164 protein-coding genes and 2 pseudogenes (1 of these 166 running past the window's edge) are annotated in these 194560 nt (G+C 62.7%); 78 read left to right on the forward strand and 88 right to left on the reverse strand.

Annotated features, from left to right (window positions below; genetic code table 11):
* The 6 genes from J2W46_RS24625 to J2W46_RS24650 all read right to left on the reverse strand — a co-directional run.
* Positions 1–459 carry the 5' end (the start) of a LacI family DNA-binding transcriptional regulator gene (locus J2W46_RS24625; protein WP_087752559.1) on the reverse strand. Its footprint begins 624 nt before the window's first position, so only the first 459 of its 1083 coding nucleotides appear in the window; it begins with the start codon at positions 457–459; the stop codon falls past the left edge of the window.
* Between the two features lie 64 nt (positions 460–523).
* Positions 524–1489, reverse strand: coding sequence for a 2-hydroxyacid dehydrogenase (locus J2W46_RS24630; RefSeq protein WP_310357022.1), 966 nt, complete (start codon positions 1487–1489; stop codon positions 524–526).
* A gap of 4 nt (positions 1490–1493) precedes the next feature.
* Positions 1494–2783 (reverse strand): MFS transporter, encoded by a 1290-nt coding sequence (locus J2W46_RS24635; protein WP_020070230.1) that lies wholly within the window; start codon positions 2781–2783, stop codon positions 1494–1496.
* 168 nt (positions 2784–2951) lie between these two features.
* Complete coding sequence (locus tag J2W46_RS24640) at positions 2952–3941, reverse strand: sugar kinase (protein WP_310357025.1); 990 nt, start codon at positions 3939–3941, stop codon at positions 2952–2954.
* 88 nt (positions 3942–4029) lie between these two features.
* On the reverse strand, positions 4030–4803 hold the full coding sequence (locus tag J2W46_RS24645; RefSeq protein ID WP_310357028.1) for a sugar phosphate isomerase/epimerase family protein: 774 nt from the start codon (positions 4801–4803) through the stop codon (positions 4030–4032).
* 173 nt (positions 4804–4976) lie between these two features.
* Positions 4977–5867: a LysR family transcriptional regulator gene (locus J2W46_RS24650; RefSeq protein WP_310357031.1), complete on the reverse strand. Its 891-nt coding sequence runs from the start codon at positions 5865–5867 to the stop codon at positions 4977–4979.
* A gap of 116 nt (positions 5868–5983) precedes the next feature.
* Between J2W46_RS24650 and J2W46_RS24655 the strand changes: the two genes are divergently transcribed.
* The 8 genes from J2W46_RS24655 (at position 5984) to J2W46_RS24690 (ending at position 13788) form a co-directional block, all read left to right on the forward strand.
* Complete coding sequence (locus J2W46_RS24655; protein ID WP_131318960.1) at positions 5984–7072, forward strand: YeiH family protein; 1089 nt, start codon at positions 5984–5986, stop codon at positions 7070–7072.
* Positions 7073–7231: 159 nt separating this feature from the next.
* Positions 7232–7969, forward strand: a complete 738-nt coding sequence (locus J2W46_RS24660) for a glutathione S-transferase (RefSeq protein WP_310357035.1) — start codon at positions 7232–7234, stop codon at positions 7967–7969.
* A gap of 113 nt (positions 7970–8082) precedes the next feature.
* A complete protein-coding gene (locus tag J2W46_RS24665; RefSeq protein WP_027804977.1) occupies positions 8083–9816 on the forward strand; it encodes a ClcB-like voltage-gated chloride channel protein in 1734 nt (577 codons plus the stop codon).
* Positions 9817–9969: 153 nt separating this feature from the next.
* Positions 9970–11307, forward strand: a complete 1338-nt coding sequence (locus J2W46_RS24670) for a C45 family autoproteolytic acyltransferase/hydolase (RefSeq protein ID WP_087752554.1) — start codon at positions 9970–9972, stop codon at positions 11305–11307.
* 247 nt (positions 11308–11554) lie between these two features.
* Positions 11555–11809, forward strand: a complete 255-nt coding sequence (locus J2W46_RS24675) for a hypothetical protein (protein ID WP_020070220.1) — start codon at positions 11555–11557, stop codon at positions 11807–11809.
* A 326-nt stretch (positions 11810–12135) separates the two neighbouring features.
* Positions 12136–12366 carry a DUF2795 domain-containing protein gene (locus J2W46_RS24680; RefSeq protein ID WP_087752555.1) on the forward strand — a complete coding sequence of 77 codons (231 nt, stop codon included), beginning with the start codon at positions 12136–12138 and terminating at the stop codon, positions 12364–12366.
* Positions 12363–13280: an AraC family transcriptional regulator gene (locus J2W46_RS24685; protein ID WP_310357040.1), complete on the forward strand. Its 918-nt coding sequence runs from the start codon at positions 12363–12365 to the stop codon at positions 13278–13280. The genes J2W46_RS24680 and J2W46_RS24685 overlap by 4 nt, the downstream gene beginning before the upstream one ends.
* A 118-nt stretch (positions 13281–13398) precedes the next feature.
* On the forward strand, positions 13399–13788 hold the full coding sequence (locus tag J2W46_RS24690; protein ID WP_204520954.1) for a cupin domain-containing protein: 390 nt from the start codon (positions 13399–13401) through the stop codon (positions 13786–13788).
* A gap of 13 nt (positions 13789–13801) precedes the next feature.
* Here J2W46_RS24690 and J2W46_RS24695 read toward each other — a convergent pair whose 3' ends face one another.
* Positions 13802–14812, reverse strand: coding sequence for a LysR family transcriptional regulator (locus J2W46_RS24695; protein WP_310357044.1), 1011 nt, complete (start codon positions 14810–14812; stop codon positions 13802–13804).
* Between the two features lie 273 nt (positions 14813–15085).
* Between J2W46_RS24695 and J2W46_RS24700 the strand changes: the two genes are divergently transcribed.
* Positions 15086–15298, forward strand: a complete 213-nt coding sequence (locus tag J2W46_RS24700; RefSeq protein ID WP_020070213.1) for a hypothetical protein — start codon at positions 15086–15088, stop codon at positions 15296–15298.
* Between the two features lie 48 nt (positions 15299–15346).
* Here J2W46_RS24700 and J2W46_RS24705 read toward each other — a convergent pair whose 3' ends face one another.
* Positions 15347–15964 (reverse strand): TetR/AcrR family transcriptional regulator, encoded by a 618-nt coding sequence (locus tag J2W46_RS24705; protein ID WP_020070212.1) that lies wholly within the window; start codon positions 15962–15964, stop codon positions 15347–15349.
* 218 nt (positions 15965–16182) lie between these two features.
* Here J2W46_RS24705 and J2W46_RS24710 point away from each other — a divergent pair, with 218 nt between their 5' ends.
* The 3 genes from J2W46_RS24710 to J2W46_RS24720 are packed head-to-tail and all read left to right on the forward strand — an operon-like array spanning position 16183 to position 22036.
* Positions 16183–17352 (forward strand): efflux RND transporter periplasmic adaptor subunit, encoded by a 1170-nt coding sequence (locus tag J2W46_RS24710; protein ID WP_310357047.1) that lies wholly within the window; start codon positions 16183–16185, stop codon positions 17350–17352.
* Complete coding sequence (locus tag J2W46_RS24715; RefSeq protein ID WP_088176705.1) at positions 17349–20477, forward strand: efflux RND transporter permease subunit; 3129 nt, start codon at positions 17349–17351, stop codon at positions 20475–20477. The genes J2W46_RS24710 and J2W46_RS24715 overlap by 4 nt, the downstream gene beginning before the upstream one ends.
* A gap of 2 nt (positions 20478–20479) precedes the next feature.
* Positions 20480–22036, forward strand: coding sequence for an efflux transporter outer membrane subunit (locus J2W46_RS24720; protein ID WP_310357052.1), 1557 nt, complete (start codon positions 20480–20482; stop codon positions 22034–22036).
* A gap of 337 nt (positions 22037–22373) precedes the next feature.
* On the opposite strand, the gene J2W46_RS24725 is transcribed toward J2W46_RS24720, so the two are convergent.
* Together J2W46_RS24725 and J2W46_RS24730 are read right to left on the reverse strand one after the other, a co-directional pair.
* Positions 22374–23252 carry a lipid A biosynthesis lauroyl acyltransferase gene (locus J2W46_RS24725; RefSeq protein ID WP_027804975.1) on the reverse strand — a complete coding sequence of 293 codons (879 nt, stop codon included), beginning with the start codon at positions 23250–23252 and terminating at the stop codon, positions 22374–22376.
* A gap of 360 nt (positions 23253–23612) precedes the next feature.
* Positions 23613–26114, reverse strand: coding sequence for a penicillin-binding protein 1A (locus tag J2W46_RS24730; protein ID WP_027804974.1), 2502 nt, complete (start codon positions 26112–26114; stop codon positions 23613–23615).
* Positions 26115–26589: 475 nt separating this feature from the next.
* Between J2W46_RS24730 and J2W46_RS24735 the strand changes: the two genes are divergently transcribed.
* The 3 genes from J2W46_RS24735 (at position 26590) to J2W46_RS24745 (ending at position 29670) form a co-directional block, all read left to right on the forward strand.
* Positions 26590–27222: a hypothetical protein gene (locus tag J2W46_RS24735; protein WP_310357056.1), complete on the forward strand. Its 633-nt coding sequence runs from the start codon at positions 26590–26592 to the stop codon at positions 27220–27222.
* Positions 27223–27668: 446 nt separating this feature from the next.
* A complete protein-coding gene (locus tag J2W46_RS24740; RefSeq protein WP_020070205.1) occupies positions 27669–28349 on the forward strand; it encodes a PspA/IM30 family protein in 681 nt (226 codons plus the stop codon).
* A 103-nt stretch (positions 28350–28452) separates the two neighbouring features.
* Positions 28453–29670: a tetratricopeptide repeat protein gene (locus tag J2W46_RS24745; RefSeq protein WP_310357059.1), complete on the forward strand. Its 1218-nt coding sequence runs from the start codon at positions 28453–28455 to the stop codon at positions 29668–29670.
* 107 nt (positions 29671–29777) lie between these two features.
* Here the strand turns inward: J2W46_RS24745 and J2W46_RS24750 are convergent, their stop codons facing one another.
* Positions 29778–30506, reverse strand: coding sequence for a TetR family transcriptional regulator (locus J2W46_RS24750; protein WP_310357064.1), 729 nt, complete (start codon positions 30504–30506; stop codon positions 29778–29780).
* A gap of 184 nt (positions 30507–30690) precedes the next feature.
* Between J2W46_RS24750 and J2W46_RS24755 the strand changes: the two genes are divergently transcribed.
* Together J2W46_RS24755 and J2W46_RS24760 are read left to right on the forward strand one after the other, a co-directional pair.
* Positions 30691–32190 (forward strand): flavin-containing monooxygenase, encoded by a 1500-nt coding sequence (locus J2W46_RS24755; RefSeq protein WP_310357263.1) that lies wholly within the window; start codon positions 30691–30693, stop codon positions 32188–32190.
* A 71-nt stretch (positions 32191–32261) separates the two neighbouring features.
* On the forward strand, positions 32262–33284 hold the full coding sequence (locus J2W46_RS24760) for an alpha/beta fold hydrolase (RefSeq protein WP_310357065.1): 1023 nt from the start codon (positions 32262–32264) through the stop codon (positions 33282–33284).
* A 422-nt stretch (positions 33285–33706) separates the two neighbouring features.
* Here the strand turns inward: J2W46_RS24760 and J2W46_RS24765 are convergent, their stop codons facing one another.
* Positions 33707–34624 carry a LysR substrate-binding domain-containing protein gene (locus tag J2W46_RS24765; protein ID WP_310357067.1) on the reverse strand — a complete coding sequence of 306 codons (918 nt, stop codon included), beginning with the start codon at positions 34622–34624 and terminating at the stop codon, positions 33707–33709.
* A 366-nt stretch (positions 34625–34990) separates the two neighbouring features.
* Between J2W46_RS24765 and J2W46_RS24770 the strand changes: the two genes are divergently transcribed.
* A complete protein-coding gene (locus tag J2W46_RS24770; protein ID WP_310357069.1) occupies positions 34991–35809 on the forward strand; it encodes an alpha/beta fold hydrolase in 819 nt (272 codons plus the stop codon).
* A 77-nt stretch (positions 35810–35886) separates the two neighbouring features.
* On the opposite strand, the gene J2W46_RS24775 is transcribed toward J2W46_RS24770, so the two are convergent.
* The 5 genes from J2W46_RS24775 to J2W46_RS24795 all read right to left on the reverse strand — a co-directional run bounded on the left by J2W46_RS24775 (position 35887) and on the right by J2W46_RS24795 (position 39825).
* Positions 35887–36387, reverse strand: coding sequence for an FAD-dependent oxidoreductase (locus J2W46_RS24775; RefSeq protein ID WP_310357071.1), 501 nt, complete (start codon positions 36385–36387; stop codon positions 35887–35889).
* Positions 36308–36949 (reverse strand): FAD-dependent oxidoreductase, encoded by a 642-nt coding sequence (locus J2W46_RS24780; RefSeq protein ID WP_310357072.1) that lies wholly within the window; start codon positions 36947–36949, stop codon positions 36308–36310. The genes J2W46_RS24775 and J2W46_RS24780 overlap by 80 nt, the downstream gene beginning before the upstream one ends.
* Before the next feature lie 220 nt (positions 36950–37169).
* Positions 37170–37940 (reverse strand): SDR family oxidoreductase, encoded by a 771-nt coding sequence (locus tag J2W46_RS24785; RefSeq protein WP_310357074.1) that lies wholly within the window; start codon positions 37938–37940, stop codon positions 37170–37172.
* Between the two features lie 15 nt (positions 37941–37955).
* The gene (locus tag J2W46_RS24790) at positions 37956–38927 is read right to left on the reverse strand and encodes a zinc-binding alcohol dehydrogenase family protein (protein ID WP_310357076.1); all 972 of its coding nucleotides are present in this window, start codon (positions 38925–38927) and stop codon (positions 37956–37958) included.
* Between the two features lie 43 nt (positions 38928–38970).
* Entirely contained in the window at positions 38971–39825 is an 855-nt protein-coding gene (locus J2W46_RS24795; RefSeq protein ID WP_310357077.1) for an alpha/beta fold hydrolase, read from the reverse strand.
* Positions 39826–39967: 142 nt separating this feature from the next.
* On the opposite strand from J2W46_RS24795, the gene J2W46_RS24800 reads away from it, so the two are divergent.
* From J2W46_RS24800 to J2W46_RS24810, 3 genes are all read left to right on the forward strand, one after another.
* Positions 39968–40597 (forward strand): CGNR zinc finger domain-containing protein, encoded by a 630-nt coding sequence (locus J2W46_RS24800; RefSeq protein ID WP_310357080.1) that lies wholly within the window; start codon positions 39968–39970, stop codon positions 40595–40597.
* A 41-nt stretch (positions 40598–40638) separates the two neighbouring features.
* A complete protein-coding gene (locus J2W46_RS24805; RefSeq protein ID WP_310357081.1) occupies positions 40639–41316 on the forward strand; it encodes a haloacid dehalogenase type II in 678 nt (225 codons plus the stop codon).
* A gap of 1227 nt (positions 41317–42543) precedes the next feature.
* Entirely contained in the window at positions 42544–43947 is a 1404-nt protein-coding gene (locus tag J2W46_RS24810; protein ID WP_310357083.1) for a methyl-accepting chemotaxis protein, read from the forward strand.
* A 252-nt stretch (positions 43948–44199) separates the two neighbouring features.
* Here J2W46_RS24810 and J2W46_RS24815 read toward each other — a convergent pair whose 3' ends face one another.
* From J2W46_RS24815 to J2W46_RS24835, 5 genes are all read right to left on the reverse strand, one after another.
* Complete coding sequence (locus tag J2W46_RS24815; RefSeq protein WP_310357085.1) at positions 44200–44475, reverse strand: hypothetical protein; 276 nt, start codon at positions 44473–44475, stop codon at positions 44200–44202.
* A gap of 183 nt (positions 44476–44658) precedes the next feature.
* Positions 44659–45474, reverse strand: a complete 816-nt coding sequence (locus tag J2W46_RS24820) for an ABC transporter permease subunit (protein WP_131318980.1) — start codon at positions 45472–45474, stop codon at positions 44659–44661.
* Positions 45474–46403 (reverse strand): ABC transporter permease subunit, encoded by a 930-nt coding sequence (locus tag J2W46_RS24825; protein WP_020070194.1) that lies wholly within the window; start codon positions 46401–46403, stop codon positions 45474–45476. Before J2W46_RS24825 ends, J2W46_RS24820 begins: the two co-directional genes overlap by 1 nt.
* Positions 46400–47500 (reverse strand): ABC transporter ATP-binding protein, encoded by a 1101-nt coding sequence (locus J2W46_RS24830; protein WP_251031782.1) that lies wholly within the window; start codon positions 47498–47500, stop codon positions 46400–46402. The genes J2W46_RS24825 and J2W46_RS24830 overlap by 4 nt, the downstream gene beginning before the upstream one ends.
* A 155-nt stretch (positions 47501–47655) precedes the next feature.
* Positions 47656–48756 carry a polyamine ABC transporter substrate-binding protein gene (locus J2W46_RS24835; protein WP_027804970.1) on the reverse strand — a complete coding sequence of 367 codons (1101 nt, stop codon included), beginning with the start codon at positions 48754–48756 and terminating at the stop codon, positions 47656–47658.
* Positions 48757–49315: 559 nt separating this feature from the next.
* Between J2W46_RS24835 and J2W46_RS24840 the strand changes: the two genes are divergently transcribed.
* From J2W46_RS24840 to J2W46_RS24850, 3 genes are all read left to right on the forward strand, one after another.
* The gene (locus J2W46_RS24840; RefSeq protein WP_310357089.1) at positions 49316–50611 is read left to right on the forward strand and encodes an Nramp family divalent metal transporter; all 1296 of its coding nucleotides are present in this window, start codon (positions 49316–49318) and stop codon (positions 50609–50611) included.
* 294 nt (positions 50612–50905) lie between these two features.
* Entirely contained in the window at positions 50906–52243 is a 1338-nt protein-coding gene (locus tag J2W46_RS24845; protein WP_310357092.1) for a phospholipase A, read from the forward strand.
* Between the two features lie 162 nt (positions 52244–52405).
* Positions 52406–52609 (forward strand): DUF1289 domain-containing protein, encoded by a 204-nt coding sequence (locus tag J2W46_RS24850; protein ID WP_020070188.1) that lies wholly within the window; start codon positions 52406–52408, stop codon positions 52607–52609.
* An 84-nt stretch (positions 52610–52693) separates the two neighbouring features.
* Here the strand turns inward: J2W46_RS24850 and J2W46_RS24855 are convergent, their stop codons facing one another.
* From J2W46_RS24855 to J2W46_RS24865, 3 genes are all read right to left on the reverse strand, one after another.
* Complete coding sequence (locus J2W46_RS24855; protein WP_310357094.1) at positions 52694–53347, reverse strand: OmpW/AlkL family protein; 654 nt, start codon at positions 53345–53347, stop codon at positions 52694–52696.
* Between the two features lie 69 nt (positions 53348–53416).
* On the reverse strand, positions 53417–54607 hold the full coding sequence (locus J2W46_RS24860) for an NAD(P)H-dependent flavin oxidoreductase (protein WP_310357096.1): 1191 nt from the start codon (positions 54605–54607) through the stop codon (positions 53417–53419).
* A gap of 129 nt (positions 54608–54736) precedes the next feature.
* The gene (locus J2W46_RS24865; protein ID WP_310357100.1) at positions 54737–56161 is read right to left on the reverse strand and encodes an aldehyde dehydrogenase family protein; all 1425 of its coding nucleotides are present in this window, start codon (positions 56159–56161) and stop codon (positions 54737–54739) included.
* A 168-nt stretch (positions 56162–56329) separates the two neighbouring features.
* Between J2W46_RS24865 and J2W46_RS24870 the strand changes: the two genes are divergently transcribed.
* A complete protein-coding gene (locus J2W46_RS24870; protein ID WP_087753196.1) occupies positions 56330–56824 on the forward strand; it encodes a hypothetical protein in 495 nt (164 codons plus the stop codon).
* A 112-nt stretch (positions 56825–56936) separates the two neighbouring features.
* Here J2W46_RS24870 and J2W46_RS24875 read toward each other — a convergent pair whose 3' ends face one another.
* Complete coding sequence (locus J2W46_RS24875) at positions 56937–58529, reverse strand: ABC-F family ATPase (protein ID WP_027804968.1); 1593 nt, start codon at positions 58527–58529, stop codon at positions 56937–56939.
* Between J2W46_RS24875 and J2W46_RS24880 the strand changes: the two genes are divergently transcribed.
* Positions 58504–58800 carry a hypothetical protein gene (locus J2W46_RS24880; RefSeq protein WP_310357103.1) on the forward strand — a complete coding sequence of 99 codons (297 nt, stop codon included), beginning with the start codon at positions 58504–58506 and terminating at the stop codon, positions 58798–58800. The two genes, J2W46_RS24875 and J2W46_RS24880, sit on opposite strands and share 26 nt — an antisense overlap.
* Before the next feature lie 63 nt (positions 58801–58863).
* Positions 58864–59073: a dodecin gene (locus tag J2W46_RS24885; protein WP_020070181.1), complete on the forward strand. Its 210-nt coding sequence runs from the start codon at positions 58864–58866 to the stop codon at positions 59071–59073.
* 125 nt (positions 59074–59198) lie between these two features.
* On the opposite strand, the gene J2W46_RS24890 is transcribed toward J2W46_RS24885, so the two are convergent.
* From J2W46_RS24890 to J2W46_RS24905, 4 genes are all read right to left on the reverse strand, one after another.
* The gene (locus J2W46_RS24890; protein WP_087753197.1) at positions 59199–60293 is read right to left on the reverse strand and encodes a BMP family ABC transporter substrate-binding protein; all 1095 of its coding nucleotides are present in this window, start codon (positions 60291–60293) and stop codon (positions 59199–59201) included.
* 70 nt (positions 60294–60363) lie between these two features.
* Complete coding sequence (locus tag J2W46_RS24895; protein WP_020070179.1) at positions 60364–61293, reverse strand: ABC transporter permease; 930 nt, start codon at positions 61291–61293, stop codon at positions 60364–60366.
* Between the two features lie 28 nt (positions 61294–61321).
* Complete coding sequence (locus tag J2W46_RS24900) at positions 61322–62428, reverse strand: ABC transporter permease (protein WP_087753198.1); 1107 nt, start codon at positions 62426–62428, stop codon at positions 61322–61324.
* A gap of 66 nt (positions 62429–62494) precedes the next feature.
* Positions 62495–64096 (reverse strand): ABC transporter ATP-binding protein, encoded by a 1602-nt coding sequence (locus J2W46_RS24905; RefSeq protein WP_027777221.1) that lies wholly within the window; start codon positions 64094–64096, stop codon positions 62495–62497.
* A 249-nt stretch (positions 64097–64345) separates the two neighbouring features.
* Between J2W46_RS24905 and J2W46_RS24910 the strand changes: the two genes are divergently transcribed.
* Entirely contained in the window at positions 64346–65278 is a 933-nt protein-coding gene (locus tag J2W46_RS24910; RefSeq protein ID WP_007181594.1) for a LysR substrate-binding domain-containing protein, read from the forward strand.
* A gap of 83 nt (positions 65279–65361) precedes the next feature.
* On the opposite strand, the gene J2W46_RS24915 is transcribed toward J2W46_RS24910, so the two are convergent.
* Positions 65362–66759, reverse strand: a complete 1398-nt coding sequence (locus J2W46_RS24915) for an 8-oxoguanine deaminase (RefSeq protein ID WP_310357111.1) — start codon at positions 66757–66759, stop codon at positions 65362–65364.
* Positions 66760–67296: 537 nt separating this feature from the next.
* On the opposite strand from J2W46_RS24915, the gene uraH reads away from it, so the two are divergent.
* Positions 67297–67650, forward strand: coding sequence for a hydroxyisourate hydrolase (uraH, locus tag J2W46_RS24920; RefSeq protein WP_020070174.1), 354 nt, complete (start codon positions 67297–67299; stop codon positions 67648–67650).
* 185 nt (positions 67651–67835) lie between these two features.
* Positions 67836–69029, forward strand: coding sequence for a urate hydroxylase PuuD (locus tag J2W46_RS24925; RefSeq protein WP_087753202.1), 1194 nt, complete (start codon positions 67836–67838; stop codon positions 69027–69029).
* Positions 69030–69395: 366 nt separating this feature from the next.
* On the opposite strand, the gene J2W46_RS24930 is transcribed toward J2W46_RS24925, so the two are convergent.
* The 11 genes from J2W46_RS24930 to J2W46_RS24980 form a co-directional block, all read right to left on the reverse strand.
* Positions 69396–69908 (reverse strand): ureidoglycolate lyase, encoded by a 513-nt coding sequence (locus J2W46_RS24930; protein WP_020070172.1) that lies wholly within the window; start codon positions 69906–69908, stop codon positions 69396–69398.
* Positions 69905–70918, reverse strand: coding sequence for an allantoicase (alc, locus tag J2W46_RS24935; RefSeq protein ID WP_020070171.1), 1014 nt, complete (start codon positions 70916–70918; stop codon positions 69905–69907). The genes J2W46_RS24930 and alc overlap by 4 nt, the downstream gene beginning before the upstream one ends.
* Positions 70919–71048: 130 nt before the next feature.
* Entirely contained in the window at positions 71049–71570 is a 522-nt protein-coding gene (uraD, locus tag J2W46_RS24940; RefSeq protein WP_020070170.1) for a 2-oxo-4-hydroxy-4-carboxy-5-ureidoimidazoline decarboxylase, read from the reverse strand.
* Positions 71567–72517, reverse strand: a complete 951-nt coding sequence (gene puuE, locus J2W46_RS24945; RefSeq protein ID WP_020070169.1) for an allantoinase PuuE — start codon at positions 72515–72517, stop codon at positions 71567–71569. The genes uraD and puuE overlap by 4 nt, the downstream gene beginning before the upstream one ends.
* A gap of 193 nt (positions 72518–72710) precedes the next feature.
* Positions 72711–73538: an aspartate/glutamate racemase family protein gene (locus tag J2W46_RS24950; RefSeq protein WP_088176994.1), complete on the reverse strand. Its 828-nt coding sequence runs from the start codon at positions 73536–73538 to the stop codon at positions 72711–72713.
* A 91-nt stretch (positions 73539–73629) separates the two neighbouring features.
* The gene (locus J2W46_RS24955) at positions 73630–75111 is read right to left on the reverse strand and encodes an NCS1 family nucleobase:cation symporter-1 (RefSeq protein WP_087753206.1); all 1482 of its coding nucleotides are present in this window, start codon (positions 75109–75111) and stop codon (positions 73630–73632) included.
* A 354-nt stretch (positions 75112–75465) separates the two neighbouring features.
* Positions 75466–76278, reverse strand: coding sequence for a GntR family transcriptional regulator (locus J2W46_RS24960; RefSeq protein WP_310357115.1), 813 nt, complete (start codon positions 76276–76278; stop codon positions 75466–75468).
* Between the two features lie 310 nt (positions 76279–76588).
* Complete coding sequence (ldcA, locus tag J2W46_RS24965; protein ID WP_310357117.1) at positions 76589–77515, reverse strand: muramoyltetrapeptide carboxypeptidase; 927 nt, start codon at positions 77513–77515, stop codon at positions 76589–76591.
* 49 nt (positions 77516–77564) lie between these two features.
* Complete coding sequence (gene tadA / locus J2W46_RS24970) at positions 77565–78248, reverse strand: tRNA adenosine(34) deaminase TadA (protein WP_310357119.1); 684 nt, start codon at positions 78246–78248, stop codon at positions 77565–77567.
* 83 nt (positions 78249–78331) lie between these two features.
* On the reverse strand, positions 78332–78763 hold the full coding sequence (locus J2W46_RS24975) for a DnaJ family domain-containing protein (RefSeq protein ID WP_310357268.1): 432 nt from the start codon (positions 78761–78763) through the stop codon (positions 78332–78334).
* A gap of 634 nt (positions 78764–79397) precedes the next feature.
* The gene (locus J2W46_RS24980; protein ID WP_310357122.1) at positions 79398–80003 is read right to left on the reverse strand and encodes a 2'-5' RNA ligase family protein; all 606 of its coding nucleotides are present in this window, start codon (positions 80001–80003) and stop codon (positions 79398–79400) included.
* 220 nt (positions 80004–80223) lie between these two features.
* Between J2W46_RS24980 and J2W46_RS24985 the strand changes: the two genes are divergently transcribed.
* The 3 genes from J2W46_RS24985 to chrA all read left to right on the forward strand — a co-directional run bounded on the left by J2W46_RS24985 (position 80224) and on the right by chrA (position 84474).
* Positions 80224–81438, forward strand: coding sequence for a putative DNA modification/repair radical SAM protein (locus J2W46_RS24985; protein ID WP_204520987.1), 1215 nt, complete (start codon positions 80224–80226; stop codon positions 81436–81438).
* 6 nt (positions 81439–81444) lie between these two features.
* Positions 81445–82923 carry a UdgX family uracil-DNA binding protein gene (locus tag J2W46_RS24990; RefSeq protein WP_310357124.1) on the forward strand — a complete coding sequence of 493 codons (1479 nt, stop codon included), beginning with the start codon at positions 81445–81447 and terminating at the stop codon, positions 82921–82923.
* A 222-nt stretch (positions 82924–83145) separates the two neighbouring features.
* Positions 83146–84474: a chromate efflux transporter gene (gene chrA, locus J2W46_RS24995; protein WP_310065028.1), complete on the forward strand. Its 1329-nt coding sequence runs from the start codon at positions 83146–83148 to the stop codon at positions 84472–84474.
* Positions 84475–84522: 48 nt separating this feature from the next.
* On the opposite strand, the gene J2W46_RS25000 is transcribed toward chrA, so the two are convergent.
* On the reverse strand, positions 84523–85383 hold the full coding sequence (locus J2W46_RS25000; protein ID WP_310357126.1) for a class I SAM-dependent methyltransferase: 861 nt from the start codon (positions 85381–85383) through the stop codon (positions 84523–84525).
* 219 nt (positions 85384–85602) lie between these two features.
* Here J2W46_RS25000 and J2W46_RS25005 point away from each other — a divergent pair, with 219 nt between their 5' ends.
* From J2W46_RS25005 to J2W46_RS25015, 3 genes are all read left to right on the forward strand, one after another.
* Positions 85603–86100, forward strand: coding sequence for a low affinity iron permease family protein (locus J2W46_RS25005; protein ID WP_087753214.1), 498 nt, complete (start codon positions 85603–85605; stop codon positions 86098–86100).
* Positions 86101–86334: 234 nt separating this feature from the next.
* On the forward strand, positions 86335–87069 hold the full coding sequence (locus J2W46_RS25010; protein WP_310357130.1) for an ABC transporter substrate-binding protein: 735 nt from the start codon (positions 86335–86337) through the stop codon (positions 87067–87069).
* 6 nt (positions 87070–87075) lie between these two features.
* Positions 87076–87918 (forward strand): DMT family transporter, encoded by an 843-nt coding sequence (locus J2W46_RS25015; RefSeq protein WP_310357133.1) that lies wholly within the window; start codon positions 87076–87078, stop codon positions 87916–87918.
* 149 nt (positions 87919–88067) lie between these two features.
* On the opposite strand, the gene J2W46_RS25020 is transcribed toward J2W46_RS25015, so the two are convergent.
* From J2W46_RS25020 to J2W46_RS34375, 4 genes are all read right to left on the reverse strand, one after another.
* Positions 88068–88682 (reverse strand): hypothetical protein, encoded by a 615-nt coding sequence (locus J2W46_RS25020; protein WP_020070153.1) that lies wholly within the window; start codon positions 88680–88682, stop codon positions 88068–88070.
* A gap of 58 nt (positions 88683–88740) precedes the next feature.
* Positions 88741–89532: a molybdopterin-dependent oxidoreductase gene (locus J2W46_RS25025; RefSeq protein WP_310357136.1), complete on the reverse strand. Its 792-nt coding sequence runs from the start codon at positions 89530–89532 to the stop codon at positions 88741–88743.
* A gap of 2 nt (positions 89533–89534) precedes the next feature.
* Entirely contained in the window at positions 89535–90128 is a 594-nt protein-coding gene (locus J2W46_RS25030; protein ID WP_087753218.1) for a cytochrome b/b6 domain-containing protein, read from the reverse strand.
* A 147-nt stretch (positions 90129–90275) separates the two neighbouring features.
* Positions 90276–90593, reverse strand: a complete 318-nt coding sequence (locus tag J2W46_RS34375) for a copper-binding protein (RefSeq protein WP_374726864.1) — start codon at positions 90591–90593, stop codon at positions 90276–90278.
* Between the two features lie 108 nt (positions 90594–90701).
* Here J2W46_RS34375 and J2W46_RS25040 point away from each other — a divergent pair, with 108 nt between their 5' ends.
* Both J2W46_RS25040 and J2W46_RS25045 read left to right on the forward strand, forming a co-directional pair.
* Positions 90702–91916 carry a hypothetical protein gene (locus J2W46_RS25040; protein ID WP_310357138.1) on the forward strand — a complete coding sequence of 405 codons (1215 nt, stop codon included), beginning with the start codon at positions 90702–90704 and terminating at the stop codon, positions 91914–91916.
* Between the two features lie 28 nt (positions 91917–91944).
* Positions 91945–94662, forward strand: a complete 2718-nt coding sequence (locus tag J2W46_RS25045) for an ATP-binding response regulator (protein ID WP_310357140.1) — start codon at positions 91945–91947, stop codon at positions 94660–94662.
* A 10-nt stretch (positions 94663–94672) separates the two neighbouring features.
* On the opposite strand, the gene J2W46_RS25050 is transcribed toward J2W46_RS25045, so the two are convergent.
* Positions 94673–95833, reverse strand: a complete 1161-nt coding sequence (locus J2W46_RS25050; RefSeq protein ID WP_310357141.1) for a hybrid sensor histidine kinase/response regulator — start codon at positions 95831–95833, stop codon at positions 94673–94675.
* 393 nt (positions 95834–96226) lie between these two features.
* On the opposite strand from J2W46_RS25050, the gene J2W46_RS25055 reads away from it, so the two are divergent.
* The 8 genes from J2W46_RS25055 (at position 96227) to J2W46_RS25090 (ending at position 108051) form a co-directional block, all read left to right on the forward strand.
* Positions 96227–97477, forward strand: a complete 1251-nt coding sequence (locus tag J2W46_RS25055) for an MFS transporter (protein WP_088175188.1) — start codon at positions 96227–96229, stop codon at positions 97475–97477.
* Between the two features lie 254 nt (positions 97478–97731).
* On the forward strand, positions 97732–98565 hold the full coding sequence (locus tag J2W46_RS25060; RefSeq protein WP_020070145.1) for a TetR/AcrR family transcriptional regulator: 834 nt from the start codon (positions 97732–97734) through the stop codon (positions 98563–98565).
* A 101-nt stretch (positions 98566–98666) separates the two neighbouring features.
* Complete coding sequence (locus J2W46_RS25065; RefSeq protein WP_310357144.1) at positions 98667–101165, forward strand: acyl-CoA dehydrogenase; 2499 nt, start codon at positions 98667–98669, stop codon at positions 101163–101165.
* Between the two features lie 116 nt (positions 101166–101281).
* A complete protein-coding gene (locus tag J2W46_RS25070; protein WP_310357148.1) occupies positions 101282–102733 on the forward strand; it encodes a 3-oxoacyl-ACP reductase in 1452 nt (483 codons plus the stop codon).
* A gap of 2 nt (positions 102734–102735) precedes the next feature.
* Positions 102736–103671: a MaoC/PaaZ C-terminal domain-containing protein gene (locus J2W46_RS25075; RefSeq protein WP_088175185.1), complete on the forward strand. Its 936-nt coding sequence runs from the start codon at positions 102736–102738 to the stop codon at positions 103669–103671.
* A gap of 76 nt (positions 103672–103747) precedes the next feature.
* Positions 103748–105049, forward strand: coding sequence for an acetyl-CoA C-acetyltransferase (locus J2W46_RS25080; RefSeq protein WP_310357152.1), 1302 nt, complete (start codon positions 103748–103750; stop codon positions 105047–105049).
* Between the two features lie 91 nt (positions 105050–105140).
* Entirely contained in the window at positions 105141–106973 is a 1833-nt protein-coding gene (locus tag J2W46_RS25085) for an AMP-binding protein (protein WP_310357154.1), read from the forward strand.
* Between the two features lie 49 nt (positions 106974–107022).
* Positions 107023–108051, forward strand: a complete 1029-nt coding sequence (locus J2W46_RS25090; RefSeq protein ID WP_310357156.1) for a DUF1571 domain-containing protein — start codon at positions 107023–107025, stop codon at positions 108049–108051.
* Here J2W46_RS25090 and J2W46_RS25095 read toward each other — a convergent pair.
* The 5 genes from J2W46_RS25095 to J2W46_RS25115 form a co-directional block, all read right to left on the reverse strand.
* The gene (locus J2W46_RS25095; protein ID WP_310357158.1) at positions 108048–108458 is read right to left on the reverse strand and encodes a hypothetical protein; all 411 of its coding nucleotides are present in this window, start codon (positions 108456–108458) and stop codon (positions 108048–108050) included. The genes J2W46_RS25090 and J2W46_RS25095 overlap by 4 nt on opposite strands.
* Positions 108459–108540: 82 nt before the next feature.
* Positions 108541–110118, reverse strand: a complete 1578-nt coding sequence (locus tag J2W46_RS25100) for an FAD-dependent oxidoreductase (protein WP_310357160.1) — start codon at positions 110116–110118, stop codon at positions 108541–108543.
* A 65-nt stretch (positions 110119–110183) separates the two neighbouring features.
* Positions 110184–111047, reverse strand: a complete 864-nt coding sequence (locus tag J2W46_RS25105; protein WP_310357162.1) for an anti-sigma factor — start codon at positions 111045–111047, stop codon at positions 110184–110186.
* On the reverse strand, positions 111044–111571 hold the full coding sequence (locus J2W46_RS25110; RefSeq protein ID WP_020070135.1) for a sigma-70 family RNA polymerase sigma factor: 528 nt from the start codon (positions 111569–111571) through the stop codon (positions 111044–111046). Before J2W46_RS25110 ends, J2W46_RS25105 begins: the two co-directional genes overlap by 4 nt.
* A gap of 14 nt (positions 111572–111585) precedes the next feature.
* Positions 111586–111723, reverse strand: coding sequence for a hypothetical protein (locus J2W46_RS25115; protein WP_179214194.1), 138 nt, complete (start codon positions 111721–111723; stop codon positions 111586–111588).
* Positions 111724–112304: 581 nt separating this feature from the next.
* On the opposite strand from J2W46_RS25115, the gene hfq reads away from it, so the two are divergent.
* Complete coding sequence (gene hfq, locus J2W46_RS25120) at positions 112305–112772, forward strand: RNA chaperone Hfq (RefSeq protein ID WP_020070133.1); 468 nt, start codon at positions 112305–112307, stop codon at positions 112770–112772.
* Positions 112773–112801: 29 nt separating this feature from the next.
* Here the strand turns inward: hfq and J2W46_RS25125 are convergent, their stop codons facing one another.
* On the reverse strand, positions 112802–113026 hold the full coding sequence (locus tag J2W46_RS25125; RefSeq protein ID WP_020070132.1) for a hypothetical protein: 225 nt from the start codon (positions 113024–113026) through the stop codon (positions 112802–112804).
* Between the two features lie 327 nt (positions 113027–113353).
* On the opposite strand from J2W46_RS25125, the gene J2W46_RS25130 reads away from it, so the two are divergent.
* Positions 113354–113548: a hypothetical protein gene (locus J2W46_RS25130; protein ID WP_027804963.1), complete on the forward strand. Its 195-nt coding sequence runs from the start codon at positions 113354–113356 to the stop codon at positions 113546–113548.
* A gap of 156 nt (positions 113549–113704) precedes the next feature.
* Here J2W46_RS25130 and J2W46_RS25135 read toward each other — a convergent pair whose 3' ends face one another.
* Positions 113705–114445, reverse strand: coding sequence for a DUF2968 domain-containing protein (locus tag J2W46_RS25135; protein WP_310357167.1), 741 nt, complete (start codon positions 114443–114445; stop codon positions 113705–113707).
* A 1021-nt stretch (positions 114446–115466) separates the two neighbouring features.
* Between J2W46_RS25135 and J2W46_RS25140 the strand changes: the two genes are divergently transcribed.
* On the forward strand, positions 115467–115952 hold the full coding sequence (locus tag J2W46_RS25140) for a DUF2147 domain-containing protein (protein WP_087753234.1): 486 nt from the start codon (positions 115467–115469) through the stop codon (positions 115950–115952).
* Between the two features lie 102 nt (positions 115953–116054).
* Here the strand turns inward: J2W46_RS25140 and J2W46_RS25145 are convergent, their stop codons facing one another.
* The 6 genes from J2W46_RS25145 to typA all read right to left on the reverse strand — a co-directional run bounded on the left by J2W46_RS25145 (position 116055) and on the right by typA (position 125896).
* On the reverse strand, positions 116055–116528 hold the full coding sequence (locus tag J2W46_RS25145; protein ID WP_020070128.1) for a transposase: 474 nt from the start codon (positions 116526–116528) through the stop codon (positions 116055–116057).
* Between the two features lie 171 nt (positions 116529–116699).
* Positions 116700–117797 carry a cell division protein ZapE gene (gene zapE, locus J2W46_RS25150; RefSeq protein ID WP_020070127.1) on the reverse strand — a complete coding sequence of 366 codons (1098 nt, stop codon included), beginning with the start codon at positions 117795–117797 and terminating at the stop codon, positions 116700–116702.
* A gap of 87 nt (positions 117798–117884) precedes the next feature.
* A complete protein-coding gene (gene lpdA, locus J2W46_RS25155) occupies positions 117885–119315 on the reverse strand; it encodes a dihydrolipoyl dehydrogenase (protein WP_027804962.1) in 1431 nt (476 codons plus the stop codon).
* Positions 119316–119466: 151 nt separating this feature from the next.
* Complete coding sequence (odhB, locus tag J2W46_RS25160) at positions 119467–120756, reverse strand: 2-oxoglutarate dehydrogenase complex dihydrolipoyllysine-residue succinyltransferase (protein ID WP_020070125.1); 1290 nt, start codon at positions 120754–120756, stop codon at positions 119467–119469.
* A 144-nt stretch (positions 120757–120900) separates the two neighbouring features.
* Positions 120901–123762 (reverse strand): 2-oxoglutarate dehydrogenase E1 component, encoded by a 2862-nt coding sequence (locus J2W46_RS25165; protein ID WP_310357172.1) that lies wholly within the window; start codon positions 123760–123762, stop codon positions 120901–120903.
* 307 nt (positions 123763–124069) lie between these two features.
* Positions 124070–125896 (reverse strand): translational GTPase TypA, encoded by a 1827-nt coding sequence (gene typA, locus J2W46_RS25170; RefSeq protein ID WP_020070123.1) that lies wholly within the window; start codon positions 125894–125896, stop codon positions 124070–124072.
* Positions 125897–126242: 346 nt separating this feature from the next.
* Here typA and J2W46_RS25175 point away from each other — a divergent pair, with 346 nt between their 5' ends.
* From J2W46_RS25175 to J2W46_RS25190, 4 genes are all read left to right on the forward strand, one after another.
* Complete coding sequence (locus tag J2W46_RS25175; protein WP_087753238.1) at positions 126243–126758, forward strand: MarR family winged helix-turn-helix transcriptional regulator; 516 nt, start codon at positions 126243–126245, stop codon at positions 126756–126758.
* A 49-nt stretch (positions 126759–126807) separates the two neighbouring features.
* On the forward strand, positions 126808–128376 hold the full coding sequence (locus tag J2W46_RS25180; RefSeq protein WP_310357174.1) for an efflux transporter outer membrane subunit: 1569 nt from the start codon (positions 126808–126810) through the stop codon (positions 128374–128376).
* A gap of 99 nt (positions 128377–128475) precedes the next feature.
* Positions 128476–129732, forward strand: a complete 1257-nt coding sequence (locus tag J2W46_RS25185) for an EmrA/EmrK family multidrug efflux transporter periplasmic adaptor subunit (protein WP_310357177.1) — start codon at positions 128476–128478, stop codon at positions 129730–129732.
* A gap of 31 nt (positions 129733–129763) precedes the next feature.
* Positions 129764–131326, forward strand: coding sequence for a DHA2 family efflux MFS transporter permease subunit (locus J2W46_RS25190; RefSeq protein WP_020070119.1), 1563 nt, complete (start codon positions 129764–129766; stop codon positions 131324–131326).
* 150 nt (positions 131327–131476) lie between these two features.
* On the opposite strand, the gene truB is transcribed toward J2W46_RS25190, so the two are convergent.
* The 9 genes from truB to J2W46_RS25235 form a co-directional block, all read right to left on the reverse strand.
* Positions 131477–132412 (reverse strand): tRNA pseudouridine(55) synthase TruB, encoded by a 936-nt coding sequence (truB, locus tag J2W46_RS25195; protein ID WP_310357179.1) that lies wholly within the window; start codon positions 132410–132412, stop codon positions 131477–131479.
* A 108-nt stretch (positions 132413–132520) separates the two neighbouring features.
* Complete coding sequence (gene rbfA, locus J2W46_RS25200; RefSeq protein WP_027777275.1) at positions 132521–132886, reverse strand: 30S ribosome-binding factor RbfA; 366 nt, start codon at positions 132884–132886, stop codon at positions 132521–132523.
* A 177-nt stretch (positions 132887–133063) separates the two neighbouring features.
* Complete coding sequence (gene infB / locus J2W46_RS25205; protein ID WP_310064978.1) at positions 133064–136009, reverse strand: translation initiation factor IF-2; 2946 nt, start codon at positions 136007–136009, stop codon at positions 133064–133066.
* Positions 136010–136103: 94 nt separating this feature from the next.
* Complete coding sequence (gene nusA / locus J2W46_RS25210; RefSeq protein WP_020070115.1) at positions 136104–137579, reverse strand: transcription termination factor NusA; 1476 nt, start codon at positions 137577–137579, stop codon at positions 136104–136106.
* Positions 137576–138034, reverse strand: coding sequence for a ribosome maturation factor RimP (gene rimP, locus J2W46_RS25215; protein ID WP_007182297.1), 459 nt, complete (start codon positions 138032–138034; stop codon positions 137576–137578). Before rimP ends, nusA begins: the two co-directional genes overlap by 4 nt.
* A 485-nt stretch (positions 138035–138519) precedes the next feature.
* The gene (gene rluB, locus J2W46_RS25220) at positions 138520–140427 is read right to left on the reverse strand and encodes a 23S rRNA pseudouridine(2605) synthase RluB (protein ID WP_310357181.1); all 1908 of its coding nucleotides are present in this window, start codon (positions 140425–140427) and stop codon (positions 138520–138522) included.
* Between the two features lie 64 nt (positions 140428–140491).
* Positions 140492–141634 carry an SMC-Scp complex subunit ScpB gene (gene scpB / locus J2W46_RS25225; protein WP_310357184.1) on the reverse strand — a complete coding sequence of 381 codons (1143 nt, stop codon included), beginning with the start codon at positions 141632–141634 and terminating at the stop codon, positions 140492–140494.
* Between the two features lie 348 nt (positions 141635–141982).
* Positions 141983–143209, reverse strand: coding sequence for a pyridoxal phosphate-dependent aminotransferase (locus J2W46_RS25230; protein ID WP_310357187.1), 1227 nt, complete (start codon positions 143207–143209; stop codon positions 141983–141985).
* 250 nt (positions 143210–143459) lie between these two features.
* Entirely contained in the window at positions 143460–144362 is a 903-nt protein-coding gene (locus J2W46_RS25235; RefSeq protein ID WP_310357192.1) for a LysR family transcriptional regulator, read from the reverse strand.
* Between the two features lie 408 nt (positions 144363–144770).
* Between J2W46_RS25235 and J2W46_RS25240 the strand changes: the two are divergent.
* A pseudogene (locus J2W46_RS25240) lies at positions 144771–145166 on the forward strand (transposase); the annotation flags it as partial.
* 557 nt (positions 145167–145723) lie between these two features.
* Positions 145724–145978 (forward strand): hypothetical protein, encoded by a 255-nt coding sequence (locus J2W46_RS25245; RefSeq protein ID WP_027777281.1) that lies wholly within the window; start codon positions 145724–145726, stop codon positions 145976–145978.
* 379 nt (positions 145979–146357) lie between these two features.
* On the opposite strand, the gene J2W46_RS25250 is transcribed toward J2W46_RS25245, so the two are convergent.
* Positions 146358–146681, reverse strand: coding sequence for a hypothetical protein (locus J2W46_RS25250; protein ID WP_027777282.1), 324 nt, complete (start codon positions 146679–146681; stop codon positions 146358–146360).
* A 308-nt stretch (positions 146682–146989) separates the two neighbouring features.
* Here J2W46_RS25250 and J2W46_RS25255 point away from each other — a divergent pair, with 308 nt between their 5' ends.
* The 3 genes from J2W46_RS25255 to J2W46_RS25265 all read left to right on the forward strand — a co-directional run bounded on the left by J2W46_RS25255 (position 146990) and on the right by J2W46_RS25265 (position 148603).
* On the forward strand, positions 146990–147667 hold the full coding sequence (locus J2W46_RS25255) for a YdcF family protein (protein ID WP_042318584.1): 678 nt from the start codon (positions 146990–146992) through the stop codon (positions 147665–147667).
* Between the two features lie 217 nt (positions 147668–147884).
* Positions 147885–148124 (forward strand): hypothetical protein, encoded by a 240-nt coding sequence (locus tag J2W46_RS25260; RefSeq protein WP_020070107.1) that lies wholly within the window; start codon positions 147885–147887, stop codon positions 148122–148124.
* A gap of 221 nt (positions 148125–148345) precedes the next feature.
* A complete protein-coding gene (locus J2W46_RS25265) occupies positions 148346–148603 on the forward strand; it encodes a hypothetical protein (protein ID WP_006052974.1) in 258 nt (85 codons plus the stop codon).
* A gap of 96 nt (positions 148604–148699) precedes the next feature.
* On the opposite strand, the gene J2W46_RS25270 is transcribed toward J2W46_RS25265, so the two are convergent.
* Entirely contained in the window at positions 148700–148990 is a 291-nt protein-coding gene (locus tag J2W46_RS25270) for a putative quinol monooxygenase (protein WP_020070105.1), read from the reverse strand.
* Between the two features lie 550 nt (positions 148991–149540).
* Here J2W46_RS25270 and J2W46_RS25275 point away from each other — a divergent pair.
* The gene (locus J2W46_RS25275; protein WP_020070104.1) at positions 149541–150866 is read left to right on the forward strand and encodes an EAL domain-containing protein; all 1326 of its coding nucleotides are present in this window, start codon (positions 149541–149543) and stop codon (positions 150864–150866) included.
* Here J2W46_RS25275 and arfB read toward each other — a convergent pair.
* The 4 genes from arfB to recC all read right to left on the reverse strand — a co-directional run bounded on the left by arfB (position 150863) and on the right by recC (position 160850).
* Positions 150863–151267 (reverse strand): alternative ribosome rescue aminoacyl-tRNA hydrolase ArfB, encoded by a 405-nt coding sequence (gene arfB / locus J2W46_RS25280; RefSeq protein WP_310357197.1) that lies wholly within the window; start codon positions 151265–151267, stop codon positions 150863–150865. The two genes, J2W46_RS25275 and arfB, sit on opposite strands and share 4 nt — an antisense overlap.
* Positions 151268–151468: 201 nt before the next feature.
* Entirely contained in the window at positions 151469–153781 is a 2313-nt protein-coding gene (locus J2W46_RS25285) for an AAA family ATPase (protein WP_310357199.1), read from the reverse strand.
* Positions 153778–157479 carry an exodeoxyribonuclease V subunit beta gene (gene recB, locus J2W46_RS25290; RefSeq protein ID WP_310357201.1) on the reverse strand — a complete coding sequence of 1234 codons (3702 nt, stop codon included), beginning with the start codon at positions 157477–157479 and terminating at the stop codon, positions 153778–153780. Before recB ends, J2W46_RS25285 begins: the two co-directional genes overlap by 4 nt.
* Positions 157476–160850, reverse strand: a complete 3375-nt coding sequence (gene recC, locus J2W46_RS25295) for an exodeoxyribonuclease V subunit gamma (protein WP_310357204.1) — start codon at positions 160848–160850, stop codon at positions 157476–157478. The genes recB and recC overlap by 4 nt, the downstream gene beginning before the upstream one ends.
* 225 nt (positions 160851–161075) lie before the next feature.
* Between recC and J2W46_RS25300 the strand changes: the two genes are divergently transcribed.
* The gene (locus J2W46_RS25300) at positions 161076–163577 is read left to right on the forward strand and encodes an FUSC family protein (RefSeq protein ID WP_310357206.1); all 2502 of its coding nucleotides are present in this window, start codon (positions 161076–161078) and stop codon (positions 163575–163577) included.
* Positions 163578–163735: 158 nt separating this feature from the next.
* On the opposite strand, the gene J2W46_RS25305 is transcribed toward J2W46_RS25300, so the two are convergent.
* Together J2W46_RS25305 and J2W46_RS25310 are read right to left on the reverse strand one after the other, a co-directional pair.
* The gene (locus J2W46_RS25305; RefSeq protein WP_020070097.1) at positions 163736–163963 is read right to left on the reverse strand and encodes a hypothetical protein; all 228 of its coding nucleotides are present in this window, start codon (positions 163961–163963) and stop codon (positions 163736–163738) included.
* Positions 163964–164122: 159 nt separating this feature from the next.
* Entirely contained in the window at positions 164123–164590 is a 468-nt protein-coding gene (locus J2W46_RS25310) for an Lrp/AsnC family transcriptional regulator (protein WP_020070096.1), read from the reverse strand.
* A gap of 138 nt (positions 164591–164728) precedes the next feature.
* Between J2W46_RS25310 and J2W46_RS25315 the strand changes: the two genes are divergently transcribed.
* Positions 164729–165358, forward strand: coding sequence for a cysteine dioxygenase family protein (locus J2W46_RS25315; RefSeq protein WP_310357210.1), 630 nt, complete (start codon positions 164729–164731; stop codon positions 165356–165358).
* Between the two features lie 10 nt (positions 165359–165368).
* Here the strand turns inward: J2W46_RS25315 and J2W46_RS25320 are convergent, their stop codons facing one another.
* The 4 genes from J2W46_RS25320 to J2W46_RS25335 all read right to left on the reverse strand — a co-directional run bounded on the left by J2W46_RS25320 (position 165369) and on the right by J2W46_RS25335 (position 170144).
* The gene (locus J2W46_RS25320; protein WP_310357212.1) at positions 165369–168038 is read right to left on the reverse strand and encodes a mechanosensitive ion channel family protein; all 2670 of its coding nucleotides are present in this window, start codon (positions 168036–168038) and stop codon (positions 165369–165371) included.
* A 241-nt stretch (positions 168039–168279) separates the two neighbouring features.
* Entirely contained in the window at positions 168280–168927 is a 648-nt protein-coding gene (locus J2W46_RS25325) for an NAD(P)-dependent oxidoreductase (protein ID WP_310357215.1), read from the reverse strand.
* Between the two features lie 143 nt (positions 168928–169070).
* Positions 169071–169526 carry an Rrf2 family transcriptional regulator gene (locus J2W46_RS25330; RefSeq protein ID WP_310357218.1) on the reverse strand — a complete coding sequence of 152 codons (456 nt, stop codon included), beginning with the start codon at positions 169524–169526 and terminating at the stop codon, positions 169071–169073.
* A gap of 141 nt (positions 169527–169667) precedes the next feature.
* A complete protein-coding gene (locus J2W46_RS25335) occupies positions 169668–170144 on the reverse strand; it encodes a hypothetical protein (protein WP_020070089.1) in 477 nt (158 codons plus the stop codon).
* Positions 170145–170363: 219 nt separating this feature from the next.
* Here J2W46_RS25335 and J2W46_RS25340 point away from each other — a divergent pair, with 219 nt between their 5' ends.
* Positions 170364–170945, forward strand: a complete 582-nt coding sequence (locus J2W46_RS25340) for a DJ-1/PfpI family protein (RefSeq protein ID WP_020070088.1) — start codon at positions 170364–170366, stop codon at positions 170943–170945.
* 114 nt (positions 170946–171059) lie between these two features.
* A complete protein-coding gene (locus tag J2W46_RS25345) occupies positions 171060–171386 on the forward strand; it encodes a hypothetical protein (protein WP_310357222.1) in 327 nt (108 codons plus the stop codon).
* 90 nt (positions 171387–171476) lie between these two features.
* Here the strand turns inward: J2W46_RS25345 and J2W46_RS25350 are convergent, their stop codons facing one another.
* Positions 171477–173159 (reverse strand): sensor histidine kinase, encoded by a 1683-nt coding sequence (locus tag J2W46_RS25350; RefSeq protein ID WP_310357224.1) that lies wholly within the window; start codon positions 173157–173159, stop codon positions 171477–171479.
* Positions 173160–173564: 405 nt separating this feature from the next.
* Between J2W46_RS25350 and J2W46_RS25355 the strand changes: the two genes are divergently transcribed.
* The 3 genes from J2W46_RS25355 to J2W46_RS25365 all read left to right on the forward strand — a co-directional run bounded on the left by J2W46_RS25355 (position 173565) and on the right by J2W46_RS25365 (position 176000).
* Positions 173565–174767: an ammonium transporter gene (locus J2W46_RS25355; protein ID WP_020070085.1), complete on the forward strand. Its 1203-nt coding sequence runs from the start codon at positions 173565–173567 to the stop codon at positions 174765–174767.
* 231 nt (positions 174768–174998) lie between these two features.
* The gene (crcB, locus tag J2W46_RS25360) at positions 174999–175379 is read left to right on the forward strand and encodes a fluoride efflux transporter CrcB (RefSeq protein WP_020070084.1); all 381 of its coding nucleotides are present in this window, start codon (positions 174999–175001) and stop codon (positions 175377–175379) included.
* Between the two features lie 147 nt (positions 175380–175526).
* Positions 175527–176000, forward strand: coding sequence for a PRC-barrel domain-containing protein (locus J2W46_RS25365; RefSeq protein ID WP_131319404.1), 474 nt, complete (start codon positions 175527–175529; stop codon positions 175998–176000).
* A gap of 91 nt (positions 176001–176091) precedes the next feature.
* On the opposite strand, the gene J2W46_RS25370 is transcribed toward J2W46_RS25365, so the two are convergent.
* Positions 176092–176526, reverse strand: a complete 435-nt coding sequence (locus J2W46_RS25370) for a DUF883 family protein (protein WP_310357230.1) — start codon at positions 176524–176526, stop codon at positions 176092–176094.
* Between the two features lie 99 nt (positions 176527–176625).
* Between J2W46_RS25370 and J2W46_RS25375 the strand changes: the two genes are divergently transcribed.
* Complete coding sequence (locus J2W46_RS25375; protein ID WP_020070081.1) at positions 176626–177078, forward strand: DUF3597 domain-containing protein; 453 nt, start codon at positions 176626–176628, stop codon at positions 177076–177078.
* A gap of 146 nt (positions 177079–177224) precedes the next feature.
* Here the strand turns inward: J2W46_RS25375 and J2W46_RS25380 are convergent, their stop codons facing one another.
* Together J2W46_RS25380 and J2W46_RS25385 are read right to left on the reverse strand one after the other, a co-directional pair.
* Positions 177225–177497 (reverse strand): hypothetical protein, encoded by a 273-nt coding sequence (locus J2W46_RS25380; RefSeq protein WP_087750301.1) that lies wholly within the window; start codon positions 177495–177497, stop codon positions 177225–177227.
* Between the two features lie 104 nt (positions 177498–177601).
* Complete coding sequence (locus tag J2W46_RS25385) at positions 177602–178564, reverse strand: SOS response-associated peptidase family protein (protein WP_310357233.1); 963 nt, start codon at positions 178562–178564, stop codon at positions 177602–177604.
* Between the two features lie 234 nt (positions 178565–178798).
* Between J2W46_RS25385 and J2W46_RS25390 the strand changes: the two genes are divergently transcribed.
* From J2W46_RS25390 to J2W46_RS25400, 3 genes are all read left to right on the forward strand, one after another.
* On the forward strand, positions 178799–179698 hold the full coding sequence (locus J2W46_RS25390) for a LysR substrate-binding domain-containing protein (RefSeq protein WP_310357271.1): 900 nt from the start codon (positions 178799–178801) through the stop codon (positions 179696–179698).
* Between the two features lie 93 nt (positions 179699–179791).
* A complete protein-coding gene (locus J2W46_RS25395; protein ID WP_310357236.1) occupies positions 179792–181750 on the forward strand; it encodes an aconitase family protein in 1959 nt (652 codons plus the stop codon).
* A gap of 75 nt (positions 181751–181825) precedes the next feature.
* Positions 181826–183265 carry an MFS transporter gene (locus tag J2W46_RS25400; protein WP_310357238.1) on the forward strand — a complete coding sequence of 480 codons (1440 nt, stop codon included), beginning with the start codon at positions 181826–181828 and terminating at the stop codon, positions 183263–183265.
* A gap of 164 nt (positions 183266–183429) precedes the next feature.
* On the opposite strand, the gene J2W46_RS25405 is transcribed toward J2W46_RS25400, so the two are convergent.
* On the reverse strand, positions 183430–183906 hold the full coding sequence (locus tag J2W46_RS25405; RefSeq protein WP_310357240.1) for a YbaK/EbsC family protein: 477 nt from the start codon (positions 183904–183906) through the stop codon (positions 183430–183432).
* A 145-nt stretch (positions 183907–184051) separates the two neighbouring features.
* Positions 184052–185041: a DMT family transporter gene (locus tag J2W46_RS25410; RefSeq protein ID WP_310357242.1), complete on the reverse strand. Its 990-nt coding sequence runs from the start codon at positions 185039–185041 to the stop codon at positions 184052–184054.
* A 92-nt stretch (positions 185042–185133) separates the two neighbouring features.
* Between J2W46_RS25410 and J2W46_RS25415 the strand changes: the two genes are divergently transcribed.
* The 8 genes and pseudogenes from J2W46_RS25415 to istB all read left to right on the forward strand — a co-directional run bounded on the left by J2W46_RS25415 (position 185134) and on the right by istB (position 194421).
* The gene (locus J2W46_RS25415; protein ID WP_310357244.1) at positions 185134–186078 is read left to right on the forward strand and encodes a LysR family transcriptional regulator; all 945 of its coding nucleotides are present in this window, start codon (positions 185134–185136) and stop codon (positions 186076–186078) included.
* 273 nt (positions 186079–186351) lie between these two features.
* Positions 186352–186945, forward strand: coding sequence for a TetR/AcrR family transcriptional regulator (locus tag J2W46_RS25420; RefSeq protein WP_027805172.1), 594 nt, complete (start codon positions 186352–186354; stop codon positions 186943–186945).
* Positions 186942–187397 (forward strand): PaaI family thioesterase, encoded by a 456-nt coding sequence (locus tag J2W46_RS25425; RefSeq protein ID WP_288825014.1) that lies wholly within the window; start codon positions 186942–186944, stop codon positions 187395–187397. Before J2W46_RS25420 ends, J2W46_RS25425 begins: the two co-directional genes overlap by 4 nt.
* A gap of 951 nt (positions 187398–188348) precedes the next feature.
* Positions 188349–189674, forward strand: coding sequence for an NAD(P)/FAD-dependent oxidoreductase (locus tag J2W46_RS25430; protein WP_310357248.1), 1326 nt, complete (start codon positions 188349–188351; stop codon positions 189672–189674).
* Positions 189675–189752: 78 nt separating this feature from the next.
* Positions 189753–191210, forward strand: a complete 1458-nt coding sequence (locus tag J2W46_RS25435; protein WP_310357251.1) for an aldehyde dehydrogenase family protein — start codon at positions 189753–189755, stop codon at positions 191208–191210.
* Between the two features lie 66 nt (positions 191211–191276).
* Positions 191277–191996: pseudogene (locus J2W46_RS25440) on the forward strand (amidohydrolase); the annotation flags it as partial.
* A gap of 108 nt (positions 191997–192104) precedes the next feature.
* The gene (gene istA / locus J2W46_RS25445; RefSeq protein ID WP_310357253.1) at positions 192105–193622 is read left to right on the forward strand and encodes an IS21 family transposase; all 1518 of its coding nucleotides are present in this window, start codon (positions 192105–192107) and stop codon (positions 193620–193622) included.
* Positions 193606–194421, forward strand: coding sequence for an IS21-like element helper ATPase IstB (istB, locus tag J2W46_RS25450; protein ID WP_374726865.1), 816 nt, complete (start codon positions 193606–193608; stop codon positions 194419–194421). Before istA ends, istB begins: the two co-directional genes overlap by 17 nt.
* Positions 194422–194560: the final 139 nt, after the last annotated feature.

The following is a 194560-nucleotide window of genomic DNA, read 5'->3' on the forward strand; positions in this document are numbered from 1 at the left end:
CGGAATTCCGCCGCCGCCCACGGGGCGCAGCGTTTCCTCGCGCACGCCGAGCGCATTCACGATCACGCCTTCGACGCGGTACGTGGTAAGCAACTGCAGATAGCGCCGCTCCATTTCCACTTCGTTGGCCGCATGGCAGATGAGCGGCATCAGGCCGAGCGCGTGGCACGCGGCTTCGACGCCTTGCAGCACCTCGACGGTATAGGGATTGGTGAGGTCGGCGAGCAGCATGCCGATCAGCCGGTTGCGGCCACGCTTCAGCCCGCGCGCCATCTGGTTGGGCTGATAGTCGAGCCGTTCGATAGCGGCCTCGATACGCGCGCGCAACTCCGGCGACAGCACACTCATCTCGCCGTTCAGATAACGCGAAATGCTGGTTTTGCCGGTACCCGCTTCGCGCGCGACATCGGTGATCGTTGCGCGGCGCGGTGCGGCCTGGCGAGTCGGCGCAGTGCTCATCGGAGCCACGCAGTCCAGCGAGGGACGCCCGCGCCGGCAGGCGAACGCTTGTTCACGGCGCTCTTCACTGTTGCAGCACTTCGCGATTGACGATGTTGGTCGTGAGCGTGCCGTTCAGCGCGGCAACGAGATTTTCTGCAGCGTTGCGCGCCATCGCATGCCGCGTCTCATGCGTCGCCGAACCGATATGCGGCAACGCCACCACGTTCGCCAGCTTGAGGAGCGGCGAATCGGCCGGCAGCGGCTCCGTCTCGAACACATCGAGACCCGCGCCGTGAATCGTGCCGTTTTGCAGCGCCTCGATCAGCGCCTTTTCGTCGACGGTCGCACCGCGCGACGCATTGATAAGAATCGCGCTCTTCTTCATCGAGCTGAGTTCCTTCGCGCCGATCATGTGCCGCGTTTGCGGCGTGAGCGGCACCTGCAGACAGACGAAGTCGGCGTTGGCGAGCAGGTCCGGCAACTCGACGCGCCGCGCGCCATAAGCCTCTTCCGCCTGGCGGTTCGCACAGCGGTTCGTGTAGAGCACCTTCATGTTGAAGCCAAGCGCCGCGCGCCGCGCGACCGCGCCGCCAATGCGTCCGAGCCCGACGATGCCGAGCGTCTTGCCCTGCACGTCCACGCCGAATTGCGCGGGCCCGATGCTCTGCTGCCACTGCCCTGCCTTCACCCATGCGGCGAGTTCGACCACGCGGCGCGCTGACGCGAGAATCAGCGAAAAGACCGTGTCGGCGGTCGATTCCGTCAACACGTCCGGCGTATGCGCGAGCACGATGCCGCGCCGCGTGAGATCGGCGACATCGAACTGATCGAAGCCGACGGAGATCGTCGACAGCGCCTTTAACCGCGTCGCGCCTTCCAGCATCGCCGGCGTGATTTTCACGCTCGCGCCGATGCCGCCGTCCGCGTCGCGCAAAGCGGCGACGAACGCGTCATGCTGGGCGGGATCCACCTGCACGACTTCCACGTGCTGTTGCAGGTACGCGAGCACATCTTCAGGCAGTGACTTCCAGGCGACGATCTTCTTCATCGGCTTATTTTCCTTGCAACGGTGTGGCGAGCTTGTGCGGCGTTTCAACGGTCTGCTGTTGCGGCTTGACGATCAGCGTAAGGATCACCGCGGCGATCAGCGCCACGCTCATGAATGCATACGATGCCGCGGGCGACCCTGTCGCGCCGTTCAGATAGCCGACCACATACGAGCCGACGAACGAACCGAGCGCGCCCATGCTGTTGATCAACGCCATCGCACCGCCCGCGACGTTCTTCGGCAGCAGCTCCGGCACGATCGCGAAGAACGGACCGTATGGCGCGTACATCGCAGCGCCTGCAATCACGAGCGACGCATACGAAAGCCAGAAATGCGTGGAGCCAAGCGCATACGACGCCGCGAACGCGATCGCGCCGATCAGCAGGAACGGCCAGACGAACACTTTACGGCGGTTGAGTTTATCCGATGCCCACGACGCCGCAAGCATCGCGATGGTCGCGGCGAGATACGGCAGCGCCGACAGCCAGCCGGTTTCGACCATGCCGAGCGAGGAGCCATTCTTCAGGATCGACGGCAGCCACAGCACGAAACCATAGACGCCGATGCTCCAGCAGAAATACTGCGCGCACAGCTTGATTACAGCCGACGAGCGGAACGCTTCGCTGTAATTGCGCACCGGCTTGATCGCGGCCTGCTCGGCGCGCAGCGTTTGCGCAAGGTCGTCTTTCTGCTGCTGCGTGAGCCAGGACACCTGCTGCGGCTTGTCCTGCACGATGAACCACCAGCACACCGCCCACAGGATCGCGGGAATGCCTTCGGCGATGAACATATTGCGCCAGCCGAACGAATGCACCAGATAGCCGGATACCACCGACATCCACAGCACCGTAACCGGATTTCCGAGAATCAGAAACGTGTTGGCGCGCGAGCGCTCGCTCTTCGTGAACCAGTTGCTGATGAAGATCAGCATGGCCGGCATCACCGCGGCTTCGACCACGCCGAGCACGAAGCGGATCACCATGAGCGACGGAATATTGCTGACCATGCCGGTCAGCGCCGCGCAACCGCCCCACAGCACGAGGCTCCAGAACACGAGCTTCTTGACGCTGCGGCGCTCGGCGTAGATCGCGCCTGGAATCTGAAAGAAGAAATAGCCGAGGAAGAACAGCGCGCCGATCAGCGAAGAAAGTCCCTTGCTGATGCCGAGGTCCTGGTTGATGCCGGCCGCTGCCGCGAAACCGTAGTTTGCGCGATCGAGGTAAGCGAGGCTGTAGGTGATGAATACGATCGGCATGATCGTCCACCAACGGCGAATGGCGAGAGATGAAGTCATGGGTGTCTCCTTAACGGCTTCCCGAAACAATGATGAGCTGAGCTTGTGCGGCGCTTGCCAAGCGCTCTTGCTGTTATCGATGCTGCCCGGCTTGCGGCTCCGTTCAGAACCGATATGCTGCCGGGCTGCGTAGTGCTTTTTTGCAGTGGGCCTGCCAATGCACGTGCCTCAAGCTGCGCGTGTAAGGCTCGCGTTCGACAGATCGGCACGTTCGAGCGCATCGAGTTCGGCGCGGCCCGGCAGCCCTTCTGAATCTCCTATCACCTGGATCGCCAGCGCGCCGATGCGGTTGCCGCGCGCGACGGCCTGCGGCAACGTCCTGCCTTCGAGCAGCGCGCTGATCACGCCGACCGCGAAGCCGTCGCCCGCGCCGACCGTATCGACGACCTTCGCGACCGGCTGGCCGGCAATCACGCCGGCGTCATCGGCGGTGCGAAAGTACGCGCCCTCGGCGCCGAGCTTGACGATCACGCCGCGCGCGCCCTGCTCCAGATAAAACTTCGCGATGTCGTCGGGCTTCGCATAGCCGGTCAGAATCTCACCCTCGCCGATGCCGGGCAGCACCCAGTCGGCGAGCGCGGCGAGCGCGTTCAGACCTTCCACCATCGCAGCGCGCGACGGCCACAGCGTCGGGCGCAAATTCGGATCGAACGAGATCGTTTTGCCGGCCGCGCGCGTTTCACGTGCCAGATGAAATGCGAGTTCACGCGAACTCGCCGAGATCGCGGGCGCAACGCCCGTCAGATGGAGATGACGCGCGGGCAATACGTAGTCGGCCACGTAGTCGGCGACCGAAAGATGGCTCGCCGCCGAGCCTCGTCGGAAGTATTCGACGGCGGGATCGCTGCCGTCATCGTTCTTCGACTTCAACTGGAAACCGGTCGGGTAGCGCTCGTCGGTGCTCACGCAGCGCTGGTCGATGCCTTCTTTCGTCAGCGTGTCGCGCACATACTGGCCGAATGAATCGTTGCCCACGCGGCTCATCCAGCCGACCTTGAAACCGAGCCGTGCAAGACCGATCGCGACATTCAGGTCGGCGCCCGCAATGCGCTTCGTGAAATGGCCGACGCTCGCGAGCGGGCCGGTCTCGGTCGCCACGAACATGGCCATTGCTTCGCCGTAGGTGATGATGTCCAGTGCTGCGCTTGTGTTGCTCATGCTTCGCTCCTGCGTGTACGTCGGGCTAGTCGCCGCTGCCGGTTTCTTTCCGCGCTCGTTGCTGCTTCTCTCAGGTTCTACTCGCCGCTCACGCGGCAGCCAGCCACGCGACGCGGCGCGCCGCGTCTTCGTCGATACAGGCGGCGTCGAATGGAAACTCGATTCCGCGCGGTACGTCGCGCGGCAGTCGGTGCAGCACCTCGGCAAAGCGGGCGTCGCCGGCGGCGGGCGCCGCCGCGAACCGCCGTGCACCCTCGCCCGCCGCGACCTTGCAGTGCACGTACTCGACGTAAGGCGCCAGCGCCGCGGCTGCGTTCAGGGACGACACGCCGCACCACGCCCAGTTGCCGACGTCGAAAGTCATGCCGAGGACATCTGCGCGGCCTTCACGCTGCAGTGCCTCGAACAAGCCCATGAATTGCGACAACGAGCCGCCCTGCGCCAGTTGCCCGTTTTCGACGACGAGCCGCACGTCCGCGCCTTGCAACTGCGCGGCGATTGCATCGCCGTGCGCCTCGTGAGTAAAGCCGCCGAGTTGCAGTTTCACGAGGCGCGCGCCGAGCGCGAGCGCTTCGTCCAGCGCGAGGCGCAACGCGGCGCCGTCGAGCCGGCCGCCTTCCACGTACAGCGACGCCGGCGTCGAATACACGGACCACAAACCCAATTCCGCGATCTGCTTGCCCAATTCCCGAAGGCGCGACGGCGAGGCGTCGGCCTCGTAACCGAACAACTCCCGGCGCACCTCAAAACCGGCCGCGCCGGCGCGCTTGCTCGCCTCCGCCCACTTGCGATGACCCGCCGTGCGCACTGCGTCGACGCCAAAGGCGCTCGCGACAATCGTTATGTCCACTGCATCTGTCATCTGCGGGTACCGTCATTTGCCCTGCTTTTGGGTCTTGGAACCGGTTCCAAAAGCAGGTTTCAAAAAAGCGCCGAAGCGCTTGCGATGCCCGAATATTGCGCCGAGGCTCGCGCTGCGCACCATAGTGGAAATCCCCAGGCGGCGGTGAGAGCGTGCCCACCCGGTTCGATGACTCAAGCGCCATCGGCGAGACAAAGCGCAAGAAACTGCTGGACCACGCGCGACGGCGCGCTCGCGTGCGGCACGACAATAGACAGCCGCCGCGTCAACGGCTCGGGGCTGAGCGAAAACACGCGCAATGCGCCGTCTTCGTGCCGCATCGACATCGCCGAGACGAAGCCGATGCCCATACCGGCCCGCACTGCTTCCTTCACGCCTTCAACACCCGCTATTTCCAGCGCCACTCGCATCGGCACGCCCGCGCGGGCGAACGCGCGCTCGACAATCTGGCGCACGCCCGACCCCGCCTCGCGCACGATCAGCGGCTCCGCACCGAGCGCCGAGAGATCGACGCCGGCTCCCTGCGCCGACGCTGCAAGCGGATGCGCGCGCGGCATGATCGCGACGATCTCGTCTTCGCGCCACGCGTGGACTGCGGTGTCCGGCGGCAGATCCGCGCCGACCGGACCTTCGATCAGCGCGATATCCACCGATCCCAGCGCGCCGACGATGTCGGTCGTATTGCCGTCGGCTGTATGCAGCGCCACGTCCGGATATCGCCGGTGAAAATCAGCGATCAGGTACGGCAGCAGGTAGCTCGCAGGCGTCGTAGTCGCGCCGATCCGCAGCGTGCCCTGCTCAAGACCTCGCAACGCGTCTCTGTATGCATGAGCCTGCCGCCACGTGTCGCGTAGCCGCGCGGCATAGCTCGCCAGTTGCTCGCCGGCCGGGGTCAGGCGCACGCCGCGCCCTTCGCGCTGATAGAGCGGCTCGCCGAACTCGTCCTGAAGCTGGCGCAGCTGCCCGGACACCGCGGGCTGCGACAGATGCAAAGCTACCGCCGCGCGGCTGATGTTCAGGTGCTCGGCGACTGCGGCAAACGTTATAAGCTGATCGAGGGTCATGGTACGAAAATATCGGATTCGCTGATACTTGTCATTCTAAATGACGATTTTTCATATCCATATATCTAAATTAGGATTAGACCTATCCGATCCAGTCAGTCCCAGAGGCTGCAACCATGACCACCGCTCGACTCACCGCCGCTACCTCCGAACAGTCGTCAACCCGCGGGCAACTCAACGGCATCCTGTTCGTCGCGCTGTTCGCCGCAGCCGTCACGCGCATTGCCGAAATCCCGGCCGTTGCGGGGCTGGGCCTGAGCCCGCTGATCGTCGGCATCGTCGCGGGAGCAATCTACGGCAACGCGCTGCGCGACGGCATGCCGGCAAGCTGGGCCGCCGGCGTCAATTTCTCGGCGCGCAAGCTGCTGCGTATTGCGGTCGCTTTCTTCGGACTGCGAGTGAGTCTTCAGGAGATCGCCCAGGTCGGCCTGCCCGGTCTTGCGGAATCGGTATTGATCGTCGTCAGCACGCTGCTGATCGGCACCTGGGCCGGCATGAAAATCATGAAGCTGGACCGCGACACGGCGCTCCTTACGGCGGCCGGCAGTGCGATTTGCGGCGCGGCGGCCGTGCTCGCGTTCGAGTCCACGCTGCAGTCCAAGCCGCACAAGAGCGCGATGGCCGTCGGCAGCGTGGTTCTGTTCGGAACGCTTTCCATGTTCCTTTACCCGGTTCTGTTCAAGGCTGGCTGGCTGCACCTCGACACGGTCGGCGCGGGCCTCTTCTTCGGCGGCACGATCCACGAAGTCGCGCAGGTGGTCGGCGCGGCGAGCAACGTGAGCCCGGAAGCCACGCATATCGCCACCATCGTCAAAATGACTCGCGTGATGCTGCTCGTGCCGGTGTTGCTTCTAGTGGGCCTGTGGGTGAACCGCGCGGCGCGCCGCGACGCGTCAGCCGCAGGTACGCAACAAGGCGCTGCCGTTCATCAGGGCAAGCTTGCGATTCCCTGGTTCGCACTCGGCTTCCTGGCTTTCGTCGTGATCAACTCGCTGCATGTGCTGCCACAAGCCGCCACCACAACGCTGAATACGCTGGATACTTTCGCGCTGACCATGGCCATGACCGCGCTCGGCATCGAAACGCGGCTCTCGCAGATTCGTCAAGCGGGCCCTCGCGCGCTGACCACCGGCTTGATTCTTTATGTATGGCTGATTGCGGGCGGACTCGGAATCACATGGACTGTCCAGCATTTCCTCGGCTGAGCCCCTCGTTTCAGAAGCCAACCCCGCCGCGCGCGGGGTTTTGTGCGTTATGCGCGAGCGCCCGGCGCGCTCGCGCGGCATACTGGCTGCCCGAGCGGCGCACGAGCCGTGCGCGCTGCGTTGAACGAGCGTTCATGCAACCGGAATGAGGACCAATCGATGAGCCTGGAACTTTACTACTGGGACGGCCTGCAAGGCCGTGGCGAATTTGTGCGGCTGGCGCTGGAAGAAGCCGGCGCCGACTATGTCGAAGTAGCGCGCGGCGACGCGTCCGAAGGTCTCGGCACCGGCGCGATGATGGCAGTGATGAAGAGCAAGGACGAACCATACCCGCCGTTTGCGCCGCCGTTCCTGAAAGACGGCGACCTGGTGATCTCGCAGACCGCGAACATCCTGTTCTATCTGGGCCCGCGCCTGAACCTGGCGCCCTCGGTGGAGAGCCTGCGTTACGTGGCAAACGGCTTGCAATTGACGATCGCCGACGTGGTCACGGAAGCGCACGACACGCATCATCCGCTCGCAAGCAACCTCTATTACGAAGATCAGAAAGACGCGGCGAAGGTGCGTGCGCACGACTTTATCGACAACCGGATTCCGAAGTTCATGAAGTATTTCGAGCGCGTGCTGAAGCAGAATCCCGCCGGCGATACATACATGGTGGGCGACTCGCTGACCTACGTTGATCTGTCCATGTTCCAGTTGATCGACGGGCTACTGTATGCGTTCCCGCGCGCGTTGAAGCGCTTCGGCGAGCACTACCCGCGGCTCGCCGCATTGCACGCGGCCGTGAAGGAGCGGCCGAACATCGCCGCCTATCTGCAATCGGAGCGCCGGCTCGCGCATAACGAGGCGTGCATCTTCAGGCACTATCCCGAACTCGACAAGGCGGCGGCTTGACCCGCGTCGCGATTCCCCGCTCATGCCCGGCACCGCGCCCGCTTCGTCCAGCGGGCGCGCTGCCGTTGTCGTGCGCGCTTTTCTAACTTTTCATCACGCCCCGTACCGTCGACGTGCTCTCATTCCTGCTGAAGCTGCGCACCCGCGCCCATGACCTTTTCCGTCTCTCCGACGCCCATACGATGCTCGTCTGGTCCGTGGTCGTCGGCGTCGCGGGCGCCTTTGCGACGATCGCATTCCGTCAGGGCATCGAGTTGCTGCAACTGCTGGTGGCCGGCAAGTCCGGCAGCTTCGTGGAAATGGCGCGCAGCCTGCCGTGGACGGTGCGGATCTGGCTGCCGGCGGCGGGCGGGCTCGTCGCCGGTTTCCTGCTGCTGATCGCGCAGCGTCACGCGGACAAATGCAATCACATCGACTACATGGAGGCGGTGGCGATCGGCGACGGCGTGGTGCCCGTGAAGCTGAGCCTGTGGCGCAGCCTCTCGTCGCTGTTCACGATTTCGAGCGGCGGATCGATCGGCCGCGAAGGTCCGATGGTCCAGCTTGCCGCGCTTGCCGCCTCGCTGATCGGACGCTGGGTCCACTTCGATCCGCCGCGGCTGCGCCTGCTGGTCGCGTGCGGCGCGGCGGCGGGCATTACATCGGCGTATAACGCGCCGATCGCGGGCGCGTTCTTCGTGACTGAAATCGTGCTCGGCTCGATCGCAATGGAGAGCTTCGGGCCGGTCGTGGTCGCCGCCGTCGTCGCCAATATCACGATGCGCGAGTTCGCTGGTTACAAGCCGCCGTACGAAATGCCGGTGTTTCCGCCGGTGGCGGGCATCGAAGTGCTGCTGTTCGTCGCGCTCGGACTGCTGTGCGGCGCGGCGGCGCCGCAGTTTTTGCGACTGCTCGACGGCTCGAAGAAATTGTTTCGCAAGCTGCCGTTGCCGCTGCCCGCGCGGCTCGCGCTTGGCGGGCTCGTCGTCGGCATTCTGTCGGTCTGGACGCCGGAGGTCTGGGGCAATGGCTACAGCGTCGTCAACTCGGTGCTGCACTCGCCGTGGACGTGGACCGCGCTCGTCGTCGTGCTGGTGTTCAAGCTGGTGGCAACGGCGGCCACCGCGGGCTCCGGAGCCGTAGGCGGTGTGTTCACGCCGACGCTTTTCGTCGGCGCCGTGGTCGGCTCGCTGTTCGGCCTCGCCATGCATGCGCTGTGGCCGCATGGCACCTCGGCGCCGTTCGCGTATGCAATGGTCGGCATGGGCGCATTCCTCGCGGGCGCCACACAGGCGCCGCTGATGGCGATCCTGATGATCTTCGAGATGACGCTCAGCTACCAGGTCGTGCTGCCGCTGATGCTGTCGTGCGTGGTTGCGTATTTCGTGTCGCGCGCGATCGGCAAGACCTCGATGTATGAAATCACGCTGCGCCGCAATCAGGAAGAAATGGAGCGCACTCGCCTGCGTGCCACGCAGATGCGCGAGCTGATCCGTCCCGCGCAAACCGTCGTGCCGCCCAACGCGACCGTGCACGACATGACGCGGGTATTTCTCGAATATCCGGTGAAGTATCTGTATGTGGCAAACGAATCGGGCGCATTTCTCGGCGTGGTCGCATTGAAGGACATCACCTCCGACCTGCTCGACAAGCGCGACACCTCGACACGAACGGCCGCCGACTATCTTCAGCCGCATTTCGACGTGCTCACGCCCGACATGCCGCTCGGCGTCGCGCTGCAGCACTTCATGGCTTTCCAGGGCGAGAGGCTGCCGGTTGTGGAAAGCGCCGCGCATCCGCGCCTCGCGGGTGTGGTCTATAAGACGTCGCTGCTCGACGCGTATTTCCGCATGAATCCGACGCGCTGACGCCAGTCGGCGCGGGACCAGGCGCGGGCGCGGGCCGGCGCCATGCAAAGCACGACAAATTCTCTACAATGGGAAGACGCTGCGGTCACGCGCCGCAGTGCGGTTACGCGAAGACGGGCGCGCCGGGACGCCCGCCATTCGATCGGAGCGAAGATGAGCGAACCGTCCCTCGACGCTGTACGCCGCGACCAGGCGGGCTGGATTTTCCTGCACATCGAAGGCGAGCCGTACGATCGCGGCGAACAGCACGGCCAGTTGCTTTCCGCGGAAATTCACAACGCTATCCGAACCGCCCGCTACCTCGCGAAGTGGGACACAGGGGAAGATTTCGACACGTTCGTCGAAGCCGCCGTCTCCCAGTTCGCCAACAAGCTCGACACCGAATTCGCCGATGAAATCCAGGGCATCGCCGACGGCGCAAAGCTGCCGTTCGCCGAAGTGCTCGCCTGGAACGGCTACATGGATCTACTCCAAAGCTGGTGGCCCGCGCACGCGGCCGAGCAGAAACCAAGCCTCGGGCTCAAACCGTGGCGCGGCCGGCGCGGACATCATTGCAGCGCGTTCATCGCAACGGGCAATGCGACCCGCGACGGCCGCATCGTGATGGCGCACAATTCCTGGGACCGCTATGCCGCCGGCGACGCATTCAATGTCGTGTTCGACATCGTGCCAGACCAGGGCAACCGGATTCTGATGCAGGGCGTGCCAGGCTGTATTTCGAGCCTCACCGATTTCTGGGTGACGGAAGCCGGATTGATGGTGACCGAAACCACCATATCGAACTTCGTGGGCTACAACGCGGCGGGTGCGCCCGAGTTCTACCGCTCGCGGCGGGCGTCGCAGTACGCGAACAGCATCGGCGAATGGTGCGAGATGTTCTCGATTGCGAACAACGGCGGCTACGCGAACAGCTGGCTGCTGGGCGACACGAAGACCGGCGAAATCGCGCGCTACGAACTGGGGCTGCACTATTCGGGCTTCGAAAGCACGAAGAACGGCTTTTACAGCGGCTACAACACGGCGACCGATCTGAAGATCCGCAATCAGGAATGCATCGGCGAAGGCGAAGACTATACGGACGTGCGCAAAAACGGCGCGCGACGTTTGCGCTTCATGCAGCTGGAGGAGATGCACCGCGGCAAGATCGACGCGGAACTCGCCAAGGCGATGATCGCCGACCATCACGACGTCTATCTGGATCGCAGCGACAACCCCTGCTCGCGCACGATCTGCGGGCATCTCGAACTGGATGACGCGCGCTTTGGCGGCTCGGATCACGGGCCTTTCAACCCTTGGGGCGCGAACGACGGCAAAGTGGTCGACAGCGAGATGGCGCGCGAAATGGCGTTCGCCGCGCGCTGGGGTCATCCGTGCGGGCGGCCGTTCGACGCCCAGGCGTTCATGAAACGGCATCCGCAGTGGAACTGGCTGAACGGCTATATGCGGGACCGGCCGTCATGGCCGTGGACCCGGTTTGAGATTTTGCGCTAGCGGAACGCTAGTTGCGGCTCGGGTTGGCGCTTGGGGCGAATCCGCAATCGGGCTGCCATTCCCGCGCCATTATCGGCGATCTACAATGAGTGGTCGCGAAGCGCGCGTTGCAGGATTTGCGCGTCGGGCATGACGAAAGCGCGCGGCCGGCGAGCCCGGGCCATGCGCGGCTTGCGCCATTCTTTGGTGCGTGGACGGCACAGCACTTGCTCAACCGTTAGCGCCGCATGAGCTTAGGAGGTCGGGCATGAAAACCTCGACACTGTTGACCATGGTGACGCTGTCCGCTTCGTGCTTTGCCGCGCCGGTTCATACGGCGCCGGACGGCATGCCCGCGAACGCCCTTGCCGAAACTGCCAACGCCGCACCCGTCGCCCCGCCGGCGCCGGAGGTGGCGGTCACGGACGAGAATCGTCCACAGGAATGGCAGCATATCGTGTTGCCCAAGTCGCGACATCCCGAACGAGGCTTCGCAGCGCACAGCGAGCGACTGCAGACCTGAGCGCGGCGTTTGAGCTGTGCGCTTGTCTGGCTGGTCGTGAGAACCGCGAAAAAGCGTGGCTGGGCGCGGCTAAGCGGGACTGGGCGGAACCAGGCGCGCTAAGGTTCAACTAGCGTCCCGCTCGACCAGCTTTGACAGCCTCCGAGCGTCCAGAAGAGCGGGAGCGAACTCGATACGACGCGAGAATTCCGGGCCCTCGAGTGGCAAGCAGAGGCAGTCACCCGCCAATCCGGCGACAATACGCAACAACAGACGCCGATCGAACGCGAACCAAACCGGCATCCGACCGCCACCAATCCCTCCCAACCGTACCAACAGGAGCTTGCATGACGACATCGTCCATCCCCGGGGAATCCATCGACTTGCAGATCTCCGACGTGCTCAGCGACGTCCACTTCCCGGCGAACAAGGACGCTCTGGTCGATGCCGCCCGCGAAGCCGGCGCGAGCAACGAGGTTCTGTCGATGCTCGACGGCCTGCCTGAACAGGATTACGCCGACGTCGCGTCGGTCACGAAACTGATCGGCGGCAATTACGGGCCGGGTCTGAGCGCGTGAGCGAACTCGCAAAGGCGCCTCGGCGCCTCGCCGCACCGCTGGAACGGCGCGGCGCGGACTGGATTTATCGCTCGCCGCAATCCGGCGGCACGGGCGGCCCGCCCGGCGGCTCCGTCCGTGGCGACATACACGGCGCAGGCGGCATCGAAAGGATCGAGGCGTTCTTCCACGGCGCCGGCTACGCGATGCACCGGCACGATACCTACGCGATCGGCCGCACGCTGGCCGGCGTGCAAAGCTTCCGCTATCGCGGCAGCCTGCGCCACAGTTTGCCCGGCGGCACCATGGTGCTGCATCCGGACGAACCGCACGACGGCCAGGCCGGCACCGGCGAAGGTTTCCGTTACCGCATGGTTTATGTCGACCCGGCTCTCTTCCAGCAGGCGCTCGGCGGCAAGCCCCTACCCTTCGTGCATGGCGGCTTGTCGAACGACCCGCGTCTTTTCGCGGCCACGGAGAATCTGCTGCGCAGCATGGATCGCGCGATGGACCCGCTGGAACAGGACGACGGGCTCTACGAACTGGCCACGGCGCTCGACGCGGCAGCGGGCACCCGGCCCGTGCGCCGCCCGGTGAATTACGCCGCTGCCCGCCGTGCCCGCGAGTATCTGCTGGCGTCGCTCGAACACACGGTGACGCTCGACGAACTCGCGGCGGCCGCAGGACGCGACCGATGGAGCCTGTCGCACGATTTCCGCGCGCTGTTCGGCACGAGCCCGCACCGTTACCTCACGATGCGGCGTCTCGATCTCGTGCGTCAACTCGCGCTGGCCGGCATGCCGCTCGCCGACGCCTCCGCCGCGACCGGCTTCTCAGACCAGAGTCACATGACGCGGCACTTCAAACGCACATGGGGCGTGGCGCCCGCACAGTGGCTCAACATGCTCGGGGCTACATCGCCAGTCACGCGCTAGGGGCGAAAATGCCGCGCGTCGCGCGCGGCGCTCGCCCACGAACGTTCAAGACTCGCCGGCACTTCGCGCAGTACGCTCGTTCCAGAGACGTCAATCATCTTTGGAGAAGGAGCACAGCATGTCGGATAGTCAGCCAACCCAGCAAACCTACCGCGCGATCAATTTCGCTGACAAGCTCGCGCTGTTCAGCGATCAATGGCAAGCGCGGGTCGTCGCGGAAATGAACGACTACCAGTTCAAGGTCGTGCGCATCGAGGGCGATTTCGTGTGGCACCAGCACGCGGACACGGACGAAACATTCATCGTGCTGGACGGCCAGTTGCGCATCGACATGCGCGACGGCTTTGTGATGCTGTCCGCGGGCGAAATGTTCGTCGTGCCGAAAGGAACCGAGCACAAGCCGTTTGCCGAACGCGAGGTCAAGCTGCTGCTCATCGAGCCGCGCGGCGTCAAAAATACCGGCGACGAAACCAACGAACGAACGGCCGCCAACGACCTGTGGATCTGAGCGCGACTAGCCCTTATGCAGGTAACGGTGCCGACAGCGGCGCGTTTGCAGGCGGGCGCGGCCACGGCTGACAGACCGCGCCGGCAGTTGGGCGCACGTGCTTCGCGCGTCGAGAATCGCGCGCGGGCGCCGTCGCGTCCGACTGGAAATGCTCGACGAGGTGATCGACGAAAGTGCGCACCTTCGCGGGCAGGTGCAGTCGGCTTGGATAGGCGATCGTGATCTCGATCTCCGGCAGACGGTAGTCGCCGAGCAGTTCGACGAGCCGTCCAAACGCGAGGTCGCGCGCGATCAGATAGCTCGGCAGAATAGCCACGCCCATGCCGAGCAGCGCGAATTGCCGCAGCATTTCGCTATTGTTCGCGGCAATCGCGGTCGCGGGCCTCACGCGGACGAGCCCTTCCGGCCCGCTGAACACACGCTCCTCGCCGCCCTGCTCGGGTGGCCGGCTCAGGCACGGATGATCCAGCAGATCTTCCGGCCGCGTCGGCGTGCCATGCTGCGTCAGGTAGGCAGGCGTCGCGCAGACGGTCAGCTGACACGTAGTCAGCCGACGCGTGACGATACTCGCGCTGCGCGCCGGGCGCCCGGCCAGAATACCCACGTCGAAACCCTCTTCGACCAGATCGGCGTGACGGTCGGCGAGCGTCACGTCGGGCAGCACCTCGGGATAGCGCGCGGTGTACGACTGGACCGCCGGCGCGAGGCTCTGCAACCCGAAGACGACCGGCGCCACGATGCGCAGCGTGCCGACCGGTTCGTGATGACGCGCGACCACCATCTGCTCGACGCCGTCGAGGTCGTCGAGAATGTGGCGCACGCGCTCCAGATAAGTCGTGCCCGATTCGGTCAACGAAAGACGACGAGTGGTGCGATTCAGCAGGCGGGTGCCGAGACGCGCCTCCAGATCCGCCACATGGCGGGTGACAACGGCGGTAGAAAGATCCAGCGCGCCCGCCGCGCGGACGAAACTGCCGAGGTCCGCCACCTTGACGAACACGCGCATCGACTGCAATTGATTCATGGGACGACTCCTGCCTCGAGATGCCGGGCCGGCGCAGCGCTGCCGCCTGTATCACCCCGCGCGGCAGGGCTCGCGCGGATTTGCCCAACGAATCGATTGTATCGACCCGACCTGTCCCAACCCTGACCTGTACATGACAATCACGTCAGCTTTATCGATGCGCACGCCCCATTGTTTCAAGCATTATTGCGGTTTTTGACTAGGTATAAACCCTTAGCCGCTGGTAAGATGGCGACCGGAAGAAATTCATCGCTATACCGTTCGCAAACTGCCATGCCACATCGTTTCCAACTTTTCGAAAAAATCGCGTTTTCTCTGGTCTGCTGGTCCGCCGCGGCCTGCTCGGCTTTCATCGCTTATGAGCGCTGCCCGGATATCCAGGTCGTCCTGCATGCAGGCGAGGAAGTTTTGCGCACCAGCGGGGAGTATTCGTTCGTCTGCGCGAGCCCGGTTGCGGATAGCTGCACGCAACTCGCGACTAACTGATTGAGCCATCGTCGCGTGCAAGGCGGCCGCACGGGCCGCCTCGCGGCGTTATGCGCTGCGGCCAAACACCACGCGCGAAAAGAATCCCGCCAGCACCGCTTCTGCCATTTCACTCGGCACATTCTGCGGATCGACGGTATAGAAGAACTGCACACCGTCGCACAAGCCCATCAGGCCCATGGCCAGCATCTCCGGCGGCAATAGCAGCGGCGTGCCGACCCGCGCCGAAAATTCGCGGACGTAGGCGGCCAATTGTTCGAGCTTCTCGTGCAGGAACGCGTTGAAACGCAGCCTGAAGCGCCCGTCTCGCGCAGCCAGAAGCTTCGCCTCCACCCACAGCAAAAAGCATTTGTTCTCACGATGCAGGTTGCTGTAATAGCGCATCACGCGCTCTTCCATCACTTCCCGTGTGGCCGCGTTTTCGAAAATGGCCCGCAAACCCGCCTGCATGGTTTCGTGGTCGCGCCGCAGTAGCTCGAGAAACAACTCGTTCTTGCTGCGGAAATTCGAATAAAACGCGCCGCGCGTATAGCCTGCCGCCCCGGCAATGTCTTCGACACTCGCCGCGACAAAGCCCTTCTTCATAAAAATTGCTTGCGCAGCGTCGAGCAGACGCTGACGTGTCTGGTCTTTGCTTTGCTCGCGTGTCAATCGTTGCCGTTTCATGGGCAAGAGTCTAGCACCTAAAAGAATTCCAATTCGCCTCCACATTCAAATACAGGTGTGTATTAGAATGCGAATCATCATTGGAAGTCAGACACGTATGCCAGTTGCATGAACCGGCATGCGCTCTTCGCTGGCGAGCCGCTGCGGCTTGCCGTGTTCGTTCGCTGTCTCCTGTTGGGGTAATTGTGAAGCGTCCCGGTTTTCCCGCATCGTCGGCGATGCGCGAGCAGCCCCATCGTCTCGCGCGGCCAAGGCCTATGCGCCGCGCCGCGTTCGCGCTCGCGCTCGCTCTTGCAGGCGTCGTCGCGTTGAACGCATGTTCGAAGAAAGAAGCAGGCGCGCCCGAGCCGCGTCCGGTGGTTGCCGTCGCGGTTCATGCGGACGGCAATACGGCGCCCGTCACGTCGCTGCCCGGTGAAGTGCAGGCGCGCTATTCGACGCCGCTGTCGTTTCGGGTCGGCGGCAAGATCGTCGAGCGGCGCGTGCGTCTTGGCGACGTGGTCAGGAACGGCCAGATCGTCGCGCGGCTCGACCCGGCGGATGCACAGAAGAACGCAGCCAGCGCGCAGGCCCAACTCGCCGCCGCCGAGCACAGCTATAAATACGCGAAGCAGCAACTGGACCGCGATCAGGCGCAGGCAAAAGAGAATCTGATCGCACCCGCGCAACTCGAGCAGACCACGAATGCGTATGCATCGGCTGCCGCGCAGCGCGATCAGGCGGCGCAGCAGGCGGCCTTAGCGAAAGACCAGTTGCAATACACCACCCTCGTCGCCGATCACGCCGGCGTCATTACCGCGGAGCAGGCCGACACGGGCCAAAATGTGTCGGCAGGCCAGGCGGTGTATAACCTCGCGTGGAGCGGCGAAGTCGACGTAGTCTGCGACGTGCCGGAAAGCGCGCTGGCCGGACTTGCGGTCGGGCAGACGGCAAACGTCACGCTCGGCGCGCTGCCGGGGCGCAAGTTCACGGCGCGTGTGCGCGAACTCTCGCCCGCCGCCGATCCGCAGAGCCGCACCTATCGCGCGAAACTCACACTCGACAATCCGGGCCCCGACGTACGCCTCGGCATGACCGCGGACATCGCGTTGTCCGCGCCGGCGCCGTCATCGGCGAGCGGCGCGCAAGGCCAGCACGGCTTTATCGTGTTGCCGGCCACTGCGCTCTTCCATGACGGCACGCAGCCCGCCGTGTGGGTCGTGCGTGCCGCGGACAGCATGCTCGAACTGCGCCGCGTCACCGTCGTGCGCTATAACGAACGCACAATCGTCATCAGCCAGGGCCTCAAAGACGGCGAACATGTCGTGCTGCAAGGCGTGCACACCGTGAGCGCCGGCGAGAAAGTCCGCGCAATCGCACCGCTGCATCCCGAGGACTTCGCTTCATGAGCACGACGCATGAAGAGGGACGCTTCAACCTGTCCGCGTGGGCGCTGCGTCATCAGGCGCTGGTCGTCTTCCTGATCGCGCTTGCTACCGCATTCGGCATCCTTGCCTACACGCGGCTTGCGCAATCCGAAGATCCACCGTTCACGTTCCGCGTCATGGTGATCCGCACGTTCTGGCCCGGCGCGACCGCGCGGCAGGTGCAGGAACAGGTCACGGACCGCATCGGCCGCAAGTTGCAGGAGACGCCCGCAATCGACTTCGTGCGCAGTTACTCGCGCCCCGGCGAGTCGCTGATGTTCTTCACGATGAAAGACTCGGCGCCGGTGAAGGACGTGCCCGAAACCTGGTATCAGGTGCGCAAGAAAGTCGGCGATATTGCGGCGACCTTGCCGCAAGGCATCCAGGGGCCGTTTTTCAACGACGAGTTCGGCGACGTCTACACCAACATCTACACGCTCGAAGGCGACGGCTTTTCTCCCGCGCAACTGCATGATTACGCGGACCAGTTGCGCACTGTTCTGCTGCGCGTGCCCGGCGTTGCCAAGGTCGATTATTTCGGCGATCCGGATCAGCACATCTACATCGAAATAACGAACACGCAGTTGACGCGTCTCGGCATTTCGCCCCAGCAACTCGGCCAGGCGATCAACTCGCAGAACGCGGTGTCGCAAGCGGGCACGCTCACTACTACCGACGACCGCGTGTTCGTGCGCCCGAGCGGCCAGTTCAAGGACGTGGCCGCGCTCGCCGACACGCTGATTCGCATCAACGGCCGCTCGTTCCGTCTTGGCGACATCGCGACGATCAAGCGCGGCTACGACGATCCGGTCGTCACCCAGATGCGTGCGGGCGGCAAGGCGGTGCTCGGCATCGGCGTGACGATGCAGCCGGGCGGCGACGTGATTCGTCTCGGCAAGGCGCTCGACGCGGAAATGGTCCGCCTGCGCAAAGCCTTGCCCGTTGGCCTGCAACTGACCGAAGTGTCGAGCATGCCGCACGCGGTCGCGCATTCCGTCGACGACTTTCTGGAAGCCGTGGCCGAAGCCGTGGCCATCGTGCTCGTGGTGAGTCTCGTGTCGCTCGGCGTGCGCACCGGCATGGTGGTGGTGATCTCGATTCCGGTCGTGCTCGCCGTCACCGCGCTGTGCATGTACCTGTTCGACATCGGGCTGCACAAGGTGTCGCTCGGCACGCTCGTGCTTGCGCTCGGCCTGCTGGTCGACGATGCGATCATCGCTGTGGAGATGATGGCGGTGAAACTGGAACAAGGCTGGAGCCGCACGCGTGCCGCGGCGTTTGCCTACACCAGTACCGCGTTTCCGATGCTGACCGGTACGCTCGTCACCGTGTCCGGTTTCCTGCCGATTGCATTGGCCAAGTCGAGCACGGGCGAGTACACGCGCTCGATTTTCGAAGTCTCCGCCATCGCGCTGATTGCGTCGTGGCTCGCAGCCGTCGTGTTGATTCCGCTGCTCGGCTATCACCTGCTGCCTGAGCGCAAGCGCGCGGCGCACGAAGCCGACGACCACGAGCACGACATTTACGACACGCGTTTCTACTCACGTCTGCGTGGCTGGATCGGCTGGTGTATCGAACGGCGTTTTATCGTGCTAGCCATCACCGTCGTGTTGTTCGTGCTCGCGATGGCGGGTTTCACGCTCGTGCCGCAACAGTTCTTCCCGAGCTCCGATCGGCCCGAATTGCTGGTAGACGTGAGGCTGCCCGAGGGCGCTTCGTTCAATGCCACGTTGCGCGAGGCGCAGCGGCTCGAAAAAGTGCTGGTGGGACGGCCCGAAATCGATCACACGGTGGATTTCGTCGGCACCGGTGCGCCGCGTTTTTACCTGCCGCTCGACCAGCAGTTGACCCAGCCCAACTTCGCGCAGTTCGTGATTACGGCGAAATCCGTGAAGGACCGCGAGAAACTCGCGCAATGGCTCGAACCCGAGTTGCGCAACAACTTCCCTGCGATTCGCACGCGCCTGTCGCGCCTCGAAAACGGGCCGCCCGTCGGTTATCCGGTGCAGTTCCGCGTGAGTGGCGACGACATCGCGACGGTCCGCTCGATCGCGGAACGCGTTGCCGCGACGCTGCGCAGCGACCACGGCACGCGCAACGTGCAGTTCGATTGGGACGAGCCCGCCGAACGCTCGGTGCGCTTTGAAGTCGACCAGAAGAAGGCCCGGGAACTCGGCGTGAGCTCCGACGACATCTCGAGCTTCCTTGCGATGACACTGTCCGGCTACACCGTCACCCAATACCGCGAGCGCGACAAGCTGATCAGCGTCGATCTGCGTGCGCCGAAGGCCGAGCGCGTGGACCCGGCGAAGCTGCTTACGCTCGCCATGCCGACGCCGAACGGCGCGGTGCCGCTCGGTACGCTCGGGCATCTGCGCAACGATCTGGAGTATGGCGTGATCTGGGAACGCGACCGGCAGCCCACTATCACTGTGCAGTCAGATGTGGCGCCAGGCGCGCAAGGCATCGACGTCACGCATGCTGTCGACAAGGCGCTGGGTCCGATCCGGGCGAACTTGCCCGTTGGTTACCGCATCCAGATAGGCGGCTCGGTCGAGGAAAGCGGCAAGGGCCAGACCTCGATCAATGCGCAGATGCCGATCATGATCATTGCCGTGCTGACGCTGCTGATGATCCAGTTGCAGAGCTTCGCGCGCGTGCTGATGGTGGTGCTCACCGCGCCGCTCGGCCTGATCGGCGTCGTCTTCACGCTGCTGCTGTTCGGCCAGCCGTTCGGCTTCGTCGCAATGCTCGGTGTGATCGCGATGTTCGGCATCATCATGCGTAACTCGGTCATTCTGGTCGACCAGATCGAGCAGGACATTGCTTCGGGGCACAAGCGTTTCGATGCGATCGTCGGCGCCACGGTGCGGCGTTTCCGCCCGATCACGTTGACCGCGGCGGCCGCCGTCCTCGCGCTGATTCCGCTGTTGCGCTCCAACTTCTTTGGTCCGATGGCGACCGCGCTGATGGGCGGCATCACGAGCGCGACCGTCCTCACCTTGTTCTATCTGCCGGCTCTTTACGCCATGTCGTTCAGAGTACGCAACGACGAGCGCGAGCCGCAAACGCCGTCCGCGTCCGGCGCGGCGCATACGGGGAATTGAGCATGATCCACTTCGCACGTTCCTGCGTCGTTCGATGCTTCGGCGGTTTGAAGGCGGCACACCTGCCGTCGAGCGTTGCGTTCGCGGGCTCCGCGTTTGTCTTGGCGGCCTGTTCGTTCGGGCCTAACGGCGAGCCGCCGGCGATGCCGCAGCCAGTCCACTACGGCAGCGAAGCGCAACCGGCGCAGACGGTCGCGGCGCAAGGCGTCGCGCAGCAGTTCGTGGTCGGCGCGAAGCCGGTACCCGAATGGTGGAAGCTGTATCGATCGGACGCGCTGGATGCGCTCGTCGACGAAGGGCTGCGCAACAGCCCGACTCTCGCGGCGACCGAGCAGAGTCTCGCCGCCGCGCGCGAACAGCTGCGCGGCCAGATTGGCAGCTCGATGCTGCCCACCATCGACGCAGGCGGCCAGGCGACGCGCAATCGCGCGCTCGCGATTCCGGAAATTGGTCCAAACACGTTCCTGTACAACATCTTCGTAGGCCAATTGCAGGCGCATTACACGATCGACCTGTTCGGCGCTTCGCGCCTCGCCGACGCTGCGCTGGCCGCACGCGTGAACGTGCAGGCGTATCAGCTGGACGCGGCCCGTCGCGCGCTCGCGGCGAACATCGTGAGCGCCGCGATTACGAGCGCCGCGTTGCGCGCGCAGATCGACACTACCGAACGGCTCGTGACGCTTGCCGACGATCAGGCACGCGACACACAACGACGCTATGCGCTCGGGGCCGTGTCGCACGCCGATCAGTTGAGCGCGCAACAGAGTGCGGCGAGCTTGTCCGCGAGCCTGCCGGGGCTGCGGCAGCAATGGCAGACCACCCATCATGCGTTGGCCGTGCTGCTTGGCCGTACCCCGGACGCCGCGCCAGCCGATGTCGAACTCGCGGGCTTGCATCTGCCCGAGCAGGTGCCGGTGGTTGTGCCGAGCGAACTGTTACAGGCTCGGCCCGACATTCAGGCTGCCGACGCCGCGCTAAAAGCTGCGGCCGCCGATGTGGGCGTAGCAACCGCGCAGATGTACCCGAGCCTGTCGCTAAGCGCATCGATGGGACAAGGCGGCTTCAGCTGGCCCGTCGCGCTCTCCGGTGCGGGCGCCATCTGGAGCATCGGCGCCTCGTTATCGCAGCCGTTATTTCACGGCGGCGCGCTGGTCGCACAGCGCCGCGCGGCGATGAACACCTATGAAGCCACGGTGTCGCAATACAAGCAGACGGTGCTTGCCGCGTTCCAGAATGTCGCCGACACGCTGGCCGCGCTCGAACACGACGCGCAGGCGCTGGACGCCGCGAATACAGCGACGCGTTCCGCTCAGGGAATTTTCGATGAAACCTCCGGCCGCTATCGGCTCGGCGCCGTACCTGTATCGTCAACACGCACGAGCGAGCAGCAATTTCGCAACGCGCAACTCGACGAGATTCGCTATACGAGCGCGCGTCTGACGGACACGGCGGCGCTGTTTCAGGCGATGGGCAATCCGCCCGTCGAGGCGGCGGGATCGAGAGCAAGTCCAGGCGCAACTGCGCGCGCGTCCGGGGCCGAACCAGGCAATCCGAATTGACGCCCCGCACTTATCCCCAGTTGATGTTGAATAGGCTGTTGAAAACTTTCTGACAAGCGGGCTAACTCGTTGAGCCGGCTGGTGTTATGGGTGGCGGCGTGGAATGAAGCATGGGTCGACAGGATGGGAAGCGTCCGTCGGATCAGACGTTGGTAGCCCTATGGTTTTTCGCCCAATGCCTTGCCGAACCAATCTATCCACAGACTTTGTTCACAGCTTTGTGGATAACCATAGGACACAACAGCCAAGTGCTTGAACGCACAAGCGTTTGCCCTTGTGACGCGTTTGCCGCCACTGCCCGCGCAACGACAGCACGCACATACGCGCGCACGCTGCATCAATAAACGCCCGCCTCCCCTTCCGGACGATTCTTAAAGCGCTTGTGCACCCAATAATATTGATCAGGAATCCGTCGCACCTGCGTCTCGAGAAACTCGGTGATCCGTCGTGCGTCCACCGTTACGTCGTTCGACGGAAAACCGGCTAGCGGCTCGAAGATACTCAGCTTGTAGCCGCGATAGCCCGGCAGCACCTCCGTCACGAACGGCACGACCCGGGCGTTCGCCGCGCGCGCCATCCGCGAGACCGATGTGAGCGTGCAGGCCTGGACGCCAAAGAACGGCACGAACACCGAATCGCGCAAACCGAAGTCCATGTCTGCCGCGAGCATTACCGGCGTGCCGTCGCGCAAGGCACGCAACGCGCGCCGCACACTGTCGCTGCGCGGAATCATCTCGGTGCCGAAACGCCCGCGCTGGCGCCTCGCCATCGCGTCGAGCAACAGGTTCGACATCGGCGTGTAAAGCGACGCCACTGGATGCCGCGTCGAATACATCATGCACCCGGCCTCGATGCCGACAAAGTGGAAGCCGACGAAGATCGTCGGTTGAGACCGAACCTCCGCGAGATCGATTGCGCTTTCCACTTCGACGAGACGTGCCAGCGCCTGCGCATTGCCGAACCATTGCGGCCCACGCTCGACATAACTGCGGATCACGTGGCAGAAATGCGCACGCGCAAGACGTTCGCGCGCCGCGTCGCTCATGTCGGGGAAACACAATTTCAGGTTGGTATGCACCACCCGCCGGCGGGTGCTCGGAATCCGGTATAGCAGAGCGCCGACGCCGTTGCCGAACCGCGCGACGAGCCCATACGGCAATATTGCGAAGGCGCGCAGCAGCCCCGTCATCAGACAGATGAGAATTCGACTTTTCAATGCGGAACCCGGTGGATGCTGGAAGGCAAACACGCCGGCAGCTGCGGCTCTTGTGCCGCCAGCGCTCAACGTGGCATGTGCGCGCATCCGGCCGGGTCCGGGCGCGCTTGAGGGATGGTGACGCCTTGCTCGCCGCAAGACGCAGCCATGCTCGAGATACAAACAGCTAACGAATCCAGCCTGCTAATGGACCCCGATCGAGCATCGCAGGCGTGATTAAAACACAGCGTGCGTCTCGCAAACAGAATCGGCAGGCTAGCTACCGGCCGAGCGCCGCCGGAAAGCGTGAAGCCCGCACGTGTCACCGCTGCGGGCACCACGTTGCGCGCGCGGCCGATCGGCCAGCACGCGCATTGTTCATCAAGGCTTGTTCGATTCGAACAGATCCATGATCTGCTTTTTCTCATTGGATGACACGCTTGGCGGCGGCACTGCCGGCGGCGTCAAGCCCGCGGGCCCCACGCCTCCGACCGCGTCGTTCACACCCGCCGTCGGATTCGCCGAGTCGAGACCGATGCTGGCGACAAAACCGTTGCCCGGCGTCATGTCCGAGTAGAACAGTTCGCCGTCGACGGAAGTCACCCCTTGGGGCTGCGCCGGCTCGCTCTGCGGCACGCCGCGTAACGCGCGCTGCATGTACTCGACCCAGATCGGCAGCGCGAGCTGTGCGCCGAATTCGCGGCTGCCGAGCGTCTTCGGCTGGTCGTAACCCATCCACGCGACCGCGACGAGCGATTGCTGATAGCCGGCGAACCAGCCGTCCTTCGCGTCGTTGGTCGTTCCGGTCTTGCCCTGCAGGTCCGACCGATGCAGCACGTTGGTGCCGGCGCCCGTGCCCGCGGTCGCGACCGAATGCAGCAGACTGTTCATGATGTACGCGTTACGCGGCTCAAGCGTGCGCGGCGCGTCGCGACCTGCGGTAAGCGGCTGCGCTTTCGACAGCGGCTCGCCGCGTGCGTCCGTCACTTCGTTGATCAGATACGGGTTGATGCGATAACCGCCGTTCGCAAAGACCGAATACGCCCCCGCCGACTGCAACGGCGTCACGAGCCCCGCGCCGAGTGCCATCGGCAGGTAGGGCGGAGTCTTGTCGGCGTCGAAACCGAAGCGTTGCGTAACGAAGTCTTGCGCGTACTTCGTGCCGATATACGACAGAATCCGGATCGAAACCAGGTTCTTCGACTTCTGCAACGCGAGACGCATCGGCATCGGCCCGTCGGGCTGGTCGTCGTCCTTCGGCTCCCACGCATCACCGCCCGGCGTGCTCGACGGGAAGTACAGCGGTGCGTCGTTGATGATCGTGGCCGGTCCGAGTCCCTTGTCGAGCGCCGCTGAATAAATGAAGGGCTTGAAGCTCGAACCGGGCTGACGCCAGGCTTGCGTGATGTGATTGAACTTGTTCTTGTTGAAGTCGAACCCGCCGACGAGCGCGCGAATCGCACCGTCCTGCGGCGTGAGCGACACGAGCGCGCCCTCCACCTGCGGGAGCTGCGTGATCTGCCAGTTGCCCTTGGCGTCGTTCATCACGCGCACAATCGATCCCGGCCTGATCTTCGTTGCCGCCGCGCCGCGTGCGCTCAACGCACTGGCGGCAAAGCGCAAGCCATCACCGGCGATAGTCACCTGCGTGCCGTCCACCAGTTGCGCCTTCACCTGCTTCGGGCTCGCGTCCGTGACGACCGCGGCGATGATCTCGCCGTTATCGGGATGATCGTTGAGTGCGTCGTCGATCGTCTGATCGCGGTCGTCGCCAGGCGCGGGCAATTGCACGAAGCCTTCCGGCCCGCGATAACCGTGGCGCCGCTCGTAATCCATCACACCCTTGCGCACCGCGCGATACGCGGCGTCCTGGTCGGCGGAATCGATGGTGGTCGTGACATTCAGGCCGCGCGTATAAGTTTCGTCCTTGTACTGCGCGTACATCATCTGGCGAACCATTTCGGCAATGTACTCGGCGTGCACGCTGTATTCGTTGCCGGGGTTCCGCGTGTGAATCTCTTCCTTCACCGCCTGGGCGTACTGCTCCTGGCTGATGTAGCGCAACTCCAGCATGCGCCTGAGAATGTATTCCTGACGGATTTTTGCGCGCTTCGGATTCACGACCGGGTTATACGCGGACGGCGCTTTCGGCAGACCCGCGAGCATCGCGGCCTGCGCAAGCGTGATGTCTTTCAGATCCTTGCCGAAGTACACGCGCGCTGCCGCGGCAAAGCCGTAAGCGCGCTCGCCCAGATAGATCTGGTTCATGTACAGCTCGAGAATCTGGTCCTTCGTCAATGCGCGCTCGATCTTGTAGGCGAGCAGCATTTCGTAGATCTTGCGCGTATAGGTTTTCTCGCTCGACAGAAAGAAGTTGCGCGCGACCTGCATCGTGATCGTGCTCGCGCCCTGCGACGCGCCGCCGTGCGCGAGGTCGGCAAAGCCGGCGCGCAGAATGCCGAGGAAGTCGACCCCGCCGTGCTCGTAAAAGCGATAGTCTTCAATTGCGAGCACTGCTTTCTTCATCTGGTCGGGAATGTCCTGGAAGCGCACGAGACTGCGCCGCTCCTCGCCGAATTCGCCGATCAGCACATGGTCCGCCGTATAAACACGCAGCGGCACTTTCGGACGATAGTCGGTCAGCGCGTCGAGCGAAGGCAGTTGCGGCCCCATCACGACAAGTGCGTAGCCGACGATCAGCGCGCCCACCACGGCGACGATCGCGACGAGGCTCGCGAACCAGATCGCAACCGTCGCGCCGATCGAGCGGCCGCCCTCTTCGGCGTCGCGCGAAGCGGCGTTGCGTCCCTGCGTGCGGTGGTAGGAGTCCCGGTCTTGACCGGCCGGAGATTGCGAGGAATGCGGTCGTTTGATGATTGGCATGACTGGAATAGTGGGCGCGTAACTCAACGCCTTGTTCTCGCGCGTCAGGCGCGCATGAATCGTGAGCGGCGTAGTCTGGGCGCAGACCGCCGTGCGACTCTGTGCCCCGGCGAGTCGCCACGGCGCACCCGGGACATTGTCCGGCGCAACGTAACAGCGCATTTTAAAGAAATCAAGCGGCGCTCAACGGAGTTTTTTTGTAAGAATTCCCTTCGCTTCCAGTCCCGGCGGCAGACCGTGGGTAGATTCGGCAGGCTTGCGAGGCGCTTGCGCACGTTCGCAAAGTTATCCCCAGTTTTTGTTGAAAGGCCTGTGGACAAGACCACAAAAAGCGCGACAACTCGTTGATGTCACGGCATTTTCATGAAGCGCCCGTTTGCGATCGGCGCAACTCGTCATATGATGGACTCCGCGCATGCCGATGTGCGCCGATGCGCGCCGTCAGGCGCCATGCCAACAAGTATGCGAGCCGATCATGACAAAGCCCAGCGAACGCATCGTCGTATTCGTCACGCCCGCGCAGAAACGCGCGATCGCCGCCACTGCGGACGAACTCCGCATCAGCGTCAGCGAGCTCATGCGGCGCGCAGTGCTGAGTTTCAGCGCGACCAGCGAGCAGGTGAAAGCAGCGAGTATCGTCGATCGGCTCAATGTGCCCCGCGCGCCTGATGCGCTCGACGCGGCGCTGCAGCGTGTCGCGCACGACGCGAAGGTTGCGCGCGACGCGCTGCCGGCCGCGTTGCAAACGCGCGTGAGCCTCCGGACCGGTTCGGATGCCAATGGTGCGGGCATTCCGGGCGATTCGACAGCGTCGGCCGCTGCAACTCCGGCTGAAAATGTGCCACCCGTGCCTGCACCTGCCCCGCTGCTGCCTGCTGACGTGCTGGCGGCGCTTACCGCCGAAGTCGACGAAGACGCCGTGGCAACCGCCGAGGCTGTCGCGAGAATGGCGGCGGCACGCGCTGCCGCGATCGAGGAACTGCTGCCCGCCGCCGTGACGGTGCAGACTCACGTGAAAAGCGTGCTGAAGCGCCCTCGTCTCGACCCCATGCGCGATGAAGACGATCCGCACAGCGACCTCGGCCCCGAAGGCGGCCGCTTCGCGTAACCATAGCGATAGCGGGCAGCAATGGAACGCGCAACGTCGATGCAAGTGGCTTGCACCGGCTTGCAAGCGATCGACTGCGCACATTGTCACTCGCTTGCTTGCTAGCAACGGGTGCGCCGTTCACGTTGGCGACACTCGCCGCGAGCACACTGACCAGCTCGCTCATCGCGCCCTTTAAGCCCATTTTAAGAGAGCCCGTGGTGTAATATCCGCGAGCTACTGAGGGACAGGTCGGTGCGCTCATCGCCGAAAACCTTTCGCTTTGTCATGCGATATGTGCACAGGCGAAACCGACAATTTGCTGTTGCGCTATTGCAATCGGCGAGCAAGCCCCGACCTCCGGTCCGAACGCTGCGCAGCTTCTCGCGCGGCGGCGTAAAGTAGTAGTGACAAGCAGTTGAGTGCGCAGGAATATTCAGCGCCGACACCATTCTCTGGAGGTTTTCATGTCGCTTTTTGACAGCATTTCGCGCACGCTAAAAGGTCTCCTCAACGACGCGGCGGACTCGGTGCAAGACCCGTCGCGCGATTCGCGCCAGATCGTACGCGAGCTCGACGAGAGCATCGGCCGCGCCGAGAATTCGCTGATCGAGATCCAGGCGCAAGTGGCCACACAGCAAAGCAAGCGCGATGTTGCCGCCGACAAGGCGAAGAAGTACGAAGACGGCGCAAAGCGCGCGCTGCAATCCGGCGACGAAGCGCTGGCTCGCGAAGCGCTCGGCGCGCAAGCCACGGCCGAAGCAGAACGCGATGCGCTGACCAAGGAACTCTCTACGCTGGAGCCGTCGGTCGCGCAGCTCAAGAGCCAGATCGAGGACATGCGCAGCCGTCGCAACGATCTGAATGCGCGCTCGAACATTCTGCAAGCCAAGCAACAGATCGCCGAAGCGAAAGACGTCGCGGCAACGGCGTTGGGTGGCATCGGCGGGAAAAACCTGTCCGAGGATTTTCAGAAGCTCGAAGACAAGGTCGCGTTGTCGAATGCCCGTTCGGACGCACGTCTGAATTCCGCCGATGTCAAAAGCGGCAAGGCGCTCGACGACAAGCTGGCAGACCTGAACCGCGGCCCGTCGGTGGAAGACCGGCTGGAAGCACTGAAAAAGCAGATCAACTCGCCGGCTCAGTAATTGCGTCGCAGTGTGCGGTATGGCGGCCCCGGTTGGCCGGCCCCCGGTTAGCCGGCCCCCGCAATCGACTGAAGGAGACGGGCGCGTGGCGCCCGGTCTGCAAATGAAAAAAGTTATTGCAAGTGCGTTCGTCTCGCTGATGCTCGTATCCACGGCAGCGTTTGCCGTGCCCACGGTTCAGCAGATCGAATCGGCAATGTCGCAAGGCAACTGGCAGCAGGCCGATGCCGGCCTGTCCGAAGTGCTGAAGGCGCATCCCAACAACGCACATGCGCACTACCTGTACAGCCAGGTGCTCGACCGTGAAGGTCGTTATGGCGACGCGCTCGCGCAAGTCCAGCAGGCCAAGACGCTCGATCCGCAGATCCGTTTCACCGACCCGACGCGCTTCGCGCAAGTCGAGGCACGCATTCGCCGCGACGCCGAACGCACTGCGAGCACGAGCGGCAACGGCGGTGAAAGCGGGATTGGCTCGTTGACGAACCGCACGACCAATCCGTTCGGCCAGCAGAACGCGCCGGCCGTGCAGCAAGCGCCTGAGCGCCATGGTCCTGGCATCGGCATGTGGGTCGGCATTCTGATTCTCGTTGGCGTGATTGCACTGGTGCTGCGTTGGACCTTGCGCCGCGCGCGCTCGCAGGACGATACGCGCGCGGACGACGACCGTCGCGTGCAACTCAAGCGTGCGACCGAGTTGCTCAACTCAGTGCGCTCGCTCAAGCTCGACGTGAAGCTCTCCACGGCGCCGGGCCACGAAGCATTGGAGAAAGAAGTCGAAGCAACGGAGGACCAGTTGCGAACGCTCGTTGAAGCGCTATCGAACAGCAAGAACCCGGTGCCGCCGTATCAACTCGACGAGTTGGAGCAGCGCATCGGCAGCTTGCGTGCCCGAGCCGATGGCCGGCCCGATCCGAATGCAAGCGCCGCGGCTGACAGCGCGCAATCGCCGTATGCACGCGAAGCCGAGCGCTTTGGCAATCCGCAGCAAGGGCCGTATCCGTCGCAGCCGCCCTATCAACAGCAAGGTCCCTATCAACAGCAGCAACCGCCGGTTATCGTGCAGCAAGGCGGCGGTTTCGGCGGCGGCATGGGTGGGCTGCTCACCGGCGTTCTGCTTGGAGAAGCGCTGAACTCCGGACGTGAACGCGTGGTTGAGCGTGACGTGATCGTCGACGATGAAACGCGCCGGCGCGGCAACGATGTCGACAACGGCGGCGGCCTCGACTTCGGCCAGGGCTCGAACGACTGGAACGATAACAGCGGCGGCGGCATCGACATGGGCAGCAGCGACGATTCCGGCGGCTGGAGCGACAACACGTAGCCCTCGCCCGCCGCGTCGCTCAAAGCGCGGTGCACCGTGGTGCACCTGACAATACGATGCAAAACAGGCTCCCTTCATGGAGCCTGTTTTTTTGCACACTCGGCGAATCACGCACGCTTCGATACGGCCGCCTGCACTTCCTCGTGCCGCGCGAGTGACATCGCGCCCGCAAATAGCCGCACGACAAAGCGCTCGGCATAACTCACGAGCGCATCCCGACGGGCGACGTTGGCGTCGACGTTGTCGCTGTCTTCTTCGTTCACGTCCGCATCTGCGCCGATGAACTCCGCTGACAGATGAAATAACTGCAGCACGATCTGCGTGCACACCTCGTCGACGACATCGCGCGGCAGTGCCGGCATCAGTTGCAACTGCACGACGTCGTCCGCCATTTCCGCCGACACCGCATGAAGCGTCGCGCGCACGGCTTCGCGCAACGCAGGCGACGTGCCGTGATACTCAGCTAAAGCGCTCAGAAACGCCTCGCGGTTTTCCAACGCGAACGCGAAGAACGCCACGCATGCGCGCCGTGGCACGCTGTGCGGTTCGTCGTGCGCGGCGAGCCAGCGCTCCCGGCGCAGCATCGGCCGCAACCGCCGGCTTACCGAATCGACGGCTTCGCGCGCGAGGTCGTCGAGCGTATCGAAATGACGATAGAACGTGTTCGGGTTCAGCCCCGCCTCTCGCGCGAGTTCGCGCAGACCGAGGCTCGCGAAGCCGCGCCCGCCCGCGGTCAACCGCAGCGCGGCTTCAATCAGCTTGCGTTTGCCGGCCGGCAATTCCTGAGTGGCCGCAGTGTCGCCGGCATTCGGCACGGCTTCGAATACGGATGTCATGGCCTTGGTGATGGGTTTTGAATCACCGCGCAGCACGCGCGTTTAATAGACGTACTCTAAACGATCTTGACGCGAGGTGCACAGTTGTCTACCCTGCGCGTAACGTTCGAGCGGCCGCCTGTTCGCGGCCACGCCGCGTCTCCTGAATGTCGACATGGCCCGAACTTCCTTGCCGGAGATTGCTGTGACGCCCGCTTCATCCGCCGCATTCGCACAAGCCGCCGCGCCGCGCATTGCAATCGTGGGAAGCGGCTTCGCCGGCATCGGCATGGCCGTGCGTCTGCTAAAAATGGGCATTACGTCGTTCACGCTCTACGAGGCCGCCGCCGACATCGGCGGCACCTGGCGCGACAACACCTATCCGGGCGCCGGGTGCGATGTGCCCTCGCATCTGTATTCGTTTTCTTTCGAACCGAACTCGGCGTGGTCGCGCGAGTTCAGCGGCCAGGCGGAAATTCTCGCCTACCTCAAGCACTGCGCGCGCAAGTACGGCGTGGATCGTTACGTGCGTTGCAATGCACGCGTCGTGGCCGCGCGGTTCGATGAAGCGCGTCACGTGTGGCACATCGAACTGGATGTCGACGGCATGCGCGAGAACGTCGAGGCGGATGTGCTGATCGGAGCAAGCGGTGGACTGTCCCGCCCTTCCATGCCGCAAATTGCGGGGCTCGAGAGTTTCAAAGGCAAGCTGTTTCATTCCGCGCGCTGGGACCACACGTATCCGCTCGAAGGAAAACGCGTCGCGGTTATCGGCACCGGCGCGAGCGCGATCCAGTTCGTGCCGGAAATCCAGCCGCGCGTCGCGCAACTCGATCTGTTCCAGCGCACTGCGCCATGGATCATGCCCAAGCCCAACAAGCGCATTAGCGAACGCGCGCGCTGGCTCTTCGAGCATGTGCCGTTCACGCAGCGAGTTGTACGCAGTGCGATCTACTGGAAGCTCGAATCGCAGGCCATTGCTTTCGTGAGGCATCCGCAACTGATGAAGCGCCCGATGAAGCTGTGTCTCAGCTATCTCGCACGGCGCGTGAAAGACCCGGAACTGCGCGCGAAGCTCACGCCGAACTACCGCCTCGGCTGCAAGCGGGTTCTGCTGTCGAGCAACTACTATCGTGCGCTCGTCGAACCCAACGTGAACGTGATTACAGCGGACATTCGTGAAGTGGTCGCGGACGGCATCATGACACAAGACGGCGCACACCACGCGGCCGATGCGATCATTTGTGGCACCGGCTTTCAGTTCAACGGCTTCGGCGCGCCGTTCGAGGTGACGGGCATCGGTGGCGCGGATCTCCGTGCGCTATGGCTGCGCGACGGTCCAGAAGCGTATCTCGGCACGAGCATCGCCGACTTTCCCAACTTCTTCATGATCGCTGGTCCGAACACCTTTCTCGGCCACAACTCGATGATCTACATGATCGAGTCGCAAGTGCAGTACATCGGCGATTGCCTGCGCGTGCTTCGTGAGCGCAACGTACGCGCGATGGACCTGCGCCCCGACGTGCAACGCGAATACAACGCGCGCCTGCAGAAGAATATGCAGCGCTCCGTGTGGTCGAGCGGCTGCCATAGCTGGTATCAGACAGGAAGCGGCAAGGTGACCGCGCTGTGGCCGGGCTTCACGTTCAGCTTTCGCAAACGGACGCGGCGCGTGCGGCCGCGGGATTATCGCTTCTTGCCTTGATTCGGTAGCGGCTGGGGTTGGTTCGATGTCCGTTTGCAGTTTCGATTCGAACAAAAAGGGAGACGCACAACATGGCAAGTAGAGAACCTCGGTCTTCGGTCTCGTCATCTACGAGACCATCGAACTCTGCCGCGCTGCCGCCGCGCTCGCTCGCCGCTCGCCTCGGCATTACGAGTGTGCCGCGCGACGAATTGCGGCGGCGCTACACGCAAAGCGGCTCCAGGTTCGTCCGGATCATGGGCGCGGATGTCCATTACGTCGACGAAGGCAGTGGCGACACCATCGTGATGATTCATGGTTTCGCGTCTTCGCTGCACACCTGGAACCGTGTCGCCGATGAGCTCAAGCACACCCACCGCGTGATTCGTCTCGACCTGCCGCCGTTTGGCGTGACGGGACCGCTGCGCTCCAGTACAGGCATCATTGAAACGATGAACCTGCCGACCTACCGGCGTTTCATCGACACGTTCCTGCAGGCGCTCGGCGTCTCACGTGCGATATTCATCGGCAATTCGCTTGGCGGGCTTATTGCGTGGGACTACGCGGTGCGTCATCGCGACGCGGTTGAGCGCCTGGTATTGATCGACTCGGCCGGCTTCCCGATGAAGCTGCCCATCTACATCGATCTTTTCAATCACGCGCTGGTCCGCGCGAGTTCGCCGCGATGGCTGCCGGAAATCATCATCAGAAGCGCCGTGCGCGACGTGTATGGCGATGCGCGCAAACTCGACGCCGTCACGCTGCGGCGCTACGTCGACTTTTTTCACGGCGAAGGCACGCGCGCCGCAATCGGCAAGATGGTGCCGACGCTCGATTTCGAAGAACTCGATACAAAAGTGCTGACTACGCTCGTGGTTCCCACGCTCGTCTTGTGGGGCGCGAAGGACCGCTGGATTCCCACTGCGCACGCCGCCGAATTCGCCCGGCGCATTCCGGGCGCGAAGTCGGTTATGTATCCGGGTCTTGGACACATTCCAATGGAAGAAGCGCCCGAGCGCGTGCTTGCCGATTTGCGGGCTTTTCTTGGCGGGAATGCGAGCAACAGTGAAGAGTTGCTGCTCCGGGAAGAAGGCTCGCGACGGGCGTCGGTGTAGGGGGCAGCGGGACGGCGCGCTGGGGGGAAACGGGATGGGTTGGAATCGGCCTGATTGCGAGGTCACGGTCTTACTGACGAATTCGGTCATGTGCCTGTGACGCGGAGCCCGATAAACTGGACTCGGCGGGTTTGTGACGCGAATTGGTTGGGTTTGCCGGAGTGTGAGCTCGGGCTGCGCCGGTTGGTGAACGGCTGAGTGCGGCCAGGAACGGACGATTGAGGCAGTCGTCCAGCTTCAATGGCCACGGTCTCATGCACCCCCGTTCAATGACCGGTTTGCGGCGAGCGAATTGCGGTCGGCACTGCCTCACTCCTGCCAGAAAGTGTCATTCGCGTCTCGTGCGACTCTGAGATTCAGACGACGGCCTGTCAAATAAAACGGCCATTCGATCTCGAAGTGACTGAGCCGGCGTCCATGAACTAGACGGCATAGCGAATGATGCTTTGATCTTGAACACTTGCGACCAACTCGTCCGCGCGCGATAACAGCCGAAGAAGTAACGGGTTTGTATTTGCATCGCTGTATCCCAAGACGAGATCAATCGTCGGAGGGACGCCTGCAAGCGCTCTTGCAACAACGTTTGGCGCCAGCATATTCTGAGCATATAGCGGGATAAGCGTCATGCCCCCAGTTGACGTAACGAGCGACATGGCGGAAGGGAGGTTCTCGCCCTCGTATCCCGCCTTGAGCGTTATGCCGACACTCGATGCGTACTGCTGAATGACGGATTCCAGCACGGGAGAAGTCCTGGAAGAACTGACGTAGATCTGGCTGGCGAGATCCTCCGGCCGCATTCTCTTGCGCGAAGTCAGCCGGTGGTCTGCCGGCAGTACGGCGATTAGCGGCTCCTTTGCCAAAACTTTGAATGAGAGGCCAACGGTCTGTCTCTCGGGACGAAGGAAAGCGACGTCCAGTTTTCCTCGCATCAGCCCAAGGGCGAGTTCGGGAGAAGACTGGCTGCACAGTGTGATCTCGGCATCCGGTGCCTCTTCGCGGAGGATGCGCAGCGCGTGCGGTAACCATACGACTTCCTGTCCCGCAAGGAAGCCCATGGCCAACCTGGGTTTTCCAGGCTGTTCCGCACGCCGTGCGCCGTCGATCGCAGCTTCGACTTGAAGCAGCGCGAGACGCGCGTGATCAAGGAAAATCTTCCCGGCAGCGGTAAGCGCCACGCCGCGTGCCTGGCGCTCCAGCAATTTCACACCCACTTCAAATTCAAGGTCGCGAATCTGCCGGCTCAGTGACGGTTGCGACGTGTGTAGCCGTCGTTGCGCAGCTGTCAACAGACTTCCTTCCTCCGCAACCGCGATGAAATATCGCAGATGGCGAAGTTCCATGGGCTCTCCTGTATGCCTTGGAGGCATAGCTCAAATCATAGAAAGTCTTTGTCATCACGGCAAGCGGTGCCTATATTGCAACGGCAGCAATATCGACGAGCCAAACGCCCAGGAAGTTCTCACTGACGCGGCCACCGCATTCCGAGTGCTCAATCATAGGCCGATCCTTTTACTCGACGCATCTAGCGCGAGAAGCAAGGGCGCGGCGCCGAAGGACACGTAGAGATCCATCGCAGCGTCGCAGAGCGCGCTCCCGTCCCTCATTTGCGGATGCGCATGAAATAAAACTTCGCAAGAAGCCGCCGGCAGCTTTCTGCCTCGCGGAGCACTAACCCTTGAATCAATCTCTTATAGGAGGTAGCAGCGATGCCTACGATCACCACTCCGGACGGCGTAAAGATCTTCTACAAGGACTGGGGGTCCGGTCAGCCGATCATCTTCAGCCATGGCTGGCCCCTGTCTGCCGACGACTGGGACGCCCAGATGATGTTTTTCCTTCAACACGGCTACCGAGTAATCGCCCATGACCGGCGCGGGCACGGTCGGTCCGAGCAAGTCGGCACCGGCAACGACATGGACCACTGGGTCGCCGACCTCGCTGCGCTGACCGAACATCTCGACGTTCGCGACGCGATCCACATCGGGCATTCCACTGGCGGCGGCGAGGTGGCCCGTTACGTCGCCCGCCACCAGGAGCGGGTCGCCAAGGCCGTGCTGGTAGCGTCGTTGACGCCGAACATGGTGAAATCCGACGCTAACCCTGCAGGTCAGCCGCGGGAGTGGTTCGACGCGGTCAAGTCTGGCGTGCTTGGCAACCGGTCGGAGTTTTATCGGGCAGTCCCGGAGGGTCCGTTCTATGGATTCAACCGTCCGGGCGCCAAGCCGTCTGAGGCGGTGATTGCGAACTGGTGGCGGCAGGGGATGGGCGGCAGCGCCCAGGCCCACTACGAGACCGTATCCTCATGGCTGGAGGACTACACCGAAGATCTGAGGAAGATCACTGTGCCGGTACTTGTCATGCATGGCGAAGACGACCAGATCGTCCCGTTCGCCAGTTCGGTGCCTCGCGCGGTCGACGTGCTCGCCAACGGTGCGCTGAAGACGTACCCGGGCTTTCCGCACGGAATGCTGACCACCCACGCGGACGTCCTCAACCCCGACCTTCTGGAGTTCATCAAATCCTGACGGGACGCCAGCCCGAACCGGAACCGGGCAATTCGTGAGGCGCGCTCCGCGGTGCGCCACTCGACCTGGACGTCCGCTTACGGTTGGAGCAGGCACTGCCGACTGGCCGCTTCCAGGAAGCGAAATACCAGTGACCGCAGCCCGGCGATCATTGCAGTCTGCATCGCCGCGAGCACTTCGCCTGCTTCCGAGCCGATCATCGTGAAGCCGAGGATACGATCGTCATCCGCACCGACAAGCACTTTCATAAAGCCCTGCGTTTCGTCAGTCGCTTCGGTGCGCAGGACGTTGCTCATCGGTAGCGTTGCAATGCGCACGGCAAGCCCCAAGCGCATTGCCTCCGTTTCGTTTAGGCCGACGCGCGCTAGAGCCGGATCCGTGAACAGCGTGTATGGAACCAGCCGGTCACCCGTGCTGCGATATGCGCCCGCCATGTTGTCGCGCACGATCCGGAAATCGTCGACGGAGACATGCGTAAACTGCGGGCTTCCTGCCACCTCACCGATCGCCCAAACATCGACCGCCGATGTCTGAAGGCGATCGTTCACGCCAATATAGCCGCGCTCGTCGAATTGCACGCCCGCCAGTTCCAGGCCGATACCGGCTGTATTCGGCACGCGTCCCCGCCGCAACCAGAATGTCGCTGCCCTCCACGACCTGCTCGCCGGAAGGCGTCCGCACGACGACGCGCACCTGCATTCCAGAATGGCCTTCGACGCGGATCGTCTGCGCATCGAGTATCACGTCGATGTCTTCCGCCCGAAGGATGCGCAGCATCTCTTCGCCAATGTCCGCGTCCTCTCGGGCCATCAGGCGCGCGCCGCGCTCGACGACCGTCACGCGACTCCCGAACCGCCGATACGCCTGCGCCATCTCCACGCCGATGTAACCGCCGCCCAACACTATCAGATGCGGCGGCACGCGATCGAGCTCCAGCGCGCCGATGTGCGTCAGCGGGTCGGCCGCCTGCAGGCCGGGCACGTCCGGAATCGCGGCGTGCGTGCCGACGTTCACCACGACCTGATTACCGCCGAGCGTACGGGTGCCACCATCGTTGAGCCGCACTTCGATGGTCTTAGGCCCGACGAACCGACCGACGCCCATGATGAGTTCCGCGCCGCTCGACGCATACGCCTGCACGTGAAACGCGACCTCCCGCTCCACCATGCCTGCTAACGGATGAACGGATGGATCAATCGACGGTCGGAAAGTCGACGTCGGTATCGTTGATTCGATTGGCCTGCCGCGCGAATCATCGTTCACTTCGCTCGCTACATCGCGAGTTCCAATCCGGCTTTGGGCGCGATGTCGCGGTAAGCCCCAAAGGTCGGGCATCCGTCCGGCCTTTGGCTTCTTCCCTTCAGACCGATTTGACCTCGCCGCCGTCCATGCGCAGCGTGCTGCCGGTCATCCATTTGGCCGCGGGCGAGACAAGGAACGCCATCAACTCCGCGATTTCTTCCGGCGTGCCGTAACGCGCGATGCCGGCTTCTTCGGGGAAACGCGCCGTCGCTTCTTCCACGGTCATGTCGTGCAGGGGCGCCCAGTGCTCGAGATATGAGCGCCGGCGGCCGGTCATCACCGGGCCGGGAAGGACGCTATTGACTTGCACGCCATCCGCGATGCCGCGATCGGAAAACGCCTTCGCCAGCGCGACGATCGCCGCGTTGATCGTGCCGACGGCCGCATACGGCGCCTTCGGAAACAGCGCGGAGTTCCCCGACATCAGCACGACCGATCCGGACGACTGCTTGAGCGACCGCCATGCCGCGACCGTCAGCCTGCGTGCGCCGTGAAGCTTTAGCGCGAGGCCGGCGTCCCATTGTTCGTCGGTCATGTCGAACAGATCGATCTGGGGCACCGCGCCCGCGATATTGAGCAGCGCGTCAATGCGGCCGAACGCGGCGAGCGCTTCGTCGACGACGTGTTGCGCGGCTTCGGGCCGTGCGAGGTCGATGTCGATTGCGATCGTCTTTGCGCCGGCCTTCTGAACCGCGTCGGCGGTCTCTTCGAGATTGGCGCGATTACGTGCGACGAGCACGATCGAATGAAAATCGCGTGCGAGGCGGATCGCCGTCGAGCGCCCGATCCCCTGACTCGCGCCCGTGACGATGGCGGCTTTAGTGGACATGTGGTTTCTCCCGGCTCAATGAACGACGACCATCTTGCCGTTCGCTTCGTTGGCTTCCATCACGCGATGGGCTTCGTGAATCTCGTCGAACGAGAACACGCGCGAGGGCTTCGCATTGAAACGGCCCGCCGCGATATCCGCTGCAATGGACTGCAGCGGCACATCCGAAAGCGGAAAGCCCGGCGTGCCGAACACGAAGCTCCCGAAGAAGGTCAGATACACGCCGCTCGACATCTGCAGGAGCGGGTTGAAATCCGGGATCGGCGCCAGTCCGCCGAGCCAGCCCGCAAGGCACGCGCGCCCGCCGCGTCGGAGCATCGCGAGCGAATCGAGAATCGTGCTGTTGCCGACGAGGTCGAGCACGGCATCGATATGCTTCGCTCCCGCGATCCGCTTGCTGAGGTCCGGCCCTTCGAGTTCGACGCGCGACACGCCCATTCCTTCGAGCTTCGCGAAGCGCTCGCGGCTGCGTGTCGTGGCGATCACTTTCGCACCCGCGTTGACGGCGAGATTCACCGCCGCTTGCCCCAACGACGACGTTGCGCCGCGAATCACCACGGTTTGTCCTTCCTTGATTTCAAGGTTGCGGAACAGGGTCGTCCACGCCGTCGCATAGCTTTCGGGAATCGCCGCGAGTTCGGCCCATGGCAGGTCGGATTCGATCAGCGCGACATTCGACGCCGGCGCGCGCGTGAACTCCGCATAGCTCCCGTTGATGGTGCGCCCGAGCCCGCCCATCAGCGCGGCCACTTTCGCGCCGACGGGAAACTCGCCGCCCGGGCACGACTTCACGATGCCCACGCATTCGATGCCGCTCACCTTCGCCGCTTCGGCCCATTCGCCGCGCCGCATGTGCATCTCGGCGTGATTGATGCCGAATGCCTTGATCTCGATGACGACATGCCTTTCCAGCGGTTCCGGCTCCGGAATCTCCGCATAGACGAGGCTGTCGAGACCGCCGAATTTTTCGAGGACCATTGCACGCATGATGTTCTCCTTTGGTAGATGAACGCGGTGATGTGACTGCGCTTTAGTCAGCGAGGAATTTGTTGATGGCTGCCGCGATCTGCGCCGCGTGCGTTTCGAGCGCGAAGTGGCCCGTGTCGAAGAAGCGCACATCCGCATGCGGAATGTCGCGCTTGAATGCTTCCGCGCCCGGCGGCATGAAGAACGGATCGTTCTTGCCCCACACGGCGAGGAATTTCGGTTGATGCTCACGGAAGTACGCCTGGAACGCAGGATAGAGCGCGACATTGCTGCGGTAATCGCCGAACAGATCGAGCTGCACTTCGTGCGCGCCGGGACGGCTCATGTAGTAGTCGTCGAGCGAGTAGCCGTCAGGCGAAACAGCAGACTCGTCATGCACGCCCTGCGTGTATTGCCACTTCGTCGTTTCCTTCGTGAGGAACGGGCGCAGTGCATCGCGATTGGCCTGCGTCTGCTCCTGCCAGTAGGCGCGGATCGGATTCCAGCCGTCGCTCAGTCCTTCCTCATACGCGTTGCCGTTCTGCGAAACGATGGCCGTGATGCGCTCCGGATGCTTCAGCGCAAGGCGGAAACCCGTCGGCGCGCCGTAATCGAAGACATAGACGGCGTACCGATCGAAGCCAATCATCTCCGTAAAGCGGTCGATGACGCCGGCGATGTTCTCGAAGGTGTACGTGAAGCTGTCGCGGCCCGGCATGTCGGAGAGACCGAAGCCCGGAAGGTCCGGCGCGACGATATGAAAGCGGTCGGCCAGTAGTGGAATCAGGTCGCGAAACATGTGGCTGGAACTCGGAAAGCCGTGTAGCAAGAGCAGCTTCGGCGCGTCTGCAGGACCGGCTTCGCGATAGAACACATTCAAGCCGTCGACGTCGATATGGCGATGAGCGATGGTGGACATGGTCGTTTCTCCGGGGGTGAAGTGGTTCGTCTAGTAACCTCTAAAACAGAGTTGATAAGGTTACAAAGCGAAGAGGTAACTTGTCAAGATGTGTTTTGGCGGTTACGATGAAGTCATCGTAGAAACACGGCTGGCTAAAAAAATGGAATACCGCTCACTCCCCGCGATCTTCGTGGCCGATGCGCCCGGCCTCGATTTCCTCAACTCGATCGCGACGCCGGTCGACGAACCCGTCGACTGGATCGCGGACGGCGAAGGCCTTCTGTCATGGCTCGAACAGGCGCAACTGGTGCCTGCCGAGGTGCTCGCGCACATGCGTTCGCAAACCGCGCCCGCCGAGTTGGTCGAGATCGCGGCCAAGGCGCGCGGCCTGCGCGAATGGTTCAGATCGTTCGTGCAGAAGAGAAAGGGGCGGCCGCTCGCGGCGAAGGATCTGAGCGAACTCGAAGCGTTGAATGGCGTGCTGCAGCGCGACGAACAGCACGGCGCGATTGTCGCGGACGGGAGCGCGCCGAGCGGGCTTGCATTCACGATGCAACGCCGCTACTCGACGCCCGAGTCGCTGCTGATGCCGATCGTCGAGACGCTGGCGAAGCTCGTGTGCGAACAGGACTTCACGTACGTCAAGGCTTGCGAGGGCCCGAAGTGCACGTTGCTGTTCGCCGATCACACGCGCGGACATGCACGCCGCTGGTGCAGCATGGCCATCTGCGGGAATCGCGCGAAGGTGGCCGCGCATCGCGCGCGGCTCAGGGAAGGAAAGGGCGGTTGAGCCCTACGGTTCGATCCGGATGTTCAATGGAAGGAGAGAGCATGGATTACGTCAGGGCGATTGCGTTCGATCTCTACGGCACGCTGTTCGACGTGCATTCGGTCATCGATCAGTGCGAGCAGCGGTATCCGGCACGCGGGCGCGAGATCAGCACGATCTGGCGGCAAAAGCAGCTCGAATACACGTGGCTGCGCAGCCTGATGAATCGCTACGTCACTTTCGAGCAGGCGACGGAAGATGCATTGCGGTATACGGCGCGGCATCTGAAGTTCGATCTGGACGATGAGACGAAGGCGGCACTTTGCGATGCGTATTTGAAGCTGCGGCCCTTTCCCGAGGTGCCGGAGACGCTCTCGCGGCTCAGGGAGCGCGGCCTCGGGCTCGCGATTCTCTCGAACGGCTCGCCGCATTCCATCGGCTCGGTGGTCGGCCATGCGGGATTGCGCAATCGATTCGATCATCTGCTGAGCGTCGATCCTGTGCGCATCTACAAACCGCACGATCGCGCCTACGAACTTCCTGAATCGGCATTCGGTCTTTCGCGCGCGTCGATTCTCTTCGTCTCGTCGAATGCGTGGGACGCAACCGGCGCGCGCCATTTCGGCTTTCCGACTGCGTGGGTCAATCGCAGCGGCAATACGTTCGAGGAAATGGGGCAAAGGCCGGACTGGGAACTGTCCGGCCTCGATGCGTTGCTCGATCTCTTTGACAAGGCGTAATCAGGCTCGGTTGCGCGCTGCTTGCGTCATCACCGCGGCGAAGTTCGCTATCTAGCATTCGCTTACAAGTCCTTCTTGTCCGTGACATCCGGATAGCAGGCGCCACGAAGTGACGCTCGGTCGGTGATGCGTTCGGCCACTGAGCGCATCGATGGCCGCGGGACACGGCGGCATCCCACCTCATGTCACACGTTGCTGGCAGCGTATCGGCTTTCGAAGACAGAACTAGCTCACCGACGATGAGGAAAGCAGCTGACGAGATAACCACGCTAGCGTGGTGGGGTAATAAGGACCGGAAACATCCGTTTCACGCGTGCGCCCCAACTTGCGCAGCCAGCAAAACTTACTTTTTGGCAGTTGGCAGAGGTGCTCCTAGATCTGCATTGACGCGCGTGGCATTTGCCGCGTTGATTGCGTTCCAGCTGTAGACGGGGGCGACGTTGTTGTTTGTGCTGAGGTTCCCGTTCGGCTTAGTGGCGTTCGACGTAGTGCCGTTCGATGTACATCGCGAGCGCCGTAGCGGCTGCGCGCGACGTACATGCCGCGCGCAGCCGCAACGGCGGGAATTGGCCGCGTAGCCGACGTTCGAACGTCCATCCGAGAGCGCCAGCGAGTGGCTGCAAGTGGCCGTTTGTGTGAAGTCGCGAACGTCCGCTTATGAGCACTCCGGTTCTCAAAGACTCCTTGCAGCCGACTGACCGGTTCGGAGAAGGTCAACTGACCGAAATGGGTCGGTTTGAGTCGGTCGGACACCGCACGACCCACATCCGCGATCACGTCACTGCCCTGCTGGTCATGTACCAGCAACTTGGCGTCTTCTAATAGCAGATAAATCGCCCCGCCGTCGATTCGCCGAACGGACAATCCCGGCAGTCACCAATCCAGTCTTTCCACTCTCACGAACTCCGCTCCCCCCGCACACCCCTACCCCCCACCCCCAAGAAAGCGCAACAAGCTCCAAAGAAACTTGCAGAGCATGACGAGCAGCTCCCACAAATGATAAAGCTGTTGCCAGCCCGAAACGCGCGCTAAGGAGTCGTACATCGTTACCGTCGAAAAAAGGGATGGTCGCGGCCGCACACCTGATTGCGGCTGTCGCGACGCCAAACCGCACATGATAGCGACTGCGGGATACCCCGTATCAAGTCCACCGAAAGCCAGCCGTAAACGCGTTGAGAAGACGCTGTGCGCCATCTGCCAGCGCCGTTAGCGTCAAAGGAGACATCCATGTCGCGTTTCAGCTTTCGCCGGCCGGCCCGCTCCGAGGCGGTGGTCGGCGATATTGCCTCGCAGGCGGGAAAACTCGGTATCGAAATTTGCGATGTGTCCGGCCACGTCGATGAAGTCGCCGCGCGCGTGCAGCATCAGGCTCAAGTCTGCAAGGCGTTGCGCGAGTCCGCAGCGCAGACGCTCGCGGGCAATCATCGGATCGCGACCGCTGCGCGAGGCATGCGCGAAGTCTCGGCGCATGCGGCAACCGGCGTGCAGGAATCGCAGGAGACGCTGGAGGCATCGCTCGCCGACATTCACGGCCTGGTGGAAGGCGTGACCGTGATCGAAAGCCAGATCGGCGCGCTGCGCAGCGCGCTTGCACACGTGAGCCGCGTCTCGGAGGAAATCTCCTTGATCGCGCGGCAGACGCATCTGCTCGCGCTGAACGCCGCGATCGAAGCGGCGCGCGCTGGCGAGTCCGGCCGCAGTTTCGCCGTCGTGGCGGCCGAGGTGAAAAATCTGTCGGCAAAGACCGCGCAGGCAACCGGTCAGATCGAGACGACGCTCGCGCAACTCACGCAGCAGACCGAGCAGTTGATCAACGAAGGCTCGGTGAACACCGAGCGAGCGCACCGGGTGCGTGAGGGCACGCGCAAGATCGGCGACGTCGTGCATGCGACGGGCGACGCCATCGCGCATCTGAACAACGAGGCGGAGCAGATCGCGGCATTGACCGGCGAGATCGAAACGCAGTGCGACGGACTCGAGGCGCAAGTACTCGAAATGGCGACCGGTGTCGAAGATTCGAGCGAGAACTTCGCGCAGGCGAAGAATCGTCTCGGCAACTTGCTGGGCGTGTCGGAGACGTTGATCGAGTTGACAGCGGCGGCGGGCGTCGAAACCGCTGACACACGCTTTATTGAAGCCGTGCAGGAGGCTGCCGCCAAGGTAAGCAAGGTATTCGAGGCGGCTGTCGCGCGCGGCGAGATTTCTCTCGACGATCTTTTCGATCAACACTACGTGCCCGTGCCGGGCACTAATCCGCAACAGTTCATGACGCGTTTCACTGCGTTCACCGACCGCGTTTTGCCGGCGATTCAGGAGCCGTTACTCGATCTCGATCCACGCGTGGCGTTCTCTGCGGCAATCGACGTGCGCGGTTACCTGCCGACACACAATCTGAAGTTCTCCTTGCCGCAACGCGACGATGTCGTCTGGAACATGGCCAATTGCCGCAACCGGCGCATTTTCAATGACCGGACGGGAATTGCTGCCGGATCGCATACGAAGAAGTTTCTGCTTCAGACTTATCGGCGCGATATGGGAGGCGGAGAGTTCGTTTTAATGAAAGATGCGTCGGCGCCGGTTTTCGTCCGTGGACGGCATTGGGGCGGAGTCAGGATCGGGTATAGGGTCTAGGTGGTGGTTTGGGTTTTTAGCCTTGTCAGTCGGTGAACGCGGACCATGACCCGCAGACAACTAACTCTGCGGGGCGGGCGCAGACGCTCATGGGGACGACCGCAACCGGGCTCAGCACTGACTCAAAACTGCGCAGTCATTTGGAATCCGGCCGTCACGCGCTCGGTCGAGGAAGCCCACGGCCAGGGACCGCGCAGGCGCACCCGGACGATTGACCGAACACCGTTCGGTCAATCGTCGGACTTGGGCCTGCTAGTCTTCTGACGGCCTTTCTATCGGATGCTGCGTCAAATTCAGGTGCTGTCTAACTTCCGGCCGACCTGCTGCAATCACATTAAGCATTGCAACTCCCAGTTGCCGTGCCAGTTCATCGTCAAACCGGAATTCCTCATCATCGAGGAAAAACGGCACCGCCATCTTTCTCTCAATGAGCGGAGCCACTAGAACCGAGTCCACGGCTTGCATCGTCAATTGCCGCGGTTCGTCGGTATAGGTCAGCACAACGGTGTACGGTGGGTGATTAATCATTAATATGCCCTGCCTTGCTGGTATCGCTCAAAAGCGTTCTCCCCACAGGTCTGACGAGAGTGGGGGCCTGCACTGTCGATGTTGAAAAAGTTTGCGGATAGTTCTTTAGAATCTGCCGCATTGGCGAGAAAGGCTGCGTATGGTTCCAGCACCGACGAAAGCACAATCGAAAATCATAAAACCCTAGGCAACCTGCACCCTCCTCCTCTCCGCCCGCTGCATAAAATAATTAACCGCCACGACCCCAACGGACACCACCGCAATAAACAGCGTCGCCAACGCATTCATCTCCGGATTCAAGCCGAGCCGGACGCGCGAGAAAACCACCAGCGGCAAAGTCGTCGACCCAGGCCCCGACAGGAACGCGGACAAAACCAGATCGTCGATCGACAACGTGAACGACAACAACCACCCCGACACCAGCGCCTGCGAAATCAACGGCAACGTGATCGAGAAAAACACGCGAAGCGGCGTCGCCCCGAGATCGAGCGCCGCTTCCTCCAGCGAAGGATGCAACTCCTTCACGCGCGACTGCACGATGATCGCCACGTACGAAATGCACAGCATCACGTGTCCGATCCAGATCGTGAATATGCCGCGCCCGGCCGGCCATCCGAGCCACTTCGCCATTTCGATAAACAGCAACAGCAACGAAATACCCTGAATCACCTCAGGAATCACCAGCGGCGCATTGATCATGCCGGTATAAAGCGTGAAGCCGCGAAACCGCCCCATGCGCGCGAGCACGAAGCCCGCCCATGTGCCGATAATCACCGACGCAAACGCCGTCAGCACCGCCACCCTCAACGAGAGCCACGCCGCAGCGATCAACTCGTCGTCCTGCAATAACGCCGCGTACCAGCGCGTCGAAAAGCGCGTCCATACGGTGACCAGTTGCGATTCGTTGAACGAATAGACGATCAGACTGACAATGGGCACATACAGAAACAGAAAGCCCAACGCCAACGCGGTGAACTGCAAAATCCGGTTCGGCTTCATTAGCGTCGTTCCTCCATTGCCTTCGCCTGCGCATACTGGAAAAACGCCATCGGCACCAACAGCAGCAGCACCATTGCACACGTCACAGCGGAAGCCATCGGCCAGTCCGCATTGTCAAAGAACTCATTCCACATCACGCGGCCGATCATCAGCGTATTCGCGCCGCCTAACAACTCGGGAATGACGTACTCGCCCACCGCCGGAATAAACACGAGAAGGCAACCGGCGATAATGCCATTCTTCGAGAGCGGCAACGTAATTTGCCAGAACGCTTTCCAGGGCTTCGCGCCGAGGTCGTATGCGGCCTCCAGCAAAGTCATGTCCATTTTCACCAGGTGCGCATACAGAGGCATCACGAGAAACGGCAGATACGAATACACCATGCCGATATAGACGGCGGTATTGGTGTGATACAGCTCGATCGGCGAATGAATCAGACCGATCGACATCAGGAAATTATTCAGCAAGCCGTTGTTCTTCAGAATGCCGATCCACGCATAAACGCGAATCAGGAACGACGTCCAGAACGGCAGCATCACGGCCATCATCAGCAGATTGCGACGCGCCGGATCCGAACGCGCGATGTAATAGGCCATCGGATAGCCGATAAGCAGACACAGCAGCGTCGAGATCGCAGCAACCACCACCGAATTCACATACGTCGCAAAGTACAGGCTGTCCGTGACGAGAAACGCGTAATGCGACAGGTCGAGCTTGAGGTTGATTGCGCCGTCCACGAAACTCGTCAGTTCGGTGTACGGCGGAATGCCGAGCTGCAGATCGGCAAAGCTGATCTTGACGACCAGTAGAAACGGCACGAGAAAAAACAGCAGCAGCCAGACGAACGGACCGGCCACGACCGCGGTGCGGCCAGTCAGGTTGAAGCGCCGCACCGGCCAGTTGACCAACGAATTGAACTGGCGCTTCATGACGTGAGCACCACACCGGCCGAAGCGCTCCAGCGCACGTACACCTCGTCGCCCCAGGTCGGCGGATCGATCTCGGTGAGCGCGAGGCTCGTCACATTGGCGATCACCGTTTTGCCGCTGTCGAGCTTAACGTGGTACAGCGAATAGCCGCCCATGTAAGCGATATTGGTGACGACGCCCTTGCCCCAGTTGTATGCGCCCTCAGGCGGCTTACGCGTCAGCGCAATGCGCTCCGGCCGCACGGAAATCGTCACCGGCATGCCGAGCGGACCGGTAATGCCGTGATTGACATACAGGCGGCAAGTGAGATCGGGCGTTTCGATAAAGACGTGATCGGGCTCGTCTTCGACCGTATGTCCTTCGAACAGATTCGTCGAGCCGATGAACTCCGCCGAAAAGCGGCTATTCGGATACTCGTACACCTCGTGCGGCGTGCCGAGCTGCACGATCTCGCCTTCGCTCATCACGGCGAGGCGCCCCGCCATCGTCATGGCTTCTTCCTGATCGTGCGTCACCATGATGCAGGTCACACCGACCGAGTCGAGAATGTTGACAAGTTCAATCTGCGTGCGTTGACGGATCTGTTTGTCGAGCGCGGACATCGGCTCGTCGAGCAGCAACAGCTTGGGCCGCTTCACGAGAGAGCGCGCCAGCGCGACACGTTGCTGCTGTCCGCCCGAAAGCTGATGCGGCTTGCGGTTTGCGAAGCGGCCCATCTGCACGAGTTCGAGCGCAGTCTGCACGCGGTCCTTCAATTCCGCCTTGGGCACGCCTTCCTGCTTCAGACCGAACGCGACGTTCGATTCGACCGTCATATGCGGAAAAAGCGCATACGACTGAAACATCATGTTGACCGGCCGGCGATACGGCGGCAGTTGCGCAAGGTCCTCGCCGTCGATCAGGATCTTGCCGGAGGTCACGGTCTCGAGTCCGGCCAGCATACGCAGCAACGTGGACTTGCCACAGCCGGAACTGCCGAGCAGCGCGAACAATTCGCCCTTCTTCACCGACAGGTTGACCTGCTTGACCGCCACGGTCTCGCCGAATTTTTTCACGACGTCGACGATCTGCACGAAGTTCTCGGCTGCGTCGTTCATCGCGGCGTTGCCGCCAGCGGACGGCGCGGCCTCCCGGTCCAGCGCGCCCGACTGCTCACTACTCATCACAATGCTTTACTCCGGCGTTTGACGAACAAAGCCCCCGGTGGACACCGAGGGCTTCTTGATGATGCTTACCCATTCACCCGGCCGGGTTAGCGGCCGGACTTGAACTCGGTCCAGAGCCGCGTCTGCAGCCGCTGGACTTCAGGCGGCAGCGGCTTGAGCAGGAACAACGTCTTGATGACGTCGGGCGGCGGGTAGACAGCCGGATCGTTCGCGACGTCCTTGTCCACGTACTTGCGCGCTTCGAGATTCGCGCTCGGATAGTAGACGGCGTTGGTGATCGCGGCGTGGACCTGCGGCGTTTCGATGTAGTTGATCCACTCCAGCGCGGCTTCCTTGTGCTTCGCGTCTTTCGGAATCGCCATCACGTCGAACCACACGGGCGCGCCGCCCTTCGGAATGTAGTACTCGATCTTGTACGCTTTCTTCGCTTCGATCGCGCGATGCTTGGCGATCACGACGTCGCCGGACCAGCCGTATGCGAAGCACACGTCACCGCCGACCAGGTCGTTGATATAACCCGACGAGTTGAACTGCGTGATGTACGGACGGATCTTCTTGAGCATGGCGAGCGCGGCGCGGTAGTCGGCCGGGTTCGTGCTCATCGGATCCTTGCCGATGTAGTGCAGCGCGGCGGCGAACATCTGATCCGGCGCGTCGAGCACGGACACGCCGCACGCCTTCAGCTTCGAGATGTTTTCCGGCTTGAACAGAATGTCCCAGTTATCCAGCGGCACGTTCTTGCCGAGGATCTGCTGCGCCTTCGTGACGTTGTAGCCAAGTCCGGTCGTGCCATAAGCCCAAGGCACCGTGAACTTGTTGTCCGGATCCGCGCCCGCGACGAGCGACATCAGCGAAGGGTCGAGGTACTTCAGGTTCGGCAGTTTCGATTTGTCGAGCGGCGAGAAGATGCCCGCTGCGATCTGTTTGCCCGCGTAATTGCTCGTCGGCACGACGATGTCGTAACCGGAATTGCCGGTCAGAAGCTTGGCTTGCAGCGTGTCGTCGCTGTCGTAGTTGTCGTATTTGACCTGGACGCCGGTCTGCTTGGTGAAGTTCGGAATGGTGTCCTTGGCGATGTAATCGGACCAGTTATACACGTTGAGCTGCGTATCCTTCGCTGCCGCCGTCAGCCACGGCGCCGCGCACAAGACCAGCGCAGCCACTTGCCCCACTACCCGTCTTTTCATCCCGTTCTCCGATCCTGACCGGTCCGAACCGGCCGTCCTCACGCATGCCGCGGCGCGGTGCGAACGCAGCGCCCCACGGCTCCCCTGAAAAACCCGAAAACTACCACCAATTATTGCGCGGTCCAAAAAAAACGCCGCATTGTCGCGCAAACGGTACAGCGTATGCCGCGCCGCCGGAAAATGGGCGCAATTTTAGCGGGTTATGAGCGCGTGTCTACCCGAAAAAAACCCCGGCGCGCGGCACGCTGCGAAGTTGCCGCCGGAGTAAGGCTGCGGGCCGGCCAGCGCGGGCGCTTGGCGCCGCCTGGCCGGACGCCGCAATGCCGCTGGCTTTACGCCGACATCGCCCGACGGCGCAATGCCGTGCGACGGAGCACAATGGCTGACAGGCGCAGATCGCGACGGCTGACTCCCGGTAGCGTGCGTGCGGGCGCCCGCGAGACCCGGCAGCGCGCGGCAAGCCTCTCTGCGAGGCTCGCCGCGTGGCAGGCTCGGGGCTCACACAAGCCCCGCGGGCACGGGCCTTGCGGAAACAGGCAGTCTTTGACCTCAGGCATCCATGAACACCAATCCGTTCGCGCTGCGCCCTAACCGCCGTCGACGTCTACCCGAAAAAGGACCCGCGCACTGGTTCTCGTTCGTCGGCGCCGGGGCGCTGATCGCGGTCGGCTATATCGATCCCGGCAACTGGGCCACGGCGCTCGGCGCGGGCGCCGGCTATGGCTATCAGTTGCTGGGCATGGTCGTGCTCGCGAGCATGATGGCAATGCTGCTGCAATGGCTGTCGTCGCGCCTGGGCGTCGTAACCGGGCGCGACCTCGCGCAGGTTTGCCGCGAACATTCGGGGCGGCGCCGCACGATCTTTCTGTGGCTGACGAGCGAGGTCGCGATCATCGCCTGCGACGTCGCCGAGGTCGTCGGCAGCGCCGTCGCGCTGCAATTGCTACTGGGAGTGTCGCTGACTGTCGGTGTGCTGATGTCGGCTGTCTGCACATTCGCGCTGCTCGCGCTTCAGCAGAAAGGCGGCCGCAAGCTGGAAGCGGTGATCGCGGCGCTGATCGGTTTCGTCGGCTTGTGCTTCGTGATCGAACTGGCGCTCGCGCGGCCCGACTGGCATGCGGCGCTGGCGGGCACGGCGCCGAGCCTCGAGCTATTGCGCAACGCGGGGATGGTGTGGCTCGCGGCGGGCATCGTCGGCGCGACGGTGATGCCGCACAACCTCTATTTGCACTCGTCGCTCGTCAAGCATCACGCGCCCGACAGCAGCGACGCGCAGATCAAGGCCGCGTTGCATGTCGTCAATATCGACACCATCGGCTCGCTCCTCTTTGCCTTCGTGATCAATGCGGCGCTGCTGATCGTCGCGGCGGCCGTCTTTCATGCGAGCGGCCATCGCGACGTCACCGATCTGGCGGACGCTCACCGCCTGATTGCGCCGCTGCTGGGCACGCACTGGGCCGGGATTCTGTTCGCTTCGGCGCTGCTGGCATGCGGCCTGAGCGCGACCGTGACCGGCACGCTGGCGGGCCAGGCGGTCATGGAGGGCTTCCTGCAACTGCGCCTGCCGCGCTGGAAACGCGCGCTGCTCACGCGCGCGCTGGCGATCGGACCGGCGCTGGTGGCCGTGACGATGTACGGCCAGGAGGGCTCCAACCAGTTGCTGGTCGCAAGCCAGGTCGTGCTGAGCCTGCAATTGCCGCTGGCGGTCGTACCGTTGATCCGTTACGCATCGGATGCACGTCTGATGCGCGGCTGGCGAGTGCACGGCGTAGCGCTGGTGCTGGCGTGGATGTCGGCCACCTTCATCATCATGCTCAACGGAGCACTGCTGTGGCAGGTCGCGTTCGGCAATTGAGGGCGCCTCGGCGTTAGACCCGCTTGTGATGCAAATTCGCCGACGGTTGCAGTCAAGTTGTAAATAATCTTTTAGTATTTCAACCTGTGCGGCGCCGCCGATTGCCGAGCCGCCGCACCGTGCTGCTGTGAATCACGGTGGCTGCCTGCGGTTCTCGTAGCCGCCCGGCAGCCATTCTTTTGCCACCTCCTCGCCTCTCGCATCGACGCGGCGGCGAAAGCAGGCGCCGCGCTTGATCTCATTCGAGACGCGCCGCGCCGTTTCGCTCGCAGCCTCGCTCCTGGACGACAGCCCATGCACCTTGTTGCTTCATTCGACCGTTTTGCTCGCCGCATCTTCGTGACGATTCGCCGCGCTCATCTCTTTCCACGCCGCAACAGACTCACACTGGCTTTCGCCGTCTTCGCATTGTCAGGCGCGTTGCCGGGCGAGGCTGCCGCCACAGTCGCGATGCTGCAGCCCGCGCGCATCGCGGCGGCCCGTGAGCCGTTGCAGCTTACGCTGCTCTATTCCGCCGACGACGGCCACCCATTAACCGTCACCGTGCCGCAAACCTTGCGCGTGAATCTGACCGGCGGCGAACAAGCGCCGCAGCCGCTCGAACTCGCGCGGGAAGCGGGCGTGCCCGACACGCTGCGCCTGCGGCCGGGGCAGTTTCGTAAAGTGCGTTTTTCAGCGCCGTGGCCGGAATCGGCGCGCGGCGAGATGCGTATCGATCCGGTCGGCTTCGATGCATCGCCGGCGCTCGTCGTGATAAATCGCGGTCCGCAGCAGGAGGCGATTGCGCAGGCCGAGCGCAGCGAGAGCGAGGCCAGCACGCCTGCGCAAGCCGCGGCGACGGCGGCGGCGCTCGACGGCCCCACGGGCGACGCCATCTCGCCGCCCGGCGACTCTCTGTCGACCACCGGACGCGGCGTGTTCGCGCACGTCTCCTACTACGAGCCGATGTACTTCGCCGTCGGCCACAACGGCGACACCAACGCGCGGCTGCAACTGAGCTTCAAGTATCGATTGCGCATTCCCGACGACCTGCGCTCGAAGGCGTTCATCGACAACCTGTACTTCGCGTACACGCAGACGTCGATATGGGATCTGTCCGCCGAATCCCGGCCGTTCCGCGACACCACCTACTCGCCGCAACTGTTCTACTACGTGCCGGACACGGGCTGGCGCAGTCCGCTCTTTACGCGGATGGGCTTCGCCGCAGGCGTCGCGCATGAATCGAACGGCAAGGGTGGAGCCGATTCGCGCAGCATCAACATGCCGTTCATCCGCCCGACGTGGGAATTCGGCGATCTGACGGCCAACCATCTGACGGTGTCGCCGAAAATCTACTATTACTTCGGCAAGGAAAGTAACCCCGACATCGCGGACTATCGGGGCTATGTCGATCTGCTCGTCAAGTACGGCAGCCCGGACGGCTGGCAGCTTGCGACCACGCTGCGCAAAGGCACCAAGCACTGGTACGGCAGCGTGGATACGCAGTTCACCTATCCGCTCGCAAAGCTGCTGGGCAGCGCGTGGGGCGGCTACTTATGGATCGGCTACTTCAACGGCTACGGCGAAGACCTGCTCGACTACAACAACCGTCAGCACTGGATGGCGCGCATCGGTTACAGCATTGCGCGGTGACACTGTGGAGGAGGCAGCGGCGCGTGTGGGCCGCTGTGCTTGTCGATACGCTAGCCGACGTGCAACTGACTGCACTTTTCGATACGCTGCACGGCTCGGCGGGCCTCATGCTTCGTATCGGTTAACATAGCGGAACTCCGCTTCCCTGCTGCAAGGTTTCCGATGGCTTCCAATCTCCACGCTCTTCCCGACAGCCCGTGCATCGGCGTGTGTTCCACGCTGTTCGACGACATCTGCAAAGGCTGCGGCCGCACCGCTGGCGAAGTGTCGAACTGGGTTTTTCTCAGCGACGAAGAAAAGCGGGCCGTGTGGGTACGCATCGAGCAGGAAGGCACAGCCATGCGCTTTCAGAACGACAAGCTTTGAAACTTCGCCGGAATAGTCATGCAGAATGTTCCGGCAAAGCTCGCTTGATGCCGGCACGATGCGACTAGAAGCGCCCAGAAGCGACTAGAAGCGCATACCCACACCTAGCCCCACCACCACCGGATCGATGCTCACGCGGCCAAGCGGCTGACCGTTGAGCGACGCGTCCGTGTGCATCCAGATTTTCTTGATGTCCGCGTTCACGAAGAACGACTTCGTCACCTGGACGTCGACGCCCGCCTGCAACGCCGGACCGAAACTGTGATTGCTGATCGACACCGGCTGCGCGCCGACGTGCAGACCGTTGTTGTAGAACAGCGTGTAGTTCAGACCCGCGCCGACATACGGACGCACGCGCCCCGCGTGATTGAAGTGATATTGCAGCAGCAATGTCGGCGGCAATACGTTTACGCCGCCCAGACCGCCGACGCTCGACGTGAGCTGATGACGCGACGTGCCGAGAATCAATTCGACGCCGAGATAGTCGCGGATCATGTAGGTCAGATCCAGTTCAGGCACGGTTGCGTTGTTGACGCCGACGTTCAGCGCGGACAGCGTGCCGGTCGTGTCCACGTTCGGCACGATGCTGATCGCGCGTAGACGCACGAGCACATCGCCGGCGTGAATGCCGCTCAGTGTGTCGTCGCCGGCAGCATGTGCCTGGGGCGCTACCGCGGCCGCGAATAGCAGGCTCGATGCAACGGCGGCGGTCCTGATCCTGTTGAGCGAGAGTTTCATCTACTTCCCCGATTGTTGGTCATGTGCGGGGATTGTCGAAGCTCTAGCCGCGCGGCAAGTTGACTCCCGTCAACCGGGCGAGAAAGCGCAGCGCCCTGCGACAGCCGGTCGCGTCACGCCGGTCAGCAGCAGTTCGAGCAGATCGTGCACGCTGCGAATCGCCGGGCCAAACGGCAGCGCTTCTTTACCGCGGAAAAAGAGACCATTCGCTACGTCGCCGCGCAAGGCCGCCGCGAGCCGCGTGTCGATGCAGAAATGGCCGAACTTCTCCACGCCGTCGCGCCAGCCACACACGCTCAGACACTCGAGCGCCGTCGGGCACGCGTGTTTGAGCGCGCCGACCTTGTCGCGAATCCTGCTTTCATGCCGCAAATAGCGCGTGAGCCATGGCGTTTTCACCGCGCGGGCGGGCAAGCCGGTCACGCTGACGAATTCGACGATATCTTCCGGCGCCGCGTCAGCGAGCACGCGCTTGAAATTCGGATGCGCGTCGCCTTCCTCGGTCACGGCGAACGGCGTGCCGAGTTGCACACCGTTCGCCCCCGCGTTGAGCAGCGCGCGCACGGCCTCATGGCTATTGATGCCGCCCGCGAGGATCAAAGGCACCTGCTTGCGATCGAGCCCGAGAGAGACGAATACGGCGTCGAGCTCCTGCAGAATCCGCACGAAGTCAAAGCGCTGATCGTTCATATCGGCGATGTTCGCGACGCCCAGATGACCGCCCGCGTGGGCCGGATGTTCTATTACGACAGCGTCGGGCAAGCGGCCTTTTTTCATCCACCTTTTGAGCACGAGCGCAACGCCGCGGCTGTCCGACAGGATCGGAATCAGCGCGATATCGTAGCCTTGGGTCATCTCCGGCAGGTCGAGCGGCAGACCCGCGCCCATCACGATTGCATCGGCGCCGCTTTCGCAAGCCACGCGGACGTAATCGGCCTGCGCGCTGACCGCCTTCATCACGTTGACGGCGATCATGCCGCGGCCTTTGCTGAGCGCCTTCGCCGCGTGGATTTCGCGTGCGAGCGCCGTGAGGTTGGCCTGTTCCAGCGTGGCGTGATCGGCCGACCGGCTGCAACGCTCGACGAGGTCCGGATGGTGATGGCGCAGATCGATGCTGGCAATGGTGCCGAGCGCGCCCTCGCGTGCGACGCTGCCTGCGAGCCGGTGCGCTGAGATACCGACGCCCATGCCGCCCTGCACGATCGGCAGTAGCGAGCGGCCGCGGATAACTAGCGGTGAAAAGGAGTGAGACTGGAGCATGACTGATCCGACGGACGATTAGCGAATCGCCGATCATCGTCCGTCGGGCGCAGCCGGGGTTGCGTCAGGTCAAGCAACGCGCGAATGACGTTCGCGCGCGCGCCGGCTGTTTGACGCCGGTCATCCGGATCAAACTTTGAACTGCATCGATTTGAGCTCGAGGTATTCCTCGAGCCCGTAGACGCCGTTTTCGCGTCCAAAGCCCGATTGCTTGAAGCCGCCGAACGGCGCGGCCATATTCCATGCGCCGCCGTTGATGTCGATCTGGCCTGTACGGATGCGGCGCGCAACACCTTGGGCGCGCTCGTCGCTGCCCGCCCACACCGCGCCGCCCAGTCCATACGGCGAATCGTTGGCAATCCGAATCGCCTCTTCTTCGTCCTTGTAAGTCAGAATAGACAAGACCGGGCCGAAGATCTCCTCTTGCGCGATCGTCGCTTTGGGATGCACCCGGCCGAACACAGTAGGCTTGACGAAGAAGCCTTTCGACACGCCGTCGGGCAGCCCCGCGCCGCCGGTCACCAGTTCGGCGCCCTCCTCGACTCCTTTGGCGATGTATTGCTGCACGCGCGCCTGCTGCGCCGCCGATGCCAGTGGCCCGAGGCGCGTTTTCTCGTCGCGCGGATCGCCGGCTGCATATGTCTCGACCACCTGTTTCGCGAGCGCTCGCGCTTCGTCGTAGCGAGCCTCGGGGACCAGCATGCGTGTGTGCGCGGAGCACGTTTGCCCCGAGTTCAGAAAGCACGCGCCGACGGTGCCTTTCACCGCGGCGGCGAAATCGGCGTCGTCGAGAATCACCGAGGCCGACTTGCCGCCCAGTTCGAGCGCGACGCGCTTGATCGTCGCCGACGCCAGTTCCGCCACACGCTTGCCCGCGCGCGTGGAACCGGTGAACGACACCATATCGACCGATGGATGACTCGCGAGAATCTCGCCGACGACGGGTCCGTAACCGCTGACCAGATTGAACACGCCGGCAGGCAGCCCGGCTTCGTGAATCGCCTCGGCGAGCACAAAGGCATTCAAAGGCGCGATTTCCGAAGGCTTGAGCACGACGGTGCAACCGGCGGCGAGCGCCGCCGCCACCTTCAGCGTGATCTGATTGAGCGGGTAATTCCAAGGCGTGATGGCGGCGACCACGCCGACCGGTTCGCGCACGACAAGCGAATTGCCGACGCGCGTCTCGAATTCGAATTCGCCGGCGAGTTTCGCATACGCGTTCCAGTTGTACACGGGGCTGCCCACCTGAATGGCACGCGAGAGCTTCAGCGGCATGCCTACTTCGCCCGCGATCAGCGCAGCCAGTTCATCGGTGCGCGCTTTCAGGTTTTCGGCAATGCGCCGTAAATACTCGCCGCGCTGCGCAGCGGGCGTCGCGGCCCAGCCGTCGAAGGCCACGCGGGCGGCGGCAATCGCGCTTTCGGCATCGGCTTCGACGCCCTCGGGAATGCGCCCCATGACTTCCTCGGTGCCCGAATCCACCACGTCGATCGTGCCGGTGCCACAGGGCGCAATCCATTTTCCGTCGATATAGAGTTTGTCGTAGGTCTTCATGATGGTCGGCCTCTGTCTGCGGACATTGATGGTCCTATTGTAATCAGCGTCGCGACGAACGCGCCGGCGCCTTGGTCTGGAAGCCGGGTAGCCAATAGCGCCGCGCTCGCTTACTATCCGGCTTCAAAAGAAAGCGCCCGCTCCGTGGCGTTAGACGTCGAGACCAACATGAACCCCACACGACATCCGAAACTTTCGCTGATCGCCGCGCTGATGGCTATCGCCGTGACAGCAGGCACCGCGCGCGCGGCGGAATCCGCGCCGGACGCGGCATCTGAAGCCGAACTGGACCTCACGAAAGAGGCCGCGCATCCAGTGGCCGATCTTCCCGCAGGCCTTGGCAACTTCTGCTTCTTTGCACGGTTGCCGCCGGCGAGTCAGAAGTACAAGGTCATCAAGAACGTAAAGATCGGCAAAGGCACCTACGGCGGCGTCGCGGACATCCTTCCGAAAATGGCGGAGTATGCGCAACTGCGCGGAGCCGATGCGATCGTCGAGTACAGCGGTTCGCAGCGCTTCGGCTTCTGGCCGTGGCGGATGGTACGCCCCGTAGTGCGCGGCGTCGCCGTGCAATGGACGGAACCGAGGCAGGCGGATTGCGAATCGATTGGCGGCACGAAGCTAAGCACGATCCTGTCATCGGGCCAGCCGCCGGCCAAATGAAAAACGGCGGTCCGACATGCACAGGCATGCCGGACCGCCGTTCTTGGAAGCCATGTTTCCGACGGGGCAAACCCGACGGTCAATGGCTTCGCCAACCCTGCTTGTCAGACGCTTACTGCACGCCTTGGCTCGCCAGGAAGTCTTCATAATTCCCGCCGAAGTCGTTCAGCGTGCCGTCGGTCTTCACTTCGATGATCCGGTTGGCCAGGCCGCTCACGAACTCGCGGTCGTGCGACACGAAAATCAATGTGCCTTCGAACTTGTCGAGCGCGATTTGCAGCGACTCGATCGATTCCATGTCCATGTGGTTGGTCGGCTCGTCCATGAGCAGCACGTTATGGCGGCCCAGCATCAGCTTGCCCCAGATCATGCGGCCCTTCTCGCCGCCCGACAGCACCTTGACCGACTTGCGGATGTCGTCGGCATTGAACAGAAGACGGCCCAGCGTGCCGCGCACCATCTGCTCGTCGTCGCCTTCCTTGCGATAGGAGTCGATCCAGTCCATCAAGGTGACGTCGTTCGGAAACTCTTCGTACGTGTCCTGCGGCATGTAGCCGACGTTCGCGTTCTCGGCCCACTTCACCGTGCCGTGATCGAGTTGCAGATTGCCGAGCAGCGAGCGCAACAGCGTGGTCTTGCCTGCGCCGTTCTCGCCGATGATTGCGATCCGCTCACCAGGCTGCACGCTGATGCTGAAATTGTTGAAGATGGTGCGCTCGTACTTCTTCGAGATGCTGTCCGCGACCACCGCGATGTTGTGCAGCTTCTTTTCGAACTCGAAGCGAATAAACGGATTCTGCCGCGACGACGGCTTGAATTCCTCGATCTTGATCTTGTCGATCATCTTCAGACGGCTGGTTGCCTGGCGCGCCTTCGACTTGTTCGCGGAGAAGCGACGCACGAAGTCCTGCAGGTCGGCGACACGCTCCTTCGCCTTCGCATTCGCGTTCTGCTGACGCTCGCGCGCCTGCGTGCTGGCCAGCATGTAGTCGTCGTAATTGCCCGGATAGACCTTCAGCGTGCCGAAGTCCATGTCGGCCATGTGCGTACAGACCTGGTTCAGGAAGTGTCGATCGTGCGAGATGATGATCATCGTCGAGTTGTACTGGTTGAGCACGTCTTCCAGCCAGCGGATCGAGTTGATGTCCAGGTTGTTGGTCGGCTCGTCGAGCAGCAGCACGTCCGGCTTCGAGAACAGCGCCTGCGCGAGCAGCACGCGCAGCTTCCAGCCAGGCGCGACGTTGCTCATGGGGCCGTTGTGGTCCTCAATCGCGATACCGATGCCGAGCAGCAGTTCGCCCGCGCGCGCCTCGGCGGTGTAGCCGTCGTATTCGGCGAACTTCGCTTCGAGTTCGGCCGCGTGCATGTAGTCGTCGTCGGTCGCGTCGGGGTTCGCGTAGATCGCGTCGCGCTCGGTCATGGCGGCCCACATTTCTGCGTGGCCCATCATCACGACGTCGAGCACGCGCACATCTTCATACGCGAACTGGTCCTGGCGCAATTTACCGAGGCGCACGTTCGGCTCGAGCATCACGTTGCCCGAGCTCGGCTCCAGATCGCCACCCAGGATTTTCATGAAGGTGGACTTGCCGCAGCCGTTTGCACCGATCAGGCCATAGCGGTTCCCTCCCCCGAATTTGACCGAGATGTTCTCGAACAGGGGCTTTGGCCCGAATTGCATGGTGATGTTGGCAGTAGACAGCACGGCGCGTCCCTTTGAATGTGATATCGGCGAAAAACCCAATATTTTAGCAGGTTATCGCGAAACCAGCCCACGCGCGATGCGTGGCCGGCCGGTGACGGCGCGCGGCGTCTGCAAAATGTCGATGAACGCCGAAACCCGGCTCGCGTCGGCCTGTCCGCGCGCCGTTCAACACGATCAGAAGGCGCCAGGCACGCGGCAAATAGCGGCATCGGCCCTTCCGGCCTCGTTGAGCGGGCACGCGCCGTGCAACATCGGATCGTCACGCGACTGACGTTTTACCCGTGCGCGTTACCTATACTTTCTGAACGCCAACGAAGATCAAAGGAGAGACCTCATGTCAGACCACGTCTACAAGCAGATCGAACTGACCGGCTCATCGCCGAAATCGATTGACGACGCCATCAGCACCGCCATTGCGAAGGCGTCGAAAACGCTGCGCAATCTGCACTGGTTCGAAGTGACGGAAACCCGGGGCCAGATCGAAAACGACAAAGTCGCCTTCTGGCAGGTGACGATCAAAGTGGGCTTGCGCATCGACGATTGATGCGGCTAGCGCCGGCGACGTAGAGCCGCCGGACAGCGCCCGACTGAAACCGGAAGAGCCGCGTCCGTAGCGGACGCGGCTCCGGCAGTCTTTTCATGCGGCGGGGGCCCGCCGCAATGTAGCGGTTATTTCGGCAACGAACCGTCCACGCCTTCCACGTACCAGTTCAGACGTTGCAATTCCGGATCGGTCAGCGTCTTGCCGGCCGGCACCTTCACCGTGCCGGACTGGTCCTTGATCGGACCGGCGAACACATCCCACTTGCCGCCCGCCAGTTCGTCGCGCTTCGCGGCGACCTTCTTCTGCGCGTCAGCCGGAATCGCCGACGTGTTCAGGTCTTCCAGATCGACGGCCTTCTGCGGAATGCCCCACCACACCGGGTCGTTCTTCCATTTGCCGTCGAGCACCTGCTGGATCGCCGCGTTGTAGTACACGCCCCAGTGCGCGACCACCGAACCCAGATGCGCGCTCGGGCCGAACTTTTTCATGTCCGAATCCCAGCCGAACGCGTGCACATGTTTCTCGGATGCGGTCGCGAGCGTCGCGCTCGAATCCGTGTTTTGCAACAGCACGTCCGCGCCCTGGCCGATCAGCGTTTCGGCGGCCTGCTTCTCCTTGCCCGGATCGAACCAGCTATTGATCCAGATGACCTTCGTATGCACTTTCGGATTCACCGAGCGCGCGCCGAGGGTGTACGCATTGATGTTGCGAACCACTTCCGGAATCGGCACCGAAGCGACGAAGCCGAGCGTGTTCGTCTTCGTCACGTAGCCGGCGGCCACGCCGGCGAGGTATGCGCCCTGGTACATGCGCACGTCGTAAGTCCCGAAATTCGGCGCCTTCTTGTACCCGGTTGCGTGCAGGAAAACGGTGTCCGGAAAGTCCTTCGCGACTTTGAGTTCGAAGTCCTGATAGCCGAAGCTCGAACCGATGATGATCTTGTTGCCCTTGTTCGCCAGATCGCGGAATACGCGCTCCGAGTCGGCCGATTCCGGCACGTTCTCGATACGCGTGATCTTCACCTTGTTGCCGAACTTCGCTTCGGCTTCCTTCGAACCCTGATCGTGCGCGAACGTCCAGCCGGCATCGCCCGGATTGCCCAGATAGACGAACGCCACGCCCGGCGCGTCCGCGGCTTGCGCGGCCTGCGGCAGCGACGCAACCAGCCCGAGCGACGCCGCGCCCCAGGCAAAAGCGGTCAGCAGATTTCTTCTCTTCATGTTTTCTCCTGTCGTGTTTATCGATTGATTTGAGATTTGGGGGACCACTTGCCGACGGTGCCGACGATCCTCAGCCTGCCGAGAAAAACGGCTTGCCAAGCGATGCCGGCGCGTTCAGGCGGATCGTGTTCGGGTTGCGCGAGATCAGCACCAGCACGACGACCGTCGCGACGTACGGCAGCATCGCGAGGAATTGCGTCGGCACCGGCACGCCGATCGCCTGCGCGTAGAACTGCAGGCCGGTCACGGCGCCGAACAGCAGCGCGCCGATCAGCAGGCGCCCCGGGCGCCACGTCGCGAACACGACAAGCGCGAGCGCGATCCAGCCTCGGCCCGATGTGAGTTGCTCCTGCCAGAGGTGCAGATTGACGATCGAATAATAGCCGCCGGCCAGTCCCGCCATGCCGCCGCCGAATGCGACCGCGCCATAGCGCACGCCTACCACCGGGAAGCCTACCGAATGCGCGACCTGCGGCGACTCGCCGACCGAGCGCAACACGAGCCCCGCGCGCGTGCGATACAGAAACCAGCCGATTACCGCGAACATCAAAAACGCGAGGTAATCGAGCGGCGTAAGACTGAAAAGCGCGGGACCGAGCACCGGAATCTTCGAGAGACCCGGAATAGTCCACGTGTCGATGGTCGCGCGTACCGCCGCCGACGTGTACGGCTTGCCGACATACGCGGACAGGCCGATGCCGAAGATGGTCAGAGACAGACCCGTGGCGACCTGGTTGGCGAGCATGGTCAGCGTGAGAAACGCGAACAGCAGCGACATGGCGAGGCCCGCGCCGATCGCGGCGAGCACGCCGAGCCAGGGGCTGCCGGTGATCGCGGTAACCGCGTAGCCGGTCACGGCGCCCATCAGCATCATGCCCTCCACGCCGAGATTGAGAACGCCCGACTTTTCGGTGACGAGTTCGCCCGCGCCCGCGAACATCAGCGGAATCGCGGCGGTGACGGCGCTCGAAGTGAGCGCGCTGGCTTGTTGAATATCCATGGATTGCGGCAGCGAAGCGTTAGACGGGTCAGTGGGCTTGCGCGGCAACGGAGCGCCGGCGTACGCGGTAATTTACGAACAGATCGGCGCCGAGCAGGCAGAACAGCAGCAGTCCCTGGAACACGCCTGAGAGCGCCTGCGGCAACTGCATCGAAGTCTGCACTGCTTCGCCGCCGAGATACAGCAACGCCATCAGCAGGCTTGCGAGCACGATGCCGACAGGATGCAGCCGTCCGACGAACACGACGATGATTGCCGTGAAGCCGTAACCCGGCGACCACGTCGCCTGCAACTGGCCGATAGGCCCGGCGATCTCGCCCATGCCCGCGAGGCCCGCGAGTCCGCCGCTGATCAGAAGCGACATCCAGATAGTTTTCTTATCGGAGAAGCCTGCATAACGGGCGGCAAGCGGCGCAAGACCGCCGACGTTCATCCGGTAGCCGGCAAAGCTTTTGCGCATGAAGAGCCAGACGAGCGGGATCGCAATCAGCGTGACGAATACCGACGCATTCAGACGCGTGCCGCGCAGCCATTTCCAGTGCCAGTCGCCGTAAAAGGTCGGATAGAGTGCGTCGCCGCTGAACATTTCCGACAGCGGAAAATTCATGCCCTGCGGATCGCGCCATGGGCCGCTCACCAGATAGATCAGCAGTTGCGTGGCCACGTAGGTGAGCATGAGGCTCACGAGAATCTCGTTGGTGTTGAAACGGCTTTTCAGCAGCGCGGGGATCGCTGCCCACAGCATGCCGCCGATTACGCCGGCGATCATCATCAGTGGCAAAATCCACCAGCCGGTCGCCTGATCGAAATAGATCGCGACGCCGCTCGCGGCAATGCCGCCGAGCAGCATCTGCCCTTCCGCGCCGATGTTCCATACATTCGCGCGATATCCGATCGCAAGCCCGAGACCGATCAGGCACAACGGAGATGCCTTGAGCAGAAGCTCCGACCAGCCGTTCACGCTCGACAGCGGTTCAATGAAGAACGCGTGCATCGCTTGCAGCGGATCGCGGCCGACGAGGCCGAAAATCACGAAGCCAATGGCGAGTGTGAGCAATGCCGCGATCAGCGGCACGGCGAGTTGCATGGTGCGCGAGGGCGTCGTGCGCGCTTCGAGTCGATACGGAAGAATCATGGGTAGCGTGTGTTTTTTCGGGTTCTGATAACGGACGCGGAGACAGATGCCGAGAGATGCCGCGGCTCAAACATGCGCCGGCTGTTCCGCCGAAGGCGCCGTGCCCTCGCGGCCACCGAAAAGGCCCGCCATCCAGCGGCCGATTTCCTCGGCGTTGGTTGCGCCTGTGGCGCGTACCGGCGAGAGCCTGCCGCCCGCGAGCACCGCAATGCGATCGCAGATGTCGAACAGTTCTTCGAGTTCCTCGGAAATCACGAGGATCGCCACGCCGCTTGCCGACAGATCGAGCAACTGCTGGCGAATGAAGGCCGCCGCGCCCACGTCGACGCCCCATGTGGGTTGCGCGACCACCAGCACCTTCGGCGCCTGCAGTATCTCGCGGCCCATGATGTACTTCTGCAGATTGCCACCCGACAGGCTTTGCGCGAGCGCCTCGGAGCCGCCGCATCGCACATCGAAGGCTTCAATGCAGCGCCGGGCAAATGCTCGCATCGCGCCCGAGTTGATCCAGCCCGAGTTGACCATCTTCTGACGATGCGCGGTGAGCAGCGCGTTTTCGGACAGCGTCATTGCGGGCACCGCACCCCGGCCCAGGCGCTCTTCCGGCACGAAGCCGAAGCCGAGCGCACGCCGGCCGCCTGCGCCGAGCCGCCCCGCTGGCTTGCCGCAAATGGTGACGGCGTCCGCTCGCAGGCCGCGCTTCTCTCCTGAGAGCGCCGACAGCAATTCCGCCTGACCGTTGCCCGAGACGCCCGCAATGCCGAAGATCTCGCCCGCGTGAACGGCGAACGACACGTTCTCGAGCGACGTGCCGAACGGGTCGTCGCTCGTCACCGACAACGCCTTGACATCGAGCAGCACCGCGCCCGGATTGTGCTCGCGACGCGTGTAGTCGGGCAGCGAATGGCCGACCATCAACTGCGCGAGCGACGCATGGGTTTCCTCTTTCGGCTTCACGTGGCCGGTGACACGGCCGCCGCGCATCACCGTCGCCGTGTCGCACAGTTCCTGGATTTCATCGAGCTTGTGGCTGATGTAGAGAATGCTGCAGCCTTCGGCCGCGAGCCGCCGCAGCGTCGCGAAGAGTTTGCGCACCGCTTGCGGCGTGAGCACGGACGTAGGTTCGTCCATGATCAGCAAACGCGGGTTCTGCAGCAGGCAACGCACGATTTCGACGCGCTGCCGCTCGCCCACCGTCAGGCTATGCACATGACGCTGCGGGTCGATGTCGAGGCCGTAGTCGGCGGAGACTTCGCGAATGCGTTTGGACAGCGCTTTGAGATCGAAGGGTTCGTCGAGTGCAAGCGCGATGTTTTCGCCGACCGTGAGCGTTTCGAACAGCGAAAAGTGCTGAAACACCATGCCGATGCCGAGCTTGCGCGCGGCCGCGGGGCTCGCGATGTCGACCGCTTCGCCTTCCCATTGAATCTCTCCGGCATCGGGCCGCACCGCGCCGTAGATCACCTTCATCAGCGTGCTCTTGCCCGCGCCGTTTTCGCCGAGCACGGCGTGGATCTCGCCCGGCGCGACGATCAGCGTGACGTCGTCGTTGGCCCGCACGGCGGGATATTGTTTGGTGATGCCCTTGAGCATCAACCGGGGCGCCGCCTGTTCCGGCCTCGTTGCCGGCTGCGCGGCGGCGCCGTCGCTATAAAAAGAGTCGCTCATGTGATTCCGTAGTGCGTCGGTGACTGCGGTTGCTGCGCGGTCGTCCACCTTGCCGGCGGTCGATCCGTCACCACAACCGGATGACAATACCTAATTCGACCCGCTCAGTCGAGCGGCCAAAATTCCCGCAAACCCGCGCCACAGCAAGCTCTGCGGGTATGTCTCTCTTGACGCCGTTTTTCGTTCATATTAAAACGCATATACCCACGCCCCCACTCGATCAGCCAGAACATATATTTCGGAGAAGTCATGAGTCAGCAACGCGAGGCGATCGATACTTACCTTCTGCGCGTCTTGCACACCTTGTTGATGGAACGCAGCGTCACGCGCGCGGCCGTCAAACTGAACCAGTCGCAACCCGCTATCAGCGCCGCGCTGCGCCGGTTGCGCGACATTACCGGCGACCCGCTGCTCGTGCGCGGCAAATCCGGCATGGTGCCCACCGAATACGGCCTGCGCCTCCTCGAACCGGTGCAAAACGCGCTCCGCGAGATCGAACGCATCAAGTTCCAGCAACACAATTTCGACCCGGCCACTTCCATTCGCTGCTACCGCATCGGCTGCCCGGACTACCTGAACGTGCTGTTCGTGCCGACGGTGGTCGAGCGGTTTCGCCAGGCGGCGCCGAACGCGACGCTCGAGTTTCACTCGCTCGGCCCCGCGTTCGACTACGAACTCGCGCTCGAAGACGGCAAGCTCGACATCGTCGTGGGCAACTGGCCCGAGCCGCCTGAGCAACTGCATCTGTCGAACCTGTTCGTCGATCAGATCGTCTGCCTGATGAGCAACGCGCATCCGTTCGCCAAACGCGGCGGGCTCACGCTCGACCAATACCTGAACGCCCCGCATCTCGCGCCGACTCCGTACTCGGTGGGTCAGCGCGGCGCGATCGACGTGCACCTCGCGCGCGAGCGGCTCAAACGCCACGTGGTCGTCACGCTGCCGTACTTCAATCTCGCGCCGTACGTGCTGATCAAGTCCGACCTGATCTTTACGACGACGCGCCTCTTCGCCGATTACTACGCCAAGTTCCTGCCGCTGACCGTGGTGCCCGCCCCGCTCGACTTTCCGCCGATGCAGTACTACCAGCTGTGGCACGAGCGCGTGCATTACTCAGATGAAGTGCGCTGGCTGCGCAGCCTCGTCGCCGAAGCGACCAGGACACTGATCGACAAACCTTGAGACGTTAGACGTTAGACGTTTGACGTTTGCCCACTGGCGGCGCTTGCGTGTGTGATTGTGCGCAGGCGCCGCGACGCTTCATGTCATGCCGCCGCTTCGTAAAGCGTCTTTGCCAGCCGGTTATGCCGCTCGATCACCGGACCGAGTTCGAGCGTCGCCAATTGCCCGTCCCTCACGACGACGTTGCCTCCAATCACGCTATGGCTTACCTGCGACGGCGCGCAGAACACCAGCGCCGCGACCGGGTCGTGCAACGCGCCGGCAAAGAGCGGCTGACGCAGGTCGAACGACACGAAGTCCGCCGCCATGCCAGGTGCAAGCGCGCCGATGTCGTCGCGGTTGAGCACCTTCGCGCCGCCGAGCGTGGCGATCTCCAGCGCTTCGCGGGCCGTCATCGCGTCCGGACCAAAGCCGACTCGCTGCAATAGCAGCGCCTGGCGCACTTCGGCGACCATCTGCGCGCCGTCGTTCGACGCCGAGCCGTCCACACCCAAACCCACCGGCACACCCGCAAGCCGCATCCGCTTGACGGGCGCGATACCCGACGCGAGCCGCATATTCGAGCACGGACAATGCGCGACACCCGTGCCGGTACGCGCAAACAGTTCGATGCCCGCGTCGTCGAGTTGCACGCAGTGCGCATGCCACACGTCGCGTCCGACCCAGCCGAGGTCTTCCGCATACTGTGCGGGCGTCATGCCGAACTTCTCCTGGCTATACGCGACGTCGTTCGTGTTCTCGGCGAGGTGCGTATGCAGAGACACGCCGTATTGCCGCGCCATCGCCGCCGACTCGCGCATCAGATCGCGGCTCACTGAAAACGGCGAGCATGGCGCGACAACCACGCGCAGCATCGCGTAACGCCCCTCGTCGTGATACGTCTCGATGAGGCGCTTCGTGTCCTTCAATATGTCCGCTTCACGCTCGACCACCGAATCGGGCGGCAAGCCGCCGTCTTTCTGACCCACGCTCATGCTGCCGCGCGCCGCATGAAAACGCATGCCGATGCGCCGCGCCGCGGCGATGCTGTCGTCGAGCCGGCTGCCGTTCGGATAGATATACAGATGGTCGCTCGACGTCGTGCAACCGGACAGCAACAACTCGGCCATTGCCGTCAATGTGGAGACTTCGATCATCTCCGGTGTGAGATTCGCCCACACTTTGTAGAGGCTCGTGAGCCAGCCGAACAACTCGGCGTTCTGCGCGGCCGGAATCGCGCGCGTCAGACTCTGATACATGTGGTGATGCGTGTTCACGAGACCGGGAATCACCAGATGCCCGCGCATGTCCAGCACCTCGTCGGCGGTTTCCGGCAAATCCGCTGTCGGACCTACCGCGACGATGCGGTTGTCCTCGATATAGAGACCGCCATCGCGCAGTTCGCGCCGTGCGCCGTCCATCGTGACGAGCACGTCTGCGTGCTTGACCAGCATTGTTCTGTTCGGCTTGCCCGCTTGTTGTGCTGCGTGTTCCATCGTCATCCGTTTCTCCGCCTGATTGCTTCCGTGCAAAGTCGTCCGAACGCGATGTGACGGCGCGTAAGCCGCGCCGCCGCGTCCCGTCGAACGCCGTTGGCCCGGTTACCCAGCGTATTGCGCCGTCTTCGGGACGTGTGCCGCGCTCAAAGCCCATCGGGCCTGCCGTTGCTGCGGCGCACAGGCGTAACCTTCGGCCGTCAAAATAACGCTGACAACACGCGCCGTTGCGATAACCATCTTCAGGCTGCCGATATAGTGGGGCATTTTTGACGCCGGTACGATCGAACGGAAGTGCCATGCGCTGCAACGGCTGCGCGAGATTGCTCGCTGCGCCTTTCGGCAGACTGTCCGTCATGCGCCAGCTATTATCTTTCTTATCGCGCCCGCGCTGGACGGAACAACTTTCTACAATGGCTGCAACGGCGCTCGCTTCAATTCGCCGACGGGTATGTAGCCACTGACGTGGAGCCTCGATCCGCCGCAAACGTATCTGGATCGGGCTGCCGCCGAAACCTCGCAAACACACAAGGAAAATTGCGAATGGGAAAGCTCACTACCCATGTGCTCGACACCGCGAACGGTCGTCCCGGCGCCGGCATCAAGGTCGAACTCTTCGCGCTCACGGGCGACACGCGCCGTGCGCTGAAAACCACCATCACCAACGACGACGGCCGCTGCGACGAACCGTTGCTGCAAGGCGACGCGCTCGTTGCAGGCGAGTACGAACTGGTGTTCGCCGCCGGCGACTACTTCGCTTCGATCGGTACCAAGGTACCTGAGCCGCGTTTCGTGGATCGCGTCGTGTTGCGCTTCGGCGTCGCCGACGCCGCTGCGCACTATCACGTGCCGTTGCTCGTGTCGCCGTGGTCTTACAGCACGTATCGCGGCAGCTGACAGGTATCGCCGAACGGCGCCGCTCAATAACCCCTAACAACAACGACGTCGTGCGAACTGAGCGCACCGCGTCTTTCACCCCGCAGTCCGCGTGGTGACGCTCTGCCCGCCCTCGTCTATCGGCCGGGCGCAAAAAGGCGTCGAACGTCGCCGCGTGTACAACGAATCAGAAGTGGAGGAGTTTCATGGAAGGCTTTATCACCGACTGGTTGAATCTTGCGATTCGCTGGTTCCACGTCGTCGCCGCAATTGCATGGATCGGCGAGTCGTTCTATTTCGTCGCACTCGACAACAGCCTGAAGCCGCCGCACGACCCGAACCAGCGCAAGCGCGGCGTGTTCGGCGAACTGTGGCACGTACACGGCGGCGGCTTCTACAACATGCAGAAGTACACTGTCGCGCCGCCTGAAATGCCCGACGACCTGCACTGGTCGAAGTGGCCGTCTTACACCACGTGGCTGTCGGGCTTCGGTCTCTTCACCGTGCTGTATCTGTTTTCTCCGTCCACGTATCTGATCGACAAGAACGTGCTCGATATGGGACCGGTGGTTGCCGTCGCGTCGGCACTCGGCTTTCTGGCTGCCGGCTGGATCGTGTACGACTCGTTGTGCCGCATTCTCGGCAACAAGGACAAAGTACTCGGCATCTGCGTCGGCGTGTACGTGCTGATCGCGGCCTGGCTCGCGTGTCACATCTTCGCGGGACGCGCGGCGTATCTGATCATGGGCGCGATGCTCGCGACGATCATGTCGGCCAACGTGTTCTTCGTGATCATCCCCGGCCAGCGCAAGATGGTCGACGCGATGCTCAAGGGCGACACGCCGAACCCGATCTACGGCAAGCGCGGCAAACAGCGCTCGGTGCACAACACGTATTTCACGTTGCCGGTGGTGTTCGCGATGCTGTCGAACCACTACGCGATGACCTACACGCATCCGTACAACTGGGCGGTGCTCGTTGTCATCATGCTGGCCGGCGCGCTGATCCGTCAGTTCTTCGTCATGCGTCATCGCGGCCAGGTGCTGTGGTATCTGCCGCTCGCCGGCATTGCACTGATGTTCGGCGCGCTCTTCTGGACCATGCCGAAGCCGATGGTGCCGCAAGCCCAGGCGGCCAACGCGCCGACGCTGAAAGTGGCCGACATTGCGCCTGTGCTGCAACAGCGCTGCGTGGCATGTCACTCCGCGCATCCGACGATGATGGGCAGCGCCCCCGCCGGCGTGCTGCTCGATACCCCGGATGAAATCTCGCAGAACGCACAGCGGATCTATCAACAGGCAGTGACGCTGAAGGCGATGCCGCTTGGTAACGTAACCCACATGACCGACGACGAACGGATGAAGATCGCTGCCTGGTTCCAGGGTGGCGCGGCGAAATAGTCGAACTCTGGCCTTTGCTGGGCCGGGTGTAGTCGAGCGTCACGAAGCGGGCTTTTCGCGGAAGCGGGAAGCCCGCTTTTTATTGGCGGGTTCTTATCTCTTTGCTGGTTGCCGTTCGCCGGGATCAAGTGCGCATGGATAGCGGGCTCGCCTGCCCCGCTGAGGTGTGCGTCGGTTAGTGCGGCAGGAGAGCGTCATACTTTTCGGCCTTGCACTCGTCCCGCGCGCGCAGGCGGGACGTACATGCAGGGACGCACTTCGCCAGGATACGCATGCACGCACGCTGGCATTGCAAACAAAAAGCCCACGACATTGCTGCCGTGGGCTTTCTGAACATCGGCGGGTCCTCACGCCGAAGCATGAACCTTAAACCGTCACCGCGCTCAACGCGTCTTCGGTCAGCCAGAGCGACTCCGTCAGATCCTGCTCGTTCAGATTCAGGCCCTCCCCGCCACGATCCACGACAATGAAGTCGCTCACGTCGCCCAACGCAATCAGCGGATGGTGCCACACGCCCTTCGCGTAGTTGACGCCTTGCCAGCCGCTCGTGACGAAGGCGCGGATTTTCGATTCGTCGAGCTCGCCGGCCGGCGCGACCACCACCAGATACGGCTTGTCGTTCAGCGGCACGAACGCCTGGCTGCCGAGCGGATGGCGTTCGAGCATCTTCACCTCGAACGGCAGCACGCGCGGCTGTCCACGAAACAGGTTCACGAGCGCGCGGCCGTTCTCGTCGGTCACGTCCACGTTGGCCAGATCGTGATAACGGATCGTCGTGCCGAGGTTGATCGGAATCTGCTTCGCGCCTTCGAGTTCGATCACATCGCCGAAGGCGGCGAACGATTCTTTCGTCAGCGGTTCGATTGCAAGCGTCTTCATGATGCGAGCGTGCCCCACAGGCGCAAACGCGACACGCCGCCGTCCGGAATGATGTTGAAGCGCACGTGTGTGACCGGCCCGAGCGCGGCGATCTCGCTTTCGAAATAATGCTGCTTGTCCATCTGCAGCTTCTGCTCGCCGAGCAGCACAGGCCAGAACATCGCTTGCGTGATCAGCGAACTGTCGGTGCCGCCGGTCACATATGCGGCCTGAATTGAGCAGCGGTCAGGATAATTGCCCTTGAAGTGTGCGGTGTCGACTTCGATCTTCGAAATGACGCCCGGTTGTGCAAGCGCGACGATCGCCCAATCGTTGCCGGGTTCGCGGCGGCGCCGCGTTTCCCAGCCGTCGCCCATGTTGACACCGCGGCCCGGCATCAGAATGGTCGATGCAGCGCCGAAGTGCTGATTATTCGCCGCGACCAGGTACGCACCGTTTTCCATCGCGGCGAGGTCGAACTGTTCCGTGCGGCTCGCGCCGGCCCAGTCGACTTGCGGCTGACCGTACACGCGCAGACGCGCGATGCCGCCGTCCGGGTAGATGTTCACGCGCAAGTGCGTATAGGCGTTTGCGTCGCTCACGTCGAGGTAGTGGTGGCTGTTGCCTTGCAAGGTAGTGGACGGAACGATCTCGGTCCATTGCGTCGACTGGTTGGGCACGCCGTCCACCACGCGCGCCGCTTCCACCGACGCCGCCGGCGGAAAGTTACCCGTGAAATGGCTCGTGTCGAGGTCGAGCCCCTTGATCACGCCGGGGCGCGCCAGCTTGACGATGCACCAGTCGTAGCCGCTCACGCGTTTGCGGCGCGTTTCCCAGCCGTCCATCCACTTGCCGTGTTCGTCGTATTTGCCCGGAATGAAGACGGCCGGCTCCGGGTTCAGCATGCGCTCCTTCGGGGCGAAGAAGTCGTCGCTGGCCTCGAGCGCCTGCGCGCCCAGGCGCGGGTCCGCCAGGTTCACGTAGCGGCGCGTGAATTCGGGTGCGTTGGGGTCGAGAATCGGGAGTGCCATCTGTGTCTTCCTTGATGTTTGTTAGTGCCAGAAATTTTCCGGCGAAGCCGCAGCGCAAAGCTGCAACGTAATGCCGAACCTTGAAGCGCGGCGGCGATCGTCAGTTCATTGCGCGTTCATTGCGCGTTCATCACGCGCCAATCAGGTCTTCCAGCCGGAAACGCGCGATACGGTAGATCTGATCGAGGCTCGCGCGTAGCTCGTCGGCGCGGCTATTGTTCACGCGCGCCTCGAAGTTCGCGATGATGCCGTGACGGTCGTAACCGCGCACCGCGAGAATGAACGGAAAGCCAAACTTCTCGCGATACGCGGCATTCAGCGCGAGCAGCTTGTCGAACTCTTCCTGCGTGCACTGCGAGAGACCGGCGCCGCTCTGCTCACGCGTCGATTCCGCCGTGAGTTCGCCGCGGACCGCGGCCTTGCCCGCCAGCTCCGGGTGCGCGTTGATCAGCGCGAGCTGCTTCTCTTCACCCGCCGTCTCGACGATCTTCGACATCTTGCGATGCAGTTCGTCGATGCTCGCAAACGGCCGCTCATGCGCCGCAATTTCCGCGACCCAGGGCGAGTGCTCGAAGATACCCGACAGAGCCGCGACGAACGCGTCGGTCGAAACGGTGTTGAGTTGGTCCAGTGTGTATTGCATCGCCTTCATGCCGCAGCCCCGCGGTTATGTTGCTGATAGGGATGATGTTCGCGCCAGTGCCGCGCGATATCGACGCGCCGGGTCACCCACACGCGATCGTGCTGCTCGATATGATCGAGAAAGCGCTGCAGCGCGCGAAAACGCCCGGGGCGTCCGAGCAGCCGGCAGTGCATGCCGATGGACAGCATCTTCGGCGCTTCGTCGCCTTCTTCGTAAAGCACGTCGAACGCGTCGCGCAGATACGTGAAGAAATGGTCTGCCGTGTTGAAGCCCTGCGGGCTCGCGAAGCGCATGTCGTTCGTGTCGAGCGTGTACGGCACGATCAGTTGAGGCACAGTCGTGCCGCCTGTCACTTCAACGTCCATCCAGAACGGCAGGTCGTCGCCGTAGTAGTCGGAGTCGTACAGAAAGCCGCCATATTCGGCGACCAGCCGATGCGTGTTGGGACTGTCGCGGCCCGTGTACCAGCCAAGCGGCCGCTCACCCGTGACACGTTCGATGGCTTGCATGCCGAGCCGCATATGCTCGGCTTCCTTTTCCGGCGATACGTCCTGATAGTGAATCCAGCGATAGCCGTGACACGCGATCTCATGACCGAGTTCGACGAATGCGCGCGCGAGTTCGGGATGCCGTTCAATCGCCATGCCGACGCCGAACACCGTAAGCGGCAACCCGCGCTTTTCGAATTCGCGAAGAATGCGCCATACGCCTGCACGCGAGCCATATTCGTAGATCGACTCCATGCTCATGTGACGCGCCGGATACGCCGCTGCGCCGACAATCTCCGACAGGAACTGCTCCGAGCCAGGATCGCCGTGCAGCACGCAGTTCTCACCGCCCTCCTCGTAATTGAGGACGAATTGCACTGCGACGCGCGCTCGCCCTGGCCAGTTCGCTTGCACCGGGTGGCGGCCGTAGCCGATCAGATCGCGTGGATAGTTGGGGTCGAGTGCCATGGTTTGACGAATGCGTGGTGACGATACGTTGTGCTGGCAAGGTGCGTTGTGAAAGCTGCCGGAGGCCGTGCTTCGAGTTACAGCGGCAAAAGCCGGGGCAGCGTCGGAAAGCACGTCGGGCAGCCCGCGCCGAGTTGGACCAGTGTAGCGAAAACGCCCGGGTGCGCCCATACACCCGGGCAGATAGTGCGTGTCAGACTGAATGTATGTGCGGCTCGGATTCGCTGGTGTTTACCCGCAGCGAATCTGCATTGACGACACGCGGCGGCGCAGGATTCGGATCCGACGCGCCAGGACTGAACGATTCGAGCGCGCCGTCATAGCGCTTGGGCAAGGGGCGTGCGTAGTCGCCGCGCTTGGCCGTCGAAAGACGTAGCGAGATCAGCGCCTCGGTCCATTTGACGGCTGCCGTCACGCCTTCGATCACCGGCGCGCCGAGCGCGTCCTCGATCTCCGCGCACAGCTCGGCCATGCCCGCGCAACCGAGCACGATTGCGTCGGAACCGTCCTCGGCAAGCGCACGCCGGCACTCGTCAAGGATGATGCGGCGCGCCGCCGAGCCGGGCTTGTCGAGGTCGAGCACCGCGACGTCGGTCGCCCGCACGTTGCGGCAGAAACGCCGCATGCCGTAGCGCTCGGCCAGATGCCACGCCATCCCGCAGGTGCGCGCGAGCGTCGTCACCACCGAGAAACCGGGTGCCAGCACGCTCGCCGCGTGCATGGCCGCCTCCGCGATGCCGATCACCGGTCCGCGTGCGAGCTCGCGTGCGGCGTACAGTCCCGGATCGCCGAAACAGGCGATTACATAGCCGTCGCAGTGCTCGCGCTCACCCGCCATCACTTCAGCGAGCAGACCGGGCGTGGCAAGGGCTTCATCGTAATAGCCTTCGATGGACGGCGGCCCCATCGTCGGACTGACCGCAATCACTTCGGTGCCCGGCGCGGCCACTTCGCGCGCGCAGCGGCCCATTGCGTCGGTCATGCGTTGGGTCGTGTTCGGGTTGATCAGTTTGATGCGCATCTTGTCTCCTTTTCGACTGCGATGACCGCGGCGCTGTCAGCGTCGGCCACCACCTGTCACTGCTGTCACAGCATGGCCCGCGTCTCGATGCTCAGCGAGCGAGCACGCGATAGAACAGTGCCCCGAGGCCCGCGCCAATGAACCATGAGAAATTCGCCATACCGTCGAGCGACGGCACCATCACACACAGCACCGCGATGACCGCAGCCGGCAGCAGTGCAGCAACCGCGCGGTAGTTCACGCCGTTGCGATACCAGTAAGTTCCCGTCGGCGCCACGGTGTACAGATCGTCGAGGACGATTTTCTGGCGCTTCACCAGGTAGTAATCGACGATCAGGATTCCGTACAAAGGTCCGATGAAGCTGCCGAGCACGTCGAGCGTGTAGTGAATCACTGCCGGGTTGTTGAACAGATTCCACGGCGTGATGAAGATCGAAGCGACTGCCGCGAGCATGCCGCCCGCACGCCAGCTGATGAGCTTCGGCGCCACGTTCGAGAAGTCGAAAGCCGGCGACACGAAATTCGCGACGATATTGATGCCGATGGTCGCAATCGTGAACGTCAGCGCGCCGAGAATCACTGCCGTCGGATAGTCGATGCGCCCCACCGTCTCCACCGGGTCCGTAATCAGTTGACCGAACACCGGCAGCGTCGCCGCAGTCGTGATCACCGTCACGAGCGAAAACGCCAGGAAGTTGACCGGCAGCCCCCAGAAATTGCCGCGCTGTACGCTGCGAAAGCTCTTGCCATAGCGCGAAAAGTCGCCGAAATTCAGCATCGGCCCGGAGAAGTACGAGACGACCAGCGAGGTCGCCGTGATCATCACCGGCAATACCTGCATGCCGTGATACTTGACGCCGCCCAGGTTGATGCCGATGTTGCGCCAGCCGGCCCGATACACCATGTAGCCGGCCAGAATGAACATCACGACATAAACGGCCGGACCCGCGAAGTCGATGAACTTCTTGATCGTCTCCATGCCGTGCCAGAAGACCAGTGCCTGCAGCACCCACAGCAACATGAAGCCGCACCAGCCGAGCGTAGACAGGCCCATGAAGCCGTGCCGATGAACGTCCGCATAGGGCAGCAATTGCGGGACAAACTTCAGCACGACGATCACCAGCGCGCTCGAGGCCAGGTACGTCTGAATGCCGTACCACGCGACCGCGATCAGACCGCGAATCACCGCGGGAACATTGGCGCCGAGCACACCGAAAGTCGCACGGCACGCAACCGGATACGGCACGCCGTTGGCCTGGCTCGGCTTCGCGATCATGTTGCACAACAGGTTGACGATCCCAATGCCCACCAGCAGCGCAATCAGCACTTGCCAGCTCGTCAACCCGAGGGCGAAGAGACTGCCGGCGAACACGTAACCGCCGACGCTGTGAACGTCCGACATCCAGAACGCAAAGATGTTGTAGGCGCCCCAGGTCTGGTGACGAAGCGGCGCCAGGTCCTTGTTGTATAACCGCTCGCTATAACCGGCCGGCATGGACACATCGCCGGTTGCGTCACCGTCTGCATAAGGGGGGATTGCGGGACTGCCGGGCGCTGCGCTGAACTGAGCCATGATTCCTCCTTGTGATGGAACCGTCGATTGCGAATCGAAGGGCATTGCATTGGCCATGCCAGTTGCGGCTCTGGCGTCTCGCTCGCGCTTCGCGTCGTTCTGGACGAACGAGGCTCGAGCCGCCGCCATGGCCACGCCGCGGTTGTCTCCGTACTGAAGTACTTGTGGTTATCGCATTGCCGCCCTTCCGCGGATGTCCGGCAATGCGTTACTGCATTCGGGGCCCGTCGCGCAGGCGACGGACGTGCGCGCGCAAGCCGGCAGCGCCCGCGCAGGGCCGCCTCGCAACGCTCGATCAATCCGTTCAGTTCAGTGCGGCGCGCACCAGCAACGGGCGCACGCTGGCCGCTTGCCTCAGCTTGGCGCGGACCTGGCTTTGAGTGATGCTTTCGATGATGCTTTCGGTGATGCTTTAGATGACTCTTTAGTTGACTCTTCAGGCGAGTCTTTAGATGACGCCTTGCCGGCGCCGTTAAGCGCGCCGAATACCTCGTGCAGATCGGCTGCGCCACGCGCGGGCCGCTCCAGCATCTTCAACTCGACGCTTTGCAAATGGCGCGACATGAGCGCCGCCGCCTCTTTTGCATCGCCGGCGTCGAGCGCGGCGAGAATCGCTTCATGGTCTTCGAACGAACACGGGCTTCGCCCCAATGACTCGTACAACGCTGAAATCAGCGTGGAGCGCGCCACGAGTCCGTTCAGGCAGTCGCACAGCACCGTGTTGCCGGTCAGCTGAGCGAGTTCCGTGTGAAACTCGCCGGACAGACGAATCCACGACGAAAAGTCGCGTGTTTCGAACGCCTTGCGTTCGCGGCCGATCATGCTGCCGATGCTCTTCAACCGCCGCATGCCATGTCCGCCGCAGATCTTTTCGACGACTGCCAACTCGATGATGCGGCGCATCTCGAACACCTCGTGCACCTCCTGAAGCGACGGGCTTGCCACAAACGCACCACGGTTCGGTTCGAGATCCACCAGATGATCGGTCGCGAGTTGCGCTAGCGCTTGCCGGATCGGCCCACGCTTCACACCGAACACTTCGCATAACTGCGCTTCGGTCAGCTTCGCGCCCGGCGCCAGCCGATGCTCGAGAATCGCGGCGCGAATGCGCTCGGCAATTGCTTCGGGCTTCGAACTATTTGCGTTGACTGATTCGGTGTCGGACATGATATGTGTCTCGGTATGAAGGTCATAATAGGATGGACATAAAGATTGTCAACAATTTTTGTTGGCATCATCGACAATCTTTGCGGCGGGGCTTGCGGCGACGACAGGCTGCCCGGCTGAAAGCCTTGCAGCGACTGGGGCAACTGGATTCGATATGACGATTGACGTCGCTGGCGCGGCGCATTTTGTCGACAAAATAGTCGAGCGCGGTGGTTTTCGGCCTTCACTGAAAAGCCGCAGTTGCCGACTTGGGCTACGCAAAGGACCGGCGAAAAGGCGGCCTCGCCTGCACCGCTTTGTTAGCGGTCGTTCAACGCAGACAGGGATAATCTGTCAGGGTCAGCTTGAAGCCGTTCGCATCTGCAACCAGGTGCGCGTCGGCACCCACAGGCAGCGTAAGCATGTCCGGCACGTGGCCGAACTGCAAGCCGGTGACGATCGGAATGCCGATCACCGACCGCATCTGATCGATCATGGCTTGCAGGTCATAGCCGTTGTCGTAGTCGTACGACTTGCCGCCCGAAAAATCGCCGAGCACGAGCGCCTGCTGCTCGCCGAGAATACCTGACAGGTGCAGTTGATAAAGCATCCGCTCAATGCGAAACGGCTGCTCGTTGACGTCCTCGACAAACAGCACCCCGCCCTGCACCGACGGAATATAAGGCGTGCCGACGAGCGACGTGAGCACCGCCAGATTGCCGCCCCAGAAGGTGCCCGATACGTCCACCGCGTGCGCTTGCGGCACGTTTTTCGCAATGGTTAGCGTCGGCTTTGTCAGCGCGGACCAGAAGTGCTGCATGGTGAAGTCGCTGACATGTTCGGCACCGAAGTCGCTCATGAGCATCGGGCCGCTGAACGTTTTCAAGCCGGCGCGCGCGAGCAGAGCAAGCTGAATAGCCGTGAAGTCGCTGTGGCCCACCAGCGCGACCGGCTCGCCGCTCAGACGACGTTGCAACCCATCGTAATCGAGGCCGTGCAGAATCCGCGCCGCGCCGTAACCGCCGCGCACGGCAAGGACGATGTCCGGCAACGCGCGGGAAGCATCCGCGAGCCGGTTCAAATCCGCCGCGCGCTCGCCGTCGGTGCCGCCAAAGCGTTGATAACGACGCCGCGTCGCGTCTACTCCTTCCACGCGATGCCCTTGTGCGCGCAGGCGCTGCAACGCGCGGTTGAGCACCTCCGCCTCTTGCGGATAGCCGGAAGGCGCAATCAGGTTGAAGGTACGGTGGACGCTCATCGATAGGCTCTGGTCTAAGTGTTCCGCGCGGTTTGGAGAGCGTTGCGATTCAGGGTGTGCCGGACGGGTCTATTTCCGGGACGACGGCTGCACGTGCCGCCGCGCGTGCTTCGCGGCTCGCACGCCGCCGCTCGGCAAAGAACGACTTCAGCGCAGCGCCGCATTCGCTTTCGAGCACGCCGCCGGTCACCTGAGTGTGATGATTCAACTGCGGGTTCGCGAATGCGTCGACGACGCTGCCGCATGCACCCGTTTTCGGATCGCGGGCACCGAACACCACGCGGGCAATGCGGGCGTGCATGATGGCACCTGCGCACATCAGGCAAGGTTCGAGGGTCACATACAGTTCGCAGCCCGGCAAGCGATAGTTCTGCGCGATCTTTGCCGCGGCACGCAACGCGACCATTTCCGCGTGCGCCGAAGGATCGTGCGCGCCAATCGGATGGTTGAAACCTTTCGCGATCACTTCGTCGCCAAGCACGAGCACTGCGCCGACGGGCACTTCACCAGCCGCCCGCGCTTCTTCGGCGGCAGCTTGCGCCAAGGCCATGAACCGGCGGTCGCGGTCAGAGACGGCGGGGTTGGCGGGCGGGTCGGCGGGTGGGTTGGCAGCGGCTGCGAGCGGCTCGGGGGGATCGGACGAGGCGATGGGCGCCGCGGCAGCGACGCCCGGCTCGCCATTTGCGAAGTCACCGGCGATGGTGACAACACCACCGACAGTAACAGGCGGCATTTCCGGCTCCTTTCCTGCCTCGATCCAGTCCAAGTTCGAGCCCAATTTCAAGCCCAAGGCCCCGCGGCCAACGACGGGCTCGCTCACTGTGTCCCCGAGCCGGCGACATTCGCGGGAGAGCCTTCCACCGCGGACATATCGCTGTTGGAAGCCCGCTCGGACAAGCGCTCCGCAATCCGGCGGCAATATTCGCGCGGCAGCACCAACGGGCCTCCACGTAACGACTCCAGCGCCATATGGAGTGCCAGCATGCGAGCCTGAAGACGGCAGCGCGTAGCCTGATCGCTCACGGCATTCAGTTCGGCCTGCAAGTCACGCAACGCGCGCAACTGCTCCATTGCGGGGGGCACAAACCCCGCGTTTTTCAAAATCCGGTTGGCGACGCGCACTTCTTCCGGGACCAGAGCATCGTCGTCCAGGGTGAGCGGCGCGCCTGCGCCCGGCAAATCGTCGAATTCGCCACGTGCGGCGGCGGCGGCAATACGCTGTTCGACTAACGCATCAAGCAATCTCATCTGCAATCCACTACGTTGCGGCCCAAGCATTCTATCAGGGAGCGCACGAGGGTTCCTTCCGCCGGATTCACCCGACCCGCCGGCTTTTCGGATTTTGCGTATTGGAGTCCTGGATGGATGCAAGCTAGGCTTCGACACTTTTTGCGAGTCGCGCTCGCGGCGTGCTTTGGCCGCCTGCTCGGTTCGCTTCGTTTGGCTACCTCGCTCACCTACTTCGCTTCTCTGTTTCCTGCTTTTTTTGCCACCGATCATGCAATTGCAAATGACACACTCACGCGTTGACAACGCAGCACGAATCACTGCCACAAGCACTGCCCCGCAGCCCGCAGTCCGGGCGTGCGCGGGCTGCGCTTCAGCGCTCGCGAGCCGCGCCCGCGTTGACAGGCGCTCATTCAAGACAACCCTACGCGGTGTATGTGTAGCCGCAGCGATGTCCGCCTTGCGTTCCGGCTGCGCAGTATTCTGCGCCGGAGCCGGCGGAAGCGGCGGTGGTTTCGGCGGCGTTTGCGCTACTGGTATGCGCTTCTAGACGCACGCCAGATCCCCACAAAATCTAAAGCCACAGATCACGCGTCGCTGCCCACCCTCCTTTCATGTTCCTCTTCACGACCAACTAATCGTCGCGCCAATGCCACTAGGGCGCGGCCCCTTCAAGCGACCAGCGCGCAAGCACAATATGCCGGGTACGCCCCAATAAGCTGTGTATCAACGCGAAACCACGCACATTCCAGCAAACCGGCTCAACCGGACGCGCGGCGGCCCAAGGCAAGCCGTAAGCCAACGTGACATGCGGCGTATAAGTCACTGCCGCGGAACCGGCGCGGCTTTCAATGCCCTTGACGTGCAGCGCTTCGGTCAATGCATCATGAAGCCGATGCAGACCCACCACGCCCTCACTCCCCGTCAACACTAACGGGCCCGGCCGCGGTTTCGACGCGAAACTCTCCGCCGTATTGAATTCGACGCTGAACGGCGCCATGCGAACCGCGGCAGCCGCTTGCATTGCGGCCTCCACATGTGCCGGCGGCAGACCGCCCGCGAAATTGCCGAGATGACGCAGCGTGACGTGCAAACGACCGGCGGCAAGCGGCTTACTGCGGGCGCGCGCTTCCCCGCAAAGCTCTTGCGCTAGCTTTGAAATGCTGGCCGCGGTATTCGCATCCGGGAAGACAGCGAAAAAGAGGCCGTCGGTTGGCGTTGGCGGCGCCTCGAGCCCGGGCAACCACAGTTGTTCAGGCATCTTGCTCCTGCGTGCTGAAATCCGGCATCTACACGAATCCCCCTTCACATGAACGAACTGGCGGACGCCAGCGGAAAACCAGCAACGAACAAGCAACCAGGCAGCAACCGCACCGCAAGCCAGCAAGCATCCAACCCCGCCGCCGACCCTGCCAAAAAACGCTTGCGCTTACGAGCTGCCCACGTACAATACTGTACATCCATACAGTATCGGCGGCAACGTGGAATTGCAGAAAAAGCTCGAAGTATTGGCCGACGCGGCCAAATACGACGCATCGTGCGCCAGTAGTGGCGCGCCTAAGCGCGCGTCGCGCGGCACGGAAGGTTTGGGCGCCAGCACCGGCGCCGGTATCTGCCATAGCTTCACGCCAGACGGGCGCTGCGTATCGCTGCTGAAAATCCTGCTCACCAATTTCTGTCTGTATGACTGTCAGTACTGCGTCAACCGGCGCTCGAGCAATGTGCCGCGGGCGCGCTTCACGCCTGAGGAGGTCGTGGACCTCACGCTCGACTTTTATCGGCGCAACTACATTGACGGACTGTTTCTAAGTTCAGGCATCATCCGGTCGTCGAATTACACCATGGAGCAACTGGTGCGGGTAGCGCAGTCGCTGCGCGAAGATCACCAGTTCCGCGGCTACCTTCACCTGAAAACCATCCCCGACGCCGACCCCGAACTCATCGCCAAAGCCGGCCGCTATGCCGACCGTCTGAGCGTGAACATCGAACTGCCGACCGAAGGCAGCCTCGCACGCCTTGCACCGGAGAAAGACGTGCGCACGATCAAGCTCGCCATGGGGTCGATCCGGCTCGCGCAGGAAGAGGCGCTGGGCGACGCAAAAGCGCCCCGGTTCACGCCGGCCGGCCAAAGCACGCAAATGATCGTCGGCGCGGATCAGACGAACGACAGCACCATCCTGCAGACCGCGGAAACGCTATACGGATCGTACAAGCTGAAGCGCGTGTATTACTCGGCATTCAGCCCGATCCCTGACAGTCCTTCGGCAGTCCCCGGCGAGGCGCCGCCGCTGCTGCGCGAACATCGTCTGTATCAGGCAGATTTTCTGCTGCGCGGCTACGGTTTCAACGTCGCGGAACTGTTCGAACAGCCAGGCAACCTGCCGCTCGACATGGATCCGAAACTTGCATGGGCGCTCGGGCATCGCGACCAGTTCCCGGTCGACCTGAACCGCGCGCCGCTTCGCATGATCGCGCGGGTGCCGGGCATCGGCATGCGCAATGCCAAGCGGCTGGTCGAGTTGCGACGCTCACGGCGGGTGCGCTATGAAGATCTGGTGCGCCTGCGGTGTCCGCTGGAAAAGATCAAGCCGTTCGTCGTTACACAAGACTATCGCGCGGCCATGCACGACGCGTCGTCGGCTCATCTGCGGCGAATCCTGACGCCGCCAATGCAAACGCAAATGCAGTTGTGGTGACGTATCGTGCTTCATTGCATCGAGATCGAAAACCATTTTGCCGCCTGGCGTACAGCCACTCTCGTTGCGCTGGCTCAAGGGCTTGCGCCGGAGTCGATCGAATGGCGCATTAAAGAAGGCGCCGGTGGTCATGGTTCGCTGTCTGGTCAAACGGCGCTCGATTACGGTGACACGTCCGGCAACGCGGCGCTCGGGTCGGACGCCCCGGCCGTTCACGTCTCGAAAGAACTGTCGGCGCTGTTGCATGATGCGGCGCTGTATCGCGAGCCGGACCGGTGGGCATTCCTCTACAAGGTGCTGTGGCGCTGGCAATGCGGTGATCGCGCGGTGGCGTCGCCAGCCGACGTCGACGGCGCCCGGCTCTACCGGATGGCTAAAGCGGTGCGCCGTGCGAAGCACGACATGATCGCGTACGTGCGCTTTCGCAAGCAGAAGCCGGACGCCCAAACCCCAGAGTACGTAGCCTGGTACGAACCGGAGCACGACGTTCTCGCATGGGCCGCGGAACATTTCGCGCAACGCATGGGGCGCTCGTCGTGGATTATCGCGACGCCTCACGGCGCCGCGTTCTGGAACGGCGAGCAACTACATATCGAAGCGCGCCCTGCTCTGCGCCACGAGCATCGCTGCGACAGTGAAGACGAAGCCGAGGCGTTGTGGCTCGCGTACTACCGCAGCACATTCAATCCTGCGCGTCTGAACGAAGCCGCGCTCGAACAGCACATGCCGGTGCGGTTCTGGAAAGGGCTGCCTGAAGGCCATCTGATTCCCGCCATGATCAGTGAAGCAAAGAGCGGCGCGCGGCGCGTTGCGCAAGCGAGCGGGGTCGCGGCGCTCGGCGGCAAGTCCATTCCTGTCGAAGCCGAATTCGCTCAGCCCGCCCGCGATCAGCCATCGTCGCTGGATGCCTGCCGGCGTTGCGACCTGTGGCGCAATGCGACGCAAGCCGTGGGCAGTTCGGGGCCTCGTGACGCGCGCATCATGCTGATCGGTGAGCAGCCCGGCGATCAGGAGGATCTGAGCGGCGAGCCTTTCATCGGGCCGGCGGGACAGTTGCTAGACCTCGCGATCGTCCGCGCCGACCTGTCGCGTGAGCAGCTTTATTTGACGAACGCGGTCAAGCACTTTAAATGGGAACCTCGCGGCAAGCGCAGGCTGCACAAAACCGCCGCGCAGCGCGAGGTCGAAGCATGCTCGTATTGGCTGGAGCAGGAGTTGCAAACCGTTCGGCCATCGGTCGTCGTCGCGCTGGGCGCAACGGCGCTCAACGCGTTGCTGCGCGAAAAGGCAAGCTTGCGCGACTATATGGGTAAGCCGTTCGAACTCGAAGGCGGTTGGGGAATCGCGACATATCATCCTTCGTTCGCGTTGCGTCAGCAGGACGACGCCGCGCGCGACAAAGTGCTGAGCGCCATCAGCGAAGCACTCGTCGAAGCGCGGAAACTGGCGGCATCGGTGCAAGCGGAACAGCGCAGCGTGCCTTAACTGCTAGACTGCGCCGCACGTTCCGTCATGCGGTTAAGGGGAATCAATGACCGGGGGCAATGACCGGAACGTCAGTGACCGGAAAGCTAAAAGTCAGCAAGCCGATCCTGAGTGGCCAATCGTCATCGCCCAGACACCCTTGAGACCCTCGCTAGCCAAAAGATACTTGCGACCGCTCGAAGCCCGCGCTCCAGCACGAGGCAAAACGAACAGGACCATTTGATGAAAGACGACGTCGCCCGCGTTCCGCTCTCCACTGCGTTCTGGTATTGGCTGCGACTCGGCTTCATGAGCTTTGGCGGTCCGGCCGGGCAGATAGCGCTGATGCACCAGGAACTCGTCGAGAGAAAGCGCTGGATTTCGGAAAAGCGCTTCCTGCATGCGTTGAACTACTGCATGGTGCTTCCCGGGCCCGAGGCGCAGCAACTTGCGACCTACATCGGCTGGCTCATGCATCGCACGTGGGGTGGCGTGATCGCGGGCGGGCTTTTCGTGCTGCCGTCGCTATTTATTCTTATGGGCCTGTCGTGGGTCTATCTGGTGTTCGGCAGCGTCCCGGCCGTGGCGGGCGTGCTGTACGGAATCAAGCCGGCTGTGACTGCGATCGTCGTGTTCGCAGCGTATCGCATTGGCTCACGCGCGCTTAAGAACGCCTGGCTGTGGTCTATCGCCGCTGCGGCGTTTATCGCCATCTTCGCCGTGAAGGTGCCGTTCCCGTTGATTGTTCTCGTGGCTGGCGTGATCGGTTACGTCGGCGGGAAATATGCGCCCGGCACTTTCGTGATTGGCGGCAAGCACGGCGCCGCTGCGCAGCTTCACGGCCCGGCGCTGATCGACGACGACACGCCGACGCCTCGTCACGCGCTCTTTACCTGGAAGCGCTTTTTCATCGTCCTGGCAAGCTTTGTCCTCATATGGCTGGTGACGATCGGTACGCTAACCGTCCTTTTCGGATGGAACGGCGCACTCACGCAAATGGCCTGGTTCTTCACGAAGGCAGCGCTGCTTACGTTCGGTGGCGCGTACGCGGTTTTGCCTTATGTCTACCAGGGCGCGGTCGAGCATCAGCATTGGCTCACCGGGCTTCAAATGATCGACGGTCTTGCGCTCGGTGAGACGACGCCCGGCCCGCTGATCATGGTCGTCGCTTTCGTCGGCTTTGTCGGCGGATGGACGCGAGCGATATTCGGTCCGGACGCGCTACTTCTGTCCGCTGTCGTCGCGTCGACGATCGTGACGTTCTTCACGTTTCTGCCTTCGTTCATGTTCATCCTGCTGGGCGGCCCGTTCATCGAGACCACGCACGGCAATCTGAAATTCACCGCGCCGCTCACTGCGATCACGGCCGCGGTCGTCGGCGTAATCGTGAATCTTGCCGTCTTCTTTGCGCTGCACGTTTTATGGCCGCATGGCCTGCATGGGAGCTTCGACTGGTTGTCGCTCGTCATCGGGCTGGCGGCTGCGATCGCGCTCTTCCGCTTCAAGGTCGGCGTGATACCAGTAGTGCTGGTGTGCGGCGTGGCAGGGCTCGCGATCCGGTTGCTGGTGTGACGCTCAGCAAGTCGTCGGCCTTACCGTGACGCTCGTGGGGGACCGTGGTCAGGTATTTGCTATTAGCAATTCCTCGGTATTGTCCGGCGGACGCAAGCCATCGCTTCTGTTGGCGAAGTAGCGTTGCGTAAGGTCGGCCGCAGAGACGTGGCGCGCCTGCGCGAAGCCGGCGTCGTGGGCAAGGGCCAGCATCTCGGCCGGCGTGAAGAAACTGAGAAAGGGTGTGCCGCTTTCGCGCGCGCCCTTCTCCGCCATTTTCAGTCCAGGACGCACTTCTGGATCCGCCATGTCTAGCGGCAGCAAAAACGTCGTGGCGAGCGTCGATCCGCGGGCGAAAGCCGCGATCTGGCGCAGCGTGGCCGCATTTGCATCGCGCGTGAGATACATGCTCACGCCCGTCGAGACCACGATTGCGGGCTTCCTGTCGTCGAATCCGTGCGCCATTAGCCGATCCTGCCATGCTTCGCCAGCCTCGAAATCGACCGGCACGAAGCGCAGCCATGGCGGGATGCCGAAACCAAGCTCGCCGAGCCGCTGACGCTTCCACTCCTGCGGCCCCGGCTGATCGATCTCGAATACTGTGAGGCGCGAAGCAATCTCCGGCCTGCGCTGCGCAAAACTGTCGAGCCCCGCCCCAAGAATCACATACTGGCCGATCCCGCGCGCCGCCTCTTCGACCACCAGGTCTTCGATAAAACGTGCGCGTGCCACGATCGACGCACGAAACGGACGCGTGAACTGCGGGTCCATGTCGCCGCGCTGGCGCCAGTCGTCGCCGGGAGCTAGCAGTTCGAGGCCGATCGAGTCGTCGAAAACATGCGGCGCTGCATCGACTTCCTTGTGGAGCGCCCGCCAGAGTGCAACACGTGCCGCGGTGCTGTCGGGTGCCAGATTTCGCTGATCGTTCATGAGCGCCGGTCCTTGCCGTTCGTGCTGTTTTCAAGCAATGAGGGAAGCGTCGCTGCCTTCGCAAGCACGGAGCAAACGCAAACCAGGCGACGAAAAGAATATCACCGAGCAGACAGACACCGTCAACACCATGCGCGCGGAACACCCACGGATCAGACCGAGCCCGACCACCTGTCCTATGCGATCATCGTATGAACCAGACCAACAACGGAGATCGCCATGAACAGCAAATGGTTTTCGAACTTCGCCAGCTATCTGTCGACAATGACCGGCCGTCCCGGCACTTTCGTCGTGGCTGCGTCGCTCGTGATCGTGTGGGCAATCACGGGGCCGTTCTTTCATTACAGCGACACATGGCAGCTCGTGATCAACACGTCGACCACGATCGTCACGTTCCTGATGGTTTTCCTGATCCAAAACACCCAGAACCGCGACACGGCCGCCATGCAGATCAAGCTCGACGAACTGATCCGCGCAATCGAAGGCGCCCATAACGCACTGCTCGATCTGGAAGAACTGGAGGAGAAAGACCTGACGCGCTTTCGCAAGCAGTATGAAAACCTCGCCAAGGAAGCGCGAACCGCACTGCGCGAAGGCGGCAGCGATACCGATTCACCGTTCGTCGCCAATCGCGAAGTGGGCGACGAAAAACGGCGTGATACAGACAACAACGATGCCGCCCATAACAAGCCCGCAAAACGTGAGCGCAAAGACTAGCTCGGGCCGGTTATCGCTTACAGAGTTTGCAATGATTGGACGCTGGAGTCAGCCGGCAATCGAGGGTGCCATGGCGCGTTGCCGGCCGCCTGGGCAAGTCCGCCAATTCCCTTTAAGATGGAACGGAACGCTCGACGCACTATCCTCGCATCAGCAAGATCCTCGAACCGTTTCCTCAACGCATACGGCCCGCGCATACCGGGAACACGTTGCGGAACACCATACGGGAACACCATGACCATCGATCAAGCCGTTGTCTCGTCGTTCACGCCTGCCGGCAAAGTGCGGGCATCGATCAATCTGGGCAACCCCATTCTCGCTAACCAGGACCCGAAGACCGGCGAGCCGTTCGGCGTATCGGTCGACCTCGCGCGGGCGTTCGCACAAAAGCTCGGCGTCGAACTCGAACTGGTGGTGTTCGACGCAGCGGGCAAATCGGTGCAGGCCGTGAGCGAGGAGCGTGCCGACTTCGGCTTCTTCGCTGTCGATCCGTTGCGTGGCGAGACGATTGCATTTACCGCGCCGTACGTGCTGATCGAAGGCTTTTATCTGGTGCGCGACGACTCCCCCGTCCGAACGAACGAGGACGTCGATCAGCCGCATAACCGCGTCGCGGTCGGCAAAGGCAGCGCCTATGACCTCTTCCTCACACGCGAACTGAAGGCCGCGCAGATCGTTCGTGCACCTACCTCGCCGACGGTCGTGCAGACGTTCCTCGAACAGGGTCTCGAAGTCGCGGCCGGCGTGAAGCAGCAACTCGAAGCCAATGCGCGCAATACATCCGGCCTGCGGCTTCTCGATGAGCGCTTCATGGTCATTCAACAGGCAATGGGCACGCCGAAAAGCCGCGGTGAAGCGGCGGCTTCCGCGCTGCGCAGCTTCGTCGAGGAAATGAAGGCGTCGGGGTTCGTGGCCGAATCGCTCGCGCGCCATCGGATTGCGGGCGCATCGGTCGCGCCCGCGGCCTGATCGCGCATGCTCAGCTATACGGGCGGCCTGGTCCTTTTCGCAGCGTTGCTTCACGCAAGCTGGAACGCGTTGCTGCACGGCAATCGCGACCGCTTCCTTTCCATGACGTGGATGAGCATCGCCATCGCGGCGATCTCCACACTCATCATTCCATTCACGCCGTTGCCGGCGGCCGCGGCATGGCCGTATATCGTCGCGTCGGGCCTTGTGCATATCGGCTATAACGCAAGCCTTGTGCGGGCCTACCGCCGTGGCGATCTGGCGCAAGCGTATCCGATTGCCCGCGGCTCGTCACCGCTTCTGGTTACGCTCGGCGCAGCGCTCTTCGCGCACGAGGCGATCGGCCCGTTGCATGCTATCGGGATCGTGATGATATCCGGCGGCATCATTGCAATCGCGCTCGAAGCGGGAAGCGTGTCGCGCGCCGGCGTGCTGGCCGCGCTCACCACCGGCGCGACGATCGCGCTTTACACCGTGATCGACGGCATCGGCGTGCGCCTGTCGGGCGGCGAAGCGCTTGCCTACACCGCATGGATGTTCCTGTTCTACTGGCTGATGCCCGTGCTGTTCGTCGCGATGCGCGGTGTGTCCGCGCTATGGACCCCGATACGCTCGACGCCAATGGCGGTCGGCTCCTCGCTGATGGGCGGCGTTGTATCGGTCGCGGCATACGGCATCGTCATATGGGCGATGCAGTCGGGCGCGATGGGAACGGTGTCGGCGTTGCGCGAGACCAGCGTGGTGTTCGCGGTGCTGATCGGGCGGATGTTTCTCGGCGAAGCGGTGAGCGGCAAGCGCTGGCTCGCCTGCGTGGTCGTGGCGGCCGGTGCGATTTGCCTCGGACTGTGAGCCGGCCCTCGCTGATCGGGCGAGCGGCAATGCGCTTGCGTGGGTGATTCGCCGGGCTGTTTCCCCAAAGTTACCTGCGCTGCTTGCTGGAAGGCCGTACCCGTTGGTGACACACCCAATGCGGTCGGCCTTCCATACCTGAATGCGCTTTACATCGGCGGCGCGACGCCATCCTTCTCGACAACCACACGTTGAGCGACATATGTACCCTGCGACGCCGCCGTTGCCACGATGAACACCTTCTTGCCCGGCGTCAGGTCGGTGCGCGCGGCCGTCGTAAAGGTCACGATAGGTACGTTCGGCGGCACCGTCACCTCGTTATTGCCGCCCTTGTACGACAGCTTCAGGTTCCGGCCGCTCGTGCCCTGAACGACCGTGTCGACGTTCGCATTGGTCATCGTGCTGTTCGGACCGAGGTCCCAGTCATAGTGGCCTTCGCCCGTGCCGCGCGCGGCTTCCGGGAATACCACCACCTCGGTTGCCGTCAGCTTGCCGTCGGTGCCGGTCGTGGCGGCCGTGCCGACGAACGAGCCCGGCTTGATGTCGGAAAGCTGCATCGCCTTGACTGCCGACACGGTGACGGCCGGTTTCAGTTCGATCGAGACCGTGTCGCCGCTGCGGCGATGCACCTTGAGGACGTCGCCGTCGAGCGCGACGATATCGCCACGGATGCGCGACGGTTTGGCGGCGGGCGTCTGCGCAAGCGCGGCACCGGCAAAAGACAGCGCCGCAAGCGTGACGCCGAGTTTCAGGCGAATAGACATGAATACTCCATGAGAAACGGTTGAGAGGACTGCAAAGCCGTGAACGGGCCAATGAACATCAGGAACCGCCGAACCAGTTGTAGCCCTGGTTCTCCCAGTAACCACCGGGATAATCGTTCGTCACGCTGATCGCGACGATATGCTTCGGATTCTTGTAGCCCAGCTTGGTCGGCATGCGCAGCTTCATCGGGAAGCCGTATTTCGGCGGCAGCGGGCCACCGTCGTAGCCAAGCGTGAGTTGCGTTTGCGGATGAAGCGCCGTCGGCATGTCGATGCTCGTCCAGTAGTTGTCCGCGCAATGCAGCGACACATACTTTGCCGTGATGTCGGCGCCCGCCTGCTTCAGGAACGAGGCAAAGCGCACGCCGTCCCAACGGCCGATCGCACTCCACCCTTCGATGCAGATATGGCGCGTAATCTGGCTTTCCTGCGGCAACGCGTGCAGTTCGTCGAGCGTCCACACGCGCTTGCCGTTCGCGAGTCCGCTCACCTCCAGCCGGTAGCGGGCGGCGTCGACCTCGGGCACGTCGTCGATATCGTAGAACGCGTTGAACGGGAACGGCCGCGTGATCATCGACTCCGGATACGTCGGCGCAAGCGTGTTCGGACTGAAGAGCAATGCCTGCACGTCGTCGTTGAAGGACGACATCTTGCGCAGCATCGTATTTACGGATTTGTCGTTGGACAGATCGCAGCCCGACAGCAGCGCAATGCCGCCGAGCGTGAGAATGCGCTGGCCCAGCAGGCGGCGTGCGGGATTCTTGAGTTCGCCGCGCGCATCCTTGATGATGGTCTCTGCATGAGACTGCGCAAACGCGCTGAGTTTTGTGGACTTGTTGCGAAGGGTCATGGTTAGCGTCCCCGAATCATCACGAGCAGCGAGCGCGGCACGAGCGCGACCATCGCAATGTGCACGACGAAGAATGCGACCAGCACACTCATCGCGACGAAATGCACGACTCGTGCGTTGTCGTATCCGCCCATCAGCGTGCGCAGCAGCGGAAACTGCACGGACTTCCAGATCGCGAGCCCCGACAGAATGACGAGCGCAATATCGACGATCACCACGAGGTAGGCGAACTTCTGCACCGCGTTGTAGCGTGAAAGGTCTTCGTGCTCCAGCTTGCCGCGCAGCGCCGCCGTGAGATCTTTTGCGATCGACCCGATGCTCACCGGCAGCAGTTTGCGACGCAGGCGCCCCGATACGATGTTGAGCCCGACATAGACAAGAAAATTGACGACCAGCAGCCACATGACTGCGAAGTGCCATTGCAAGGCGCCGCCGAGCCAGCCGCCCAAGGTGATCGCGGAAGGAAACTGTAAGCCCGCAAAGATGGGCGATGCGTCATAGATTTGCCAGCCGCTCATCACCATCAGCACGACGGCTAACGCGTTGACCCAGTGTGCGATGCGGACCCAGGCGGGTTGAATCGTGGTGTAACTCAAAGCGGCCTCGTGGTTGGTAGCTGGAAGAAACGTGCGGGGTTACCGACGTAAACATCGCCGGCGGGCAGGTATTCCATCGCATGAGAAATTTATTTTTGCGGCGAACGGCTGCCCCGCTCGCCCAAGGCAAGCTCACTGCTTGCGCAGCTACGTCATGGTGAGCGCGCCGTCGGGTTCCTCCGCCACGAAGTCGATGCTGTCGCCCACATTCACCTGAGACAGCATCGCAGGGTCTTTGACCTTGAACACCATGGTCATCGGTCCCATGCCGAGATTCTCGAGAGGCCCATGCCGGATGGTCAGCTTGCCGGCTGCCGCATCCACTTTCCGAACTTCGCCATGCGACATGCGGTTCTTCGCGCCGCTGTGCTCGTGGGCGCCGCCCGTTCTGCTCCTGTCGTTCATATCAGGCCGGCGCCACTCAATTCCCTTCCCGACCGACGATGCGCACGAACACACGGACAAAAACTATTGGTTTTCTCTAGAGTTGATGGATCGTCGGCCAATGCGGGCTGACGAAGCCGCGCTGACTCGCAGCGCGGGTCAACCTAAGGAAAATCAAAGGAAAACCAAATGGGAACGTCTCTTTACAACGAAATATCGACCATTGACGACCGGCGCAGCGCCATCAGCCTGCCCTCGTCCGGTGCGCCATTGGCGCTCAAACACACGATCCACCCGGAGCAGATTCGCGACAATCTGCCCACGGGCCAAGGCGGTGTCGGGTTTCTCTTTCACGCTACAGACTGGGATACGCTTTCCTTCTCTTTCCACAACGTAAAAACAAGAAACGAGTCGTTCGAAGAAGAGCTTTGGCGCACCAAGCCGTTCATTGCATCGCCAATCTATTCGGGCTCGCAGATGATCGGCGCGAACATCGCGTGTCCGGTGCCGCTCGAACTCTGGCTGGGCAGCCCTCGCGGCATCAAGCGGTTTCGCGAGACGCAGTTCTTCCCGGCGCTCGAACTGGCACGGCAGGCCGGCTTGAACATGGTCGCGATGGGAGCCTCGACGCCCTACGCGTGCAACTATGGCGCGCTGCCAAGGCAAACAAAACCGCCGCATATCACGACCGGTCACGCAGCCACCGCGGCAATGCTCAAAGATTGGGCAATGCATTGCTGCAATGAGCTCGATCTGGAATTCGGCAACACGAAGCTCGCACTCTTCGGCGCGGCCGGACGGCTCGGCACGACGGTCGCCAAGTACCTGCTGTACAAGGAAGCGCCGAAGGAACTCGTGCTGATCGACTTGCCGGACAAGGTCAACCTGCTCGCGGACCAGGCACGCGAGCTGATGGCGGCGGACCTGCTCGGACGCACCAAGGTGTCGGTCCATACGTTCAGCCCCGACACCGCCTTACCGCAGTTCGACGGCGCGATCCTCGCGAGCAGCACCAGCGTGCCGTATCTCACCGCCTCGGACCTCAAGCGGGCGCGCTTCTGGATCGACGACTCGCACCCACGCGCGGCGAGCGTGGAAGCGGAACTCGCGTCTCGCGGACATACGCTATATATTGAATGTTTCGCGCGCGGGCCGGCAGGCCTCGATTCCAGATTCCCGTTCAGGCTGCCGAGCACGCGCGACTGCTATACCTGTTTCGCCGAGGGCTATGCCGCCTGGCAGGAAGGCATCGCTTCCGACTTCATCATCGGCAGCCCGCCAGTGTGGTCGGTCTCCTACACTCACAGCCTGTTGAAAAAGTACGGATTTACGGTCGGACCTTTTCACGGAAAGGACGGCTCGGCGATCAACCTCGATCTCGGTGTGACAGCAACTATGAATTGACGGGCTCGTAAATGTCACTGGAGGCCAGATGCTAATACCGCGCGAAAGCATGCAGGACGTGCTGGAAAGAAGCCGGTTTGCAATTCGATGGGGAGGCGCACTCGGCCTCGTGTGCCACCCCGTCTATTACCTGGTCTGGACTTACATCCTGCCGCAGCCGTACGACAATCTGCCATTGCGTCTGAGCGCGGCGCTCATCTGTGTGCCATTGATCTTTCAGGCGCGCTGGCCGAAGCGGTTCAATCAGTACCTGCTGATCTACTGGCACCTGTGTCTGATCTACGTGCTGCCGTTCGTCTGCACGTTCCTCGCGATCAGGAATTCTTTCTCCACCATGTGGATGATGACCGAGGTCATGATGATCTTCATCATGGCGCTGTGCATCGACAATCCATTTCTGCTCATGGGCTGTATCGGCATCGGCATGCTGTCCGGCGGGCTGGCTGCGGTCGCCAGTTCACCGGCTCCAATCGTGCTGAGCACGGCGAATCAATCTGACCTCGCGGTGCTTCCGGTGGTCGTCCTGTGCAGCATGGCCTTCAGTCATGCGATCAGCAAAGGGCGCATCTTCGTCGAGAAGAACCGCGCATTGCAGGCACTGGCCGGATCCATTGCGCATGAAATGCGCAACCCGCTCAGCCAGTTGAAACACGTTCTGGACCGCGTGGAAGAAACGCTGCCCGCCCTTACCGAACATGGCCGCGCACCCGCGCCGTCGGGTGCGGGCGCAGCGCTGCTTTACCGGCATCTCGCGCACGGGCAGTTGTCGATCGAGCGCGGCCTGCGCGTGATTGCAATGACGCTGGACGAAGTGAGTGCCAAACAGATCCGCTCCGACTCCCTCACGTACCTGAGCGCGGGCGCGACCACGCGCAAGGCGCTCGACGAGTACGGCTTCGCCGACAGGAAGGAACGCGGCAAGGTCCGCCTTGCGGTGCTGGAAGATTTCACGTTCAAGGTCGATGAAACCGTCTACCTGTTCACCCTCTTCAACCTGATCAAGAACGCGCTGCATCACATCGCACCGCTTCCATCCGCCACGCTGACGCTGACGGTGGACCGGCACTGCGTCAGCGTTCGCGATACCGGCAGCGGCATCGCCCCTGAGATCCTGCCGCATCTGTTCGAGCCGTTCCGTACCGCCGGCAACTCGGCGGGCACGGGTCTCGGGCTCGCTTACTGTCAGCGTGCCATGCGCGCGTTTGGCGGCAGCATTGCGTGCAGGTCGGAGCTCGGCAAGTTCACGCAGTTCACGCTGCAATTTCCGCCCGTCACCGAGAGCGAGGTAGCGGCGCACGAGCGATCAATCGTCGAGCGCGCCACGGGCGTGCTCAACGGCAAACGCATCCTTCTCGCCGACGACGACGCCGCTCTGCGCGCCCGCACACGGCGCACGTTGGCAAAAGTGGGCGCCGAGGTGAGCGAAGCCGAAAACGGCGCGGCTGCTCTGGCGATGCTGCGCGAAGCGTCGGCATACGACCTCGTGCTGATGGACGTCAACATGCCGGTGCTCGACGGCTATTCGGCCACCGAGCAACTGCGCGCGGACCGCGATCATCCGAACTGGAATGTGCTGGTTGCCGCCTACACGTCCGAGCCCGGCAACATCGCGCGCGTGCTGGCACGCCGGGCCGGCATGGACGACATGATCAGTAAGTCCTCCAGCGCGATGGAGCTGTTCACGTCGCTGCAGGCGCTTTTCGAGAACGGCAACCGGCGTCATCTGAACCAGCGGTTCGACGACTTTTCCGGCAAGTCGATTCTCGTTGCCGACGACGACAATTACAGCCGGCTCGTTGCCAAGGCCTATCTGGAGCGCTTCGGCGCGAGCGTCGTGGAGGCCGAACATGGTCAGGCCGTGCTGGACCGGCTGGACGAAGAGGTCGTCATCGACGCAATCGTGGTGGACATGAACATGCCGGGAATGGGCGGCCTCGAAACGGCTGCGGCGATTCGCGCCCGCACCGACGGCTACGCGAGCGTGCCGATCATCGCGTTGACGAGCCAGTCGGATATGGGTTCGGTACAGGCGTGCATCAGCGTGGGCATGAACGAGGTCATGATCAAGCCCGTGCAGGTCGGTGCGCTCTATGCGTGCCTGACGAGGCAGTTCGCGCAGCAGCGCACCGGTAGTGGCATAGGCACCGGCAGTGGCGGCAGTGCGCCGGCGGAGGCGCGGCGCTCGCCTGTGTCGGCAAAGGTGCCATCATCGTCCAGCCCGGCAGGCCCGGCGGCGTTGCCTGCGCAAGCTGCGTCGGCAGGCACGGGCGGTCTCGCGGTAGTGCGCGAGAACGATCTGCTCGACGCCACTCATCTTGAAGAATTGGCGGCACTCGGCCTGATCGACGAATCGTTCGCAAACGGCATTGAGCAGATCCGCGCGCTGACTTCGCAGCTTCGCGTGAACGCCGCGGACCGCGACATCGACGCCGCGCATGGCGCGTTGCACGTGCTGCTCGGCGCGAGCGGCAACGTCGGAGCGAAGGCGTTGCACCAGTTCACGCGGCACATCTATCCACGCATGCTCGAAGGCGAATGGCCCGCGGAATCGGACTGGCTCGAGCGGATCGATGCGTTGAGCGAGCGTTCGGCTGACGCGCTGTATCGCTATCTGGCGTCTGCAAACGCCGCGCGAGACCAGCCCGAAGAACCGGGCGACACTGCACGTAAGAGCATGAGTACGAGCACAAGCACGACCACACCGACGACCACCCCCGCGAACGGACTCGCCGTGCGCGAGAACTAGCGCTTCCTGCTCAGGCGGCGTGACTGTCCGACGCCGCTTCGCTCACGCCGTCTTGCACCCGGCCTCTGATGCCGGGAAAACGCATTGTCACGGTAGTGCCCTCACCGACGGTGGATTCGATCCGCAACCCGCCGCCAAACGACTGCATGATGCGGTTGCAAAAGATCATGCCCATGCCGTGGCCGCCACGACCCGCGTGCGTCGTGACAGGATCGAGCAGCAAGCGCGCCTTGATCTCCGGCGCGATACCCGGGCCATTGTCGTGCAGGCGGATTTCGGGCTCGGGCCCGTTCATCACTTCGATCCGCAACGAAGGCGCCGGGCAACCGTCGAGCGCACGCAACGCATTCGACAGCAGTGAAGAGAGTACGAGCGCCACGCAATTCGGCATAGCGTGAACGACAAAATCGCCTCGCATTTCCAGGCCGATCCATTCGCGCTGCGAACCGGCGAACGGATAGGAGTCGAGTAGCGTGGCGACGAGGCGCGTCGCCCTGACCTCGCGCGCGGCGCTGCCGGTCGCCGGTTGCGGGCCGCCGCTTTTGTGCACCGTCGCCCAGAACGACGAGATCAGCGTCAGGCAATACTGCGCGTTGTTCAGCATCGAGGTAGCCGCAGTGCCAATTTCCTGTTGACGCTGCGGGTCGTATTCCTGGGCCACATCGTTTTCGACCGAGCGGGCAAAGAGCGATATCGCCGCCAGCGGCGTGTTGAGTTCGTGAGCGAGGAACGCAAGCGTCTCGTCCATTGCAAGCAGCCTTTGCTGGCGCGTCTCGCGCTCGACGTAGCGCGCCACCGCCTGCTTCAGCACCTCGCGCACCGACTCCATGCGAAGCGGTTTTTCGATGATGCGAAACAGGTCGCCGGTATTGAACGTTTGCAGCAGCATGTCCTTGTCGGCATAGGCGGTGACGAGGATGCGCACGGTCTGCGGATACGCCTGTGCAACCTCGCGCAGCAGATGACCGCCATCGCGCCCCGGCATGCGAAAGTCGGTAACGAGCACGGCGACTTCCGAACCGAATTCCTGCAACAGCGCCATGGCTTCGTCGGCGCCCTGCGCGAGATGCACGCGGTAATCGTCACGCACGGCGCGCGCAAAGTGGGTGCGCGACATCTCGTCGTCGTCGACGAACAGGATGGAAAACGGCGCTTGTATTGTGTCACTCATCGTGTTTCGGGCGGTTCCATTGGCGGACGTCGACAGTCGGGGTTCGCTCGCATTCTACCGTCGCACAAGGCCGGACCGAAACCCGAAAGCCATCGGCCAGGCGTAAAACGACTAAGTCAATTCGACCGGCATAAAGGCACTCGGCAATAAATCCCATTACAGATTACCCACGCTCCCGCAGACATTCACAATACAATAATTACACTCAACCGACGATTAGCTTCGACCCTGCATTCAGCACGATAATTGCTCCCAGGATTAACACCGACAAAGCTGCGCTCTTTCCTGCAGCCGCTTAACGGTGAGCGTACACTCGCGCTCGAAGCCCATGCCATAGGGCGTACCGGGCACCTCGACATCGACCGCGGGTTATTGGAGACCAGGAGAACATCAATGAACTGGACACGGGAACAGAGAAACGTCACGATTGCCGCCTATCTCGGCTGGACACTCGACGCATTCGATTTCTTTCTAATGGTGTTTGTATTGAAAGATATCGCGGCGGAATTCAATACGAAAATCCCCGAAGTCGCATTCGGCATAATGCTGACGCTGATGATGCGCCCGGTCGGCGCGCTGATTTTCGGCTGGCTCGCGGACCGCTACGGCCGCCGGCCCACGTTGATGGTCAACATCGCGTGCTTCTCTCTACTCGAACTGCTGTCGGGCTTTTCACCGAACCTGGCCACGCTGCTCGTGTTGCGCGCGCTATTCGGCATCGCGATGGGCGGCGAATGGGGCGTGGGCGGCGCATTGACCATGGAAACCGTGCCGCCGAAATCGCGCGGCATCGTTTCCGGCCTGCTGCAAGCCGGCTATCCGAGCGGCTATCTGCTCGCCTCGGTCGTGTTCGGTGTGTTCTATCAGTACATCGGCTGGCGCGGCATGTTCTTTGTCGGTGTGCTGCCAGCGCTGCTCGTGCTGTACATCCGTGCGCACGTACCGGAATCGCCGGCCTTCAAGACGCTCGAGAAGCAGGCGCGTCCTGGCCTTGTCGCAACGCTGAAGCAGAACGTGAAGCTGTCGCTATACGCAATCGTTCTGATGACCGCGTTCAACTTCTTCTCCCACGGATCACAGGATTTGTATCCGACGTTCCTGCGCGTCCAGCATCAGTTCGACGCACATACGGTGTCGTGGATCACGATCACGCTGAACGTCGGCGCGATCTGCGGCGGGCTCTTTTTCGGCATGTTGTCGGAGAAGATCGGGCGCAAGCGCGCGATCTTCATCGCCGCGCTGATCGCATTTCCGGTGCTGCCGCTGTGGGCTTTTTCGAGCACGCCGGTGCTGCTCGCGCTCGGCGCGTTCCTGATGCAAATCTCGGTGCAAGGCGCATGGGGCGTCATTCCGGTTCATCTGAACGAGATCTCGCCCGACGAAATCCGCGCGACCTTCCCCGGTCTCGTGTATCAGTTGGGCAATCTGATCGCTTCGGTCAACGGTCCGCTGCAGGCGAGCGCCGCCGAAGCGCACGGCAACAACTATGCGCTCGTCATGGCGGTCGTGATCGGCATCGTCGCCGCCGTTATTTGCGCGCTGATTCCGTTTAGCCGGGAGCGCCGGGGCATCGACATGACGCAGTCGGCGAGACATGTCGGCGCCCATCCTGCGCAAGGAAGTGCGGTTGGACGACAGGTTTAAGCACTAGAAGCCGACCACAGTTCTTCTTTCACATGAAGCCGTTCCGATTCTTCGGAACGGCTCTTTTATTCCCGTCATCCAAACGCATAGCGAACGCATGACAGGCGCCACGCGTGAAGTCTTCTAGAGGAGTTAATCGACATCCGACCCTTGCCCAACTCGCCCTTCCTTCTTATCCTGAAAAAAACGGCTGTTTCAAATGCCTATTTGAATCGCCTGTTCGCAGAGCGGGCGCCGAGAACTGGGAGACGCAAATGGCAGGTCGCACAACAGGCCGGCACGCCGGCGATACGAAGTCACGCATCCTGGATGCGGCTGAGGCGCTCTTCATCGATTGCGGTTACGAGGCCATGTCGCTGCGCCAGATCACTTCGCGCGCCGAGGTCAATCTTGCAGCGGTCAACTATCACTTCGGCAGCAAGGAGTCGTTGATTCACGCGATGCTGTCGCGCCGTCTCGACCGTCTCAACCAGGAGCGTGTGAAGCTGCTCGAACGCTTCGACCGGATGCTCGGCGAACGTCTGACCTGTGAGCATGTGCTCGGCGCGATGTTCATTCCAGCGCTGCGGCTCTCGCGCGATCCGCGCGTCGGCGGCAAAGCTTTTCTGCGTTTGCTCGGCCGCGCCTATACGGACCCCTCTGCTTTCATTCGCGACTTTCTGAGCGCCCACTATGCGTCGGTGGCCGTGCGCTTTTTCGACGCGTTCCAACGCGCGCTGCCGCATCTGCCGCGCGAGGAACTGGGCTGGCGGCTGCACTTCGCCATCGGCGCGCTGTCGGGCGTGCTCGCGGGCGCCGACACGGACAGCCTCATTGCCGAGTTCTCGCAAGGCAAGTCGATGAACGATCTGCAACTGATCGCACGGCTTGCCTCGCTAATGGTCGCCGCGCTGAAAGCGCCGCTGCCCGACGCATCGCAACTGGCGATGTTCGCCGCCGTGCTGGGCGATGCCGACGATACAGGCGCGGACAGCGCGCTGGACGGCAGCACGCACAGCGCAGGCGATGCGCCGAGTGAAGCACACAGCGGCGGCACGATCGAAGCCTGCTCGTTCCAGCAGGCGTTGCACGGCGCGTCGCAAACGTAGCGCAAAGACGCCGGGCCGCTCGCACAACAACGACAACAACGTGAACCGTCCACGCAACGTGGATGCGTTTGCACGCATCATGAGAACAGGGAGGAAACGTCATGCTGTGGTTCATCCTGCTGCTGGTTGCCGGCGCTCTTGCGCTTGTCTACGTAGAGGCGCGCGCATTATCGTGGCTTGCCTTCATGATCGTCTGGGTTGCGGCGGTACGAGTGAGCGGAGCGGCGGGCGTTGCTGCAACCACGCTTTGGGCCATCGTGCTGGTCCTCCCTGCCCTCGTGTTCGCCGTCAAGCCGCTGCGCCGCGCATGGCTCACGAAGCCGGTGCTCGACGTGTTTCGCAAGATCCTGCCGGAGATGTCGCCGACCGAGCGCGACGCGATCGAAGCCGGTACGGTCTGGTGGGACGCCGAACTCTTCTCCGGACGGCCTCATTGGGACAAACTGCTCGGCTATGGCCCCGCGACATTGACGGCGGAAGAGCAGGCGTTCCTCGATAACGAATGCGAGCAGTTGTGCGATCTCGCGAACGACTGGGAAACCACCATGGTGTGGCAGGACCTGTCGCCGCAAGCATGGCAGTTCGTCAAGGAGCGCGGCTTTCTCGGCATGATCATTCCGAAGCGCTACGGCGGCAAACAGTTCTCCGCATACGCGCATTCGCAGGTCATCATGAAGCTGGCCACGCGCTGCTCCGCCGCGGCCGTTTCGGTGATGGTGCCGAACTCGCTCGGCCCCGCCGAACTGTTGATGCACTATGGCACCGAAGAGCAGAAGAACCACTATCTGCCGCGTCTCGCGCGTGGCGAGGAAATCCCATGCTTTGCGCTGACGAGCCCGTACGCCGGTTCGGACGCCGCCGCGATTCCGGATGTCGGCATCGTTTGCAAGGGCATGTTCGACGGACGCGAGACGCTCGGCTTTCGCGTCACATGGGATAAGCGCTATATCACGCTCGGGCCGATCGCGACCGTGCTCGGCCTTGCGTTCCGGGCGCTCGATCCCGAGCATCTTCTCGGCTCGACCGACGAACCCGGCATTACCTGCGCATTGATTCCGACCGATCATCCGGGCGTGAACATCGGTCGTCGTCATTGGCCGCTGAACGCCGTGTTCCAGAACGGCCCGAACTCCGGCAAGGACGTCTTCATTCCGCTCGACTGGGTGATCGGCGGACGCGCTCAGGTCGGCAACGGTTGGCGCATGCTGATGGAATGCCTCGCGGCGGGCCGCGCGATCTCGCTGCCGTCGTCGAATGTCGGCATGGCGAAGCTCGCCGTGCGCGGCACGGGAGCGTACGCCGCGGTTCGTCGCCAGTTCCGCACGGCGGTGGGCAAATTCGAGGGCGTGCAGGAAGCGCTCGGACGCATGGGCGGCAATCTCTATGTGATGGATGCCGCGCGCCGCCTGTCCGCACATGCGGTCGATCTCGGCGAAAAGCCTTCGGTGATTTCGGCAATCGCCAAGTATCACATCACCGAACGTGCCCGCATGGTGATCAACGACGCGATGGACGTCGCCGCCGGCAAGGGAATCTGCATGGGGCCGTCTAACTTTCTGGCGCGCGCGTATCAGCAGGTGCCGATTGCGATCACCGTGGAAGGCGCGAACATACTCACGCGCTGCCTGATCATTTTCGGCCAGGGCGCGATTCGCTGCCATCCGTATGTGCTGAAGGAGATGAGCGCGACGCGCGAGGCGGACCGCGCCAAAGCGCTGCGCGATTTCGACGACGCGTTCTTCGGCCACGTCGCCTTCACGCTTTCGAACGTGGTACGCAGCTTCGTCTACGGCATCACGGGCGGCGCATTCATTGCGAAGCCCCGCGCCGCGCATGCGCCGCTTCATGCGTATTACCGCGCGGCCACGCGGCTTGCCACCGTTTTCGCGCTGCTCGCGGATGTCTCCATGTTCGTGCTCGGCGGCGACCTGAAGCGCCGCGAACGCATTTCGGCGCGCCTGGGCGACGTGCTCTCGCAGCTTTATCTGATCTCCGCAACGCTCAAGCGTTTCGAGGACGAAGGCCGCCAGGAAGACGATCTGCCGCTCGTGCGCTGGGGCGTCGAAGATTCGCTCTATCGCGCGCAACAGGCGCTCGACGGCGTGCTCGCGAACTACCCGAACCGCTTCGCCGCCGGCCTCGTGCGTGCGCTGGCGTTCCCGTTGGGGCTGCCGCATCGCGAACCGTCCGACCGCCTCGGCAGCGAGATTGCCGAATTGATGCAGACGCCTGGCGCCGCGCGCAACCGGCTGGTGTCGGACTCCTACGTGCCGCACCCGGACGTCGACGCGCTCGGCTACGGCGAACTCGTGTTCGAGCTGAATCCGCGCTTTACGCAAATCGAGCAGAAGCTGCGCGAAGCGGTGAAGGCGCGGCGCCTCGAGCCAATGCCGCAGAGCGTCGTGCAACTCGCCGCGTGGGCCGACGCCGCGCTGCAACAAGGCCTGATCGACGCCGACGAGCGGCGTGTACTCGGCGACTACGCGCGCTATGCCGCACAGGTCGTTAAAGTGGACGATTTCCCCGCCGATTTCGACATCCTCGCCAAACTGCAACAACGCAAGGAGACGCTCGAAAAGGTGATGGAAGCCGCGCTGTGATTCCAATGGACGCCTGTGCGAACGCATGAAAAAACCTCGCTGCGCGACACGCCGATGCGCCAAACTCAGTGCACACTGACAGACGTGCGGGCGTGTCCAGCGGAGCAACGAACAATATGAACGACTCTTACCTGAACTTCGTCAATTCGCCGTTCGGCGCGCGCGTTGCGCGTTCTCTGGGTCTTCCGAAGCCCGAGGTGCTGCGCCGCTATCGCGCCGACGAGCCCGAGTTCGGCGGCTTGGTCGCGATTGGCGCCGGGCGCGAGCCGCATCTGCTCGATTCGCTTGCGGACCTGGTGGCGAGCATCGGCGTGACGAGCGTCGCGCATGAAAGCGCCGGATTGTGGATGCCCCTCGCACATCGTCACGGTCTGCTGACGGGGCGCTTCGAACCCGCGGAGTCGGGCTCGGCCGCGCGCGTCGGCGCATTGATCTTCGACGCGAGCGGTATCGACGACAGCACTCAGATGGAACCGCTGCACGCGTTCTTTCACGACACGCTGCGCTCGCTTGGGAAATGCGGGCGTATCGTCGTGTTGGGACGGCCGCCCGAAGCATGCGCGAGTCCGCGTCAATGGACTGCGCAGCGTGCGCTGGAAGGACTCGCGCGTTCGCTTGGCAAGGAAGCGCGGCGCGGCATCACGGCGAATCTGGTCTATGTCGGCGAAGGCGCCGAGCATGAAATGGAAGCCACGCTGCGCTTCTTTCTGTCACCGCGTTCGGCGTATGTGTCGGGCCAGGTGGTGCGGATCGCCGCAGACGGTCTGCATGGCGTCGTGAATCGCGTTGCCGTAACCCATGAGGGCGGTAACGCCGCATCGCCGTTCGACTGGAACCTGCCGCTCGCGAACCGGCGCGCGGTCGTGACCGGCGCCGCGCGCGGCATCGGCGCGTCGATTGCAAGCGTGCTCGCGGCGCAGGGCGCGCACGTGATCGGCATCGACATTCCGTCCGCGCGCGACGCGCTCGAAGCCACCATGCGCCAGTTGAACGGCACCGCTCTCGCCTTCGACATTGCCGCGCCTGAAGCGCCCGCGCAGATCGCCGCCGCGCTCGACGATCACGGCGTGGATATCGTCGTGCACAACGCCGGCATCACGAAAGACAAAACCATCGCGAAGATGACAGGCGGCGCGTGGCAAAGCGTGATCGACATCAATCTGTGCGCGCAGGAGCGCATCGACGACGCGCTGCTCGCGGCAGGCATTTTGCGCGACGGCGGGCGGATCGTCGGCGTGTCGTCGATCAGCGGGATCGCGGGCAATCCCGGCCAGACTAATTACGCGACGTCGAAAGCCGGCGTGATTGGCCGCGTGCAAAGCATGGCGCCGCTGCTGCGCCCGCGCGGCATCACGATCAACGCAGTCGCGCCGGGTTTCATCGAAACGCAGATGACCGCGAAGATGCCGCTGACCCTTCGCGAGGCAGGCCGCCGGATGAATTCGCTCGGCCAGGGCGGCCTGCCGGTCGACGTCGCCCAGACCATCGCGTGGCTCGCGCATCCAGGATCGGCCGGCATCAGCGGCCAGGTCGTGCGCGTGTGCGGACAAAGCCTGATCGGAGCATAAGCATGGATGAACCCGGGGATCCGTTTGGCGGGAATCATGCATCGCAGCTCGCGCCGCACAACGCGGTGCGACCCAGAACTGTCGTCGTCGAAACCTTGCCGACGCCGGCGAAGCTCTATGCGCGAGCTTTGTCGGGCATCGTCAAACGCGCACGCCCGACGCAGTTGCCCGCATTGCGCCTCGTGCGCCCCGCTGTCGCGCTCGACCCCGGGCCCGCGTGGCGTTATGCACGCGTGTGTGGATTCATCCCGGAACATGGCGTGCCTCTCACGTATCCGCATCTGCTCGCGTTCCCCTTGCATCTGCTGATGCTGACCGACCCGGCGTTCCCGTGGCCCGCGGTCGGCCTGCTGCATCTGGCCAATCATGTGCGTCTGCGCCGGCCGCTCGCGTACAAGGACCTGCTGCGCGTGGAGGTCGAATTCGGCGCGCTGCTGCGCCACGACAAGGGCCAGGCGTTTTTGCTGCATACCCGCATTTACCGGCGCGGCGAAGCGGTGTGGGACGGCGACAGCGTTTATCTGAAGCGCGGCGTGCCCGCGAGCGGCGCGCAACTCGAACCGCTTCAGGTCGATTCGGCAGCGCTGCAACGCATCGCGCGCTGGCAGCTTGCCTCGCAACTCGGCCGCGATTACGCGAGCGTGTCGGGCGACTACAACCCGATCCATCTGAGCGCGCTCTCTGCAAAAGCATTCGGTTTCCCGCGCGCGATCGCACACGGCATGTGGACGCTCGCGCGCGCGGCATCGTCCTTGCAGCCGCCCAAGCCGCTGGCCGAAGCGACGCTCAGTGCCGAATTCAAGCTGCCGATGCTGCTACCCGGCGAAGCGTCGTTGTGGAGCGCGTCGTCTTCGTTGATCGAACGCGATATCGAGGTGCGCGACATCGCCGGAGAAAAGCCGCATTTGCGCGGCCGCATGCAATGGAGATTGCAATGAAGCGCGCGCCGTCTGCCCGATAACGGCGCACTCGTTCCACCGACCATGAAACATACGCAACCAGAAGGAGCCAGGCATGTCCCACCCGCTGCCACCCGTGCGCCGCGTCGCGATAATCGGCGGTAACCGGATTCCGTTCGCACGCTCGAACACCGCGTATGCGAGCGCGTCGAATCAGGACATGCTGACCTTCACGCTGCAAGGACTGATCGACCGCTATGGCCTGCACGGCGAACGTCTCGGCGAAGTTGCGGCGGGCGCCGTCATCAAGCATTCGCGCGACTTCAATCTGACGCGCGAATCTGTGCTGTCCACCACACTGGCGAAGGAAACGCCCGCGTACGATGTTCAACAGGCCTGCGGTACGGGGCTCGAAGCCGCCATACTCGTCGCCAACAAGATTGCGTTGGGTCAGATCGAAGTGGGTATCGCGGGCGGCGTCGATACGACATCGGATGCGCCCATCGGCGTCAACGAAAAGATGCGCAAGATTCTGCTCGAAGCGAATCGCGGCAGGAGTACGGGCGAGCGAGTGGGCGCGCTCGCGAAGCTGCGGCCCGCCATGTTTTTCAAGCCGCTCCTGCCGCGCAACGGCGAACCGCGCACCGGCCTTTCGATGGGCGAGCACTGCGAACTGATGGCCAAGCGCTGGAACATCTCGCGCGAAGCGCAGGACGTGCTGGCTTACGAGAGTCACCGCAAGCTGGCCGAAGCTTACGCGCGCGGTTTCGTCAACGATCTGATGACGCCGTATCGCGGCCTCGCGCGCGACAACAATCTGCGCTCGGACCTCACCCTCGACAAGCTCGCCGCGCTCTCGCCCGCCTTCGATCGCGACGCGGGCACGCTGACCGCGGGCAATTCGACACCGCTCACCGACGGCGCCTCGGCCGTACTGCTTGCAAGCGAGGAATGGGCCGCGCGCCACGGGTTGCCGGTGCTCGCCTATCTGAGCTGGTCGGAAACCGCAGCAGTCGACTTCTTCGACAAGAAAGAAGGCCTTTTGATGGCGCCCGCCTACGCGGTGCCGCGCATGCTCGCGCGAGCCGGACTCACGTTGCAGGACTTCGATTTCTACGAGATCCACGAAGCGTTCGCGGCGCAGGTGCTGTGCACGCTCGCGGCGTGGCAGGATGACGAATACTGCCGCACGCAGCTTGGCCTCGACGGGCCGCTCGGTTCGATCGACAGCGCGAAGCTCAACGTGAACGGCGGCTCCCTCGCAACCGGGCATCCGTTCGCGGCGACGGGCGGGCGCATCGTTGCGGGTCTGGCGAAAATGCTCGCTCAACTCGACAAGCCGGCGGGAACGGCGCGAGGACTGATTTCGATCTGCGCGGCGGGCGGCCAGGGCGTGGTGGCGATAATCGAGCGCTGAGATTCATGGTGGCCGTAGCAAATGCAGCAACATGCTGGACCGCTTCAACCAGCACACAAACCATTGAAGCCAAGGCTTCAGGAGACGACCGATGACCCAGCCCACTCAAGCCTCGCTCTCGCCCGCCGCTGCGAATCAGGCAACCGGGCCCGCTCACGCAGATGCGGCGGCAACGCCTCATGCAATGCAAGACGCAACGGGGCACACTAACCACGCCCCCAACACCGACGGCATCTGGTACGCGTCGTATCCCGCCGACGTGCCGCATGAGATCGACGTCGGCAAATACGAATCTGTCGTGCATTTCTTCGACGAATGCATTGCGCAATTCCGTGAGCGCGTTGCGTACGTCAGCGTCGGCGCGAGCATGACCTATGGCGAACTCGGCCGCAAGGCGACCGCCTTCGCCGCGTATCTGCAAAGCATCGGCGTGAAGCCGGGCGAGCGCGTCGCGATCATGCTGCCCAATACGTTTCAATACCCGGTGTCGCTGTTCGGCGTACTGAAAGCCGGCGCGGTGGTGGTCAACGTCAATCCGCTTTACACCGTGCGCGAACTCGCGCATCAGTTGAAGGACAGCGGCGCGCAGACCATCATCGTTTTCGAGAACTTTGCGAAGACGGTGCAAGACGCGTTGCCGGGCACCAAAGTGCAGAACGTGATCGTGACAGGACTCGGCGACCTTCTCGCCGACGGCCTGAATCTGAAGGGACGTGTGCTCAATTTCATGCTGCGCCACGTGAAGAAGATGGTGCCCGCGTACAGTCTGCCGAACGCCGTTCCGTTGCTGAAGGCGCTTGCCAATGGTTATACGCGGCCGCTCACGCCTGTTCGGCCGACGCATCACGATATCGCGTTTCTTCAGTACACCGGCGGAACGACCGGCGTCGCGAAGGGCGCGATGCTCACGCACCGGAACATCATCGCCAATCTGCTGCAGGCAAAGGCGTGGGCCGAAGGTCAATTGAGCGGCGAAGTGGAAACGGTGCTTACACCGCTACCGCTCTATCACATCTATTCGCTGACGGTGAACGCGCTGATTTTCATGGGTCTCGGCGGACGCAACATTCTGATCGCGAATCCGCGCGACATGAAGCGCGTAATGATGATCATCCGTCACGAGAAATTCACCGGCATGACCGCGGTTAACACGCTCTACAACGCGTTTCTCGAGAACGAGGAATTCTGCAAGCGCGATTTCTCCGACCTGAAACTGGCAATGGCGGGCGGCATGGCAACGCAGCGCTCGGTAGCCGAGCGCTTCAAGGCCGTCACGGGCAAGCCAATTATCGAAGGCTACGGCTTGACCGAATGCTCGCCCATCGTGTCGATGAACCCCGTCGACATCTCGAACCTGCGCGACTTCGAAGGCTCGATCGGCCTGCCCGCGCCCTCCACGCAAGTCCGCTTCCGCAAAGACGACGGCAGCTGGGCCAACATCGGCGAAGCGGGCGAATTGTGCGTGAAGGGGCCGCAGGTCATGAAAGGCTACTGGAACCGGCCGGAAGAAACGGCGAAGGTGATCGACGACGAAGGTTGGCTTGCGACCGGCGACATCGGCGTGATGGATTCGCGCGGCTTCATCCGGCTGATCGACCGCAAGAAAGACATGATTCTGGTCTCGGGCTTCAACGTCTATCCGAACGAGATCGAAGATGTCATCGCGGCGCACCCGGACGTGCGCGAGGTGGCTGCAATCGGTGTGCCCGATGACGCCCAGGGCGAACGCGTGAAAGTGTTCATCGTGAAGCGCAATCCGTCGCTGACCGCCGAGCAGGTGATCGCACATTGCCGCAAGAATCTGACGGGCTACAAGGTGCCGAAAGTGGTCGAGTTTCGCGACGAGCTGCCGCAAACCAACGTCGGCAAGATTCTGCGCCGTGCACTGCGCGACGAGGAACTCGCGAAGCAAAAGACTGCCTGAGAGGCAAGGCGCTTGCATGATGTCTTGCGCCACCCTTTCGGAGAGTTCGATGACGCACCGCCTGTTCGCACGTCAGCGCATTGCCCGTTTCGTGCGGCCCGACGCTCACGTTATCGCCGGCGGCACCACGCCGGCGCTCGCAGCGTCTCACAGCGCATCGCACCGGTCCGGTTTCCGCAGGCTGCTGCTGGGCGCGTTGATGGCCGGCGCAGCGAGCACCGCGACAGTGCCCGCGTTCGCGCAAAACGACGACAAGCCGCCGCCGCTCGAAGCCGCGAGCGCTGTCAAGGCGCCATCCACGCCTGCGTCGCAGGTCGGCAAGCTGACGCTCGATCAGCAGGTCAAATGGCTGCGCGCCGCGCAACAAAGCGGCGCACTCGAAGCGCTCGGCGACGCGCAGCTTGTCGCGCTCTTCAAGTCGCTCGATCCGCTCGCGCTGCCGCGCTATATCAAGGAAGGGCCGAACGGCTACGCGTCGTATGAAATGACGATGTCGCGTTCGGAACGCATTCGCGGCCAGTGGCCCGACAAGCCGGACCATATGCTCGTGCGGGTCGCGCACGACCCGCTTCGCATCTACGCGAAGTGGCTGCCCGACGGTGCGCACGCCGGCCAGGAAATCCTCTACGACGAGACCAAACGCGCGGACGAAATGTACGGACATCTGGGCGGCATCATGAACGTGATGCCGTTATGGACGTCGTTGAACGGCGCCCTCGCCCGCTCGCAATCGAATCACGACGTGCGCGATCTCGGGACCGAATACATTGCAGAGCAATACCTGGCCGAGGGCAAAAAATTTATCGAAGCCGGCTTGCCTCGCTCGACGCAGATCGAAGTGAAGACGATCGACGGTGTGCGTGTAGTCGCGTTCACGTTCGAGACGCCCACCGGCCAGCCGCAGTTCTACGCAAAGCGGGAAACGCTCGGGCTCGATTTGCGGCATCCGTATTTCCGCACTGTCGAGTCTTATGACAACGACGGCCGCATCTTCGAGAAGATCGTGTTCGAAACGATCACGCCGAAAACTTTCGACGATTCCACTTTCGATCCTAAGAACAAGGCTTATAAGTTCTAGCGCGGCGCAAAGACAAAGCTGACGTGCGCGAACGGCGTGCCTTGCTCGCCGCTCCGTTCGTGGCCGTGCGCGATGCGATGCGTTGCATGCGTGGCGAGTTCTTTGAGCACGAAATAGTCTGATGCGCGCGTTACGCCGATTAGCCACGGCGTCGGCTGCTCGCTAGTGGACGCCCGAAGCATCGGTGCAAGCGCCGTATGCCATAACACGCCGATGTCGTCGCCGGTTTCGAATACCGGCAACTTCATCGCCGCCGCGTAGCGGGCAAACTCAGCGCTGAACGTGAGCGTGGAATCGGCGATCGCCAACGTGTCGCGACGCGCGGCGGCGTGCGCGAGCCATGGCCACGCAGAACCTGCCGTGGTGGAAAGCCATGCGCTCGTCATCATGAAGGTGCGCCGGTCCATGTGCTGGTCCGCCTCCTGGTTTGGTCAGCGAGCGCAATGCTCGCCGGACAGTTGCGCCATGCCCGACCGACGTCGTCTGACGCTATGTATAGCCGCGCCGATCGCGCCACGCCGCAGGCCAGATGCCCTGCTTGCCCGGCGCGAGAACGCCGTTCGGGTCGAGCGCGTCCTTGATCGTTTCCGACAGTCGCAGCAATGCGCCGTCGTTGAAGTTGTACTGAGCGGCCGCGAAATCCATATACGCGAGGTGCGTGCGATATTGGCCGTAGCCGGCCGCGCGCGCATCGCTCATCAACGAGCGCAACAAGGCGCCCGCCTGCTCGACCTGGTTCGTATCGTCGCGATCGAAAATCGCCGCAAAGATGTGATGCAGATGACGCACGCCCGCTGTAAAGCCGCCGTAGTAGTCGAAACCGTACTCGGCCGCGCGGGCCTTCACCATCGAGTATTGGCGCAGCGCGTCGCGTCCGGTTGCCGGACACACCGGCGCAAAGTCCACATGCGCGCCCGCGCCGCCGCGCCAGTCGAGCATGCGAAACGCGCTCATTGCGGGAATGCCGGCGAGATTACGGTCACCGCCGGCGGTGGGCTGCGCGTCGCCCGCATAACGCTTCGCCAGGAACCGCGCGTGAGGCACACGCGCGAACGCGCGCTGCACGATTGCGTAGTGTGCATCGACCACCTCGGGCGTGCCGTACAGCGCAAAATGCAGATTCCAGCGGCCGACATCGAGCTTGTCGAGCATCGCGGCAATCGCGCTTTCGGGCATTGCGCCGGGCCCGTCGTACCATTGCGCGCGCGCCGACAATCCTGCCGCGCGCCGCAAGCCGCCCTCGATCACCGCGTGATTGCGGATAGTTTCATCGAGCCGCAACGGCCGCAATATGTCGACGATGGGCTCCAGATCCGCTTCATCGCGGAACTGGATTTCGCCGAGCAGATACGCGGGCGGCGCGGGCATCAGCCAGACGCCGAGCTTCGTCACGATGCCGTAGTTCGACTGCATGAACATAGCGTCGAACGAAGGTCCGTAACCGGGCTGGTAAAGCTGCCATGCGGTGCTGGTGTCGATTGCGCCCATGCCCGTTCGCAACATGTCGCCGTTTGCCAGCACCACCTCCATTCCGCATTGCGTCGCCGCATGATCGCCGTACGGCGTGTAGCCGAAGCCGCGTTCGAGCGTGTTGCCCACCACGCTGCCCCAGCCGGCAGCCGGCGGATCGACCCATAGCCTGTAGCCCTTATCGCGCAGGTGCGCATGAAGATCGAAGTAGCTCACGCCCGGCTCGACGAGCGCATAGGCGAGTGTCTCGTTCACTTCGACGATGCGGTTCATCCGCTGCAGATCGAGCACGACCGAACCGGTAAGACGCGGCGCCGCGCCGCCGTATGCAAAATTGCGCCCGGTGGAGACGGTCCACAACGGAATGCGATATTGATTCGCCACGCGCAGCACCGCGCGGATTTCATCGACAGATGCGGGCAAGAGCGCGGCGCTCGCCGCGAACGCTTCGCGCTCTCCCGGCGCGAAGGGATCGAGATAGGCGGAGAGTCCGGCCGCCGAATCCACGACATGCGGCTCGCCGACAATCGAGCGCCAGGCGGCGAGCGCCCGGTCGAACTGCGCGGCGGAAACTCCCGGCGGCAAGTGGCGGATCAAGGGTTCTCCTTCAGCGGGGAAGGCTTGCGTGGTGTTCGCCCAGCAACAGCCGCTCTATTGTCACGCTACTGCCACGCTTCGGGCTTGCCACCGAGCGCACTGCAGACGTCGACGGCAATCGAGCGTAGCTTGCCTTCCGCGATCGGCCCTGACAACGCATAACCCATGCCGTCGCTGATCCAGTAGAACGTGCGCCGGTTGCCGTCGCGTAGCAGGCGGAACGCGGTCTCGTCGCGCGCAGTGCCGGTCACATACAGCGTGAGCCGCGCGCCGGCGCGGTTCTCGTACATGAATTGCGCGGCCGGCCCCGCTTCGCCGGGCAACAGACGGCCGCCTACGAGCGAATAGCCGTATTCCTGCAGCGACGGCACGGAAAGCGACCGGTTCAGACGCTTGGAAAGCCAGCTGATCAAATGCTCTTCTTCGCTCGCCGCGACTTCCACCGGATGACGCCGCTCAGGCGTATAAACCGCATACGCTACGTCGGCGCGTTCGGCGAAGCTCGGCGCCTGCGCACCGAGACCGTTCCACGCGCCGCCGGTCAGGCGCGGCGCGAGCGGCCCCAACGCCAGCGTGAGCCCGGCGCCCGCCGCGAGCCAGCACGCGGCGATCCCCGCACGCCGCCACCACGGCGTGCGCGGACGCAGGACGATGACGGTGGGCTCATCGGCGTCGTCGGTTCTGCGCGCCGTCTCGGCAGCCTGGCCGCCCGGCGCGCGACGCGCGTCGTCCTGCGGCGCGCCGCACAACACCTGCAGTGCTGCTTTTTGCGCCCGCCATGCGGCGACGCGCGCAGCGGCTTGCGGATGCGCGGCGAGCAGCGTTGCGATGCGTTCGCGTTCCGCATCCGACATTTCACCGTCGACAAACGCCGATAGCGCTTGCAGGTCTACCCCGTCGGGCAAGCTGGAATCGTGGTCGTCATTCATCGCGGGTTTCTCACTACTTTCAGCGGCGGCTTACGCGCCGGCTCCTGAGCGGGTCCTTCCAGCAACCCGCGCAGATGTTCGCGTGCGCGCGACAGTCGCGACATCACCGTGCCGACCGGCACGCCGAGCGCCTTCGACGTCTCCTGATAACTGAGCTCTTCGACGCAGACGAGCAACAGCACCTCGCGCTGCTCGATCGGCAGACAATACAGCGCACGCTGCAAATCGCGCAGCACGAGACCGTCGACCTCGCGTTGCGGCGCTTCGAGGTTGCGCCAGGGCGCGCTTTCTTCATCGACGGCAATCTCGCGGCGGCCGCGCAACTGATCGATATAAAGATGCCGCAGAATGGTGAGCAGCCACGCACGCAGATTGCTGTTCGGCCGGAACGCCGCCCAGCGCGCAAGCGCGCGCTCCGCCGTGTCCTGAACCAGGTCGTCGGCCCATGCGCGGTCCCCCGTCAGCGCGCGCGCGTAGCGGCGCAGCTGCGGGAGCCACGAGATCACTTCTGCTTCAAAGCTCACGCGGCGTGTGGCTCTCAGTAGCCGCCGCCGCTACTATTGCCGCCGCTGGAGCTGGACGCGCTATTGTCGGCGGTGGAGGAGCAGGCGCTGGTCGCGAGCGACGCCACTGCGAGTGCGAATATCATCGCGACGATGCTGAGAGTTGCTTTCATACGAGTCTCCTTTGTCGACCGGAGTTAGCGCTTCAGCGCTTAGTCCGGTCCCATGCAAAGCGGTCGACCGGAGTTAGCGCTTTAGCGCTTAGTCCGGTCCCATGCAAAGCGGTCGACCGGACTTGGCGCTTCAGCGCTTAGTCCGGTCCCATGCAAAGCGGTCGACCGGAGTTAGCGCTTCAGCGCTTAGTCCGGTCCCATGTGAAGCTAACGACCGAAGTTAGCGCTTCAGCGTTTACTTCAGCCCCATGCAAAACTGTCTCGACCAGCGTTAGCGCTTCGGTTCCTGCTTCTCAGTGCTTAACCCTGTCCTTGACTAAACGCGTTGGGCCCGGAATTTATTCCACCGACGCGCTCGCAATGCCGGCATTTTCCGCCATCGACGGGAGCAAACGCGGGCCGTGGCCGAAGAAGCCGGCCAATGGTCGGCGGATTTCGTAACTCAACGTTACAGCCAATAGTTATCAGGTGCTTATGTGAGCGCAAGCCGTTATAGTGGACGCAGTTCGCCCGTCGACGCGTTCTGCCCCCACACAGGGTAGAATCGCGGCGAACAACCGTCTTTCTAACCTGAATTGTCCATGGCTTCCGCAGAATCGCATCCGCAAAACGACTTCATGAACGCTGCGCGCAAAGAACGAAAGCGCGTTGAGATTTACCTTGTCAATGGCATCCGCCTGACAGGGTGCATCGAGTCGTTCGATCAGTATCTGGTGATGCTGCGCACGCCCGTCGGCTTGCAAGGCATCTACAAGCGCGCCATCTCGACGATCCAGCTCGATACCGGAACCCGTCCGGCTCCGCGCGCGGGCCGTCCGTCGCATGGCGAGCACACCACGCGCGGCCCGCACGGCTCGCGGGAGCCGCGCGAGCATCGGGAACCGCGTGAACCGCGCGAATCGTATGGTGCGCCGTCATCCGACCGCCCTGCGCCAGAGCGCGGCAGCGCGTCAGACGCGCCCGTAGTGGTGACACGCCGCCGACGCCTGTTCGGCACAGGCGGCGACGGCGGCAACCACGGCAATCATGGCGGCGGCGGTCACGCGTAAGCGTCGACCGGCCCGCGGAGCGGCGACGGTCACTTCGCGAGAGGACCGAGCCGCTGCAGAATTTTTTCTACCCTCGCCACCTGCTGGTCCGTCAGCTCGAACTTGCTTTTGACCGCCAACACGCGACGCCGCCAGTAGCCGGCGTCCAACATCCGTTGCGCCGGCTGCTTTGTTGCCCAATCCAGATGTTCCAGCTCTGCCTCCACCACGTGTGAAGCGTTGAAACGCTTGGCGCGCACGGGTTTCTTGTCCATGGTGTTTGCTGCCTTGTCGTTCGCCGATCGTGTTTGCGCTCCTCCCGAGCTGAGCATTGCAGGTTTGGCGCAGGCGGTCTGATGGGCCGGTCCACGCGACCGGTCATTGTTCTATTTTTCCGCGCTGCATTCCTGCGACACTCGGAAAACGAGCGGGCAGGCTCACGTTTGAAGTTTTTATTTGTTCAGATTGGCGCGCACCCGCCGCATGTCGATCCTCGCGTGCTCTGGCAAGTGCGCACGCGCGTCCTATACCGTTCGGCCGATGTCGCCGACGCTCCCTTTGCGTTATGCTCAACCGTCGACTTCGTTCATTGGGAGCCTGTCATGACGAGCAAGAAGCACACTGCGTTGCCCGCTGCCGGAAAGCAGGCGGAACCGTCGATAGACTCGACGGATAGTCGCCTCGACGAGGCGTTGGAAGAGAGCTTTCCCGCGAGCGACCCGATCGCCGTCCACGAGCACGAGCCGCGTCGCGCATCGGAAAACGAGCAGCCGGTGACAGAAAAAAAGCGGCGCTAGCGCGCGCGGCAAGAAGGAAGGCGCATGCTACGAAGACCAGCGCAGTCCGCGCGAATGGGATTGCCGGCGCGTCGCAACGCGTCGTTTCGGCGGGCCGGGCTGCGGTAAAGCACCGCTACGCCCGGCCTTGAGATGGGCCGTTCGACCCAGTCCCGGTTAGTGCGCGGGCAAGCCGCTTTCGAGTTGGCGCTGCAGGTCGCGCACCTGGCGCTGGGCGACGCGCAGCTGCTCTTGCGCGGCAGTCTTCTGCTGAGCCAGTGCCAGTGCTTCCGCGCGCGTTTGCTGCTGCTGGTTCGCAACGATCGTCTGCTGCTGGCGGGCTACGTCAAGATCCGCTTGCAGACGGTTGGCGCGGCCCTGTGACAACGCGATCATGCGTTCGGTGAACGCCTTCTGCGCTTCGAGTTGCGTGCGGCGAATCTCTACGTTCGACAATTGCACAGTCTGGCGCACGAAATCGCGATAGATCATTTCGGCGCGCGCCGCGTCTTGCGTCTTGATCACGCGCCAGAAGTTCTTCTGCTGGAAAAGCGCCACGTAGTACGTCATTTCCTTGCCGTGGAATAGCAAGCTCGTTCCATAGCTGGCGTTGTACGTGGTGCGCAACTCGCTGAGTTCCGAGCCCTTGATCAACTGCTGCAGTTCCGCGACGTTCCCCGCGGCGGATTGCTTGACCTCGTCCGGCGTAAGCGCGGATGTTTGCACTTGCGTCTGCACTTGGGCCTGCGCTGGGAGCAAAGCGGACGCCTGCGTGGTTGTGGTGGCCGGTTCGGCAACCAACCCGGGCGTTGCGCTGTTATCGGCCTCCGGCTGAGCCTGTGCGCACGCGACTTGTGCTACCCCCAACGCCATGATCGCGGCGACGGCGATCAGTCGTAGTTTCGACTTTTGGTCCATGTCATTCCTGCTTCGATAGTTTTAATTTTAGTTCCTGATCATCTCATTATTACTCACTTTCGCGAACTTCGGGCTGTTCGTCGAAAATTTGTACCGACCGGGTGTCCTGAGTTAGGCCTTCCAGCGGAGGGTGGTCTTGTCAATTGGCGAAGATGCCGCCTCGTCTGGTTCTAGGGACGGCAGACGATAGGAGGTTGCAATCGCTGCGTCAGGAGCGGAGGTCGCCGCGCGGGGCATGCGCTTTCAACGTGTCGCAGGGTTCGGCGCAGATGCAGTCGAGCGTTTGATCCAGTCAGCGCCCTACTGTTGGAACTGACGGGCGTCTCGGGTGTGGTGACGGTCGACTCAGTCAGCTCCAGCGACTCCAGAACTCTTGAACACGTTGACGAGCCGGTTCATGACATCGCCATGCAGTTTCGGAACCCGTAATTGATAAGGATCCCGCATTAACGCGATTAACGGGCGAGGCATCGGGCCACTCGGGCTAAGTCCAATGTCGCAGAGCTGCCCTGCGTTCACACAGGCTTCGCGTGACTGCGCACAATGTCACGCCGTGCGCTTTGTTCGATACGACGCACGTTCGTCTGCATGCGGGATCTTACGCGCCGTTGAGACCTTAATCCGATCATTTCAGCCCTCGGACCGACGACACGAAGTACTACAGCATGCGACCTGTAGGTGCTACAAGCGTCCGGCAAAACACTCGTCGAAAGCACGTCGTTCAGGCCGCATATCGAAGCCATGCTCTGGTATCAGTTCAATACAGCCGCAAAGTGCCGCAGTCTGATTAGAGGTTCCACTATCAAACGACAGCCGCACTTTGACGCACACTTAACGTGTTCTGCGCTGACGACATGAAGCGGCCATACGAAGCCGCGAGCCGGGCTCGCGCCGCTGGCGTCAGGAGAACCCGAAGCATCACGCGAGATTCGCGAGTCCAAGGTCTCGTGATACGGCTTCACGCGATGCCAAAAACGCTGCGCGACCACGATCGCGCCGTCTTTTAACAAGGAGGAAGACAATGATGCAGTTCACTCAACGCGCTCGCGCGGTCGCGCTTCGCACAGCGAAACATGCAGCGTTTGCCGGTGTGCTTCTCGCCAGCGCTGTCACCGCGATGGCGCAAACGGACACTCCGGTAGGCACCTGGCAGACTATCGACGATCACACCGGCCAGCCAAAGGCACTCGTGCAGATTTCCCAGGACGGCAGTGGCACGCTAAGCGGCAAGGTAATCAAGGGTCTCGGTCCGAACGACCAGCCAGATCGCCGCTGTACTGCATGTACCGACGCGCGCAAGGACCAGCCAATTCTCGGCATGACCATCATTAGCGACATGAAAAAGGACGGTGAAGCCTGGGATCACGGGCAGATCCTCGACCCCGAAAACGGCAAGCTATACAAGTGCAAAATGCATCTGGAAGAAGGCGGCAACAAGCTCGTTGTGCGCGGATACATCGGCGTGTCGTTGCTTGGCCGATCGCAAACGTGGGTTCGTCAGCAATAGTGAATGAGCGCGGCCCGCGCTGATCAATCCAAAAGACAAAGACAAACGGCCGACGATATTATCGTGCGGCCGTTTTTACGTGATCTCGCGTAATTGAAGTCGTCATGCAGCGTGTTTGAAGGGCGACGCGAAAGCAAACGGGGAAGACAGCAAGGGCTTGGCCGGTGCCGGCTTTTGCAACGTGGGCGACGTATGCGCCGTGGGCGCTGCCGGCACCGGCGCCTTTTCTACTGCGACCACGCTTTTCTGTTCCGCGCTCAGGTGCGTGCGCATGCGCGCCTCCATCATTGCGCAAAGTTCTTCACTCGCTGTGCCGAACAACTGCTCCATGACGCGCTTTAATACGCCTGATTCGTACCAGGCCTTGAAGCGGCGATGACAGGTTTGATAAGACGGGTATTTGCGCGGCATGGCAGACCAGGTAGCGCCGCTATACATTACCCACAACACGCCGTTCAGAACAGAACGTGTATTGGCAAGCGGGCGTCCGCGTAGTTCAGAGCGCGGGCGCAGTTCGGGCAGCAACGGCGCAATGCGTTGCCACTCTTCGTCGTTCATATCGCGGTAGGGGTTCATGGTTTCTCCTTTGTCAGATACTCGACAAAGATAGCCAGTCGCCCAAACACGGAACATCAGAGCAATCCGAATCCTGAAAATACGCCTTTCGACCTAGTCCGCTAGGCCGAAGCGGCGTGAGCTATCGCAAAAGGAGCGCCCGCGGGTATCCCGAAACAGCCCGGGCCCTGCTCAGGTCAGCGACGTATCGACGATCCGGCGCGGTGCATCAAGATACTCTTTGCTCTGCATTTCGACGATCCGGGAGACCGTGCGAGTGAATTCGTTAGCCATGGGGCCATCGACGTAAAGTTCCTCGGGCGGCACCGCAGCCGACATCAGCAGCTTCACCTTGTGGTCGTAGAACACGTCGATCAGCCACGTGAAGCGGCGCGCCTCCGACGCCATGCGCGCCGACATCTGCGGCACCGCTGACAGAATCACCGCGTGGAAACGGCTCGCCAGTTCAAGGTAGTCGTTCTGCGAACGGGGACCGCCGCATAACGTCGCAAAATCGAACCAGACAACGCCGTCGGCCTTGCGCAGCGCCTTCAACTCGCGCTTTTCGATATGCAGGATCGGGCTTTCGTCAGGGACCGCGGCGAGGCGCGCGAACGCGTCGCGCAACGCCTTGTCGGCGGCCGCGCCGAGCGGCGTGTGATACACCTCCACCTGAGCGAGGGTGCGTTGCCGGTAGTCGATGCCTGCATCGACGTTGATCACGTCGAGCTTCTCCTTGATAAGCTCGATGGCCGGCAGCATGCGGTCCCGGTGCAGGCCGTCAGGGTACAGCGTGTCGGGGTCGTAGTTGGACGTCATCACGAACTGCACGCCGTTTTCAAAGAGCTTGTCGAGCAGGCGGTACAGGATCATCGCATCGGCAATGTCCGACACGTGAAATTCATCGAAGCAGATCAGCCGGTAGCGCTTCGCAACGCGTCGTGCGAGTTCGTCGAGCGGATCGGCCTGGCCTTTCAGTTCTTCCAGTTCGCGATGCACTTCGCGCATAAATTCGTGGAAATGCAGCCGCGTTTTGCGCTGCACCGGCACGATCATGTAGAAGCTGTCCATCAGGAAGCTTTTGCCGCGCCCTACTCCGCCCCACATGTACACGCCGCGCGGCGGGTCCGGGCGGTTGATGAGCTTCTTCAACGCATTCGAGCGGCGCGACTTGTACTCGACCCACTCTTCGTAGCACCGCTGCAGACGGTCGACCGCCGCGCGTTGCGCCGGGTCGGATTGGTAGCCCCGCGTCTGCAGTTCTTTTTCGTAGTATTCGGTGACGTTCATTGTGTTGCTGCGAAAAGAAAGGCGGGAGGGAGTGAACCCGCCCGCCTTTGTGGTGATGCCAGAGTACGTTCAGTCAGGCGTGCGCGATTACATGTTCAGTGCGCGCTTGTCCACGGCGAGTGCCGCTTCGCGCATGACTTCCGACAGCGACGGGTGCGGATGGCAAATGCGGCCGATGTCTTCCGACGCCGCCTTGAATTCCATCGCCACCACGGCTTCCGCGATCAGGTCCGATGCGTTCGCCGAGATGATGTGCACGCCGAGCAGTTCGTCGGTCTTCGCGTCGGCGATCATCTTGACGAAACCGTCCGCCTTGTTGATGCCGAGCGCGCGGCCGTTCGCCATGAACGGGAACTGGCCCGTCTTGACTTCGCGGCCTTCCGCCTTCAGTTGCTGTTCCGTCTTGCCGACCCACGCGATTTCCGGCTCCGTGTAGATCACCCATGGAATGCAGTTGTAGTCGATATGCGGCTTCTGACCGTCGATGATCTCAGCGACCAGCACGCCTTCGTCTTCGGCCTTGTGCGCGAGCATCGGTCCACGAACCACGTCGCCGATCGCGTAGACGTTCGGCACGGCCGTCGCGCAATGATCGTCGACATCGATAAAGCCGCGTTCGTTGGCCTTCAGGCCGATCGCTTCGAGACCGAGGTTGTCGGTGTTCGGCACGCGGCCGATCGACACGATCAGGCGGTCGGCTTCGAGCTTCTGCGCGTTGCCGTCCTTGTCCGTGTAATTGATCGTGACGCTGTTCTCGGTTGTCGACACTTCGCCGACCTTCACGCCGACGTGAATGTCGAGACCCTGTTTCTTGAACTGCTTGGCCGCTTCTTTCGCGAGCGCCTGGTCAGCCGCGCCGAGGAATTCCGGCAGCGCTTCGAGCACGGTCACTTCCGCGCCCAGACGGCGCCACACCGAGCCGAGTTCGAGTCCGATCACGCCTGCGCCGATCACGGCGAGCTTCTTCGGTGCCGTGTCGAAAGCGAGTGCGCCTTCGTTGTCGGCGACAATCTTGTTGTCGACCGGAATGTTCGGCAGATGGCGTGCTTTCGAACCCGTGGCGATGATCACGTTCTTCGCCGTAACCACTTCCGTTTCGCCTTCCCCGCTCACCTCGATCTGCACGCCGGCGTCCGTCTTGCCGGTGAACTTGCCGTGACCCTTGAGCCACGTGATCTTGTTCTTGCGGAACAGGAATTCGATGCCCTTCGTCATCTTTTCGACGATGCCGTCTTTGCGGGCCATCATCTTCGAGATGTCGACCTTCACGTTTTCCACCGAGATGCCGTGGTCAGCGAGGTGATGCGATGCGTTTTCAAATTCTTCCGACGACGCGAGCAGCGCCTTCGACGGAATGCAACCCACGTTCAGACACGTGCCGCCGAGCTTCAGCGTGCCGGCCGGGTTCTTCCATTTTTCGATACATGCGACGGTCTTGCCGAGCTGCGCTGCGCGGATGGCGGCGATGTAACCGCCAGGGCCTGCGCCGATCACGACGACGTCAAATTCTTTGGACATGACAATCCTTTTGATGACGGAACGGCGCGCGGCCACACTTCGTGGCGCGGGTCGTTCCTGTACTGCGGAATGCGAAAGACGTGGTGCTTGCCTGATGCTTTATATGGCGCCGGCTCGCGCGATCGCAAGCCGGCACCGATAAAAGCAGCGCTTACAGGTCGAGCAGCAGGCGCGCCGGGTCTTCCAGCGCATCCTTCATGGCGACGAGCGACAGCACGGCTTCACGGCCGTCGATGATCCGGTGATCGTAGGAGAGCGCCAGGTAGTTCATCGGGCGGATCACGATCTGGCCGTTTTCCACCACGGCGCGTTCCTTCGTTGCGTGCACGCCGAGAATCGCGGACTGCGGCGGGTTGATGATCGGCGTCGACAGCATCGAACCGAACACACCGCCGTTCGAGATCGAGAACGTACCGCCCGTCATTTCCTCGATCGACAGCTTGCCGTCTTTCGCCTTCTGGCCGAATTCGGCAATCTTCTTCTCGATTTCGGCGAGGCTCAGCTGATCTGCATTGCGCAGGATCGGCACCACCAGACCGCGCGGCGAACCGACAGCGATACCAATGTCGAAATAGCCGTGATAGACGATGTCGTTACCGTCGATCGACGCGTTCACCAGCGGGAACTTCTTCAGCGCGTGAACAGCCGCCTTCACGAAGAACGACATGAAGCCGAGCTTCACGCCATGTTCCTTTTCGAACTTGTCCTTGTACTTGTTGCGCAAGTCCATCACCGGCGCCATGTTCACTTCGTTGAACGTGGTCAGGATGGCGTTGGTTTGCTGCGACTCGAGCAGACGCTCGGCGATACGCGCACGCAGACGCGACATCGGCACGCGTTGCTCCGGACGGTCCTTCAGCCACTGGTCGGCCGATGCCGGGCCCTTGACGTCCGGCAGCGACGGCCGGGCGGCCTTCGGTGCCGCAGCCGGTGCAGGCGCGGCGGGCTTCGCAGCCGGAGCGGCCTGGCCTGCCGTCAGCACGTCGCCCTTGGTGATGCGGCCGTCGCGGCCCGTGCCAGCGACGTCGCCCGACGACAAGCCCTTCTCCGCCATGAGCTTGCCGGCAGCCGGCGAAGCAGCGGTGTTCGCACCCGTTGCGGATGCGGCTTGAGCAGCCGGCGCCGGTGCGGCGGCCGGTGCGGGCGTGGCGGCCGGAGCCGGTTTCACTTCCGCTTCGACAGCGGCGGCGCCTGCCTTGCCTTCCGTGTCGATCTTGGCGATGACCTGATCGGCCGTGACGGTGTCGCCGTCGTTCGCGATGACTTGCGCGAGCACGCCGGCCGAGGGTGCCGGCACTTCGAGCACGACCTTGTCGGTCTCGATTTCGATGAGAATTTCGTCCTGGGCAACAGCCTCGCCGGGCTTCTTCTTCCACTGCAGCATCGTGGCTTCCGAGACCGACTCGGACAGCTGGGGAACCTTGACTTCAACAATAGCCATTATGAATATCCTGAATACGTATCGGGTGACGGCGCGGTGAACGACGACCGCCTGCGAACCATGTCTGCCGCGTCTGGACCTTTATGCGGTCGCTGAACGCGGCGCGGGAAAGCGCGCTGCGCTTTCCCGGTTCGTCTGTTCTCTTTATTTAGCGATCGACGCGCTCTTGAGGCGGCCGAAAGCGCCTTCGACCAGCGCTTTCTGCTGCTCGTAGTGCTTCGCGTAGTAACCGACTGCCGGCGAAGCCGAAGCCGGACGGCCGCTGTATGCCAGCTTCTGTCCTTCCTTCATGCCTTCCTTCAGATGGTGCTCGATGTAGAACCACGGTCCCTGATTCTGCGGCTCGTCCTGCACCCAGACCACTTCCGTCGCGTTGTCGTACTTCTTGATCTCCGCTTCGAACTGCTTGTGAGCGAACGGATACAGCTGTTCGATACGCACGATCGCAACGTCGTTCGCCTTCGCTTCGCGGCGATGCGCGACGAGGTCGTAGTACACGCGGCCCGAACACACCAGCACGCGCTTGACCTTCTTCGCGTCGATGGTTTCCTCGACTTCGCCGATCACCGGCTGGAACGAACCCTTCGCCAGTTCCGACAGATCGGAGACGGCTTCCTTATGACGCAGCAGCGACTTCGGCGTAGCGACGATCAGCGGCTTGCGGAACAACCGGATCATCTGACGGCGCAACAGGTGGAAAATCTGCGCCGGCGTGGTCGGCTGGACCACTTGCATGTTGTGGTCTGCGCACAGTTGCAGGAAACGTTCGATACGCGCCGACGAGTGCTCCGGACCCTGGCCTTCATAGCCGTGCGGCAGCAGCATGGTCAGGCCCGAGACGCGGCCCCACTTTACTTCGCCCGACGAAATGAACTGGTCGATCACAACCTGCGCGCCGTTCACGAAGTCGCCGAACTGCGCTTCCCATGCGACGAACGTGTTCGGCTCAGCCGTGGAGTAACCGTATTCGAAGCCGAGCACCGCTTCTTCCGACAGCACCGAGTCGATCACCGTGAACTTCGCCTGACCTTCGGCGATGTTCTGCAGCGGCACGTAAGTGCCGTCGTTCCAGCGCTCGCGGTTCTGATCGTGCAGCACCGCGTGACGGTGCGTGAACGTGCCGCGGCCCGAGTCCTGGCCGGTCAGGCGCACCGCATAGCCGGAGGCGACCAGCGACGCGAACGCGAGGTGCTCGCCCATACCCCAGTCGAGCTTCGCTTCGCCACGGCCCATTGCGCGACGGTCGTTCAGAACGCGCTCGACGAGCGGGTGAACCTTGAAGTTTTCCGGGACGGTGGTGATGCGCTCAGCGAGGCGCTTCAGTTCCGCGAGCGGCACAGCCGTGTCGGCCGCGTCGGTCCACTTGCGGTTCAGGAACGGCACCCAGTCCACCGCGTACTTGCTCTTGTAGTTCGAGAGCACCGGGTCGACCGTGTGATGGCCTTCGTCCATCGCCTTGCGGTAGGCCTTGACGAATTCCTCGCCTTCTTCGGCCGTGATCACGCCTTGTTGCACCAGCTTTTCCGCGTACAACGCGCGCGTGCCCGGATGCTTTGCGATGGTCTTGTACATCAGCGGCTGCGTGACAGCCGGCGTGTCCTGCTCGTTGTGACCCAGCTTACGGAAGCAGACGATGTCGACCACGACGTCCTTGTGGAACTGCATCCGGAAGTCGATAGCCAGCTGCGTGGCCAGAACCACCGCTTCGGGGTCGTCGCCGTTCACGTGCAGCACCGGCGCCTCGATCATCTTGACGACGTCCGAGCAGTACAACGTGGAGCGCGAATCGCGCGGGTCCGACGTCGTGAAGCCGATCTGGTTGTTGATGACGATGTGCAACGTGCCGTGCGTGCCGTAACCGCGCGTTTGCGCGAGGTTCAGCGTTTCCATCACGACGCCCTGACCGGCAAAAGCTGCGTCGCCGTGAATTTGCACCGGCAGCACTTGCAGGCCGCTGTCGTCGCCGCGACGGTCCATACGCGCCTTCGCCGAACCTTCTACCACCGGGTTGACGATTTCGAGGTGCGACGGGTTGAACGCGAGCGACAGGTGAACCGGGCCGCCTTCGGTCGAGACGTCCGACGAGAAGCCCTTGTGGTACTTCACGTCGCCCGCCGGCAGGTCGTCGACGTGCTTGCCTTCGAATTCGGCGAACAGGTCAGCCGGCATCTTGCCGAGCGTATTGACCAGCACGTTCAGACGGCCACGGTGAGCCATGCCGATGACGATTTCCTGCACGCCGCGTGCGCCGCCGTGACGCACGACTTCGTCCATCGACGCGATGAAGCTTTCACCGCCTTCCAGCGAGAAGCGTTTCTGGCCGACGTACTTGGTATGCAGGAAGCGCTCGAGGCCTTCAGCAGCCGTCAGGCGATTCAGGATGTGCTTTTTCTTCTCGTTCGAGAAATTCGGCGTGGAGCGGATCGACTCCAGCTTTTCCTTCCACCAGCGCTTCTGTTCCGGATCGCTGATGTACATGTACTCGGCGCCGATCGTGCCGCAGTACGTGTCGCGCAATGCCTTGACGATCTCACGCAGCGACGCTTTCTCGAATCCGAAATACAGATTCGTGGCGCTGAACTCCTGGTCCATGTCGGCTTCGGTGAAGTCGTAGAACGCGGGTTCGAGTTCGGGGATTGCGGGACGTTCGCGGCGCTTCAGGGGATCGAGATTGGCCCATTGCGAGCCGAGGAAGCGATATGCGCCGATGAGGGACTGCACATAGACTTGCTTTCGCGCGGTAGCGAGGTCTTCGCCACCGGTTGCCGTGCGCGGGATGAAGGCGTTGGCCTTGGCCCGTTGTGCAAACGATTCGACGATCGGGCCATGGGCCACGTCGTTGGCATTGGTGCCATCCGATGCAGGTACATTCTGCAACGCGTCGAAATAGCTGCGCCAGTTCTCGGGCACTGACGCCGGGTTGTCGAGATATGCTTCGTACATTTCTTCTACGTACGGAGCATTGCCGCCGAACAGATAAGAGTTCGACTGGAATTGCTTCATCATTTTTACGCTCACCTTTCTTCGAGTTTCTCGAGAAATAGCGGGTTACAGAACCTTCCGCGACACGGCCTGACCGTTTAGCGGATTGCGCGAATCAAGTCTTGCTTGGAAGGACCTAAAACTTTGCACCCGGGGAGCATATCACATAACGGATATCGCAGATAGCAGACGGATCGCCGCCCGGGCCTTCAGCGACGGGCTTCAGCGGCAATTTCCAATAACGCGAATGCGCTCCGGAAATGTAAAAAGCCACCCGAAGGTGGCTTTTCACTAACAGCTGAAGCGAAGGCCAGAGGCCGTTGCGCGCTGCTCAATCTACCGCGCCCTTGCGGCTCGCGCTGCGGCGCTCGTGCTCTTTCAGGTAGCGCTTACGCAGACGGATGGATTGCGGCGTGACTTCGACCAGTTCGTCGTCGTCGATGAATTCGACCGCGTATTCCAGCGACATCTGGATCGGCGGCACGAGGCGCACTGCTTCGTCGGTACCCGATGAACGGACGTTGGTAAGTTGCTTGCCCTTGATCGGGTTCACGACCAGGTCGTTGTCACGGCTATGAATGCCGATGATCATGCCTTCGTACAGCGGCTCGCCCGGCGACACGAACATACGGCCGCGGTCCTGCAGCTTCCACAGCGCATAAGCGACTGCTGCGCCGTCGTCCTGCGAAATCAGCACGCCGTTGCGGCGCTCGCCAACCGAGCCTTCCTTGACGGGCTGATACGAGTCGAACGTGTGGCTCATCAGGCCCGTACCGCGCGTGAGCGTGAGGAATTCCGACTGGAAGCCGATCAGGCCGCGCGCCGAAATACGATATTCGAGACGCGTGCGGCCACGGCCGTCCGACGCCATGTCGAGCATTTCGCCCTTGCGACGGCCCAGTTCTTCCATGACGCCACCCTGATGCGCGTCTTCCATGTCGACGGTCAGGTTCTCATACGGCTCGTGCTTCACACCGTCGATTTCCTGCATCACGACGCGCGGACGCGACACGGCCAGCTCGTAACCTTCACGGCGCATGTTTTCCACGAGAATGGTCAGGTGCAGTTCGCCACGGCCGGCCACTTCGAACGTGGTTTCGTCGCCGGTTTCTTTGACGCGCAGCGCGACGTTGTGATTCAGTTCCTTCATCAGGCGGTCACGAATCTGACGGCTCGTGACGAACTTGCCTTCGCGGCCGGCGAGCGGCGACGAGTTGACGAGGAAGTTCATGGTCAGCGTCGGTTCGTCGACGGTGATCATGGGCAGCGCTTCCGGCTGTTCCGGCGAGCAGATGGTCACGCCAATGCCGATTTCTTCGATACCGTTGATCAGCACGATGTCGCCGGCTTCAGCCGACTCGACCTGCACGCGCTCGAGACCCTTGAACGACAGGACCTGATTGATCTTGCGGTTCAGAATCGCGCCATCGGGACCCGAACGCACGGCAACGGCCATGCCCGGCTTGATGCGGCCACGCGTGATACGGCCCACGCCGATACGGCCGACATACGACGAGTAGTCGAGCGAGGTGATCTGCAGTTGCAGCGGGCCTTCCGGGTCGGCCGCGCGAACCGGCACGTGCTCGAGCACGGCTTCGAACAGCGGACGCATATCGCCTTCACGCACGTCCGGGGTCAGACCGGCATAGCCGTTCAGGCCCGACGCATAGACGATCGGGAAGTCGAGCTGTTCGTCGGTCGCGCCCAGCTTGTCGAACAGGTCGAACGTCTGGTTGATCACCCAGTCGATGCGCGCGCCCGGACGGTCCACCTTGTTGATCACGACGATCGGCTTCAGACCGAGCGCCAGTGCCTTCTTGGTCACGAAGCGGGTTTGCGGCATCGGGCCTTCGACGGCGTCCACCAGCAGCAGCACCGAGTCGACCATGGACAGCACGCGTTCCACTTCACCGCCGAAGTCCGCGTGGCCCGGGGTGTCGACGATGTTGATGTGCGTGCCCTCATATTCGACCGCGCAGTTCTTCGAAAGAATCGTGATGCCACGTTCTTTTTCGATGTCGTTCGAGTCCATCACACGCTCGGCAACCTGCTGGTTGTCACGGAACGTGGCGGTCTGGCGGAGGAGCTGGTCGACGAGCGTAGTCTTGCCGTGGTCGACGTGGGCAATGATGGCGATGTTGCGTAGGGCGCGGGTCATAGGAAACCTGGAGACAGTTGAGTGCGCCGCTTGCTCATGCCGCTTCGCTCTTCGTATAAGAGCAATGTGAGGATAAAAACCACGACAAGCCCAATGCGCACTTTTGGGAACCCAACATTATAGCACGCACCAATGACGCTTTCTGGTATTCCCTGATAGGAAGCGCTGCGGCCCCACTCCCGCATGAGTAAATCTGACGTCCAATCGGCCTTAGCCCTACGCGAAAACGCGCCGATTCTTGCTTGAGCGCGGATATTTCCTTGCCTAAGCTGTAATAACGCTTGCCGCGTCAATCATCCGACTCTTATAATTGTGCCTAGTCAACCATTGCATTCGCACGAGAATCATGACGGAGCCGTCCACCACCCCAGCGCCTGAGATCAGCGAATACCAGCTAGGCGAAAGTGTCGGCTATCTGCTGTCGCGCGTGAAATCGACCATGTCGAACCTGGTTACCCAGCGCAGCATGGCGGAGCTTGGCATTACCAGTCAGCAAGGCAGCATCCTGTTCATGGTGGCGAGCGGGAAATGCCTGCTGGCGGCCGAACTCGCGCGCGAATACGGCATTGACGCAAGCGCCGTCACGCGTCTGATCGATCGCCTCGAAAAGCGCGGCCTGCTCACGCGGGTGCGCAGCAACGAAGACCGGCGCGTCGTGCGTCTTGCACTCACGCCGGAAGGGCATGCGATCGCGGCCAAAATGCCGAAGATCTTCAACGGTGTACTGGATGACCTGCTCTCCGGCTTCACCCCGGAAGAAGTGGGCTTTCTGAAGAGCATGCTGCGTCGCGTGCTGCTCAATTCTGGCGAACAAACGGGACTGACCCGTGATGCGGCAAGCAATTACGACAGCAAATCGTAAGAAATTGCTTGCAGCGTCCATCATTACATTCCACTCAAAGAGTCGAGCGATGAAATCCCTTTCCCTGTCCGCGCCCGCGTTTTCGAGCCGGGCCGCTGTCGCCGCCGCGGTGGCAGCGCTCGCCCTCACTGGGTGCGCGAACTACTTCGGTGTCAAAAGCGACAAGCAGATTTCGTCGCCGGCGCAATATGAGTCCACCCAGAGTCTCGCGGGCCAGAGCGGCCAGTGGCCGTCGCTCGACTGGGCCAACCAGTTCGGCGATCCGCAGTTGCCCAAGCTGATTGCCGAAGCGCTGGAAGGCAGCCCGTCGATCGCGCAGGCGCAGGCGCGTCTCGCAAAGGCGTCGTCGTACATCGAAACCTCGCGCTCGGCGCTTTACCCGAAAGTCAACGGCAGCTATTCGTGGACGCGCGAACTGTTCTCGGGCAACGCGCTCTACCCGCCTCCGTACGGCGGCACCTGGTATAGCGAGAACAACGTGCTCGCGAGCGCTTCGTGGGATCTCGACCTGTGGGGCAAGAACCGTCAGCGCCTCGGCCAGGCTGTGTCGCAGGAAAAGGCGGCCGAGGCCGACATGCAGCAGGCGCGCGTGACGCTCGCGGCGTCCGTGGCGAGCACGTATAACCAGCTTGCCCAGCTCTATGCGCTGCGCGACATCGCCGCACGCGAAATCGCCAACCGTCAGGATATCGGCCGCATTACGAACGGTCGCGTTGCGGCCGGTCTCGATACGAACGTCGAGCGTCAGACCGCAACGGGCAATATCGCGTCGAGCCAGGCGAGCCTGAGCGATCTGGACGGCCAGATCACCGTGGTGCGTTATCAATTGGGCGCGCTGCTCGGCAAGGGCCCGGATCGCGGCCTGCAAATTGCACAGCCTGCGCTCGGCGTCGGCAATACAGTCGCGCTGCCGGACAATCTGCCGGCCGATCTGGTCGCTCGTCGCGCGGATATTGTCGCTGCGCGCTGGCAAGTCGAAGCGGCGATGCATGACGTCAAGGAAGCGAAGGCGGAATTCTTTCCGGACGTGAACCTCGCAGCCGGCTTCGGCTTCGACGCGTTCGGCTGGGGCCGATTCCTCACAGCCGGCAGCCGCCAGATCCAGTTCGGTCCGGCGATTCACCTGCCGATCTTCGACGCAGGCGCGCTGCGCTCGCAATTGAAGGGCCGTTATGCGGATTTCGAGCTGAACGTGGCGAACTACAACCAGACGCTGATCAATGCGTTGTCGGATGTCGCGACGCAGGTGTCGTCGATCCGCTCGATCGACCAGCAAGCGGGCGACGCTCAACGCGCACTCGACGCATCGACGAAGGCATACGAACTGGCCGTGATCCGCTACAAGGCCGGCCTGTCTCCGCAACTGCAGGTATTGACCGCCGACCAGAACCGCCTTTCCGCCGAACAGACGGTTACCACGCTCAAGATGCGTCGCCGCGACATGCAGATCGGGCTCGTCAAGGCGCTGGGCGGCGGTTTCGACGCGACGCAGACAGGCTTGGTCGTGCCGACTGACGCGCCGGCACCGGCCGCAGCAGCATCGAGCTCAGCGGTACCAGTCTCTACGTCGGCGGCGGGCGTGTCATCCGCCCCGGCTGCGACCGCCGCTGTGAACTGACGCGACTGATCGCGCCGTCACGCAACCGTATCGACCGCAACAGACCACACACGAACATCCGAATAAACGACGACGTTTGAGAGAACCCGGAGCACATCAATGAGCACCCCCCAACAGCCCGCGGCTAACAACCAACCGGCACAGCCGAACAAACCGGCACAACCGGCGAACAGCGGCAAACGCAAGCGCATGATGACGCTGCTCGTCATCGTGATCCTGATCGCCGCGATCGCCTATGGTCTGTACTATTTCCTCGTGGCGCGCTTTCACGAAGACACCGACGACGCGTACGTGAACGGCAATGTCGTGCAGATCACGCCCCAAGTCACGGGCACCGTGGTCGCGGTGAACGCCGACGATACGCAAACGGTCAAGGCCGGCGACCCGGTCGTCGTGCTGGATCCGGCCGACGCCCGCGTCGCGCTCGATCAGGCAGAAGCGAATCTTGCGCAGACGGTGCGCCAGGTGCGCGGTCTCTTCGCCGACGACAACCAGTACCAGGCTCAAGTTGCGCAGCGCCAGTCCGACCTCTCGCGCGCTCAGGACGACTTGAAGCGCCGTCTGACGGTTGCGCAAACCGGCGCCGTGTCGCAGGAAGAAATTTCGCACGCACGTGATGCCGTCAAGAGCGCGCAAGCCGCCGTCGAAGCTGCTCAGCAGCAACTGGCATCGAACCGCGCGCTGACCGCCAACACCACGATCGCGAATCACCCGAACGTGCAGGCGTCCGCCGCGAAGGTCCGCGACGCGTATCTGAACAATGCGCGCAACACGCTGCCGGCACCGGTCACCGGCTATGTCGCGAAACGCTCGGTCCAGGTCGGACAGCGCGTCTCGCCGGGCACGCCGCTCATGGCCATCGTGCCGCTCGGCGCCGTCTGGGTCGACGCCAACTTCAAGGAAGTGCAGCTCAAGCACATGCGCATCGGCCAGCCGGTCGAACTGACGGCCGACGTCTACGGTTCGTCGGTCGTCTATCACGGCAAGGTGGTGGGTTTCTCGGCGGGCACGGGATCGGCGTTCTCGCTGCTGCCCGCGCAGAACGCCACCGGCAACTGGATCAAGGTGGTGCAGCGTCTGCCGGTGCGAATCGCGCTCGATCCGCAGGAACTCGAAAAGCATCCGCTGCGTATCGGCCTGTCGATGCAAGCCGACGTAAGCATCAAGGACGAGAACGGCGGCCAGTTGGGCAACGCACAGAACACCGTCTATCAGACGGACGTGTTTGCTAAATATGGCGACGAAGCCGACGCGGAAATTGCTCGCATCATCGCGGAAAACGCCGGTCCGAAAGCCGGCACGCATAAAGCCGCGCAGTCCGGATCCAGCAAGCCCGCATCTGCAAAACTGATGTAAGACGCGCGGCGACTCATACAAGGCTTTCTGAATGGCTCAGGCTCAGGCGCAAGCCCCTCACCCGCCGCTCGAGGGCGCGCAACTGGTGATCGGCACCATCGCGGTGTCGCTCGCCGTTTTCATGAACGTGCTCGACACGTCGATCGCGAACGTTTCGATTCCGTCCATATCTGGCGATCTCGGCGTGTCGGCCGATCAGGGCACGTGGGTGATCACGTCGTTCGCGGTCGCCAACGCGATCTCCGTGCCGCTCACGGGCTGGCTCACCGACCGCATCGGCCAGGTGCGCCTGTTCATGGCGTCGATCGTGCTGTTCGTGATTTCGTCATGGATGTGCGGCCTCGCGCCGACTCTGCCCTTCCTGCTCGCCTCGCGCGTGCTGCAAGGCGCGGTGGCCGGCCCGATGATTCCGCTGTCGCAAACGCTGCTGCTCGCGAGTTATCCGCGCGCCAAGGCGCCGATGGCGTTATCGATGTGGGCGATGACCACGCTGATCGCGCCGGTCGCCGGCCCCATCCTTGGTGGCTGGATTTCGGACAACATCTCGTGGCCCTGGATCTTCTACGTCAATATTCCGGTCGGCGCGATCGCCGCGCTCGCGACGTGGATGATCTTTCGCAACCGCGATTCCGTCGTCAGAAAGGCGCCGATCGACGGTGTCGGTCTCGGCCTGCTGATCGTCTGGGTCGGCTCGTTGCAGGTCATGCTCGACAAGGGCAAGGACCTCGACTGGTTTTCGTCTACGACCATCGTCGTGTTGACGCTGGTCGCCGTGATCGCGCTTGCGTTCTTCATTGTGTGGGAACTGACGGCCGAGCATCCGGTGGTCGACCTGTCGCTCTTCAGCAAACGAAACTTCACGGGCGGCACGATTGCGCTGTCGGTCGGCTACGGGCTCTACTTCGGCAATCTGGTTCTGCTGCCGCTGTGGCTGCAAACCGATATCGGCTACACGGCCACCGAGGCCGGTCTCGTCATGGCGCCGGTTGGTCTCTTCGCCGTGCTGCTGTCGCCGATCACAGGCAAGGTCCTGCCGCGCACCGATCCGCGTTATATCGCGACGTTGTCGTTTCTCGTATTTGCGCTGTGCTTCTGGATGCGCTCGCGTTATACGACTGGCGTGGATACCTACTCGCTGCTACTGCCCACGCTGATTCAAGGCATCGGCATGGCCGGCTTCTTTATTCCGCTGGTTTCGATCACATTGTCCGGTTTGCCGGGTAATCGCATACCGGCGGCATCGGGCTTGTCGAACTTCGTGCGGATTATGTGCGGCGGCATTGGCACGTCGATTTTCCAGACCGCATGGGACCATCGGACGATCATGCATCACGCGCAATTGACCGAGCGCGCCAACGCCTACAACCCGGTGTTCGACGAGTCGATCCGCCAGATGGGCGCTGCGGGTTTCAGTCAGCCGCAAGCATATGGATTATTCAATTCGATGGCCACGCAACAGGCCGCGCAACTCGGCGTGAACGACATCTTCTTCATTTCCGCCGGTATTTTCGTGGCGCTGATCGCGCTGATCTGGGTCACGAAACCGGAGAAGGCCGGCGGCGACGCCGGTGCCGCTGCCGCGGCGGCGCATTGATCTCGCGTTTCATTCCCTGAACGACGAGATGCAAAAAAGGCGGGGCCGCTTTATAACGGTCCCGCCTTTTTCACTGCAGCGGCGCAATCAGCTCGATTGAGTTGCGTGCCGGAACGCGTATCTGACGCGCTTTCGGTTCGCGTGACCGGACTAGTTCGCCGTCGTCACGACGAGGCGTTCAGGCGCGAGCACGCCCTCACCCTGTTTTGCGACGCCCAGCAGACGCCCTTGCGCGGCGTAGACCCTCACGCGCTGCGCATTCGCCGCTTCGCCGCTCAGACTCAGTTCGGAAAGCTTCAGCCGTTGACCGTGCAAAAAGCGCCGCGTTGCATCTTCGTCCAGATACACCGATGGGAACGTCGACAGCAAGGCGTCGACCGGCTGCAACCACGCGTCACGCTCGCTTTCCGTTGCATCCGAAAGCGCGTCGAGCGTCACCGCATGCTCAAGCGTCAGCGCGCCGACGCCGGTGCGCCGCAGGGCAACCAGATGAGCCCCACAACCCAACGCCTCGCCGATGTCCTCTGCCAGCGTACGCACATACGTGCCTTTGCTACAAGTGACGCGGAACGTCACATCGGGCAGCGCGCAAGCGAGCAACTGGAGCGAGTGAATCGTCACCTGGCGCCCTTCCCGCTCGACTGTCTGCCCGGCCCGCGCGTATTCGTAGAGCGGCTTGCCGTCGCGCTTGAGCGCCGAGTACATCGGCGGTACCTGAACGATTTCGCCGACAAATGCCGGCAGCGCCGCAAGAACCGCCGCCTCGTCGCACGTCACCGCGCGCGTGTCGACCGGCTCCCCTTCGGCGTCGCCAGTGGTGGTGCGAACGCCGAGACGCATGGTGGCCTCGTAGGTTTTGTCGGCCTCGAGCAGATCTTGCGAAAACTTGGTGGCCTCGCCAAAACACAGCGGCAGCAGGCCGGTCGCGAGTGGATCCAGCGTGCCGGTATGTCCGGCCTTTTTAGCCAGGTAAAGGCGCTTCGCGCGAATCAGTGCGTCGTTGCTGGACAGGCCGAGCGGCTTGTCCAGCAGCAGCACGCCGTCGAGCGCGCGGCGCGGCACGCGGGGGCGTTGAGGTGCGGTCATGTGGGAAGACGGGTTTCTATGGAATCCGGAACAGCATATTGCGCCTTGACGACCCAAGCCTTGCCGCACGCAGCGTGGCGCGGCTCGGGATGCGTGCGCCGACTGCGCTTAGTCGTCTTTCGCGCGATTGGCGTTCGCCTCGTCAATCAGACGGGACATTTCAACGGCGCGCTCGATCGTCTGGTCGTAATGGAAATGCAGCGTCGGCACCGTGTGAATATGCAGGCGCTTGAACAGCTGATTATGCAGATGACCCGCCGCATGCGTGAGCGCCGCGAGCGTCTGTTGAGGGTCGCCCGTCAACGTCGTGAAATAGACCTTAGCGTGTGCGTAGTCCGGCGTCAGTTCGACGCTCTGAATCGTGACGATGCCGATGCGCGGATCCTTGACCTCGCGCAGCAATTCCGACAGATCGCGCTGGATCTGATCAGCGATCTGCACGTTGCGATTGGGTGAAGAACGTTTTTTAGGCATGGTGTTGTGTGATCCGTTTTGGCGGATGCAAAAAATTGGTTCGCGGCCGCGAAACTGGAAAAATCGCGGCATTCGCGCGGCGCGACGGCCGCGGACAGGCGAAACGGCGGCTCCAAAAAACAACGGGCGGAGTGGGCGTTGATGCCCGCTCCGCCCCTTGGAACCGTGCCGCGTGACTTACAGCGTACGCGCGACTTCGGTGACCTCGAAGACTTCGAACTGGTCGCCTTCGACGATGTCGTTGAAGTTCTTGATCGACATACCGCACTCGAAGCCCTGGCGGACTTCCTTCACGTCGTCCTTGAAACGCTTGAGCGAATCCAGCTCGCCCGTGAAGATGACGACGTTGTTGCGCAGCACGCGCACCGACGACGAGCGCTTGACGTAGCCGTCCGTGACCATACAGCCGGCCACCGCGCCGATCTTCGGCACCTTGAAGACCTGACGCACTTCGACCGTCCCGGTGACGACTTCGCGTTTCTCCGGAGCCAGCATGCCGGACATCGCGGCCTTCACCTCATCCACTGCATCGTAAATGATGTTGTAGTAGCGAATGTCGACACCGTTGGCTTCCGCCAGCTTGCGAGCCTGCGCGTCTGCACGGGTGTTGAAGCCGATGATGACCGCCTTCGAAGCCGTTGCCAGGTTGACGTCGGACTCGCTGATCCCGCCCACGGCGCCGTGCACGATCTGCACGCGCACTTCGTCGGTGGAAAGCTTGAGCAGCGACTGCACCAACGCTTCCTGCGAACCTTGCACGTCGGCCTTGACGATGAGCGGCATGTACGCCACTTCGCCTTCGCCCATCTGCTCCAGCATGTTCTCGAGCTTCGCGGCCTGCTGCTTGGCCAGCTTGACGTCGCGGAACTTGCCTTGACGGAACAGCGCCACTTCACGCGCCTTGCGGTCGTCCGGCATGACGATGACTTCTTCGCCCGCCTGCGGGACTTCCGACAGACCCTGGATTTCGACCGGGATCGACGGACCGGCGGACTTGGTCGGCTTGCCGGTTTCGTCGAGCATGGCTCGCACACGACCGTAAGCGCTACCTGCCAGCACCACGTCACCGCGGTTCAACGTACCCGACTGGACGAGGATCGTTGCAACAGGACCCTTACCCTTGTCGAGCTTCGCTTCGATAACCAGACCCTTGGCCGGGGCTTCGACCGGTGCCTTCAGTTCCAGCACTTCGGCCTGGAGCAACACGTTTTCCAGCAGGTCGTCGATGCCCGCGCCGGTCTTGGCCGACACCGACACGAACGGCGAATCGCCACCGTATTCTTCCGGCACGACGCCTTCTGCGACGAGTTCCTGCTTGACGCGGTCCGGATTCGCATCCGGCTTGTCGATCTTGTTGATCGCGACGACGAGCGGCACGCCGCCTGCCTTCGCGTGGGCGATCGCTTCCTTCGTTTGCGGCATCACGCCGTCGTCGGCGGCGACCACCAGAATGACGATGTCCGTTGCCTTTGCACCGCGGGCACGCATGGCCGTGAAGGCCTCGTGGCCCGGCGTGTCGAGGAACGTGATCACGCCACGCGGCGTTTCGACGTGGTAAGCGCCGATGTGCTGCGTAATGCCGCCGGCTTCGCCCGCTGCAACCTTCGCGCGGCGGATGTAGTCGAGCAGCGAGGTCTTGCCGTGGTCGACGTGACCCATGACCGTGACGACCGGCGGACGCGGCAATGCTTCGGCATCCGACACTTCGCCTTCAACCAGCATGGCTTCCGGATCGTCCAGCTTGGCCGCAACCGCGTGATGGCCCAGTTCTTCGACGATGATCATCGCCGTTTCCTGGTCCAGCATCTGGTTGATGGTGACCATCTGGCCGAGCTTCATCATCGACTTGATGACTTCAGACGCCTTCACTGCCATCTTGTGCGCCAGATCGGCCACGGTGATGGTTTCCGGCACGTGCACTTCACGCACGATCGGTTCGGTCGGCGCCTGGAACGTAGTGTTCTGGTCCTGATGCTTGCCGCGACCCTTCGGGCCGCCGCGCCAGCCGCGGTCGACGCCGCCGCTCGTATCGCCGCGCGTCTTGATTCCACGGCGCTTGGCTGCGTCGTCCTGCCAGCCGCCCTTGCCGCCCGGCTTCTTCTTGTCGCCAACGGACGGCGTGGTCGTGGCGGCCGGAGCCGCGGCAGCCGGCTTCCTGGCAGCCGGACGTGCCGGCGCTTCGCCAGCCGGACGCGCCGGTTTGTGCAGCGTGCCCTTGGCTTCAGCGGCCTTGGCCGGCTCTGCGGGCTTCGGTGCCGGTTCCGGCGCCTTGACCTGCGCCTTGCGCGGCGTGTTCATCATTTCGCGAATCGCGCGCGCTTCGGCTTCGGCCGCCGCGCGGCGCTTGGCGATTTCTTCCTGCTCGGCGCGCGCCTTTTCCGCAGCTTGACGTGCTGCATCTTCCGCCTTCTTGGCGGCTTCGCGTTGCGCCGCGCGCTCCGCAGCGGCTCGCTCGTCGTCCTGCTCGGTGTCTTTCGCGACGACCGGCTCCGCCGGTTTGGCAGGCGCCGTTTGGACCTTCGCAACTTGCGGTGCCGGCTGCGCCTTCTCGCGAGCTGCCGCCTCGGCCGCAGCCGCTGCGCGCTTCTTCGCTGCCTCTTCTTCGGCGCGACGGCGCTCGGCTTCGGCAGCCTGCTCGCGTGCCTGGCGCTCGGCCTCTTCGCGTTCGAGCTGCTCCTGACGCGCCTTCAGTTCCTGAGCCTGCTGCTCGAGCAACTCGGCTGCGTGACGCGCTTCTTCTTCACGACGCTGAAGTTCCAGATCGTCAACTTCGGCGGCCTCGGCCACATGATTCGATGCATCTCCGCCATCAGCGGAGGTTTCGTCGCGGCGGACGAAAGTGCGCTTCTTGCGCACCTCGACCTGAATGGTGCGAGCTTTGCCCGTCGCATCGGACTGCTTGATCTCCGACGTATGCCGTTTCGTCAGCGTGATCTTGCGCTTGTCTGCATCAGTCGAGCCGTGAGACTTGCGCAAGTGGTCGAGCAGACGCGCCTTGTCCGTTTCGGACAAGGAGTCGGCTTCGCTCGCTTTTGTGACGCCTGCCGCCTGCAGCTGCTCGAGCAGCACGCCTGCAGGCATTTTCAGTTCCGCGGCAAATTGGGCTACGTTGTTACTCGCCATTCATTCCTCTTAATGCAAGGACCGATTCCTTGCGGTTAGCATCGGGTCATGCGGCCTGACGGCCGCGTTCAATTTAGTGCGCCATGGTCATTTCTCACTGGAACCAATGTTCACGTGCTTTCATGATCAACGCCTTAGCGGCATCCTCTTCCATTCCGGTCATCTCGACCAGTTCATCTACAGCCAGCTCGGCGAGTTCATCGCGCGTCTGGATCTGATGTTCGGCCAGCTTCGCGAGCAGGTCGGCGTCCATACCGTCCAGGCTCTTCAGGTCGAGCGCTACATTTTCGACCTTTTCTTCATTCGCGATTGCCATCGTCAACAGCGCGTCGCGCGAGCGGTTACGCAGTTCGTGGACGGTGTCTTCGTCGAACGCTTCGATTTCGAGCATTTCGTTGAGCGGCACATAGGCAATCTCTTCGAGGCTCGTGAAGCCTTCGTCGATCAGGATGTCGGCAACTTCCTCGTCGACATCGAGACGCGCCATGAACAGGTCACGCAAAACGCCACGTTCCTGATTCTGCTTTTGTGCAGATTCGTCCGGCGTCATGATGTTGATCTGCCAGCCGGTGAGTTCGCTGGCAAGACGCACGTTCTGGCCGCTGCGGCCGATCGCGACCGCCAGTTCGTTTTCGTCCACGACGACGTCCATCGAATGCTTTTCTTCGTCGACGACGATCGATTGGACGGCTGCCGGCGCGAGCGCGCCGATCACGAACTGAGCGGGATCCTCCGACCATAGCACGATGTCGACGTTTTCGCCACCGAGCTCGTTACGCACGGCCTGCACTCGCGAACCGCGAATACCGACGCAGGTGCCGATCGGATCGATGCGCTTGTCATAAGCGACCACACCGATCTTCGCGCGCACGCCTGGATCACGCGCCGCCGCCTTGATTTCGAGAAGGCCCTGTTCGATTTCCGGCACTTCCATCTCGAACAGCTTCATCAGGAATTCGGGCGCCGTACGCGACAGTTCGATCTGCGGACCGCGGGCGGTGCGATCGACCTTGGCAATATAGGCGCGCACGCGGTCGCCCACGCGCAGGTTTTCCTTCGGGATCAGCTGGTCACGGCGCAGCAGTGCTTCCACACGGCCGGTTTCGACGATGAAGTTGCCCTTGTCGAGACGCTTCACCGAGCCGGTCATGATGTGCTCGCCGCGCTCGAGGAAGTCGTTCAGGATCTGTTCACGCTCAGCGTCGCGCACCTTCTGCAGGATCACCTGCTTGGCTGCCTGCGCGCCGATACGGCCGAATTCGATCGACGGCACCGGTTCTTCGATGTATTCGTCGAGCTGGATTTCGGGCTTCTGCTCGCGTGCTTCGAACAGCAGGATTTCCTGATCGGGCTCTTGCAGACCGGCTTCGTCAGGCACCACTTTCCAGCGACGAAACGTTTCGTGCTCGCCGCTTTCACGGTCGATATGGACGCGAATATCCGCGTCTTCGTCGAAGAGTTTCTTGGAGGCCGAAGCGAGGGCCGCTTCGAGCGCGGCAAATACCACGTCTTTATCGACGTTCTTCTCGCGTGCCAGCGCATCCACCAGCATCAACACTTCGCGACTCATTGTTTGCGGCTCCTAAAGTCAACTTTCGGAACGAGGCGTGCTTTGTCCATGTCCGCGAGCGTGAAATCGAGCATCGCGGCGCCTTCCTTCCCTTCAAATTCCAGACCGATGGTCTCGCCTTGCGGAGCATGCAAAATACCCCGGTACGATTTCCGTCCGTCCAATGGCTTTTTCAATGTGATTACCACTTCGCTGCCTGCGAAGCGTTCAAAATCCGCCAGTTTTTTCAGCGGACGGTCGAGCCCCGGCGACGATACTTCGAGCCGCTCATAATCGATATTTTCGACCGTCAGTACGTGCTGGAGCTGACGCGTGACTTTCTCGCAGTCTTCGATCGCGATGCCGGCCGGCTGGTCGATATAAATACACAGCATGCCGCGCCCGGTGCGCTCGAGATCGACGAGCTCGTAGCCGAGTCCCACGACCGTGGTTTCAATCAGTTCCGTCAGTTGCACAGTGCCCTCTTAGATGTTCGCGCAGCGAGCCTGCCGCTTGTTCTGCAAACAACCAATGCGGGCCGCGCGCCTGGCCGGCGCACGTTCGTGCTACCCGAGATGACGAACCACGATGAACTGAGCGGCAAAAAAAAATGGGCTAAACGCCCATCATCTTATTACCGGTGGTCGCACCTGAGCCGCACATGAAAAGCCGCACGCCCAGCGACTTCGCGATTGTAGCCATTTTTCAGGACAAACGCAAACCACAGAACGCCGTGCCAAGCGCATTTCCGCCTGATTTCATGGGGATCTTTGGACGATATGGCGACGCCTCGCGACTTTTGCAAGCTGGGGCGAGACAACCTGCCCCTACTTCCGCCTGCACAGCCTGCGTGCGTCACGTGTCCAAGCGTTTCCAGGCAACGGAAGACGTACACCGAGTCATGACGGCGAGCGTTGCATATCGTTGTAACGCATGCGCAACGCCAGCCGATGCCTCGCGATTACCGTCCGCGCGAACGGCCGCGAGGCGCGCCGCCACCTCGGTTAGCACCGCCCGGGCTGGCGTTGCCGCCACCCGCGCGGTTGCCGCCGCCTGAATTCGGGCGATTGCCGCCCGGCGCCCGATTGCCGCCGCCGGGATTCGGGCCGTTGCCGCCGGCGCGCTTGCCGACGCCCGCAGCCCGATTGCCGCCGCCGGAAGGCGCGCGATTACCGTCGACGTCACGGCCGCCCCGCGCACCACCGGCACCACCGGCACCACCCGCGCCGCCGCCCGGACCGCCGAAGCCACCAGCGCCACGACCAGCACCGCGATTGCCGTAACCGCCGCCGAAACCCGCCCCCGCGCCGCCGCCAAAGCCGCCGCCCGCCGCACCACGTCGGCCCTGACCGCGCGGCTGTTGTTCAAAGCGGCTATGCGACATCAGCACCGGTTCGCGGCTGATGAAGCCCATCGACGTCTGCATCGGATCGGGCTGCTTGCGCTCCGGCGCGGAGCCGCGGCTACCGCGCTCCTCGCTCGGCGCCTTGAGTCCCACCGACGCCATCAGCGCACGCACCTGGTTGTCTTCGAGTTCTTCCCAACGGCCGCGCTTCAAGCCCTTCGGCAGCGAAATCGGGCCATGGCGCGTACGGATCAGGCGGCTGACCATCAGCCCCGCAGCCTCGAACATACGACGCACTTCGCGATTACGCCCTTCAGCAAGCGCAACGTGATACCAGTGATTCGTGCCTTCGCCGCCGCCATCGCGGATACGCAGGAAGTTGGCCGGACCGTCTTCGAGTTCGACGCCGTGCAGCAGCTTCTGACGCATGCCTTCGGCGAGCTCGCCGACCACGCGCACCGCATACTCACGCTCGACGCTGTAGCGCGGGTGCATGAAGCGGTTCGCGAGATCGCCCGAAGTGGTCAGCATCAGCAGACCTTCGGTATTGAAGTCGAGGCGGCCGACTGCGAGCCACTTGGCGGTCTTCATGGGGGGCAGCTTGTCGAACACCGACGGCCGGCCTTCCGGATCGGCGTGACTCACGATCTCGCCGGTCGGCTTGTGATACAGCAGCACGCGCGGCGGCTTGTTGGCGAGCTTGCGCTTGACCGGCTTGCCGTTGATGCGCACCTGATCGGTCGGCATGATGCGCTGGCCAATGTGAGCCGGCTCGCCGTTGACCGACACACGGCCCGCGACGATCAACTCTTCCATATCGCGTCGCGAACCCATGCCGGCTTCAGCCAGCACCTTGTGGAGCTTCGGCGCGTCGTCGTCGGCAGCGAGCACGCGCTTGGGCGCGGCCGGCTTGCCACCGCGCAGCATGGGTGCGCGTACGCCGCCCGTCGTGCTGTTGTCGGCGTCGAATGCCGGCGACGTCACATACGAGAACAAGTCGTCCTGAGTCGCGTCGGCCGCTGCCGTCGGGGCTTCGCCGCCTCGACGGTTCTGGCGCTGACCGCCTGCACGCGGCTGGCGTTCGCGCTGACCTTCGCGCTGACCTTCGCGAGCAGCGGTCTCGCGGGTGCCGCCTTCGCGAGGCGCGCCTTCGCGCTGGCCTTCGCGTTTCTGACCGCCCGCATTGCGGCGCGGCCCTTGACCTTTCGCACCCGCCTCTTTACGCGGCATGCGCACCTTCGCCACGACTTCGCCGTCCGGCGGAGCCTCGGCGACGACCGGCGCGGCCTGCCCAGGCGCGCCTTCCGCGGCCTTCGTCTTGGCCCCGGCGCGGCGCCGGGCGATCAGGCTGCGCGGTCCGCGACGCAGGCCGCGGCGCGGACGGTCCTCGCCGTCTGCTTCCGTGGTCTGCGCCGGGCGCTCGCCCTCGCCTGCCGACGCTTGCGTGGTGCGCGTTTCGTCAGCGCGCGCCGACGGCACGGCGCGCTCGGATTCGGACGAATCGGTGTCGTGGGTATGTGTCAAAACAACCTCAAAATGTCAGGTCGCGCGCGCCCATTGCGGGCGCGGCAAAAAAAGTTCGGTTACGTCAAGCGCTGCGCGACTCGGGTTCGTCGTCGGTCAGAATGCCTGCGTCCTGTGCAGCATCGCGACGATCTTCCTGATCGCCGCGCGCCGCCGTGGTCGAGTTCGGTTCGGCGGCGTGCTCCTTATCGCGGAGTACGCCCGAACCGTGCGCGGGTATTGCCGGATCGGCCTGGGAGACCGGATCTTGATTCACTTCAGACTCTGCGACGCCGGGTAGCGGTGCAACGTTTGCCGCTTCGGTGGGCGTCGGCGTAGCCGCCTCGCCAGGTTTGCCCGGTTCGCCCGCCGTTTCAGGCGCTGCCTTTAATTCGGGTGAGACGTGGTCAACGCTCTCGTGGCTGTCGACGCTCGCGGTTCTCTCAGCCGCCGCTTCCAGCCGCTCAGCGGGCTCCAGCTGCACGCCATCGACATGCTGCGCTTCGTGTGCCTCACCCTCGTGTGTCTCACCCTTTTCCGCAGCGATTTCCGTTCCTGCCGCCTGCTCAGCGTCGCTTGGTGCTTCTGCGCCGGTTGCCTCAGGCTGTTCGAGCGCGATGTGCTCGCTCGCTTCGTTCGACGCCGGTGTCTCCGCGGATTCGACGTCGGAAAACTCGATTGCATGCTGGCCCAGCAGATCCGCATTCAGTTGCGCCGACGGGTCGGCGAGCGGTGGCAACTCGTCTAGCGCCCGCAGACCGAGGTCGTCGAGGAACTGGCGCGTTGTCGCGTACAGCGCGGGACGTCCCGGCACGTCGCGATGCCCGATCACCTCGATCCAGCCACGGTCTTCGAGCTGCTTCACGACCTGCGTGTTCACCGTGACGCCGCGAATCTCTTCGATGTCGCCGCGCGTAACCGGTTGCCTGTACGCAATGATCGCGAGCGTTTCGAGCACCGCGCGCGAGTATTTCGGCGGTTTCTCGGGATGCAAACGATCCAGATACGAACGCATCGCGGGCTTGCTTTGAAACCGCCAGCCCGACGCCAGCCCGACCAACTCCACACCGCGCCCCGACCAATCCTGTTTCAGGTCTTCGAGCAAAGTCCTAACGGTGTCTGCCGACACGCCGTCGGCAAAGAGCTTGCGCAAATCGCCGAGTTTTAACGGCTCCTGCGCGCAGATCAAGGCTGTCTCGAGGACGATCTTCGCCTCTTGGGTATTCATGCAGCTAGGTCAGACCCTGTGGTCAAAGAACCGGATCAAACAGACGATGTGGAACTGAAGACGCGCTCGCCCGATTCTGATCGGTCATATTGATGGGAGCACGCACCGGGGGGAGGCGAAACAGACTATCGAGCCAAACCCAGCCGGACGGAGCAGCGATATTCCGGACAGGAATCGCGTGACTGAGCGCCATATTACGCAAAAACAATCGGTGCGTAAAGCCGAACCCAAGGACAAAATGCCCGCCGCATCGGCGCGTAATGCGTGAGCCGGCGCCTGCCTGCGCAACGCGCCTGCATTTGCCGGAGTGGGCTTGCCGTCGAGGTTCTTCCGCGCGCCACGCGCAGACTACGACGTTCGATGCAATGCCAGAAACTGCTTCAGGCGCTCGACGCCGGCGTCGAGCCGCGCCACGTCGCACGCGTAGCACCAGCGCAGGAACCCCTCGCCCTGCGGACCGAATGCGCTGCCCGGCGCGAGCCCCAAGCCCACTTCCCGCACCATGGCTTTGCAGAGTTCCAGACTGCGCGAGGCGCCCGTCATCGAGAAAAAGAGATACATGGCGCCGGCGGGCGCCTTGACGTCGATGCCGGGTACGGACGACAACGCCCGCACGAGATGGTCGCGCGACGCCTTCAATTCGCGCACCAGTTCCTGCGTGAAACGCTCGCCCTGCTCGACTGCAACGATTCCCGCCTGCTGCACGAAAGCCGGCGCGCACGACGTGTTGTACTCCACCAGCTTGCCCAGATCGTCCATCAGGCTGACCGGTGCGACGATCCAGCCGAGCCGCCAGCCGGTCATCAGCCACGCCTTTGAAAACGAGTTCACGCAGATCACGCGCTCGTCGCGCGTGGCGAGATCGAGAAACGACGGTGCGGTGCGGGCGCCCACTACGCTTTCGCCATCGTCGGAATGGTCTGGATAATAGAGACGCTCGTAGACCTCGTCCGCGACGATCCAGATACCGTGCTGTCGGCAATGTGCGAGCACCGCCTGCTGCTGCTCACGGGTCATCACCCAGCCGGTCGGGTTGTTCGGCGAGTTGACGAGCAGCATGCGGGTGTCGGGCGTAAGCGCTGCCAGCAATTGCTCCACGTCGAGCTGCCAGCCATGTTCGCCGTAGTCGAGCGAGACTGTTTCGACATGCGCGCCGAGAATTTTCGGAATTTCGACGAGATTCGGCCACAGCGGCGTGACGGCAACCACACGGTCACCCGCGCCTACCACCAGTTGCGCCGCGAGCATCAGCGCGTTCACGCCCGCGCTCGTCACGGCGATATGGTCCAGCGTCGTCTTGCCGTGAAGTTCGCTCACGTAGTCCGCGAGCGCCGAGCGCAGCGGCGCAATGCCGAGATTGTGCGTGTAGAACGTCGCGCCCGCGGACAGCGCGGCGCTTGCGGCGTCGCGGATAAAGGCCGGCGTCACGCGGTCGGATTCTCCGAACCAGAAAGGCAGCACGTCGGCGACGCCAAAGCCGGCGTTGGCCACTTCGCGGATCTGCGAGGGACGCAGCGCGCGCACCGCATCGCGCGCGTTAGGGAGGGATGGCACGGAGAATTCCGATTCGCTCATCGAGGCTTCCAGGTGATGTCGAGATAGAAAAATGGCTAAGCAAAGGGCTAAGCGTCAACGGGAATGTCAGATATAGCGCTCGGGGCGGGCACAACCGGCAGCGAGCGCAGACGGGAGTTTAGCCTGGCGTCCAGCGTCCAGACGCCGAGCCACGCACACGCCGCGGGCACGGAGCCACGAAGGCGACGGTCAGGAGCATCCGACATTCGTGCCGCCGCAAGCCCCGAAAGGGTGCTGTCCATTGATCGAATCAGGTCAGATCCTCGGCCCGCGCCGGTAATTCGCGGATCAGATCCCATACTGCCTCAGCTGCCGGCGACAGCGAGCGATCGCGACGCCGCACCAGTTCGACCGTGCGCTCAGCCCGCGGCACCAGGGGCCGCGCGGCCAGTGCGGCGCCCGCGGGCAACGGCAACGCGAGCCACGGCAGCACGCTCACGCCAATGCCCGCCTCGACGAGCCCAAAAACCGTCGCGGAATGCCCCAGTTCCTGCACCACGTTGGCGTTCACACCGTACTCGTGCATGACGGCGTCGATGATCGGCCGGCTGCCGGACGCGTAATCGAGCATGACGAGCGGCTGGCCCTCGAGATCGGCCCAGCCTATTTCCTTCTGCCGCGCGAGCGGATGATCGTCGCGACACACGAGGCAGAAAGAGTCGGTCATGAGGGATTCGCTCAACAGATCGTCGGCGGCAAACGGACCGATGACCATGCCGAAATCCACCTCTCCGGATTTGACCTTGCGCACGACGTCGCTTTGCACGTCGTCGCGCAAGCCGAGCGCAATGTGCGGAAAGCGCTCGCTACATGACGCCAGCACGCCAGGCATCAGCCGGCAGGCAACAGTCGGACTTGCGGCCACGACGACGCGCCCACGACGCTGCTCGCCGATTTCGCGAATTTCGCGCAATGCGTCGTCCAGGTCGATCAGAAGGCGCGACACGCTCGCGACCAGATTGCCGCCCACGTCGGTGAGCTGCACCTCGCGGGTTGTCCGGTCGATCAGTTTCAGGCCGATTTCCCCTTCCAGTTCACGCACACAACGGCTCACCGCGGATTGCGTCAAGCCGATTTCATCGCCCGCGCGACTAAAGCTCTGCAGGCGCGCGACCTCGATGAAAACCCTTAGCTGGCGCAGCGTGACATTCATTTAGTCGGCTCATCAATGGCATTGTTTGATGCGCATTGTACCCGTCCGTGGCCGCCCAGCACCGCATTTCACGATGCCGCTGCAATGCAGCAATAAGGCGCAAACGCACGCGCTGCGGGCCTGGCTGCACAAGATTGGTGATTGTCCCGATTTGCGAGATGGGTTTTTTGGATTCTCATACGGCCCTAGCTAGCGCCCGCGCTGGCCCGCTGTCACGGGGCTTTCAGGCGGTTGGACTCAACTTGGCACACATCCTGCATTTACATGCTCACAGGGTCGGCGCCATGACTTCTGACTGCATAGCAGACCGTGGCAAACCCGACCCCCTTGGCACTCGCCTATCGAGTGCGTGGAGAGTGCGCGGCGCGGGGCAGCGCACCGGAGTTAGCTTCGCTGAGGTGAAACATGATGCTGTTCGACGATTTGAGAGACAACGAGTGGGCGCTGGTCGAGGCGTTGTTCTGTGCGGAGCCTGCACGGAGCGAGCGTCGCGGTCGACCGCGCGTCGAAGCGCGCGCCGTCGTCAACGCCGTGCTGTGGGTGCTGTCGACAGGCGAAGGCTGGTCCAAACTGCCGGGCCGCTATCCGTCGCCGCCGACCTGCCGCCGCCGTTTCGACGAGTGGCAAGCCGATGGTACGCTCGCCGAAATAGTTAAGCGACTGGGCACGAGCGGACGCGAAATCTCGCTGCGCGGACGCATTGGCGCGACCGCGGCGAAGCCGCCGGCACCGCCGAGCCGTGACCGTCTGCGCGGCGCATTCTGGACCAATCCGGAATCGTGGCGCGCGCCGGTCAAGATGGCTTAAGCGAAATCGTCTGTCTCCGGGCGCCTGCGGGCGCCCGAAGCATATCTGGAACCGCCCGGCGACTGCCCGGCGGGTTTCTTCGACGGCCTCGGTTCGGCGGCTTAATTCGACGGTAGCGCTTCGGACGGTTTGCGTTCCGATAGCTTCGTTGCGGGGACTTCGGTTCCGACGGCTTCATTGCCGGCAGGCTGACTGCCGACATTGCATTTAGGACGGCTGTTCGAGCCGGCCTGGTACCACGGCTTCACTTCGCGGCGTCGCTCGACTCCGCGTTTCAGCGACTCCCCCTGCCGACCGTTTTCGCACGCCTCTTCACGGCAGCTGCGACAGGCTCCCCATCCCTTGGCAAAACACTAACGCGACGAGCGAGCTTCCGCTGCCGTTGCGACCACCTGTTCGACTCCGCCTGCGCCTGCCTCAGACGTCCGAACCAACGCGAGAGTTGCGGATGAAACATCCATTTACCATTACTTACAGCGTGCTTTCGTCTGCGGACATACCTTATGGGTATGCAAACATGCCTGGTATGCACGGGGCTTGGACGGGAGCTCAGCATGAAACCAATGTCACTGCTTTTGTGCGGCATTGTGCTTTCATCAATGGCCGCATCGACGCTCGCGCAAGAACGCCCGCAAGGTTGGAATTGGCGCCCTGATCGAACGGCTTCGATGGAGGCATGGCAGCAAAGCGCTGCGCGTAGCCGCGAGTTCACGCCGCCCACGCCGCGGGGCGACTTGCGCGGCGATATCGCGAGCAACGTGCGCGCGCGGCCTGAAGCGCCGCACGGCGAGCCGTCGCGCCGCCGTTAGGTCGCGGCGTGCGCAGCGCGCCAGCGAGCGCACAAGTGAAAGCGAAAGCGCCGCGAATGGACAGCGAATATCCGGGAACCACGGCTCGCGTCACCGGTCTGACTTAACGCCATTAGCACAGCGTGGCAGCAGTAATTCCGGTACGCCCGTATCTTCGTGATACGGGCTTTTTTTTGCTCGCGCCGGATCTGCGCTTGCAAGCCGGATGGGTTGAGGATTCAAGGAAGACGTGACAGGTCTCCGTCCGCGTGGCGGCCGGAGACCGGAAGCATAGGAGGCCGACTAGAGCGTGTAGCCGCGCAGGCCAGCAAGCCATTCGGTCAACAGGGACGTTCTGGCCATGAAGGATCGTAGAGGCTGCTCCAGCTGCGCTGAACAGCTACGTGCGAGCTTCGAGCGGCATCGGTGAACGGCTCTCCACTGCAGCAAGAACGTAGTCGTTCATGCGCTGCGCGGTCCAGGTGAGAAGGCCCTCGTCGTGTGAGAGCCGGGCGAATTCTGCGCGGCCTCGCTCTGTGAGGACGGCAATGTCGACAGGGGCATGAAAGCCCGGCGCCGGCGCGACAGTGCGCTGCCGAACTGTGTCCATGAGGCCTAGCGCGCGAAGATATTGGAAGACGCCGGGCCGTCTGGCCCATGGCACCTGGCGATATTGCGCTCGCCGCAGCGCTTCGAGTACCGCTTCGTTGGAATACGTGGTCATCTCACTTCTTTCTTAAAGTGCAGCTATGACACATCTATGCCAACACGTCACCGCGCCACCAGTGACGCGCCTGGCACCCGCCCGTGGCTGGAAGCTGGCCGCAAGTGCTACGGCCGAATTCCGCCAGGTGCTGCCTTGGTCTTGATTCGGAACCCCCGTCAGAACGGCATGTTAGCGTTCTACCTGCGAGCCGACGATGCAACCGCTGCGGCGCGATAGCAGGCTCGAAGATTTAATCCCGAAAGACATACGTTACCCCATCTAAATTGATTCTATTCATTTTATTAGCGCTTTTTTTTGCAGCAATCGTGATATGGAAGCGCGCTCGACGCCCTCTCGCCTTTTGCACAATTGCCTTCTTCTGGCTGGTTTCGGCCGGGTGGCTAACAGCACCCTTACTGCGCCTCGCCCAGCCGCAGGCGCAAACCAGCACGCCCGCACAGTTCGCCCCGCGCACCGCGATCATCCTGCTCGGCGGCGGCACCGTGTACAACCGCGACAAGGTGCTCGTGCCGCCGCGAGACGTGATGACGCGCATCGACGTCAGCGCTAAGAACTACGCGGCGTGCAAGCGCGCCGCAAGCGTCTGCAGCGTGATCGTCAGCGGCGGCAATCCGCAGCGGCATCCCGCGACGGAAGCCGACACCTACCTGCCGTACCTGCTACGCGAACAGGTGCCGCGCGCGGACATCGTGCTGGAAAACCGTAGCCGGACGACCTACGAAAATGCGCGCAACGTATCCGCTATTGTCGGCCAGTCACGTTACGATTCCTTGATACTCGTCACTTCGGCGTACCACATGCCGCGTGCGATGCTCGACTTCCAGCATTTCGGCCTCTTTCCACAGCCGCTGATCTCCAGCTCGCGCCGCGCCCATCTCGGCCTGCTGCCGCGCTACTCCAACCTGGTGAACGCGGAGATCGCGCTGCATGAGCTTATCGGCATCGCGCAATATCACGTGTACAGCGCCATTGGTCTTTTCTGACGCGAGGTGCTACCCGCCGATCTGCCCCGCGACGAGAACACGCGAAGCGTCGAGCGCATATCCAGGCGCTATGCATACGCGTCAAGTAACAAGATGTAAGCCCGCGCGCTCGCGGTTACAAAGCACCCCGCTGGAGCGCATATTGCTGACTAGAATGAACTGTCCTTCCCATGGACAGACACGTACCTGGGTCCACAACCACTCTGCGGAGGTAGCAATGAAGAAAGTGTCCCTCGCGATCCTGATTTCCCTCGGTGCCGTAACCGGCGCGGCTTACGCGCAGGAAAGCGGCGTGACGATGAGCACCGACCCGGCACGGGCAGCCGACGTCGAGCAGCGCGCGCAGGAATTGCAAAATCGCCCGCAAACCATGGAAAGCGCGCCTGCACCCATGAAGCATCACAAGAGCTCGCCGCATCACAAGAAAGGCATGAAGTCCGACGCGTCGAGTTCGTAAGCGGTCGTCAGACACGCCGGCAGCCGGCGCTTTCTGGCGCACGGGGTGAGTGCACCTGCGGCCTCGCCGCGAAGGTGAAAAAGCCGAAGCCGGCACCGCCGGTTTCGGCTTTTTTATTGTCTGATGCACCGGCCGGCGCGCGATGCCCGGTATGCTAAAGTCGCGCACCGACCGGCGCCCTGCCGGAATCTAACCGTGCGCACCCTGGTGCGGAGGACAGCATGAGCAACATCCAGCTTGATATCGAATGGACCGAAGCAGCATCCCGCAAAATTGAAAAATTGATGCCGCGCGGCGGTCAGGAAGCGTTCCTTGCGCTGCCTCCCGTCGAATGCCTGCCGATGGAAGGCGACGTGCTGTTTCTCGGCCCGGACGGCAAGCAGCAACCGTTTATCGTCGCCGAGCGCCAATATCATCACGATGGCGAAGCGGACTGGACCATCATCCTGATTCTCGACGTGCCGCAAGCCACGCATTAACGTCGACGGCGAGCGTCGCTCGGGCCGGCACCGGCCCGGCAATCACTCGCCGTACGAACGTGACGCGCCCTGACAGTCTGCAGTTGCGCGGAAGACTTACAGAATCTTCGTCACAACGCGAATTTCAGCGTGTTCCACCCAGTCCGCCACTGCCGCCTTGTAGGCCGTGATGTGCGCGGATCTGGCGTGCGCGGCCAGCGCCTCCTGACTTTCCCAACGCTCGAAAAACACGAAGCGCCGCGGCTCCTGAACGTCGCGATGCAAGTCGTACTGAAGCGCGCCCTGCTCGTTGCGCGTCGGTCCGACAATACCTTCGAGCGCCTCGCGCAACTGCTCTTCATAGCCAGGTTTCGCCACTGAAATTGCGACCACCGCGATTTCCGACATCCTTTCTCTCCATCTCACGAAAAGCAGCAGCATACCCGCCGCTCGCCGGTGCTGCAGGCGACTCCGCAACGTGCACAGCGTGCGATCAAGGAACAGCCTAGGAACACCCGCGCCCGAATCGGTTCGATATGCAATAAGCATCAGGAACTGAAGTTTGGCGGGCATGCACGGCCCGCCCTGCTACCCTCGGCTCATGCAAGCTCACGAATGCCGGATGGCCGTCGGTCCGGATTGACGCGAGGCGGCACAGCCCGGAACGGCGGCGAGCCAAACCCGGCGCCGCGGCCTGCGTCATCGGCGAGTGGCCACGTCATCTCGCAGGTGGCCTGGCTCGTTCGCTCCTCTGTGACAGCCCGCACATTCATGCAATTTGCAAGCTGCTAGACTCATTTTGACCACTCCGCGGAGTTCGCATGGCTGGCACTGCTCTCAGCGTTCCAGGGTTCGTCCCACTGCGCGGTGCGGGCGTCCGCGTTGAGTATTACGTTGCGCATCCGCTGTGCGCCGAGTCTGCGTACGCACCCCGTTACCCGATTGCCGCGATGCCACCATGTCCGCTCTCTCGCCCGTATTTATGCCATCCGTCAGCGACGTCAGTCTGAGCGGCCTGCTTCCTCATCTGGTCCGGGACGAATCGGGCTGGACCGCAACGTGGCGCGCGCTCACGCTGCATAGCGTGTTTCAGCCAGTGCTGTCGGTCACGCATCAGTGCGTGGTCGGCTACGAGGCACTGCTGCGCGCATTCGATCCGGTCGGCCTGCCCGTTTCGCCCGAGGTTCTCTTTTCGGGCACCCGCTCGGCAGCCGACGCCCGCGAACTCGACCGCATCGCGCGTTGCCTGCACGTCGCCAATTTCATGGAGCAAGGCATCAGTAGCGGATGGCTGTTCCTCAATACGCGGCCGCAGGTGTTCGAGACCGGCTGGCCGCAGCGCACTTTCATCGACGAGTTGTCCGCGCACTTCGGCCTGCCGCAGGAACGTATCGTGATCGAAGTGCTCGAGCAGCCCGCCGACGACGAGTCCGCCGTCGCCAGCATGCTGGCCGCCTCGCAGCCTCGCGATTTTCTGATCGCGATCGACGACTTCGGCACCGGCTTCTCGAACTTCGACCGCGTGTGGCGCTTCCGGCCGGACATCGTCAAGCTCGACCGCTCGCTCGTTGCACGCGCCGGCAAACGCGAAGGCGACGACTCGATGATCGGCCATCTGATCGCGATGCTGCATCAGTCCGGCACGCTGGTGCTCGCCGAAGGCGTCGAAACGGACGAGGAACTGATGATCCTGATGCAGGCCGACGTCGATTTCGTCCAGGGTTTCTGGCTCGGCCAGCCCAATGGTTCGGTCGAGGCGGCCATTGCGAGAGTGCCGGCGCAGATCGAGTCGATGTGGGGCAAGTTCGCGGAGTACGAGCGCGCGCATGCGCGTCACAAGCAACTCGGCTTCGAAGGTTTCGCCGAAGCGGTCATGGCCGCCGCCGAGGCTTACCGGACGACGGGCGACCTGCAGCAGGCCGCGCACAACGTGTGGCACCTGGGCGAGGCGCGCCGGGTGTTCATCACCGACGAGCACGGTCAGCAGACCCAGGCATCCGTCACCGCCGCCTTCGTACCGCCGCCGCCCCAGCGGCTCGCACCGATCGCGAGCAGCGCTTGCAGCAACTGGTCGCGGCGCGCCTATCTCAAGCACGCGCTGGCCGCACGCGGACGCGTCGCGATGATGGGTCCGCACTACTCGCTCGCGGACGGCGAAGACTGCTATACCGCGGCGCTCGCCTTCGACCGCGACGGCAAGACGCACGTGCTGTGCGTCGACTTCGTGCCGACGATGCCGGCCGGTCCCGCAATAGGGTTGCGCGCGGGCGGACGGCCTCGTTAGTCGTCCACGCGGCTGCGGCCCGATTTGATCTCGCTGCGCCTTAGCTTGCTCTCGAGACGCCGTACATTCGATGCGCGTGTCGGCCGCGTCGCAACGCGCGGCTTGCGCGTCACGCTGACGCTTTCCACGAGTTCATCGAGCCGCGCGAGCGCCGCCGCCCGATTCAGTTCCTGAGTCCGGTGTTCCTGCGCCTTGATGACCACCACGCCCTCACGCGTGATCCTGCGATCGGATAACGCGAGCAGGCGCATCTTGAGCACTTCGGGCAACGACGAAGCGCGCACGTCGAAGCGCAGCTGGATCGCGCTCGACACCTTGTTGACGTTCTGACCACCCGCTCCTTGCGCACGCACTGCGGTCAGTTCGACCTCGTTCGGCGGAATGAAATAGCGGGATGTCATGACGCTAGATTGAAGAAAACACTCAAATGTAGATGGCGGGGAGCGGCGCAACCTTTGCGCTCTGGCGCGCGCGATTCGGCCGATGCCGGGGATCTGCAGCATCGGCTAGCGCAGCCCGAACGGTGCGGCGTGAACGGACAGACGCATGTCCCGCGCCTGGCTGGCGATGCAGCAGTCGCCGGCGGGATCGCGATTCATCGGCTAACGGCCGCGCGATGCCTCCTCAATTCTCGCAGCAAGGCCGGAGTCTCGCTGTGTCGGCGTGGCGATGGCCTGAGCCAGCACCGCGCTAGCGCCGATCACTTCGACGCGCTCGCGAGCGCGGGTGATCGCCGTATAGACCAGCTCGCGCGACAACACCCTGCTGAACGTGGACGGCAGCATCAACACCGCATGCTCGAACTCCGAGCCTTGCGACTTGTGCACGGTCAGCGCGAACGCGGTGTCATGCGGGGGCAGCGCGGCCGGCGACACTGCGCGCAGACTGCCGTCGGCGGTCCGGAAATAGACGCGCAGCGCGCCGCCCGCACCGGGCAACGCGATTCCGATGTCGCCATTGAAAAGCCCCAGCGCGTAGTCGTTGCGTGTGACCATCACCGGCCGCCCGGCGAACCACTGGGCGCCGACTGCGAGCGTCACGCCGGCCGAGCGCCGCACCTGCGCGGCCATTAGCGCGTTCACCTGATCGACGCCGCGCGGTCCCAGGCGGGTCGCGCATAAAACCCGGAAGCGATTCAACGCGTCGAATAGCGGCAGCGGGTCCGGAGTTTCCGCGGCGAGCGCTGCGGCAAGCGCATTGGCATAAGGTGCGAAACCGGCCGCGAGGCGCTCGACAGTGCGTTCGGCCAGCGCCACGTGGGCGTCTTCGTAAAGCGACGCGGAGTGTTGGGTGGCGTCGTCGAGCAGCACGTCGAGCGCCGCGCTTGCCGCGCCGTTGCGAATCGCCAGCGACAAACGGCCAATCGGCGATTCGAGCCCGAATCGATAATTTCGCTCCAGCCAGACGACGCAATCCGCGAGTGGGATTTGCGACTCGTGGCCCGCCGTTCCGGATCGAGCACTGGCGGCTGATGCATCGGCGCCGTGCGGATCTGCGCTGCGAGGGTCGCCGACGTTGCTGACTGAATTGCTGACTGAGTTGCTGGCTGAGTTGCTGGCGACGTTGCCGGCCGCGTCGGGCGCGGCGAACAGGTCGTCGGGCGGCGCATCGAAAAGATCCGACGCGTAATCCGCCGAACGATCAGCTTGCCGAAGGCGCTCCGGCTCTTCGTCGACGTCTTCGGCCAGTCGTGGCAGCGCCCGCGCGAGTCGCGCCTCTCCGATGCCAAGCGCACCGGCGATTCGCTTCACGCCCTGCGCGCTGAACGCCGGCCGCGCGCTGAGTTCGGCGAACACAGCGCCGGCCTCTACCGCTGCGAGCTGATCTTTATCGCCAAGCATCACGAGCCGCGTGTGCGGTGCAATGGCGTCGAGCAGATGGGCAGCCATTGCAACGTCGATCATGGATGCTTCATCGATCACGACCACGTCATAAGGCAGAGGATTATCCCGATGATGCCGGAAGCGCCCGCCGGGCCCTGTGCCGAGCAGACGATGCAGCGTGTACGAAGTTTGCGGCAAACGCGCGGCGAGTTCAGGCGGCAAATCCCCGGCGCGCGCCAGCAGCGCTTCCTGCATGCGTTGCGCCGCCTTGCCGGTGGGCGCCGCGAGCGCGATTCGCAGATCGGCGCGCGCGTCGAGCAGGCACGCGAGCACGCCGACCACCGTTGTAGTCTTGCCTGTGCCCGGACCGCCGCTAACGATGGTGAGACGCCCCGACAATGCCATGACAGCGGCCACGCGCTGCCAGTCGACTTCGTCGTCTTTCGGAGGGCCGAAGTAGCGCACGAGCCGTTGATGGAGATTTTGGGTTGTGTCGGCGTTCGCGCTCGTATCGACGGCGGCCTCACTACCGAAGGCCGTGCCTTTTTCCCCGCCGGCTCGACCGCGAACGCTTGCTGGCAACGTTCCGGCGGCATGCTCCGCAAACCGCTCCCCCGCGTCGCCAACGCCCCGTGCCCTCTCCAACACACTCGCACGCATCGGTGCACCCGCATGCGCGACCAGCGCCCGCGCGAGACGCCGCTCGTACTCGTAATAACGCGCGAGGTATAACCGCCCTTGCGCGTCGATCACCAGAGGCCGCAGTGCGGCTGCCGCTTGCGACCCGTCGCTCGCCATGCCGCTCGCAAACAAGGCCATCCGCACTTCGCCGGTCGACGCCTCGAACCGACGCGCGAGCGCGGCCAGCGGTACGCACACGTGCCCTTCCGCGGTCGCGCGGCTCGCCGCGAACGCCGCGCGCGCTGCCCATCTGACGGCTTCCGTCGACGCCCCGCCGCGTCGCGCCAGGACACCGATGCGCCGGGCGAAGCCTTCCGCCGGCGCAATGCTGAAGTCCGCCGGCGCGGGCAGATTCACACCGAGATCGTCGAGTTGAAGCGGCGCCGACACGGTCTCATTGAACGTGCTCATGCGGCACCTCCGATCATCGCCGCGTCGAGCAGCGCAACGAGCTCGAACACAGGCCGCCTCACGTGCACACCGGCTTGGGCTTCCGCGTCGCGCCAATGCGGACGAACGCCCCGCACGAACAGATACAGATAGCCGCCGATATGCGTCTCGTACGAATAATCGCGCACGCGAGTCTTCAGATAACGATGCAGCGCGACCGTATAAAGCAGCGCCTGCAGGTGATAGGCATGGCTCGCCATCGCCGCTTCGACCGGTGCGGCGGCGTAATCCTGCTCGGTATCGCCGAGATGGTTGGATTTCCAGTCGACAATCCAGAACCGTCCGTCGTGCTCGACGATCATGTCGATGAATCCTTTGACGAAACCTCGCAGCACACCGGGCTCGAGCGCGACGTCCGGATAGCCGTGTGCGACCAGCAATTCGCGCAGCGCGGCGAAGTCGAGCGACGGTGCCGCGAACAGGAATTCGAGTTCGTTCAGGCGCCGCCGCGGATCGAGTCGCGCCAGCGTCATGCCGGGCACGAGTTCGGTGCTGACGACATCAGCGAGAAGTTTGTGCATCATCGCCGGCAAACGCGGAGCAAGCTCTGGCGACGCCGGTGCGGGACGCTCGTGCAACGCGCCGCGTATCGCATCCGGCCAGCTTTGCGGATTGCTGAAATCCGCGAGTTCGAACATGCGATGCAGGCATTCGCCCGCCGCGGCTCCGCGCGGAAACGCGAGAATGTCGTCGGCGGCAAGGGACTGCGCCTCCAGCGCCGGCTCGGACACCGTGACCGGCGTGGCCACGAGCGCATCGGCGATTTCATCGTGATCGGGCCGCACTTCTTCCACCGGCGGCTGCGCGTCTTCGGCCTTACTGCCCGCGACAATCAGACCGCTGAAGCTCGCCATGCGCCACTGATCGCGCAAGGGCCGGCGATTGCTGCGCGCGCGCTTGTCAGCGCTGCTTTCATGCATGCTTTCGAGCGGCGTGCGGCGCTCGACCTTCGGCAACGGTTGCAATGCGATCGGACCACCCGCCAGCGCATGCCAGCGCGCGGACAATGCGGCCTCGTCGGGCGGCTCGGCGAGCCAGCCGTCGAACTCGTAGCCACCGCCCGCCACCAGCCAGTTCAGCACGCTGCGTCGCGACTCTTTCGTGGAGCGCGACGACAGGTACGTGCCCGCGACGAGATAACAGCGGTACACGGCGCGAGTCAGCGCAACGTAGACAAGCCGCGCCCGTTCGGCCGCCTGCTCGCGCGCCGCATGACGGGTCGCGCGTTCGGCCTCGTCGTCGTCACAACCGTAGTGCAGCACCGCGTCGCCGCTGGCATCGTGATATTCGCGGGCGTCCGGTAAGCCCGACGACGGCGGCTCGCGCAAGCCGCCGTCGTTCAGGAACGGACAGAACACGACCGCGTATTCCAGCCCCTTCGACTTGTGCACGGTAACGATCTGCACGAGATTGCGGTCCGACTCCAGCCGCAGTTGCGCCTCCTCGCCGCCGCCCTGGGTGCGCTGCGCGGCGAGCCAGCGCAACGTCGGCGCAATGCCCGGCTGCGAGGCCGCGCGGGCCTGCACGAGTTCGGCAAGGTGATTGACGTTGGTAAGACGCCGCTCGCCGTCCGGCGCCGCCACGAGCCGTTGCGCGACGCGCAGTTCGCGCATCAGGGTGCGCCACATGACGGCAAAGCCGCGCTCATGCCAGAGCGTGCGGTAGCGCGAAAAACGTTCGACCCAGCCCATTGCGTCCGCCGCGTGCGCGGGATCGTCGGCGACAGCGGGTGCGTCGGCGACCTGTTCCAGACGCCACAGCGCCGCGGCGTCCAGACCAAGCCAATCGGTCGCGAGCGCGGCGCGCAAACGGCGCAGGTCGCCAGGCGTATCGACGGCTGCGAGGACGCGCTCGATCTGCTCTGCGTCGAGCGTTGCAAACACTGAAGCCTGCGCGAGTTCCACACTGCCGACGCCCCATGCCGCCAGCACGCGCTTGATCAGACTGCCCTGCTTGTGCGTCTGCACGAGCACCGCAATGTTGCCGGGCGCGAGGGGCGCGTCGCCGATCGTGACGGTGCCTTCGCGCGCACCGCGCAGGAGGCGCACGATCTCGGCCGCGCACGCTTCACTCGCTTCGCGCTGGGCCTGGCGTTTGGTCAATGCGCTCTCGCCTTGCGGCAACGTCCAGACGCGGAAATCGCCAGCCTCGGCGTCCGGGTCCGACAACGGCGGCCTGCGCCGTTCGCCGGCTCGCACCGGTTGATAGTCGAGGCCGTCGAGCACGAACGCCTGCGGGTTTGCCTCGAAGACCCGATTGCAAGCTTCGACGATCGGCGCCGTCGAGCGCTGGTTGACGGCAAGCGTGTAGCGCGCCGAAGCCGACGCGCGCGCCGCCAGATAGGTATGCAAATCCGCCGCGCGAAAACTGTAGATGGCCTGCTTTGGATCGCCGACCAGAAAGAGCGGACCTGCCGGCGCAAAAATGCGGCTGAAGATTGCGAACTGCAGCGGATCGGTGTCCTGGAACTCGTCGATCAACGCAGCGGGATAACGTGCTCGCAGCGCATCGGCGAGCCACGGATGTGCTGCGAGCGCGCGGTAGAGATTGGACAGCAGATCGTCGAACGAAACGACGCGGCGCGTGCGCTTGCGCGCCACCAGTTCGGCGGGCGCATAGTCGAGCCAGGTCTGCATCAACGCGAGCCAGCGCGCGCGTTGCGCCGCTTCGGCCGCAACAACGGCTGCCGCCAGCGCTTCTGCATGCTCGAAGAACGCATGCTCGGGCGGTTCGAACTTGACCTTGGTGGCTTTCTTCAACGCTGAAGCCGTCAATTTGAGCGCAGCCCGCGGCGGCGGCGCATGGCAATCGCCCTGCGCGAAGTACTCGGTCCAGGCGGCGATCGCTGCACTCACATGATCTGGCTTGTGCGTGGTCTTGCTCAATCGGTCTTGCGCCTGTTCGAGCAGCGCCATGATCGCATCGCGCTCCGCATGCCACAGTTCGCATGCAGCGTCGAAGCCGGCTCGCGGATCGGCGCTCGCCTCGGCGTCTATCACGCCCCAACGCAGTTGCGCCAGCGGCTTTTTGAGGCGCCGCGCGAGTTGTTCGTCGAGCGACGCCGGGCCCGCTCGCTTCGCCACCAGCCAGGCCGCGAACGCCTGATGCGCATGCGCGACAGGTTCGACCTGCTCGCGCCAGAAATCGGCCGCCAATTCGAAGCGCAACGCGGCGTCGTCTGCTTCCATTTCGAACGCGAACGGCATTGCGGCAGCAAACGGAGCTTCCTGCAACGCCCGTTGGCAAAACGCGTGGATCGTGTGGATCGCCGCTTGGTCGAATGTGCGCAGCGCTCGACGCACGACTTTCAACGCCGCTTCACGGTCAATGCCACGCTCCGGCGCGAGCGTCGTTTCGAAGAGGCGGCGAATGAACGGATCGCCGCCGTCGTCGTCCACTTCAATCGCGCGGTGCAACTCGGCGAGGCGCCCGCGAATGCGCTCGTGCAGTTCTGCGGTCGCAGCCTTCGTAAAGGTCACGACGAGAATCTGGTCAGCGTTCAGATTCTTCTCAAGCAGCAATCTCACGTAGAGCGCGCAGATGTTCCACGTCTTGCCCGTACCTGCCGACGCTTCTATCTGATTAACGCCGTCGAGCGAACACGCGAATACATCGAGCTCTTCAGCGGCTAGCGCATGACGATGCAGCGCGCCGCTCATGACACGCTCCGCAGATGCTGCAGCAACGGCTTGAAAACGATCGACGCGAGGCTGCCAAACGGTTCGTCGAGCGTAAGCGGCGTTCCTCGCAGGGCAATGCGCAATGCGGGGTCGTCGGACTCGCCGCGCACGCGGTCGTTGATCCATACGCCCTGCGCCGCCGAATCGCTTTCGCTCACCTTCGCCCACGCGCTCTTCGGGAAAAAACGCAGTGGCAGCCTGCGCCCCGACCTGAACAGCGCGGCAAGCGGCGCGAGTTCTTCGAGCGGGGCTGCGACGGGCGCGAGCTCGAAGCTCTCACCGCTGCCGTGCCAGACAGTGCGACGCGGACCGTCGGGCAGCGCCGCGCAATAGGCGAGATGCGCGAGCCATGCAGAAAGATAGTCGCGTGCAGTAGGTTTGGCGTAGCGAAAAATCACTTGTCCGGTTTCAGTCAGCAGATTCAACGTGCCGTGCAGTTGCAGCGGCGTCAGCGCGGCCTCGCGAAGCTCCGCGTCATGAACGCCGAAAAGCTCGCCCGCAATGTCCGCGTTAGGCCAACGCGGCACGATGTCGAGCACGAACGGCAAGCGTTCGACGCCCGATGCCACCTCGCGGCGCACACTGTCGGCGAGCTGGCGCAACGCGCCCAGCTCTCGCGCGCGCCACACGGCGCCGGTCGCGCCGCCGGGCAACTCGGGACTCGCCTCGGCCACGCGCCGAACGCGGTCGAACATGAGATCGTCGTCTTCTATGTCGGCGTCGAGCAGCACGGGCAACAGGCGCCCGGCCAATGCATCGCGTCCGGTGTAATCGAGTTCGAACGGCTCGGTGTCGAGCAATTCGCCCTGGGCGTCCGACAACACAATGCCGAGGCGGTCACGCAGCAGCGCGCGCGCCGGATGACGCCAGAAACGCACGAACTCGTCGAATCCGACGGGCGCGGCATCTTCAGCGGGCAACGGGTGATCGAAAAATGGCGCGGCGGTTCGCTGCTGCGGCGCCGCTAGCAAGGTGGCAAGTTCCGCGCGATCGGCGTCGTAGGTAAATAGATCGGGCTGCGCGGTGAAGTACTCCGACGCAAACGCCTGCAACGGGTGATCGACGATGAACGCCTGGCGCGCTTCTTCAAGCTCCGCGGGACTTGCGCCCTCGCCCGCCGACACCTGCGCGAGGTGGTCGAGCAGTTCGTCGACGAGCGCGGCCGGCGGCAACGGCGCATTGTCGCGGATGCTGCGGCCGGTATAAGCGATAAAGAGCCGGCTGCGCGCGGCGAGCAGCAGATCGAGAAAGAGATTGCGCTCGTCGTCGCGGCGCTGCCGGTCGCCGGCTTTGCCGAACGCGGCCATCAGATCGAATTCGTCCGCACGGGCGAGACTGGGCAACACGCCGTCGTCCATGCCGAGCAGACAAACCACGCGGTACGGCAAACCGCGCAAGCTCGTCAGCGACGAAAACGTCACGCTTCCCCAAGGCACGCCGCCGCGCGCGGGGTCGTCGAGTGCTTCGGTGAGCGCAACGCGCACGACTGCCGCGGGCATCGCGACCTCATGCGCGCCCGCCTGCATGGCGTCGCTCATCTTGTCGATCGCGTCGCGCACGGCGGCGAGCGACTCCGCGAATTCGACGCCTCCGTCGAAACACTGCGCAAGCGTTTCGAGCAGCAATTGAGTCCATTCGGCCGGAGTTTGCTCCGTCGCGCAGCGCACCGCGAAACTGTCGATGTCGTCGACGAAACGCGACAGGCGGCCGAGCAACTCCGCGTCTGAACCGTCGGCGCCCTCGACAGGCAGCCACGCGTCGACCGGCTCCCCGCCCTCCGGCATCGCATAGCCGAGATACAGACGGGTGAGCGCATCCGCGAAGGTATGTCGCGCGACCGGCACGTGTTCGCCGCTCGGCTCCGCTGGCGATAGTCCGCGACGCGCGCCGGCCGCCGCGAGCCATTCCTGCGCGGCTTCGAGCGAGCTCGCGTCGATGCCGTAACGCACGGCGACCGCGTCGACGCGCAGCCATTCGATCAGGTCCGGTGCGCCGACGCTGCGCTCGGGCAAAGCCAGCCAGTCGAGCACGAGGCGCGCGACGGGATTGGCCTGCGAAGGCGGTAAGCCGGTGATCCGATATGGGATGCGGCGCGTATCGCCATTGGGTGTAGTGCCGAACACTGCGTCGATCAACGGACCGGCAGCGGCCAGATCGGATACGGCGACGAGCACGTCGGACGGTTGCAGATCGTCGAATTCGTCGAACCAGCCGAGCAGACGGTCGTGCAGCACTTCGAGCTGCCGCGACAGGCTGTGACACACGTGAACTTCAATGCCGCGCTCGTACGGCAATTCGTCGGCCTCGGTCTCCGGGCGCAGATCGAGAATGCCGTTTTGCACGGCGGCAAGCCAGCTCGGTTCCGGATTCTCAGAGAACTCGCCGGTCTCGCCGGAAGCCGCGCTTTCGGTGAGTTCGTGCAGCATATGCAACTGCGCCTGAGTTTGACGACCCCACTCCGCAAGCAGCGGATGACCGACTTCCTGATAATCGAGCTGTCCTGCTGCATCGAGCGCCTGAACGCGGCCTTCGCTCACCACGTCGAACCAGAATTCGCGGCACGGGTTCATGACGTAGAGACGCACGTCGACCCAACGCGACAGCGCACGCAGCAATGCGACGTGCAGCGGCGGCATGGTGGGCAGCGCGAAAACGCTCACCGCTTCCGGCCAGTTTGCTTTTGCAATGGCGTCCAGGTCGAGCGTTCCGATCTCATCGAGAAAACGGTATGCGGGCGGCAACGCGGCGTCGGGCGTTTGTTCGTTGCCGGCAAGTTCGGTCAGCACAGCGCGCCACAATGCGGCTTGCCAACGTTCGTCCTCGCGCGCCGCATCGCTCGCGCCGACGAGTCGCGGGCCTGTGTCGTCCGCCCCGCCGCCTGCGAAGATGGAGCCGCCCTTCTGCCATTGCAGCAGCCATTCCGGACGATAGGTCAGATAGTGATCGAGCACGGTTGCCACACGCCGCGCCAGTTCGTAGCGCATCGACGGATCCGCGGCATCGAGATAGGTGCGAAGACGCGGCGACGCGTTCCACGGCAGAGACTCGTGCGCATCGCCCAGCAGGCGATAACAGCGCCACACGAGCCTGTCCGGCGCGAACGGCGAATGGCGCGGCACTTCGATCACGCCACCGATTTGCGCCCACAACCATTGCGCGAGATAGCCGAAGCTCACGTTCGCGCAGACGCCCTGGCGCGCGGCGATATCGAGTTCGAGCCTGCGCCGCACAGCGGCGCTCGGGACGATCACCGGCTGCGCGGTCCAGGCGTCGGACGGCGCTTGCGCGAGGTCGTCGAGCAGCGCGCCGACAAGCGTTTCATAGCGGTTCGAGTAGAAGAGCTGGAGCATGGATCCCGGACAAGGCGGTGTGGCGTTGCCGCATTTGCGACAAGCGCGCGAACCGCGGCAGACATTGAAGCGACAGCATAACAAAGCCGCTCGCCGCGCAGAACCTGGCCGAATGGACGAGGTCAGATCAGGTGCAAAATCAGTTAGACTCGTCGGCAGTTTTGGGCTGTCCCTGGGCTCGTGCCTTCAACCGCTTCTTGTCAGTGAATGGGAATCAGGCAGTCGATGCGCTATTCGGTTGAAATAAAAAAATTCCTTTATAGCCAGTACTTTTATGGCGGCCTGCGCATCGCGGTCGGCGTGTCCCTGCCGGCGATGCTGTGTCTGATCGTGTTCCACAACCGCGAGTTGGGCTTCACGATTGCAACCGGCGCGCTCGGCGCCTGTGTGGTCGATATGCCGGGCCCACTGAAGTACAAGCACAACGAAATGCTGGCGTGCTCGGTAATCGGTTTTCTCTCCGCGCTTGCCACCGGTCTTGCCACCGTGAACCCGGTGGCGCTGTGGTGCACGGTGGTGCCGCTCACGTTCGTGCTGTCGTTGATCGTGGTGTACGGCAACCGCTGGCCGCAGATCAGCTTTGCCACGCTGTTCATGATGATCATGACGCTGGAAGAGCATTTCACGCCGATGCAGGCGCTCGTCAACGCGTCGTGGATTCTTCTCGGCGGTCTCTGGTACACGTACTGGTCGACTGCCGTCAGCCGCTGGATGATGCATCGCATCGAACAGCAGGCGCTGGCGGAGAGCGTCTTCGCCTGCGCCGATTATCTGCTCGCGCGGGCCGCGTTCTACGACCTCGACAACGACCTGGACGAGTGTTATCGCAATCTCATCGACAAGCAGATTGCCGCGGTAGAGCGGCAGGATGCGGCGCGCGACATCGTGCTGCGTAATCTGCCGAAGTTAAAGAGCGGCAAGCTCGAGCCACGCCGGGCAATGCTGTTCAATCTGTTCATCAATACGGTCGACCTGCACGAGTTGTTCGTCGGCGCGCATACGGACTACCCGCTCGTGCGCAATACCTTCGGCGGCACCGACCTGCTGGTGTTCTACCGCGACCTGATTCGCAAGGCCGCGAGCGATCTCGAAGAGATTGGACTCGCTGTCCTGCAAAACCATGCGCCAAGGGCGCGCGTCAACGTGAAGGCGGAGCTGCGCGCGATCGAGTTCGAGATCGAACTGATGCGCAAGCAGGAACTGCCGGCGAAGAACCCCGAGGCGTATTCAGCGGTGTCCTCCACGTTTCGCCGTGTCTGGAGCGCCACGCGTCTGATCGACAAGATGCGCAGGAGTCTGTCGAGCGATCCGAGCACGACGGAAACCGAACTGCGCCTCGACCAGGCGCTGAACCGTTTCGTGTCGAGCCGCCGCGTGCCGTTCGGCCAGATCTTCTCGAACCTGACCATGGCCTCGCCGAGCTTCCGTCACGCGCTGCGCGTGACGATCGCGGTGGCGGTCGGCTTCTGGCTCGGCCGCCTGCTGCCGCTCACCAATGCTTACTGGATCGTGATGACCACCGTCATCATTCTGAAGCCGGGCTACTCGCTGACCAAACAGCGCAACGGACAGCGGATCGTAGGGACGTTGATTGGCTGCACGGCGAGCATCGCGCTCATGATCTTCGTGAAGGAACCGCACATTCTGCTGGTGGTGATGTTCGCGTCGATGGTGATGAGCTATAGCCTGCTGTTGTTCAACTACACGGCGAGCGTGGTGTTCACTTCGTCGTATGTGTTGCTGATGTTCCATCTGCTCGCGCCGGGCAGCATGCGCATCATCGGTGAACGCGCGATCGACACCGTAGTGGGCTGCGCGATTGCGATTGCCGCGAGCCACCTGTTTCCGTACTGGGAATATCGCCTGATGGGCAAGCTGGTCAACAACATGATCGGCGCCACGCGCCAGTTTCTCGAAGCAAGCTGGTGGTGGAGCGGCAAGCCGGCCGCCGCCTCGGTCGCCACGGTGACAGAAGCCGGCGCGCGGGCGCCGGCCGCGGCAATGGCCGATCCCGCCATCGAATTCGGCAAGCCGATGCTGGCGGTTGCCGGCCAGGTACTGGAAGGCGCCGGTCAAGCCAGTTTGCAGACCGGAGAACCGGCCGGCACGAGCACTCCAGCAAACACGGGTAACGGAACAAACGGGTTGGCCGGCTCGGGCGTTTCGACGCTCGGCAACGCCGCGACGAAACCCGTCGCAGGCGCGTCGCCAGCGGCCGCGGCTGCGGCAACCGCACTCGATCGCGATTACCGTTATCGACTCGCGCGCAAGAACGTGCACGTGGCATTTGCGAATCTGGGGCAGGCGTTCCAGCGCATGATGCTCGAACCGAAATCGGCGCAGAAGTTCGTGCCCGAACTGAACGACCTGCTCGTGCGCAGCCATGTGCTCGCTTCGCAGATCACGGCGGCCGCGCCGCTGCTGCGCACGTCCGCGCAACAGGCCGACGGCGTGTCGCTACAACCGCTGCAACGGGCGTTGAGCCTCGTGCGCGACAATCTCACCGAAGCCGAGGCCGGCACTGCGCCGCCCCAGGATCAGGGCGAGCAGATCCGGCAACTCACCCGAGAGCTCGACACGATGGTGGTCGAAGCGGAGAAATCGAAGGAATACTCGGCGGAAGCAGTGCACGACATGAAGCTGCTCGTGCACCAATGCAAGCAGATGCTGGCAGCGGCGGCGCTGATTCGCAAGGATGCAAGTGTGATTCGCCTGCCCGATGAGTGACGCGGCCGACTGAAGTTCGACCGTGGCTCGCCCTCTGTTCGGCACGGCTTCCCATGACTCCGACGATGCCTACGAGACGCGAGCAGCGGCTTTTCCGTCTCGCGCGACTTGCCCCGCCATAGCCAGACCGGCGCTCAGACACGCTGAGCGCCCTAACCTCACTGTGCTGTGCCGCTCGCAGGCTTCATGGCGGTGGCCGCCGCGCTCGTTGCCGTCGCTGCAGCCGCGCCCGATGAAATAGACACCGCCGGCGCATTGCTGCTGTCGAACTCGCGCTTTTCCTTGATCGCGTTGTAGAACAGCGTGGCAATCACCAGCAGCACCGCGACCACGATGAATACGGCGATGCCCAACGTCGGATTTTTCTTGCGCGGCGGTTTGTTCATGAGACGACTCGGACCGCGAGGCGAATCGCGGAAGATAGCGGAGAAGGCGGCATTCTACGCCGACCCACCTTGCAATCGCCTTGCAGCCGACAGCGCGGAAAAACTTAGCGAGCCGCCACGGCCCGTACGCGGGGAACGCGCACTTCGCCGAGGCTTGCCCTACACGACTGCGGCGGGCCGCACCGGCAGCGCCGTCGAATACTTGATCTGCTCCATCGCGAAACTCGAACTCACGTCGTACAGCGGCACCGCCGCAATCAACTGCTTGTACACGCGGTCGTAGTCGTCGATATCCGAGACCACCACGCGCAGCAGGTAGTCCGTCTCGCCGCTCATCCGGTACACCTCGACGACCTCGGGAATGTCCTGCACCGCCTGCGTGAAGCTTTGCGCCCACGCCTGCGTGTGCTGATTCGTGCGCACCGCGACGAATACTGTCGTGCCGACCCCGAGCTTGCGCGCATCGCACAGCGCCACCTGCGCGCGAATCACGCCGGTCTCCTTCAGACGCTGCAGCCGCTTCCAGCAAGGCGTTTGCGACAGATTCACGCGCTGTGCCAGTTCGGCAATCGGCATGGTCGCGTCTTCCTGCAACAGCTCCAGCAACTTCCGGTCGATGATATCCATTCCCACCGTCTCGCCCCTTTAGGAAATTATTCTACTTTTCAAACTGCACGGGGAATTATATGGAAACTCTTTCTCCGGACAAAACGGTATAAATGTTCCAACCTGAAAAACGTCGGCAAGCCACGCCGCTCAACGAAATTGGACCACGACCTCCGTTCCCCCGCCCGCCTCCCCGATCAGTTCGCGCAGCCTCACGGACACCATGCTTCGCGGCACGCCGGGCATCACGAGCCTCTCGCACGACTGTGCAACGCCCTCGACGCGATGTTCGACGCCTGCGCGACTTCTGCGGAGCCTTCGCATTCCAGTTTCTTCGCACGCAGCATGCGGATCGCGCTCGCGCAAGCCGCGGCCGACCCCGCAATGCTGAAGCCAGGGCAGCGTGAGGCATCGCTGGATAACTACCGCCGGCATCTGCTCGCCGCCGATCCGCAAGGCCGCTACGCCATTGCCGCACTCGTCTGGTTGCCGCATCAGGCGAGTCCAGTGCATGCGCATCACACGTGGTGTGGATACGCGGTGCTCGACGGCACGTTGAACGAAACTGTTTTCGAATGGAACGGCCCGGAGGACTTCGCCATCGCGACGCGCTCGCATGCGCGCCCGCGCGGCGCGATTTCTTTTGTGCGCAGCGGCCGTAGCAACATTCATCGGCTGGGCAATTGCAGCGATGCCCCCGCGGTGTCGTTGCACGTGTATGGCGTGCCGGGTGCGTGCATCGGAACGCATGTCAACGATGTAGTGCGCGTCGCACCCGCGCTTGTCTAGCGCCTGAGAATCAAGCCTTGCCCTCGCCCGCCGTGGGAATCTGCGGCGGAATCGGCGCGGTCTGTCCCGTCGGCGGCGGCGCCGGCCGCGGCTCATGCGACACATCGCGCGCGACGACAGCCGGATGGGCTCCGCGCATTGGCGGCGATTTCTCCTGATGCCCGACTGCATGCTCGTGCTGACCCGCACGTGCTTCCGCGTGGGCATCAGCCCGTGCATCCGCATGCCCATGCGGCCTGGCCCCGAGCACGTCTTCGTCGTGCAAAGGCTGCCCCTCGCTGTCTTTAGACGACGTGAACAAGCGCATCTGCGGCACCGGGATCTCGATGCCGGCCTCGTCCATCTTGCGTTTCAGCCGCAGATTGAACGCCCGCGCCACACTCCATTGTTGCAGCGGCCGCGTCTTGATCTGCCCTTTGACCACCATCCAGTTCGGGTCGAAGCGGTCGAGCCCCCACACCTCGATCGGCCCCAGCATCTCGCGACGGTAACGGAAGTCGGCCATCAGATCGGCACCGACTTCGCGAATCAATTGAGTGATTTCATCGACGTCGGTCGAGAACGACATCCGCACTTCGAACACTGCATAGGCAAAGTCGCGCGACAGATTCTTGACGATCTTGATCTGCGAAAACGGAATTGCATGGATCGCGCCCTGGCCGTCGCGTAACCGCACGGTGCGGATCGACAAATGCTCGACCGTTCCTGCATGGCCGCCGTCCACGTCGATCCAGTCGCCCACCGAAATCGTATCTTCGATGATGATGAAAAGCCCCGTGATCAGGTCGGTCACGAGCGACTGCGCGCCGAAACCGATCGCGAGGCCGATCACGCCGGCGCCCGCGAGCAGCGGTGTCACGTTGATGCCGAGATTTGCTGCCGTAACGATGCCCGCTATCGTCATGATGCTGACGAGCAGCACGTTGCGCACGAGCGGCAACATCGTTCGCGCCCGCATGCTCGGACCGCGCGACTTGTTGCGTGCACTGCCGGGGTTGAGCGCCTCGGTGATCGCGGTGTCGACGAGAATCCACAGCAGCCACGCAATGAACACGGTGGCCACGATCGCCGTCACCGCATGAGCGATACCGCGCGCGGCCACGTTTTCCTCGACGACCGCCGCGAGCGAAACGCCCCACAAGCGGGCCGCCAGCTCGAAGAAAAACAGCCAGATGAAAAGCGTCAGCAAAGTGCCGCAAAAACGCAGCAACCGCGTCAGATACGGAGAGCGTCGCCGCGCGCGTGCGCTGCGTGGACGCGTCATGCGTAAAACGATGGCCGACAGGAAAAACGCCAGCACCAGCAGCAGTGCAGTCACCACCGAGATTTGCAGCACGTTCTCGCTCGAACCGGAGCCGCCGAGCGTGGCGACGACCGAGGCCGTCGCCAGCACGAGAACGGGCACGTGCCAGAGCGCGGCGAGCACGTCGAAAGCATCGGTCGCGGCTTTATGATCGTTGCGTTGGTCGTAAGGCCGGTTGCGGATCAGATGAGCGACCGGCCGGCGAAACGCGAGCGCGAAATAGCCGGTCAGCACGGCGGCCGTCATGTTGGCGGCGGTCGAAACCAGCGCGGCCAGATTCGAGCCCATCTGATGCGCGACGTCGTAATTCACGGCCGCATCGCCGAGCGCGCCGCAGACGCCGACCGCAAACAGCAGGCGCCGCGCATGATCGATCAGCAAACGTACTGCGGTTCGCCGGTGTCCCGAGCCGAATAGCGAAAACATGATCAGGCAGATCGCCGAAAACACGGCGCCCGCGACAATCGCATACGCGACGACCATGCCGAGCGTGCGGCCGAGCGCATCGGGCATCGCGCGCACGAACAGCAGCGCGGCGACGAACGCAATGACCCACGGCCCGACGCGCCGCAACGCGAAGATCAGCAACTCTCGCGTGGTGGGATTCGGATTCAAGCCGATCACGATGCCAAGTCGCCGGTAGAGCCGGTGCTGCAGATAAATCAGCGCGGCTGCGCATGCGCCCCAGCCGGCCAGCATCGCGAACATCGAAAAGAGGATGCGGCCGAGGCTTTCCTGGCCCTGGCCCGAAATGATCGTGTAGAGCTCGTTGCCGGCCGCGTTGAAGCGTCCGCCCCAGTAGCGCACGGGCGTGCGGCCTTCATGCACGTCCGATTCGAACGACGCAATGCCCGACGCAATCGCGCCGAGCAGACCAGGGCTCTGCTGCGCTGGCGCGGGCGCGAGCGGGCCGACGGTTCGGGAGACGTCACGCAGCTTCTTCAACTGGGCGACGAGCGCGCTGCGCTGCCGGTCGTTGTCGAGCGTGGCGATCACGCTGTCGAGCGAACGCGCGATTTCCGCCTGGCTAGCGGGCGACGGTGCCGACGCGGCTTCCGCAGCCGACGCGCCGGACGCCGACGAGGCGGGCGCCACGGTCGCGCTGTTGATCAGGCTTTGCAACGCCGGGATGACGGGCGTGCCGGCGCTCGCGTCGGCCGCATGCGCGCTGGTGGGAAGCCACGCGGTCCAAAGAAAAAGCGCGACGAAGAGCGCGACCGGCCATGCGCTGAGCCGGCTCGCGCCGGGCGGGCACGCGCCGCGACGGATCAGGAATCCAATCCGGGCAAAAACACGAGGAAATGCAGCGTGAATCGCGAAAAGCCCGCCGTTTGACGGCGCAGCCTCAGACTCACGCCGCGACGGGCATGACTGCATGGCAATCCGTGAGAAAACGGGAGACGCCAGTGTAGCCCCAGTTTGCCCGCCTGCAACCGGACATGCGTAACCGATTGTTAGGACGCTTGCATGCGTTCTTGTGTGCCGCGTGCGCGGCGCCGGTCGGGATGACGTGCGTTGCGGCCGTTGCAGGCGGCACCGAACCGCCTATCGCCTGATGTGCGGCGTGCGTTTGTTGCGCGATGCCGCCGGTGCCGCGCGACAAAACGCACGCCCACGCTCAATACGCGACAGTTGCGATCTCGCGGACGAAACGGCCCTGCTCTAATTCATCGACGAATGCGATTGCGTAATCCTCGGCGGAAATCCGGCTGTTGCCCTGGGCGTCGGCAATCAGCGAGTCAGTGCCGGTGCGGAACGTGCCGGTGCGCTCGCCGGGAGCGATGATCGCGGCCGGCGAGAAGAACGTCCAGTCGAGATCCGCGACGCTGCGGTAGTAGTTCAGCGCCTCGCGGTGAGCCAGCGCGACAGCTTTATAGGCGTCCGGGAAACCCTCGGCGTCTACGAGTTGCTTGCCCGGAGCGACTTCGAGCGAGCCTGCGCCGCCCACCACGACGAGACGCTTGAGCCCCGCCGCGCGCACACCTTCGACAAGCGCACGGGTCGCCTTGTCCAGCAAGCCGACATCGGTTTGCGGCGGCGCATACGCGCTCGCCACCGCGTCGTGACCGCGCACCGCCGCGCCGACGCTCGCCGCGTCGAGCAGATCGGCTTCTGCCGCTTTCAGATTCGGCACGTCCGTCGGCACGCGCGCCGGGTTGCGCGACAGCGCCGTCACCTGATGCCCGCGACGCGCTGCTTCAGCCGCGATACGCGAACCGATCATGCCGGTGGCGCCGAACAACGCGATCTTCAACTGTTTGCTCATTTCAACTGCTCCTGTCATGGTTTATATGTAACCGTCTTGATTACATATACATCGAAAAAAACAGGGGCTTGGCCCCCGGGGTTCCTGCAAAACATTTATTGAAAATTCCGAATCGACGCTCGCCGCAGCAGAAAGCGCCCGCGTCACGCAGGCGGTCGCCGCTTGCGCTCCCTCGTGCGCTCGGCACGCAAGAGGTCCGCTGTCGCATCGGCCAGCGTTCGTCGCGCGAGCGACGCCTCCATGGCCTGCTGTGCTTCGTCGATGATTCCACGCAGCACGACCTGAATATTGCGCCCCACCATGCATGCCGGATTCGGCTCCTCGCGGTGAAGCGCGAACAGCTGCGCGTCGTCCACCGCGCGGTACACGTCGAGCAAGGAAATCTGCTCGGGCGCGCGAGCCAGCAGCGCGCCCCCGCCCGCGCCGAGTTGCGACGTGGTGAGGCCCGCCTCGGCAAGCATGGTCAGAAGCCGCCGGATGAGCGCGGGATTCGTATTCACGCTGCCCGCGATCATTTCCGACGAAAGCGGAGCGCCCTCCTGTAGCGACAGCAACGCGAGCACATGCACCGCAAACGCAAACCGGCTACTCGTGTTCACAACAACCCGTCCTGCGACGACAATGTGTAACCATGGTAATTACATTTACGGGCACTGTCAAACACGCTGTCAAACACGCTGCTGGACGCATGGTTATCGCGGCCGAGCAGGCGCACGCAATTCAGCGTGCTCATGCGCATCTCACTTGTCCATCTGCTTTTGCGCGTCGCCGCCATAGTTCGAACCAGACGACGAAGCAGCGGCGTTCGTCGACGAAGCCGTGCTTTGCGCCGACCATTCCTGCAGCTTGCGCCCGGCGTTCTCCAGGCTCTGGCCCGTCAGCGACGCCGCTTTACCGAGTTGCAGGTTGGCTGTACTGGCCGCGTTCTGCAGATTGGCTTGCGCGCTCGAAGCGAGCGCATTGGGGTCGATGGTGACCGTCGGCGCCGAGGCCGATTCGAGGTTCTGCTGCGCGGCGGATTTCGTCTCGTCGACCTTCTGGCCGACGTAGCTCGCCGCCTGATCGAGCTTCTGGCCGGCGGCCTGCGCCGCGTCGTTGAGCTTGCCGGCGACCTGCCCCGCCGACGCATCGTTCTTCTGGCAAGCCGCGAGACCGCCGAATACAAAGAGGACCACGGCGGCACGGCGCAGCAACGGAGAACGGAAAGATGAAGTCATGTGTATTTTGAACCGCCGGAGGCGGCGTAGCTGACGAAAACGCGCCCATCATACGCCGTTGCCGCGAAGCGCCCCACAAGCAGTCATGCAGGACGGATCGACGCGGCTCGCGGGCCGCGGCAGTCGCCGTTCTGTCAAACGTTGTGCGGTAGACTGGCTGCGGGCAATCAAGGTCCGTCCAGGGTTAGCTGTGTTCCATTGATCAATCGGAGGCATACGATGGCGGCAAAGAAGATTCTGTTTCTCACCGGCGATTTCGCCGAGGATTACGAGACGATGGTGCCGTTTCAGGCACTGCAGGCGGTCGGCCATGTGGTCGACGCCGTGTGCCCCGACAAGAAAGCAGGCGATCGGATCAAGACCGCGATTCACGATTTCGAAGGCGATCAGACGTACACGGAAAAACCGGGCCATCTGTTCGCGCTGAACGCGTCGTTCGAAGACGCCGATCCGCGTCAATACGATGCACTCGCTATCGCCGGTGGGCGCGCACCCGAGTATCTGCGGCTCAATCCCAAAGTGATCGAACTCGTGCGGCAGTTCGCGGAAGCCGGCAAACCGATCGCCGCCATCTGTCACGCCGCCCAACTGCTCGCCGCCGCCGACGTGATCCGAGGCAAGCGCATTTCCGCTTACCCGGCCTGCGCGCCCGAGGTCAAACTCGCTGGCGGCGAGTTCGCCGACATTCCGGTCGACGCCGCCATCACCGACGGCAACTTCGTGACCGCTCCCGCGTGGCCTGCTCATCCCGAATGGCTTCGCCAGTTCCTGGTTTTGCTGGGCACGCGTATCGAGCTTTGAGCCAGTTCAAGCGCCGCGCGGCTATCGCTGGTAAGCGCGGCATTTGAGAGTCGTCCTATAGTTCGCGTTGGAGGGCCTTCCTATAGTCACGGGCTGACTTGGGAGCGCTCTTCGATGGAACTAACCGACTGGATTGTGATTCTCGCCATCACGCTGATGACGATTGCTTTTCGCTGCGCGCACACGCCGGCCGGCTGGTCGCGAGAGAACCGCGCGCGGCGCCTCGCGGGAACGAGGATGCTGGCGCAAGCTGCCTGTTCCGTGTGGGCGGCTTCGCTGATCGTGGCGCGTTGTGTGTTCGCGCTCGACGGTTTGCTCGGGCTGCGTCCAACGTTTCAGGAAGTGCTCGCCGTCGTCGCAATTCTGCTTGCGTGCGGCTGCTACTGGTCGGTGCGCGGCCGGCGGCTCCTGAAACCGCGCCGTCTGTTTATCTCCTGCTAACCGGCGACGGCGCTCGAATTGCGCCACACGCCACACGCCACACGCCGCGCTCACGGGCTACAGGCTTCGCGACGAAACCTGCAGCCCGCCTCACCGCCTCATCCGCAGATTCCCTTGTTCATCGGCCATCGCCTGATCGTTCGCGGCAGGCGCCACGGCACGGACTTCGGCAGCCGCCAACGCCGACCGCGCGCCGGCTTCGGGCAGCGACAGGTAGAACGTCGTGCCCACACCTTCCGTCGACTCCGCCCACACGCGTCCACCATGCCGCTCCACGACGCGCCGCACCAGCGCGAGGCCGATGCCCTCTCCCGCCACCGCGGTGCCGTGCAATCTCTGAAAAGCGTTGAATAGCCGGGGCAGCGCGATCGAAGGAATGCCCAGCCCGTTGTCGCGCACGTAGAAAATCCGCAGCGATTGCACGCCGGGCGGCGCAGGCGTCGTACCGATCTCGATCCGGCCTTCTCGCGACTGATCGAGATAATTCACCGCATTTCCGATCAGATTGGCGAACACCTGTTCGAGCGCGGTCGGGTCGCCCCACACAGCCGGCAATTCGCCTACATGCACTTGCGCGTTGCGAGCGCGAATCGAGCCTTGCATTGCGTCGATCACCCGCTGCACGATATCGCACACTTCGACTTTCTGCTGCCGGTATTCGACACGGCCAATGCGGGAGAGCCGCAACAACGCGTCGATGATATGCGACGCGCGCAGCACCGCCGTCTGCAAATAGTGGAGCGCTTCCCCAATATCCTCGTCGACTATCCGTTCGATGCGCTGCCGCGTCTGCGCCGGGAGCGACGAGTCGCTGACGGCTGCTCGCAGTTCTTCGCAGGCGCGGATCAGTTCCTTCGAAAAGCCCTGCAGATTAACAAGCGGCACGCGCAGGTCATGCGACACGCTGTAAATGAACATCTCGTTTTCCTGCGTCTGCTGCCGCAAGCTTTCGTTGATGCGCGACAGTTCGTCCGCACGGCGCGCAAGGTCGGCCTGAAAGCGCGCCTGGATTCGCTCCGCTTCCAGCAGACGTCGACTGGTCGCATGCAGCGTCAGATCGAGGCGCGCGATTTCATCGTGGCCCGGCTCGATGGGCGCAAGCGGCTCGTTGCCTGCAAGGCGCCCGGCGTTGTCGGAGAGAAGCGCAAGCCGTCCGCGCACCCCACGCGTGAAAAGCCACACGGCGAGCGCCACGAACAGCAACGAACCGAACACTGCCGCTACCACGAGCGTCTGCTGCCGTTCGCGGGCGGCATCGGCGTCGCTCGCACGCTGAGCCTCCAGACGCCGTTCCTCCGTCTGGAAGGCGGCCAGTTGCTGACGAAAGCGATCGAGCACGTCGGCCTGAGCCAGCTCGCTGAACCGGTTGACAACGTCCTTGCGACGGCCCGAATGCAACATGTCCTGCGTGCGATCGGACCATTGCCGATAGGCCTGCACCGCCTGACGCACCTGGACCACGCGTTCGACCTGCGACGGATTGTCTGACACGAGTTCGGCGAGTTGATCTATGCGTCGATCGACGTCGACCCATACGGACAGCGGCGTCACGAACCGGTTGTCGGCGGCGAGCACCGCGCCGCGCAACGCGACGGACTCGCCCAGCACCGGATCCAGAATCGCCGTGGTCTGGCGCATCACCTCCTGGCCGTGAGCGGCCCTGCGCTCGGCTTCGGCCGCGTCGGACTGCGCCTTGAACAGGCCGGACAGAAGCGCCAGTTCGAAGACAGCAGGAATCGCAATCAGCAGCAGGCCTTTAGTGGTAAGTCGCATGCGCACGCGTTGGAGGGGTGGGCCGGCAGATTGTGCGCGGTACGGCACATTATGTCGGCGTTTGCTTACGAAACAAAGCGGCGCACCACCGGCTGAGCGTCACCGGCTAAGGCATCAAGGTGCCGGTAACGGGACGGCGGGGGCGCCTCAACATTCTGCAGCATCCGTAAGCAAGTCGAAAAATTACGAACCAACTTGGTTCATCAATTACCAAATCGGAACGCGTACGCACATCTATTGTGCTTTCAATGTGCGCAGAAGGTGCGTATTGAGAAGGCAAACGACGCAACCGCGTGCGTGCAGCTCCCTCACAGTGCTCACTGCACCGGCACAGCGCTAAATAGCACCGTTTTGGCCCGCTTCTTGCATTCTTGCGCGGCTTTTTGGCACAAGCGGAAATAATCGATGGAAAGCTTCAAATCCGGGACCGATACCCTCTTTCTCCTGCTCGGGGCCGCAATGGTGCTCGCGATGCACGCAGGATTTGCGTTCCTTGAACTGGGCACGGTGCGCAAGAAAAACCAGGTCAACGCGCTGGTGAAGATTCTGGTGGACTTCTCCGTCTCGACGATCGCCTATTTTTTCATCGGTTATACGATCGCCTACGGCGTGCAGTTCTTCGGCAACGCCGAATCGCTCGCGGTTCACAACGGCTACGCGCTGGTGCGCTTCTTTTTCCTGTTGACGTTCGCCGCCGCCATTCCGGCAATCGTCTCCGGCGGCATCGCCGAGCGCTCCAAATTCAATCCGCAACTCTTCGCGACTTTCGTTCTGGTCGGCTTCGTCTATCCATTCTTTGAGGGCATTGCCTGGAACGAGCGCTTCGGCGTGCAGAACTGGATCAGCCAGACGTTCGGTGCACCGTTCCACGACTTCGCGGGCTCCGTCGTCGTTCACGCGTTTGGCGGCTGGGTCGCGCTGCCCGCGGTGTTGCTGCTCGGTGCGCGCCACGGCCGCTATCACCGCGATGGCGGTATTGCCGCGCATCCGCCATCGAACATTCCGTTTCTGGCGCTCGGCGCGTGGGTGCTGGCCGTCGGCTGGTTCGGCTTTAACGTGATGAGCGCGCAGACGGTCGACAAGATCAGCGGCCTCGTCGCCGTCAATTCGTTGATGGCGATGGTCGGCGGCACGTTGACCGCCTGGCTAGCGGGACGCAACGACCCCGGCTTCACGTACAACGGGCCGCTCGCCGGGCTGGTCGCCGTGTGCGCCGGCTCGGACCTGATGCATCCGCTCGGCGCGCTCGTCACGGGCGGCATCGCCGGCGCGCTGTTCGTCTACATGTTCACGTGCGTGCAGAACCGCTGGCGCATCGACGACGTACTCGGCGTCTGGCCGCTACACGGTCTGTGCGGCGCGTGGGGCGGCATCGCAGCAGGCATCTTCGGTTTGCGGGCGCTCGGCGGCCTCGGCGGCGTCTCGTTCGGCGCACAGGTGCTCGGCACGCTGGGCGGTATCGTCGTGGCTTCGCTCGGCGGCACGCTCGTCTACGGCGCCATCCGCCTGACGGTGGGCCTGCGCCTCGATCAGGAGGACGAGTACAACGGCGCTGACCTGTCGATCCACAAAATCTCTGCTACGCCGGAGCGCGAAAGCCTGGGCTGATGGCATGCGCCGGCCGCGCCGGGCCGGCTCGCGCGACCTGTCCCCATGGAATAGCGAATGTTAGACTTGCGCGCTGCAGACTGAACACTCGAAAGGGTTGCGATGCGCTCGGCACGGCATGCCGATCGTGGCCCCCTTCCGAACGATGCCTGCTTCCCCGGAACAGAGCCGACTCGACATTGCGTACGCTCCGCCCGGTTTGTCGAATCCCACGTTTCGCCTGGCACTCTCATGTATTGGTCGATACTCGCGGTCGCCGTCGGCGGCGCACTTGGCTCGTTATTTCGCTGGTTTCTCGGCCTGCGTCTGAATGCGCTCTTTCCGTCGTTGCCGCTCGGCACCTTCGCGTCAAATGTGATCGCAGGCTACATCATCGGCGTGGCCGTCGCGGGCTTCGCGCGCGCGCCGCAGATTGCGCCCGAGTGGCGGCTTTTCGTGATCACCGGAATGATGGGCGGACTGTCCACCTTCTCCACCTTCTCGGCCGAAGTGGTGCAGCACCTGCAGGACGGCCGCCTCGGCTGGGCCGCCGGCGAAGTCGCGATACATGTGGGCGCGTCGCTTGTCATGACCATTCTCGGCATTGCCACGGTTACGCTGCTGTCGCGTTAAGTAACGCTAGCCACGGCCCACTCCTTATCTCTTCCATCTGTTCATGGGACTGGCTCTGCCGCTGCTGGTGGCCGCAGTTTGCGCAGCCGCAGCGGGCACACCGCTTGCACGTTTCAAAGCGCACCCTTTCCATAAAGGAGGTGAAAGATGGGCTCAATCAATCCGCAAGGCGCCTCTAGCGGCGGAGCGAAAATTGTCGGCGGCGGTATCGGCGAAGGTCCGGGGCCCGACGTCATGGCTGCGGCCACGCTCGACGGCACGAAGGTGATGTCGTCGGATGGTGAGCATGTCGGCAAGATTTCCGACATCATGCTGGACGTCCGCAATGGACGCATCGCGTACGCGGTGCTATCCGAAGGCGGGTTCCTCGGCATGGGAGCGAATCTGCACGCCATTCCATGGAGCGCGCTGACTCTCGATACCGACCAGAAGTGCTTCTTTGTCGATATCACGGCGCAACGTCTGAAGGACGACCCGGGCTTCGACCCCGACCACTGGCCGTCAATGGCAGATTCGACCTGGGGCGAATCGACCTATAGCTACTACAACCGGCAGCCGTACTGGACGGCGACCCGCGAAGTCGTCGAAGAAGACCCTGCCATCCGGCCCAGTGAGCACTGACGCGAGCCAGCGCTCAAGCCGTAGCTGACCTCTGAGTGCCCATGTCACCGCGTTGTACTGCGGTGACATGGGGCGCGTTTCGTAACGCGCGTTATCGAGCCGCCAGCATTCCGATGATCAGGCCGCCGATCAACGCCATCGTTACCGCTTTCCACGGACTGTCGTGAACGAAGTCGTCTGTAGATTCAGACACGACGCGGTATTTCGTTTTGACAACGTCCTGCGCGTCGGCAAGTCTGTCCTTCAATTCGGAAAGTTTCTGTGCGCTGCGGGCACGCAGTTCGTCGCTGCCGTTCGGCCTTGACGCGAGGCTGTCGTCGCGCGATGCATCGGCGGAACCCGAACTGGTGGCTTGAGTAGACTCGGCCATTTGAACCCTCCCTGTCTCCGTTAAGTGGACAAGGTTCAGCAAACCGCGTGCCTCGCCGAGTGCTTCCAATAAAGTCCCGTTCGAACCGACGTTATTAATTAGGATGGCGATGTAAATCACTGCACCAATGCAAATCAGAAGTATGACGAGTGACATGACACAGGCTTGCTCGTGAGGTCAGTAAGTCCGCACAGGCACGAGCGTTGCGCGCCCCATACGCCGGCCGCAGTGACCGGCGCGAACCAGGAGCGATAAATGAGCATTTTTTCGACGATCCTCAACAAGATCTTCCCGCATGATCATCCGGCGAACACGGGCTCGGGCGGCACCGCCGGACCGGCAGCCGCGGCGACGGCGGCACCGGGCAGCGCAACTGCGCCGGCTGGAACGCCAGCAACACCTTCCACTGCCGCCGCCGGTAATTCACAGCCTCCCGTTACCCCTATGCCGACGGTCGACGTCGAAGCGGTACTGATAAAAATGCAGGAAAGCAGCGGCGAAACATTGAACTGGCGTACGTCCATTGTCGATCTGCTGAAGCTGCTTGGACTCGACAGCAGTCTCGCGGCCCGCAAGGAACTCGCATCCGAGTTGCACTACACAGGCAATACGGAAGATTCAGCTTCGATGAACATCTGGCTGCACAAGCAGGTGATGACGAAGCTCGCTGAAAACGGTGGCAAGGTGCCCGACGATCTGAAGAACTAAGCCGGTCACACGCAGCAATCTGGCCGTGGCAAGGCGCGCGGCTTCCTCGTCGAGCCTCGTAGACTGAAGAGACCCGAGCGCCAGCGCCTTGTCGACAGCATCTTCCAGGCGGCGTGCACGATGGTGGCGCTTTAAGCGTTTCGCGGTCAGTCTCCGAACGGGTTGCCCGTGTCTTTCACTTCAGTACTGAGGTTGTATTCGGCGCGCACGGCTTTTAGCACGCTCTCGATGTCGCGCTCAAAGCCGATCGCGTTGCCGAAATTGGTCATCGTCCAGTTGCAGCCTGTCTTGTCCGCCTCCTGCAACTGCGGTCGCGGCACGCGAATCTTGACGCCGTCTTCGACGATTTCCGGCAGCCGATGGAGTCGCCGGTTGACCTCCTGCTGAAGCTGCGACGCATTGAGCATTTTTCGTATCATGCAAGTCTCCTTCCGGTTGTTCGAGCCATCTGGCGCAAGTGACGCCGCATCGGTCCGGGCTGGTTGATGGCGACTCCAAGCAGGGACAATTGGGCGCATCACCGCTATGCCGCCAACCTATGTTCATAGTACGGCCGGTCCCTGTCATCGAGAATTGCGTACATTGCCTCCAGATTGTTCGGGTTTGGGTTGAGCCATGCATCTACGTTTTCCGGCTTGATAGGAATGATGCAGCGGTCGTGACCGGTCGCCGCGACTTCCGGTGGCGGCTCGTCTGTTATCGCCGCAAACGACAGCAGGTCCGGCTCGCCCGGTGCGGACCACCGCGACCACAGGCAGGCGACATGCATCAATTCCCCGTTGCCCGGACGAAACTCCAGCACGACGTTCTCGTCCCGCTCGTGAGTTTCCAGTAACGTGCCTTCGTACTTCGCCCGGCTGACGTTCTCATAGAAAACTTCGACAAGCAGGACGGCATGCGTGTACCCAAAGCACGGAGCCCAGAAACCTTCAAGGCTATCCCGGCGCGCATTGTATGTTCCGGGATACTTCGTATCGTACGACGCAGGTTTTCCAGCAATGCGGCATTGATACCGCATAGGCTTGACGACCCGTTGCCCACCTTCCATCACCATGACCGGCGCGTAGTTACCGGGAAAGATGCGCGAGTCCCGCGGCTGTAATGCGGTTCGCTGCAGGTCTTCAAGTTTTCCCTTGACCCATGCAATTTTGTCGGTGGCAATGCGCTGACTTTCCGTTGCGGCTTTGGTGACCTTCGTCTGCAGCGTGCGTTCGGCGTCTGCAAGCCGTGTGCGCTGTTTGAAAAGAACCTGTTCCAGCTTCGTCACCTGCGCCGACGTGAAGCGCGCTATCAGAGCGTTGATCTCACGCGTTGCTTCGTCCTGCGGATCGGCAAAGGCGTCTTCCATGGCTTTGGGTATCTTCGCTTTGCCGATGCCCTCCGTTCGTTCAAAAAACAAACGCGCAAACTCGTGGATGTCGATGATTGCGCCAAAGGTACGCACGAATTTTCGATAGTCCGCCACGACTTGAGCCGAGTAGCACATGGTGCCTCCAGTTTGATGTGGTCATGATATGCGAGCCGGCTTTGACTTTGCGATCCGCATGACCTGCTTTGTTGGCTTTGTTGGCTTTGTTGGTGCGCGGCGGCAAGATGGGCGGATAATCGCAAGTTCGACGATTCGGCGCGACCAGCCTTGGCCTGCTATTGCGAAGAGGTCTTCAGCATGTCTCATGGCGCTCAATGCCTGGTAGTCGCCATTCTGCTGAGAACAGTATCCGTGCGCATTGACCCATACAGTCTTGAACTTTTTGTTGCGGTGGTGGAGGAAGGTTCGATAGCCCGAGCGGCCGCACGAGGTCACATATCGTCGTCGGCTATCAGCCGGCGGATTGCTGACCTGGAGACCTCGCTTGGTGCGCTTTTACTGACCCGTTCGCCGTCCGGTGTCGAGCTGACGGAGGCCGGTGCCCACATTTTTTCGCGGGCCCGCGCACTGAACGACCAGTTGCAGTCATTGGTGGGCGAGGTACATTCGCTGGCAGGTCAAGTCTCGGGAACCGTCCGGCTGTATGCAAATGCGTCCGCCATCGTCGGGTTTCTCCCTGAACTACTGACCACTTTCAAGGCGGCGTATCCGCTGGTCGAGATTGCTCTCATCGAGCAGATCAGCAGCGACGTACTGCGCGCATGTGTGGACGGCCGCGCAGATGTGGGAATCTCGTCGGCAGTTGTCGCGCCGGACAGCCTCGACTCCTGGCACTTTGCAGACGACCCCTTGCTGGTTGTCGTTCCACGGCAGCACGAACTCGCATCGGTGACCGCCCCGACCTTTAGTGACGTGTTGAACTTCTCACTCGTTGCACTGCAGGCCGGCGGAACGCTCGACCAGGAATTGCGCGAGCGCGCGGCAGCCATGGGAAAGCCGCTCCAAGTATCGGTTACGGTCAATAGCTTTGACGCCCAGTGCCGGATGATAGAGGCTGGCTTAGGCATTGGCATCGTGCCGACCAGCGCGGCTTCGGCGTTCGCCGGGTCGGGAAACTTCATTCGTCACCCGCTCGACGCGCCGTGGGCGGCGAGCAGGACGCTGCGGGTGCATGCCGTCAAAAGGTCAGCGCGCCGCAAAGCCGTGGCGGCCTTGATATTTCATCTAAGTTCACATAGCCACCAGGGTTAATGCGGACGTCGTGATTGGTAATGCCCCCCCTGCGATTCCAGCACTTCGTCCCGGTGCCGAAGACAGTCTAGATTTCCCGCAAGGAGACTAGACATGCCGATTTTGAAGCTGGATGGCCGGGTGCTTTTTCTTTCCGCAGACCCGGACATCATCGACCGACAGTTAAGCGGCGAAGATCTGACCGAGACCACGGCCGGCACGCTGAGAGACGACGTGTCGACCGATGAAATCACACCAATGAGCGTGCTCACCCGCTTCGACGAGCGGCTTGCGCGTGTTCCGTATGTTGGGTTCAGAGCAGGTGAACGCACGCCCATTGGTCTGGACGCTGTTCGCGCCGGAGGCTTTTGTGTGACGGTCGCCGGCAACCGGTACGGCAAGGGGTCGTCTCGCGAGCACAGCCCGGTAGCGGAATATCGTGCGGGCATCCGGCTTGTTATCGCTAGAAGCTTCGAGCGCATTTACCGGCAAAATGCCGACAACGTAGGACTCTTCACGTCGACAGATTTTGGACTGCTCGAACGTATAGAGCGTGGTGAAGAAATCGACATCGACGAACTGGTCGCATCTCGCGACGCGCTTGCGTCAGCGATTCTCCGCAGCGGGGGCCTTCTGCGGTACGGCGCTGCGCACATGCAGCACGTCAGGACGACCACTCAGGCCCGCGACGGCCGCCCACGCACGCTCGCTCAAAAGATCATCGAGAGGCACGCGTTGGAAACCGAGGCCACGGGGGACTCACAGAACCCTGGAGAAGGAGCCTTCGTCCGCGCGGACTGGCGTTTCATTCACGAGTACTACACCGGCATGGCGAGTCACATGCTGCATGCTACGTTCGGTCGCCCACTGAAACTGCATTCGCCTGAGACGATCTTGATGTTCGAGGACCACCTGTCCTACTCGCACAAAAGCGAGCTGCACATCCGCAACGGGCTACTTCCGGATGTGCGCGCGCTGTCTGAAGCGCACCGTGCTTTCGCCCGCGATTATGGTCTACGCAATCATGGCTACCTCAGCGAAAACGGCAGTGGCATTAGCGAAGGTTCGGAAGGCATTTCGCACGCAATGATGGCGGAGAGGTACGCGCTGCCAGGCCAACTGGTGGTAGGCACCGATTCGCACACACCGCATAGCGGAGCGCTCGGCTGCGTTGCATTTGGGGTTGGTACGACGGACATGTCCAATGCGTTCATCACCGGCGCGGTACGGATGACCGTTCCCGAATCGCTGCGAATCGATTTCCGCGGACCGATTCCGTCCGGGGTGACGGCTAAAGACTTAACGCTCCATCTTCTTGCGGACCCCCGCATCCGTGCCGGCGCGGGCGTCGGCAAGGTGTTCGAGTTTGCTGGCTCGGCCATGTCGCAGCTAACCACCGACGAGCGCACGACGCTCACCAACATGACCGCAGAGCTTGGCGGTTTCACAGGCATCGTCGCTCCCGATCAAGAGACGGTCCGGTTTCTGAAGGAACGTCGCGGTGTGAACTTTGAAATCGAGCCTTGGATGCGAAGTGACGACGGCGCTCCCTACGCAGCCACCATTGAGATCGACTGCACTCTGCTCTCCCCTATGCTTGCGGCACCCGGAGACCCTGGAAACGGCATCGCGCTGGATCAGTTGAGTGACAGGCCGCAGATTGATATTGCGTACGGCGGCTCATGTACTGCCGGCAAGCGCGAAGATTTCGACCATTATCATGAGGTACTCGCCTGGGCTGCCGACCGGGGAATCCGAGTCCCTGAACACGTGAAATTGTTTCTACAGTTCGGCACGTCAGACGTGCGGGACTACTGCATCGAGCGCGGATATCTCGATGCTTTCGAACGCGTTGGCGCAGTTCTGCTTCAGCCCTCATGCGGCGCATGCGCCAACTGCGGTCCTGGCGCATCCACTGATGCGTCGCAGGTCACCATCAGCGCAATCAACCGGAATTTCTCGGGTCGTTCTGGGCCAGGAAAGGTCTGGCTCGCCAGCCCACCAACTGTCGTGGCAAGCGCACTGGCCGGCAGGATCGTCTCCTTCGCCGAGCTCAAGGAGCAACGCCAGTGAAGATTGCTGTTAATAGCTGTCGTTAGCTGACTTTTGCACGGCAGCATCAAAAGCAAATACTAGACGGAGACAACCATGACCACTATGGAAGGCGCTTCACCCTTAGGCGCCAAAGAAGCCAGCGTGCCCGGTGCGAATTCGCTCGTCGATAAAGCCGCAATATCTGCACGTCTTGACCGACTTCCCGCCACGCGGAGCGTCTGGAAACTGATCGTGTTGCTTAGCCTCGGCTTCTTCTTCGAACTGTACGATTTGCTCTTCACCGGGTACATCGCACCTGGTCTCGTGAAGGGAGGAATTCTCACTGCGACGACGCACGGGCTTTTCGGAACGTCGGGTGTCGCCAGCTTTATCGCATCTCTCTTTAGCGGTCTGTTCGTCGGAACCATCGCCTGCGGATTCCTCGCTGACCGTTTTGGCCGGCGTGCAATCTTCACGTATTCATTGCTCTGGTACGTAGCGGCCAATACGGTAATGGCCTTCCAGGATACAGCGACAGGACTGAACTTCTGGCGCTTCGTTTCCGGTCTTGGTATCGGCGTCGAACTCATCACCATTGGCACTTACATGTCCGAGCTCGCACCGAAGCATATGCGCGGGCGTGCGTTTGCAGTCTGCCAGGCAATCGGCTTTTCCGCGGTCCCGGTCGTAGCCTTCCTGTCTTACCTGCTCGTACCGAAATCCTATCTGGGATTGGACGGTTGGCGGTGGGTCGTATTGATTGGCGGCATCAGTGCGGCGTTCGTATGGTATTTCCGTCGAAACCTGCCGGAAAGCCCGCGTTGGCTCGCCAGCAAGCAGCGATTCGCAGAGGCCGACGCCGTGCTCTCCCGACTCGAAGCGCAAGTTGAAAGCCAATACGGAAGGCCTCTTCCTCCGCCAGGACCGTCCGAGCCGATCGCAATCAAAGGCGGCTTTTCTGATATGTGGAAGGCGCCGTACCGCAAGCGAACCGTCATGCTGATCGTCTTTCACATATTCCAGACGGTCGGCTTTTACGGTTTTGCTAACTGGGTACCCACGCTGCTCGTGAAGCAGGGAATCACCGTGACGTCGAGCCTGCTCTACACGACAGTCATCGGGTTGGCGGCGCCTCTGGGACCTTTGCTCGGCTATCTCATTGCTGACCGCTTCGAGCGAAAGCACGTCATTGTTTGCATGGCGGCGCTCAACATTGTGGCCGGACTTCTCTTTAGCCAAACAACGTCCGCCGTGGCGATCGTGATGCTGGGCGTTTGTCTAACGCTGGCGGGCAACATCATATCCTTCACCTACCATGCCTACCAGCAGGAGCTGTACCCCACGACGATTCGCGCACGGGCGGTAGGCTTCGTTTATTCATGGAGTCGTGCATCCGCGGTGTTCAGCTCGTTCATCATTGCATTCATGCTGAAGGACTTCGGCGTGACTGGCGTGTTCGTCTTCATCGCCGGCGCGATGATGCTGGTTATCCTCGCAATCGGACTGATGGGGCCTCGGACGCTTGGAAAGTCGCTGGAGGACATTTCTCGCTGAACTTTTTGCAGAGGCGCCTGACTCGAGGCGGCGGCACAGACTACAGTGGGGACGAACGATTGTATGACGCCGCGGAGGCGATAACTTCAGCCGCGGCCGCGCCGTCGGACGAGCGGAAGTCATGTCGATTTCGCCTCGCTGACGGACGGGAAGAAAACAGTCCGTCATACGGCCAGGGTTTGAGCCTGAGCGACATCGACCCACTCTGCCCCAACCAGTTCGATAAGGCGCTGGGGCGCGATGCGGAGTGCGGCGTTCGTCGCGCCCGCTGCAGGCAACACGACATCGAACTTCTTCAACGTCACATCCGCAAAGACTTTCATTTCGCGCGGCAGTCCGAACGGACACACCCCGCCCACCGGGTGACTGGTCCATTCAACCACCTCCTCGGCGTTGAGCATCCTGGCCTTGCCTTTGAACTGGTCCTTGAACTTGCGGTTGTCAATCTTCGCGTCACCTCCAAGCACCAGCAGGATGACCTCGTCCTTCAGCCACAAAGACAGCGTCTTCGCGATCTGCCCCGGCGACACGCCGTGGGCATTGGCGGCTTCCGCGACAGTGGCGGTGCTCGTCTGCTTTTCCAGAATTTCGAGGTCGGGAGCATGCTGTGAAAGAAATGTACGGACGGATTGCAAACTCATGTTCGGACTCGCTGATATGACATTGTGAAGTTGATGTGGCCTGGATCGGCCTACGCTTTAAGACGGTTCATCAAGCTGCCAAGGCGTACTGACGGCGGATAATACCCGTGAGGGCGATCCATAAAGTGGTCAAAGCGTAGGAGACTCATCCAACCGTTTGTACCCGACGACGCTTGCTATAGCGATCGCCCTCGTTCTCATCGGCAGACCGGGATACCGGTCTGTCTTTGCTACGTGAGCAGGCCAGCCCAACGACGATCGCGGCCATGCCGATCGCGTGATAAACGTGCAGCGTCTCGCCCAGAAACACGATTGACATCGACGCGCCGTAGAGCGGAATCAGGTGAATGAAGAGCCCCGCCCGAGCTGGGCCTACGCGTGCAATGCCAAACATATACAGGAGGTTGGCGATCAGGGATGGTGCGAGCCCTACGTACATGAGTTCTCCAAGAGACGCGCTGTTCCAGGTTGCACGTTCCCCCGCGATGTACTCCCACATGAACAGCGGAAAGAGCACCACTACCGCGATGACGAGTTGCGCGCCAAGTAGCCCGAGACGGTCCATGTCCGCCGGAAAAGAACGCAGCCAGACCGAGAAGAGAGCGAACGCCACCATCGCGCCGAAGACGAACAGGTCGCCACGGGAAAACTGAAGCGCTAACAGTCGCGCAGTGTCGCCGTGCGAGATGATGGTCAAAACGCCGAGGCAGGATAGAACGAGTCCGAAGCTCTGGACGGCGGTCAGCCTTTGCCCGAAAAATGCAGCACCGATCAAGATGATCAGTACCGGAATGGCAGAGTTCATCAACTGCGCATTTGATGCCGTCGTCGAATGCAGCCCTACATAGACGAGAAGATTGAAGGCAACCATACCTGCGAGGGATACGCGCACGAGTCGCCAGCGAAGCGCCCAATACCGACTCATGTCGCGCTTCATCGCGGCCCACCCAAACGGCAGGAGACACACCAGCGCGATGAGATGCCTGCCGAAGGCCAGCGTCATAGGTGGCACGTCGTTACGTGCGAGCCTGCCGACCACGAAGTTTCCGGCCCACAACAGCGGAGGCAAAACGAGAATCAGCAAGCCTGCAAGCCGGCCGCTACTGCTCACCGGAGCACGCACATCGGGTTTCATGGGAGGTTCTCCGCGGTTGCAATTTAGTGGCCCGATTGTGAGACGCTACAACTTCAGTAACAATAGACCGTCGAACAAAGTATATTTACGGAATGCGCAAAGACCTCCTACAGACAGGCCTCTTCCATGCGATTCGCGCGTTCCTGCGTGTGGTCGATAGCGGCAGTTTCACTGCCGCGGCCGAGCAGATGGATCTCACTACGGCGCAGGTTTCGCGGCTCGTGTCAGACCTGGAGAAGCGGCTCGACGTCAAGCTGCTTCAGCGCTCGACCCGCCATCGGATACTCACCGATGCTGGCGCCGAATACGCCGAGCGTTGTCGCGAGATCGTTGCGCTTATGGACGAAGCCGAAGCGAAGGCCTCTGGGACGGCATCCACTCCGTCTGGCCGGCTGCGCGTGCAATGCATGACCAGTTTCGGCCACCACTATGTCGCGCCTGCGCTCGCCGATTTCTGTGCGAGTTACCCCGAAGTCATCGTCAACTACAGTACTTCGCAGTACTTTCCCGACCTGCTCGCCCGCGGTGTAGACGTGAGCTTTTATCTGGCGGAGTCGCTGACTGACTCGGGATTGGTGGCGCGTCGACTGGGAACGACATTCGCGGTGGTGTGCGCGTCGCCCGAATATCTGCAACGCTTCGGCGAGCCTACGACACCCGCCGCATTGAGCGAGCACTCATGCCTGCGTCTGATTAATCCTTCCATCACTCCTGAATGGCGACTGACAGACGGGCAAGGCCCGGTGCAGGAGTTTTCCCCGCAAGGGCCGCTGGTGGCGGACACGCCAGAATTGCTGCTCGATGTTGCCGTGAGGAGCGCCGGAATAACGCTCCTTCCGCTTTTCTCGGTCATAGACGCAATCCGCGATGGCCGGCTCCGCCGGGTGTTACCGGCGTGGCGGTCGCCGGACATTGGAATATATGCACTCCTGCCTTCCAGGCACTTCATGGATGCCAGGACCCGGGCGTGGTTGGAGTGGGCTGAGAGACGAATCGTCCCGAGGCTACGAGAGGATGCGGCGTTTTTTACGTTATGAGCGCGGACCGACCCGTTTTCGCACTGTGGATGCCCGCATTGTCAGTCGCATTCGTCTTCGCATGTGTCTTCGCATTCGTCTTCGCGTCTGTTAACGTCAGCCGTCAAAGTCGGCCAGCAAAACTAAACCTGCCTGGCGCGAGTCGCAGAGCGAACGGACGACTCGCCGCCTGACGGCGGTGCCAGCTCTCGCGAAAACTGTCGCGGCGAGAAGCGTTGTGATTGAACACGTTTCTTTATATGATGGTGATCATACTATGGGCGGGACCGGTCAATGCGATATGGCGCTACACACAAAGACGAAACGCGTCAAAAGCTGCTGAAGGTAGCCGCGGATGCAATTCGGGCTCACGGGCCACAGCAGATTGCTGTTGCGCGGGTTATGGAGGGCGCCGGACTGACTCATGGTGGCTTTTATGCTCACTTTCGTTCGAAAGACGAGCTTGTGACTGCTGCCATTGCCACGATGTTTGAAGAGAGTGAAGCTCACTTTCTCCATCAAGTATCCGGTCGATCGCCTGCGCAAGGCCTTTGGCATTACATCCGCTTTTATCTGTCGCGCGCGCACCGGGACGCAATTCCGGTTGGTTGTCCGGTTGCTGCGTTAGTTTCTGAAATGACGAGGGTATCCCCTGAAGCACGCGCGGCCTTTGCAGAGGGAACGACACGGCTGCGAAAGCGGCTTGCAGGGCTTTTGTCGGAGCTTGGAGACGCAGAGGCGAACCCGAACGCGGAGTCGCTATTGTGCGAGATGGTTGGCGCGCTAATGCTTGCCAGAGGGGAGCCAGATCAAACGCGCTCCGACAAAATATTGATGCGCGCGAAGACAGCGCTTAAACGACGCTTCCATCTGGAGTCTTGCAAATGAACCTTGTCGAACAGCTACCACCCAATCTCTCCGGCTTGGAGCAGCTACACAAATTAATGCAATCAGGGGGACGGCCACCGATCGGTGATACCTTGGACTTCACGCTGGTCGAAGCGTCGGAAGGCTTCGCAGCTTTCGAAAGCGTACCGTCACTCCGAGCTTATAACCCTATCGGTACGGTCCATGGCGGATATGCAGCCACACTGCTCGACTCCGCATGCGGCTGCGCCGCCCATTCCCGTCTATCGCCAACGCAAGCCTATACAACGCTGGAACTCAAGGTTTCGTACCATAAAGCGATAACGCATGAGACCGGCACGCTTCGGGCGGAAGGCCGGGTGATCAGCATTGGCCGCCGCGCGGCGTTCGCCGAGGCCACGCTAAAGGACAGCACCGGAAAGTTATATGCGTCGGCCACTTCGACGTTGCTCGTGATCGACAAGCTAACGTGAACAATGCCGCCTGCGAACTAAAACCGGCGAATTGCAGGCGGTATCGAGCCAGACACCCACTGCGAAGGGTTGAACAGCTTACGGCCCTGTTGCGCAACCGGTTGCTGGCAATTATCAATTGCGCCCCACCCGTAGGCCCGCGATTGCGTTGCTGCGCCTTGCATCCAGTCTGAGCGCGGCTGAGCATTCTACAAATCTGCGTGTTCGACCGGAACGCGGCATCAGACCTATCAAACCCATCAGACAGTCACGCCAGGCGACGCGATCGAAGCCTGGCCGCGTTTCTACGGATCGCGACTCGCCGCTCCAGCGAGTCAAGTCGATGAGTGCGCCACATAAAATGCTGCGCAAGGCACGCCAAACGCAGTGTTCATACTCTTTTGAAATATTTTTCGAGCGTCGCAGAGTGACATTGCCCACGTACCATAAAGACTCTACCGGCCCGGCCCGTACAGCGCGCTTGAAGTCTTGATGATCCGTGGGCTCTTCGAGCCGGCAGCAAGCATCTCGACACTGGCAGGTCGACGGCTGATTGATCCAGGACACACAGATGGTACAGGCTGCACGAGGATGCGTTGCCACATCGGCAACGACGCCGTTAACTCTGTTCGACTTCGACCGCCTTGGCCTGTCGAGCTGCCCGACGGTGAGTGGACGCGTCATGCGACTGCCGCCGATATCCCTCCGCTTCCTGAACTCGCGACGCGCGCTTCGGACCTTGAACGAAAGTCGATGATGTCCGCGTTGCTGAAGAGGGGCGAAAACATGGTGCTGCGTCGACACCACGTTGAAGATGGTGCACAACGTGCCCGCCGCCGCGCATCAAGGCGCACCCGATCCGGTCTACCGGTCGTACAGGTTCGTTAGCCAGGCGATGTTCTGGGCGTTGCAACTGGCAAGCTCGCCGACAGACATTTACCCGACACGCGACTCACGAAGGAACTTTCATAGATGCGCGTACCGTTGACCCGCATTCATACCAGCCCGGCGCTGCCCGATAGCGCCGACGTCGTCGTGATAGGCGCGGGCATTGTCGGCGTATTCACTGCATGGTTTCTCGCGAAGCGTGGCGTCAAAGTCGCGCTGATCGAAAAAGGCATCGTAGGCGGCGAGCAATCCAGCCGGAACTGGGGCTGGTGCCGCCAGCAGAACCGCGATGCGCGAGAATTGCCGATTGCGACCGAAAGTCTGCGACTGTGGCAGCAGTTCGAAGACGAATCCGGGGAATCCGCCGGCTTTCGCCGCGGCGGTCTGCTGTATCTCAGCAACGACGACGACGAACTCGGCGGATGGACGCGCTGGTGCGAATTCGCCCGCACGGCCGGCGTCAGAACCGAAGTGCTCGGCAGCAAACAGGCCAACGAGCGGGCGGCCGCAACCGGACGCAACTGGAAAGGCGGCGTGTTCGCGCCGACCGACGGCACGGCCGACCCGGCCAACGCCGCTCCGGCCGTGGCACGCAGCATCATCAAGCTAGGCGGCACCGTCCATCAGAATTGCGCGGCACGAGGCATCGAAACAGAGGGCGGCAGGGTCAGCGGTGTCGTGACCGAGCACGGCGTGATCCGCACGAAGATCGCGGTGCTGTCGGGCGGCGCATGGGCCTCGACGTTTTGCCGGCAACTCGGCATCCGCCTGCCCCAGGCGACCATTCGCTCGTCGGTCGCGTCGGTCTCGCTGCCGCGCGGCACGTTGCCGGATGCGCTGCACACGAAAAGCATCACGATCACGCGTCGCGGCGACGAAACCTATTCGCTCGCCATCAGCGGATTGGCAAAGTTCGATCCCACGTTGCAAAAACTTCGCTATGCGAAGGACTTTCTGCCGATGTTCGCGCGTCGCTGGCAGAGCCTCAGTCCCGGCGGTCTGGAAGGCGTGCGCTCGGGCCATGAAGGCCTGAACCGCTGGCGGCTCGATCAGGCGACGCCGATGGAAAAAATGCGCGTGCTGGACCCCAGCGCCGATGAAGCCACACTCACGGAAATTCGCCGGCGTGCCATCGATCTGTGTCCAGTGATTGGCGAAGCACGCGTGACGGCCTCCTGGGCCGGCTATATCGACATGACGCCTGACGGCATCCCCGCCATCGGCGAAACGCAGTCGCTGCCCGGCTTCGTGCTGGCCGCTGGCCTCAGTGGCCACGGCTTCGGAATCGGGCCTGGATGCGGTCATCTCGTGGCGGATATGGTCACAGGCGCGACGCCGATCGTCGATCCCGAGCCTTACCGTCCCGAACGCTTCGACAAATCGGCGTGGGGCAAGGTCGCCGACTTCTGACAACGGTTTCGTTTCGACTTCTATCCGTGCGCTTTCGCCTGCTACGAGCGCACGGTATCGACGCAAGGACAAGCAGCAATGAAATCCCCTGTGCTTCATCTGATGCAGGCTGGCCATCTGGACCGCTTCTTTATCGACGGCGAATGGGTCGCGCCTATCGGCACGGAACGCGCCGCCGTGGTCTGCCCTTCCACCGAAGAGACGCTTTGCGACATCCCGTTAGGGAACGCCGGCGACGTGGACCGCGCGGTGCAAGCCGCGCGCAAAGCGTTCGCGAGCTGGTCCGCGACTTCGCCCAAAGAGCGCGCCGCGCTGCTCGACCGCGTTCATGCCCTCTTCCTCGAACGAGCCGAACTGTTTGCGCTTGCCCTGTCGATGGAAATGGGCGCGCCGATCAACTATGCGCGCAGTGCCCATGTGCCGCTCGCGGCCGAACATATCCGCGTCGCACGCGACAACCTCGCAACTTATCCGTTCGTCGCCCAGCGTGGCACCACCGCCATCGCCCGCGAGCCGATCGGTGTGTGCGCGCTCATCACGCCGTGGAACTGGCCGATCTATCAGATCACCGCGAAAGTCGGGCCGGCACTGGCTGCCGGCTGCACCGTTATCCTGAAGCCCAGCGAGTTGTCGCCGCTGAGCGCCCTGCTGTTCGCCGAGGTCGTCGCCGAAGCGGGCATTCCAGCGGGCGTGTTCAATCTCGTGAGCGGCACGGGGCCGGAAGTGGGGACGGCGCTGTCGGCCCATCCGCAAGTCGATATGGTGTCGATCACCGGTTCGACGCGAGCCGGCGTGCTGGTCGCCCAGGCGGCCGCGCCGACGGTCAAGCGCGTTGCGCAGGAACTGGGTGGCAAGTCGCCTAACATCGTGCTGCCTGACGCCGATCTGCCGCGTGCGGTCACGCTCGGCGTAGCGGCTGCGTTTCGCAACATGGGGCAGTCATGCAGCGCGCCGACGCGCCTGATCGTCCCACGCAGCGTCATGGCCCAGGTGGATGAACTCGCCGTGGCGGCGACGAAACAGATGATCGTCGGCGATCCGTTCGCCGAGACGACGACTCATGGTCCACTCGCGAATCGCGCACAGTTCAACCGGGTGCAGCAGATGATCGAAGCGGGCGTGGACGACGGCACGAAGCTGATCGTGGGCGGCGCAGGCAGACCCGTCGGCTTGAGCCAAGGCTTCTATGCGCGCCCGACAATCTTCTCGGATGTACGCACGGACATGCCGATTGCCCAGCAGGAGATCTTCGGGCCGGTCCTCGCGATCCTCGCGTATGACACGGTAGAAGAAGCGATCGCCATCGCGAACGACACCGTGTACGGACTCGGCGCACATGTGCAGGGCACGGACAAAACGCTGATGCGTCGGGTCGCCGCGCGCATCGAGTCAGGCCAGGTGCATCTGAACTATCCGGCGTGGGACCCGCAGGCTCCATTCGGCGGGTACAAGCAATCCGGAAACGGTCGCGAGTACGGGATCGAAGGAATGGAAGAGTACATGGAGGTGAAGTCGATCCTCGGGTACTACGATTAACCATCGCAAGACGTCACGCGGTGATGTCGCCGACTGGAAGCTGCCTGCTTTAGAAAGGTGCCGAGAATGGAAGCCACCGATATTCCCGAAACATCGCTAACCGCGCATCATCCGCATTGGGCAAAGTTGCGACGCGACCTTCACGCGCATCCCGAGTTGCGCTTTGAAGAACACGGGACCGCGGATGTCGTCGCGCGTGAGCTTGAGGAACTTGGTTATACGGTATCGCGCGGACTGGGCGGAACAGGCGTCGTGGCAAGCTTGCCGGGCGCGAATCCGCATTGGGGCATCGTGCTTCGTGCGGACATGGATGCGTTGCCCATCCAGGAAGCCAACGATTTCACGCACGCGTCCTGCACTCACGGAATCATGCACGCGTGCGGGCACGACGGCCACACGGTGATGCTGCTCGGCGCCGCGCGCATTCTGAAAGGCATGCCGCAACTACCAGGCAGCGTTCATTTCGTGTTCCAGCCGGGAGAAGAAGGCGGCGCGGGCGCGCGAAAGATGATCGACGACGGTCTGTTCGAGCAATATCCCACCGAGGCAGTGTTCGGCATGCACAATTGGCCGAGTTTGCCGGGTGGACATTTCGGCTTGCGGGTGGGCCCGATCATGGCGGCGGGTTCGCGCTTCAGGATCACAGTCACCGGCAAGGGCGCTCATGCGGCGCAACCGCATCTCGGCCTCGATCCTATTCCGCTGGCTTGCTCGATGGTGCTGCACTGTCAGACCATCGCTGCGCGACACAAGGACCCGGTCGATCCCGCCGTGATCTCCGTGTGTTGATACGCGCATAAAACTGACCCACTTCCGCTAAAAATTTGCATCGAAAATTGACCCACATGTTCAACTGCCTGCTTGGACGCCAAGCAGGAGAACGGAGTGATAACCGTGAGCATGTTGGCCAAGATTCGGCGGATGCATTTCCGCGACGGCGTCCCGCTTCGGGATATTGCAAGAAAGACGGGGCTTTCGAGAAACACGATTCGACGATGGTTGCGCGAGCCGTCGGCGAGCGAGCCGAAATTCGCCAAACGCGTCAGCAACAGCGTCGTCGACCCGTGGTCGGAGCAACTGCGACTTTGGCTGGTCGCCGATTTGCGACGTACAAGACGGGAACGGCGCTCAGCGACGCAGATGTACGAGGATTTACGAGCGGCTGGCTACGACGGCAGCTACGACCGAGTGTGCGCCTTCGTGCGCAACTGGAAGAAGGAGCGCGATGCGGGGGCGCAACGTGGCGCCTTTGTGCCGCTCGCCTTCGAATATGGCGAAGCATTCCAGTTCGACTGGAGCTGCGAATATGTCTTCATTGGCGGACTCAGGCGACGCGTAGAGGTCGCCCACATAAAACTCGCCGCGAGTCGTGCCTTCTGGCTTGTGGCTTATCCAACCCAAAGCCACGAGATGCTGTTCGACGCCCACGCACGAGCATTCGTCGCGTTAGGCGGCGTTCCCCGGCGCGGCATCTATGACAATATGAAAACCGCCGTCGATAAAGTTGGCCCGGGTAAGGAACGAGCTATCAACGCGCGCTTCCATGCGATGTGCGGCCACTACCTGTTCGAGCCTGAGTTCTGCAACCGGGCTGCCGGTTGGGAAAAAGGCATCGTCGAGAAGAACGTTCAGGACCGACGTCGCCAGATTTGGCACGATGCAATCGGTATCCGATGGGAATCGCTTGAGGTCCTGAACATATGGCTGGCCGAACGATGCCAACAAGCCTGGAAGCAGCTGAGACATCCACAATGGCCCGAACTTAGTGTGGAAGACGCCCTGGCGGACGAGCGTCCACGACTGATGCAGGTTCCGAAGCCGTTCGACGGCTACATTGAGAAACCTGTGCGCGTCTCGCCGACGAGTCTGGTGCATCTCGACCGGAACCGTTACAGCGTGCCGACGGAGTATGCGCATCACATCGTAAGCCTGCGCTGCTATCCGACCTACATCAGTCTGGTCGCGGACGGCGTCGAGATTGCCCGCCATCCCCGCAGCTTTGACCGCTACCAGACCTTCTACGACTGGCGGCACTACATCGCTTTGGTGGAGCGTAAGCCCGGCTCCTTGAGAAACGGCGCGCCGTTCCTGACCATGCCAGAACCGATGCTTCGTCTGCAAAGACACCTGCTGAAGCAAACCGGTGGTGACCGCGTGATGGTCCAGGTCCTCGCAGCCACTCCCGTTCATGGCCTGGAGGCCGTGCTGGTTGCCGTCGAGCTTGCTCTCGAGTCCGGGCGTCCGAGCGGAGACCACGTCCTGAACATTCTTGCCCGGCTGAAGAGTCCATCGGCGCGTTCAGGTGACGCCGTGAGAACGGCAATCACGCTCAAGGTCGAACCGCTTGCCGACGTCTACCGCTATGAGCGGCTTCGGGTTACGCGTAACGAGGAGGATGGTCATGTCGAATGAAACCGCCGCACTTCTCAAATCGTTAAAACTCCACGGAATGGCGCAGGCGTGGCCCGAGCTGGTAGCACAGGCACGACACAGCGACTTTGAACCGGAGAAGTTCATGCAGATGCTGCTGAAGGCAGAGACGGCTGAGCGACAGGTTCGGTCAATCAACTACCAGATGGCCGCCGCACGTTTCCCTGCACACCGCGACCTCGCCGGCTTCGACTTCGAGCAGGCGAGCGTCGATGAAACGCTCGTGCGAGAACTGCATACCGTTCGATTCTGTGAGTCCGCGCAGAACGTCGTGTTTATCGGTGGACCTGGCACGGGCAAAACGCACCTCGCGACGTCCATTGGTATCGAGGCAATACAAAACCACGGGAAACGAGTTCGGTTTTTTACTACTGTCGAGCTTGTGAACCAGCTTGAGGCCGAAAAGGCCGTCGGCAAACCCGGGCAACTCGCGAATCGCCTGATGTATGTCGACGCCATTGTTCTGGACGAACTCGGCTATCTTCCATTCACACAAACGGGCGGCGCACTGCTGTTCCATCTGCTCTCGAAACTTTATGAGCGTACAAGCGTTCTCGTTACGACCAATCTAAGCTTCACCGAATGGTCGAACGTATTCGGCGACGCAAAGATGACGACAGCGCTTCTTGACCGACTCACACACCACTGCCATATAGTCGAAACAGGTAACGATTCCTGGCGCTTCAAAAACAGCACGGCGGGGCAGCCCGCTTCGCGGGCTGCAACCCGTAAAAGCTCACCTAAACGACAAAAAGAGGAGGAAATCGACGCACCAGATTGATGTCTCTGCGCATCAGGGGTGGGTCAATTTTAGATGCAAAAAGTGGGGATGCGGACAAAATCCTGGACTACTTTGGAGGTAGTCCATGTATTCATACGAAGACCGCGTTCGCGCGGTCGAGCTGTACCTGAAGCTCGGG

This window comes from Paraburkholderia strydomiana, from assembly GCF_031456815.1.
GTDB classification, from domain to species: Bacteria; Pseudomonadota; Gammaproteobacteria; order Burkholderiales; family Burkholderiaceae; genus Paraburkholderia; species Paraburkholderia caledonica.

Coding starts and splice junctions, on each gene's coding strand:
- J2W46_RS24630 (WP_310357022.1), bottom strand. CDS start 1,489: ATGAAGAAGATCGTCGCCTGGAAGTCACTGCCTGAAGATGTGCTCGCG.
- J2W46_RS24635 (WP_020070230.1), bottom strand. CDS start 2,783: ATGACTTCATCTCTCGCCATTCGCCGTTGGTGGACGATCATGCCGATC.
- J2W46_RS24640 (WP_310357025.1), bottom strand. CDS start 3,941: ATGAGCAACACAAGCGCAGCACTGGACATCATCACCTACGGCGAAGCA.
- J2W46_RS24645 (WP_310357028.1), bottom strand. CDS start 4,803: ATGACAGATGCAGTGGACATAACGATTGTCGCGAGCGCCTTTGGCGTC.
- J2W46_RS24650 (WP_310357031.1), bottom strand. CDS start 5,867: ATGACCCTCGATCAGCTTATAACGTTTGCCGCAGTCGCCGAGCACCTG.
- J2W46_RS24655 (WP_131318960.1), top strand. CDS start 5,984: ATGACCACCGCTCGACTCACCGCCGCTACCTCCGAACAGTCGTCAACC.
- J2W46_RS24660 (WP_310357035.1), top strand. CDS start 7,232: ATGAGCCTGGAACTTTACTACTGGGACGGCCTGCAAGGCCGTGGCGAA.
- J2W46_RS24670 (WP_087752554.1), top strand. CDS start 9,970: ATGAGCGAACCGTCCCTCGACGCTGTACGCCGCGACCAGGCGGGCTGG.
- J2W46_RS24675 (WP_020070220.1), top strand. CDS start 11,555: ATGAAAACCTCGACACTGTTGACCATGGTGACGCTGTCCGCTTCGTGC.
- J2W46_RS24680 (WP_087752555.1), top strand. CDS start 12,136: ATGACGACATCGTCCATCCCCGGGGAATCCATCGACTTGCAGATCTCC.
- J2W46_RS24690 (WP_204520954.1), top strand. CDS start 13,399: ATGTCGGATAGTCAGCCAACCCAGCAAACCTACCGCGCGATCAATTTC.
- J2W46_RS24695 (WP_310357044.1), bottom strand. CDS start 14,812: ATGAATCAATTGCAGTCGATGCGCGTGTTCGTCAAGGTGGCGGACCTC.
- J2W46_RS24700 (WP_020070213.1), top strand. CDS start 15,086: ATGCCACATCGTTTCCAACTTTTCGAAAAAATCGCGTTTTCTCTGGTC.
- J2W46_RS24705 (WP_020070212.1), bottom strand. CDS start 15,964: ATGAAACGGCAACGATTGACACGCGAGCAAAGCAAAGACCAGACACGT.
- J2W46_RS24710 (WP_310357047.1), top strand. CDS start 16,183: ATGCGCGAGCAGCCCCATCGTCTCGCGCGGCCAAGGCCTATGCGCCGC.
- J2W46_RS24715 (WP_088176705.1), top strand. CDS start 17,349: ATGAGCACGACGCATGAAGAGGGACGCTTCAACCTGTCCGCGTGGGCG.
- J2W46_RS24720 (WP_310357052.1), top strand. CDS start 20,480: ATGATCCACTTCGCACGTTCCTGCGTCGTTCGATGCTTCGGCGGTTTG.
- J2W46_RS24730 (WP_027804974.1), bottom strand. CDS start 26,114: ATGCCAATCATCAAACGACCGCATTCCTCGCAATCTCCGGCCGGTCAA.
- J2W46_RS24735 (WP_310357056.1), top strand. CDS start 26,590: ATGACAAAGCCCAGCGAACGCATCGTCGTATTCGTCACGCCCGCGCAG.
- J2W46_RS24740 (WP_020070205.1), top strand. CDS start 27,669: ATGTCGCTTTTTGACAGCATTTCGCGCACGCTAAAAGGTCTCCTCAAC.
- J2W46_RS24745 (WP_310357059.1), top strand. CDS start 28,453: ATGAAAAAAGTTATTGCAAGTGCGTTCGTCTCGCTGATGCTCGTATCC.
- J2W46_RS24750 (WP_310357064.1), bottom strand. CDS start 30,506: ATGACATCCGTATTCGAAGCCGTGCCGAATGCCGGCGACACTGCGGCC.
- J2W46_RS24760 (WP_310357065.1), top strand. CDS start 32,262: ATGGCAAGTAGAGAACCTCGGTCTTCGGTCTCGTCATCTACGAGACCA.
- J2W46_RS24765 (WP_310357067.1), bottom strand. CDS start 34,624: ATGGAACTTCGCCATCTGCGATATTTCATCGCGGTTGCGGAGGAAGGA.
- J2W46_RS24770 (WP_310357069.1), top strand. CDS start 34,991: ATGCCTACGATCACCACTCCGGACGGCGTAAAGATCTTCTACAAGGAC.
- J2W46_RS24785 (WP_310357074.1), bottom strand. CDS start 37,940: ATGTCCACTAAAGCCGCCATCGTCACGGGCGCGAGTCAGGGGATCGGG.
- J2W46_RS24790 (WP_310357076.1), bottom strand. CDS start 38,927: ATGCGTGCAATGGTCCTCGAAAAATTCGGCGGTCTCGACAGCCTCGTC.
- J2W46_RS24795 (WP_310357077.1), bottom strand. CDS start 39,825: ATGTCCACCATCGCTCATCGCCATATCGACGTCGACGGCTTGAATGTG.
- J2W46_RS24800 (WP_310357080.1), top strand. CDS start 39,968: ATGGAATACCGCTCACTCCCCGCGATCTTCGTGGCCGATGCGCCCGGC.
- J2W46_RS24805 (WP_310357081.1), top strand. CDS start 40,639: ATGGATTACGTCAGGGCGATTGCGTTCGATCTCTACGGCACGCTGTTC.
- J2W46_RS24810 (WP_310357083.1), top strand. CDS start 42,544: ATGTCGCGTTTCAGCTTTCGCCGGCCGGCCCGCTCCGAGGCGGTGGTC.
- J2W46_RS24815 (WP_310357085.1), bottom strand. CDS start 44,475: ATGATTAATCACCCACCGTACACCGTTGTGCTGACCTATACCGACGAA.
- J2W46_RS24820 (WP_131318980.1), bottom strand. CDS start 45,474: ATGAAGCCGAACCGGATTTTGCAGTTCACCGCGTTGGCGTTGGGCTTT.
- J2W46_RS24825 (WP_020070194.1), bottom strand. CDS start 46,403: ATGAAGCGCCAGTTCAATTCGTTGGTCAACTGGCCGGTGCGGCGCTTC.
- J2W46_RS24830 (WP_251031782.1), bottom strand. CDS start 47,500: ATGAACGACGCAGCCGAGAACTTCGTGCAGATCGTCGACGTCGTGAAA.
- J2W46_RS24835 (WP_027804970.1), bottom strand. CDS start 48,756: ATGAAAAGACGGGTAGTGGGGCAAGTGGCTGCGCTGGTCTTGTGCGCG.
- J2W46_RS24840 (WP_310357089.1), top strand. CDS start 49,316: ATGAACACCAATCCGTTCGCGCTGCGCCCTAACCGCCGTCGACGTCTA.
- J2W46_RS24845 (WP_310357092.1), top strand. CDS start 50,906: ATGCACCTTGTTGCTTCATTCGACCGTTTTGCTCGCCGCATCTTCGTG.
- J2W46_RS24850 (WP_020070188.1), top strand. CDS start 52,406: ATGGCTTCCAATCTCCACGCTCTTCCCGACAGCCCGTGCATCGGCGTG.
- J2W46_RS24855 (WP_310357094.1), bottom strand. CDS start 53,347: ATGAAACTCTCGCTCAACAGGATCAGGACCGCCGCCGTTGCATCGAGC.
- J2W46_RS24860 (WP_310357096.1), bottom strand. CDS start 54,607: ATGCTCCAGTCTCACTCCTTTTCACCGCTAGTTATCCGCGGCCGCTCG.
- J2W46_RS24865 (WP_310357100.1), bottom strand. CDS start 56,161: ATGAAGACCTACGACAAACTCTATATCGACGGAAAATGGATTGCGCCC.
- J2W46_RS24870 (WP_087753196.1), top strand. CDS start 56,330: ATGAACCCCACACGACATCCGAAACTTTCGCTGATCGCCGCGCTGATG.
- J2W46_RS24880 (WP_310357103.1), top strand. CDS start 58,504: ATGGTGATGTTGGCAGTAGACAGCACGGCGCGTCCCTTTGAATGTGAT.
- J2W46_RS24885 (WP_020070181.1), top strand. CDS start 58,864: ATGTCAGACCACGTCTACAAGCAGATCGAACTGACCGGCTCATCGCCG.
- J2W46_RS24890 (WP_087753197.1), bottom strand. CDS start 60,293: ATGAAGAGAAGAAATCTGCTGACCGCTTTTGCCTGGGGCGCGGCGTCG.
- J2W46_RS24895 (WP_020070179.1), bottom strand. CDS start 61,293: ATGGATATTCAACAAGCCAGCGCGCTCACTTCGAGCGCCGTCACCGCC.
- J2W46_RS24900 (WP_087753198.1), bottom strand. CDS start 62,428: ATGATTCTTCCGTATCGACTCGAAGCGCGCACGACGCCCTCGCGCACC.
- J2W46_RS24905 (WP_027777221.1), bottom strand. CDS start 64,096: ATGAGCGACTCTTTTTATAGCGACGGCGCCGCCGCGCAGCCGGCAACG.
- J2W46_RS24910 (WP_007181594.1), top strand. CDS start 64,346: ATGAGTCAGCAACGCGAGGCGATCGATACTTACCTTCTGCGCGTCTTG.
- J2W46_RS24915 (WP_310357111.1), bottom strand. CDS start 66,759: ATGACGATGGAACACGCAGCACAACAAGCGGGCAAGCCGAACAGAACA.
- uraH (WP_020070174.1), top strand. CDS start 67,297: ATGGGAAAGCTCACTACCCATGTGCTCGACACCGCGAACGGTCGTCCC.
- J2W46_RS24925 (WP_087753202.1), top strand. CDS start 67,836: ATGGAAGGCTTTATCACCGACTGGTTGAATCTTGCGATTCGCTGGTTC.
- J2W46_RS24930 (WP_020070172.1), bottom strand. CDS start 69,908: ATGAAGACGCTTGCAATCGAACCGCTGACGAAAGAATCGTTCGCCGCC.
- alc (WP_020070171.1), bottom strand. CDS start 70,918: ATGGCACTCCCGATTCTCGACCCCAACGCACCCGAATTCACGCGCCGC.
- uraD (WP_020070170.1), bottom strand. CDS start 71,570: ATGAAGGCGATGCAATACACACTGGACCAACTCAACACCGTTTCGACC.
- puuE (WP_020070169.1), bottom strand. CDS start 72,517: ATGGCACTCGACCCCAACTATCCACGCGATCTGATCGGCTACGGCCGC.
- J2W46_RS24950 (WP_088176994.1), bottom strand. CDS start 73,538: ATGCGCATCAAACTGATCAACCCGAACACGACCCAACGCATGACCGAC.
- J2W46_RS24955 (WP_087753206.1), bottom strand. CDS start 75,111: ATGGCTCAGTTCAGCGCAGCGCCCGGCAGTCCCGCAATCCCCCCTTAT.
- J2W46_RS24960 (WP_310357115.1), bottom strand. CDS start 76,278: ATGTCCGACACCGAATCAGTCAACGCAAATAGTTCGAAGCCCGAAGCA.
- ldcA (WP_310357117.1), bottom strand. CDS start 77,515: ATGAGCGTCCACCGTACCTTCAACCTGATTGCGCCTTCCGGCTATCCG.
- tadA (WP_310357119.1), bottom strand. CDS start 78,248: ATGCCGCCTGTTACTGTCGGTGGTGTTGTCACCATCGCCGGTGACTTC.
- J2W46_RS24975 (WP_310357268.1), bottom strand. CDS start 78,763: ATGAGATTGCTTGATGCGTTAGTCGAACAGCGTATTGCCGCCGCCGCC.
- J2W46_RS24980 (WP_310357122.1), bottom strand. CDS start 80,003: ATGCCTGAACAACTGTGGTTGCCCGGGCTCGAGGCGCCGCCAACGCCA.
- chrA (WP_310065028.1), top strand. CDS start 83,146: ATGAAAGACGACGTCGCCCGCGTTCCGCTCTCCACTGCGTTCTGGTAT.
- J2W46_RS25000 (WP_310357126.1), bottom strand. CDS start 85,383: ATGAACGATCAGCGAAATCTGGCACCCGACAGCACCGCGGCACGTGTT.
- J2W46_RS25005 (WP_087753214.1), top strand. CDS start 85,603: ATGAACAGCAAATGGTTTTCGAACTTCGCCAGCTATCTGTCGACAATG.
- J2W46_RS25010 (WP_310357130.1), top strand. CDS start 86,335: ATGACCATCGATCAAGCCGTTGTCTCGTCGTTCACGCCTGCCGGCAAA.
- J2W46_RS25015 (WP_310357133.1), top strand. CDS start 87,076: ATGCTCAGCTATACGGGCGGCCTGGTCCTTTTCGCAGCGTTGCTTCAC.
- J2W46_RS25020 (WP_020070153.1), bottom strand. CDS start 88,682: ATGTCTATTCGCCTGAAACTCGGCGTCACGCTTGCGGCGCTGTCTTTT.
- J2W46_RS25025 (WP_310357136.1), bottom strand. CDS start 89,532: ATGACCCTTCGCAACAAGTCCACAAAACTCAGCGCGTTTGCGCAGTCT.
- J2W46_RS25040 (WP_310357138.1), top strand. CDS start 90,702: ATGGGAACGTCTCTTTACAACGAAATATCGACCATTGACGACCGGCGC.
- J2W46_RS25045 (WP_310357140.1), top strand. CDS start 91,945: ATGCTAATACCGCGCGAAAGCATGCAGGACGTGCTGGAAAGAAGCCGG.
- J2W46_RS25050 (WP_310357141.1), bottom strand. CDS start 95,833: ATGAGTGACACAATACAAGCGCCGTTTTCCATCCTGTTCGTCGACGAC.
- J2W46_RS25055 (WP_088175188.1), top strand. CDS start 96,227: ATGAACTGGACACGGGAACAGAGAAACGTCACGATTGCCGCCTATCTC.
- J2W46_RS25060 (WP_020070145.1), top strand. CDS start 97,732: ATGGCAGGTCGCACAACAGGCCGGCACGCCGGCGATACGAAGTCACGC.
- J2W46_RS25065 (WP_310357144.1), top strand. CDS start 98,667: ATGCTGTGGTTCATCCTGCTGCTGGTTGCCGGCGCTCTTGCGCTTGTC.
- J2W46_RS25070 (WP_310357148.1), top strand. CDS start 101,282: ATGAACGACTCTTACCTGAACTTCGTCAATTCGCCGTTCGGCGCGCGC.
- J2W46_RS25075 (WP_088175185.1), top strand. CDS start 102,736: ATGGATGAACCCGGGGATCCGTTTGGCGGGAATCATGCATCGCAGCTC.
- J2W46_RS25080 (WP_310357152.1), top strand. CDS start 103,748: ATGTCCCACCCGCTGCCACCCGTGCGCCGCGTCGCGATAATCGGCGGT.
- J2W46_RS25085 (WP_310357154.1), top strand. CDS start 105,141: ATGACCCAGCCCACTCAAGCCTCGCTCTCGCCCGCCGCTGCGAATCAG.
- J2W46_RS25090 (WP_310357156.1), top strand. CDS start 107,023: ATGACGCACCGCCTGTTCGCACGTCAGCGCATTGCCCGTTTCGTGCGG.
- J2W46_RS25095 (WP_310357158.1), bottom strand. CDS start 108,458: ATGGACCGGCGCACCTTCATGATGACGAGCGCATGGCTTTCCACCACG.
- J2W46_RS25105 (WP_310357162.1), bottom strand. CDS start 111,047: ATGAATGACGACCACGATTCCAGCTTGCCCGACGGGGTAGACCTGCAA.
- J2W46_RS25115 (WP_179214194.1), bottom strand. CDS start 111,723: ATGAAAGCAACTCTCAGCATCGTCGCGATGATATTCGCACTCGCAGTG.
- hfq (WP_020070133.1), top strand. CDS start 112,305: ATGGCTTCCGCAGAATCGCATCCGCAAAACGACTTCATGAACGCTGCG.
- J2W46_RS25125 (WP_020070132.1), bottom strand. CDS start 113,026: ATGGACAAGAAACCCGTGCGCGCCAAGCGTTTCAACGCTTCACACGTG.
- J2W46_RS25130 (WP_027804963.1), top strand. CDS start 113,354: ATGACGAGCAAGAAGCACACTGCGTTGCCCGCTGCCGGAAAGCAGGCG.
- J2W46_RS25135 (WP_310357167.1), bottom strand. CDS start 114,445: ATGGACCAAAAGTCGAAACTACGACTGATCGCCGTCGCCGCGATCATG.
- J2W46_RS25140 (WP_087753234.1), top strand. CDS start 115,467: ATGATGCAGTTCACTCAACGCGCTCGCGCGGTCGCGCTTCGCACAGCG.
- J2W46_RS25145 (WP_020070128.1), bottom strand. CDS start 116,528: ATGAACCCCTACCGCGATATGAACGACGAAGAGTGGCAACGCATTGCG.
- zapE (WP_020070127.1), bottom strand. CDS start 117,797: ATGAACGTCACCGAATACTACGAAAAAGAACTGCAGACGCGGGGCTAC.
- lpdA (WP_027804962.1), bottom strand. CDS start 119,315: ATGTCCAAAGAATTTGACGTCGTCGTGATCGGCGCAGGCCCTGGCGGT.
- odhB (WP_020070125.1), bottom strand. CDS start 120,756: ATGGCTATTGTTGAAGTCAAGGTTCCCCAGCTGTCCGAGTCGGTCTCG.
- J2W46_RS25165 (WP_310357172.1), bottom strand. CDS start 123,762: ATGATGAAGCAATTCCAGTCGAACTCTTATCTGTTCGGCGGCAATGCT.
- typA (WP_020070123.1), bottom strand. CDS start 125,896: ATGACCCGCGCCCTACGCAACATCGCCATCATTGCCCACGTCGACCAC.
- J2W46_RS25175 (WP_087753238.1), top strand. CDS start 126,243: ATGACGGAGCCGTCCACCACCCCAGCGCCTGAGATCAGCGAATACCAG.
- J2W46_RS25180 (WP_310357174.1), top strand. CDS start 126,808: ATGAAATCCCTTTCCCTGTCCGCGCCCGCGTTTTCGAGCCGGGCCGCT.
- J2W46_RS25185 (WP_310357177.1), top strand. CDS start 128,476: ATGAGCACCCCCCAACAGCCCGCGGCTAACAACCAACCGGCACAGCCG.
- J2W46_RS25190 (WP_020070119.1), top strand. CDS start 129,764: ATGGCTCAGGCTCAGGCGCAAGCCCCTCACCCGCCGCTCGAGGGCGCG.
- truB (WP_310357179.1), bottom strand. CDS start 132,412: ATGACCGCACCTCAACGCCCCCGCGTGCCGCGCCGCGCGCTCGACGGC.
- rbfA (WP_027777275.1), bottom strand. CDS start 132,886: ATGCCTAAAAAACGTTCTTCACCCAATCGCAACGTGCAGATCGCTGAT.
- infB (WP_310064978.1), bottom strand. CDS start 136,009: ATGGCGAGTAACAACGTAGCCCAATTTGCCGCGGAACTGAAAATGCCT.
- nusA (WP_020070115.1), bottom strand. CDS start 137,579: ATGAGTCGCGAAGTGTTGATGCTGGTGGATGCGCTGGCACGCGAGAAG.
- scpB (WP_310357184.1), bottom strand. CDS start 141,634: ATGAATACCCAAGAGGCGAAGATCGTCCTCGAGACAGCCTTGATCTGC.
- J2W46_RS25230 (WP_310357187.1), bottom strand. CDS start 143,209: ATGAGCGAATCGGAATTCTCCGTGCCATCCCTCCCTAACGCGCGCGAT.
- J2W46_RS25235 (WP_310357192.1), bottom strand. CDS start 144,362: ATGAATGTCACGCTGCGCCAGCTAAGGGTTTTCATCGAGGTCGCGCGC.
- J2W46_RS25245 (WP_027777281.1), top strand. CDS start 145,724: ATGAAACCAATGTCACTGCTTTTGTGCGGCATTGTGCTTTCATCAATG.
- J2W46_RS25250 (WP_027777282.1), bottom strand. CDS start 146,681: ATGACCACGTATTCCAACGAAGCGGTACTCGAAGCGCTGCGGCGAGCG.
- J2W46_RS25260 (WP_020070107.1), top strand. CDS start 147,885: ATGAAGAAAGTGTCCCTCGCGATCCTGATTTCCCTCGGTGCCGTAACC.
- J2W46_RS25265 (WP_006052974.1), top strand. CDS start 148,346: ATGAGCAACATCCAGCTTGATATCGAATGGACCGAAGCAGCATCCCGC.
- J2W46_RS25270 (WP_020070105.1), bottom strand. CDS start 148,990: ATGTCGGAAATCGCGGTGGTCGCAATTTCAGTGGCGAAACCTGGCTAT.
- J2W46_RS25275 (WP_020070104.1), top strand. CDS start 149,541: ATGTCCGCTCTCTCGCCCGTATTTATGCCATCCGTCAGCGACGTCAGT.
- arfB (WP_310357197.1), bottom strand. CDS start 151,267: ATGACATCCCGCTATTTCATTCCGCCGAACGAGGTCGAACTGACCGCA.
- J2W46_RS25285 (WP_310357199.1), bottom strand. CDS start 153,781: ATGAGCACGTTCAATGAGACCGTGTCGGCGCCGCTTCAACTCGACGAT.
- recB (WP_310357201.1), bottom strand. CDS start 157,479: ATGAGCGGCGCGCTGCATCGTCATGCGCTAGCCGCTGAAGAGCTCGAT.
- recC (WP_310357204.1), bottom strand. CDS start 160,850: ATGCTCCAGCTCTTCTACTCGAACCGCTATGAAACGCTTGTCGGCGCG.
- J2W46_RS25300 (WP_310357206.1), top strand. CDS start 161,076: ATGCGCTATTCGGTTGAAATAAAAAAATTCCTTTATAGCCAGTACTTT.
- J2W46_RS25305 (WP_020070097.1), bottom strand. CDS start 163,963: ATGAACAAACCGCCGCGCAAGAAAAATCCGACGTTGGGCATCGCCGTA.
- J2W46_RS25310 (WP_020070096.1), bottom strand. CDS start 164,590: ATGGATATCATCGACCGGAAGTTGCTGGAGCTGTTGCAGGAAGACGCG.
- J2W46_RS25320 (WP_310357212.1), bottom strand. CDS start 168,038: ATGCAGTCATGCCCGTCGCGGCGTGAGTCTGAGGCTGCGCCGTCAAAC.
- J2W46_RS25325 (WP_310357215.1), bottom strand. CDS start 168,927: ATGAGCAAACAGTTGAAGATCGCGTTGTTCGGCGCCACCGGCATGATC.
- J2W46_RS25335 (WP_020070089.1), bottom strand. CDS start 170,144: ATGACTTCATCTTTCCGTTCTCCGTTGCTGCGCCGTGCCGCCGTGGTC.
- J2W46_RS25340 (WP_020070088.1), top strand. CDS start 170,364: ATGGCGGCAAAGAAGATTCTGTTTCTCACCGGCGATTTCGCCGAGGAT.
- J2W46_RS25345 (WP_310357222.1), top strand. CDS start 171,060: ATGGAACTAACCGACTGGATTGTGATTCTCGCCATCACGCTGATGACG.
- J2W46_RS25350 (WP_310357224.1), bottom strand. CDS start 173,159: ATGCGACTTACCACTAAAGGCCTGCTGCTGATTGCGATTCCTGCTGTC.
- J2W46_RS25355 (WP_020070085.1), top strand. CDS start 173,565: ATGGAAAGCTTCAAATCCGGGACCGATACCCTCTTTCTCCTGCTCGGG.
- crcB (WP_020070084.1), top strand. CDS start 174,999: ATGTATTGGTCGATACTCGCGGTCGCCGTCGGCGGCGCACTTGGCTCG.
- J2W46_RS25365 (WP_131319404.1), top strand. CDS start 175,527: ATGGGCTCAATCAATCCGCAAGGCGCCTCTAGCGGCGGAGCGAAAATT.
- J2W46_RS25370 (WP_310357230.1), bottom strand. CDS start 176,526: ATGTCACTCGTCATACTTCTGATTTGCATTGGTGCAGTGATTTACATC.
- J2W46_RS25375 (WP_020070081.1), top strand. CDS start 176,626: ATGAGCATTTTTTCGACGATCCTCAACAAGATCTTCCCGCATGATCAT.
- J2W46_RS25380 (WP_087750301.1), bottom strand. CDS start 177,497: ATGATACGAAAAATGCTCAATGCGTCGCAGCTTCAGCAGGAGGTCAAC.
- J2W46_RS25385 (WP_310357233.1), bottom strand. CDS start 178,564: ATGTGCTACTCGGCTCAAGTCGTGGCGGACTATCGAAAATTCGTGCGT.
- J2W46_RS25395 (WP_310357236.1), top strand. CDS start 179,792: ATGCCGATTTTGAAGCTGGATGGCCGGGTGCTTTTTCTTTCCGCAGAC.
- J2W46_RS25400 (WP_310357238.1), top strand. CDS start 181,826: ATGACCACTATGGAAGGCGCTTCACCCTTAGGCGCCAAAGAAGCCAGC.
- J2W46_RS25405 (WP_310357240.1), bottom strand. CDS start 183,906: ATGAGTTTGCAATCCGTCCGTACATTTCTTTCACAGCATGCTCCCGAC.
- J2W46_RS25410 (WP_310357242.1), bottom strand. CDS start 185,041: ATGAAACCCGATGTGCGTGCTCCGGTGAGCAGTAGCGGCCGGCTTGCA.
- J2W46_RS25415 (WP_310357244.1), top strand. CDS start 185,134: ATGCGCAAAGACCTCCTACAGACAGGCCTCTTCCATGCGATTCGCGCG.
- J2W46_RS25420 (WP_027805172.1), top strand. CDS start 186,352: ATGCGATATGGCGCTACACACAAAGACGAAACGCGTCAAAAGCTGCTG.
- J2W46_RS25425 (WP_288825014.1), top strand. CDS start 186,942: ATGAACCTTGTCGAACAGCTACCACCCAATCTCTCCGGCTTGGAGCAG.
- J2W46_RS25430 (WP_310357248.1), top strand. CDS start 188,349: ATGCGCGTACCGTTGACCCGCATTCATACCAGCCCGGCGCTGCCCGAT.
- J2W46_RS25435 (WP_310357251.1), top strand. CDS start 189,753: ATGAAATCCCCTGTGCTTCATCTGATGCAGGCTGGCCATCTGGACCGC.
- istB (WP_374726865.1), top strand. CDS start 193,606: ATGGTCATGTCGAATGAAACCGCCGCACTTCTCAAATCGTTAAAACTC.